The organism is Nocardioides sp. S5, from assembly GCF_017310035.1.
Taxonomy (GTDB): Bacteria; Actinomycetota; Actinomycetes; order Propionibacteriales; family Nocardioidaceae; genus Nocardioides.
Genome location: NZ_CP022296.1, coordinates 1977317 through 2208002, shown reverse-complemented (window position 1 = coordinate 2208002; position 230686 = coordinate 1977317). Strand labels below are relative to the sequence as shown.

216 protein-coding genes and 1 pseudogene (2 of these 217 cut by a window edge) are annotated in these 230686 nt (G+C 68.9%); 124 read left to right on the top strand and 93 right to left on the bottom strand.

Annotated elements, in window-relative coordinates; genetic code table 11:
* Positions 1–334, bottom strand: partial view of a YihY/virulence factor BrkB family protein gene (locus CFI00_RS10955; RefSeq protein ID WP_207085464.1) — the beginning only. It extends 632 nt beyond the left edge of the window; 334 of the gene's 966 nt are visible here — the first part of the coding sequence; it begins with the start codon at positions 332–334; the stop codon falls past the left edge of the window.
* 114 nt (positions 335–448) lie between these two features.
* Between CFI00_RS10955 and CFI00_RS10950 the strand changes: the two genes are divergently transcribed.
* From CFI00_RS10950 to CFI00_RS10940, 3 genes are all read left to right on the top strand, one after another.
* Positions 449–2122: an acyl-CoA dehydrogenase family protein gene (locus tag CFI00_RS10950; protein ID WP_207085165.1), complete on the top strand. Its 1674-nt coding sequence runs from the start codon at positions 449–451 to the stop codon at positions 2120–2122.
* 83 nt (positions 2123–2205) lie between these two features.
* Positions 2206–2505 (top strand): hypothetical protein, encoded by a 300-nt coding sequence (locus CFI00_RS10945; RefSeq protein ID WP_207085164.1) that lies wholly within the window; start codon positions 2206–2208, stop codon positions 2503–2505.
* A gap of 123 nt (positions 2506–2628) precedes the next feature.
* Positions 2629–2970 carry a hypothetical protein gene (locus CFI00_RS10940; protein ID WP_207085163.1) on the top strand — a complete coding sequence of 114 codons (342 nt, stop codon included), beginning with the start codon at positions 2629–2631 and terminating at the stop codon, positions 2968–2970.
* Here the strand turns inward: CFI00_RS10940 and pgm are convergent.
* Positions 2951–4594: a phosphoglucomutase (alpha-D-glucose-1,6-bisphosphate-dependent) gene (pgm, locus tag CFI00_RS10935; protein ID WP_207085162.1), complete on the bottom strand. Its 1644-nt coding sequence runs from the start codon at positions 4592–4594 to the stop codon at positions 2951–2953. The genes CFI00_RS10940 and pgm overlap by 20 nt on opposite strands.
* Before the next feature lie 133 nt (positions 4595–4727).
* On the opposite strand from pgm, the gene CFI00_RS10930 reads away from it, so the two are divergent.
* From CFI00_RS10930 to CFI00_RS10915, 4 genes are read left to right on the top strand one after another with little or no spacing between them, the layout of a single operon-like run.
* A complete protein-coding gene (locus tag CFI00_RS10930; RefSeq protein ID WP_207085161.1) occupies positions 4728–5078 on the top strand; it encodes a YciI family protein in 351 nt (116 codons plus the stop codon).
* A gap of 10 nt (positions 5079–5088) precedes the next feature.
* Positions 5089–5451 carry a YciI family protein gene (locus tag CFI00_RS10925; RefSeq protein ID WP_207085160.1) on the top strand — a complete coding sequence of 121 codons (363 nt, stop codon included), beginning with the start codon at positions 5089–5091 and terminating at the stop codon, positions 5449–5451.
* Positions 5448–5801: a YciI family protein gene (locus CFI00_RS10920; protein WP_207085159.1), complete on the top strand. Its 354-nt coding sequence runs from the start codon at positions 5448–5450 to the stop codon at positions 5799–5801. The genes CFI00_RS10925 and CFI00_RS10920 overlap by 4 nt, the downstream gene beginning before the upstream one ends.
* 2 nt (positions 5802–5803) lie before the next feature.
* Entirely contained in the window at positions 5804–7048 is a 1245-nt protein-coding gene (locus CFI00_RS10915; RefSeq protein WP_207085158.1) for a DUF6596 domain-containing protein, read from the top strand.
* On the opposite strand, the gene glgC is transcribed toward CFI00_RS10915, so the two are convergent.
* Positions 7045–8298, bottom strand: a complete 1254-nt coding sequence (glgC, locus tag CFI00_RS10910) for a glucose-1-phosphate adenylyltransferase (protein WP_207085157.1) — start codon at positions 8296–8298, stop codon at positions 7045–7047. The genes CFI00_RS10915 and glgC overlap by 4 nt on opposite strands.
* 61 nt (positions 8299–8359) lie before the next feature.
* Here glgC and glgA point away from each other — a divergent pair, with 61 nt between their 5' ends.
* Positions 8360–9547: a glycogen synthase gene (glgA, locus tag CFI00_RS10905; protein WP_207085156.1), complete on the top strand. Its 1188-nt coding sequence runs from the start codon at positions 8360–8362 to the stop codon at positions 9545–9547.
* Positions 9548–9749: 202 nt separating this feature from the next.
* On the opposite strand, the gene CFI00_RS10900 is transcribed toward glgA, so the two are convergent.
* On the bottom strand, positions 9750–11186 hold the full coding sequence (locus CFI00_RS10900) for a glycine hydroxymethyltransferase (protein ID WP_207085155.1): 1437 nt from the start codon (positions 11184–11186) through the stop codon (positions 9750–9752).
* A 263-nt stretch (positions 11187–11449) separates the two neighbouring features.
* Between CFI00_RS10900 and CFI00_RS10895 the strand changes: the two are divergent.
* From CFI00_RS10895 to CFI00_RS10880, 4 genes and pseudogenes are all read left to right on the top strand, one after another.
* Positions 11450–13288: pseudogene (locus CFI00_RS10895) on the top strand (nitrite/sulfite reductase); the annotation flags it as partial.
* A complete protein-coding gene (locus CFI00_RS10890) occupies positions 13288–13443 on the top strand; it encodes a hypothetical protein (protein ID WP_207085153.1) in 156 nt (51 codons plus the stop codon). The pseudogene CFI00_RS10895 and the gene CFI00_RS10890, both read left to right, overlap by 1 nt.
* Positions 13440–14183 (top strand): phosphoadenylyl-sulfate reductase, encoded by a 744-nt coding sequence (locus tag CFI00_RS10885; RefSeq protein ID WP_207085152.1) that lies wholly within the window; start codon positions 13440–13442, stop codon positions 14181–14183. The genes CFI00_RS10890 and CFI00_RS10885 overlap by 4 nt, the downstream gene beginning before the upstream one ends.
* Positions 14184–14265: 82 nt before the next feature.
* Positions 14266–15009: a sirohydrochlorin chelatase gene (locus CFI00_RS10880; RefSeq protein ID WP_207085151.1), complete on the top strand. Its 744-nt coding sequence runs from the start codon at positions 14266–14268 to the stop codon at positions 15007–15009.
* A gap of 53 nt (positions 15010–15062) precedes the next feature.
* On the opposite strand, the gene CFI00_RS10875 is transcribed toward CFI00_RS10880, so the two are convergent.
* The 13 genes from CFI00_RS10875 to CFI00_RS10815 all read right to left on the bottom strand — a co-directional run bounded on the left by CFI00_RS10875 (position 15063) and on the right by CFI00_RS10815 (position 24156).
* A complete protein-coding gene (locus CFI00_RS10875; protein WP_207085150.1) occupies positions 15063–15758 on the bottom strand; it encodes a DNA alkylation repair protein in 696 nt (231 codons plus the stop codon).
* Between the two features lie 10 nt (positions 15759–15768).
* The gene (locus CFI00_RS10870) at positions 15769–16146 is read right to left on the bottom strand and encodes a DUF3037 domain-containing protein (protein WP_207085149.1); all 378 of its coding nucleotides are present in this window, start codon (positions 16144–16146) and stop codon (positions 15769–15771) included.
* The gene (locus CFI00_RS10865; RefSeq protein WP_207085148.1) at positions 16143–16904 is read right to left on the bottom strand and encodes a HipA family kinase; all 762 of its coding nucleotides are present in this window, start codon (positions 16902–16904) and stop codon (positions 16143–16145) included. Before CFI00_RS10865 ends, CFI00_RS10870 begins: the two co-directional genes overlap by 4 nt.
* Positions 16904–17755: a PPK2 family polyphosphate kinase gene (locus tag CFI00_RS10860; protein WP_207085147.1), complete on the bottom strand. Its 852-nt coding sequence runs from the start codon at positions 17753–17755 to the stop codon at positions 16904–16906. Before CFI00_RS10860 ends, CFI00_RS10865 begins: the two co-directional genes overlap by 1 nt.
* Positions 17756–17762: 7 nt before the next feature.
* The gene (locus CFI00_RS10855; RefSeq protein ID WP_242532792.1) at positions 17763–18497 is read right to left on the bottom strand and encodes a GNAT family N-acetyltransferase; all 735 of its coding nucleotides are present in this window, start codon (positions 18495–18497) and stop codon (positions 17763–17765) included.
* A 12-nt stretch (positions 18498–18509) separates the two neighbouring features.
* A complete protein-coding gene (locus CFI00_RS10850) occupies positions 18510–18998 on the bottom strand; it encodes a phosphoribosyltransferase family protein (protein ID WP_207085146.1) in 489 nt (162 codons plus the stop codon).
* A gap of 44 nt (positions 18999–19042) precedes the next feature.
* The gene (locus CFI00_RS10845) at positions 19043–19780 is read right to left on the bottom strand and encodes a regulatory protein RecX (RefSeq protein WP_207085145.1); all 738 of its coding nucleotides are present in this window, start codon (positions 19778–19780) and stop codon (positions 19043–19045) included.
* The gene (gene recA, locus CFI00_RS10840) at positions 19770–20822 is read right to left on the bottom strand and encodes a recombinase RecA (RefSeq protein WP_207085144.1); all 1053 of its coding nucleotides are present in this window, start codon (positions 20820–20822) and stop codon (positions 19770–19772) included. The genes CFI00_RS10845 and recA overlap by 11 nt, the downstream gene beginning before the upstream one ends.
* 208 nt (positions 20823–21030) lie before the next feature.
* Positions 21031–22284: an MFS transporter gene (locus tag CFI00_RS10835; protein ID WP_207085143.1), complete on the bottom strand. Its 1254-nt coding sequence runs from the start codon at positions 22282–22284 to the stop codon at positions 21031–21033.
* Entirely contained in the window at positions 22281–22475 is a 195-nt protein-coding gene (locus CFI00_RS10830) for a DUF3046 domain-containing protein (protein WP_056600613.1), read from the bottom strand. The genes CFI00_RS10835 and CFI00_RS10830 overlap by 4 nt, the downstream gene beginning before the upstream one ends.
* A complete protein-coding gene (locus tag CFI00_RS10825) occupies positions 22472–23095 on the bottom strand; it encodes a class I SAM-dependent methyltransferase (RefSeq protein ID WP_207085142.1) in 624 nt (207 codons plus the stop codon). The genes CFI00_RS10830 and CFI00_RS10825 overlap by 4 nt, the downstream gene beginning before the upstream one ends.
* Complete coding sequence (locus CFI00_RS10820; RefSeq protein WP_207085141.1) at positions 23092–23628, bottom strand: DinB family protein; 537 nt, start codon at positions 23626–23628, stop codon at positions 23092–23094. The genes CFI00_RS10825 and CFI00_RS10820 overlap by 4 nt, the downstream gene beginning before the upstream one ends.
* A 21-nt stretch (positions 23629–23649) precedes the next feature.
* On the bottom strand, positions 23650–24156 hold the full coding sequence (locus CFI00_RS10815) for a superoxide dismutase family protein (RefSeq protein WP_207085140.1): 507 nt from the start codon (positions 24154–24156) through the stop codon (positions 23650–23652).
* A gap of 149 nt (positions 24157–24305) precedes the next feature.
* Here CFI00_RS10815 and CFI00_RS10810 point away from each other — a divergent pair, with 149 nt between their 5' ends.
* Genes CFI00_RS10810 through CFI00_RS10775 form a run of 8 tightly spaced genes read left to right on the top strand, consistent with a single transcriptional unit; the run spans position 24306 to position 29481 of the window.
* On the top strand, positions 24306–24872 hold the full coding sequence (locus tag CFI00_RS10810; protein WP_207085139.1) for an RNA polymerase sigma factor: 567 nt from the start codon (positions 24306–24308) through the stop codon (positions 24870–24872).
* Entirely contained in the window at positions 24869–25672 is an 804-nt protein-coding gene (locus CFI00_RS10805) for a hypothetical protein (RefSeq protein ID WP_207085138.1), read from the top strand. The genes CFI00_RS10810 and CFI00_RS10805 overlap by 4 nt, the downstream gene beginning before the upstream one ends.
* Positions 25669–26535 (top strand): ATP-binding cassette domain-containing protein, encoded by an 867-nt coding sequence (locus tag CFI00_RS10800; protein WP_207085137.1) that lies wholly within the window; start codon positions 25669–25671, stop codon positions 26533–26535. The genes CFI00_RS10805 and CFI00_RS10800 overlap by 4 nt, the downstream gene beginning before the upstream one ends.
* Positions 26532–27080 carry a hypothetical protein gene (locus tag CFI00_RS10795; protein ID WP_207085136.1) on the top strand — a complete coding sequence of 183 codons (549 nt, stop codon included), beginning with the start codon at positions 26532–26534 and terminating at the stop codon, positions 27078–27080. The genes CFI00_RS10800 and CFI00_RS10795 overlap by 4 nt, the downstream gene beginning before the upstream one ends.
* Positions 27077–27694, top strand: coding sequence for a hypothetical protein (locus CFI00_RS10790; RefSeq protein WP_207085135.1), 618 nt, complete (start codon positions 27077–27079; stop codon positions 27692–27694). Before CFI00_RS10795 ends, CFI00_RS10790 begins: the two co-directional genes overlap by 4 nt.
* Positions 27691–27993 (top strand): hypothetical protein, encoded by a 303-nt coding sequence (locus CFI00_RS10785; protein ID WP_207085134.1) that lies wholly within the window; start codon positions 27691–27693, stop codon positions 27991–27993. Before CFI00_RS10790 ends, CFI00_RS10785 begins: the two co-directional genes overlap by 4 nt.
* Entirely contained in the window at positions 27990–28979 is a 990-nt protein-coding gene (locus CFI00_RS10780) for a nucleoside hydrolase (protein WP_207085133.1), read from the top strand. Before CFI00_RS10785 ends, CFI00_RS10780 begins: the two co-directional genes overlap by 4 nt.
* A gap of 19 nt (positions 28980–28998) precedes the next feature.
* A complete protein-coding gene (locus tag CFI00_RS10775) occupies positions 28999–29481 on the top strand; it encodes a GNAT family N-acetyltransferase (protein ID WP_207085132.1) in 483 nt (160 codons plus the stop codon).
* A gap of 1 nt (position 29482) precedes the next feature.
* On the opposite strand, the gene CFI00_RS10770 is transcribed toward CFI00_RS10775, so the two are convergent.
* The 7 genes from CFI00_RS10770 to CFI00_RS10740 all read right to left on the bottom strand — a co-directional run bounded on the left by CFI00_RS10770 (position 29483) and on the right by CFI00_RS10740 (position 36568).
* Entirely contained in the window at positions 29483–31099 is a 1617-nt protein-coding gene (locus tag CFI00_RS10770) for an AMP-binding protein (protein WP_207085131.1), read from the bottom strand.
* A 42-nt stretch (positions 31100–31141) separates the two neighbouring features.
* On the bottom strand, positions 31142–31933 hold the full coding sequence (locus CFI00_RS10765; protein WP_207085130.1) for an ABC transporter permease: 792 nt from the start codon (positions 31931–31933) through the stop codon (positions 31142–31144).
* Between the two features lie 10 nt (positions 31934–31943).
* A complete protein-coding gene (locus tag CFI00_RS10760; RefSeq protein WP_207085129.1) occupies positions 31944–32771 on the bottom strand; it encodes an ABC transporter permease in 828 nt (275 codons plus the stop codon).
* Positions 32771–33685 (bottom strand): ABC transporter ATP-binding protein, encoded by a 915-nt coding sequence (locus tag CFI00_RS10755; RefSeq protein ID WP_207085462.1) that lies wholly within the window; start codon positions 33683–33685, stop codon positions 32771–32773. Before CFI00_RS10755 ends, CFI00_RS10760 begins: the two co-directional genes overlap by 1 nt.
* A gap of 68 nt (positions 33686–33753) precedes the next feature.
* Entirely contained in the window at positions 33754–35184 is a 1431-nt protein-coding gene (locus tag CFI00_RS10750) for a hypothetical protein (protein WP_207085128.1), read from the bottom strand.
* Positions 35181–36116, bottom strand: a complete 936-nt coding sequence (locus tag CFI00_RS10745; protein WP_207085127.1) for a hypothetical protein — start codon at positions 36114–36116, stop codon at positions 35181–35183. Before CFI00_RS10745 ends, CFI00_RS10750 begins: the two co-directional genes overlap by 4 nt.
* Complete coding sequence (locus CFI00_RS10740) at positions 36113–36568, bottom strand: hypothetical protein (RefSeq protein ID WP_207085126.1); 456 nt, start codon at positions 36566–36568, stop codon at positions 36113–36115. Before CFI00_RS10740 ends, CFI00_RS10745 begins: the two co-directional genes overlap by 4 nt.
* Positions 36569–36704: 136 nt before the next feature.
* Between CFI00_RS10740 and CFI00_RS10735 the strand changes: the two genes are divergently transcribed.
* The 6 genes from CFI00_RS10735 (at position 36705) to CFI00_RS10710 (ending at position 40747) form a co-directional block, all read left to right on the top strand.
* The gene (locus CFI00_RS10735) at positions 36705–37457 is read left to right on the top strand and encodes a DUF2071 domain-containing protein (protein WP_242532790.1); all 753 of its coding nucleotides are present in this window, start codon (positions 36705–36707) and stop codon (positions 37455–37457) included.
* A 99-nt stretch (positions 37458–37556) separates the two neighbouring features.
* Entirely contained in the window at positions 37557–37805 is a 249-nt protein-coding gene (locus tag CFI00_RS10730) for a PspC domain-containing protein (RefSeq protein WP_207085125.1), read from the top strand.
* 65 nt (positions 37806–37870) lie between these two features.
* Entirely contained in the window at positions 37871–38062 is a 192-nt protein-coding gene (locus tag CFI00_RS10725; protein ID WP_207085124.1) for a hypothetical protein, read from the top strand.
* A 50-nt stretch (positions 38063–38112) separates the two neighbouring features.
* Positions 38113–38676 (top strand): hypothetical protein, encoded by a 564-nt coding sequence (locus tag CFI00_RS10720; RefSeq protein WP_207085123.1) that lies wholly within the window; start codon positions 38113–38115, stop codon positions 38674–38676.
* A gap of 66 nt (positions 38677–38742) precedes the next feature.
* Complete coding sequence (locus CFI00_RS10715; protein ID WP_207085122.1) at positions 38743–39342, top strand: hypothetical protein; 600 nt, start codon at positions 38743–38745, stop codon at positions 39340–39342.
* 193 nt (positions 39343–39535) lie between these two features.
* Positions 39536–40747 carry a glycoside hydrolase family 16 protein gene (locus CFI00_RS10710; protein ID WP_207085121.1) on the top strand — a complete coding sequence of 404 codons (1212 nt, stop codon included), beginning with the start codon at positions 39536–39538 and terminating at the stop codon, positions 40745–40747.
* Positions 40748–40751: 4 nt separating this feature from the next.
* Here the strand turns inward: CFI00_RS10710 and CFI00_RS10705 are convergent, their stop codons facing one another.
* Positions 40752–41900: a PQQ-dependent sugar dehydrogenase gene (locus tag CFI00_RS10705; protein WP_207085120.1), complete on the bottom strand. Its 1149-nt coding sequence runs from the start codon at positions 41898–41900 to the stop codon at positions 40752–40754.
* 56 nt (positions 41901–41956) lie between these two features.
* Between CFI00_RS10705 and CFI00_RS10700 the strand changes: the two genes are divergently transcribed.
* Together CFI00_RS10700 and CFI00_RS10695 are read left to right on the top strand one after the other, a co-directional pair.
* A complete protein-coding gene (locus CFI00_RS10700; protein WP_207085119.1) occupies positions 41957–42451 on the top strand; it encodes a nucleoside deaminase in 495 nt (164 codons plus the stop codon).
* Positions 42452–42509: 58 nt separating this feature from the next.
* Positions 42510–43406 carry an NAD(P)-dependent oxidoreductase gene (locus CFI00_RS10695; RefSeq protein WP_207085118.1) on the top strand — a complete coding sequence of 299 codons (897 nt, stop codon included), beginning with the start codon at positions 42510–42512 and terminating at the stop codon, positions 43404–43406.
* Between the two features lie 3 nt (positions 43407–43409).
* On the opposite strand, the gene CFI00_RS10690 is transcribed toward CFI00_RS10695, so the two are convergent.
* Together CFI00_RS10690 and CFI00_RS10685 are read right to left on the bottom strand one after the other, a co-directional pair.
* Positions 43410–44045, bottom strand: a complete 636-nt coding sequence (locus CFI00_RS10690) for an isochorismatase family protein (RefSeq protein WP_207085117.1) — start codon at positions 44043–44045, stop codon at positions 43410–43412.
* Positions 44046–44168: 123 nt separating this feature from the next.
* Positions 44169–44444, bottom strand: coding sequence for a Fe-S cluster assembly protein HesB (locus CFI00_RS10685; RefSeq protein WP_207085116.1), 276 nt, complete (start codon positions 44442–44444; stop codon positions 44169–44171).
* 132 nt (positions 44445–44576) lie between these two features.
* Between CFI00_RS10685 and CFI00_RS10680 the strand changes: the two genes are divergently transcribed.
* From CFI00_RS10680 to CFI00_RS10655, 6 genes are all read left to right on the top strand, one after another.
* Positions 44577–45305, top strand: a complete 729-nt coding sequence (locus CFI00_RS10680; protein WP_207085115.1) for a DinB family protein — start codon at positions 44577–44579, stop codon at positions 45303–45305.
* A 102-nt stretch (positions 45306–45407) separates the two neighbouring features.
* A complete protein-coding gene (locus tag CFI00_RS10675; RefSeq protein ID WP_207085114.1) occupies positions 45408–46358 on the top strand; it encodes a class II glutamine amidotransferase in 951 nt (316 codons plus the stop codon).
* Between the two features lie 36 nt (positions 46359–46394).
* Entirely contained in the window at positions 46395–47135 is a 741-nt protein-coding gene (locus tag CFI00_RS10670; RefSeq protein WP_207085113.1) for a DsbA family protein, read from the top strand.
* Positions 47136–47264: 129 nt separating this feature from the next.
* Positions 47265–48071, top strand: a complete 807-nt coding sequence (locus CFI00_RS10665) for an isocitrate lyase/phosphoenolpyruvate mutase family protein (protein WP_207085112.1) — start codon at positions 47265–47267, stop codon at positions 48069–48071.
* 96 nt (positions 48072–48167) lie between these two features.
* Entirely contained in the window at positions 48168–49016 is an 849-nt protein-coding gene (locus CFI00_RS10660; protein ID WP_207085111.1) for a hypothetical protein, read from the top strand.
* A gap of 46 nt (positions 49017–49062) precedes the next feature.
* Positions 49063–49320, top strand: a complete 258-nt coding sequence (locus CFI00_RS10655; RefSeq protein ID WP_207085110.1) for a hypothetical protein — start codon at positions 49063–49065, stop codon at positions 49318–49320.
* A gap of 48 nt (positions 49321–49368) precedes the next feature.
* On the opposite strand, the gene CFI00_RS10650 is transcribed toward CFI00_RS10655, so the two are convergent.
* Positions 49369–50040 carry an aminoglycoside phosphotransferase family protein gene (locus CFI00_RS10650; RefSeq protein ID WP_207085109.1) on the bottom strand — a complete coding sequence of 224 codons (672 nt, stop codon included), beginning with the start codon at positions 50038–50040 and terminating at the stop codon, positions 49369–49371.
* A gap of 399 nt (positions 50041–50439) precedes the next feature.
* On the opposite strand from CFI00_RS10650, the gene CFI00_RS10645 reads away from it, so the two are divergent.
* Together CFI00_RS10645 and CFI00_RS10640 are read left to right on the top strand one after the other, a co-directional pair.
* The gene (locus tag CFI00_RS10645; protein WP_207085108.1) at positions 50440–50826 is read left to right on the top strand and encodes a cupin domain-containing protein; all 387 of its coding nucleotides are present in this window, start codon (positions 50440–50442) and stop codon (positions 50824–50826) included.
* 99 nt (positions 50827–50925) lie between these two features.
* Positions 50926–51468 (top strand): GNAT family N-acetyltransferase, encoded by a 543-nt coding sequence (locus CFI00_RS10640; RefSeq protein ID WP_207085107.1) that lies wholly within the window; start codon positions 50926–50928, stop codon positions 51466–51468.
* 72 nt (positions 51469–51540) lie between these two features.
* Here the strand turns inward: CFI00_RS10640 and CFI00_RS10635 are convergent, their stop codons facing one another.
* Positions 51541–51945: a hypothetical protein gene (locus tag CFI00_RS10635; RefSeq protein WP_207085106.1), complete on the bottom strand. Its 405-nt coding sequence runs from the start codon at positions 51943–51945 to the stop codon at positions 51541–51543.
* 141 nt (positions 51946–52086) lie between these two features.
* Between CFI00_RS10635 and CFI00_RS10630 the strand changes: the two genes are divergently transcribed.
* From CFI00_RS10630 to CFI00_RS10610, 5 genes are all read left to right on the top strand, one after another.
* Positions 52087–52863 (top strand): hypothetical protein, encoded by a 777-nt coding sequence (locus CFI00_RS10630; RefSeq protein WP_207085105.1) that lies wholly within the window; start codon positions 52087–52089, stop codon positions 52861–52863.
* 161 nt (positions 52864–53024) lie between these two features.
* Positions 53025–53726, top strand: a complete 702-nt coding sequence (locus CFI00_RS10625) for a hypothetical protein (protein ID WP_207085104.1) — start codon at positions 53025–53027, stop codon at positions 53724–53726.
* 1022 nt (positions 53727–54748) lie between these two features.
* Positions 54749–54976: a hypothetical protein gene (locus CFI00_RS10620; protein WP_207085103.1), complete on the top strand. Its 228-nt coding sequence runs from the start codon at positions 54749–54751 to the stop codon at positions 54974–54976.
* Between the two features lie 121 nt (positions 54977–55097).
* On the top strand, positions 55098–56351 hold the full coding sequence (locus CFI00_RS10615) for an IS256 family transposase (RefSeq protein WP_207083542.1): 1254 nt from the start codon (positions 55098–55100) through the stop codon (positions 56349–56351).
* A gap of 297 nt (positions 56352–56648) precedes the next feature.
* Positions 56649–57863 (top strand): IS30 family transposase, encoded by a 1215-nt coding sequence (locus tag CFI00_RS10610; protein WP_207085331.1) that lies wholly within the window; start codon positions 56649–56651, stop codon positions 57861–57863.
* 50 nt (positions 57864–57913) lie between these two features.
* Here CFI00_RS10610 and CFI00_RS10605 read toward each other — a convergent pair whose 3' ends face one another.
* The gene (locus tag CFI00_RS10605; RefSeq protein ID WP_207085102.1) at positions 57914–58420 is read right to left on the bottom strand and encodes a hypothetical protein; all 507 of its coding nucleotides are present in this window, start codon (positions 58418–58420) and stop codon (positions 57914–57916) included.
* Positions 58421–58959: 539 nt separating this feature from the next.
* On the opposite strand from CFI00_RS10605, the gene CFI00_RS10600 reads away from it, so the two are divergent.
* Positions 58960–60039: an alpha/beta fold hydrolase gene (locus tag CFI00_RS10600; RefSeq protein ID WP_207085101.1), complete on the top strand. Its 1080-nt coding sequence runs from the start codon at positions 58960–58962 to the stop codon at positions 60037–60039.
* Between the two features lie 423 nt (positions 60040–60462).
* Here CFI00_RS10600 and CFI00_RS10595 read toward each other — a convergent pair whose 3' ends face one another.
* Positions 60463–60831 carry a hypothetical protein gene (locus CFI00_RS10595; protein WP_207085100.1) on the bottom strand — a complete coding sequence of 123 codons (369 nt, stop codon included), beginning with the start codon at positions 60829–60831 and terminating at the stop codon, positions 60463–60465.
* Positions 60832–60871: 40 nt separating this feature from the next.
* Between CFI00_RS10595 and CFI00_RS10590 the strand changes: the two genes are divergently transcribed.
* A complete protein-coding gene (locus CFI00_RS10590) occupies positions 60872–61093 on the top strand; it encodes a hypothetical protein (RefSeq protein ID WP_207085099.1) in 222 nt (73 codons plus the stop codon).
* A 113-nt stretch (positions 61094–61206) separates the two neighbouring features.
* On the opposite strand, the gene CFI00_RS10585 is transcribed toward CFI00_RS10590, so the two are convergent.
* From CFI00_RS10585 to CFI00_RS10570, 4 genes are all read right to left on the bottom strand, one after another.
* Positions 61207–61863 carry a hypothetical protein gene (locus CFI00_RS10585; protein ID WP_207085098.1) on the bottom strand — a complete coding sequence of 219 codons (657 nt, stop codon included), beginning with the start codon at positions 61861–61863 and terminating at the stop codon, positions 61207–61209.
* Positions 61864–61993: 130 nt separating this feature from the next.
* On the bottom strand, positions 61994–63445 hold the full coding sequence (locus CFI00_RS10580) for a hypothetical protein (protein WP_207085097.1): 1452 nt from the start codon (positions 63443–63445) through the stop codon (positions 61994–61996).
* A 444-nt stretch (positions 63446–63889) separates the two neighbouring features.
* Positions 63890–64696, bottom strand: a complete 807-nt coding sequence (locus CFI00_RS10575) for an ABC transporter permease subunit (RefSeq protein ID WP_207085096.1) — start codon at positions 64694–64696, stop codon at positions 63890–63892.
* A complete protein-coding gene (locus CFI00_RS10570) occupies positions 64693–65592 on the bottom strand; it encodes an ATP-binding cassette domain-containing protein (protein WP_207085095.1) in 900 nt (299 codons plus the stop codon). The genes CFI00_RS10575 and CFI00_RS10570 overlap by 4 nt, the downstream gene beginning before the upstream one ends.
* A 108-nt stretch (positions 65593–65700) precedes the next feature.
* Here CFI00_RS10570 and CFI00_RS10565 point away from each other — a divergent pair, with 108 nt between their 5' ends.
* Both CFI00_RS10565 and CFI00_RS10560 read left to right on the top strand, forming a co-directional pair.
* Positions 65701–66840: a sensor histidine kinase gene (locus CFI00_RS10565; protein ID WP_207085094.1), complete on the top strand. Its 1140-nt coding sequence runs from the start codon at positions 65701–65703 to the stop codon at positions 66838–66840.
* Entirely contained in the window at positions 66837–67493 is a 657-nt protein-coding gene (locus CFI00_RS10560; protein ID WP_207085093.1) for a response regulator transcription factor, read from the top strand. Before CFI00_RS10565 ends, CFI00_RS10560 begins: the two co-directional genes overlap by 4 nt.
* On the opposite strand, the gene CFI00_RS10555 is transcribed toward CFI00_RS10560, so the two are convergent.
* Positions 67490–67708: a hypothetical protein gene (locus CFI00_RS10555; protein ID WP_207085092.1), complete on the bottom strand. Its 219-nt coding sequence runs from the start codon at positions 67706–67708 to the stop codon at positions 67490–67492. The genes CFI00_RS10560 and CFI00_RS10555 overlap by 4 nt on opposite strands.
* A gap of 135 nt (positions 67709–67843) precedes the next feature.
* Between CFI00_RS10555 and CFI00_RS10550 the strand changes: the two genes are divergently transcribed.
* A complete protein-coding gene (locus CFI00_RS10550) occupies positions 67844–72382 on the top strand; it encodes an ATP-dependent helicase (RefSeq protein ID WP_207085091.1) in 4539 nt (1512 codons plus the stop codon).
* Complete coding sequence (locus CFI00_RS10545; protein WP_207085090.1) at positions 72375–73169, top strand: Fpg/Nei family DNA glycosylase; 795 nt, start codon at positions 72375–72377, stop codon at positions 73167–73169. Before CFI00_RS10550 ends, CFI00_RS10545 begins: the two co-directional genes overlap by 8 nt.
* Positions 73170–73187: 18 nt before the next feature.
* Here the strand turns inward: CFI00_RS10545 and CFI00_RS10540 are convergent, their stop codons facing one another.
* A complete protein-coding gene (locus CFI00_RS10540) occupies positions 73188–73496 on the bottom strand; it encodes a helix-turn-helix transcriptional regulator (RefSeq protein ID WP_207085089.1) in 309 nt (102 codons plus the stop codon).
* Positions 73497–73540: 44 nt separating this feature from the next.
* Positions 73541–74032, bottom strand: coding sequence for a CinA family protein (locus tag CFI00_RS10535; protein ID WP_207085088.1), 492 nt, complete (start codon positions 74030–74032; stop codon positions 73541–73543).
* Between the two features lie 18 nt (positions 74033–74050).
* Here CFI00_RS10535 and CFI00_RS10530 point away from each other — a divergent pair, with 18 nt between their 5' ends.
* Positions 74051–75817 carry a glycoside hydrolase family 15 protein gene (locus CFI00_RS10530; protein WP_207085087.1) on the top strand — a complete coding sequence of 589 codons (1767 nt, stop codon included), beginning with the start codon at positions 74051–74053 and terminating at the stop codon, positions 75815–75817.
* A gap of 79 nt (positions 75818–75896) precedes the next feature.
* On the opposite strand, the gene CFI00_RS10525 is transcribed toward CFI00_RS10530, so the two are convergent.
* From CFI00_RS10525 to rimO, 4 genes are all read right to left on the bottom strand, one after another.
* On the bottom strand, positions 75897–78224 hold the full coding sequence (locus CFI00_RS10525; RefSeq protein WP_207085086.1) for a 5'-nucleotidase C-terminal domain-containing protein: 2328 nt from the start codon (positions 78222–78224) through the stop codon (positions 75897–75899).
* A gap of 186 nt (positions 78225–78410) precedes the next feature.
* On the bottom strand, positions 78411–81317 hold the full coding sequence (locus tag CFI00_RS10520) for an ExeM/NucH family extracellular endonuclease (RefSeq protein WP_207085085.1): 2907 nt from the start codon (positions 81315–81317) through the stop codon (positions 78411–78413).
* Positions 81318–81458: 141 nt separating this feature from the next.
* Complete coding sequence (gene pgsA, locus CFI00_RS10515; RefSeq protein WP_207085084.1) at positions 81459–82082, bottom strand: CDP-diacylglycerol--glycerol-3-phosphate 3-phosphatidyltransferase; 624 nt, start codon at positions 82080–82082, stop codon at positions 81459–81461.
* Positions 82079–83533 carry a 30S ribosomal protein S12 methylthiotransferase RimO gene (gene rimO, locus CFI00_RS10510; protein ID WP_207085460.1) on the bottom strand — a complete coding sequence of 485 codons (1455 nt, stop codon included), beginning with the start codon at positions 83531–83533 and terminating at the stop codon, positions 82079–82081. The genes pgsA and rimO overlap by 4 nt, the downstream gene beginning before the upstream one ends.
* 308 nt (positions 83534–83841) lie before the next feature.
* Here rimO and CFI00_RS10505 point away from each other — a divergent pair, with 308 nt between their 5' ends.
* Both CFI00_RS10505 and CFI00_RS10500 read left to right on the top strand, forming a co-directional pair.
* Entirely contained in the window at positions 83842–85278 is a 1437-nt protein-coding gene (locus CFI00_RS10505; protein ID WP_207085083.1) for an HNH endonuclease signature motif containing protein, read from the top strand.
* A 183-nt stretch (positions 85279–85461) separates the two neighbouring features.
* Positions 85462–85962, top strand: a complete 501-nt coding sequence (locus tag CFI00_RS10500) for an NUDIX hydrolase (RefSeq protein ID WP_207085082.1) — start codon at positions 85462–85464, stop codon at positions 85960–85962.
* Between the two features lie 36 nt (positions 85963–85998).
* Here CFI00_RS10500 and CFI00_RS10495 read toward each other — a convergent pair whose 3' ends face one another.
* Entirely contained in the window at positions 85999–86292 is a 294-nt protein-coding gene (locus CFI00_RS10495) for a hypothetical protein (RefSeq protein WP_207085081.1), read from the bottom strand.
* 56 nt (positions 86293–86348) lie between these two features.
* Between CFI00_RS10495 and CFI00_RS10490 the strand changes: the two genes are divergently transcribed.
* Complete coding sequence (locus tag CFI00_RS10490) at positions 86349–87059, top strand: hypothetical protein (RefSeq protein ID WP_207085080.1); 711 nt, start codon at positions 86349–86351, stop codon at positions 87057–87059.
* Positions 87060–87074: 15 nt separating this feature from the next.
* Here the strand turns inward: CFI00_RS10490 and CFI00_RS10485 are convergent, their stop codons facing one another.
* Positions 87075–88730, bottom strand: coding sequence for a helix-turn-helix domain-containing protein (locus CFI00_RS10485; RefSeq protein ID WP_207085079.1), 1656 nt, complete (start codon positions 88728–88730; stop codon positions 87075–87077).
* Positions 88730–91351, bottom strand: a complete 2622-nt coding sequence (locus CFI00_RS10480) for a DNA translocase FtsK (protein WP_207085078.1) — start codon at positions 91349–91351, stop codon at positions 88730–88732. The genes CFI00_RS10485 and CFI00_RS10480 overlap by 1 nt, the downstream gene beginning before the upstream one ends.
* A gap of 328 nt (positions 91352–91679) precedes the next feature.
* Between CFI00_RS10480 and CFI00_RS23870 the strand changes: the two genes are divergently transcribed.
* Positions 91680–94997 (top strand): M4 family metallopeptidase, encoded by a 3318-nt coding sequence (locus CFI00_RS23870; RefSeq protein WP_277988370.1) that lies wholly within the window; start codon positions 91680–91682, stop codon positions 94995–94997.
* Between the two features lie 103 nt (positions 94998–95100).
* Here the strand turns inward: CFI00_RS23870 and CFI00_RS10450 are convergent, their stop codons facing one another.
* Both CFI00_RS10450 and CFI00_RS10445 read right to left on the bottom strand, forming a co-directional pair.
* A complete protein-coding gene (locus CFI00_RS10450) occupies positions 95101–95970 on the bottom strand; it encodes a M56 family metallopeptidase (RefSeq protein WP_207085077.1) in 870 nt (289 codons plus the stop codon).
* A 15-nt stretch (positions 95971–95985) separates the two neighbouring features.
* Positions 95986–96348 (bottom strand): BlaI/MecI/CopY family transcriptional regulator, encoded by a 363-nt coding sequence (locus tag CFI00_RS10445; RefSeq protein WP_207085076.1) that lies wholly within the window; start codon positions 96346–96348, stop codon positions 95986–95988.
* Positions 96349–96457: 109 nt separating this feature from the next.
* Between CFI00_RS10445 and CFI00_RS10440 the strand changes: the two genes are divergently transcribed.
* The 3 genes from CFI00_RS10440 to cydD are packed head-to-tail and all read left to right on the top strand — an operon-like array spanning position 96458 to position 102340.
* On the top strand, positions 96458–97903 hold the full coding sequence (locus CFI00_RS10440; RefSeq protein WP_207085075.1) for a cytochrome ubiquinol oxidase subunit I: 1446 nt from the start codon (positions 96458–96460) through the stop codon (positions 97901–97903).
* A 31-nt stretch (positions 97904–97934) separates the two neighbouring features.
* Complete coding sequence (gene cydB / locus CFI00_RS10435; RefSeq protein ID WP_207085074.1) at positions 97935–98963, top strand: cytochrome d ubiquinol oxidase subunit II; 1029 nt, start codon at positions 97935–97937, stop codon at positions 98961–98963.
* On the top strand, positions 98960–102340 hold the full coding sequence (cydD, locus tag CFI00_RS10430) for a thiol reductant ABC exporter subunit CydD (protein ID WP_207085073.1): 3381 nt from the start codon (positions 98960–98962) through the stop codon (positions 102338–102340). The genes cydB and cydD overlap by 4 nt, the downstream gene beginning before the upstream one ends.
* Here cydD and CFI00_RS10425 read toward each other — a convergent pair.
* The 3 genes from CFI00_RS10425 to dapA are packed head-to-tail and all read right to left on the bottom strand — an operon-like array spanning position 102303 to position 106754.
* Positions 102303–104087 (bottom strand): GAF domain-containing sensor histidine kinase, encoded by a 1785-nt coding sequence (locus CFI00_RS10425; RefSeq protein WP_207085072.1) that lies wholly within the window; start codon positions 104085–104087, stop codon positions 102303–102305. The two genes, cydD and CFI00_RS10425, sit on opposite strands and share 38 nt — an antisense overlap.
* Before the next feature lie 59 nt (positions 104088–104146).
* Positions 104147–105832 (bottom strand): ribonuclease J, encoded by a 1686-nt coding sequence (locus tag CFI00_RS10420; RefSeq protein ID WP_207085071.1) that lies wholly within the window; start codon positions 105830–105832, stop codon positions 104147–104149.
* Between the two features lie 31 nt (positions 105833–105863).
* Positions 105864–106754: a 4-hydroxy-tetrahydrodipicolinate synthase gene (gene dapA, locus CFI00_RS10415; protein ID WP_207085070.1), complete on the bottom strand. Its 891-nt coding sequence runs from the start codon at positions 106752–106754 to the stop codon at positions 105864–105866.
* A 60-nt stretch (positions 106755–106814) separates the two neighbouring features.
* Between dapA and CFI00_RS10410 the strand changes: the two genes are divergently transcribed.
* The gene (locus tag CFI00_RS10410; RefSeq protein ID WP_207085069.1) at positions 106815–107183 is read left to right on the top strand and encodes a TfoX/Sxy family protein; all 369 of its coding nucleotides are present in this window, start codon (positions 106815–106817) and stop codon (positions 107181–107183) included.
* A 12-nt stretch (positions 107184–107195) separates the two neighbouring features.
* Entirely contained in the window at positions 107196–107993 is a 798-nt protein-coding gene (locus CFI00_RS10405) for a nucleotidyltransferase domain-containing protein (protein ID WP_207085068.1), read from the top strand.
* Here the strand turns inward: CFI00_RS10405 and CFI00_RS10400 are convergent.
* The 8 genes from CFI00_RS10400 to gcvT all read right to left on the bottom strand — a co-directional run bounded on the left by CFI00_RS10400 (position 107990) and on the right by gcvT (position 113365).
* Positions 107990–108388, bottom strand: a complete 399-nt coding sequence (locus tag CFI00_RS10400) for an NUDIX domain-containing protein (RefSeq protein WP_242532789.1) — start codon at positions 108386–108388, stop codon at positions 107990–107992. The genes CFI00_RS10405 and CFI00_RS10400 overlap by 4 nt on opposite strands.
* 245 nt (positions 108389–108633) lie before the next feature.
* Positions 108634–108987 carry a GntR family transcriptional regulator gene (locus CFI00_RS10395; RefSeq protein WP_207085067.1) on the bottom strand — a complete coding sequence of 118 codons (354 nt, stop codon included), beginning with the start codon at positions 108985–108987 and terminating at the stop codon, positions 108634–108636.
* Complete coding sequence (locus CFI00_RS10390; protein ID WP_242532788.1) at positions 108984–109469, bottom strand: dihydrofolate reductase; 486 nt, start codon at positions 109467–109469, stop codon at positions 108984–108986. The genes CFI00_RS10395 and CFI00_RS10390 overlap by 4 nt, the downstream gene beginning before the upstream one ends.
* Before the next feature lie 10 nt (positions 109470–109479).
* Positions 109480–110274, bottom strand: coding sequence for a thymidylate synthase (locus CFI00_RS10385; RefSeq protein ID WP_207085066.1), 795 nt, complete (start codon positions 110272–110274; stop codon positions 109480–109482).
* A gap of 30 nt (positions 110275–110304) precedes the next feature.
* On the bottom strand, positions 110305–111087 hold the full coding sequence (locus tag CFI00_RS10380; protein WP_207085065.1) for a class I SAM-dependent methyltransferase: 783 nt from the start codon (positions 111085–111087) through the stop codon (positions 110305–110307).
* Positions 111088–111105: 18 nt separating this feature from the next.
* Entirely contained in the window at positions 111106–111966 is an 861-nt protein-coding gene (locus tag CFI00_RS10375; protein WP_207085064.1) for a hypothetical protein, read from the bottom strand.
* A gap of 36 nt (positions 111967–112002) precedes the next feature.
* The gene (locus tag CFI00_RS10370) at positions 112003–112254 is read right to left on the bottom strand and encodes a hypothetical protein (RefSeq protein WP_207085063.1); all 252 of its coding nucleotides are present in this window, start codon (positions 112252–112254) and stop codon (positions 112003–112005) included.
* Position 112255: 1 nt separating this feature from the next.
* Complete coding sequence (gene gcvT, locus CFI00_RS10365) at positions 112256–113365, bottom strand: glycine cleavage system aminomethyltransferase GcvT (RefSeq protein ID WP_207085062.1); 1110 nt, start codon at positions 113363–113365, stop codon at positions 112256–112258.
* Positions 113366–113419: 54 nt separating this feature from the next.
* Here gcvT and CFI00_RS10360 point away from each other — a divergent pair, with 54 nt between their 5' ends.
* Positions 113420–114925, top strand: a complete 1506-nt coding sequence (locus tag CFI00_RS10360; protein ID WP_207085061.1) for a leucyl aminopeptidase — start codon at positions 113420–113422, stop codon at positions 114923–114925.
* Positions 114926–114942: 17 nt separating this feature from the next.
* Here the strand turns inward: CFI00_RS10360 and CFI00_RS10355 are convergent, their stop codons facing one another.
* Positions 114943–115314: a hypothetical protein gene (locus tag CFI00_RS10355; RefSeq protein ID WP_242532787.1), complete on the bottom strand. Its 372-nt coding sequence runs from the start codon at positions 115312–115314 to the stop codon at positions 114943–114945.
* 148 nt (positions 115315–115462) lie between these two features.
* Here CFI00_RS10355 and lpdA point away from each other — a divergent pair, with 148 nt between their 5' ends.
* The 4 genes from lpdA (at position 115463) to CFI00_RS10335 (ending at position 123394) form a co-directional block, all read left to right on the top strand.
* On the top strand, positions 115463–116839 hold the full coding sequence (lpdA, locus tag CFI00_RS10350) for a dihydrolipoyl dehydrogenase (protein WP_242532786.1): 1377 nt from the start codon (positions 115463–115465) through the stop codon (positions 116837–116839).
* A gap of 56 nt (positions 116840–116895) precedes the next feature.
* Positions 116896–118848, top strand: a complete 1953-nt coding sequence (gene sucB / locus CFI00_RS10345) for a 2-oxoglutarate dehydrogenase, E2 component, dihydrolipoamide succinyltransferase (RefSeq protein WP_207085060.1) — start codon at positions 116896–116898, stop codon at positions 118846–118848.
* A gap of 113 nt (positions 118849–118961) precedes the next feature.
* Positions 118962–122471: an ABC transporter ATP-binding protein gene (locus CFI00_RS10340; RefSeq protein ID WP_242532785.1), complete on the top strand. Its 3510-nt coding sequence runs from the start codon at positions 118962–118964 to the stop codon at positions 122469–122471.
* 32 nt (positions 122472–122503) lie between these two features.
* On the top strand, positions 122504–123394 hold the full coding sequence (locus CFI00_RS10335) for a TIGR01777 family oxidoreductase (protein WP_207085059.1): 891 nt from the start codon (positions 122504–122506) through the stop codon (positions 123392–123394).
* Here CFI00_RS10335 and CFI00_RS10330 read toward each other — a convergent pair.
* On the bottom strand, positions 123340–123930 hold the full coding sequence (locus tag CFI00_RS10330) for a hypothetical protein (protein WP_207085058.1): 591 nt from the start codon (positions 123928–123930) through the stop codon (positions 123340–123342). The two genes, CFI00_RS10335 and CFI00_RS10330, sit on opposite strands and share 55 nt — an antisense overlap.
* A 154-nt stretch (positions 123931–124084) precedes the next feature.
* On the opposite strand from CFI00_RS10330, the gene lipB reads away from it, so the two are divergent.
* From lipB to CFI00_RS10305, 5 genes are all read left to right on the top strand, one after another.
* Complete coding sequence (lipB, locus tag CFI00_RS10325; protein WP_207085057.1) at positions 124085–124813, top strand: lipoyl(octanoyl) transferase LipB; 729 nt, start codon at positions 124085–124087, stop codon at positions 124811–124813.
* A gap of 90 nt (positions 124814–124903) precedes the next feature.
* Positions 124904–125854 carry an ATP-binding cassette domain-containing protein gene (locus tag CFI00_RS10320; protein ID WP_207085056.1) on the top strand — a complete coding sequence of 317 codons (951 nt, stop codon included), beginning with the start codon at positions 124904–124906 and terminating at the stop codon, positions 125852–125854.
* Complete coding sequence (locus tag CFI00_RS10315) at positions 125854–126834, top strand: hypothetical protein (protein ID WP_207085055.1); 981 nt, start codon at positions 125854–125856, stop codon at positions 126832–126834. Before CFI00_RS10320 ends, CFI00_RS10315 begins: the two co-directional genes overlap by 1 nt.
* A gap of 57 nt (positions 126835–126891) precedes the next feature.
* Complete coding sequence (lipA, locus tag CFI00_RS10310) at positions 126892–127833, top strand: lipoyl synthase (RefSeq protein ID WP_207085054.1); 942 nt, start codon at positions 126892–126894, stop codon at positions 127831–127833.
* 54 nt (positions 127834–127887) lie between these two features.
* Positions 127888–128595 carry a DUF4191 domain-containing protein gene (locus CFI00_RS10305; RefSeq protein WP_207085053.1) on the top strand — a complete coding sequence of 236 codons (708 nt, stop codon included), beginning with the start codon at positions 127888–127890 and terminating at the stop codon, positions 128593–128595.
* On the opposite strand, the gene CFI00_RS10300 is transcribed toward CFI00_RS10305, so the two are convergent.
* Both CFI00_RS10300 and CFI00_RS10295 read right to left on the bottom strand, forming a co-directional pair.
* Complete coding sequence (locus CFI00_RS10300) at positions 128592–128987, bottom strand: RDD family protein (RefSeq protein WP_207085052.1); 396 nt, start codon at positions 128985–128987, stop codon at positions 128592–128594. The two genes, CFI00_RS10305 and CFI00_RS10300, sit on opposite strands and share 4 nt — an antisense overlap.
* Positions 128988–129019: 32 nt before the next feature.
* Complete coding sequence (locus CFI00_RS10295) at positions 129020–129766, bottom strand: hypothetical protein (protein WP_207085051.1); 747 nt, start codon at positions 129764–129766, stop codon at positions 129020–129022.
* A 268-nt stretch (positions 129767–130034) separates the two neighbouring features.
* On the opposite strand from CFI00_RS10295, the gene glnA reads away from it, so the two are divergent.
* Both glnA and CFI00_RS10285 read left to right on the top strand, forming a co-directional pair.
* Complete coding sequence (gene glnA / locus CFI00_RS10290) at positions 130035–131456, top strand: type I glutamate--ammonia ligase (protein WP_207085050.1); 1422 nt, start codon at positions 130035–130037, stop codon at positions 131454–131456.
* A gap of 217 nt (positions 131457–131673) precedes the next feature.
* Positions 131674–131973 (top strand): hypothetical protein, encoded by a 300-nt coding sequence (locus CFI00_RS10285; protein ID WP_207085049.1) that lies wholly within the window; start codon positions 131674–131676, stop codon positions 131971–131973.
* A gap of 82 nt (positions 131974–132055) precedes the next feature.
* Here the strand turns inward: CFI00_RS10285 and CFI00_RS10280 are convergent, their stop codons facing one another.
* From CFI00_RS10280 to queC, 6 genes are all read right to left on the bottom strand, one after another.
* Complete coding sequence (locus CFI00_RS10280; protein ID WP_207085048.1) at positions 132056–133117, bottom strand: DGQHR domain-containing protein; 1062 nt, start codon at positions 133115–133117, stop codon at positions 132056–132058.
* A gap of 77 nt (positions 133118–133194) precedes the next feature.
* Positions 133195–133989, bottom strand: coding sequence for an HNH endonuclease (locus tag CFI00_RS10275; protein WP_207085047.1), 795 nt, complete (start codon positions 133987–133989; stop codon positions 133195–133197).
* A gap of 64 nt (positions 133990–134053) precedes the next feature.
* Complete coding sequence (locus CFI00_RS10270; protein WP_207085046.1) at positions 134054–134575, bottom strand: VUT family protein; 522 nt, start codon at positions 134573–134575, stop codon at positions 134054–134056.
* Between the two features lie 62 nt (positions 134576–134637).
* Complete coding sequence (queD, locus tag CFI00_RS10265) at positions 134638–135012, bottom strand: 6-carboxytetrahydropterin synthase QueD (protein ID WP_207085045.1); 375 nt, start codon at positions 135010–135012, stop codon at positions 134638–134640.
* A complete protein-coding gene (gene queE, locus CFI00_RS10260) occupies positions 135009–135644 on the bottom strand; it encodes a 7-carboxy-7-deazaguanine synthase (protein WP_207085044.1) in 636 nt (211 codons plus the stop codon). Before queE ends, queD begins: the two co-directional genes overlap by 4 nt.
* Entirely contained in the window at positions 135641–136339 is a 699-nt protein-coding gene (gene queC / locus CFI00_RS10255) for a 7-cyano-7-deazaguanine synthase QueC (RefSeq protein WP_207085453.1), read from the bottom strand. The genes queE and queC overlap by 4 nt, the downstream gene beginning before the upstream one ends.
* A 102-nt stretch (positions 136340–136441) precedes the next feature.
* Here queC and CFI00_RS10250 point away from each other — a divergent pair, with 102 nt between their 5' ends.
* Genes CFI00_RS10250 through dbpB (CFI00_RS10235) form a run of 4 tightly spaced genes read left to right on the top strand, consistent with a single transcriptional unit; the run spans position 136442 to position 140769 of the window.
* Positions 136442–137311, top strand: a complete 870-nt coding sequence (locus tag CFI00_RS10250; protein WP_207085043.1) for a hypothetical protein — start codon at positions 136442–136444, stop codon at positions 137309–137311.
* Positions 137308–138444 carry a DGQHR domain-containing protein DpdB gene (gene dbpB / locus CFI00_RS10245; protein ID WP_242532783.1) on the top strand — a complete coding sequence of 379 codons (1137 nt, stop codon included), beginning with the start codon at positions 137308–137310 and terminating at the stop codon, positions 138442–138444. The genes CFI00_RS10250 and dbpB (CFI00_RS10245) overlap by 4 nt, the downstream gene beginning before the upstream one ends.
* Entirely contained in the window at positions 138441–139670 is a 1230-nt protein-coding gene (gene dpdA / locus CFI00_RS10240) for a tRNA-guanine transglycosylase DpdA (protein ID WP_207085042.1), read from the top strand. Before dbpB (CFI00_RS10245) ends, dpdA begins: the two co-directional genes overlap by 4 nt.
* Positions 139663–140769, top strand: coding sequence for a DGQHR domain-containing protein DpdB (dbpB, locus tag CFI00_RS10235; protein ID WP_207085041.1), 1107 nt, complete (start codon positions 139663–139665; stop codon positions 140767–140769). The genes dpdA and dbpB (CFI00_RS10235) overlap by 8 nt, the downstream gene beginning before the upstream one ends.
* A 3-nt stretch (positions 140770–140772) precedes the next feature.
* On the opposite strand, the gene dpdD is transcribed toward dbpB (CFI00_RS10235), so the two are convergent.
* From dpdD to mobF, 10 genes are all read right to left on the bottom strand, one after another.
* On the bottom strand, positions 140773–142758 hold the full coding sequence (gene dpdD / locus CFI00_RS10230) for a protein DpdD (RefSeq protein ID WP_207085040.1): 1986 nt from the start codon (positions 142756–142758) through the stop codon (positions 140773–140775).
* A complete protein-coding gene (gene dpdK / locus CFI00_RS10225; protein WP_207085039.1) occupies positions 142755–143273 on the bottom strand; it encodes a phospholipase D-like domain-containing protein DpdK in 519 nt (172 codons plus the stop codon). Before dpdK ends, dpdD begins: the two co-directional genes overlap by 4 nt.
* Entirely contained in the window at positions 143270–147652 is a 4383-nt protein-coding gene (dpdJ, locus tag CFI00_RS10220; RefSeq protein WP_242532782.1) for a protein DpdJ, read from the bottom strand. Before dpdJ ends, dpdK begins: the two co-directional genes overlap by 4 nt.
* 5 nt (positions 147653–147657) lie before the next feature.
* Complete coding sequence (locus CFI00_RS10215) at positions 147658–148332, bottom strand: hypothetical protein (RefSeq protein ID WP_207085037.1); 675 nt, start codon at positions 148330–148332, stop codon at positions 147658–147660.
* Complete coding sequence (gene dpdH / locus CFI00_RS10210) at positions 148325–151321, bottom strand: protein DpdH (protein WP_242532781.1); 2997 nt, start codon at positions 151319–151321, stop codon at positions 148325–148327. The genes CFI00_RS10215 and dpdH overlap by 8 nt, the downstream gene beginning before the upstream one ends.
* Positions 151318–152187, bottom strand: a complete 870-nt coding sequence (locus CFI00_RS10205) for a hypothetical protein (protein ID WP_207085036.1) — start codon at positions 152185–152187, stop codon at positions 151318–151320. The genes dpdH and CFI00_RS10205 overlap by 4 nt, the downstream gene beginning before the upstream one ends.
* The gene (gene dpdF / locus CFI00_RS10200; protein ID WP_207085035.1) at positions 152188–154740 is read right to left on the bottom strand and encodes a protein DpdF; all 2553 of its coding nucleotides are present in this window, start codon (positions 154738–154740) and stop codon (positions 152188–152190) included.
* Positions 154733–157963 carry a protein DpdE gene (dpdE, locus tag CFI00_RS10195; RefSeq protein WP_242532780.1) on the bottom strand — a complete coding sequence of 1077 codons (3231 nt, stop codon included), beginning with the start codon at positions 157961–157963 and terminating at the stop codon, positions 154733–154735. Before dpdE ends, dpdF begins: the two co-directional genes overlap by 8 nt.
* A 108-nt stretch (positions 157964–158071) precedes the next feature.
* Entirely contained in the window at positions 158072–158434 is a 363-nt protein-coding gene (locus tag CFI00_RS10190) for a hypothetical protein (protein WP_207085033.1), read from the bottom strand.
* Between the two features lie 101 nt (positions 158435–158535).
* Positions 158536–162060 carry a MobF family relaxase gene (gene mobF / locus CFI00_RS10185; RefSeq protein WP_207085032.1) on the bottom strand — a complete coding sequence of 1175 codons (3525 nt, stop codon included), beginning with the start codon at positions 162058–162060 and terminating at the stop codon, positions 158536–158538.
* Between the two features lie 374 nt (positions 162061–162434).
* On the opposite strand from mobF, the gene CFI00_RS10180 reads away from it, so the two are divergent.
* Genes CFI00_RS10180 through CFI00_RS10125 form a run of 12 tightly spaced genes read left to right on the top strand, consistent with a single transcriptional unit; the run spans position 162435 to position 173156 of the window.
* Positions 162435–163061, top strand: a complete 627-nt coding sequence (locus tag CFI00_RS10180) for a hypothetical protein (RefSeq protein WP_207085031.1) — start codon at positions 162435–162437, stop codon at positions 163059–163061.
* Entirely contained in the window at positions 163046–164008 is a 963-nt protein-coding gene (locus CFI00_RS10175) for a hypothetical protein (protein ID WP_207085030.1), read from the top strand. Before CFI00_RS10180 ends, CFI00_RS10175 begins: the two co-directional genes overlap by 16 nt.
* Before the next feature lie 25 nt (positions 164009–164033).
* Positions 164034–164711: an SAF domain-containing protein gene (locus tag CFI00_RS10170; RefSeq protein ID WP_242532779.1), complete on the top strand. Its 678-nt coding sequence runs from the start codon at positions 164034–164036 to the stop codon at positions 164709–164711.
* On the top strand, positions 164711–165475 hold the full coding sequence (locus tag CFI00_RS10165) for a hypothetical protein (RefSeq protein ID WP_207085029.1): 765 nt from the start codon (positions 164711–164713) through the stop codon (positions 165473–165475). The genes CFI00_RS10170 and CFI00_RS10165 overlap by 1 nt, the downstream gene beginning before the upstream one ends.
* Positions 165472–166947 carry an ATPase, T2SS/T4P/T4SS family gene (locus CFI00_RS10160; protein ID WP_207085028.1) on the top strand — a complete coding sequence of 492 codons (1476 nt, stop codon included), beginning with the start codon at positions 165472–165474 and terminating at the stop codon, positions 166945–166947. The genes CFI00_RS10165 and CFI00_RS10160 overlap by 4 nt, the downstream gene beginning before the upstream one ends.
* Positions 166944–167801: a type II secretion system F family protein gene (locus tag CFI00_RS10155; RefSeq protein ID WP_207085027.1), complete on the top strand. Its 858-nt coding sequence runs from the start codon at positions 166944–166946 to the stop codon at positions 167799–167801. Before CFI00_RS10160 ends, CFI00_RS10155 begins: the two co-directional genes overlap by 4 nt.
* Entirely contained in the window at positions 167798–168697 is a 900-nt protein-coding gene (locus CFI00_RS10150; RefSeq protein WP_207085026.1) for a type II secretion system F family protein, read from the top strand. Before CFI00_RS10155 ends, CFI00_RS10150 begins: the two co-directional genes overlap by 4 nt.
* 33 nt (positions 168698–168730) lie before the next feature.
* Positions 168731–168925: a hypothetical protein gene (locus CFI00_RS10145; protein ID WP_207085025.1), complete on the top strand. Its 195-nt coding sequence runs from the start codon at positions 168731–168733 to the stop codon at positions 168923–168925.
* The gene (locus CFI00_RS10140; RefSeq protein WP_207085024.1) at positions 168894–169310 is read left to right on the top strand and encodes a TadE/TadG family type IV pilus assembly protein; all 417 of its coding nucleotides are present in this window, start codon (positions 168894–168896) and stop codon (positions 169308–169310) included. The genes CFI00_RS10145 and CFI00_RS10140 overlap by 32 nt, the downstream gene beginning before the upstream one ends.
* Positions 169307–169729 (top strand): TadE/TadG family type IV pilus assembly protein, encoded by a 423-nt coding sequence (locus CFI00_RS10135; protein ID WP_242532778.1) that lies wholly within the window; start codon positions 169307–169309, stop codon positions 169727–169729. Before CFI00_RS10140 ends, CFI00_RS10135 begins: the two co-directional genes overlap by 4 nt.
* The gene (locus CFI00_RS10130; RefSeq protein ID WP_207085022.1) at positions 169726–170145 is read left to right on the top strand and encodes a TadE family protein; all 420 of its coding nucleotides are present in this window, start codon (positions 169726–169728) and stop codon (positions 170143–170145) included. The genes CFI00_RS10135 and CFI00_RS10130 overlap by 4 nt, the downstream gene beginning before the upstream one ends.
* Complete coding sequence (locus tag CFI00_RS10125) at positions 170142–173156, top strand: LysM peptidoglycan-binding domain-containing protein (protein WP_207085021.1); 3015 nt, start codon at positions 170142–170144, stop codon at positions 173154–173156. The genes CFI00_RS10130 and CFI00_RS10125 overlap by 4 nt, the downstream gene beginning before the upstream one ends.
* Before the next feature lie 59 nt (positions 173157–173215).
* Here the strand turns inward: CFI00_RS10125 and CFI00_RS10120 are convergent, their stop codons facing one another.
* Positions 173216–173812 (bottom strand): hypothetical protein, encoded by a 597-nt coding sequence (locus CFI00_RS10120; protein WP_207085020.1) that lies wholly within the window; start codon positions 173810–173812, stop codon positions 173216–173218.
* 242 nt (positions 173813–174054) lie between these two features.
* On the opposite strand from CFI00_RS10120, the gene CFI00_RS10115 reads away from it, so the two are divergent.
* The 14 genes from CFI00_RS10115 (at position 174055) to CFI00_RS10050 (ending at position 192160) form a co-directional block, all read left to right on the top strand.
* Positions 174055–174963 carry a bifunctional DNA primase/polymerase gene (locus CFI00_RS10115; RefSeq protein WP_207085019.1) on the top strand — a complete coding sequence of 303 codons (909 nt, stop codon included), beginning with the start codon at positions 174055–174057 and terminating at the stop codon, positions 174961–174963.
* A complete protein-coding gene (locus CFI00_RS10110) occupies positions 174960–175304 on the top strand; it encodes a hypothetical protein (protein ID WP_207085018.1) in 345 nt (114 codons plus the stop codon). Before CFI00_RS10115 ends, CFI00_RS10110 begins: the two co-directional genes overlap by 4 nt.
* Positions 175301–176149: a serine/arginine repetitive matrix protein 2 gene (locus CFI00_RS10105; protein WP_207085017.1), complete on the top strand. Its 849-nt coding sequence runs from the start codon at positions 175301–175303 to the stop codon at positions 176147–176149. Before CFI00_RS10110 ends, CFI00_RS10105 begins: the two co-directional genes overlap by 4 nt.
* Complete coding sequence (locus CFI00_RS10100) at positions 176142–177119, top strand: ParB/RepB/Spo0J family partition protein (protein ID WP_277988369.1); 978 nt, start codon at positions 176142–176144, stop codon at positions 177117–177119. Before CFI00_RS10105 ends, CFI00_RS10100 begins: the two co-directional genes overlap by 8 nt.
* Positions 177120–178177: 1058 nt before the next feature.
* Positions 178178–178843 (top strand): hypothetical protein, encoded by a 666-nt coding sequence (locus CFI00_RS10095; RefSeq protein ID WP_207085015.1) that lies wholly within the window; start codon positions 178178–178180, stop codon positions 178841–178843.
* A 7-nt stretch (positions 178844–178850) separates the two neighbouring features.
* Positions 178851–179969: a C40 family peptidase gene (locus CFI00_RS23585; protein WP_242532777.1), complete on the top strand. Its 1119-nt coding sequence runs from the start codon at positions 178851–178853 to the stop codon at positions 179967–179969.
* A 744-nt stretch (positions 179970–180713) separates the two neighbouring features.
* Complete coding sequence (locus CFI00_RS10085; protein ID WP_207085014.1) at positions 180714–181655, top strand: EVE domain-containing protein; 942 nt, start codon at positions 180714–180716, stop codon at positions 181653–181655.
* 101 nt (positions 181656–181756) lie between these two features.
* Positions 181757–182047 carry a DUF6112 family protein gene (locus CFI00_RS10080; RefSeq protein ID WP_207085013.1) on the top strand — a complete coding sequence of 97 codons (291 nt, stop codon included), beginning with the start codon at positions 181757–181759 and terminating at the stop codon, positions 182045–182047.
* A 32-nt stretch (positions 182048–182079) separates the two neighbouring features.
* Entirely contained in the window at positions 182080–182385 is a 306-nt protein-coding gene (locus tag CFI00_RS10075; protein ID WP_139624216.1) for a DUF6112 family protein, read from the top strand.
* A 10-nt stretch (positions 182386–182395) separates the two neighbouring features.
* Positions 182396–183688, top strand: coding sequence for a type IV secretion system protein (locus CFI00_RS10070; RefSeq protein ID WP_207085012.1), 1293 nt, complete (start codon positions 182396–182398; stop codon positions 183686–183688).
* Positions 183689–183793: 105 nt separating this feature from the next.
* Complete coding sequence (locus tag CFI00_RS10065; protein ID WP_242532776.1) at positions 183794–185143, top strand: SCO6880 family protein; 1350 nt, start codon at positions 183794–183796, stop codon at positions 185141–185143.
* A 90-nt stretch (positions 185144–185233) separates the two neighbouring features.
* Positions 185234–188623: a serine/threonine-protein kinase gene (locus CFI00_RS10060; RefSeq protein WP_207085010.1), complete on the top strand. Its 3390-nt coding sequence runs from the start codon at positions 185234–185236 to the stop codon at positions 188621–188623.
* On the top strand, positions 188620–190341 hold the full coding sequence (locus CFI00_RS23580) for a S1 RNA-binding domain-containing protein (protein ID WP_242532774.1): 1722 nt from the start codon (positions 188620–188622) through the stop codon (positions 190339–190341). Before CFI00_RS10060 ends, CFI00_RS23580 begins: the two co-directional genes overlap by 4 nt.
* A 4-nt stretch (positions 190342–190345) precedes the next feature.
* Positions 190346–192160: a hypothetical protein gene (locus CFI00_RS10050; RefSeq protein ID WP_207085009.1), complete on the top strand. Its 1815-nt coding sequence runs from the start codon at positions 190346–190348 to the stop codon at positions 192158–192160.
* A 162-nt stretch (positions 192161–192322) separates the two neighbouring features.
* Here the strand turns inward: CFI00_RS10050 and CFI00_RS10045 are convergent, their stop codons facing one another.
* Entirely contained in the window at positions 192323–193111 is a 789-nt protein-coding gene (locus CFI00_RS10045) for a hypothetical protein (protein ID WP_207085008.1), read from the bottom strand.
* On the bottom strand, positions 193101–193535 hold the full coding sequence (locus tag CFI00_RS10040; protein ID WP_207085007.1) for an SMI1/KNR4 family protein: 435 nt from the start codon (positions 193533–193535) through the stop codon (positions 193101–193103). Before CFI00_RS10040 ends, CFI00_RS10045 begins: the two co-directional genes overlap by 11 nt.
* A gap of 347 nt (positions 193536–193882) precedes the next feature.
* On the opposite strand from CFI00_RS10040, the gene CFI00_RS10035 reads away from it, so the two are divergent.
* From CFI00_RS10035 to CFI00_RS10015, 5 genes are all read left to right on the top strand, one after another.
* The gene (locus tag CFI00_RS10035; protein WP_207085006.1) at positions 193883–194290 is read left to right on the top strand and encodes a hypothetical protein; all 408 of its coding nucleotides are present in this window, start codon (positions 193883–193885) and stop codon (positions 194288–194290) included.
* Positions 194287–195777 (top strand): ATP-binding protein, encoded by a 1491-nt coding sequence (locus tag CFI00_RS10030; protein ID WP_207085005.1) that lies wholly within the window; start codon positions 194287–194289, stop codon positions 195775–195777. Before CFI00_RS10035 ends, CFI00_RS10030 begins: the two co-directional genes overlap by 4 nt.
* A gap of 349 nt (positions 195778–196126) precedes the next feature.
* Complete coding sequence (locus CFI00_RS10025) at positions 196127–196579, top strand: GNAT family N-acetyltransferase (protein ID WP_207085004.1); 453 nt, start codon at positions 196127–196129, stop codon at positions 196577–196579.
* 164 nt (positions 196580–196743) lie between these two features.
* Positions 196744–197199: a hypothetical protein gene (locus tag CFI00_RS10020; protein WP_207085003.1), complete on the top strand. Its 456-nt coding sequence runs from the start codon at positions 196744–196746 to the stop codon at positions 197197–197199.
* A gap of 5 nt (positions 197200–197204) precedes the next feature.
* On the top strand, positions 197205–197651 hold the full coding sequence (locus CFI00_RS10015) for a hypothetical protein (RefSeq protein WP_207085002.1): 447 nt from the start codon (positions 197205–197207) through the stop codon (positions 197649–197651).
* 327 nt (positions 197652–197978) lie between these two features.
* On the opposite strand, the gene CFI00_RS10010 is transcribed toward CFI00_RS10015, so the two are convergent.
* Positions 197979–198605 (bottom strand): hypothetical protein, encoded by a 627-nt coding sequence (locus tag CFI00_RS10010; protein WP_207085001.1) that lies wholly within the window; start codon positions 198603–198605, stop codon positions 197979–197981.
* Positions 198606–199257: 652 nt separating this feature from the next.
* Between CFI00_RS10010 and CFI00_RS10005 the strand changes: the two genes are divergently transcribed.
* The 5 genes from CFI00_RS10005 (at position 199258) to CFI00_RS09985 (ending at position 205020) form a co-directional block, all read left to right on the top strand.
* A complete protein-coding gene (locus CFI00_RS10005) occupies positions 199258–200214 on the top strand; it encodes an ATP-binding protein (RefSeq protein WP_207085000.1) in 957 nt (318 codons plus the stop codon).
* Positions 200211–202823 carry a S8 family peptidase gene (locus CFI00_RS10000; protein WP_207084999.1) on the top strand — a complete coding sequence of 871 codons (2613 nt, stop codon included), beginning with the start codon at positions 200211–200213 and terminating at the stop codon, positions 202821–202823. Before CFI00_RS10005 ends, CFI00_RS10000 begins: the two co-directional genes overlap by 4 nt.
* A gap of 332 nt (positions 202824–203155) precedes the next feature.
* Positions 203156–203434: a hypothetical protein gene (locus CFI00_RS09995; RefSeq protein WP_207084998.1), complete on the top strand. Its 279-nt coding sequence runs from the start codon at positions 203156–203158 to the stop codon at positions 203432–203434.
* 42 nt (positions 203435–203476) lie between these two features.
* A protein-coding gene (locus CFI00_RS09990) for an IS3 family transposase (RefSeq protein WP_207084781.1) occupies positions 203477–204738 on the top strand; the annotation gives its coding sequence in 2 pieces (ribosomal slippage) (positions 203477–203825 and positions 203825–204738; 1263 coding nt in all).
* A 9-nt stretch (positions 204739–204747) separates the two neighbouring features.
* Positions 204748–205020 carry a GNAT family N-acetyltransferase gene (locus tag CFI00_RS09985; protein WP_207084997.1) on the top strand — a complete coding sequence of 91 codons (273 nt, stop codon included), beginning with the start codon at positions 204748–204750 and terminating at the stop codon, positions 205018–205020.
* A 66-nt stretch (positions 205021–205086) separates the two neighbouring features.
* Here the strand turns inward: CFI00_RS09985 and CFI00_RS09980 are convergent, their stop codons facing one another.
* The 4 genes from CFI00_RS09980 to CFI00_RS09965 form a co-directional block, all read right to left on the bottom strand.
* Positions 205087–205611: a GNAT family N-acetyltransferase gene (locus CFI00_RS09980; protein ID WP_242532867.1), complete on the bottom strand. Its 525-nt coding sequence runs from the start codon at positions 205609–205611 to the stop codon at positions 205087–205089.
* Positions 205612–206030: 419 nt separating this feature from the next.
* A complete protein-coding gene (locus tag CFI00_RS09975; protein WP_207084996.1) occupies positions 206031–207452 on the bottom strand; it encodes a hypothetical protein in 1422 nt (473 codons plus the stop codon).
* A gap of 411 nt (positions 207453–207863) precedes the next feature.
* Entirely contained in the window at positions 207864–208217 is a 354-nt protein-coding gene (locus tag CFI00_RS09970) for a helix-turn-helix transcriptional regulator (protein ID WP_207084995.1), read from the bottom strand.
* 31 nt (positions 208218–208248) lie between these two features.
* The gene (locus CFI00_RS09965) at positions 208249–209343 is read right to left on the bottom strand and encodes a tyrosine-type recombinase/integrase (protein ID WP_207084994.1); all 1095 of its coding nucleotides are present in this window, start codon (positions 209341–209343) and stop codon (positions 208249–208251) included.
* A 176-nt stretch (positions 209344–209519) separates the two neighbouring features.
* Between CFI00_RS09965 and CFI00_RS23575 the strand changes: the two genes are divergently transcribed.
* The 3 genes from CFI00_RS23575 to CFI00_RS09955 all read left to right on the top strand — a co-directional run bounded on the left by CFI00_RS23575 (position 209520) and on the right by CFI00_RS09955 (position 213644).
* Complete coding sequence (locus tag CFI00_RS23575; protein ID WP_242532772.1) at positions 209520–210776, top strand: ArdC-like ssDNA-binding domain-containing protein; 1257 nt, start codon at positions 209520–209522, stop codon at positions 210774–210776.
* On the top strand, positions 210733–211554 hold the full coding sequence (locus CFI00_RS23570; RefSeq protein ID WP_277988368.1) for a tyrosine-type recombinase/integrase: 822 nt from the start codon (positions 210733–210735) through the stop codon (positions 211552–211554). The genes CFI00_RS23575 and CFI00_RS23570 overlap by 44 nt, the downstream gene beginning before the upstream one ends.
* 83 nt (positions 211555–211637) lie before the next feature.
* Positions 211638–213644, top strand: coding sequence for a tyrosine-type recombinase/integrase (locus CFI00_RS09955; RefSeq protein ID WP_207081515.1), 2007 nt, complete (start codon positions 211638–211640; stop codon positions 213642–213644).
* 131 nt (positions 213645–213775) lie between these two features.
* Here CFI00_RS09955 and CFI00_RS09950 read toward each other — a convergent pair whose 3' ends face one another.
* The 4 genes from CFI00_RS09950 to CFI00_RS09935 all read right to left on the bottom strand — a co-directional run bounded on the left by CFI00_RS09950 (position 213776) and on the right by CFI00_RS09935 (position 216040).
* Positions 213776–213967 carry a DUF6458 family protein gene (locus CFI00_RS09950; protein WP_207081516.1) on the bottom strand — a complete coding sequence of 64 codons (192 nt, stop codon included), beginning with the start codon at positions 213965–213967 and terminating at the stop codon, positions 213776–213778.
* Between the two features lie 9 nt (positions 213968–213976).
* Positions 213977–214720, bottom strand: coding sequence for a hypothetical protein (locus CFI00_RS09945; RefSeq protein ID WP_207081517.1), 744 nt, complete (start codon positions 214718–214720; stop codon positions 213977–213979).
* A gap of 5 nt (positions 214721–214725) precedes the next feature.
* Positions 214726–215298 (bottom strand): RNA polymerase sigma factor, encoded by a 573-nt coding sequence (locus CFI00_RS09940; protein WP_207081518.1) that lies wholly within the window; start codon positions 215296–215298, stop codon positions 214726–214728.
* 70 nt (positions 215299–215368) lie between these two features.
* Positions 215369–216040: a hypothetical protein gene (locus CFI00_RS09935; protein WP_207081519.1), complete on the bottom strand. Its 672-nt coding sequence runs from the start codon at positions 216038–216040 to the stop codon at positions 215369–215371.
* Between the two features lie 388 nt (positions 216041–216428).
* Here CFI00_RS09935 and CFI00_RS09930 point away from each other — a divergent pair, with 388 nt between their 5' ends.
* The 4 genes from CFI00_RS09930 to CFI00_RS09915 are packed head-to-tail and all read left to right on the top strand — an operon-like array spanning position 216429 to position 220010.
* Positions 216429–217508, top strand: coding sequence for an ArdC-like ssDNA-binding domain-containing protein (locus CFI00_RS09930; protein WP_207081520.1), 1080 nt, complete (start codon positions 216429–216431; stop codon positions 217506–217508).
* 50 nt (positions 217509–217558) lie between these two features.
* Positions 217559–217837: a hypothetical protein gene (locus CFI00_RS09925; RefSeq protein ID WP_207084993.1), complete on the top strand. Its 279-nt coding sequence runs from the start codon at positions 217559–217561 to the stop codon at positions 217835–217837.
* Entirely contained in the window at positions 217834–218298 is a 465-nt protein-coding gene (locus CFI00_RS09920) for a hypothetical protein (RefSeq protein ID WP_207084992.1), read from the top strand. Before CFI00_RS09925 ends, CFI00_RS09920 begins: the two co-directional genes overlap by 4 nt.
* Complete coding sequence (locus tag CFI00_RS09915; RefSeq protein WP_242532769.1) at positions 218295–220010, top strand: TraM recognition domain-containing protein; 1716 nt, start codon at positions 218295–218297, stop codon at positions 220008–220010. The genes CFI00_RS09920 and CFI00_RS09915 overlap by 4 nt, the downstream gene beginning before the upstream one ends.
* A 36-nt stretch (positions 220011–220046) precedes the next feature.
* On the opposite strand, the gene CFI00_RS09910 is transcribed toward CFI00_RS09915, so the two are convergent.
* Positions 220047–220916: a hypothetical protein gene (locus CFI00_RS09910; protein WP_207084991.1), complete on the bottom strand. Its 870-nt coding sequence runs from the start codon at positions 220914–220916 to the stop codon at positions 220047–220049.
* 766 nt (positions 220917–221682) lie between these two features.
* On the opposite strand from CFI00_RS09910, the gene CFI00_RS09905 reads away from it, so the two are divergent.
* The 8 genes from CFI00_RS09905 to CFI00_RS09870 all read left to right on the top strand — a co-directional run bounded on the left by CFI00_RS09905 (position 221683) and on the right by CFI00_RS09870 (position 228717).
* A complete protein-coding gene (locus tag CFI00_RS09905) occupies positions 221683–222096 on the top strand; it encodes a single-stranded DNA-binding protein (RefSeq protein WP_207084990.1) in 414 nt (137 codons plus the stop codon).
* A 12-nt stretch (positions 222097–222108) separates the two neighbouring features.
* Positions 222109–222645, top strand: a complete 537-nt coding sequence (locus tag CFI00_RS09900) for a hypothetical protein (RefSeq protein ID WP_207084989.1) — start codon at positions 222109–222111, stop codon at positions 222643–222645.
* A gap of 119 nt (positions 222646–222764) precedes the next feature.
* On the top strand, positions 222765–223064 hold the full coding sequence (locus CFI00_RS09895) for a hypothetical protein (protein WP_207084988.1): 300 nt from the start codon (positions 222765–222767) through the stop codon (positions 223062–223064).
* The gene (locus CFI00_RS09890; RefSeq protein ID WP_207084987.1) at positions 223064–224374 is read left to right on the top strand and encodes a hypothetical protein; all 1311 of its coding nucleotides are present in this window, start codon (positions 223064–223066) and stop codon (positions 224372–224374) included. The genes CFI00_RS09895 and CFI00_RS09890 overlap by 1 nt, the downstream gene beginning before the upstream one ends.
* 34 nt (positions 224375–224408) lie before the next feature.
* Positions 224409–224597 carry a helix-turn-helix domain-containing protein gene (locus CFI00_RS09885; protein ID WP_207084986.1) on the top strand — a complete coding sequence of 63 codons (189 nt, stop codon included), beginning with the start codon at positions 224409–224411 and terminating at the stop codon, positions 224595–224597.
* Complete coding sequence (locus CFI00_RS09880; RefSeq protein ID WP_207084985.1) at positions 224584–225819, top strand: site-specific integrase; 1236 nt, start codon at positions 224584–224586, stop codon at positions 225817–225819. The genes CFI00_RS09885 and CFI00_RS09880 overlap by 14 nt, the downstream gene beginning before the upstream one ends.
* A gap of 259 nt (positions 225820–226078) precedes the next feature.
* On the top strand, positions 226079–227485 hold the full coding sequence (locus CFI00_RS09875) for a tyrosine-type recombinase/integrase (RefSeq protein WP_207084984.1): 1407 nt from the start codon (positions 226079–226081) through the stop codon (positions 227483–227485).
* The gene (locus tag CFI00_RS09870) at positions 227482–228717 is read left to right on the top strand and encodes a hypothetical protein (protein ID WP_207084983.1); all 1236 of its coding nucleotides are present in this window, start codon (positions 227482–227484) and stop codon (positions 228715–228717) included. The genes CFI00_RS09875 and CFI00_RS09870 overlap by 4 nt, the downstream gene beginning before the upstream one ends.
* A 702-nt stretch (positions 228718–229419) precedes the next feature.
* Here CFI00_RS09870 and CFI00_RS09865 read toward each other — a convergent pair.
* Positions 229420–229599, bottom strand: a complete 180-nt coding sequence (locus CFI00_RS09865) for a hypothetical protein (RefSeq protein ID WP_207084982.1) — start codon at positions 229597–229599, stop codon at positions 229420–229422.
* 180 nt (positions 229600–229779) lie between these two features.
* Positions 229780–230686, bottom strand: the final stretch of a protein-coding gene (locus CFI00_RS09860) for a hypothetical protein (RefSeq protein WP_207084981.1). Its footprint extends 1067 nt past the window's final position; the window shows 907 of its 1974 coding nt (coding positions 1068–1974); its start codon lies off the right edge, out of view; it ends in the stop codon at positions 229780–229782.

Below are 230686 nucleotides of genomic sequence, written 5' to 3'. Positions count from 1 at the left end.
CGAGCACCGTGTCGATCGTGGGGCGGATGATCGTGTTGACGGCCTTCTCGGTCAACGCCTGTCGCGAGACCTCCAGGACCGCGTTGCGCACGTCGTCGATCTGGGTGGCGGAGAACTGCTCACTCACGAACCCCACCGCGCCGGCGAGCGCGAAGACGAGTGGCGGCACCGACAGCACGGCGAAGAACGCCGCCTCGGCGGCCAGGCCGGTCACCCGGTGCCGCAGGCACGAGCCGACCGTCGTGACGACGATGCGCCAGAGGTGCTCGCGCCACTGCCGGGCGACGACCTCGACGCGGCGCGGGGCGGGGGTGTCCTCGCGCGCCTCGACCATGAAAGTCACGCTAGCGAGTGGAGGGGGCGAACGACCGAATCCCGGCGGCGGGTTGTCCCACTGACGGTCGTGGGCAGCGTCACGCGCAGTGCCGCCAGGATCTACGGTGGGCCCATGAGCGACCTCGTCGAGCCCGGCCACAGCGACGACACCAGCGACCTCCGCGCGGCGACCAACCAGGTGCCGGCACTCGTCGGGCACAACGTCGTCACCGCCGACCGCGCGCTCACCGAGGCCGTCGCCCGCCTCGGGTCAGCGGCCGTCGTCGACGATCTCGCTGTCCTGGGCGCCGAGGCGGGGTCCGCGGAGGCCCGCGAGCACGGGATGCTCGCGAACCGCCACCACCCCGAGCTGGTGCCGTACGACCGCTTCGGCAACCGTGTCGATGAAGTGGCCTTCCACCCGTCGTGGCACTGGCTGATGGAGCGCGCCGTCGGCCACGGCCTCCAGGCCGCGCCGTGGGAGCAGCAGGAGGCCGGCGACGACCACGCCCACCTGCGGCGCGCGGCCGGCTTCTTCGCCTGGTCGCAGACCGAGCCCGGGCACGGCTGCCCCATCTCGATGACGTACGCCGCGGTGCCGGCGCTCCGGGCCGACGACGCCATCGCGAAGGAGTGGACGCCGCTGCTCGCCGCGCGCGCCTACGACCCGGGCGTGCGCGCGCCCTCGGACAAGGCCGGCGCGCTCGCCGGGATGGGGATGACCGAGAAGCAGGGCGGCTCCGACGTGCGGGCCAACCGCACGCAGGCCCTGCCGACCGCCGACGACGGCTGGTACACCCTGCGCGGGCACAAGTGGTTCACCTCCGCGCCCATGAACGACGTCTTCCTCGTCCTGGCACAGGCGCCGGGCGGGCTGACCTGCTTCGTCGTGCCGCGCGTGCTGCCCGGCGGCAGCCGCAACCGGATCGACGTGGTGCGCCTCAAGGACAAGCTGGGCAACCGGTCCAACGCCTCCAGCGAGCTCGAGCTCGACGGCACGCTCGCGCAGCGTCTGGGCGACGAGGGGCGCGGCGTGCGGACCATCATCGAGATGGTCGCCGCGACCCGTCTCGACTGCGTGCTGGGCTCGGCCTCGCTGATGCGGCACGCACTCGCCGAGGCGTCGTGGCACGTCAGCCACCGCTCCGCGTTCGGTGGGCTGCTGGTCGACAAGCCGCTCATGCAGAACGTGGTGGCCGACCTGGCCGTGGAGTCCGAGGCCGCCACCGCGCTCGCGATGCGCCTCGCCTCGGCGGTCGACCGGCCCGGCGACGCCCACGAGGTCGCGCTGCGCCGCATCGCGCTGCCCCTGGCGAAGTTCTGGGTCTGCAAGCGCACCCCGGCGATGGTCGCCGAGGCCATGGAGTGCCTCGGCGGCAACGGCTACGTCGAGGAGTCCGGCCTGCCGCTGATGTTCCGCGAGTCACCGCTCAACTCCATCTGGGAGGGCTCGGGCAACGTCAACGCCCTCGACGTCCTGCGCGCGCTCGGTCGCGAGCCCGAGGTGCTGCACGCGTGGATCACCGAGGTCGGCGCCGCCCGCGGCGGTGACGGCCGGCTCGACCGGGCGGTCGACGACACGTTGGCGGTGCTCGGTGACACCGACGGCCTCGAGGCGGGCGCCCGGCGCCTGGCCGGACAGATGGCGGCGTGCCTGCAGGGCTCGCTGCTCGTGCGCTTCGCACCGGCCGAGGTGGCCGACGCCTTCTGCGGCAGTCGGTTCGGGACGTCGTACGGCGGCACGTTCGGCATGCTGACCAGCGGGTCGCTGCGCACCGTGGTCGAGCGGGCGACCCCACACGCCTGAGCGCGCCGAGGACTTCCGCCGATCGCCCGCGGGGACGAAGGGCGCGGACTACCGTTGCCCCGTTCATCCATGGGGGGAAACTCGTGTCCAGCCAGTCCAGCACGCTCTTCACCGTCGGCACCCTGCTCCGGCACGCCCAGGACTCCGGCGCGCCCGTGCGCGTGCTGGTGCAGGGCACGTGGCTCGACGGCCGCATCGTCGGCGCCGACAGCCTCGGCGTGATCCTCGACGACGGGGCCGCCCAGCAGGTGCTGGTGCGCCTGGACTCCATCGTGGCCGTGGCGTTCTCCCGCGCCGACATCGACGATGACCGCGACGAGGACGCCCGCGCCCACGGACGCCGGCGGCGCGACCCGATCGAGGCCGGACCCGTCGGCGGCTGAGTCCTACCCCGCACGTCGCGTCAAGGTTCACCGCAGGGCTCTCGGACCCTGCCGCATTAGCACCACGCGGCCGGCTCCTGGGACCTACGGTCGGCCCATCGACAGCCGTGGGAGGCGATGCGCATGACCAAGATCAGCAGCACGATGCTCAGCGTGGGGACGCTGCTGCGCCGCGCCGAGGACACAGGTGCGGTGGTGCGGGTGCTCGTCCAGGGCACGTGGCTCGACGGCCGGGTGCTCGGGTGCGACGGCCTGGGCGCGGTCCTCGACGACGGCAACGGAAGCCAGTCACTCGTCCGTCTCGACTCGGTGGTGGCCGTGACGTTCTCGCGCGCCCAGATGGAGGACCCGGACGCCGCCCGCGCCCACGGCGGCGCGGCAAACGGCCCGATCGAGGCCGGCCCGGTCACCGTGCCGCCACAGTCGCGGGGCGAGCGGACCTTCCTCAGCCCAGCGCCGTACTGACGACCTCACGCGCCTCGTCCTGCACCTGCGCGAGGTGCTCCGGGCCGCGGAACGACTCGGCGTAGATCTTGTAGACGTCCTCGGTGCCGCTGGGGCGCGCCGCGAACCACGCGGACTCGGTGGTCACCTTGAGCCCACCGATCTTCGCGCCGTTGCCGGGCGCCTCGGTGAGCTTGCCGGTGATCGGCTCCCCCGCCAGCGTCGTGGCGGCCACGTCGTCGGGCGAGAGCGCGCCCAGCTTGGCCTTCTCCTCCCGGCTGGCCGGGGCGTCGATGCGTGCGTAGGCCGGGTCGCCGTGGCGCGCGACCAGGTCGGCGTAGTGCTCGCTCGGGGTCCGTCCGGTGGCACCCAGGATCTCGCTGGCCAGCAGGGCGAGCAGCAGCCCGTCCTTGTCGGTGGTCCACGTCGAGCCGTCGCGACGCAGGAAGGACGCACCGGCCGACTCCTCGCCGCCGAAGCCGAAGGAGCCGTCCATCAGGCCAGGCACGAACCACTTGAAACCGACCGGCACCTCGACCAGCGGCTTGCCGATCGAGTCGGCGACCCGGTCGATCATCGAGCTCGAGACCAGCGTCTTGCCGATGCGCGCGGTGTCGGGCCAGCCCGGACGGGCGCCGCCGAAGAGGTAGCCGATGGCGACGGCGAGGAAGTGGTTGGGGTTCATCAGGCCCGCGTCGGGCGTCACGATGCCGTGGCGGTCGGCGTCGGCGTCGTTGCCGGTGGCGATGGCGTACTCGTCCTTGCGCTGCACCAGCGAGGCCATCGCGTGCGGGGATGAGCAGTCCATCCGGATCTTGCCGTCCCAGTCGAGCGTCATGAAGCGCCACGTCGGGTCGACCAGCGGGTTGACCACCGACAGGTCGAGGCGGTGGCGCTCGGCGATCTCGCCCCAGTAGGCCACGCTCGCCCCGCCCAGCGGGTCGGCGCCGATCCGCACGCCGGCGTCGCGGACCACGTCGAGGTCGAGCACGTTCGGCAGGTCGTCGACGTAGGTGCCGAGGAAGTCGTAGGACCCGACCGCCGCCCGCGCCTTCGCGAAGGCCACCCGCCGCACGCCCTCGATGTTGCCCCGGATCAGCTCGTTGGCCCGTGCCGCGATCACCGACGTGGCGTCGGAGTCGGCGGGCCCGCCGTGGGGCGGGTTGTACTTGAAGCCACCGTCCTGCGGCGGGTTGTGCGAGGGGGTGACGACGATGCCGTCGGCCAGGCCCGCACCCGTCGTGCGCCCCTGGTTGGCGCGGATGATCGCGTGGCTCACCGCAGGGGTCGGGGTGAAGCCGTCCCGGTCGTCGACCAGCACGGTGACGTCGTTGGCGACGAGCACCTCCAGCGCGGTCGCCCACGCCGGCTCGGACAGCGCGTGCGTGTCGCGGCCGATGAAGAGCGGGCCGTCGTAGCCCTGCTCCGTGCGGTAGTCGCAGATGGCCTGGGTCGTTGCCGCGATGTGGACCTCGTTGAACGACGTGTCGAGCGAGGTGCCCCGGTGCCCGCTGGTGCCGAAGGCCACCTGCTGGGTGACGTCGTCGGGATCGGGCTCGAGGTCGAAGTACGCCGTGACGAGGTGGGAGACGTCCACCAGGTCCTCGGTGCGAGCGGGTTGTCCGGCGCGTTCATGGGTGGCCATGGCCCCATCTTGGTGGGTCCGGCAACTCCCGTCGAGAAAGGCTGGCCGCGGCTGTCGATTCCGCGACGGTCGGTCCGTCACAGTGGTGGGGCCGCACCCGGCGGCCCGTCGCTCCAGAAGGAGAATCGCCCGCATGAGCCGCTACCTGGTCCTGCTGCCCGCACCCGAGGCCGAGTGGGCCGACCTGCCCCCCGAGGAGCACGAGAAGGGACATCGCTCCCACGTCCAGTTCCACGAGGAGCTCGCCGCCGGCGGGCACACCATGGTCACCGGTGGCCCCCTCGAGGGCTCGGACCGCGCGACGTCGATGCGTCCCGGCGTCGACGGGACGGCGCTCGTCACCGACGGGCCCTTCTCCGAGACCGCCGAGCAGGTGGTGGGTTTCTACCTCCTCGAGTCCGACGACGAGGTCGGCCTGCGGGCCGCCTGCGAGCGCTTCGCAGCGCGGGGCGAGCACATCGAGTTCCGCCGGATGGCGGAGTGAGGAGACAGCAATGCCGGAGTACACCGTGTTGATCATCGGGGACGCCGATCGGTGGTGGACGTCCATGACCATGCAGGAGCGTGCCGACGGCTACGCCCAGTACGCGAGGTTCAACCAGGCGCTCGCGGAGGGCGGCCACGAGATCGTCGGCGGCGCGGAGCTCACCCGCACCAGCGACGCGCGCGCCATCCCGAAGGGCGGCGGCGAGGTCACCGACGGGCCGTACGCCGAGACCGTGGAGTCCGTCGGCGGCTACTACCAGGTCCGCACCGACGACCTCGAGGGTCTGCTGGCCTGCTGCCAGATCATCGCTGCCACCGGTGACGGCATCGAGGTCCGGCCCAACGTCGACCCCGCGGACCGGCCGTCATGAAGTACCTCGTGCTGCTGATCGGCGACGGCGAGCTCAAGCCCTGGCCCGACCACACCGACGCGGAGCAACAGGCGGTGATGCGGCAGTTCGAGGCGTTCGACGCGGCCTGCCGCGAACGCGAGGGAGTGGAGGTCCTCGCCGGCGAGGCGCTGGCCGGCCCGTCCCACGCCACGACGATCCGCACCCGCGGTGGCGCCACGACGCTGAGCGAGGGTCCCTACGCCGAGGTGATCGAGCAGATGGGCGGGTTCTACCTGGTCGAGGCGCCCGACCTGGACGTCCTGGTGGACCTGCTCGGCATCCTGCCGGCGTACGACATGCAGGTCTCCCCCGCCGTGGATCCGTACTGACCGTGACCGGTCCTGACGCCGTCCTCGAGCAGGTCGTGCGCGAGGAGTGGGGACGCCTCGTCGCCCTGCTCCTCGCGCAGTTCCGCCGCCTCGACCTCGTGGAGGACGCCCTCGGGGACGCCGTCGAGGCGGCCAGCCGCACCTGGCCGACCGACGGCGTGCCGACGAACCCGGCCGGCTGGCTGATGACCGCGGCGAAGCGCCGGGTCGTCGACCGCCTGCGCAACGAGGCGGTCGCAGCGCGCAAGCAGCCGTTGCTCCTCACCGACGCCGAACGCCACCAGGAAGGAGCGCGCACCATGGCCGACGGCGGCAGCCTCCTCGAGGACGACGTCCTGCGGCTGGTGCTGATGTGCGCCCACCCCGCCCTGGCGCCCGAGTCCGCCACGGCGCTCAGCCTGCGCCTGGTGCTCGGCGTGCCCACCGCCGACATCGCGCGGCTCTTCCTCGTGCCCGAAGCCACGATGGCAGCGCGGATCACCCGCGCCAAGAAGCGCATCGTCGGGGCCGGCATCCCGTTCGCGGTCCCGGACGCCTCCGCGCTCCCGGACCGGCTCGACACGGTCGCGCAGACCGCCTACCTCGCCTTCACCGCCGGCTACTCGCCCGGCACCGGCCCGGACCTGGTCCGCGCCGAGCTCTCCGGCCAGGCGATCCGGCTGGTGCGGGTCGTGCTCTCCCTGCGGCCCGACGAGCCCGCCCTGGTCGCGCTGCTGGCGCTGATGCTCCTGCAGCACTCGCGCCGCGACGCGCGCGTCAGCGACGGCCGGCTCGTGCTGCTCGCCGACCAGGACCGCACCCGCTGGCACCACGACGAGGTCGCCGAGGCGATGCGGCTCCTGGCCGCACCCCGCCTGGCCGGCCCGGTGACACCACTGGCAGCGGCGTACGTCCTCCAGGGCCGGATCGCGGCCGAGCACGCCACTGCCCCGACCGCGGCGGACACGCGCTGGGACCGGGTCATCGGGTTCTACGACCTGCTGCTGCAGGTGTCGCCGTCACCCTCGGCCCGGCTCGCGCGGGCCGTGGCCGTGGCCGAGCACCTCGGCCCGGCCGCCGGGCTCGACGCGCTCGAGGGCCTGGAGATCCCCGACAGCCACCGCCCGGCGTCGGTGCGCGCCGAGCTGCTCGCGCGTGCGGGCGACACCGACGCCGCGCGGGCGGCGTACGACCAGGCGATCGCGGCGTGCCGCAACGACGTCGAGCTAGCCTTCCTGCTCGAGCGTCGCGACGAGGTCGACGCCTAGTCCTGCGGCACCTCCTGCTGCTTGGCCAGCACCGTCAGGCCCTCGTCCACGACGAAGCCGCGGGCGCGGTCCTCCTCGTGGTCCACGCCGATCCGGGCGCCCGGCGGGACGATGACGCCCTTGTCGATGATCGCGTTGCGCACGACCGCCCCCTCGCCGACCTGCACCCCGTCCATCAGCACGGAGTCCGACACCTCGGCGCCGTCCTTGACCCACACCGCCGGCGAGAGCACCGACTGGTTGACCGAGCCGCCGCTGACCACGACCCCGGGCGAGAGGATCGAGTTGAAGGTCGAGACACCCGCCCCGCTTGCGCCCTCGACGAGCTTCGCGGGCGGGTGCGGGCCGTAGCTGGTGTAGATCGGCCACGCGTTGTTGTAGAGGTTGAAGACCGGCAGCGGCGAGACCAGGTCCTTGTGGGCGTCGTAGTAGGACCGCATCGTCCCGACGTCGCGCCAGTAGCCGCGGTCGCGGTCGGTCGAGCCCGGGACCTCGTTGTCCTTGTAGTCGTAGACCGCGGACTCCGCCTTGTCGACGAACCACGGCACGATGTCGCCGCCCATGTCGTGCTTGGACTCGTCGCGGTCGGCATCGCGCGTGACGGCGTCGACCAGGGCGTCGGCGGTGAAGACGTAGTTGCCCATGCTCGCGAGCACCTCGTCGGGCGAGTCGGGCAGGCCGACCGGGTCGGTGGGCTTCTCGAGGAAGGCCCGGATCTTCTGAGGGTTCGTCGGGTCGACGTCGATGACGCCGAACTGGTCGGCGAGGCTGATCGGCTGGCGGATCGCCGCGACCGTGCACCCGGCGCCCGACTCGACGTGGTCGGCGACCATCTGCGAGAAGTCCATCCGGTAGACGTGGTCGGCGCCGACCACCACGACGATGTCCGGCCGCTCGTCGGTGAGCAGGTTGAGCGACTGGAAGATCGCGTCCGCGCTGCCGAGGTACCACCGCTTGCCCACGCGCTGCTGGGCCGGCACCGGGGTGACGTAGTTGCCGAGCAGGTTCGACATGCGCCAGGTGGTGGTGACGTGGCGGTCGAGGCTGTGCGACTTGTACTGCGTCAGCACGACGACCTTGAGGTAGCCGGAGTTGACGACGTTGGACAGCGCGAAGTCGATGAGGCGGTAGATCCCGCCGAACGGCACCGCGGGTTTGGCCCGGTCGGCCGTCAGGGGCATGAGTCGCTTCCCCTCGCCGCCGGCGAGGACGACTGCGAGGACCTTCTTGCGCGGGGGCGTGATGGCCATGCGACGAAACTAGCCGCCAGCAGGGGCGCGGTCGACCACCCGTGGGCACTAGGTTCGGCTCATGCGCATCGATGTCCTCAGCAAGGAGTACCCGCCGGAGGTCTACGGAGGTGCCGGCGTGCACGTGGCGGAGCTCGTCCGCGCACTCCGCGTGCAGCCCGACGTCGACGCCCGCGTGCGGTGCTTCGGAGCGCCGCGCTCGGAGCCCGGCACGACGGCGTACGCCGAGCCGTCGTCGCTCGCCGACGCCAACGCCGCCATCCGCACGCTCGGCGTCGACCTCGCGATGGTCGACGACTGCGCCGGTGCCGACCTGGTCCACTCCCACACCTGGTACGCCAACATGGCCGGCCACCTCGCCGGGCTGATGCACGGCATCCCCCACGTCGTCAGCGCCCACTCGCTGGAGCCGATGCGGCCGTGGAAGGCCGAGCAGCTCGGCGGCGGCTACGCCTTGTCGAGCTGGGCGGAGCGCACGGCGTACGAGGGTGCCTCCGGCATCGTCGCGGTGAGCGCCGCGATGCGCGACGACGTGCTGCGCAGCTACCCGCTCGTCGACCCCGACCGGGTGCACGTGGTGCACAACGGCATCGACACCACCGAGTGGTCCCCGGTGGCGAATCCCGACCGCGTGCGCGAGCTCGGCGTCGACCCCGACCGGCCCAGCGTGATCTTCGTCGGCCGGATCACCCGGCAGAAGGGCCTGCCGCTCTTCCTACGCGCGGCCGCCGCGCTGCCGCCCGAGGTGCAGCTCGTGCTGTGCGCCGGCGCGCCGGACACCCCGGAGATCGAGGCCGAGGTGCGGGGGCTCGTCGAGGACCTCGCCGCGACCCGGTCCGGCGTGGTCTGGATCGCGGAGATGCTGCCGCGTCCCGACGTCGTCGCGCTGCTGACCGCCGCGACCGTCTTCGCCTGCCCGTCGATCTACGAGCCGCTCGGCATCGTCAACCTCGAGGCGATGGCCTGCGAGACCGCCGTCGTCGCGACCGCCACCGGCGGGATCCCCGAGGTGGTCGTGCACGGCGAGACCGGATGGCTGGTCCCGATCGAGCAGGCCACCGACGGCACCGGCACCCCGCTGGACCCCGAGCGCTACGTCGCCGACCTCGCGGCCGCGCTCACCGACGCCGTGTCGGACCCCGACCGGGCACGCACCTACGGCGAGGCCGGGCGGCAGCGGGCGCAGGAGTCCTTCAGCTGGGACGCCATCGCCGGCCGGACGCTGGAGCTCTACCACTCGCTGACCTGAGCCGCCGTGGACACGCAGACATTGGTCGTTCGGCAGTCGCGCACCGTCGCCGCACGCGCGCGGACATTGGTCGACGAGAGCCTGTCGGTCGCCGCGTGACCTGCGCGGCCCGGACGACCATTGCCCGCGCGTCTCCGTTCGGTCCGTACAACGACAGCGCGCCACGGCGGCGCCGGGCGCCCGGAGGTCGGCTACGTCTGGGTCAGCTGAGGACGAGCCCGGGGTAGAGCGGGTGCTTGTCGAGCATCTCGGCCGACTGCTTCGTGACGCGGTCCGCGACTCCGTCGCCCAGGACGTACGACGCCTTGCTGGGGCCGCCGGCCTTGGTCGTGCCGGCCTCGGTGTTGCTGAGCACGTCGACGATCAGCTCGGCGACGGTGTCGAACTCCTCGTGCCCGAAGCCGCGGGTGGTGAGGGCGGGGGTGCCGAGACGGACGCCGGAGGTGTACCACGCGCCGTTGGGGTCGGCCGGCACCGAGTTGCGGTTGGTGACGACGCCCGCATCGAGGAGCGCCGACTCGGCCTGGCGGCCGGTGAGGCCGTAGGACGACACGTCGAGCAGCACGAGGTGGTTGTCGGTGCCCCCGGTGACGAGGTTCGCGCCACGGGTCAGGAAGCCCTCGGCCAGCGACTTGGCGTTGTCGGCGACCTTCTGCGCGTAGGTCTGGAAGGACGGCTGACGCGCCTCGGCGAAGGCGACGGCCTTGGCGGCCATGACGTGCGAGAGCGGACCGCCGAGGACCATCGGGCAGCCGCGGTCGACGTCGGCGGCGAACTCCTCCTGCGCCAGCACCATGCCGCCGCGCGGGCCGCGGAGCGACTTGTGGGTCGTGGTGGTGGTGAGGTGGGCGTAGGGAACCGGGTCCTCCTCACCGGTGAAGACCTTGCCCGCCACGAGCCCGGCGAAGTGCGCCATGTCGACCATGAGGACGGCGCCCACCTCGTCGGCGATCTCGCGCATCTTCGCGAAGTTCACCCGACGCGGGTAGGCGGAGTAGCCGGCGACGAGCACCAGCGGCTTGAACTCGCGCGCCTTGGCAGCGACGGCGTCGTAGTCGAGCAGCCCCGTCCCCGGGTCGGTGCCGTACTGCTGCTGGTGGAACATCTTGCCGCTGATGTTGGGGCGGAAGCCGTGGGTGAGGTGACCGCCGGCGTCGAGCGACATGCCGAGCAGGCGCTGGTTGCCGAACTCGTGGCGCAGGGTCTCCCAGTCGGCCTCGGTCAGCTCGTTGACGTTCTTGGCCTGCATCTTGGCCAGGTAGGGGGTCTCGACCTTGTTGGCCAGGATCGACCAGAACGCCACCAGGTTGGCGTCGATGCCGGAGTGCGGCTGGACGTAGGCGTAGGGCGCGCCGAACAGCTCGCGGGCGTGCTCGGCGGCGAGGGTCTCGACGGTGTCGACGTTCTGGCAGCCGGCGTAGAAGCGGTGGCCGACGGTGCCCTCGGCGTACTTGTCGCTGAACCAGGTGCCCATGGTCATCAGCACGGCCGGCGAGGCGTAGTTCTCCGACGCGATCAGCTTCAACGAGCTGCGCTGGTCGGCCAGCTCCTGGCGGGTGGCCTCGGCGATCCGCGGCTCGACCGCTGCGATGACCTCGAGGGCCTGGGAGTACGCACTGCTGATCAGGGAGTCCGTCATGGGCCCAGCCTAGAGCGGCCGGGGTCGGTCGCGAACACCGGAGCGTCTGCGTGAACACCGGGCCACCTGCGCGTCCGGGTACGCGCGCGCTGATGTGACCTGGGACGCACTCCCGCCCCTCCTCGCCCCGTGGCAGCAGCCACACATCTCACTATCTGGAGCCGCGTCTCAGGGAACGAGATTTCGTCTTGTGGAATGAGTGTCCACTCCCTGAGACTTCTTGACATGGTCACCGCTTCCACCCACACGCACCTCGTGGTCCGACGTCACGTCGACCTCATGCGCGTGGGCAGCGCGACCTGTTGGCATCGCTGACGCCGCCGATCTCCACCCCTTCCGCGCTCACCGTCGCGCGCGGCACCCCCTCAGCGAACAGGACCTTCCTGACCATGCCCGACCTCCGGTTCAAGCCCCAGGCCGCCCAGAGCACCGAGATCCCGCGTCCCAAGCGCGCCGAGGGTCAGTGGGCGCTCGGCTACACCGAGCCGCTCAACAAGAACGAGCAGTCCAAGAAGGACGACGACCCGCTCAACGTCCGTGACCGGATCCTCTACACCTACTCGCGCCGCGGCTTCGACTCCATCGACCCGGCCGACCTGCGCGGTCGCTTCCGCTGGATGGGCCTCTACACGCAGCGTGCTCCCGGCTTCGACGGCGGCAAGACCGCGCAGCTCGAGGAGGAGGAGCTCGACGACCGCTTCTTCATGATGCGCGTGCGCACCGACGGCCAGGTCCTCGACGCTGCGGCCCTGCGGGCGCTCGGCGAGGTGTCGACGGCGTACGGCCGCAACACCGCCGACATCACCGACCGCAACAACATCCAGTACCACTGGATCGAGATCGAGAGCGTCCCAGCGATCTGGGAGCGCCTCGAGTCCGTCGGTCTCACCACCCTCGAGGCGTGCGGCGACAGCCCGCGCCCCTTCCTCGGCTCACCTGTCGCCGGCATCGCCAAGGACGAGATCATCGACGGGTCGGAAGCGCTCGAGGAGATCAAGCGCCGCATCCTGGGCAACCCCGACTACTCCAACCTGCCGCGCAAGTTCAAGACCGCGCTGACCGGCCACCCCAGCCACGACGTCGCCCCCGAGGTCAACGACGTGTCCTTCGTCGGCACGGTCCACCCCGAGCACGGCCCCGGCTTCGACCTGTGGGTCGGCGGCGGGCTCTCGACCAACCCGATGCTCGCGCACAAGCTCGGCGTGTGGATCCCGCTCGACGAGGTCGCCGACGCCTGGGAGGGCGTCGCCGGGATCTTCCGCGACTACGGCTACCGCCGCCTGCGCTCCAAGGCGCGCCTGAAGTTCCTGCTCGCCGACTGGGGCAAGGACAAGTTCCGCGAGGTGCTCGAGAACGAGTACCTCCACCGCACGCTCGTCGACAACCCGTCCCCCGAGGCGCCCGTCGCCCAGGGCGACCACATCGGCATCCACGAGCAGAAGGACGGCCGCTTCTACGTCGGCGCCGCTCCGGTCGTGGGCCGCATCGACGGCTCCACGCTGACCGCCCTGGGCGACCTGGTGGAGGAGTACGGCGCTGCCGGGGCGCGGCTCACCGCCTACCAGAAGCTCGTGGTGATCGGCGTCGCTGCCGAGGACACCGAGGCCTTCGCCGACGACCTCGAGAAGATCGGGCTCACCGCCCGGCCGAGCAACTGGCGTCGCTCGACGATGGCCTGCACCGGCATCGAGTTCTGCAAGCTCGCCATCGTCGACACCAAGGAGCGTGCGCGCAGCCTGGTGACCGAGCTGGAGAAGCGCTTCCCCGACCTCGACACCCAGATCTCGGTCAACGTCAACGGCTGCCCCAACGCCTGCGCGCGCACCCAGGTCGCCGACATCGGCCTGAAGGGCCAGCTGGTGATGGACACCGACGGCCAGCAGGTCGAGGGCTTCCAGGTCCATCTCGGCGGCGCCCTCGGGCTCAACCCGGCGATGGGCCGCAAGCTGCGCGCCCACAAGGTCACCAGCGCCGGCCTCGACGACTACGTCACGGCCGTCGTGTCGGCGTACCTGTCCGACCGCACCGACGGCGAGCGGTTCGCCGCGTGGGTCGCGCGCGCCGACGACACCCTGCTGCGCGGGGAGCCGGTGGCAGTCTGATGAGCGAGCGCGCGCAGCCCTTCCACTGCCCCTACTGCGGGGACGAGAACCTGTTCCCCCAGGAGGGCGCAGGTGCGTGGGAGTGCCGCTCGTGCCTGCGCGCCTTCACGGTGAAGATGACCGGGATGATCCGGCCGGGCGGAGGTGCGCCATGAGCCTGTCCACCCGCGCCGCCCGCGCCTTCAAGGGCACCCACACCGAGGGGCGTACGCCGGAGGAGCTGCGCGAGCTCGTCTCCCACGTCGGCGCCGAGCTCGAGCTGGCTCCCGCCGAGGTGATCATCGAGTGGGCGGTCGCGACCTTCGGCGACCGGTTCGCCATCACCTCCTCGATGGGTGACGCCGTGCTGGCCCACCTGGCCTCCACGGTCGCGCCCGGCATCGACGTCGTCTTCCTCGACACTGGCTACCACTTCGTCGAGACCATCGGCACCCGCGACGCGGTCGAGGCGACCCTGCCGGTGAACCTGCGCACCGTCGGCACGTCGCTGAGCGTCGCCGAGCAGGACGAGCAGTACGGCAAGGACCTCTACAAGACCGATCCCGACCTGTGCTGCGCGCTGCGCAAGGTCAAGCCGCTGGCCGACACGCTCGCCGAGTACGACGCCTGGGCCACCGGCCTGCGTCGCGCCGAGACGCACAACCGCGTCATCGCGCCGGTCGTGGGCTGGGACGCGCGCAAGGGCAAGGTCAAGGTGTCGCCCCTCGCTCGCTGGAGCGACGAGCAGGTCGAGACCTACATCGCCGACAACGGCGTGCTGGTCAACCCGCTCGTGCACGACGGATACCCCAGCATCGGCTGCTGGCCCTGCACCCGCCGGGTCGCGCCGGGCGACGACCCGCGCAGCGGGCGCTGGGCCGGCACCACGAAGACCGAGTGCGGGATCCACGCATGACACCACCCCGCCTGCTCCCCCACCGGTGCGACAACGCCGTCGCCCACCACCGCACCACCACTCACGATCGGAGGCACCTCTGATGGCTGCTCCTGCTCTGGTTGCCCTGGCCCACGGAAGCCGGGACCCGCGTTCGGCCGCGACGATCAAGGCGCTCGTCGCCGAGGTCAAGGCGCTGCGTCCCGACCTCCGCGTCGAGACGGCCTTCCTCGACCTCGCCAAGCCGTCGTTCGACACGGTCGTCGACCGGCTGGTCAAGGCCGGGTTCGACGAGATCGTCGTCGTCCCCCTCCTGCTCACCGAGGCCTACCACGCCAAGGTCGACGTGCCCGAGGTCATCGCCGCCGCGATGGCGCGCCACGAGGGCCTCAAGATCCAGGCCAGCCGGATCCTCGGCATGGAGTCGGCCTTCCTCGAGGTGCTCGACGTCCGCCTGCGCGACGCCCTCAAGGCTGCCCGGGTGCGCGAGCTCGACGCGCTCGTCCTCGCCGCCGCGGGCTCCTCGGACCCGCTCGCCAACCAGTCGGTGGCGCGCATCGCCCGCACCTGGGGCGCGCGCCACAAGCTCCCGGTGACGGCTGCCTTCGCCTCGGCCGCTCCGCCGGCGACCGGCGAGGCCGTCCGGGCCTTCCGTGCGGAGGGCAAGCGCCACATCGCGGTCGCGTCCTTCTTCCTCGCCCCGGGCCGCTTGCCCGACCGGGCCACCGAGCTCGCCTTCGAGGCCGGTGCCGTCGTGGTCTCCGACCCGCTGGGCGCGCACCCGGCGGTGGCGCGGGCGATCCTGGCGCGCTACGCCGTGGGTGCCGTCGAGCTCGTCCCCGTCTGATCCCACGCTGGCGTCATGGCGGGTGGTCGCCGGAGCGACCACCCGCCATGACGTCACGTGAGGTGCTTGAGCGCCTCGCGGCGCGACAGACCGCTGAGCCGATCGCCGTACCGGTCGGCGAAGGCCCGCACCCACACGGGATCGGTCCGCGCGTGCTGGCGCAGCGCCCAGCCGAGCGCCTTACGCACGAAGAACTCCCGCCCGTACGCCGTGCCGTCGAGGTTGGCGACCAGCACCCGCTCGAGCAGGTCGGTGTCGGTGTCCTCGCCGTGCCGCAGCTGCGCCAGCATCGCCGTACGCCGGACCCACATGCTGTCGGGGTCGACGGACCAGACGTCCATCACCGGCGTCGCTGCCGCGCGGTGGTCGAGCAGCACCTGCCCGACGAGGTGCGAGGCGACCTCGTCGACCACGTCCCACCAGGCGCCGGTGCGCACGAGGTGCTCGAGCAGCGGCAGCAGGTCGGGGTCGAGCCAGTCGCGGTAGGCGCGGTGGCGCAGCAGGGCGACGGCGGCGTACCACTCCTCGCGGTGCGTGACGTCGTCCCACAGCTCGAGGGCCGCGGCCTCCCAGGACCCCCGGTCGACGAACCGGTGCTCGACGAGGAGCGGCCTGAGCAGCGCCCGCAGCTCGGGCGCGCCGAGCCCGACGTAGGGCAGGTCGGACTTCATGTAGGCCTGCTGCTGCACCGCCCGCTCAGGATCGCCGGTCGCGGCGAGGGCGGCCCGGACCGCGCCGACGTACGTCACGGGCGTCCGCTCATCCGACGAGGCGTTCGCGCAGGTGCTCGAGCTGACGCGCGGGGTCGGCGGTCATGCCGCCGTGCACCGGCCCCGGCTGGAGGACGGTGCTGCGCGGGGCCTTGAGGAAGCCGAACCGCTGTCCCAGTGACTGGCGCGCCGCCTCCCCCGCCCGCTCGTCCCCGCGGCACACCGCGTCGACGAAGGCGAGCGCCTCGCAGACCTGGTCGGTGTCGAGGTCGGGGTGCAGCGCGCGCAGCCGGTCGGCGTCCACGCTCCACGACGCGTCGAGGAAGTCGGCGCCCTGGCAGTGCAGGACCACGCCGACGTTGAGGAACTCCTCGCGCTCCGGGCGCGGGACGCAGCGCAGCACGACGTACTGGTAGGCGAGCCTCATCCGGCACCTCCCGGCAGCCACTGGCGGGTGCCGAGCCGGGCGAGGAGGAACTCGACGTAGGCCGCGCGCAGCGCGTCGGGCGTCTCCGCGCCCGCCACCGGCTCGAGCCAGACGTCGGGGACCTCGGCCAGCACGTCGGCGAGGACGTCGGCCCCGAGTGCTGCGGAGATCTCGCTGTCGAGCTCCCGCGCGCGGCTGGCGCACGTCTCGAAGACGTGACCGCTGACGTCCCACGGCTGGGCGGCGAACTTCGCGGGGTCGCCGACACCGGAGCGCCACCCGTGGTGGAAGTAGAGCGAGGCACCGTGGTCGATGACCCAGAGGTCGCCGTGCCAGAGCAGGAGGTTGGGGTTGCGCCAGGAGCGGTCGACGTTGGCGGTGAACGCGTCCAGCCACAGCACGCGCGCGCCCTCGTCGTCGGCGGCGCTGACCTGCCCGTCGACGCCGAAGGAGCCGGGCAGGAAGTCGATCCCGAGGTTGGTGCCGACGCTCGCCACCAGCAGGTCCTGGACCTCCTCGTCGGCCTCGTAGCGAGCCAGCTCAGCGTCGAGCTCGAGGACGACGAGCCGCGGCGTGCGCAGGCCGAGCCGCGTGGCCAGCCCGCTGGCGATGACCTCGGCCACGAGCACCTTCGCGCCCTGGCCGGCGCCGCGGAACTTGCAGACGTAGGTGCCGAGGTCGTCTCCCTCCACCACCCCGGGCAGGCTGCCGCCCTCGCGCAGCGGCGTGACGTAGCGGGTGACCGCGACGGTGGGCATCACTGGACCGGGGACTCCTCGTGGAGCCGCTTCGTCTCGGCCTCGACGTCGAAGTCGGCGACCGGCCACTGCGGGTCGAGCCCGCGGAGCGTGTCGAGGAGGAGCTGGCCGACGGCGAGGTTGCGGAACCACTTCTTGTCCGCGGGCACCACGTGCCACGGTGCGGCCTCGGTGTGGGTGCGCTCGAGCGCGATCTCGTACGCCTCACGGTAGGCCGGCCACAGGGCACGCTCGTCGAGGTCGCCGGGGTTGTACTTCCAGTGCTTCTCCGGGTTGGCCAGCCGCTCGGCGAGACGCTCCTTCTGCTCCTCGGGGCCCACGTGCAGCATGCACTTGATGATCGAGAAGCCCTCGTCGGCCAGGCGGGCCTCGAACTCGTTGATCGCACCGTAGCGGCGCTCGATCTCGCCGGGCTCGGCGAAGCCACGTACCCGGGCGATCAGCACGTCCTCGTAGTGCGAGCGGTCGAAGACACCGATGTAGCCCGCCTCCGGCAGCCCCTTCTCGATGCGCCAGAGGAAGTCGTGCGCACGCTCCTCCTCGGTGGGGGCCTTGAAGCTGGTGATCCGCACGCCCTGGGGGTCGACCAGCCCGATCGTGTGGCGCAGCACCCCACCCTTGCCGCTGGTGTCCATCCCCTGCAGCACGATCAGCACCCGGCGCTCGGACCCGACCGTCCGCTCGGCCCAGAGGCGCTCCTGCAGGTCGGCGAGCTCGGGACCCATCGCCGCGAGCGCCGCCTTGCCGTCGGTCTTGGAGCCGTCGAAGCCGGGCGCGGCGTCGGTCTCGATCGCGGACAGGTCGACCGGCCCCTGCGGGAGCCGCAGGTGGGCGGAGATGTCGTCGGTCATGGGCACATCATGGCCCACCCGCGACTGCCACCGGTCCCAGCACGCGGCGTACGTCGAGGGTGCAACCCACGGCGGTCGCCGTGGCCCCGTCCCGCTGCGGCTCGTCGAACCACGTGCCCTGCGCGAACCCCGCCTTGGCGAGGATCCGCAACGAGGCGAGGTTGCGGTGGTCCGGTGCCGCGAAGTAGCTGCCGGCGTCGGGGAGGTCGCGCCTCGCCCGCTGCATCCACGCCCACACCATCCGCACACCCAGTCCTCGTCCGAGACGGTGGGGATCCCCGATCGCGTAGTCGAGCCCGAGGGCGTCGGGGTCGGGAGCGAGCAGGGCGAAGTCCGGGTAGTCCCGGATCCGGTAGTCCTGCACGAACCCGATCGAGCGACCGTTGACCTCGACCACCCACATCCGTGTCGGAGTGTCCCCGTCGACCCTGGGGCCGTACCGCGCTGTCACGCGGGCGTCGGTCGGCTCACCGTCGGCGTGCCACCACCGGCGCACGTGCGGAGCCCGCAGCCATCCGGCGAGGACCGGCAGGTCGCCGCGCGTCATCGCCCGGAGGTCGAGGACCAGGTCGCGGTCGACGACGAAGTGCGCCGTCCCACCGGACAGGTCGTGCGGCCACAGGTGGAGCGCGGGGGTCGGCGACAGGCCTTCGGCGAGCCTGAGAGCGGTCGCCGCCCACGACTCCCCGGGGCCGGTGTCCCCCGCAGCGGTGTGCTCCCCGTCGCGGACCAGGACCTGCACGCCGTACGCCGTTCAGTGGGCGAGCGCGCCCGGCACGACCGGCGGGAGGACCGACCACGGGAAGTCGATCCACTGCTCGGTGACCCGCCAGCTGTAGTCCGGCTTGATGACCGACTGCGGCTTCTCGTAGATCACGACGGTGCGCGCCTCGGCCACGTTGCCCTCGCAGAACTGGTGCACCAGCTCGAGGGTGCGGCCGGTGTCGGCGACATCGTCGGCGATGAGGACCTTCAGCCCGGACAGGTCGATCGCCGCCGGCGTCGGTGGCAGCATGATCGGCACGTCGAGGCGCTGGTCGACGCCGGTGTAGAACTCGACGTTGATCACCGACAGGTTCTTCACCCCCAGCGCGTAGCCCAGGCCCATACCGAGCGCGAGACCGCCGCGCGCGATCGACAGGATCATGTCCGGGGCGAAGCCGGAGTCGGCCACCTCCTGCGCCAGCTCGCGGGTGGCCGTGCCGAACAGGTCGTAGGTGAGGACCTCGCGCTCGTTGCTCACGAGCACATCCCACCAGAGGGCTGACCTGCCGCGGAAGGGGTCGCTCAGTCCTCCGGGTGGTCGACGAGGTCGGTCAGGTCCACCTGGTCGTCGTCGGCCAGCGCTTCTCGGACCACCGAGAAAGCCAGGCCTGCGCCGTAGCCCTTGCGCGCGAGCATCCCGACCAGGCGCCGGGTGACGACCTGCGGTTCGAGCCCGCGCACGGACCGCATCTTGCGGTCCACCAGTGCGCGGGCCGCGGTGCGCTGGTCGTCCTCGTCGATCTGCTCGAGGGCGGCCTTGGCCTCCTCGTCATTCACGCCCTTGCGGCGCAGCTCCTGCGCCAGCGCACGGGGCGCGAGCCCGCGGCTGCGGTGCCGGCTCTCCACCCACGCCGAGGCGAAGGCAGCATCGTCGATCAGGCCGACGTCGGTGAAACGGTCGAGCAGCTCGGTGGCGATCTCGTCGGGCACCTCGCGCTTGGCCAGCTTGTCGGCGAGCTCACGGCGCGTGCGCGCCTGGCCGGTCAGCGCATCGAGCAGGATCGTGCGGGCCACTCCTTCGGGATCGGCCTCCACCTCCGCCGCGCGTGCGGCAGCGGTGGCGGCGCGGGCCTCCTCGGCCTCGGCGCGGGTCCGGGTGCGGCTGCGGCCGCGACCCTTCTTGCGCGAGCGCTCACCAGACCGCTCGGCAGGCTCGGTCGCCGGCGACGGCGTGGGTGGGGTGTCCCCCACCCACGCGCGCACGCCGAGTCCGACGTCACCGGCCCACGACGGCGGCGGGCGATGTTCCTCAGAAGTCATTGACCCCGATGGGCTCGTCACTCAGCTCGTCGGCAGGCTTGTCGACGGCCGGGATGACGCCCAGCTTCTCCAGGATCAGCTTCTCGATCTCGTTGGCGAGGTCGGGGTTGTCCTTCAGGAAGTTGCGCGAGTTCTCCTTGCCCTGGCCGAGCTGGTCGCCCTCGTAGGTGTACCAGGCGCCAGCCTTGCGGATGATGCCCGCCTCGACGCCGACGTCGATCAGGCCGCCCTCGCGGCTGATGCCCTTGCCGTACATGATGTCGAACTCCGCCTGCTTGAACGGCGGGGCCACCTTGTTCTTCACGACCTTGACGCGGGTGCGGTTGCCGACCATGTCGGTGCCGTCCTTCAGCGTCTCGATGCGGCGCACGTCGAGACGCACCGAGGAGTAGAACTTCAGCGCGCGACCACCGGTGGTGGTCTCGGGCGAGCCGAACATGACGCCGATCTTCTCGCGGAGCTGGTTGATGAAGATCGCGGTCGTGCCGGAGTTGTTGAGCGCACCGGTCATCTTGCGCAGCGCCTGGCTCATCAGCCGCGCCTGGAGGCCGACGTGGCTGTCGCCCATCTCACCCTCGATCTCGGCGCGGGGCACCAGGGCCGCCACGGAGTCGATGACGATCAGCGAGAGCGCGCCGGATCGGATCAGCATGTCGGCGATCTCGAGCGCCTGCTCGCCCGAGTCGGGCTGGGAGACCAGGAGGGCGTCGGTGTCGACACCGAGGGCCTTGGCGTAGTCGGGGTCGAGCGCGTGCTCGGCGTCGATGAAGGCGACGATGCCGCCGGCCGCCTGGGCGCTGGCCACCGCGTGGAGGGCGACCGTCGTCTTTCCGGAGGACTCCGGACCGTAGATCTCGACCACGCGTCCGCGCGGCAGACCACCGAGGCCGAGGGCCACGTCGAGGGCGATCGACCCGGTGGGGATCACCTCGAGCGGGGCACGCGTCTCGTCGCCCAGTCGCATGACCGAGCCCTTGCCGAACTGCTTCTCCACCTGTGCGAGCGCGGCGTCGAGGGCCTTCTCGCGGTCTGCACCAGCCATTGCTGTGTCCCGTTCTCTCGTCGTGTGTGTCGGTACTTCTCCGACGTTAGGGCGAGCCACCGACAGTCCCTGATCAGGACGGTCGAACGCTGTGGACAACCTCGCCGCACGTCGTACCTGTGGACGAACAGTAGCCCGAACACGTGTTCGATGGCAGACGTGGCGCGGCGTGTCGCGCGGATGTTCGCGATGACCGTGCGGGTCGGGGTCAGGGCGTCCGGGTGAGCCGTCCTGCCACCACGACGGCGAGGGCGAGCAGGGCCGCGAAGAGGGCGAGCGCCGGGTAGCCCAGTCCCCCGACGATGACCCCTGCGAACGCGCCACCACCGGCCGCGGTGAGCGCCATGGCCATGTCGGAGGTCCCCTGCACGTCCGTGCGCGCCTCGATCGGGGTGCGGTCGGCGATCACGGTGGAGGCGGCGACGGTCGCGCACGACCAGCCCAGCCCGAGGAGGAACAACCCGGCGAAGATCTGCCACGAGGAGCCCTCCGGCGACAGTCCGCAGAGCGCGAGCGACACCAGCAGGACCACCCCTCCGGCGACCAGCACCGGCGAGCGCCCGAAGCGGTCCGCCGCCCAGCCGACGACGGGCGAGAAGGCGAACATCCCGAGCACGTGGACCGAGATGACGAAGCCGATGACCTCGAGGTGCGCGCCGCCGTGCTCCATGTGGAGCGGCGTCATGATCATCACCGTCACCATCGCCGCATGGGCGCACGCCATCGCGACCACGGCCGCGCCTACTGCGGGCACGTCCCGCACGACCGTGGTGAAGGCCGCCCACGACCTTCCCCGCACGTGCGGCGCGCCGTCCGGCACGACACCGGCCGCCTCCTGGGCCAGCAGGAGCGGGTCGGGACGCAGCCGCACCCAGACCCAACCGGCCGCCAGCACGAGCACGACCGAGCCGATCGCGAAGCCGCCGGTGAGCTCCGGGATGCCGAGCGGACGTGCGACCGTGCCGCCGACGCCCACCAGGTTGGGCCCCGCAACGGCACCGATCGTCGTGGCCCACACGACCACCGACAACGCGCGGGCGCGGTGCGCCTCGGTCGCGAGGTCGGTCGCTGCATAGCGCGAGCCGCTGTTGACCGCCGACGTCGCCCCCAACAGCACGGCACCGACGAGCAGCACCGCCATCGAGTCGACGACGCCTGCGAGGACGGCGAGCAGCGCACCGGTGGCGCCGGCGAGGTAGCCGAGCACGATGCCGATGCGGCGTCCACGTCGGCGCATCACCCGCGCGAGGACGTAGGCCGCTGCTGCCGTGCCGAGGACCTGGAAGGTCTGGGCGAGCCCGGCGAGCGTCTCGCTGCCGGAGATGTCGCGCGCCAGCAGGGACGCGGTGGCCACGCCGATGGTGACTCCGACCGCGCCGACGGCCTGGGAGACGACGAGCGTGCGGACGGTGTGGCGCTGGACCTGCTCGACGTCGAGGACCGCGCCGACCTCGCTGGTCACCGCTCGCTGTCCGGGAGCTCGAGCTGGCGCCAGACGGCGGCCCAGACCTGCTTGGGCGGCACTCCTGCGTCGAGCGCCTCCTGGGTCGTGCGCCCGTCGAGGTCGCGGACGACGGTGAGCTCGGCCCAGGTGCGGGAGTAGCTGCGCCCCAGCGCGTGGTCGAGCCGCGCCCAGAACTCGGTGTGCCTCATGGGGACACCGAATCACGGACCGCCGACACCTCGAGCCACGCCTCCCCCAGGTGGCCCGCGATGCCCGACCGGACCGAGACGTCGGTCCACCCGGAGCCGGCCACGACCTCGCGCAGCGCGTCGGCGCGCCAGTAGGTGAAGTGACGCCGGCTGCTGATCGACCCATGGGTGGACCAGCCGTCGCCGTCGCCCTCCTTGAGGGAGATCCGCAGCAGTCCACCGGCGCGGGTGACCCGAGCCAGCCGGGCCAGCACCGTCGGCAGGTCAGCGCGTCGCACGTGCAGGAGCGAGGCGTTCGCCCACACCGCGTCGTACGGACCCTCCGGCACCTGCAGGTCGTCGACCAGCGGGTCCAGCAGGTCGGCGTCGAACCCCTGCTCGCGCAGCAGGGCGACGAACCCTGGCGTGATGTCGGTGCGCCGCACCCGCAGGCCGAGCGCCCCCATCAGCAGTGCGTCGCGGCCGCCACCGGAGCCGATCTCCAGCACCCGGGCGCCCACCCCGATCCGCTGGACGAAGTCCTCGATGTCGGCGCGGACGGAGTCGGGCATCGTCGGCGACGCCCTGGCGTACGCCGCTGCGTCGACGTCGTAGGCGCGGACGGTCTCCTCCACGCTCATCGGGCCCCGACGTCGTGGAGGTGGTGGACGACGTCGTGCAGGTGGTAGCTCCCGAGGGACTCCACGGTGAAGACGGAGCCGTCGGACCGCAGCCCCCGCCGGTCCTTCGCGGCCTCCGTGACCGTGGCGTAGAGACCGGCCACGGTTCCAGCGGCCGCGATCAGCCCGACCGCCACCTCCGCGGGGTCCTGGGTGCCGTAGTCGCTCTCGACCGCGGTCGCGTCCTGGTCCCAGTTGGCGAAGGAGGGCTCGTCGACCTCCAGCATCAGCCGCACCCGCTCCGCAAAGACGACGTGCACGTCACGCACGTGGCAGGCGTACTCCAGCGGTGACCACACGGCCGGCGCAGGGCGTGTGGTGACGTCGGTGCCAGCGAGCACCTCCGACCACGCCATCGCGGTGTCGTGGATCCGCGTCGGCAGAGCGTCCAGCGACTGCGCGGCCGGGTCGAACCCGCAGTCAGGACAGGGCCGCTCGAGGACCCAGGTCCAGTCCTTGGTGTCAGGGACGGGCTGCACGTCGTCGCTCGGCATGCAGCCATCCAACCAGCCCGGTCAGTGGCCCGGGTGGTCGCCGAACGCGACGCTCGTGCATGCCAGGCGGGCGCCGGCCGCACCCGTCGTGGGGTCGGTCGGCAGCGCGTGGATCACGACCGAACCGGCAGCCCCGGGCACGAAGCTCCACGGCACGGTGGCCGTGGCCACGCCGCGGCCCCGTGCGTCGGACGTGACATCGAGCCACACCTCGCGCTCGGCGAGCGGACCGGTGGCGCCGGCGTGCTGGTAGTGCCCGCCCGAGGTCGTCGGGTCGGTGCCGCAGGTCCCGGTGTGCACGTGGGCGCCGAACGTGCGGCCGGGCGGAAGGCGCTCGACCATGAGCCGCACAGTGGTCGTCTCCCCGCGGGTCCAGGCATGCACCTGCGTGGTGATGTCGGCGTACGCCGCGTCGTGCGTGTACGTCGGCCCGCGGCCGTGGTCCACGAGCACGCTGGCGGCCACGGCCGCACCTGGTAGGGCGACCACCGCGACGGCGGTGGCGATGCTGGTCCTGATGCTCGACATGGTGGGTCCTCCTGGGTCGGTGCGCCCGACGCGAGACGCATCTGGAAGTGCCGCCCACCGGCGCGTTCGGTTCACAGCGGTCTGGACCGGCGACAGACTTGGGCCGGCGCGTGAACCGATCCCGGGGGTCGGTGCCACTAGGAGACGTGATGGGAGAGGACGACACCGGCTGGGACGCCCGCGGGGCCGTGGACCGGCGCAGCGACGCCGAGCTGCTGGAGGCGGTGGGCGACGCGGACCGCGGGGCGCTGCACGAGCTCTTCGTGCGCCACGAGCCGTGGCTGGCGATCCGCCTCTCGCGTCGGTGCGCCGACCCGGCGATCGTGGACACCGCCGTCCAGGACACGTTCCTGACGGTCTGGCGCAAGCCGGGTAGCTGGCGGGGCGACGGCGAGGTCGCAGCCTGGCTGTGGGGCATCGCCGTGCGCTCGATGCTGCACCAGCTGCGCCCGCGCGCCAACGTCGTGGAGAGGTTGCGCGCCCTGCGCGGGTCGCCGATGGCCTCCGCGGAGGAGGAGCTGCTCGCCCGGGTGGAGCACAGCGACGTGGGGCTGGCCTTCTCCCGTCTCTCCCCCGACCTGCAGGCGGTCGTCCAGGCGACCGTCCTCGACGGCCTCACCACGCGCGAGGCCGCCGCGCTGCTCGGCATCCCGAGCGGCACCGTCAAGAGCCGGATGAGCCGCGCTCGCACCGAGCTGAGGGAGGGACTGCTGTGACGCAGACCTGGCACGCCGACGAGGACACCCTCCGGGCCTGGGCCGCTGGTGCGGCCGCACCGGTGCTCGCGGCCTCGATCGAGACCCACCTCCTCCGCTGCGAGGAGTGCCGGCTCCGGACGAGGGCGCTGTCGCGGACGACCGCGGACGAGGGCGTACGACGCTGGGACGCCCTGGCGGACCGCATCGACCGGCCCCGGTCCCGCCGGCTGCTGAGCCTGGGCCTCGCCACCCCCGCCCTCCGGACCGCCTGGCTCACCTCCCTCCTGGTGCTGCTCGCCCTTCCGGTGCTGGTCTCGGTGCTGGGCTTCCGGCTCCCGCTCGTGATGGCGCTGGCGCCCGTCGCCCCTCTGGCGGCGGTCGCCCTGGTCTACGGCCGCGGCGCCGAGCCGGCCGGTGAGCTCGCCCTCGCCACGCCGACCGCCGGACTACGGCTCGTCGCGGCGCGCGCCCTGCTCGTCGCGCTGACCGCCGTGCCGGTCGGCGTGGGGGGCGCTCTGCTCGTCGGCGTCCCCGTCCCCATCGCGTTCGGCTGGCTCCTGCCCGGGGCCGCCCTCGCGTCGCTGGTCGCCCTGGCCGGCACCACCCGCCTGGACCCCGCCATCGTCGCGGCCGTCCTGGGCTCGACCTGGGCCGTCGTCGTGTCGTGGCCGGCCGCGTCCCGGCGGGTCCCCGCCGACGTCGTCAGCGAGCTCATCGCCTCGGCGCCCAGCCAGCTCACCGCCCTCGTGGTCGCGCTCGCCGCGATCACCTTCACGATCGCTCGTCGCGACACCGTCGCCTACCGGAGGACCGCATGACCACCACCCGCACCACCACCGCCACGCTGCTGGCCGCAGACGGCGTCACCCATCGCTTCGGCTCGCTGACCGCGGTCGACGACGTCGACCTGTCCCTCGGTCCGGGGATCGTCGGCCTGCTCGGCCCGAACGGCGCCGGCAAGACGACCCTCCTGCGGATCCTGGCCACCGTCCTGGCCCCCGACCGGGGCACCCTGTCCCTGCTGGGGATGGACCCGGCGTCACCGTCCGCCCGCACCGACGTACGCCGGCGGCTCGGCTACCTCCCGCAGTCGCCGCAGCTCTACGGCGGGTTCACACCACTGGAGATGGTCGACTACGTCGCCATCCTGAAGGAGCACACCGACCGGGCGTGGCGCCGGCGCGAGGCTGCCACAGTGCTCGAGGCCGTCGGCCTCGGCGACCGGATGCACAAGCGCATCCGGACGCTGTCCGGTGGCATGCAGCAGCGGGTGGCGCTCGCGGCCGCGCTCATCGGCACCCCGGACCTGCTCGTCCTCGACGAGCCCGCGACCGGCCTCGACCCCGAGCAGCGGATCGCCCTGCGATCGGTGCTGGCGGAGACCGCCCAGCGCGGCTGCGTCGTGCTGTCGACCCACAACACGGCCGAGGTGGGGGCGCTCTGCCACCACGTCCTGGTCATGGACCGCGGCCGCATCTGCTGGGGCGGCACCCCGGCGGAGCTCGCCGCTGCTGCCGACGGCATGGTCTGGGAGTCCGCCCACGACGAACCGACCGCCCTGCGCAGCTGGGTGACGGGGCCGGGAGCGCGCCGCCACCTCGGCACCCCGCCCGCCGGGGCCACGGCCCTCCAGCCGACGCTGGACGACGGGTACCTCCTCGTCACGAGGCTCGCGCGATGATGGCCGTGCTCGGGCAGGCTGCCCTGCCGACCGCTCGGACGATGAGGTGGTGGCCGCTCGGTGCCGTGGGGGCGCCGGTCCTCGGTCTCGTCCTCGTCGCCCGCAGCCAGGACCGTCCGACCGACGGCCTCCTCCTCGTCGGTGCCGCGGCGCTGGCCTCGCTGGCGGTCGCGGCGCTGCGCGACGACGCGGCAGCGCTGCTCGAGCCGGTCCCCGTGTCGCCCATGTCCCGTCGCCTGCTGCGACTGGTGCTCGTCGGGGTCCCGACGCTCCTCGTCTGGTGGGCACTCGTGGCCGTCGGCGGCGGCGCGTCCGGCCCGGGCCCGCTCCTGGCGCTGGCCGCGTCGGGGGTCGCCGTCGCCGTGTGGGGTCCGGCGCGGTGGCGGGTGCTGGCCGGCGCCGCCGTCCCGGTCGTGTGGGTCGCCGTCGACCGTGCCGTCGGCTCCTCCGGCACGCTCGGGGACGTCCTCGGCTGGTGGCGCACGGACCCGTGGCCGGTGCTCGCGCTCGCCGTGGCGGCCAGCGTCCTGGGGAGGCGGCGATGAGCGCCGCGGTCGCGTCCACGGACGTGCCGGCACCTCGACGCCCCACGTCGTACGCCGTCGCGCGGTCACTGGCCGCCGCCGAGCTCCGCCGCGCGGTCCGCACGCCCGTGCTCCCCCTCGGCCTGGCCGTGTCGGTCTGGTTCATGTGGACCACCACGCCGCAGTCGGAGGAGTGGTCCGGCGGCGCCTACAGCGAGCTGGTGATGACGTCGGCTCCGCTCCTTCTGGCGACGTCATGGGTCTCGGCTGTGTCGTTCCACCGCGAACGCGCGGCTGTCGGCACCGAGGCGCCCGTGAGCGACGGACTGCGTGCCTGGGCCCGGGTCCTCGCCTCGGCGCCACTGGTCCTGCTGGCGCTCGCCTTCGCGGTGCTGCTGGGCATCCGCGAGCGGGCACTCGGCGGGCTCACGCTCGGCACCGAGCCGGGCCGCACCACCGAGGCACTGCACTCCGTGCCCGAGCTCGCACAGCACGTGGCGCTGGCCGTGCTGGCGGTCGCCCTGGGTGCGGCGCTCGGCCGGCGCGTGTCGAGCCTGGTGCTGGCGCTGCCCGTGCTCCTCGTCTTCTGGTTCGCGGTCGACGGTTTCTCCTGGCTCTCGGCCACCGCTCGGTGACGCCGTTCTCCGTCGTGCAGGTGCAGCCCGTCACGGTGCCGGTGGGACCGGCCGCGGCGGACCCGCTCGACTTCCCCTCGCACTGGCTGCTCGAGCCGCCGGGTGAGTTCCAGGAGGGGTGGGCCCGCCTGTTCGTGTCGACCGACCTGGCGTGGTGGCACGACGGCTGGGTGCTCGGACTCGCGTTGGTGCTGCTCGCTCCAGCCTTTCCGGGCGGGACGACCCGGCGCGTCCTGCTCGCCACCGGGGTCCTGACAGGCGCGGTGTGCGCGGTCGCCCAGGCGTGGGTCATCCCGTGAAGCGCCTGTTCCTGGTCCCGCTGCTGGTCCCGCTGCTGGTCTCCGTGCTGGCGGCCTGCAGCCCGGCTGCGTCGGACGCCGACGGCGAGGTCTACGTCGCCGGGCCGATGGCTCCGGCTGCACAGAAACACCCCGACGCCGTACCGGTCCTCGTCGACACAGACCTGGCACCCGACGACCTGGCCGCCCTCGCACTGCTCGCTCGCCATCCCGGCGTCGAGGTCGTGGCCGTCACGGTGCCGTTGACGGGTCAGCTGGGCTGCGTCGGTCGTGGCCTGGTGGCCGACCTCTTCGAGGGGCTCGGGACGCCACCGCCGCCCCTCGCGTGTGGAGACACGGCACGCGGGCCGGACGGCGTCGCCTTCCCCCAGGCCTGGACGATGGGTGCCATCCAGAGCAGTGGCCTGGTCGGCGACCACGTCCCGCCCTCGCTCACGCCGGTGGAGTCCCCGGCCGCCGAGCTGATCGCCCGCACGGCCCGCCGGCACGACCGGCTGCAGGTCGTCGCGCTCGGTCCGCTGACCGAGCTCGCGACCGTGCTGCGCCGACACCCGGCGGCGTACGCCCGGCTCGGCGGCATCACCATGATGGCCGGTGCCGTGGACAGCGCCTCGCACGGCGACGGCATCGCGGAGTGGAACGCCGGCGCTGATCCCGTGCCGTTCGCCGAGGTCCTCGCGAGCGGCGTGCCCGTCCTGGTCGTGCCCGACGACCCGGTGCCGCGGGGAGCGCCCTCAGGCCTGGCCGGACCGGTTGTCGGCTCGCTCGGCCGGGTCCCCGGCTTCGAGTCACCCGCCTACTGGGACCTCGTCACCGCCGGCGTGTTCCTGGCTCCCTCGGCCGCCACGACGGAGTCGGGCACCTGGTCCGTCGACACGACCGGCGACCGCGGCCGCCTGCGGCGTACGGGCGACGGGCCGGTGCAGGTGGTCAGTGCTGTCGACGCGGCGGCTCTCGACGAGGTCTACCGCGCCGCGTTCGGATGAGCCCGGCGACAATGGGGCGATGCAGATTCGTGCGGCGACAGCAGCGGACCTCCCGGCGGTCGCCGCGATCTACGGCCGCGAGGCACTCGAGGGCCACGCGACCTTCGACGTCGAGCCCCGCCCGACGAGCACGTGGAAGGAGAGGCTGGCCGCGACGGACGACCGGTTCCTCGTCGCCGACCACGAGGGGACCGTCATCGGCTACGCCACGTCGATGCCCTACCGCGCCAAGCCGGCCTACCTCCACACCCGCGAGACCACGGTCTACGTCGCGCCCGGCCACCAGGGACTCGGCACCGGCCGTCGGATGTACGACGCCCTCCTGGCGTTGCTCGCCGACGACGGCGTGCACGTGGTCGTGGCCGCCGTCGCCCAGCCCAACCCGGGCAGCCTCGCGCTGCACCGCGCGTGCGGCTTCACCGAGATCGGCACGATGCGCGAGGTGGGCCGCAAGCACGACCGGTGGATCGACATCACCTGGCTGCAGAAGGTCCTGACGTGAGTCAGGCCAGGCCGAGCTCGCGCGTGGAGACCTCGCGCATCTCGACCTTGCGGACCTTGCCGGTGACCGTCATGGGGAACTCCTCGACGACCATGACGTAGCGCGGGATCTTGTAGTGCGCGAGCTTGCCGCTCGCGAACTCGCGCATCCCGGCGGCGTCGAGCGGCTCGGTCCCCGGACGCATCCGCAGCCAGGCGCACAGCTCCTCGCCGTACCTCGCGTCCGGGACGCCCACGACCTGGACGTCCTCGATGTCGGGGTGGGTGTAGAGGAACTCCTCGATCTCGCGGGGGTAGATGTTCTCCCCGCCGCGGATCACCATGTCCTTGATGCGGCCCGTGATCCGGACGTAGCCGTCGTCGTCCATCACGCCGAGGTCGCCGGTGTGCATCCACCCGTCGGCGTCGACGGCCTCGCGCGTCTTCTCCTCGTCCTGCCAGTAGCCGAGCATCACCGAGTAGCCGCGGGTGCAGAACTCCCCCGCCTCGCCGCGCGGCACGGTGTCGCCGCTGACGGGGTCGACGATCCTGACCTCCAGGTGCGGGCACACCCGACCGACGGTGCCGACCTTGCGCTCGAGGGAGTCGTCGCGCCGGGTCTGGGTGGAGACCGGCGACGTCTCGGTCATGCCGTAGGCGATGGTCATCTCGTCGATCCCGGCCTGGATGAGCTTCTTCATCATCTCCTCGGGGCACGGCGAGCCGGCCATGATGCCGGTGCGGACGCTGGAGAGGTCGTAGGACGCCAGGTCGGGCAGCGCCCACTCCGCGATGAACATCGTGGGCACGCCGTAGAGCGAGGTGCAGCGCTCCTGCGAGACCGCCTGCAGCGTCAGCGCGGGGTCGAAGCCGGGCGCTGGGATGACCATGGTCGCGCCGTGCGTGACGCAGGCGAGGTTGCCCATCACCATCCCGAAGCAGTGGTAGAAGGGCACCGGGATGCAGACCCGGTCGGCCTCGGTGTAGCCGCAGACCTCGCCGACGAGGTAGCCGTTGTTGAGGATGTTGCGGTGGCTGAGCGTGGCGCCCTTGGGATAACCGGTCGTGCCGGAGGTGTACTGGATGTTGATCGCGTCGTCGGGTCGCAGCGCGGCCTCGCGCGCGGCCAGGTCGTCGTCGCCGACGCCTTCACCGTCGGCGACCAGGCCTGCCCAGCTGTCGGCGTCGTCGAGGTGCACGACCCGCTCGAGGGTCGGGTTGTGCTCGGCCGTCTCCTCGATCATCGCGCGGTAGTCGCTCGTGCGGAACGACGTCGCGCTCACCAGCATCCGCATGCCGCTCTGGTTGACGGCGTAGGAGAACTCGTGGGTGCGGTAGGACGGGTTGACGTTGACCAGGATGGCGCCGACCCGCGCCGTGGCGAGCTGCACCAGCGTCCACTCGGCGCTGTTCGGCCCCCAGATGCCGACCCGGTCCCCGGCCTCGATCCCGGCGCCGATCAGGCCGCGCGCGAGGCCCGCGACGTCCCGTTCGAGGTCGGCCCACGTCCAGCGTCGCCCGGTCGCGCACTCGACGAGCGCCTCGCGGTCGGCGTACGCCGTCACGGTCCGCGCGAGGCTGGCGCCGATCGTCTCCTCCAGCAGCGCCGGCGTGGTCTCTCCCTGGGCGTAGGAATCCATGCCCGGCAACCTACGACGCCGGCCGGTGCGTCGCCAGAGGTCTCAGGTCAGCAGCAGCGCGTCGAGGCGACGGCGTACGACGAGCAGGCCGACGACGCCCATCACGACGAGGTAGACGACCGACACCGCCGAGTCCCAGGTCACGTTGCCCGTGGTGAGCTCGCGGCACAGCACGACGCCGCGGTAGAGCGGGCTGGCCTCCACGACCCAGCGCAGCACGCCGTTGCCGAAGGCCTCGACGGGGAAGAAGGTCGCGGAGAAGAGGAACAGCGGCATCTGCGCGAGCGTGATCTTGTCGAAGTCCTGCCAGCTCGTCATCCAGGTCGTCAGCGCCATGCAGACGGCGGAGAAGGCGAAGGCGATCAGCACGGTGGCCGGCAGCGCCAGCACGGCCCACCACGACTCCACCAGCCCCATTGCGACCATCACCAGCAGGAAGGCCGCGGAGTAGACCGAACCACGCATGAGGCCCCACGTGATCTCGCCGCGGGCGATGTCGCCGGTGGAGAGCGGCGTGGCCAGCATCTGGTCGTAGAGCTTCTCGTACTTGAGCTTGAAGAACACGTTGAACGTCGAGTCGAGCAGTGCACCGTTGAAGGCCGAGGTGGCGAGCATGGCGGGCGCGACGAAGGTGGCGTAGGGCACCTGCTCGCCGTGGAACTCGAAGCCGTCGATGAGCTGGCCGACGCCGATGCCGATCGAGAAGAGGTAGAGGACCGGCTCGAGGAAGCCGGTGAGGAAGAGCTTCCACGCCGACTTGTAGACGATGAAGTTGCGCAGCACGAGCAGGCGGGCGGCGCCCACCGGCGTCAGGGGTGCGGGGATCCCGGTCACGGGTGCCACCTCAGACCTCCAGCCGCTTGTCGAGGCCGGTCACGGCCCAGCGCCAGCCAACGACGCACAGCACCACGAGGACACCGGCGTTGAGGGCGGCCAGGGACCAGTCGACCGTGTCGAGGCACAGCATCCGCGACAGCGACACCCCGTGCCACAGCGGAGTCAGTCGGGCCACCCACTCGAGCACCGGACCGAGGTTGGCGATGGGGAAGAACGCCCCGGAGAACAGGGTCAGCGGCAGCACCCCGAGGCGGAAGAGCAGGCCGAAGCCCTCCTCGGACCTCAGGCGCGCGGAGTAGCCGAAGGCGAGGGTGGCGAAGGCACTGCCGACCAGCACCTGCGAGACCCACGCCAGGACCGGGCCCCACCAGGTCTCGAAGACACCGAAGGGCGCCAGGACGAGCATGAAGACCGCGCACGCCGAGGCGATCCGGAAGACCACGAAGCACAGGAAGGCGTTGACCAGGTCGCGCACCGCGAGGGGCGTGGCGAGCTGGGCGAAGAACGTCTTGTGCCACTTGATGGCCCCCATGACGGGGTACGTCGTCTCGCTGACCGCGATCGTCATCGCGTGCGCCGCGACCAGGCCGGGCACGATGAAGGCGAGGTAGGAGGTGGCGCCCTCGAGGCGGTCGGGGTCGCCCTCGATGAAGCCGCCGAGCAGGACGCCCATCGCGAGGACGTAGAACAGCGGGGTGACGAAGGAGTTGGCCACTCCCCCGCGCCAGGTGCGCTTGTAGACGGTGAGCCAGTAGTCGTACTGGCGGGTGATGCCCTCGCGGACCGACAGGGAGCCGGTCGGGCGGGTGGCGGGACGCGCGTCGGTCGTGGCCATCAGTCGGCCAGGCTCCGGCCGGTGAGGCGCAGGAAGACGTCCTCGAGGGTGGAGCGCCGCACGAGCGTGGCGATCGGGTGCAGCCCGCGCTCGAGGACGGCGGTGACGACCTCCTCGCCGCGGTCGCTGTAGACCAGGAGGCGGTCGGGCAGCACCTCGACGCGCTCGCCGAGGTCCTCGACCTTCTCCGCGAGCGCCTCGTGCTCGCCGACGCCGAAGCGGAGCTCGGCGACCTCGCGGGTGGAGTGGGTGTCGATGAGCTCGCGTGGGGACCCCTCGGCCGCGATCAGCCCCTTGTCCATCACCACGAGCCGGTCGCAGAGCTGCTCGGCCTCGTCCATGTAGTGGGTGGTGATCACCAGCGTCACGCCGGCCTGCTTGAGCCGGAAGAGCTGGTCCCAGAGCACGTGGCGGGCCTGCGGGTCCAGGCCGGTCGTGGGCTCGTCGAGGAGGAGGAGGTCGGGGCTGTTGATCAGGCTCCGCGCGATGGTCAGGCGCCGCTTCATGCCGCCCGAGAGGCTTTCGACCTTCGCCTTAGCCTTGTCGGTGATCTGCGCGAACTCGAGCAGCTCATGGGCGCGGTCACGGCAGGTCGCGCGATCGATGCCGAAGTAGCGACCGTAGATGTAGAGGTTGTCGAAGACGTTGAGCTCGTTGTCGAGCGTGTCCTCCTGCGGGCACACGCCGAGGCGACCGCGGATGGCCGGCCCGTCGGTGGCGGGGTCCATGCCGAGGATCCGCAGCTCGCCGGAGGACACGGGACTGACCGAGGCGATCATGCGCATCGTGCTCGACTTGCCGGCGCCGTTGGGGCCGAGGAAGCCGAAGGCCTCACCGCGTCGCACGTCGACGTCGATGCCCTTCACTGCCTCGAAGTCACCGAACGACTTGCGGAGTCCCCGTGCCGAGATCATGGAGTCCGTCACACCGGCCGACACTAGGGGAGAGCGCGGACATCCCGCCAACGACCACTCGGTCCGGGTCACCGGGTGATGACGTAGGTCCGGACCGGTCCCGACGGCCCGCTGCCGAGGTAGCCGTCGCCGTGCATCCGGCTCACCTGGTCCCGGATCGAGCCGTGGCCCGACGCCTCGGCCGCCGCGGCACCGGCGGCGTAGCGGTCGAGGTCGTGGTTGTCCGCGGTCCGGTGGGTGCCGTCGTCGAAGAGCACCGTCGTCCGGTGGGGCTGGTCGGGATTGTCCTCGCCGTCGAGGAGCGGCACCGCGTCCCCGCGGTTCTCGAGGTGGAGGGCGTGGGTGCCGTCGGGCAGCTGTGCGACCTGGGCGGTCGGTGATCCCGCGGTCACCACGTGCTCGACGTCGAAGAGCCGCGTGAAGTCGGGGTCGGCCGCCAACGACGTCGCCGCCATCCCTCCCTGGGAGTGACCCACCAGCATCACGGCCTTGCCCTCGAGACCGGCGTCGAGCATCGCCGCGCGGATGCCGCGGTCGTAGGCACTGTCGGTGCCGCCGATCAGCTGGTAGTTGGTCTCCATGTCGCGGATCAACCCGCCGGAGGGCAGCGGCGCCATGTCGTCGGTGCCGGGGAGGTAGACGACGTAGCGCTCCTCCCCGACCTGCTGGACCTGGATCGCCCCGTGCAGGGCCCCGGCGTGCGGTCCGGCGTCGAGGTCGTTGACCGCGGCGAGCTGCTCGACCAGCGCCCGCAGGCTGTCCGGTCGCACCCGCCGGGCGCCGCCCTCGACGTCAGCCACGCGGGCGACCGCGTAGTCGGTGTCGTCGCCGAGCAGCAACGCCATCAGACGTGCCGCGTCGTTGGTGGTGGGCTGGGCGACCGGTCCGTCGCCGGGGTCGAGCAGACCCAGCCCGGGCACGAGCGACCCGACCAGCCCTCCCCCGCTGTTGACCAGGTGCTGGGCCAGGCCGGGATGCTCGTGGAGCAGCGCCCCGAGCTGGTCGGTGAGGCGCTCCTCGAGCGCCTGCTGCTCCTCCGGCGTCAGCGACGACCAGCACGCGTGCCCGACTCCTGCCGCGACCACCAGCGCGGGCAGGGCGGTCACGGTCCCCGTCAGCACCACCCGCCCGAGCGTGTGGTCGATCGCCTCACCTGCGTGCCGCGACAGGGCGTCGCTGGCCCGGAACGCCGCCACCACGGCGCGTACGCCGAGCGCGTCGGCCTCGATGCCCACGGCGCGGACCGCCAGTCCGTCCGTGCCGGCGGTGGCGCCGAGCACCTGGACCTCGGCATCGGCGAACGACAGCGGCGAGAGCACTGCCGACTCGAGCAGGTCGCCGTCGGCCACGACCCGCGCTCCGAGGCCCGCCATCTCGACGAGGTCCCCGGCGTGCTGCTCGTAGCGTGCCGCGAGGCCGAGCATCTGCTCGTAGCCTGCCTCCACGCCGTGGGTGCCGCCGGTCACGGACTCGATCGGAGGGAGGCTGCCGCTGCTCACGACGTCACCTCGGCGGCGCGCACGGCCAGCTCGCGCGGCAGGTCGACGACGCTGCGTCGCTCGATGCGGACCATCGTCCAGCCGTCGCGGGCGAAGGGTGTCAGCGAGCACCAACCGTCGCTGAGGAGCACCCACTCCACGATCCCGGCAGCAGGACGCCCGCGCCGACCGCGACCCATCACGGCGGCGTGCAGGCGTCCACGCGAGTCGACCTCGAGCTGCTCGTGCCAGAGGCGTACGTCGGCGTCGGCGGCGCTCTCCAGCGCGTCGGCCGAGTCCCCCGCGAGCGTCGTCCCGGTGTGGTCGGCGACCATCGCGTCGAGGAGCTCGGTGCGGCGTCGTCGGACCGCCTCGCCGGTGGCGAGCAGGAGCTCCCACGGGGTCTCGAGCACGGCGGGCAGCGGGGCGGCGTACTGGCTCTCGCGCAGCATCGTCGTGTCGACGTGGGCGGCCCGACCGAGCTCGAGCCACCAGTCCTCCGCGGCGAGCCAGGCCAGCTCGAAGGCGACGCCGTCGCCGGTCGAGAGGCACACGACCCAGTCGTCGAGGTTGCGGTGCCAGCTGCGGACGCGGACGGTCCCGCGGCGCAGGCGCACGAGCACCTCGAGCTCGACGGCGAGCGCCGGGGCGTGCCACACGGTGAGGACCGCCCGGCCCTCCTCGGTGGGTACGCCGTCCGTGAGGAGCGTGGCGGCCACCAGCGCTTCGTCGAGGTCGTCCACCGGCACCGCCGGCGCGGGCCCGTCGCCGAGCCGACCGACCAGGCCGGCCGACGCACCGCCCGCCGGCACAAGCATCGGCGCGGCCGGGGACGGCACCCCGGTGAGATCGGCCAGGCGGTCGACGGCAGCATGGGTGAGGCGTACGCGTCGCGGGGTGACCGTCGGCTTGTCGACCTCGTCGCCGCGCGCGTCGAGCAGGATGGCGTTCACCGCGCGCCTCCGCCCAGCCGGTCGGGCACGTCGAGCCAGTCGCGGTGGCCCTCGGGTGGCGGCCGGAAGCTCGCCAGCAGCTGGTCGACGGGGTCGGGGGCGAGGTCCCTCACCCGGTCGAGCGCCGTGTCGGCCAGGCTCGCGAGTCGGGCGCGGGCGCCGTCGACGAGGCCCTGCACCCGCCGGGCGATCTCACGGATGAGGTCCTTGAGCCGATCGACCTCGTCGGCGTGGTGCCGCAGCGCCCGGGCAGCGTCGTCGTGCTCGTCGGCCGTGCGTCGCAGCGCGACCGCCCGCTCGGTCATCCGCTCGCGCATCGCCTGCGCGGCCCGGCCCTCCCACACGACCAGCTCGGACGCACCGACCAGCCGGTCCGCACCCCGTCGGATCTCGGTCCCCTGCTCGCCCACCTGCTGGGCCAGGCGTCGGATCACTCCCGTGTCTCCGTACATCTGCCTCTCCTTGCCCCCGCGGCGCCGTGGTGCGCCCACAGGTCCGATGCCCGGGCGGGACGGGCGCCAAACGGCGCCCGGACGGGCTGTGGACAAGGCGGTCGGACGCCTTCGCACGCCTGCCTAGGGTGGAGGGGTGAGCGACCCCGTCGTCGAGCCTGTCTCGCCGCACCCGCCGGCGCTGAGCGGCACGGTGATGATGACGCAGCACTGGCGCGACCTGACCTTCCTGCACTGGGCCGTCGACCCGGCGCTGGTCGCACACCGGATGCCGCCGGGCGTACGCCCCGACACCCTCGACGGCGTCACCTACGTCGGGCTGATCCCCTTCCGGATGGTGGGTGCGGGCGTCGCGCGCGGCCCCGGCGTGCCGTGGCTGGGCACCTTCCTCGAGACCAACGTGCGCCTCTACTCCGTCGACGAGACCGGTCGTCGCGGCATCGTCTTCCTCAGCCTCGACACCGACCGGGTCGGCGTCGTGCTGGGTGCCCGGGCGGCCTTCGGGCTGCCCTACCGCTGGGCCCGCATGCGCCACCGCCGCGACGGCGACGTGCACACCTACGACGCCCGCCTGCGCCACCCGGGTGCGCGCGGGTCGAGCCACCTCGTGGTCCGCGCCGGGGCGCGCCGCGACAGCACCCCGCTCGACGACTTCCTCAGCGCCCGGTGGGGCCTGCACCAGCGCTGGTGGGGCCGGACCCTCTACGTCCCCAACCAGCACGAGCCGTGGCCCGTGCACGACGCCGAGGTGCTCGCGCTCGACGACGGCCTGATGGCGTCGGTGGGCCTGCCGGTCCTGGCCTCCCGGCCGCCGGACCACGTCGGCTTCAGCCCCGGAGTGTTCACCGAGTTCGGGTTGCCCGGCGACGCCCGCCGCCCGCGCACCTGACTCGGGTCCGCCTCAGGGTCGGACCGGGGCTGATCCCGATGGTGCTGCGGTGCGGGTCGCAGCAGGCTGGAGGCACCAGCCGACCTCCGGAGGACCCACATGGACGACATCCGATCCGCTTTTGCCCGCCAGGGCCTCGTGCGCTCCAGCGACAGCGGGATCCTGGGCGGCGTGTGCGCCGGCCTGGGCCGCCGGCTCGGCCTGACGCCGTGGATCGCGAGGCTGCTGTTCCTGGTGCTCCTGATGGTGCTGCCCGGCAGCCAGCTCCTCGTCTACCCCGCCCTCTGGTTCCTGATGCCCGCCGACGACAGCGTCGTGGCGGCCGTCGGCGGCACCAGAGATCGGTAGTCCTGCCGATGCCGGCGCGCCGTCCCGACCGACAGACTCGACGCCATCACCCTGGGGAGGGACCGATGATGCACACCATCTGGCGTCGCAGTGCGTACGCCGACCAGCTCGAGGCCGAGGTGCGTGACGCGCACTGCTGCCGCGACCGCGACCGCTGCCCGTCCTGCCGGGTGAAGCTCGACGAGGTGCGCGCGATCCGCCGCGACGCCGTCCTGCACTCCATCGCGACGACGAGGCCGCGTCGCTCGCTGCGCTGAGCACCCGGATCCTCTGGCCGCCCCCGAGTGATCGGCGTACCGTGCTGGATGTGTCGTCGTCACCTGTGGCACAGCGGCTGTTCCGGACCGTGGGCGCGAGCCCGGCCGCGGAGCGGGTCGCCGGTGCGCAGGAAGCGCTCTACCGCCCGCTCCTCGACTGGGCCGTACGCAGCCCGCTGCACACCGACCGGCTCGGCCACTCGGTGCACCCACCGCTGACCGACGTCACCCTCGGCTGCTGGTTCGGCGCGTCGGTGCTCGACGCCCTCGGCGGACCCGGTGGGCAGCGCAGCGCCGCCCTCCTGGTGGCGAGCGGCCTCGTGGCGTCCGGCCCGACGGCGATCGCGGGCGCCGGCGACTGGGCCACGATGTCGGGCAGCGACCGGCGCATCGGCGCGGTCCACGCCCTCGGCACCGACGTGGCCACCTTCTTCTTCGTCGGATCGCTGGTCGCGCGACTGCGCGGACGGCACGCGACCGGTGCACGGCTCGCGGTCGCGGGTCATGTGGCGATGGCGGGAGCCGGGCTCCTCGGCGGGCACCTGGCCCTCGTCCGCGGCACGGCGAACCGCTCCGCGCCGGACGTGCGCGGGACCGGGTCCACGCCTACCTGACCTTCGGCCCTGTCGCTGCCCCTGCGCGGGTGCCACGATGCAGGAGAGCCCGAGGAGGCGAAGCCCGTGCGACACCTGACGTTCGCAGGTCTTGTCCTGTCCCTGTCCCTGTCCCTCACCACGGCCCCCGCGGCCGCTGCGGTCATCGACGGCACCGGCGGGGACGACCGGCTGACCGGGACGTCGCGCGCCGACGTCATCCGGGGACTCGGCGGCGGTGACGTGTTGCAGGGCCGCGGCGGGGCCGACGTGCTCCGCGGCGGCCCCGGCGTGGACCTCGTCTTCGGTGACGGTGCAGCCGACGTCCTCGTCGGCGGGAGGGGGCGCGACGTCCTCTCCGGCGGCCCGGGCGGGGACCGTCTGCGGGGCGGACCGAGTGCCGACTCCCTGACCGACGGCGTGATCACCGAGCTGTCGGACGAGCCGGGCGACGACCTGCTGCGGGCCGGGCCGGGCGACGACTTCCTCGGAGTGACGGGCGGGCAGGACCGCGTCTTCGCCGGCCCGGGCGACGACGAGCTCAAGACGATCGACGACGGGCTCGTCGACACCATCGACTGCGGCGACGGCACCGACTCGGTGACCTACTACGAGGTCGACGGCGAGGGCGGCATCGACCCGCTCGACGTGCTCGTCGGGTGCGAGCAGGTGGGCAAGGCGCGCTGAGTCGCGTTGATCCGAACCCCCGGGAGAGCCACTTCCCGGTGGACTACCCCAGCCAGGGACGGCCCCGGACAGCCGACAACTTGTCGGGCACGTGCGGCGTCACACCGCCGTACGACACCCACTCGCTCGGCGCACGTCATGACGGCCCGACCCGAACGCAAGGCCATCCATGTCTGCCCGAATGTCTGCCCGAATGCCTGCCCGACGCCTCCTCACGCGCGGCGCGCTCGCGCTGCTCCTCCCCGCCTCCCTGCTCGCCGGCTCGACGACCGGCTCGGCCTCCGAGTCCGCCGCACCGGCCGAGCCCCCGGCCAACGTCGCGGTGAAGAAAGCCAAGCGCCAGTGGGTCAAGCTCGAAGCCCTGCCGCCGATCATCCAGCACGGTCGCGGCGTCGCCAGCCCGGACGCGGCCCGCGCAGCACTGACCGCGACGCTGCGCCCCGTGCGGGTCGGCCGCCGGTTCGAGCTCCAGGTGCGGCAGGACGACATGTGGACGGTGGTCGCCACGGCACGGCAGGACCGCCGTGGTCGGGCGCAGTTCGCCGCCGCGTCGACCGGCGGCAACGGGGCGCTGACCTACCGGGTCAAGGCCCTGCCGCACGCCGGCCTCCGCAAGGTCACGAGCGCCCCGGTGAGCACCGCCCGGTGGCAGCGCCCGTCGTGGAGCGACGAGTTCTCCGGCGACCGCCTCGCCCCGGTGTGGAGCCACCGCGGCCGGGAGTACGTGAAGACCGCCCGCCGCTCGTGCTCCAAGGGTGACCCGCGCGCCGTCACCGTCGGCGGAGGGGCCGCGCGCCTCAGCGTCATCAAGGACCCCGACACGATGAAGAAGTGCCGGATCCGCGGTCGCGACAAGGTGCCCGGCACGTACGCCTACCGCCTCAACGGCCACATCGGCACCCAGGGCGCCTACTCCTTCCGCTACGGCCATGCCGCCGCCCGCGTGAAGTTCCACCGCCTGCGCGGCCAGCACGGCGCCTTCTGGATGCAGCCGGTCGACGGCATGCACCCCGGGGCCGACGGCGCCGAGATCGACGTCGTGGAGTACTTCGGCGACCGGCACCCGCAGGGCGGCCTGGCGACCTTCATGCACCGCTACGACGCCCGCGGCCGCGTCTCGTCGGGCGGCTGGGTCCCGGACTCTCGGTCCTACCTCCACGGCAAGCGCGACGGCTGGTCGAAGAACTACCACGTCTTCTCGGTCGAGTGGACGCCCCGGACGGTCGTGTTCCGCATCGACGGCAAGGAGACCCGCCGGATGCGCGTCGGCGTCTCCGACGTGCGCCAGTTCCCGATCCTCAGCCTGATCGCTGCCGACTACGAGATCCCCAAGATCCAGGGCAGGCGCCTGCCCCAGCACATGTACGTCGACTGGGTGCGGGTGTGGGAGACGCCCGAGCCGTGAGGCCTCAGCCCGCCGGCGTCAGCCGCAGCAGCCGGCCCGCGCCCTCGTCCTCGAGCAGCCAGATCGCCCCGTCCGGCCCCTGCTCGACCGCCCGGATCCGCTCCCCGAGGTCGTAGACCTCGGTGTCGGCGGCGCGCTGGTCCTCGAGGTCGACGCGCACCAGCGCCTCACCGGAGAGCGCACCGAGGAAGGCGTCGCCCTGCCAGTCGGGGAACATCTCGCCGGAGTAGATCAGCAGGCTGCCCGGGGAGATGCTCGGCGTCCACGACCGCACCGGTGCGGCGTACCCGTCGCCTACAGCGTGGTCGGGGATCTCACCGCCGCCGTAGTCGCTGCCGTCGGAGGCCTCGGGCCAGCCGTAGTTGGCGCCCGCCTCGACGAGGTTGAGCTCGTCCCCACCTTCGGGCCCCATCTCCGAGGACCACAGCGTGCCATCGGGGGCGACCTCGAGGCCGAGCGGGTTGCGGTGGCCCCAGCTCCAGATCTCCGCGGTGGCGCCGCCCGCGTCGGCCAGCGGGTTGCCCGGCGCAGCCTCGCCGTCGAGGGTCAGCCGCACGATGGATCCGAGCGTGTTGGTGGTGTCCTGCGCGGGGTCCTTGAGCTGCCGGTCGCCGGAGGAGACGAAGAGGTGCTCGCCGTCGGGCGAGAAGGCCAGCCGGTGGCCGAAGTGGCCGTCCCCGTCGGTCTTCGGGGTCTGGCGCCAGAGGACCTCGAGCCCGGTGAGGGTCGCCTCACCGCCGGTCTCCAGGCGGGCGCGGCCGACCGCGGCGCCGACTCCCCCGTCGCCGGCCTCGGCCCAGCTGAGGTAGACCAGCCCGTCCTCGGCGTACGTCGGCCCCGGCAGCACGTCTCCGAGCCCGCCCTGGCCGGCGTCGACCACCTCGGGCGTCCCGGCGACCTCGACCCTCTCGCCGGTGTCGGCGTCGCGCAGGTGCAGCGTGCCGGTCCGCTCGGTGAGCAGCAGGTCACCGCCGGGCAGGAAGGCCATCGCCCAGGGCTCGTCGAAGCGGTCGACCTCCTCGACCGCGAAGGGCCACCCCTCGTCGTCGGCGGCCGTCACCGGGCCGAGCGCACCGGAGGAGGCGCTGTCGGCGGAGCACCCGGCGGCGAGCGCGACGACGAGCGCGGCGAGGGCGAGGGGTGCTGGCTTCATGCGTCCATCGTGCGCGCAGCGGCCAACCGCACCGGCGTACGGCCTAGGGTCGGCGGATGGAACCCACCGACCTCTCCCCCGCCGACCTGACACACCTGCGCCGCTGCGTCGATCTTGCCCGCGAGGCGCTCGAGGCCGGCGACGGGCCGTTCGGCTCCCTGCTGGTGGGCCCGGACGGCGAGGTGCTGCGCGAGGAGCGCAACCGCACCGGCGGTGGTGACCAGACCCGCCACCCCGAGCTCGACCTGGCCCGCTGGGCCGCCACGCACGTCGACCCGGAGGTGCGCGCGGACTGCACGGTCTACACCTCCGGCGAGCACTGCCCGATGTGCGCGGCCGGCCACGCCTGGGTGGGCCTCGGGCGCATCGTGTACGCCGGCTCGACGGCCCAGCTCGCCCGGTGGCGCAACGAGTGGGGCCTGACGCCGGGGCCGGTGCTGCCGCTGCCGATCGACGCCGTCGCGCCGGACCTGCCCGTGGCAGGGCCTGCGCCCGAGCTGGCCGAGGAGCTGCGCGGGTTGCACCGGCGCAGCGCCGGGCTCGACGACTGAACACGGCATGCCACCCGATGAGGTGGGACGGCACCCACCGCCACGGTAGGAAGGACCCATGCGCATCCTCTTCACCGGCGGCAGCGGCAAGGCCGGAAAGCACGTCGCCCCCTACCTCGCCGAGCAGGGCCACCAGGTCACCAACGCCGACCTCGTCCCGCTGGGCCACCCCGACGTCGCGGACCTCCGCGTCGACCTCACCGACACCGGCGAGGTCTACTCCGCGCTCGCCGGGCTCGCCACCTTCGACGAGCTCGACCTGGCCGAGAAGCCGACCTACGACGCCGTCGTGCACTTCGCCGCGGTGCCCGCGATCCTGCTGCGACCGGACTCGGCGACGTACGCCACCAACGTGCTCAGCACCTACAACGTGCTCGAGGCCGCGACCCGCCTGGGCGTCCGCAAGGTCATCTTCGCCTCGTCCGAGACGACGTACGGCGTGTGTTTCGCGCAGGGTGAGCGGCGCCCGCTCTACGTGCCCGTCGACGAGGAGCACCCGACCGTCCCCGAGGACTCCTACGCGATGTCGAAGGTCGCCAACGAGGTGACCGCGCGGTCCTTCCAGGCGCGCACCGGCGCGGACGTCTACGGCCTGCGGATCAACAACGTCATCGAGCCGCACGAGTACGCCGAGATGTTCCCGGCGTTCCTCACCGACCCCGCCCTGCGGCGGCGCAACATCTTCGCCTACATCGACGTGCGCGACCTGGGCCGGATGGTACAGCGCTGCCTGGAGACCGACGGCCTGGGCTACGAGGTCTTCAACGTCGCCAACGCCGACATGTCGGTGGCCGCGACGACCGACGAGGTCATCGAGCGCTTCTACGACGGCGTCGAGGTACGCCGCGAGATGGGCCGCGACGAGACGTTCTACGCCATCGACAAGGCCCGCGAGCTCGTCGGCTTCGACCCGCAGCACTCGTGGCGGGACGTGCTCGACGACCCGCGGGCCTGAGCCCTAGCCGCTGAAGGCGGCGCGGCCACGGGTGGCCGACGTGCCCAGGTCGCTCTTGGGCAGTGGCTTGCCGGCCCGGACCGCGTCCACCCAGGCGTCGGTGGTGGCCACGGCGGCGAAGTTGGAGTGCAGCAGCACCATCAGCGCCTCGTGGAGGGCCTGCGCGGACACCTGACCCTGCTCGTTGGCGAGGTGGATCGCCCCGGTCGCGTCCGAGAGGACCTCGGCGGCCAGCCCGAGGCCCTCGGCCTCGACCGCGGTGGCAATGTCGCAGTTGTTGGTCATGAAGCCGACGACCGTGATCGTGTCGACGCCCTGGTCGGCGAGCCACCCGGCGACGTCGGTGCCGGCGAAGACGCTGCCGTTCTGCTTCGTCGCCCGCTTCCACGACGGGTCGAGCCGGGCCTCCACGTCCGGGTGCAGCGCCCAGCCGGCGGAGCCGACGGCGAAGACGGGTGCGCCCTCGGGGTACTCGTGCTGCACCACCACGACGGGCATGTCGTGCTCCTTGGCGAGGTCCATCGCGCGGACGACCTGCGCGAGCGACTCCTCGCGGGGCGGGTGCTGGATCTGCAGCGGCCCGTCGAAGTACTCCTGCTGGACGTCGACGACGACAAGGGCGCGGCGGGGGGTGGGCATGGGATCTCCTCGGCTTGCCAACGGCGGTCACGGCCAGCGTGCCGCAGGGGTCCTGACCGGCCGGCTCGGCACGACAGGAGTCCCGGACCCACCGGCCCGGGACTCCCGCTGCGTGCGGTCGCCTCAGGCCTGCTGGCCCAGCGCGAACTGGATGTTGCCCTCCTCGTCCACGCCTCCGTCCAGGATCTTGTCGGCGAGCAGCTCCGACGCCTGGCCGTCGACGTAGACGGTGGCACCGTCCTGCTCGAGCACGACGTCGTCCGCCTCGGCCCGGTCGGCAGGACTCACGGACATGGACTGTCCGTCGGCCTCGGTGGCGATGCGGAGCGCGGAGATCCCCGGCACCTCGTCGGCGAGCTTCTTCACGATCTCGGTCACGTTCTCGGTGAGAGCAAGCATGGGCTCTCCTTCCGAATAGCGAATGTGTCACCTCCACCATCACGCGGACGGCGCGAGCAGGCAAACCGAGATCGCACCTCGGGGTGTGCTCGACGCCCGCCCACTGTCACCGGGAAGGTCCATGATGAGGCGATGACGACCTCTCCGGGCAGCAAGGACTTCGAGGGTGCGACCTTCGTGGGGACCAGCTTCAAGGGCGCGACCCTGCGCTCCTCCGACGTCAGCGGTGTCACCATGCGCAGCGTCGACGTCGACGGGCTCGACATCGACAGCCACGACCTCTTCATGGGCAGCCTCGTCGTCAACGGCGTCGACGTGGTGCCGCTCGTCGATGCCGAGCTGAACCGGCGCTTCCCCGGGCGCGAGCTGCAGAAGGCGCAGACGCCGGAGGGACTGCGCGAGGGCTGGGCCGCCGTTCAGGCCGCATGGGCCACAACCGTCGCCGACACCCCTCGCGAGCTGGTGGACGCCCATGTCGAGGACGAGTGGTCGATGGCCCAGACGCTGCGCCACCTCGTCCTGGCGACCGACACCTGGCTGCGCGGCGGGATCCTGCGGATGGAGCAGCCCTTCCACGAGATCGGCCAGATCTTCGACGGCGCCGCTGACATGGGGTTCGACACCTCCATCTTCCGCAGCGACGAGCCGACCTTCGAGGAGGTCCTCGCCGTGCGCGCCGAGCGCCAGCAGATGGTCACCGACTTCCTCGCCGACGTGACGCCGGACCAGCTCGCCGAGGAGCGCGACGACCCCTGGGGCTTCGACTGGCACCCCACCGTCGGCGACTGCGTACGCGTGATCCTCGAGGAGGAGTGGGCGCACCTGCGCTACGTACGCCGGGACCTGGCACTGCTGGGGTGAGTCGGGGCGACGTCCGGCGGGGTTGCCGCCCGTAGGGTGGCGAGGCTCGTGGCGGTCCTGGGTCGACCCGGACCGCCACACACCTACCTGCGAAGGAACGCCATGTGCCGAGTGCTCGCCTACATCGGGCCCGAGATCCCTCTCGAGAGCCTGCTGCTCACGCCCTCGAACAGCCTGGTCAACCAGGCCCTGGAGCCCGAGCGCTACCCGGACCTGCACCTCGCCGGCTGGGGCTTCGGCGCCTGGAGCGAGCACCTGCTGAACCCCGAGGACCCCTTCATCTACCGCCGGCCCATGGCTGCGTTCTACGACGACAACGCCACGCGCATGATCCCCAGCCTCCAGGCGAGCACTGTGCTCGGTCACGTGCGGGCAGCGGCGTACGACTCGAAGGTCGTGATGGTCGACGAGAACTGCCACCCGTTCTCCTTCGAGGAGACCCCGTGGATCCTCGCCCAGAACGGCGACCTGCCGAACTGGATGCTCCTGCAGCGGGAGCTGCTGCAGCACTGCGAGGACCGGTACCTCAAGCAGATGCGCGGCACGACCGACACGGAGTTCCTCTACGTGCTCCTGCTCTCCCTCCTCGAGGGCGACAGCGACGAGGACGTGAAGCGTGCGGTCGAGGAGATGGTCCGGCTCATCGCCGCAGCGATGGAGGAGCTCGACCTCCCCGCCCTGGCCAAGCTGAAGATGGCGCTGGTGTCACCGAACCGGATCATCGGGGTCAACACCGGGCTCGGGCACCACGGCGAGACCGACCCGGCCGGCGACTGGAGGGAGCTGCGCAAGGCCGACCCCGGCACGGACGACTTCTCGCTCTCGATGCTGCTGGAGCCGATGTACATGACGATGGGTCGCAACTTCGAGCACGACCTGACCTCCTTCAGCTTCGAGAGCAGCGGCGAGGAGGATGCGACGGCCGCCATCTTCGCCTCCGAGGAGCTGACGGAGGACACCGACGGCTGGTCCTGCCTCGAGTTCGGCGAGATCGTGTTCCTCGAGAGGGCGGACGATCGCATCACCCGGACGGTGAACCGCCTGAAGGTCTAGGTGCCGCTTGCGGTCCCCGGGTCCTAGTCTCGATCCATGGCATCTGACATCCACTTCTACTTCGACCCGGTGTGCCCCTTCTGCTGGCTGACGAGCAAGTGGATCCGGATGGTGCAGGCCGAGCGCGACCTGTCGGTGGACTGGCGCTTCATCTCGCTGCGCCTGATCAACGAGCACATCGACTACGACGCGCACTTCCCGCCGGAGTACGAAGCGGGTCACACCGCCGGACTGCGCCTGTTGCGCGTGGCCGCACGAGCGCGCCACGAGCACGGCGCGGACGCCGTGGACGCGTTGCAGGCCGCGCTGGGTGCACACATCTTCGACACCCCGCCGGCCGACAACGCCGACGACGAGGCTGACCGCCACCGGCACGGCACGCGCGAGTTCCTGGAGCCTGTCCTCCAGGAGGTCGGCCTGCCCACCGACCTCGCCGACGCCCTCGACGACACCTCCTGGGACGACGCGATCCGCACGGACGGCGACGAGGCCCGCGCGCTGACCGGCAAGGACGTCGGCACTCCGATCATCCACTTCGAGCCGCCGGACGGGGTGGCGTTCTTCGGCCCCGTGATCAGCCGGCTGCCCGAGCCCGAGCAGGCCGGCGAGCTGTGGGACCACGTGGTCGGCCTGGCCCGCTTCCCCGGCTTCGCCGAGCTCAAGCGCAGCCTGCGCGAGCGGCCGCAGCTGATCGGGTTCGGCGTGGACCCCGACACCATCGGCAAGCAGGAGGACTGGCACGGCGGCAGCCGCCCTCAGAGGAGTGAGCGCGGCTGACACCGGCCGAGGCGGATGACGAAGCGCGTCACCGCAGGTACCTCATTCGGGCGACGTGCGTCCTCGAGCAGGACGGCGGGTCCCTCGACCGCACTAGGGTCTGGCCACCGACGGGTTGACGAGGTGCGCATGGACAGGAACGACGATCGCACCGCCGCGTTCCACCACCTGCACTCCTCCGGCTGCTTCGTCATGCCGAACCCGTGGGACGCGGGAAGCGCGCGGGCTCTCGAGCAGCTGGGGTTCAGGGCGTTGGCGACGACGAGTGCCGGACTGGCGTGGACGTTGGGTCGCGCGGACACACAGGTCACCCGCGACCACGTGCTCGACCACCTGCGTCTCATCGTCGGGGCTGTCACGGTGCCGGTGAACGCTGACTTCGAGGGCGGCTACGCGGTCGAACCGGCCGACGTCGCGGCGAACGTGTCGATGGCCGCGGACACCGGGATCGCCGGGCTCTCGATCGAGGACGCGTCCGGTGACGAGGCGTACCCCCTCCTCGACTTCGACCTGGCCGTGCGCCGTGTGGCTGCCGCGCGCGGAGCGATCGACAGGAGCGGCACCGACATCCTCCTCACCGGACGCTCCGAGGGTTTCGTGTGCGGTCGTCCGGACATCGAGGAGACCATCCGCCGTCTCGTCGCCTACGCAGAGGCAGGCGCGGACTGCCTCTACGCTCCTCGCATCGATCAGCTCGAGCACGTCTCGGCGATCGTGGCCGCGGTGTCACCCAGACCGGTGAACCTGTTGATCAATGCTCCGTTCATCACCGTCGCGGAGGCGGCGGAGCTGGGCGTACGTCGCATCAGCGTGGGAGGCACGCTCGCACGCACCGCATGGGACGGCTTCCTCCGGGCCGCCCGGGAGATCGCCGACACCGGGACGTTCTCGCACTTCGAGCGCCTGCCCGACGTCAACGCCCTCCTGAGCGACTGAGGGCGCAAGCCGATCGGAGCTACCCGGAGTGATCCTCGCGCCTGGCGCCGGCCGAGCTGGCAGCCCGCTCGCCGGCCGCCGTGGAATGCTGCTGAGATGCGCCGGGTCGCCACGCTGCTCCTGCTCCTGGGTGCCACCGTGGTCGCGTGCGGTGCCACCGACGAGCCCGACGAGGCGCGGACGGTGCCCTTCCCTGACGACCTGACGGCGTACGTCGACCAGTCGCGGCTGCAGCGCGAGGGACGCACCATGTTCGTACGCCTGGTGAACGACGCCGAGCGGCGCGTCACGGTCATCCACGCCGACATCGAGTCACCACGGTTCGGCACGATCACGTGGACCGGCGAGAAGTCCTTCGCGAACGAGGCGGACCTCGAGTTCGAGCTGCCGAAGTCCGGGTGCGGCACCGGGTCGGACGCCGAGGTCCGACTGACCTACCGCATCGACGACGGACCCGAGCTGCGGTCGACAACCATGGCGACCGACCGTTACGGCGCCGTCGCCCTCTTCATGGACCGCGACTGCGCGGAGGAACGCCTGCGCGCCGCGGCGACGCTCGAGCTCGGGGGCGTGCGCATCGTGGGTGAGGGCGAGGACTCCGTCTACGAGCTTCCGGTGACCCTGACGCCCACCGGCGCCCAGGACGATGTCGCGTTCGAAGGCTTCGAGGACACGGTGCTGTTCCGCCAAGTTCCTGGCTCGCCCCACGTCGACGAGGGCATCACCTATCCCCTGGGCCCCGACGACCCTCCCGTCGAGGTCGTCCTGCGACTGATCCCCAGCCGGTGCGACCCGCACGCGCTGGCCGACGACAAGGTCGGCACCCTGGTGCCCCTACGCGTCACAGGCCCCGACCTGCCGCCGGCGGCCGCGTTCTACCTGCCGATCGGCGACGAGCGGCGGGCTGCCCTGCGCGGGTTCGTGCCGACGTACTGCGGCTGGTGACGCGCGACCACTTCCCCCCGGGCGCGACGAGGCGCACCATGGAGGCATGCCCTTCATGTGGCTGCTCCTGATCATCGCGCTGGGTCTCTGCGTCGGGACCTTCCGGGCGCTGCTCAACGACGGGCGGCCGCTGCGGCCGCCTGCCTCGCACTGGCAGGATCCGCTCTTCGTGGCTCCCGGCCGCCAGATCGAGCAGGCTCCCCGAAGCACGGCCTTGCCGTCCAGAACGTGGTCACAGGAGCAGGAGCCGCTCGGCTCCGCCGGCGCACCGGCAGAGGTCCTGCAGATCGGGCAGCACGGCTAGCGTCGCGTACCGAACCGCTGGTCCGTCTCGGACGTCACCCGCGGTGGGTCAACGGGAGAACAACACCCTGTTGTCCTCGATCCACGCGATCTCTGCCAGCTCCTGCTGCTCGACGCTGCCGTCGGCGGCCCAGGTCTTCTGCGGCTCTTGACCCTGGCCCGCGAGGAAATGGACGTGCTCGATGGTGGCGTGGATGCGTCGAACGACGGCCTCGGCGACATCGAAGTCAGCCGGCATCCCGTAGGCGTCGAGGAAGGCACTGATGCGCGAGCGTCTGTCGGGAACCTGGGGAAAGTGATGCCACTGGAGAGCCGACTCGTCGTCTCGCATCGGAGCGAACCATCGGAGGGCGTACGCCACGTCGTGGAGCCTGGGCGCGGGGTGGAGGAAGTCCCAGTCGATGAGCGCGACTGCCTGTCCGTCTCGCCAGACGAAGTTCCACGGCCCGGGGTCGCCGTTGACGAAGACGTCTCCGCCTCGAGCCGTGGGTGCGGCGAAGACGGCGTCGTCAGGCGGGACCCAGTCGACAGAGGCGTCGTGGATCCGTCGCAGCAGGCGCGCGGCCGACCGCAATCCGTGTTCGTCGTGCTGGTGCTTCCAACCATCACCGCCGCTCTCGCCCTCGATGAAGCGGAGCGTCTCGGTGTCCCCGTCGAGCGCCACCGGTTCGGGAACGCAGTCCAGCCCCTTCTCGTGGAGGTGCCGCAGGAATGAGTGCACTGTCGGGGTGTGCGGCCCAGCCGGACGAGTCACCGTCTCGGACGTCAGCTCAATCGGACGGAAGTGTTCGTTCACCTCGGCCGCTCCGCTCAACACCTCGTCGTCCGCCACACCAGCACTGTCACACGAACGGTGGGCAGTGACCATCGGCGTCGACCCCGGTGAGTAGGCATCAAGGGGCGTGCTCGCCGCGCTCGCACCCTAGGGCGTGAGCGTGTCTCGCCCGAAGGAAAGACGTCGACGAGCACGCAGTCAGGCAGTACCCAGTCCGAGGTCGTTGTACGCACTCATCGCGGCTGCTGGTTAGTTGACCGACGACCGCACGTCGCTGACAGGCGGCTGGATAGACGCACCGCCAGACGGGTCGTGGAGAACATCGCTTCATGGCACCCTGACGTCATGGAAGGTCAGCTGCCTCGGCCCGTACGGGTGTTTACGCCAGACGACCTGGCTGCGGCGGACCCAACGCCTGGCATGAGTCGTGCCCTGGCTTTTGAGCTGCTGCTGCTCTGGGCCGGTCAGGTCGAGACTGCCCCTGGAGCGGTCTCGGGTTGGCACCACCACGAGCGCAACGAGTCGAGTCTGTACATCGTGCGCGGCGTGCTACGTCTTGAGTTCGAGGGCCATGACGGTTACCTCGATGCGGGCCCCGGCGACTTCGTTCACGTTCCAGCCTGGACGGTGCACCGGGAGTCCAACCCCGCCGGCGAGCCATCCCTTGCCGTGATCGCACGGGTTGGTGGAGGCATTCCGACCGTGAACGTCGATGGTTCAGCAGAGCGGTGACACCGAGTCGCGGCGAAAGGACGCACCCTCGTCACCGCTGGATCAAATCCGTGGCCCCTCCTAGCCTTGTCGACCGGGACTGAAGAGGTGGGTGCGCGCGTGAGGATCCGGTCAGCGGTGCAGGGTGACGCGCCAGCGCTCGGGCGCGTGATGGTGGCGTCATGGCTGTCGGGGCACAAGGGGCACATGCCGGACGAGCTGTGGGTCAGGAGAGCGGCCGACTGGACACCGGAGGTGTCCGCGCAGGGATGGGCGCGTGTCCTCGACGATCAGACCAGCGGCGGTGCGCCACGCGACGTTCTGCTCGTGGCCGAGGAGCCTGCCGCGTGGCTCGTCGGTCTCGTGTACGGGCGTCCTGCGGATGACGATCCAGCACTGACTGCCGAGGTGAGCGCCCTGTACGTCGATGCCACACGCCGCCGCCAGGGCGTCGGCGCCGCTCTGCTGCAGGTGGCTGCGCTGGAGCTGCGGCAGCTCGGGTTCTCGACCGTCCGGCTCGAGGTCTTGTCAGCGAACCTCCCGGCCCGGGCGTTCTACGAGCAGCTGGGAGGACGCGAGATCGGCCATGGGACGTTCGACGAGGACGGCTACCCGCTCGACGTGACGATCTACCAATGGGCGATCAGCCACCTGGCCACGTGAGATCCGGATGTCCCCGACAGGCGGCGAAAGGATGCAGTGGTTTCAACCAGCCCGCCCACCTCCGATCGGTGTCTAAGCGGCTGGTTCCTCGGCGCGTGCGGGGTTGTCCTTCGACATGCTCAGCTGCCATCCCGCCCCCACGACCCACGCGACCCCGGCGAAGAGGGTCAGGTACAGGCCGATTGCGGCGGCGCCGTTCATGTCCATGAAGCCGATAAGGGCGACGAGCGCCGACAGTACGAGCATGCCGATCTGCGACTTTCGCCCGGCCGTCTTGCCCCGACCGAAGAGGTCAGTCGTTAGCGCCAGCAGAATGCCGCCCGCCACTGCGAGTCCCAAAGTGATGACTCCGTCACCCTGAATCCCGGTCACGCTCACGCCGAAGATGGAAACCCAAGGCAGGAAGGCTGCCAACGCGACCACCAAAATTGACACCGCGCTGATCCGCTGAGGGGTCGTGAGACTCGAGAAGTTCATGCGCAGACCGTAGGCGGTGTTTGAAGTGCCCGGGTGCACTTTGGGCACATCGATGACTGCCGACAAACCGTGCACGAGTGTCGGATATGCCTGAGACCATCAGGTGAAGACATCACTCGCACGTCACTGACGGGGGCCCCGTTGCGCACAATCAGAAGCAGTATCGCCGTCGCCGCCGTCCTCGCTGCTGGGGCGCTCGTGTCCGGCTGCTCGGACGAACCGCCGACCCGGGCGGGCACCATTGAGGCCGAAAAGTCCCAGGACTCCGGCGACGACGAACCGGACAGCAACTCAGAACAGACCGAAGAGCCAGTTACCGATGACGCCGCCGGTCGCGAGCTCACCGTCAAGCAGGCACGGGCTGCGCTGCCGACCGTCGCCTCGCTGCCGTCCGGTTGGAGCGGCGATCCTGAGAACACTCTGTTCGGCGAGGACGAGGACGATGACTCCGACGACACCACGCGACCGGCGCACTGCGAAGAGATCTTTGACGCGATCGATGCCGACGAGGAGGAGCCAGCAGCCAAGGCGTCCGCGTCGTTTACCCAGGGCGGCTTCGGGCCGTGGTTCGGCGTCGAGGTTTCCTCGTTCCCCGATGAGGTTGACGAGGACGTCTTCGGCGAGGTGCTCGTCGCGCTCGGGAAGTGCTCTCGGTTCAGCGTCGACGCCCACGACGGGGAACCTGCAACCAACTACCAGGTCTCGCCGTTGTCGATGGCAAACGTCGGCGAGGAGACGGCTGCCTTCCGGATGAACGTCGACGCCGACGGGATAGCGCTGACTATGGACTTCGTCATTTTGCGCAACGGCCACAACACCATCACCGCTGCCACCGCCGGCATCGGGCCGGGCATGCCAGCCGCTGTCATGGAGAAGCAGTTGCGATTGACGATGAACCGGCTAGCCGACGAGCAATAAGCGGACCGCAACCGGGTGGGCCGATCGGCAGACGCCGGTAGGCGGCAGAATCAGGCACCGATCGCAGAATGCCGAGGGACGTCCGGCGTATCTCCGCTCCGTTATCCAACCGTGACGAGTAAAGAACTCGAGGCCGTCGCTTCGAACTACGGTCAGGCCACGTGAAGACGACTCGACTTGCCCTTACCTCTCTGGCTACCTCCGCCTTGTTGCTGCTTACCGCGTGCGGCGGAAGCGACTCCAGCGATAGCCGCACCGACAGCGCCACCGGCTCCGCGGCATCCGGGGACGAGACCTCGGACTCCTCCGCGGGCAGCGTGGAGGTCGTGGAGACCGGTTTCGGTCAGCGCGACGAGTACGTGCAGGGCATCGCCGTGGTCACCGCTGGACCGGTGGGCGAGTTCGTCACCGTGTCCATGAACTTCCTCGACGAGTCGGGCCAGGTAGTGGCTACCGAGGAGCAGGTCGAGAACGTCGCCCGCGAAGGCGACGAACTGGTACTTCCGGTATGGCTCAGCCTCGATGACCCGAAGGTCAAGATCGCGTCCGTGGAGGCCACCGCCTCGATCAGCGACTACGGCTCCGCCGAGGAGGACTACCCCGATCTGGGAACCTACGAGACCACCGAGATCACCCAAGACGGCTACACCGCGAAGTTCCGCCTGATTAACCCCACCGACGAGACGGTCGAGAGCGCCCGCGTCGGCGTGGTCTGCTATAACGCGGGCGGCGACATCATCGGCGGTGGCTCGGACTACCCCGACCTGTGGCCCGCCAACGGGGAGATCGTGGTCGAGGCGTCCATCACGACGTCCGGCAAGCCCGCGAAGTGCATCGCTCACGCACGCCACGAAGGCCTCTGAGCCGTAATTGCGTCGCTGTGCCCGCCCCCATGCGCATTGAATCTTGGGGCGGCGTGGAGACGCCACCGTCTTGGGCGAGAACCCTGCGCAGGACTACGAACTGTCGGCTGCTACGAAGGCCTTGAGGAGCGCGACAAGCCTCTGAGCCCGGGCACAGGACGGCGACGACTTCGAGACCGGCAGTGAGGAGTGAGCCGGGGGCTGGGGTCCGGCCACTCAAGCGGCGGAATGTCGCGCCCCGGTGTCATCTACTCCGTCGCATCGTCGCTGGAACTACCACTGCCCCGGTCTGGAGGTGGGGTGCCAACCCCACTGGGTGCCGCCGTCGTGGTACCGGCCAAAGCCTGCCGTCCCAGACCTGCCGGCGTCGTCGAAACTAGATCGAGGGCCCCTGCACCTTGCCAGCCATTCGGTGAGAAGTAGGTGACGGTGCGGATTGTCTGCCAACGCACTTTCGGCAGCCCGCTCCAAGACTTGGGTCGGGTACATACCCAAGATGCGGAACTCGCTTCGAGCACGAAATTCCTTGAGACGCGCATCGGTGAGGACATGGCTCGTCGTCCGCTGCCAGATATCGACTATTGCGTCTTCGCGCACACGACATGCTCACACAGATCGACTGCCACGGACATCGGATCGTGGACGCAGCTTGACGCCGCCCTGGTGAGTCTGACGTGTGCATTCGCTCACGGGATGATTGGCGCTGCTCGCCGGAAGGCTGGGCACTGACGCTCTCTTGCAACCCAGGCGCGGATCCGCACGAGCCTCGAAACAGGCAACCGTACTTGTGACGAGGGTGGCGACAACTGTCGTAAGCCGGGGGTGAACTAGCCGATGAATGACGTCGTTTCGGCGTCCCCGCTGACAAGATGCCAACGTGCATCCCTCGCTCCCGCCGGAGGCTCTCGCCGTCCATGACGCCCTCATTCGAGCTCGCGTGGCCGCTGAAGGCCACATGAGGTTGGCCGATCAGGCGGGCTTCACGTGGGGCGAAGAGACCATCACCGAAATCTTGCTGGCGCATGCGCAACCCCGAGGTCACGAGCGTCACATTCACCAAGCGTCAGGAACGCCATGTTGGTGCAGATTGGCTCTGGTGGTGGATTGACGACTCGGACGAGGCGTTCGGCATGCTTGTCCAAGCGAAACGTCTGCACGCGGGTGGGCACATTGACTTCGCTTATCGCAATGGTGAGCAGATGGATGCCCTTCGCGCATCGGCGCGGCTCCTGAGCGTGCCCGATTCTTAAGTTGAGTCCACGGGTGTGGTGTACGACGGGCCCGTCGTGAGCGTGGCGTCCTGACATAGCGACGGCCACCGCGTGATCCTTCAGAAGACCTGCGAAAGCACAACTGAAGGAGAACCAAACGATGACCGTCGACCCCAACTCTATTGACCTGCCCGCGTTCATGGCCGAGCACCTCCAGCGCGCCGAACCCGACCTGCTCCGATCGATGCTGTCCACGTTCGTTCAGGCGTTGATGTCGGCCGAGGCCGACGCGATCTGCGGCGCCCCGTATGGCGAACGCAGCCCGGATCGGACCAACTCCCGCAACGGCTACCGGACCCGGGACTTCGACACCCGCACCGGGACGATGCAGGTCGCGATCCCCAAGCTGCGCGAGGGGTCCTACTTCCCCGACTGGCTCCTCGAGCGACGCCGTCGTGCGGAGCGAGCACTGACCACCGTGGTGGCGACCTGCTACCTCCTCGGGGTCTCTACCCGGCGGATGGAGAAGCTCGTCGAAACGCTCGGCATCACCCGGCTGTCCAAGTCGCAGGTCAGCGTGATGGCCAAGGAGCTCGACGCGCACGTCGAGGACTTCCGGACCCGGCCACTCGATGCCGGGCCGTACACGTTCGTGGCCGCGGACGCGTTGACGATGAAGGTCCGCGAAGGCGGCCGGGTGGTCAACACCCACGTGCTGGTCGCCACCGGCATCAACGCCGACGGCCACCGCGAGATCCTCGGCGTGGACATCTGCTCAGCCGAGTCCGAGGCCGGCTGGCTGACCCTGTTCCGTGGCCTGAACGCCCGCGGCCTGACCGGGGTCAAGCTCGTCACCTCGGACGCCCACAGCGGTCTGGTCGCCGCGATGACCTCGACCCTGGACGGTGCCGCCTGGCAACGCTGCCGGACCCACTACGCCGCGAACCTGATGTCCGCGACGCCCAAGTCGTCGTGGGGCTGGGTCAAAGCGATGCTGCACTCGATCTACGACCAGCCCGACGCCAAGGCCGTGCACGCCCAGTTCGACCGCGTCATCGAGACCCTGTACGAGAAGCTCCCCGCGGTGGCTGAGCACCTCGAGGAAGCTCGCGCCGACATCCTGGCCTTCACCGCGTTCCCGAAGGAGATCTGGCGCCAGATCTGGTCCAACAACCCGAACGAACGGCTCAACCGCGAGATCCGCCGCCGTACCGACGTCGTCGGGATCTTCCCCGACCGCAACTCCGCCATCCGGCTCATCGGCGCCGTGCTGGCCGAGCAGCACGACGACTGGGCCGAAGGACGCCGCTACCTCGGACTCGACGTCCTGGCCCGCTCCCGCATCGCCCTGATCAACACCGACGACACCACCGACCAAAAGGAGGACCTGACACCCGCCGCACTCACTGCCTAGAGTGCTGCCACCGGGTCACGCGGTGGCCCCTTCATCCACCACGACCGTGGACTCGACCGCCCTCGCAGCCATCTTCTCCGCCTCCGCGGGCGCGCTCGGCGTCTCGGCGGAGGCTGACTTCGCGTCATCGCCGGGCCATAGGTCCGCCAACACTTCAGCGAGTTTGGTCACGGCTCCTTTAGAGCTCGGTTCATCGCCTGCGAGTTGAGTCCACGACAACTTCTGGCACGCCGGACAGGCTCGAGTTCAAGGGGCTAACGCAACACCTCTCATGAGGAGGTTGTGATGGCTTACTTGATGGCGGCACGTCGAGGGTTGTGGGAGTGCATCGCGGCGGGCTGCTCGGTGGAGGAGGCTGCCTCACGTGTCGGTGTGCCGGTCACGACGGCACGCCGGTGGTTTCGTGAGGCTGGCGGCGTGAAGCAGTTACCCAGCCGCAGGCCGGCCACGTACCGACGCTTGTCGATGCTCGAGCGTGAGTGGATCCATGCCGCGATGGAGCGTGAGGAGTCGATCCGCGAGATCGCGCGATCCTTGAGCCGGTCGCCCTCGACGATCAGCCGCGAGATCGCGAAGAACCTGTGCAACCAAAACTACGGCCGCCCGGCCCGCGATGGCAGACGACGCTCCACGCCGTGGAACTACTCCCCGCACCTGGCACAGGTCGGTGCGGAGCGTCGGGCTCGCGGCAAGGGCCGCCCGGCGAAGCTGACGCTCAACGAGCGACTGCGTCGGGAGGTGCAGTCCAGACTGGCCCGCAAGCACAGTCCCGAGCAGATCGCCCGGCGGCTGCGTAAGAAGTTCCCCGACCAGCCGGAGATGTGGGTGTCACACGAGACGATCTACCAGTCGATCTACGTCCAGGGCCGCGGCGCTCTCAAGCGTGAGTTGGCGGTGTGTCTACGCACCGGGCGCGCCATCCGCAGACCCCGCCGCAGTGGCGAGGCACGCCGCGGCCGGATCAAGGACATGGTCAACATCAGCGAGCGTCCCGCCGAGGTCGAGGACCGGGCCGTGCCCGGACACTGGGAGGGCGACCTGATCACCGGCAAGGAGAACAAGTCCGCGATCGGCACCCTGGTCGAGCGGACCACGGGCTTCCTGATGCTGTTGCACCTGCCCGAACGCCACGGTGCAATCGAGGTCCAAGAAGCGATGATCCAGACCCTCGCCCAGCTCCCCGATCGGCTTCGGGGCAGCGTCACCTGGGACCAGGGCATCGAGATGGCCAACCACGCCCAGATCACCTTGGCCACCGACGTGAAGATCTACTTCTGCGACCCCGCTTCACCCTGGCAGCGCGGCCTGAACGAGAACACCAACGGGCTCCTGCGCCAGTACTTCCCCAAGGGCACCGATCTGTCCGGATACCACCCCGACTACTTGGCCTACGTCGCGAACGAGCTCAACGACCGACCACGCAAACGTCTGGACTGGGACACCCCCACCGAAGCCCTCACCGCCCTACTGTCGAAACCAACAGATCCAGACGGTGTTGCGCTAGCAGGTTGATTTCGCCAGGGGACGAACCTACGGACAGGGCTCGGGTTCCTTTTGCGCCTTCAGCAGCCCTCGCCGGCGGGCGGAAGGCCGAGCCGAGCACGGATCTGAGAGCCCCACGTCCCGTACCTGACCTTCTTTGCGCGAACCCAATAGCGGTTCCACTCACGACCAGTGGTCGCCTGACCCATCGACATCAACCACGCCGAGAAACGTGCATCAGCATCCGCCAGCTTGGTGACCAGGGCGTCGACATCAGTCGGCCAAGGTGCCGGAGGGTTGAACAGCCGGCGACTGGACCTTTGGCTGGCGCGGCCATACGCACGCGAGACCCGCCTAATCTCGGGCAGCCGACGGTCGAGTTCAGCCCACGTGATCGTCTTTCGACCACGCCACACGACGCGGTCGAATCGGTCGCTCGCGCGAATCGACGGGCACACCGCGTCGAGATAGACGGGCCCGGCCTGCTCGTCTGCCATTTCTCCATCGAGAGCAGCGGTCGCGGAGACGACGGGCAGCGCTGCCGTCATGGCAAGCGACAGAACCAGAGCGACGAACAAACGTGTCATGCATTGATCGTGCGTCAGGGATACCTTGCATGTCCGGCGTTTCGACGAACACGTGCGCGCAGTCGGCGCCGGCAACACCCACTTAGTCGCTTGGGGTTCTCCGCCCATGGAAGTAGCGGCTGGTCGCCCGCGCCGGTCGCGTACCGATCGCCGTATCCGACGCCTTGGTCGCCGCGTCATGCGCCACGCCGAAGTCCTGAAACGGCGGAACACATGGCGTCAGAGCTGTGATCCGGCCGCCGCCGCGGCTCGTAACGTCCCGCGTCAACTGAAGGACCTACGCCGGCAGGCGACGGTTTGACGCACCATGTCACGAGAACCCACTCACCAACCCGCGGGAGCTCTTGGCACCCATTGCCCCTCAATAGGTATCGCCTCGCGGCCGCCGGGCATCACCAACCCCACGCCGAGGAGGAGGGCCTAGCACCTGGCGCGCGCACTGCCTACAGTGCAATTGGGTCACGCGGCGGCCCCTTCATCACCGCGATCTTGGACGCGACCGGCCCGTCGGCTTGGCACCTGACTACAAGGAGAATCTCATGCCGCTGCAGAACGACTTCTACACACCCGAGGGCCAGGGAGCCTACGAGCTGATCTCGATCGGCCGCTTCGAGCTGGAAGAGGGTGGGGTGATCGAGGATCTTCGGTTGGCTGTGGCGACGTACGGCACCCTCAACGAGGACAAGTCCAACGCAATCTGCATTCCGACGTGGTTCTCAGGGACCCATGCCACCTGGGAGCAGGTCTACATCGGTTCGGGGCGGGCCCTGGACCCCGACAAGTACTTCATCGCGGTCATCAATCAGATCGGCAATGGCCTTTCGACCTCACCGCACAACACCGAGGACCCATCGATCGCGATGTCGAAGTTCCCCCATGTGCGCATCGGCGACGACGTCCGCGCACAGGAACAACTGCTGCGCGAACACTTCGGCATCGAACGACTTGCGCTTGTAGTGGGCGGTTCCATGGGCGCTCAGCAGACCTACGAGTGGGCGGTTCGCTTCCCCGACAAGGTGCTGCGTGCAGCCCCCATCGCAGGTACGGCCCAGAACCTGCCGCACGACTTCCTCTACACCCAGACCTTGATGGACGCGATCACGTCCGATCCTGCCTGGAACGGAGGGGAGTACGCCGCGAATACCGACGTGGCTGATGGGTTGCGGCGCCATGCCGACATCTGGGCGGTCATGGGACTGACCACGGACTTCTGGAAGACGGAGTTCTGGAGGGACATCCCACCCTTGGTGGAAGGCCTCGGGTGGGAGACGTTCGAGGAGTTCCAGCAGAACTTCACCGCGCTCATCTTCGGCATGATGGACCCCAACGCGCTGCTGTCGATGGGCTGGAAGTGGCAACGCGGGGACGTGGCGCGCAACACCAACGGGGACCTCGCAGCTGCGCTCGGCAGCATCACCGCCAAGACGTTCGTGTTGCCGATCGAGCAGGACATGTTCTTCCCACCCCGCGACTGCATCCCCGAGCAGGAGATGATCCCTGGCGCCGAACTCAGAATGCTGCACAGCATCGCCGGTCACTTCGGGCTGTTCGGCTTCGAGCCCTCCTACACCGCCGAGGTGGACGCCGCGCTCTCAGACCTGCTGGCCATCGAGGTTTAGAAGTTCAGTCTCGAGCGTTGCGATCCGCCTGTGCCCAATCATGGATTTGCGTCGGCGGCTGTGGGCTCACGCCATCCGCCCACACGACACATGCCGCCGTACAACTTGTCGGTTGGGGCCGTTTCAGGGCGCGCCGGCAGGCGGCGGAATGGGCTAGGTCCAGATGCCGCCTATCGTGTAGCAGTCCCCACGGGTGCGCGGCGTGATCAGGCAGACTGCTCTCGGCCGCAGCCGACCCTTATGTTGCGGGCACGCGGCGGATAGGCGCAATGGGACGCCTCCGCTGGCGACCCGCCCGCACAGCCCCCAAATTGACTTCGCATTTGATGGGCACGCAAAGCACGCTGTCGAAGGGCAGCTGTCGCAGGTGCACCCAGTTGTGAAGGGGCCCGTGTCTCCGTACCGCTCCGACGCGGTGACGTCTCAGGCCCCGAACTGCGTGAACCTGCCGAACATCGCTCCGAAAGGTGTGACGCCCTCCGGAATCAGCTTGAGCGGGCCGAGTGTCATGACCAGGCCGACGGCTGTAATGACAATGGCGACGCTGGTGGTCTTGAACGTCGTCTCACCAATCTTCAGGTCCAAGGCGGTCGACCCTCCGAGCCCCATCAAGAGGCACACGACCCCGAGAATCGTGATGGTTGCGCCGAGCAGCATCAAGACGGTGATGGTCCACGAGGCGCGCGGAGGTTGCGTCGGCGTGGGTGCAGGCGTCGGCTGGGGGCTCGGTTCGGAAATGTCGGTCATGTCGGCCTCCGGTCGGACGGTCTGTTCTTGCAGAGTGGCAGTCACGATTCCTGAAGGCACCACCAAACTTGGGCATCCTGGACGCGTGACCAGCGGCATCCTTGGCGTCGACCTTGACCAAAAGCCGACCGGGTCGTATGCGCCGGAGCTGGGAGATTCGTTGACGTCGCCTGAATCGGAACGCCTGGGTCCTTCACTGCGCGATCTGCGGTCCACACGGTTCCATTGGATCCGGCGCAGGAGGCAAGACCGGTGCATCCGAACCGCCCAAGCAACGGATGTCGTCGCCGCGATCGCGACCGAGTGACGCACATATCACGGTTCGAGGGGACCGCCGTGCAGGGTATGTTTATTCGCATAGCCCGTCGGAGCCGGCGCATACGGTCTCCGAATGTCAGTGAGCAGAACCGAAGGACGGACTTATCCCAGCGGATTCTTCTTCTCGCCTGAGGCCGGCGGAAGGGCTGGGACGAATTCCCCGTTACCAGTTACTCGTCCTTTGATTATAGCGTCCGTGAAACTTGTCTCAGGATCGAAGTCGTTGAACACCAGAGCGAGCAGCGCTTCGCGCGAAATGTCTTCGGTCTGCAGGTCGCTCCGCATCCTGGCTGCAACGCGGTAGACAAGTTCCCTTCGAATAAGTAGGGACTCGGTGTCCGGCTTAGTGGAGGCGGCACTCTGCGCGGCTGCGTAGCGAAACCAATCTGTGAGAGCCGCATATGTTGCCGGACTAGCCCAAGCTACCGCTCTGCTGCGCGCTTGTGCTTCCGAGAGTGACTTTGGCTTGAGCGTGAAAGATTCGATGATGTGTCCCAACAGCTCGCCGTACACCCGCGATCGATTCTGTCGAGTTTCGGCTGCAACTGCGGCGCTCGTCTTGTCCGTCACGGTCTCCAATCCAAGATGCGCAACGAATGAGGATATGCCGCCGAGGAGAAGCGCTGCGCCAGGCGCTATATACGAATCGGACAGTTCCATCCACCCAACCGGCGACGGTACAGTTCCAAGAATCATGACAGCGCCAGCAACGCTGATCGTGCCGCTGGCATAAGGCAACAACCCACGCATCGAGACCATGCACGAACTTTAGCCAGGGCCGACCTGGGCGAGAGTACGGCGCGCAGAATCGAAGGCCGCGACACGCCTATACGCACTGCGCCTGGTGGGGAAGCGTTCGAGTCAGCGACGCACCAGGGTCGGGCACCGGTCAAGACCAAGGACGGTTCCAAGCTCGTGTCAGTGCATCGTGGAGTAGGTAGTCATGACGTGGACTAAACCCAGCGCCGCCGACGCTTCGATAGACGAAGTCAGTATGAGGCCCGTTCCGGATGCCCAGCCCGCCGACGTCGAACATCTGCTTCAACAGTTGCCGAACCTCGGACGCGTCCAACTCGCCTGCAAGCTCCGTTTTTACGTACTCGAACGAAAACACTCTCGTGGGGGCTGTCCGTAACGCCTCGCGGAAGCTCGCAAGACTGCGAGCCTTCTTGGGTTCCAATATTCCGGCCAAGTTGTCGAAGATTTCGCCGACAAAATACTCTTCGCAGTACCTCTTGATTGCTCGTTTCGCATTCTCTTCAGGCACAATCGAAGACCCTCCGTACTCCAACTGGAAGAGCTTCATGGCGGCAACCACGTCTCGCGGTAGCAGGCGAGTGTGGTCAAGGATCAGAGTTGGAATATCTGGATAAACCCAGACGCGCGTTTCTCGGCCCAAGTACTGGGAAACCACGTCCGTCACTCGCGGCCGACCAACCGCGGCTTTCATCGTGAGCAAATTCCAGAGACCGTTGCTGCGTCCGATACCACCAGCATTCCAGTCTAGATGAACCGCGTTCTGTTTGATCTTATTAAGGTCGGGTCCTGGAAGCACGTCAAAGACGTCAGACCTAACCGCCGCAACAAACGAGTAGGAAAGGTCGTGTTGCTTGAACCACTTATTCAATGTGTTCATCGCTTGGATCAGACCGGCTAGCGAGGCCCACTCGTCTGACGACTCGAAGAAGAACGAGTCGAGACCGTCGAGCGCAATCTTGTGCTGTCCGGAGCCCCGGGTGGTTGCTACGACGTCCTTCATGTAGGCCGTCAGTTCAAGTGGGTTCATCGCGCGCTCGTCGCTGAGGGAACCCATCCGTCCGTCCTCGCCAAGAAGGCTCGCGTCGACTGTGATCGCGTCAGCACCCCAGCGAGTCACGGCGCTTACCCAGTCGCTAGTCAAGAACCCCAGGGTCCGCAAACCTGCGACGAAGCGATGCAACGACCCATCCGTTGACCAGACGCTGTCATCGTCGGAGAGGGACGAGAGTAGTCGGAGGAGAAGCAAAAACTCCCAAGCGGATTGATTCCTGGAGGCGCCCTTGCTCTGTCCTGTCGCGATCGCCGTCACGTCGTTCACCGGGAAGCCGGAGAGATCCCACAGCGTGAAGAAGCGGTCCGGCATTAGGGCCCACTTCAATCGAATGTGCTCTAGGACTGCGGTCTTGCCGGATCCCTTCGGTCCCAGCAGGAGCCAGAGATGCTGCGTCTCAATCCCATAGGCTGCCTGCCGGTAGTCGAAATATCCTTCCAGCAGTAATTGGGGGTCCTCTATCGCCTCACGGGCAGCATCGATGTCGCCGAAATTCAACTCTTGAAACTTTGGTAGGTCACGTGGCGCCATCTGCGCAACCTACTCAATCGGCACTCCGCTCAGGAAGGATCTTGGCGGGGGCGGGCCGACGCGTGGTCGCACAGCATCAGTCTGCGAGCTCCGAAGCACGCTCGAAACGCCACGTGTACAGAACCTGCCGCCGCCTGGAAGCACTGCCAAGGTTCGCCCGCCCGTGCCGATCAGACCGGGCACAGGACAAGGGACATGTAGGCGCGTGGCGGGGTTCACAGGTATGCGCCCATTCTGGGCGGACTGAGGAACTCATGGCCAACCACGAAGTCCGTCGGAGAACCGACGCCAGCAGGCGGCGTCGTAGCGGTGAGGCCCGAGGTCTCCCCCGCCGGCGCCCGTCGTAACAGGTGACGTCGCGCGCCATCCCCAACCACCACGAGCAGGCGGTGCCCGGAGCTCAGTCTCGAGCTCCGGGCACCGCCTCTCTCGGTGTCTGCCTGGCTACTTCACCTCGGAGCGGCGCAGCGACAGCAGCCCGACCACGAGCGGGACAACGATCCAGATCATGGTGGTCGAGCCGAGCATCGCCCACTCCTCGCCGGTGTCCATGGCGCCCTCGAGGAGCGCGACCTGCGTCTCGTTCCAGTCGATCCACGACTGCAGGTCTGCGAACCACGGGCGCACCTGGGCCAGGAGGACGAGGAGCCCCGGAAGGACCAGCGAGACGACGAAGTAGGCCACGATCGCGGGCGCGGAGCTGCGCAGCACGACACCGAGGGTGAAGCCGATGGCCATGCCGATCAGGTTGAAGAGCACCATTTGCGGAGCCATGGACATCGAGATGTCCCACACGGTGTCGACGCCGGCGAGTGCGGACCCGACCACGTTGCCGAGCGCGCCCACCGCGAAGGCAAGGGCCACGGAGCCGAGACCCACCAGGAGGGTCGCGATCGCCTTGGCACCGATCACCCGTCCGCGGTGCGGCACCAGCGTGAAGGTCGTGAGCCCGCTGCGCTGGCTCCACTCGCTCGTCACGGCCAGGATCGCGATCATCGGCAGGATCACCGACAGCGGGAACCCGGTCGCCCTCGTGAAGCTCTCGTAGGTGACCTCGTTGTCGGGCGCGAAGACGACGACCGAACCGGCCGAGATGGGCGTCAGGATCCCGATGCTGACCAGCATCCAGAACCCCGAGCGGGTGTCGAACATCTTGCGCAGCTCGACCGACACGAGTCGGGCGAGAGGGATGGGGCGGGCGGTCCGACGGGCCGAGGTGGTGGTGGCCACCGGGACGATCGTGGCGGTCATGCCGCGACTCCTTCGCGCTGGGTGTCGGCAGTGAGTGACAGGAACATGTCCTCGAGCCCGGCACCCTCGGCGGACCGCAGCTCGGTGAGGGCGATGCCGGCGGCCAGGGCGACCGATCCGACCCGGGCGGGATCGGCGTCGGTGCGTACGGATCCGTCCCCGGCGAGCGTGCTGGGGATCCCGGCCCGCTCGAGCGCGTGGGCGAGGTCGCGCGGTGAGGTCGAACGGGCCAGCGTCCCGGCGGCCGCGAGGAGCTCCTCCTTGGTGCCGGACGCGACGATCCTGCCGTTGCCGATGACGACCAGGTCGTCGGCGATGACCTCGATCTCGTGGAGCAGGTGCGACGACAGCAGCACCGTGCCGCCGCGGGTGGCGAAGTCCGTCAGCAGGTCCCGCATCCACCGGATCCCTGCCGGGTCGAGCCCATTGGCGGGCTCGTCGAGGATCAGCACCCGCGGATCGCCGAGCAGCGCGGTGGCGATGCCGAGGCGCTGGCGCATCCCGAGGGAGTAGTTGCGCACGCGACGCTTCGACTCGGTGGGGGTCAGGCTGACCAGCTCGATCATCTCGTCCACCCGGGTGCGCGGCAGGCCCATCGTGTCGGCGGCGATGGTGAGGATCTCGCGTCCGGTGCGGCCGGCGTGCTGGGCCGAGGCGTCCAGGAGGACGCCGACCTCCAGACCGGGGTTCGGCAGGTCGGCGAAACGTACGCCGTCGATCCTGGCCGCGCCGGACGTCGGGGCGGTCAGACCGACCATGACGCGCATCGTGGTGGACTTGCCGGCTCCGTTCGGACCGAGGAAGCCGGTGACGCGGCCGGGCCGGGCGGTGAAGGAGACGTCGTCGACGGCGGTGAACCCGCCGTACCTCCGGGTCAGGGACTCAACTGTGATCATGCATCCACCATCGCGGCCCCGGACCGGGGGCGTATCGGCTCGACGGCCGGTCCTGCACTGGCCGAAAGTACGGCCCCCTGGACGCCGCTGCGTCCCTAGGCTGGGGAGGTGAGCAACCCACTGCGGTCCCTGCTGGAGGAGCCCCGGCCCTCGCCCCCGCCGGCGCGGGTCTGGCGCGACTGGGCGCTCCTCGGGCTCGTGACGGTCCTGGCGCTGCTGGAGTGGTCGCTGCGCGACGACCTGCCGCTGCCGGGGCTGTCGGTGGCGCTGGCCGTGGGACTGGCCCCGCTGCTGCTGTGGCGGCGTACGCACCCGCTCGCCGTGGTCGCGGCCGCCTTCGGTGCGATCACGGTCGTCGACCTCGGTGTGCTCGCGTCCGGCGCGCAGACGCTCGACATCTACACGATGGTCTATCTCCTGCTGCTGCCCTACGCGCTCGTCCGGTGGGGGTCAGGACGGGAGGCGGTGGCGGGACTGGCCGTCATCGCGGTCCCCGCCGTGCTGAGCCTCGTCGTCAGCTGGAGCGGGGTGGGCGACGCGATCGGCGGGATCGGCGTCCTGATGGCCGCCTTCGCCCTGGGCTGGGCCGTGCGCTCCCAGGACAACGCCCGGAAGCGCAGGCTGGAGCAGGTGAAGTCGGAGGAGCGGGTCCTGCTGGCGCGCGAGCTCCACGACACGGTGGCCCACCACGTCTCCGCCATCGCCGTCCACGCCCAGGCCGGACGCGCACTCGCGGCCACCAGCCCCTCGGCGCCGCTCGAGGCGCTGGAGGTCATCGAGGTGGAGGCATCGCGCACGCTCGCCGAGATGCGGGCGATGGTCCGCGTGCTGCGCAACGAGTCGCCCGCCGACTACGCCCCCCAGCCCGGCGTGGCCGACCTCGAGCGGCTGGCCGGCGCGTCGCCTGCGGGGCCGCGGGTGGAGGTCGGGGTCTCGGGTGACCTCGCCGCCCTCCCGACGGCGATCGACGCCGCTGTCTACCGGATCGCCCAGGAGGCGGTCACCAACGCGCTGCGCCATGCGCGCAACGCCACCCTGGTCGACGTACGCGTCGCGGGCGACCGGTCGGCGGTCAGCCTCGTCGTCCGCGACGACGGAGAGCCGGCTCCGGCCGCGCCCGGAGCGGGGTTCGGCATCACCGGGATGGTCGAGCGGGCGCTGCTCCTGGGCGGCACCTGCCAGGTGGGCCCCTCCCCCGGCCGCGGCTGGGCCGTCACCGCGACGCTGCCCCGCCAGGTGCCGGCATGAGCATCCGGGTGCTGGTCGCCGACGACCAGGACCTCGTGCGCACCGGGCTGCGGTTGATCCTGGGCACCCTGGACGGCATCGAGGTCGTGGGAGAGGCACACGACGGGCAGGAGGCGGTGCGGCTGGCCCGCGAGCTGCGTCCCGACGTGTGCCTGATGGACATCCGGATGCCCCTGCTCGACGGCGTCGAGGCGACCCGCGTGCTGGCCGGGCCGGGCGTCGCGGACCCCGTCGCGGTCGTCGTGATCACCACCTTCGACCTCGACGAGTACGTCCACGGTGCGCTCGCGGCCGGGGCCACCGGCTTCCTGCTGAAGGACGCCGGCCCCGAGCTGCTCGGCGAGGCGATCCGGGCGGCCGTCCGGGGTGACTCGCTCATCTCGCCCAGCATCACGCGCCGGCTGCTGTCGACGTTCGCGCGCACCGGCCGCACAGCTCCTCCCGCCCAGCCCATCGACCCCCTCACCGAGCGCGAGGAGCAGGTGCTGCTCACCCTCGCGCGAGGGCGTACGAACGCGGAGATCGCCGCCGAGCTGCACATCAGCCTCAGCACGGTGAAGACCCACATCGGCAGCCTCATGACCAAGCTCGGCGCCCGCAACCGGGTGGAGGTCGCGATGTGGGGCTACGAGACCGGGCGACTCAGGGACTAGGACCCGAGCCCCAGCTCACCGATCCGCGCCCGCAGGCTGCCCTCCGCCGAGCGCCAGAGCGTGGCGGAGTGCGCGTGGTGGTGGTGGACCATCGTCCCGGGACGTGCGCGGTCCCGCAGCACCTCCTGCTCGTGGGCGCGGACGGCGAAGGCGTCCGCGGCGTCCGCGAGCGCGCAGAGCACCGCCATCCGCTCCTCGCCCGCCAGCGCCGTCATGGACAGACCTTGCCCAACGGCGTCGTCGAGAAGGCTGCAGCGACGTGGGATTGACCCAAATTGGAGAGTGCCCTCCCCACCGGTCCAGCCCTGGGGGCGGGGCGGGTGTCGTACCCCAGTGCCAGACTGCAACGCATGACCGCCCTCGACCGCTTCAGCGCGCCCACGCGGGCGTGGTTCGAGGCGTCGTTCGCGGGGCCGACGCCGGCACAGGAGGGTGCGTGGTCGAGCATCGCCGAGGGACACCACGCGCTCGTGGTCGCGCCCACCGGCAGCGGCAAGACGCTGAGCGCCTTCCTGCACGCCATCGACCGGCTGCTCAGCACCGAGCGTCCCGACGACAAGTCGCGGCGCACCCGCGTGCTCTACATCTCCCCCCTCAAGGCGCTCGGTGTCGACGTCGAGCGCAACCTCCGCGCCCCCCTGACGGGCATCCGCAACACCGCCGAGCGGCTCGAGACGGCAGTCCCCGAGGTGACGGTCGGGCTGCGGTCCGGTGACACCAGCCCCGCCGACCGCCGCAGGCTCGGCACCACCCCGCCCGACATCCTCATCACGACGCCCGAGTCGCTCTTCCTGATGCTCACCAGCCAGGCGCGCGAGACGCTGCGCGGCGTCGACACGATCATCATCGACGAGGTCCACGCCGTCGCCGGCACCAAGCGCGGCGCCCACCTCGGCATCAGCCTCGAGCGCCTCGACGGCCTGCTCGACAAGCCCGCCCAGCGCATCGGGCTCAGCGCCACCGTCCGCCCGCTCGACGAGGTCGCACGATTCCTCGGCGGCACCCAGCCGGTCGAGATCGTCTCCCCGCCCAGCACCAAGGAGTGGGACCTCCGCGTCGTGGTGCCCGTCGAGGACATGACGATGCCCGGCGACTACGACGAGGACTCCGAGGACCCCGGTCGCGCCACCAGCATCTGGCCCCACGTCGAGGAGCACGTCGTCGACCTCGTCGAGCAGCACCGCTCGACCATCGTCTTCGCCAACTCGCGGCGCCTCGCCGAGCGCCTCACCGCCCGGCTCAACGAGATCGCCACCGAGCGGGCCGAGGGCCGCGACGGCGACGACGACGCGGATGACGGGCCGACGGGGCCGCCGGCCCAGGTGATGGCCCAGTCCGGCCAGAGCAGCGGCGCCGGCACGATCATCGCCAAGGCCCACCACGGCTCGGTCTCCAAGGAGCAGCGCGCGGTCATCGAGGACGACCTCAAGCGCGGGCGCCTGCCCTGCGTGGTCGCCACCAGCAGCCTCGAGCTCGGCATCGACATGGGCTCGGTCGACCTGGTCGTCCAGATCGAGTCGCCGCCCAGCGTCGCGAGCGCGCTCCAGCGCGTCGGCCGCGCCGGCCACCAGGTCGGCGAGGTCAGCCGCGGCGTCCTCTTCCCCAAGCACCGCGGCGACCTCGCCCAGACGGCCGTGTCGGTCGAGCGGATGCGCAGCGGCGCCATCGAGAAGCTCTCGGTGCCCACCAACCCCCTCGACGTGCTCGCCCAGCAGGTCGTGGCGATGCTGGCGATGGACGAGTGGGACGTCGACGAGATGTACGCCCTCATGACCCGCGCCGCGTCCTACTCGCAGCTCCCCCGCTCCGCCTTCGACGCCACCCTCGACCTGCTCAGCGGCCGCTACCCCAGCGACGAGTTCGCCGAGCTGCGGCCGCGCATCGTCTGGGACCGCGTCACCGGCACCCTCAGCGGCCGGCCCGGCGCCCAACGCCTCGCGGTCACCAGCGGCGGCACCATCCCCGACCGCGGCCTCTTCGGTGTCTTCCTCGTCGGGGAGAAGGCCAGCCGCGTCGGCGAGCTCGACGAGGAGATGGTCTACGAGTCGCGCGTCGGCGACATCTTCGCCCTCGGCGCGACGAGCTGGCGCATCGAGGACATCACCCACGACCGCGTGCTCGTGACCCCCGCCCCCGGCATCCCCGGCCGCCTGCCCTTCTGGAAGGGCGACGCCCTCGGCCGGCCCGCCGAGCTCGGTGCGGCCGTCGGCGCCTTCACCCGCGAGCTCGCCGCCCTGCCGGCCGCGAAGGCGATCGCCAGCGTGCGCGAGCGCGGTCTCGACCTCAACGCCGCCACCAATCTCGTCACCTACCTCGGCGAGCAGCGCGAGGCCACCCAGGTGGTCCCCCACGACACCCAGGTCCTCGTCGAGCGCTTCCGCGACGAGCTCGGCGACTGGCGACTCGTCGTCCACTCCCCCTACGGCACGCCCGTCCACGCCCCGTGGGCGCTGGCCATCAACGCCCGCCTGCGCGAGCGCTACGACGTCGACGGGCAGGCCGTGGCCTCCGACGACGGCATCGTGATCCGCATCCCCGACACCGACGCCGAGCCGCCCACCGGCGAGGTGATCGTCTTCGAGCCCGAGGAGATCGAGCAGCTCGTCACCCAGGAGGTCGGCGGGTCCGCGCTCTTCGCCAGCCGCTTCCGTGAGTGCGCCGCCCGTGCCCTCCTGCTGCCGCGCCGCGACCCCGGACGCCGCAGCCCGCTGTGGCAGCAGCGCCAGCGCAGCGCCCAGCTCCTCGAGGTCGCCTCGAAGTACCCCGCCTTCCCGATCGTCCTCGAGGCCGTGCGCGAGTGCCTCCAGGACGTCTACGACCTGCCCGCCCTCGTCGCCCTGCTCGGCCGGGTGCAGCGACGCGAGGTGACCGTCGTCGACGTCGCCACCACCTCGCCGAGCCCCTTCGCCCGCAGCCTGCTCTTCGGCTACGTCGCGCAGTTCGTCTACGAAGGCGACTCCCCCATCGCCGAGCGCCGCGCCGCCGCGCTGTCGCTCGACCAGGGCCTGCTCGCCGAGCTCCTCGGCCGCGCCGAGCTGCGCGAGCTGCTCGACCCCGAGGTGCTCGCCGAGGTGGAGTCCGAGCTCCAGTGGCTCGCCGACGACCGCCGCGCCCGCGACGCCGAGGCCGTCGCCGACCTGCTGCGCCTCGTCGGTCCGCTGTCGACCGAGGAGATCCGCGTCCGCTCGGTCGAGGGGGCCGACGTCGAGGGCTGGATGGCCTCGCTGGCCGACGTACGCCGTGTCGTGCAGGTCCGGATGGCCGGCGACGACCGCTGGACCGCCATCGAGGACATCGGTCGCCTGCGCGACGGGCTCGGCGTGCCGGTCCCGGTCGGCACCCCCGACGCCTTCCTCCAGCTGCCCGAGGACCCGCTCGGCGACCTCGTGTCGCGCTACGCCCGCAGCCACGGCCCCTTCACCACCGCCGAGGTCGCCACCCGGCTCGGCCTCGGCGAGGCCGTCGCCCGCCAGACCCTCCAGCGCCTGGGCCACCGCGGCCGGGTCCTCGACGGCGAGTTCCGCCCCTCCGGCTCCGGCACCGAGTGGTGCGACGCCGAGGTGCTGCGCAAGCTGCGCCGGCGTTCGCTCGCCCGGCTGCGCCAGGAGATCGAGCCGGTCGCCCACGACGCGGTCGCCCGCTTCCTGCCCGCGTGGCAACGCGTAGGAGGGTCCCTGCGGGGCGTGGACGGGGTCGTGGCGGCCATCGACCAGCTCGCCGGCTGCCCGGTGCCCGCCAGCGCCCTCGAGCCGCTGGTGCTCGCCGCGCGCGTCCGCGACTACGAGCCCTCCATGCTCGACGAGCTCACCGCCTCCGGTGAGGTCATCTGGACCGGCCACGCCCCCCTCCCGGGCAGCGACGGCTGGGTCAGCCTCCACCTCGCCGACCAGGCCCACCTCACCCTCCCCGAGCTCGAGGGCGACGAGCCGACCGGCGTGCAGCGCGCGGTGCTCGACCTGCTCGACGGTGGAGGCGCGTGGTTCTTCCGGCAGCTCGCCGACCGCGTCGGCTCCACCAGCGACGCCGAGCTCTCCACCGCCCTGTGGGAGCTGGTCTGGCGCGGACTGGTCACCAACGACACCCTCACCCCGCTGCGGGCGCTGGTCCGCACCGGGACGCCCTCGCACCGCACCCGGCGTACGCCACCGAGGCTGGGGCGCACCACGGGCGGTCGGATGCCTGCGCGCACCGGGCCGCCCGAGACCGCCGGGCGGTGGGCGCTGCTGCCCGAGCGCGACACCGACCCCACCCGCCGGGCCAAGGCCCGCGCCGAGCACCTCCTCGAGCGCCACGGCGTCGTCACCCGTGGCGCGGTGGTCAGCGAGCGCGTCGCCGGCGGCTTCGCCGGCGTCTACAAGGTGCTCAGCGCCTTCGAGGACACCGGACGCTGTCGCCGCGGCTACTTCATCGAGGGCCTCGGAGCCGCCCAGTTCGGCAGCGCCGGCGCGATCGACCGGCTGCGCACCTTCGCCGAGCGCGCCAGCGCCACCGGTGGCGCCAAGCCCGCAGTGGTGGCGCTCGCCGCGACCGACCCGGCCAACGTCTTCGGAGCCGCGCTCCCCTGGCCCGAGCCGCTCGACCCCGACCGCGCCGGACATCGTCCCGGACGCAAGGCCGGCGCCCTGGTGGTGACCGTCGACGGCGACCTGACCGTCTACGTCGAGCGCGGCGGGCGCACCCTGCTGACGTGGAGCGACGACCCCGACGTGCTCACCCCCGCGATGGCCGCACTGGCCGACGCCGCCCGCCGTGGAGCGCTCGGCAAGCTCACCGTCGAGAAGGTCGACGGGCAGGCGCTGATCGGAAACGGTGGCGAGACGCCGATCCGTGTGGCACTGTCAGCGGCCGGGTTCATCGCGACGCCGAAGGGGTTGAGACTGCGTGCCTGAGGGTGACACCGTCTGGCGCGCTGCCGCCAAGCTCGACCGCGCCCTCACCGGCCACCGGCTGACGATCTCCGACTTCCGGGTGCCGGGCTACGCCACCTGGGACCTCACCGGCGGCACCGTGATCCGCACCCTGTCGCGCGGCAAGCACCTGCTCACCCGCATCGACGCGGACCGCGCCTGGACGCTCCACACGCACCTCAAGATGGAGGGCTCCTGGCACGTCTACCCCGAGGGCGAGAAGTGGCGCCGTCCCGCCGAGCAGGTGCGCGTCGTGCTCGGCATCCAGACCCGCAAGGCCGTGGGCTTCTCCCTCGGCATCGTCGAGATCGTGCCGCGCCAGGACGAGGCCGCCCTGGTCGCCCACCTCGGCCCCGACCTCCTCGGCCCCGACTGGGACGAGGAGCGCGCCCTGCACAACCTCCGCGCCGAGCCCGCCCGCCCGGTCGGCCAGGCCCTGCTCGACCAACGCAACCTCGCCGGCGTCGGCAACATGTACATGGCCGAGCTGTGCTTCACCAGCGGCATCCACCCGGCGACGCCGCTGCACCTCGTGGGCGACCTGCCCCGCCTGGTGCGGCGCGCCAAGCAGATGCTCGAGGTCAACAAGGAGCGCGCGATCCAGACCACCACGGGCGACCTGCGCCCGCGGGAGCGGATGTGGGTCTACCGCCGCGACACCTCGCCCTGCCGGCGCTGCGAGACCCCGATCCGGGTCGAGATGCTCGGCGAACCGGGCCGGGAGCGGGCGGCGTACTGGTGCCCGAGCTGCCAGCCGGCTGACTTCTGACCCGAGGTGGGCGCAGGGTCAGGCGGCGGAGGCGACCACGTCGCCGGAGCGTCGTACGGCCGTGATGGGCGTCGTGACGATCTTCAGGGCGGCCTCCTCGACGGCCACCGCGTCGGCGACGTCGCGCAGCACGTCGGACAGCGGCAGGTCCATAGCCTGGCACAGCGAGGCGAGCAGCTCCGAGGAGGCTTCCTTCTGGCCGCGCTCGATCTCGGAGATGTAGCCCAGGCTGACTCGGGCCTGGGCAGAGAGCTCGCGCAGGGTCATCCCGCGCTGCATCCGCGCACCGCGCAGCACGTCACCGAGCAGACGTCGGAAGAGCACCATGCGCGAGTCCTTACTCTGGTCGAGGCAGGTCGTGAGGTCCAACGCTACCCGAGGGCTCCTTCTTCCCGCAGGTGGTCCACCAGGAGGGCCAGCACGGCCTCGCACGTGGCCTGGCGGATCATCAGCCGGTCCCCGCGCAGCTCGAGCCGGTGTGCGGCCACCAGCCCCGGGCCGGCGAGCGCCACCCAGACCGTGCCCACGGACTGCCCCTCCTGCTCGTCGGGGCCGGCGACGCCGGTCGTGGCGAGCCCCCACGTGGCGTCCAGCCTGGTGCGTACGCCGCACGCCATCGCCTCCGCGCACTCCTGCGAGACCACCCCGTGCTGCTCGACCAGGTCGGCCGGCACGTCGAGGGCCGAGATCTTGATGCGGGTGGCGTAGGAGACCACGCCACCGACGAAGCTCCGCGAGGCGCCGGGCACGTCGGTGAGCAGCGCTGCGAGCAGCCCGCCGGTCAACGACTCGGCCGTCGCGACGGTCTCCCCCCGTCGGGCGAGCGAGTCCAGGACGCGCACGGCGATCGACGGCTCCCACATGTCAGGGACACTAGCGCCATGGCACTCCCCATCGAGGACTATGCGCTCATCGGTGATCGCGGCACCGCGGCCCTGGTCGGCAAGGACGGCTCGATCGACTGGCTGTGCCTGCCCCGCTTCGACTCCCCCGCCTGCTTCGCTGCCCTGCTGGGCACCGAGGAGCACGGCCGCTGGCTGCTCGCGCCGGCCGAGCCGGTCCTCACGACCAGCCGCCGCTACGTCGACGGCACGGCGCTGCTGGAGACCACCTTCACGACCGCCGACGGCGAGCTGGTGCTGCTCGACGTGATGCCGACCGGCGACGGGCGCGCGGACGTCGTACGCCGCCTCACCTGCACCCGCGGCTCGGTGCGGGTGCGCCACGACTGGGTGGTGCGCACCGACTACGGCAAGGTCCGCCCCTGGGTGCGGCACGAGGAGGCGCACGGCGAGGACGTGGTCATCGCGGTCGCCGGTCCCGACATGTTCGTGCTGCGCGGGCCGCGCCTCCCCCACGGTCACGCCGGCCACCACCGTGACGAGTTCGACCTCTCGGCCGGCGAGAGCGTGACCTACTCGATGACCTGGGCCCGGTCGTGGCGCGACGTCCCGGCACCGCTGGGGCTCAGCGAGCGCATCGAGGCGACCACGGCACGCCAGCGCGCCTGGTCGGAGCGCTGCCCCGACGACGTGCCGCACGCCGACCTCGTACGCCGCAGCCTGCTGACGCTGCTGCTGATGACCCACGCCGAGACCGGCGGCATCGTCGCGGCTCCGACGACGTCGCTGCCGGAGGACTTCGGTGGCGAGCGCAACTGGGACTACCGCTTCTGCTGGCTCCGCGACGCCGCGCTCACGCTCGAGTCGCTGCTGGGCGCGGGCTACGACACCGAGGCGCTCGCGTGGCGCGGCTGGCTGCTGCGCGCGGTCGCCGGCGACCCGGCGGACCTCCAGATCATGTACACCGTCGACGGGGGCCGCCAGCTCCCCGAGATGGAGCTCCCCCACCTCCCGGGCTACGCGGACAGCCTGCCGGTGCGCATCGGCAACGGCGCGGTCTGCCAGCGGCAGAACGACGTGCTCGGTGAGGTGATGATCGCGCTCGAGCTCGCGCGACAGGCCGGCCTCCACGAGAGCGCGAACTCGTGGGCCCTGCAGCGGGCGCTGGTCGACGACCTGGCCGAGCACTGGGACGACCCCGACAACGGCCTGTGGGAGATCCGCGGGCCGCAGCGCCACTTCACCCACTCCCGCGTCATGGTCTGGGTCGCCTTCGACCGCGCGATCCGGGCCGTGGAGGAGCACGGGCTCGAAGGGCCCGTGGAGCGCTGGCGCGAGCTGCGTGACCGGGTGCGCGACGAGGTGCTCGACAAGGGGTACGACGAGGAGCGCGGCACCTTCACCCAGCACTACGACACCGCCGAGGTCGACGCCTCGCTGCTCACCCTCCCCCTCGTGGGCTTCCTCCCGCCCGACGACCCGCGCGTGCTCGGCACGATCGATGCGGTCGTCGAGGACCTGATGCGCGACGGCCTGCTCCTGCGCTACCGCACCGTCTCGGGCGTCGACGGCCTGCGGGGCGACGAGCACCCGTTCCTCGCCTGCTCCTTCTGGCTGGTCTCGGCGCTCGCGGCGGCGGGTCGTCGGGCGGAGGCCGAGGAGCTGATGGGACGCCTGTGCGGCCTGGCCAACGACGTCGGCCTGCTCTCGGAGGAGTACGACGTCGCCCACGACAGGATGGCCGGCAACTTCCCCCAGGCCTTCAGCCACCTCGCGCTCGTGCAGGCGGCGCTCTCGCTGCGATGAGTGGCGTCCCGTGACGCACCGGGGCCCGGCCGTCGCGGACGACGACCGGGCCCCGGTCACTGCTCATCTGGTCGGAGCGTCAGTTGCGACGCACCCGCACGGTGATGACCTGCTTGTCACCGCGGATCTTGCGGTTGCCGAGGTAGGACACCACGATCTTCTTCTTGCCGGTCTTGGCGAAGCGGTCCAGGCGCAGGAACGCCCTGCCCTTCTTGAGCTTGACCTTGTAGGTCTTGCCGCCGGCCTTGACCTTGACCTTGCCCGTGACCTTGGCGATGCCGAACGCCGAGGCCTTGATCTTGACCCGGGTGCGGGTCTCGCCGCGGACGATGCGCCCGGGCTTGGTGCGGGCCTTGAGCACGCCCTTGGCCTTGCGCACGTCGATCGGCAGCGAGAACGTCGTGCCGGTCGTCGGGCCGGTGAAGGTCAGCAGCTGCTTGCCGGTGCGCGTCTTGCCCTTGAGCTTGACGTCGACCGAGCTGCGTCCGCTCTCGTCGAACGGCGTGGCGTCGATGGTGTTGTCGACCGGCGTCGGGTTCAGCGTGCGGTCGCCGACCTTGATGTTGAGGAGGGCGTCGCGGGGGTCGCTCGGCCCGGTCATCATCAGCGAGGAGAGCTTGAGCTCCACGTCCTGGCCGATGCGGTAGAACCGCGGAGCGCTCGCGGGCCAGGTGACTCCGACCTGCTGCTGGTAGGTGTTGACCGGGAGCGCCGTCTTCGAGGCGAACGCTGCCATGTAGTCGACCATGGCCTGCAGGTCGACCTTGCCGGTGTCGCGCTTGCCCGTGGCCTGGTTGAAGGCACGGAAGTTGTCGCCGCCACCGGCCAGGAAGGAGTTCGCCGTCACCGAGTACGTCGTCGCCGGCTCGATCGCCTTGCCGTCGAGCCACATGCCTGTGATGCGGTCGCCCTCGGGGCGGGTGGCGTCGTAGGTCGAGAAGAAGCCCTTCGAGACGCCGAGGCGCAGGAAGGGGCGCGTCGGCACGGCACCCTTGTCGTCACGCTGCCACTGCTGCTCCAGCAGCGTCTTGATCTGGGCGCCGGTCATCTTCATGTTGACCAGGGTGTTGGCGAACGACTGGACGATCGCCGCCTGCTTGTAGGTGAGCGTGGCCGGGTAGCCGCCCGCGACACCGCGCATGTCGTCGCGCAGGCCGCCGGGGTTCATGAAGGCGATCTGCGCCGCACCGGACTCGGGGGCAGCAGTTGCCCAGCGCTGGACCTCGGCGACGAGGTTGCCCAAGGTGGACTCGCCACCGCGGCTGTCGGTGCCGTTCGCCAGGCGTGCGCGGTCGAAGGGGCCGGCGATCTTGCCGAGCTCGACCGCTCCGAGGACCTCGGCCTGGGCGACGGCGGCGTCGACGATGGACTTGACCTCGGCCTTCTTGTCGACCGCGGCCGGAGCGGTGATCGGCAGCGACGCAGCCGCGACGACCTCGTTGGTCTTGAGGACGACGTCGTTCGTGTCGGGGTCGACGCTGAAGACCAGCTGGTTGAGGTTCGTGCCGTACTGGCCGGCCGAGACCACTGGAATGCCTCTGATCACGTGGTTGTACTTGACGTGCGTGTGGCCCGAGATGATGGCGTTGACGTTGTCGACGTTGACGCCGTTGACGATCCGGCTGAAGGGGTTGTCCTTGGTGCTGGCGTCGGCCAGCTCATCGGTGGGGGCACCCTCGTGAACCAGCAGGATGACCAGGTCGGCGCCGTCGGCCTTGAGGCGGGCGGCCGCGGTGTTGGTCTCGGCGATGATGCTGTTGATCGCGAGATCCTTGATCCCGGTCGGGCTGACCAGTGACGAGAGCTCCTCGGTCACGCCACCGATGAAGCCGACCTCGACGCCGCCCACGGTGGTCGTCCAGGTGCCGCCGTCGGACTCGTCGACGGGGTCGGGCGTGCGGTCAGTGATGTCGGGCAGCGCGTAGGAGCTGTCGGACTTCTTGCGCACGTTGGCGGCGATGTACTGCCACAGCGCGCCGCCGTACGGGTTGGCGGTGGCGTCGAAGGGCGCCATCACGCGGCTGACGAGGTCGCCGTAGCCCTGGTCGAACTCGTGGTTGCCGGCCGCCGACACGTCGAGGCCGGCCGCGTTGAGCGCGTCGATGGTGGGCTTGTCCTTCTGGATGAAGGACTCGAAGGTGGAGGCCCCGATCAGGTCACCGGCTGCGGCGAAGATCGTGTTGGGGTTGGTGGACTCGAGCTCGGTGACGGCCGCGGCGAACTGGGCGGCGCCGGCCTCACCGCGGTTCGGCAGGAGCCGGCCGTGGAAGTCGTTGGTGGCGAGGATCTGGATGTCGACAGGAGCAGCCTGTGCGGGACTCGCCGTGATGACGGCGAGCGGCGCGGCGACCAGCCCTGTGAGGGTGGCGGCAAGGGCGACCTTGCGACCGGATCGTGATGCTGACACGAAGTGGCCTCTTTCGAGAGTGATGGAGGTGTGAGTCGGGTCACCCTAACTCCCCACGCAGGGGCGCGAATCCCCTGCGTGGGCGAGAAAGGGCCGACGGCCCGGCCTCCCGGATGGGCGACCGGGCCGTCGTGGTGGAGCGTCGTGCAGTGGTGCTGGGTGCGCAGTGCGCGGGAGCCCGGATCGTCAGTTGCGACCGAAGCCGAGGTGGCGCCCCGGACGGGTCTCGATCCCCACGACCTCAGGGTTGTGGTCGGAGGACCGGAACGGACCGTCGGCGTAGAGGTTGGTGATGTTGCTGTTGAACCGGGCGTACTCGTAGTAGACCGACTCGCTGGCGTTGATGTCCCAGATGTCGACACCGACGACGTCGGCGAGGGCCGCCTCGTTGGCGAGGACGTGGTCCAGCGAGCCGACCATGCCGTCGAAGTTGTAGCTCTCCTCGTCGGGGTCGCTCGTCGACTCCAGGCTCGTGTAGCCGGCCTCCTCGAGGACCTGGATCGGGTCCTCCTCCGAGTAGGCGTTGAAGTCACCTGCGAGGAAGACGCGGGAGATCCCGCGCGTGGCCTTGAACTCGTCGGCGAACGTCGCGAGGGCCTCTGCCTGCAGGATCCTGACGTCGTTGGCGTTGCCCTGACCGTCGGGGTCCGGCGTGCCGGAGCCCTTGGACTTGAAGTGGTTCACGACCACCGCGAACGCGCGGCGGTCCGGCGTACGAACCTGCTTGAAGGCCTGGGCGAGGGGCTCACGAGCGTCCTCGAAGGCTTCTCCTTCCGAGGACTGGTCGCTGAGCACGACGGAGTCTCCGACCAGCCGCACGTCAGCCGGCCGGTAGATGAACCCGTTGCGGATGACGTCCTGCTCGCCCAGCGGCGGCAGGGTCGCGGGCGACGGGACGGCCGCCCACGTGCCGGCACCGGCGTCGGCGTTGAGTGCCGCCACCAGCTCGTTGATGGCGAAGTCACGGTCCTTGCCGAACTTCGCCGAGTTCTCGAGCTCCTCGAGGGAGACGACGTCGGCGTCGACGGTGTTGATGGCCGCGACGATCTTGTCGCGCTGCCGCTCGAGGTTGGCCTCGTTCGCAGCACCACGGGGACCGTCGGGGTTGCAACGGTTGTTGGTGATGTTGTTGCCTTCGCGGTCGCGGAAGTAGGAGCAGGTGCCGAGACCGGATGCGACGAACTCCTCGCCCGTGGTCGGGAAGAAGTTCAGCACGTTGAACGTCGCCAGCTTGACGTCGCCACCGACCTCTTCGGGAGCGAGGTTGTCGGCGCGGGTCTGCTCGACCTGCGGCTGCGTCGCCGACGGCTCCCCCACCACTCGCGTGGTGGGCAGCAGCCGCCAGGCGTTGAAGCCCTCGGTGAAGACGACCGGCTCGGGGAACGTGACAGCTGCCCCCACGCGGACCGAGTGCTCGGCCGTCAGCCACGGGAACGGCTGGCCGGTGTTGGCCGCAGACGAGTAGTTGAGGCTCGAGCCATCGTCCAGGATGATGCGGTGGGCGTTGTTGTACGCCGTGCGCTGGGCGATGAGCGCCTTCTCGGTCTGCGCGTCGTAGAGCTCGGTCGGCGTGACCAGCGGCTCGTCGGTCCCGGCCGCGAGGCCGATCTCGCCGAACATGCCGGACGAGGAGGAGTTGCCGGCCCAGAACGGGCTACCGTCGTAGACGTCGGTCACGGTGAAGTCGGCGGTGGGCTCGAGGAGCTCGCCCTCCATCGCCTCGCGCGCCGGCGCCAGGTCGGCGACGGTGTCGCAGGCGGCGCCCGGCAGCTCGCACCTCGTGCCCGGGATGGTGGACTTCGACGTGACGTCACCCAGGTCGGCGACGGGCGTCACCGAGCCTGCGCCCGCGTTGATCTGGGTCTGACCGTTGAACTCGCCGGCGACGCCGGTCACCGCGACGGAGTCGCCGACGGCCGGGTAGTCGGCGAACCCACTCGTGCCGCCGTAGACGAAGATCGCGTCTGAGGCCTCCGGGGTGTCGGCACCAGGAGTCTGGATGTAGAAGCCGTTGAGGCCACCGGTCGGGTAGGACGCGGTGACGACGCCCTGGGCCTTCACGTTGTCGCGGTCGAGCGGTGTGGCCGGTCCGGTGCCCTGGATGTCGGCGATCGGGATGAGCGCCGCCTCGGGCGCGACGGTGAGGGTGAAGACCACGTCGTCCGTCGCGGGGGTCGGCGTGGCCGAGTCGGTGGCCGTCGCGGTCACGTCGAACGTGCCGGACTCGGTCGGCGTACCGGACACGGCTCCGTCGGTGGCCACCGTGACGCCGGCGGGGAGACCGGTCGCGGTCCAGGTGTACGGCGAGGTGCCGCCCGTTGCCTGCAGCGTGAACTCGGTGAGAGCCTGACCGACCTGGCCCGACTGAGCGCCGGGCGACGTGGCCTCGAGCGCGGTCGGCTCGGGGTCACCGCCGTCGACGTCCGAGGTGTTCTCGGGGTCCGGGGCGGCGACGGTGAAGTCGGCAGAGTTGTCGTCGGTGTCCGCACCGGTGGCGGTGCGGGTGGCGGCGGTCGTCCCGGAGGTCGTGGTGCCCTGGTTGGCGGTCTCGAAGGTGTTCGCCGTGCCGTATCCCACGGCATCGACGACGCCGGTGGCTCCCTTGATGTCACCGGTGGCCGGCGCCAAGGTGGCCTGCTGGTCGCTCAGGATCACCAGGCCGGACGAGCCGGAGAGCGAGAGGGAGCTCGTCACGTCGGGGGTGGGGAGGGCCGCACCGTTCGCCGCGTTGCCGCTGCCCCGGATCAGGTAGTGCCCGCGCGCGGGGATGGTGCCCGTCAGGTTCATCCTGTTGCTGACGTTGGCACCGGACGCACGGGTCGCGCTGCCGTAGAAGACCGCCCACGTGCTCAGGTCGACCGGCGCGCTGGTCGGGTTGTAGAGCTCGATGTAGTCGTGGGTGAAGCTCGAGGTGGGCAGGTCGCCGCTGGCGGCGAAGCCGCCGGCGCCGTAGACCTCGCTGATGACCAGCCCGGGGCCGGCGGTGTTGGCGTTGACGGGGCCTGCTGCGATGGGGGTGAGGCCGGCCGCGAGGAGGGCCAGACCGGCTCCGACCGCGATGCGTCGCGGCGAAGGGAGCGCGGGTGTGCGCATGTGTGCTCCGATGGTTCGGGTTGACGTGACCGTCGCATCTTCACCCACACCGAGCCCCAAACGGAGCCCTGGAGCCAACCTTCTCCTACGAGTGTTGCCAAAAGTTCATCATCGGCTTTGGCGACACCTGTGACCCGGATCTCAGTGGCTGTGCGAGCCCCGCTGCTTGCGCACCTCTCGGACGAACTCCCAGCCCGACCACATGGTCATGACGACCGCGCCGGCGAGCATGACCTGGCTCAGGTAGAAGAGCACCTCGCCCAACGGACCGGGCCAGAAGTCGAAGGCGCTGCCGTGCGCGTCGCCGTGCGGCAGCGGCCAAAGCAGGCCGGCAAGGGCGAAGGCCTGGAGGACCGTCTTGATCTTGCCGCTCTGTGCAGCGGGGATGACCACGGACTTCAGCACCGAGAGGCGCAGCAGGGTGACGCTCCACTCGCGCAGCAGGACGACGATGGTCACCCACCACCAGATGTCGCCGACGATGGACAGGCCGATGAGGGCCATGCCCGTGATCGCCTTGTCGGCGATCGGGTCGGCGATCTTGCCGAAGTCGGTGATCAGGTTGTGCTTGCGGGCCAGGTCACCGTCGATCTTGTCGGTGATCATCGCGACCGCGAAGATCCCGAACGCGACCCAGCGCCACCCCGGGGAGTCGCCTCCGTCCTGCAGCAGCGCCCAGCCGAAGACCGGGACCAGCGCGATGCGCAGCACCGTGAGCACGTTGGCGATGTTGAGGTTCGAGACCTGCTTCTGCTCGGTGGTCATCGGGAGGCTCCGTCCACTCGCGCGATCAGGTCGACGCCGTCGGTCCCGGTGACGGTGGCCGTCAGCAGGTCGCCGGCCCTCGGGCCCTCGGCGCCGGTCAGCAGCGTCGTGCCGTCGACCTCGGGGCCCTGGTGCGCGGCCCGGCCCTCGACGGCGCCGTCGTCGGGGTCGACGTGCTCGACGAGCACGACGACCTCCTCCCCCACGCGCTCCTCGGCGCGCTGGGCGTTGAGCTCCTCGACCAGCGCGGTGACGTGCTCGGTGCGCGCGCGGATCTCGTCGTCGTCGAGCTTGATGTCGTCGCCGAACGCGGCGGCTTCGGTGCCGTCCTCGTCGGAGTAGCCGAAGACGCCGGTGACGTCCATGCGTGCGGCCTCGAGGAAGTCGCACAGCGTCTGCAGGTCGTCCTCGGTCTCGCCGGGGAAGCCGACGATCACGTTGGACCGCACACCGGCGAGCGGTGCGAGGCCGCGGATCTGCTCGAGCAGGCCCAGGAACGACTCGGGGTCACCGAAACGGCGCATCCGGCGCAGCACCGTGGCGCTGGCGTGCTGGAAGGACAGGTCGAAGTAGGGCACGACGCCCGGGGTGTCCGCGATGGCCTCGATCAGGCCCGGGCGGGTCTCGGCGGGCTGGAGGTAGGAGACGCGTACGCGCTCGATGCCGTCTATGCCGGACAGCTCCGGAAGCAGGGTCTCGAGCAGGCGCAGGTCACCGAGGTCCTTGCCGTAGGACGTGGAGTTCTCGCTGACGAGGAAGAGCTCCTTGACGCCCTGCGTGGCGAGCCACTGGCCCTCCTGGAGCACGTCGCTCGGGCGCCGGCTGACGAAGGAGCCTCGGAAGCTCGGGATGGCGCAGAAGGAGCAGCGGCGGTCGCAGCCGCTCGCCAGCTTGAGAGGAGCCATCGGGCCGGCGTCCAGGCGACGGCGTACGGCGCGGGGTCCCGTGGCGGGCGCGCCGGCGCCGATGTCGGTCACGTCCGCGACCTCGACCTGGTGACCCGGCACCGAGATGGTGGAGGCGTCGCGCTCGGTCGGCGTGATCGGCAGCAGCCGGCGGCGGTCCGACGGCGTGTGCGGGTGGTGCACCTCGCCGCCGACGATCGCGCGCAGCTTGGCCGCGATGTCGGGGTAGTCGTCGAAACCGAGGACCGCGTCGGCCTCCGGCAGCGACTCGGCGAGGTCCTTGCCGTAGCGCTCTGCGAGGCAGCCCACCGCGACGACCGCCTGGGCTCGCCCACCGTGCTCGACCTTCAGGTCCGCCGCCTCGAGAAGCGTGTCGACGGAGTCCTTCTTGGCCGCCTCGACGAAGCCGCAGGTGTTGACCACCACGGTGTCGGCGTCCTCCGCGTCGTCGACGAGGATGAAGCCGCCGGCCTCCAGCCGTCCGGCCAGCTCCTCGGAGTCGACCTCGTTGCGGGCACAGCCGAGGGTCACCACGGCGACGTTCAGCGGGGTCGGGGTCTCGGCCTGGGGCTCGTGCTCGGTGGTCGTCATCGCACCCGTGAGTATGCCGGTTCCCTGCGCGCGGAGCCGCACTCCCGGCGCGGTGAGCCGACTCACCCGGCCGATCCCTCGCTCGTCGCCGTTGAGGTGCGAGCGCAGCGGGCCGCGAAACCATTGCTCTCCCTCGCCGGGCGGAGGCCCTCACCTCGGCGGTCGAGCAGCCGAGCGAGGAACGAGCGAGGCGCATCGAGACCCCTCCACAAGACGCCGCCGGCTCGAGGCCGCTGTCAGACCTCTCGTCTAGAATCGAATGCATGATCGAGGAACTGGAAGCGGAACCGGAGGCCGGGGCAGACGTCGCCCTCGGCCCCGCAGCCCTGCTCGCCTCGATCCGCTCCCGCAAGACCGCCGAGGACCAGGCCGCCGCAGACGTCCTGGATCTCGCTGCCCGCTGGGCCGACCTCCACCCGCCCGAGTCCATCCACTACGCCGCGACCTTCGCCGTCGCAGGGTGTGAGCACGAGGAACCGATCGCGGGCCCTGGTACGCCGCTGGTCGCGGAGTTCTGCGTCGCCGAGCTCGGCACCGTGCTGGGCATCACATCGGTGTCGGCGAAGAAGCTCATCGGCCACGCCCTCGAGCTCCGCCACCGCCTGCCGCGGTTGTGGGCGCAGGTCCACGCCGGACGCGTCCCTGCGTGGCGAGCGCGGGCGGTCGCCGAGGCGACCATCCACGCGACTCCCGCGCTCACCGTGGAGGCGGCACGGTTCGTCGACACCCAGGTCGCCGCCGTCGCCGGTCGGATCGGACCCGCGCAGCTCGACCGCCTCGTGGCCGAGACCATCAAGAGGTTCGACCTCGCCGCGGCGGACCCGGCGCGGGACCCCGAGGACGGGTACCTCCACGTCGACCCGCGCCACGTCACCATCCACGACCAGGACGTGCACTTCGCCGGCACCGTCCGGCTCGAGGCCGAGATCGACCTCGCCGACGGACTCGACCTCCAACAAGCACTCGCCCACGGCGCCGCGACCCAGACGGCCCTCGGCTCGCACGAGTCCCTCGACGCCCGCAGGGCCAAGGCGCTCGGCGACCTCGCCCGCACGCAGACCGCACTCGACCTGCACGGTTCTGCTGGTGGTCGAGTAGCCGGTGAGGAACGAGCCGGCGTATCGAGACCAGACCTCCCCGCGGCACGCGAGGTCGTCCTCCACGCCCACTTCGACGCCACCATGGCCGGCGACGCCACGGTCTTCGGGGCGACGGGCCGGCTCGAGGAGGGCCAGCGACTGCTGCTGCTCGACCAGCTCAGGTCCTGGTGCGGCGACTCCCGCACCAAGATCACGGTCAAGCCCGTCATCGACCTCAACCAGGAGAAGTACTCGCCCGGTTACGAGATACCGGACCGGATCCGGGAGCACGTGGTTCTCCGCGACCGCGTGTGCCTCTTCCCGTGGTGCACCCGCCCCGCGCGGGGTTGCGACGTCGACCACGTCACCGAGTACGACCATCACGCCGACGCGGAAGGCAGACCCCAACCCGGCCCGACCTGGACCGAGAACCTCGGTGCCTTGTGCCGCTTCCACCACCGCCTCAAGACCCACACCGCCTGGCACCACGACATGGTCGCGCCCGGGGTCTTCGAGTGGACGAGCCCGCACGGGCACCGCTACCGAAGAGACCGCACCGGCACCACCGCACTTGACCCACCCGACCCCGGCCCACCCCGGATCCCGTCACCTCGAAGATGACCCCGCCCCACACCCCGCCACCCACGCGATGGCGGGGCCGAAGGCACGTCCGACCAACGTCACGGCTGCGGAGCGGCCCGGCGATGCGACCCGCACGAAGCGCGCACTGACATTCTGAGCCAGGTGGACCTCACGTCAGCCGACTGGCCAAGCCGTTTTCCTCGACTGTTCGAGGAAAGGTACGTGCGCTACGCCGACGCGAGGATCGCGTACTCCAGCGCAGTCGCGCCCGACGACCTCGTCGCGCGCCTGCACGTCGTGGCCGTGACCGAGCGGAACGAGGTCGTGGTGTGCCGGAGCGCCGAGGGCTGGCGCTTCCTGCCGGGTGGCACCCGGGAGCCGGGCGAGTCCCTCGGCGGACTCGCACGGCGGGAGCTGCTCGAAGAGGCGGGCGCCGTCCTGGTAGGACCGGTGGTCCAGTTCTCCGCGCACCGGGCCGACAGCGAGCGCGACCGCCCCTATCGCCCGCACCTTCCCCATCCCCGTTGCTACTGGGCCTACGCCGTCGCGCGGGTGCGGGTCGCGGGCCCGCCGGCCAATCCCTCGGACGGCGAGACCGTGGTCGAGGTGCTGACCTTGCCGGCGCCGCGGGCGGCGGACTACCTCGATGCGGGAGACGACCCCATCCACGCCGACGTCCTGCGGCACGCGGACGCGTTGGGCCTGTTGCACGGGCCCTCCTGACCGCGGCCGCGCCGCAGCCCGGGGCGCGGAGGCAGCTCAGACGTCCAGCAACGAGTCGTCCTGCCAGACGTCGACGTGGCCGGGCGCATAGACGAAGCGCGACCCCGGCGGGCGCCCGAGCAGCTTGCCCAGCTCAGGACAACGCTCCAGTGCATGAGCCACGTGCCAGGGCTGGAAGAAGTCTGCGTCCTGCCGCAGCTCTCCCGTCCAGACGTACCAACCGGTGGTGTCACCCTCCGGCGGATGCCGCAGACCATGGAGCGGCCACTCCCAGACCTCTGCCTCGATCACCGCACGCGACGCCCCGAGCACACCTCCGACACTCCCCATCCCGACACCGTGCCACGAGCCCTCGCCGAGCACCAGCACTCTGCTTTGATCCCAGCATGACCGACTGGGGCGTCCTCGAGCACGCCTACGGGCCGGCCGGGGACGTGCCCGACCTCCTCGCCGCCGCCGAGCGCTCGGGCACGGAGCCCGGCAGCGCGTGGGACGAGCTGTGGAGCCGGCTGTGCCACCAGGGCACCGTCTATCCGGCGAGCCACGCCGGGCTCTCCCACCTCGCCGCGATCGCGGAGCGACAGGGCCCGGCCGGCTACGTCGCGGCGCTCGACCTCGCGTCGGCGATCATCGCCTCGACCGACGGGCCGGTCGCACCGGACGTCGTACGCCACCAGCACGCCGGGGCGATCCGCCGGCTGTGCGAGCTGGCAGAGCGCAACCTCCCGCACGCCTCGACGGATACCGAGCTGATCCACGCCCTCCAGGCACTTGTGGCGTTCGAGGACCTGGGCGTCTGGCAGCGCCACTTGGAGGGTCTGGCGGACGGAGCGCTCCCTCTCACGTGCCCGCGCTGCGGCGCGTTCCTCGTCGCGGACCTGAGCGGCGTCGACCCGCACGTGCGCGACGACACCGACGCATCGGTGCCGACCACTGCCGTACGCCCTGCGGATCCGTCGGAGGGCAGCCTGGGCGCCCGCTTGATCGGCCACGCCGGCGACCACCCCACGGTCGTCCACCGACTCCGCCACGCCCTCGGTGAGGGCGCGTGCCCCGCCTGCGGCGAGGCCTTCCTGGTCGAGCACGCCCTGGCCTGACGTGGCGCGCCTCGGTCAGGGAGCGACGAACGTGCCCTGGCCGGACACGCCGGCCTCGCCGATCGCACGCGCCTCGGCGCCGGCGATCGACACCGTGACGGCACCGTCGGTCGACATCACCCGCACCGGCGGGGACGCCTTCATCTCACGGCTCTGACCGGCCGCGAGCGCCCCCCCGAACACCTCTTCGCCGGCTCCGTCGCGCACGACGATGCGGGCGCCACCGCCCGGGGCGCTCACCACGACCGCGACGGGCTCGGCGAGCGGCGCGTTGCCGGCTCCCTGCGGTCCTCCGGACCCGTTGAGCACCGGGTTGTTGCCGCGCAGCTCGGGCGGCGTGTCCATCACGAGGCGGGCGATCGACCAGGCCAGCACGAAGGCCATGACCACGGCCACGAGAACCGACCAGTTCGGGCCACCGCGCGTGCCGCGGATCGAGCCGTTCACGCCGGTGGCGAGCTCGGCCTCGAAGACGCGGCGCGGGTTGATCGGGGCGTGGGCGTAGCGCTCGTCGTACGACGCCAGCAGCGGCGCCACGTCGATGCCGAGCACACGGGCGAGGGTGCGCAGGTGCCCCCGGGCGTAGAAGTCACCACCGCAGGGCTCGAAGTCGTCGACCTCGACGGCCTCGATCACGTGCGGGCGGATGCGGGTGCGGTCGGCCAGCTGGTCGACCGTCAGGCCCAGGCGGGTGCGGGCGGCGGTCAGCTCGGGGCCGATCACCGGGTCCTCGGCGGGCTCGACCTCGAAGTCGTCGAGCACCAGCGGCTCGACCGGCTCGCCCGGGTGGGCGATGGCGCGCACGCGGTCGCCCCACGACTGGGTCTCCTCGACGAGGCTGACTCGCCCGGGACGACGCAGCTCACGGCCCTCGAGCTCGTCGACCTCGCTGTCGTCGATGTCGCGGCGGACCTCCGAGCGTCGTCCGGCCCCCGTCTCGCGCAGGGCCGCCGGCGTCGGGCTGGCGACCAGCTCATCGGCGGGCTCCTCCACGACGGGGGCCTCGTCGACCGGCGAGTCCTCGTCGGCAACGTCGACGTCGTCACCAGCGACGTCATCAGCGACGTCGTCCAGCACGACGACCTGCCCGGCATCACGTGCGACGCGGACCAGTGCCTCGGACAGGTCGTCGCCGGCACCGACGACACGCGTCGAGAGCCCCAGGGGCACCGCGAAGGGGGCGCCGTGCAGCAGGCGCGAGAAGCTGGTGTGGCGCTTGCCGGCACCGGTGAGCTCGGCCTCGATCAGCTCGAGGTTGTGCGGCACCACGACGAGGCGGCCGTCGTGCAGCAGGTCGCGGCGCGGCGTGTGCTCGACGTGGTGCACCGCGGTCCACGGCAGCCCCCGCCAGGTGCGCCCGAGGCGGATCCGGATCCCCTGCGCGTCGGCGACGAGCAGCGGGGTGCGCGAGTCGACGAGCCCGACGAGCCAGTAGGCACCGAGCAGGCCCATCGCGACCACGAACGCCCAGTCCAGCGCGGAGCCGCTCTCGGCGGCGCGGCCGAGGTAGGCGATGGCGACGGCGGAGGCGGTCAGCCCGACCCCGGCGGCGACGCCCGCGTGGCGGCGTACCTCCACGACGTCGGGCGCGACGCTGAGCACGTCGCCGTGCCCGCTCCCCTGCCCCGTCCCGTCGGCGTGGACCTCGGTCTCGTGCATTGCGGCGCCCATCAGGCTCCCCCCTCCAGAGTGGCGATCACTGCGTCGATCTCGTCCGGCTTGACCAGCACGTCGCGGGCCTTGGATCCCTCGCTGGGGCCGACCACGCCACGGCTCTCCATGATGTCCATCAGGCGCCCGGCCTTGGCGAAGCCGACGCGCAGCTTGCGCTGCAGCATCGACGTCGAGCCGAACTGCGTGGAGACGACGAGCTCGATGGCCTGCACCACCAGTTCCATGTCGTCGCCGATGTCGTCGTCGAGCTCGCGCTTGGACTCCTTCGGGGCCGTCACGTCCTCGACGTAGGTCGGCTCGAGCTGGTCCTTGCAGTGCTTGACGACCTGGTGGATCTCGGCCTCGGTGACCCAGGACCCCTGGACGCGCACCGGCTTGGAGGCACCCATCGGCAGGAACAGTCCGTCTCCCTGGCCGACGAGCTTCTCCGCGCCCGGCTGGTCGAGGATGACGCGGCTGTCGCCCAGCGAGCTGGTCGCGAACGCCAGTCGTGAGGGCACGTTGGCCTTGATGAGGCCGGTGACGACGTCCACCGAGGGCCGCTGCGTGGCGAGCACCAGGTGGATGCCGGCGGCACGCGCGAGCTGGGTGATGCGCACGACCGAGTCCTCGACGTCGCGCGGCGAGACCATCATCAGGTCGGCGAGCTCGTCGACGATGACCAGGAGGTAGGGGTACGGCGCGAGGACGCGCTCGCTGCCCGCAGGCACCTCGACCTTCCCTGCCCGCACGGCCTTGTTGAAGTCGTCGATGTGGCGGAAGCCGAAGTTGGCCAGGTCGTCGTAGCGCATGTCCATCTCGCGCACGACCCACGCCAGCGCCTCGGCGGCCTTCTTCGGGTTCGTGATGATCGGCGTGATCAGGTGCGGCACGCCCTCGTAGGCGTTGAGCTCCACCCGCTTCGGGTCGACCATGATCATCCGCACCTCGTCGGGCGTGGAGCGCATCAGGACCGAGGTGATGAGCGAGTTGATGAACGACGACTTTCCCGAGCCCGTGGCGCCGGCCACGAGCAGGTGGGGCATCTTCGCCATGTTGGCGACCACGAAGCCGCCCTCGACGTCCTTGCCGAGCCCGGCCACCATCGGGTGGTGGTCGTTGCGCGCGGTCGACGAGCGGAGCACGTCGCCCAGGGAGACGATCTCCTTGTCGACGTTGGGGATCTCGATGCCGATCGCCGACTTGCCGGGGATCGGGCTGAGGATCCGCACGTCGGCCGACGCGACGGCGTAGGCGATGTTCTTCGACAGCGCGGTGACCTTCTCCACCTTCACCGCGGGCCCGAGCTCGACCTCGTAGCGGGTGACGGTCGGACCGCGGGTGTAGCCGGTGACGGTGGCGTCGATGCCGAACTCGTCCATCACCTGCATCAGCCGCTCGACGACCGCGTCGCTGGCCTTGGACCTGGCCTTGTGGACCGATCCGGGCTTGAGCACCTCGTTGCCGGGCAGGGAGTAGGTGATGTCGCCGGACAGCGCCAGCTGCTCCACCCGTGCCGGGAGCGGGGTGTGCGGCGGCGGCTCGAGCGCCTCGGGCGCCGACGGGGCGTCCGGCACGGCCGGGCTGACCTCGGTGGGCGCGTCGGCGAACAGGTCGATGCCGTAGTCCTCGAACGGCTCCTCGGCCGCCTCGGGCTTCTTCTTCCGACGCTTCTTCAGCTCACGGTCCGACAGCACCGGGCTGTCGTAGGCCGGGTCACCCATCTCGGGGTCGACCTCGTCGTCGAGCGCGGAGCGGCGGCGGGTGCGCACCGGCTTGGTGGGCTCCTCGGCCTCGGGCTCGGCGTGGGTGCGGCCCAGCGCCTGGTCGCGCAGCGCGGCGAGGCGCGCCGGGACCTGGTAGACCGGCGTGGCGGTGATGATCAGGATGCCGAAGGTGGCCAGCAGCACCAGCAGCGGCACCACGACGTACGGCGTCTGCATGAGGTCGAGCAGCAGGCTCGAGGTGACGTAGCCGACTGCGCCGCCCGCCTCCTGGAGGTTCGAGGCGTCGCCGAGCACCGGCTGCGGGTTGCCGTTGGCGATGTGCACGATGCCGAGCAGGCCCAGCGCGAAGGCCGACCAGCCGATCACCTGTCGGCCGGCGGGGCCGTTGCGCTCGGGGTCGCGCAGCGTGCGCCACCCGGCCCAGACGAGGAACAGCGGCACGAACCAGCCGACCTTGCCGACCGCGCCGGCGGTCACCGAGCGGGCGAAGTCCATCACTCCCCCGGGCAGCTGCCACCACACGGCGGCGGCCGCGACCGTCGCGAGGCCGAAGAGGAACAGGCCCACTCCGTCGCGGCGGTGCTCGGGGTCGAGGTCGCGCGCGGACTGCCCGATCGAGCGGGCGACCGCTCCGAGGGCGTGGGCCAGGCCCAGCCACGCGGCGGCGACACCACGGCCGATCGCACCGAACGAGCGTGAGACCGGCCCCGGCCCGTTGCGTACGGCGCGGGGCGCAGGACGCGATGCGGGTCGGCGCGAGGACGCGCTCGAGCGGCTCCGCCCCTTCGCGGACGAAGAGGAGGGGCGCTTGCTGGTACTCCGTGATCGGGTGCTCGAACCCTTGGTGGTGCGCTTGGTTCCAGACGTGCTCGAGCTCCGCGACCCCGGCGGGGAAGACGTACGGGTCGCCATGGCCCGACCCTACGGCCACGTCACACCAGTCACAGGGACCACACGTGTGCGTGTCGTGGACCGGTCGTCGCGCGGTCACCCCTGGGAGGGCAAAACGACACCGTTGTGCCCCCCGCTCTTCACAAAGGTAGGACGTCCTTCTTATGGTGACCCGGATCACTCGGGCGACATCTGGTTCCGAGTGCATCTCGGAACTGGAGGAAACAGAGTGAAGCTCCTCAACAGAGGACTTGCTCTCGCAGTCGTGGGGGCGGGACTCGCCGCACTCCCAACGAGCGGGGTGCAAGCATCACCGGCCGCACAGGCCGACACCCGTGGCGTTGCAGCCATGGTCGACCGCGCCGACGGCGCCGTCGCCGTCACCCGTGAGGAGTCCACCGGCAAGGTGGGCTTCCTGCGGGTCAAGGGCGACGGCGACCTCTTGCCGGGCACGGAGGGCGCCTCGCTCTCCGCCGCGCGCGACAAGGTCGACGCCTATCTCGCCAGGTACGCCGGCAACTTCGGCGCCCGCCCGGACGAGCTCGTCCAGCGCGACGTGCAGAAGTCGCCCGCCGGCTGGACCGTCACGCTGACGCAGCGCTACCGCGGCGTCGACGTCTTCGGCTCGATGCTGCGCGCGCAGGTCGACAAGGACGGCGACCTGACCTCGGTCAACGGCTACGCCGCACCGAACCTGACCCTCTCGGTCGACCCGCGGCTCACGGCCGCCGAGGCCGGCACGCGTGCGGTCGGGCTGGTGAAGGAGGACCCGCCGAGCCACGACGGCGAGAAGGCGGACCTGACCGGCATCGCCGCCGGCGCCACCGAGCTCGTCGTCTACCGCATGGGTGCCACCCGCGGCGACAAGGGCAAGGCCGTCCTGGCCTACCAGGTCGAGGTCACCAACGAGAAGAACGTGCGCGACGCGGTCTTCATCGACGCCCAGACCGGCAAGGCGCTCAACCGCTGGTCGGACGTGCACGAGGCACTCGAGCGCGAGCTCTACGAGGCGACCGGCACGCGGGACGCGCCGGTCCTCACCCGCGTGTGGAAGGAGGGCGACCCGTTCCCCGGCACCCTCAACACCGACCAGCGCAACCTGGTGAACTCCGCCGGTGAGTCCTACTGGCTCTACGAGAACGCCTTCGGCCGCGACTCCTACGACGGCGCGGGGGCGACGATGCGGACGGTCAACAACGACCCCCGCATCAGCTGCCCCAACGCCAACTGGAACGGCGTCACCACCAACTACTGCAACGGCGTCACGTCCGACGACGTCGTCTCGCACGAGTGGGGCCACGCCTACACCGAGTACACCTCCGGCCTGATCTACCAGTACCAGTCCGGTGCGCTCAACGAGTCGTACTCCGACGTGTGGGGCGAGACGCTCGACCTCGTCAACGGTCGCGAGGACGAGGGCGAGAACTTCCAGGCCAAGCGCACCGTCGGCGACTGCGACGTCACCGCGCCCCCCGGCCTCGACATGACGATCACCGCGCCGGCGAGCCTCGCCGGACCGTGCTCGGCCGTCGCTGCCACGGGCGCCAAGCCGTTCACCACGACGCCGGTCACCGCCGACGTCGTCGTCGCCACCGACGCGGCGAACGCCACCGGTCCCACCACGACCGACGGCTGCACGGCCTTCACCAACGCCGCCGCCGTCACCGGCAAGTGGGCGTACGTCGACCGCGGCACCTGCCCGTTCGCCACGAAGGTCGCCAACGCCAAGACCGCCGGCGCGACCGGCATCGTGATCGGCAACAACAACGTCGACCCGCCGGCCGGCTTCACCGGCGACCCGGCTCTCTACGGCGTGATGGTCTCCCAGGCCGACGGTGCGAAGTTCAAGAGCACCACGGCCGTCAAGACCGTCCGCGTCGTGGCCGAGGACGTCAGCACCCGCCCCGACACCACCCGGTGGCTGATGGGTGAGAAGTCGACCGCCTTCGGCGGCGCGATCCGCGACATGTGGACGCCCACCTGCTACGGCGACCCGGGCAAGGTCAGCGACGCCGAGTACAAGTGCGACCCGACCGGCGCCGACGCCGGCGGCGTGCACTCCAACTCGGGCGTGCCGAACCACGCCTACGCCCTCGTCGTCGACGGTGGCACCTACAACGGCCAGACCATCGCCGGTCTCGGTCTCGACAAGGCCGCCGCCATCTGGTGGCGTGCCCAGACGGCGTACCTGACCCCGCAGTCGAACTTCATCGACGCGGCCAACGCCTTCGAGCAGTCCTGCGTCGACCTGGTGGGCGCCCCGATCAACCAGCTCACCACGGCCTCCGACGCGACGCCGCAGGCCGCGACCCCGATCGCTGCCGGCGACTGCGCCTCGGTGTCGGCCGCCACGGCCGCGACGGAGATGCGCACCGCTCCGGTGAAGTGCGACTTCCAGGCGCTCCTCGGCAAGGACGCCCCCGCCACCTGTGGTGAGGGCTTCGCCGAGGACGTGCTGTGGAACGAGGACTTCGAGGACGGCCTCACGGGCTGGACCCCCAGCTTCGAGGTCGTCTACGAGGGTGGCCTGCACGAGGCGTGGCAGAGCGTTGCCAACGCCCCGGCCGGCACGGGCGCCCCGCACGCGAGCAAGGTCGCGTTCGGTCCGGCTCCCGACCAGGGTCAGTGCTCCGGCACGGCCGGTGACTTCTCGAGCCGCGACTCGATCACGGGTCCGGTCATCGAGATGCCCGACACCCTGCGTGCCCCGAAGCTCACCTTCGAGCACTACGTCGCGACCGAGATCGGCTACGACGGCGGCAACGTCAAGATGGAGGTCAACGGACGCGGCGGCTTCAAGGCCATCCCGGCGGGCGCTTACATCTACAACGCGCCCACCACCCTCTCCGGTCCTGCCACCAACACCAACCCGCTGGCCGGCGAGCCCGGCTTCACGGGCACCGACGGTGGCGAGACCAAGGGCAGCTGGGGCGAGTCGCAGATCGACCTCGTCGCGGCGGGCATCGAGCCTGGTGACACCGTCCAGCTCCGCTTCGACATCGGTCGTGACGGCTGTGGCGGCAACGAGGGCTGGTACGTCGACAACATCGAGGTCGTCGACTGCAAGCTGGTGACGAAGACGACGGCCGTGCACCAGCCCGAGCCGTCGACCTTCGGCACCGCGTCCACCGCCGAGGTCACCGTGGCCCGCGACGGTTCGGTCGGCTCCACGCCGAGCGGCGACGTGGTCGTCACCGACGCAGCAGGCAAGGAGCTCGGCTCGGCCGCGCTCGTGGACGGCAAGGCCTCCGTGGCCCTGCCGGCCGACCTGCCGGTCGGTGCCAACCAGCTGACCGCGACCTACGAGGGCAACGGCTCGCTGGCGACCTCGTCGGCGAAGTTCACCGCCACGGTGGTGGCAGCGACGCCCGCCGGCAAGGCCGACTCCACCACGGTGGCGAAGGTGAAGCCGCGCAAGCCCCGCTTCAAGCAGGACTTCAGGGTGGTCGTGAAGGTCAAGGCCGACGGCACCACCGCGACGGGTCGCGTCGTGGTCCGCATCGACGGCAAGAAGGTCCGGACCAAGCGTCTCGACGACGGCCGGATCATGTTCAAGGTGAAGAAGAACTTGAAGGTCGGCAAGCACAAGCTCGTCGCCGTCTACAAGGGCTCCGACACCGTCGAGCGCAGCAAGGACAAGCTGCGGTTCAAGGTCGTACGACGCTGACCGCACGCTGACAGCACCACCAGCACCACACCGGGAGGCCCCGGCGGATCCGTCCGCCGGGGCCTCCCGGCCGTCCGGACGCACTGCGCCCCGGGGCAGCGCCTCAGCGCGCGTCGAGTCCCGCCAGCCACGGCAGCACGACCAGCAGCGTGGGCAGCGCGAGGATCGCAGCAGCGAGGAGCGCCACACCCACCGACTGCACGGGTCGGGGACGGGGGTCGCGCAGGACCTCCACCCGGGCCGCGAGCGAGCCGGCCGACCCCAGCGCCCCGGCGGGAGCCGGCGAGCCGGCTAGCGCGAGCAGCGCCGACACCAGCGCGCGGCGATCACCCGTGCGGCAGGCGGCGCGGTCGGCCAGCACCTCCACGAGCACCTCGACCTCCCGTCGCGCCGACCCGCTGGCCACCCCGCGCGGGAAGGCGCGGTGCAGCACGGCGAAGGCCTCGAGGACGAGGTCGTGGCGCGCACGCAGGTGCGAGCGCTCGTGCTCGAGGACCGCGGCCAGCTCGTCGGCCGAGAGACGGGTCAGGGTGGGACGGGAGACGACGATGCGCGATCCGGTCATCCCCGGCACGCAGTAGGCGACCGGGAGGTCGTGCTCGAGCACCGAGACTCCCCCGTCCGTGCGGGCCACCAGGTCGACGCGCTCGCGGTGCGTACGCCGCATCCGGCGCAGGGCGGTGCCGGTGCGGTGGCCGCTGAGCAGCAGCCGCGCCGCGACCACGACCGTCACCAGTCCGGCGAGCGCCGCCACGACGACGTCACCCGCCGCGACGGGGGCCACCCACAGGCGGTCGGTGGCCAGGGAGAGACCGGCACCGAGGGCGGCGAGGACAGCTGCCAGGGCGGTGCTCTGCCACAGCAGCATCGCCGCGGACGGCGTACGCCTCAGGGTCGTCCAGCGCGACAGCGCCCACGGCAGCGGTCCGGCGAACACCACGGCGAGCGCCCCCAGCACGAGCGGGGTCAGCACGCGCGAGTCCCCCGGTCAGGTGAGGTCGGCGAGGGCGCGGCGCAGGGCCGCGAGGTCCTCGGCGCTGGCCTCGCCCACGAAGGAGACGAGGGCCTGGTCACGGTCGGCCCCGGTCGCCTCGAGCGCCTCGCGCATCAGCTCCGCGGTCATTGCCGCGCGGCTGAGCCGCGGCGCGTAGCGGAAGGCCCGGCCGTCGCGCTCGCGGACCACGACGTCCTTCGCGACGAGCCGGTCCAGCACGGTCATCACGGTCGTGTAGGCCAGGTCGCGTCCCTCGAGCCGGGCGTGCACCTCACGGCCGCTCGACGCGCCGTCGCCGTCCCACAGCGCGTCGAGGACGGCCTGCTCGAGCTCTCCCATCCGGGACCTTGGACTCATGGGACAGGAGTCTAGGGGCCCTGACCGAGGAAGTACGACACTGCGTAGTATCTACTACGATCTGTCGTAGTACCGCGCCACGGCGCCTGACCAACGCAAGGGTGTGCCCATGGACGTCCTCGACATCGCCCGGTGGCAGTTCGGGATCATCACCGTCTACCACTTCCTGTTCGTGCCGCTGACGATCGGGCTCACCGCCGTCATCGCCGGGCTCGAGACCGCGTGGGTGAGGACAGGCAAGGAGGACTACCTCCGCCTGACGAAGTTCTTCGGCAAGCTCTTCCTGATCAACTTCGCCATCGGCGTGGTGACCGGCATCGTCCAGGAGTTCCAGTTCGGCATGAACTGGTCGGACTACTCCCGGTTCGTGGGCGACGTCTTCGGCGCACCGCTCGCGGTGGAGGGGCTGCTGGCCTTCTTCCTGGAGAGCACCTTCCTGGGCCTGTGGATCTTCGGCTGGGACAAGCTCCCCCGCGGCCTGCACGCAGGCTGCATGTGGCTGGTGCACCTCGGCACGCTGGCGTCGTCGTGGTTCATCCTCGCGGCCAACTCGTGGATGCAGCACCCGGTGGGCTACACCTACAACGCCGAGTCCGGGCGCGCGGAGCTGACCGACTTCTGGGCGGTGATGTTCAACAAGGTGCAGGTCGTGACCTTCCCGCACGTGATCCTCGCGGCCTACATGACCGCCGGCACCTTCCTGCTCGGCGTCAGCGCCTACCTCTACATGAAGAAGAAGCACGAGGCCGACCGGCCGATGTACCACCGCGCCATCCGCATCGGCGCCGTCATCACGCTGCTCGCCGGCATCGGCGTCGCGATCACCGGAGACCTCCAGGGCAAGGTGATGACCGAGGTGCAGCCGATGAAGATGGCGGCTGCCGAGGGCCTCTACGAGACCAGCGAGCGCTGCGCACCGTTCTCCGTCTTCACCGTCGGCACGCCCGACGGCAAGGAGGAGAAGTTCGCCGTCACGGTCCCGTGCCTGCTGTCCTTCCTCGGCACGGGCTCCATCGACGGCACGGTCGAGGGCATCAATCCGCTGAGCGAGGAATACGTCGAGACCTACGGCCAGGACCCCACGTCGAAGGCCTGGACCGAGGGCGACTACACCCCCGTCATCCCGGTCACCTACTGGTCCTTCCGCTTCATGATGGGCCTCGGCGCCTTCGCAGCCGCCGGTGCGGCTCTCATCCTGTGGCTGACCCGCCAGGGGCGTACGCCGGGAGTGCGCTGGCTCGGCGTCCTCGGACTGAGCTTGCCGATCGCCACCACGCTGGCGAGCTCGTGGGGCTGGATCTTCACCGAGATGGGCCGCCAGCCGTGGGTGGTCTTCGGGTTGATGACCACCGAGTCGGGTGTCTCCCCCGGTGTCTCGGTCTTCGAGGCCGCGACCTCCCTCATCGTGCTCACGCTCCTCTACGCGGTGCTCGCCGTGATCGAGGTCAAGCTCCTCATCACCTACGTCAAGAAGGGCGCGGACCCCTTCGAGGAGCCGCCGCGCGTCAGGGTCGGCGGTTCCGACGAGGACAAGCCGCTCACCTTCGCCTACTGACCGACCACGACGCCACGACAGAGAGACCACCATGGAACTGACCACCGTCTGGTTCGCCCTCATCGCCGTGCTGTGGGTCGGCTACTTCTGCCTGGAGGGATTCGACTTCGGCGTCGGGATGCTGCTGCCGGTGCTGGCCCGCGACGACACCGAGCGCCGCGTCATGATCAACACCGTCGGCCCGGTCTGGGACGGCAACGAGGTGTGGGTCCTGGTGGCCGGCGGAGCGACCTTCGCCGCCTTCCCCGAGTGGTACGCCACCCTCTTCAGCGGCTTCTACCTGCCGCTCCTGCTCATCCTGGTGGCGCTCATCGTGCGCGGGCTCTCCTTCGAGTACCGCCACAAGCGCGAGGAGACCGAGTGGAAGGGCCGATGGGACCTCGCCCTGATCATCGGGTCCTTCGTCCCGTCGTTGCTGTGGGGCGTCGCGTTCGCCAACATCGTCGCGGGCGTGCCGATCGACGCCGACAAGGAGTTCACCGGCAGCCTCTTCACCCTGCTGAACCCGTTCGGCCTGCTCGGCGGGCTGGTGACGCTCACCCTCTTCGCCACCCACGGGGCGATGTTCGTCGCGCTCAAGACCGACGGCGAGATCCGCCACCGCGCCCGCGACCTGGCCGTGCGCATCGGCGTCGTCGCCGCCGTCCTCGCGGTGGTCTTCCTGGTGTGGACGCAGCTGAAGACCGGGACCGCGCTCACCGCGGTCGTCTTCGCCGCAGCCGCCGCCTCGCTGGTCGCCGGGCTCGTCTCGGCCCGGGCCGGGCGTGAGGGGTGGGCCTTCGTGGGCACCTTCGTCACGATCGCGCTCGCCGTCGCCGGCCTGTTCCTGGGCCTGTTCCCCGACGTGATGCCGTCGACCACCGACCCGGCGTACTCGCTCACCACGACCAACGCGGCCGCGACGGCGTACACGCTGAAGGTGATGACGTGGGTCGCGGTGATCTTCACCCCGATCGTGCTGGGCTACCAGGCGTGGACCTACTGGGTCTTCCGCAAGCGGATCTCGGTGCGGCACATCCCCACGGCCGTCCTCGCCGGCACGAGCGACACCGCGTCGTGAGGCCGCTCGACGCGTCCGTCCGCACCCACCTGCGACCGGCGCGCAGGGCGCTCGCGGTCGTGGTCGCCGGCGGCGTGCTCGGCGGCCTGGCGACGGTGGCGCAGGCCTTCGCGCTCGGCGCCCTGGTGGTGGCGGCGGTCAGTGGCCGCGACTGGACGACCGCGGGGTGGTGGCTCGCCGCACTCGTGCTGCTCCGCGCCGCGACGGCGTACGCCGCCCAGGTGGCGGCAGCGCGGGCGGCCGGCGAGGTGTCCGGCGCGCTGCGCCTGCGGCTCCTCGATGCCGTACGCCGCACCGCGGACGTCGCGCCCGCCCGCTTGTCGGTGCTCGCGACCCGCGGCGTGGCCGGGGTCGAGCCCTACGTCACCCGCTACCTCCCGGCGCTGGTGCCCGCCGCCGTCCTGCCCGTCCTCACCCTGGTCGCGATCACGTGGCTCGACCCGCTGTCGGGGCTCGTCGTCGCGCTGACCCTGCCGCTCGTGCCGGTCTTCGCGGTCCTGGTGGGCCTGACCACGCGCGACCGGGCGCGGACGCAGTGGCGCGCGATGGAGGCGCTGTCGGGCCACTTCCTCGACGTGGCGCGCGGCCTGCCGACGCTCGTGGCGCACCGGCGGGCCGAGGCCCAGGTCGCGACCATCCGCTCGGTCACCCACCGCTACCGCCGCGCGACCGTCGACACGCTCAAGCTCGCCTTCGCCTCCTCGTCCGTCCTCGAGCTGGTCGCCACGCTCTCCGTCGCGCTGGTGGCGGTGACCGTCGGTCTCCGGCTGGCGTCGGGGTCGGTCGACTTCCGCGTCGCCCTCACCGTGCTGCTGCTGGCGCCGGAGGCCTACTGGCCGCTGCGCCGCGTGGGCGCGGAGTTCCACGCCGCCGCCGAGGGCACCGCTGCCCTGGCCGAGGCCGACGCGCTGCTGGCCCGGGCCGCCTCGCAGCCTCGCGGGGCGCAGCGCCCGGCACGCGCGACGCTGCGCCTGCACGGGCTCGTCGTCGGCCACGACACGCCCCTGACCGCACCCCTCGACCTCGACCTGCCCGAGCGCGGGCTCGTCGCGATCGCGGGGCCGTCCGGCTGCGGCAAGTCGACCTTGCTCGCGACGCTGCGCGGCGAGCTGGCGCCGCGCGACGGCGTCGTCGTGGTGGGCGGCACTCCCCTGCCGCGGACCGACCCCGCGTGGTGGCGCGACCAGGTCGCCTGGGCACCGCAGCGACCGTGGCTGCTCGCCGACACGATCGCCGCCAACGTCCGTCTGGGGCGCACCCACGCCGGGGACGACGAGGTGTGGGCCGCACTGGCCGCTGTCGGCCTGGCCGACGCGGTGCGCGCCCTGCCAGAGGGCCTGGACACGCCCCTCGGCGAGGACGGCGCCGGCCTCTCCGCCGGCCAGCGGGCCCGCGTCGCGCTCGCGCGCGTCGTGCTGGCCGCCCGGCCCGTCGTGCTCCTCGACGAGCCGAGCGCCCACCTCGACGAGGAGACCGAGCAGGTGCTGCTCGACACGATCGCCGTGCTCGCCCGCACCAGCCTGGTCCTCGTCGTCGCCCACCGCCCCGCGGTGCTCGCCGCCGCGGACCGGGTGCTGGAGCTGGCGCCCGCTGCCACTCCGCCGGGGGTGGCGGCACACGACATCGATCGCTCGACCATGGCGGCACCCGACACCGAAACCACCGCGGCGCCTGTCGTGTGCCGCCACCCAGCGGCGGCCCCCGCACCGGACCCGGCACCCGACGACGACCCGCAGCCCCGCTGGGGCCTGCGCACCGCGACCCTGCTCGGAGCGCTGTCGACCGCGTCCGGCGTCGCGCTGACGGCGACGGCCGGCTGGCTCATCACCCGCGCCAGCGAGCAACCGCCGGTGCTCTACCTGATGGTCGCGATCGTCGGCGTACGCCTCTTCGGGCTCGCGCGCCCGGTGCTGCGCCACGCCGAGCGGGTGCTGAGCCACGACGTCGTGCTGCGAGAGCTCGCCGAGCGCCGGGCGCAGGTCTACGCCGACCTCGTCCCGCTCGTGCCCGGGCGCCTCGGCCCCCGTCGCGGCGACCTCCTCACGCGGGTCGTCGACGACGTCGACGCCCTGCTCGACGACCGGCTCCGGGTGCGGCAGCCGGTCGCCACGGCCGTGCTCGTGGGGTGCGGTGCGACGCTGCTCACCTGGCTCGTCGCCCCGGCCGCCGGCCTGGTCGTGCTCGGCGTCTGTGCCACCGGTGCGGCGGCCTTCGCGCTGGCCCGCCGCGGAGTGTCGGCCGTCGAGCCTGAGGTCCTCGCCGCGCGCGCAGCCCTCGGCACGGGCGTCGAGGAGGTCGCCCACGGCCTGCGCGAGCTGGAGCAGTGGGCCGCCACGCCGCGAGCGCTGGACGCGGTGCGGCAGCAGGGAGACGCGCTCGCCGCTGCCGTACGCCGCTCCGCGCGCGCCGTCGCCGCCGCCTCCGCGCTCACCACCGCCGCCGCCGGCCTGGGCGTGGTGCTCGTCGCCGTGACCGTGACGCCTGCCGAGGTCTCACCCGCGCTCCTCGCGCTGCTGCTGCTGGTCCCGCTGGCACTCGCCGACGTCACCGGCGGGCTCGCCGACGCAGGCGCCCTGTCGGTACGCGCCGGCGCTGCCCGAGAGCGCCTCGACCGCCTCGCGGCCACCACGCCGGCGGTCAGCGACCCGCCGTCCCCGGAACCGCTCCCCGCCACCCACGCGCTCGCTCTCCGCGACGCGGAGCTCGGCTGGGCCGAGCGTCCTGTCCTGGCGCTCGACAGCCTGGACCTCCGACCCGGTGAGCACGTCGGGATCACCGGCCCATCGGGCGCGGGCAAGTCGACCCTGGCGGCCACGCTCGTGCGCTTCATCGACCCCGTGTCGGGCGTGGCCCTGCTCGGCGGCACGGACCTGCGCCGGCTGACGCTGGACGACGTACGACGCACGGTGGGCCTCGTCGACGACGACCCCCACGTCTTCGCCTCCTCCGTCGCCGAGAACGTGCGACTGGCGCGACCTGGTGCCAGCGACGACGACGTGCGCGACGCGCTGGACCGCGCCCGGCTGGGCGAGTGGATCGACAGCCTGCCCGACGGCGTCCACACCCACGTCGGTGCGGGGTCGCGTGAGGTGTCCGGGGGTGAGCGCGCCCGCCTGGCGATGGCCAGGGCGCTGCTGGCCGACGCTCCGGTCCTGGTGCTCGACGAGCCCACCGCCCACCTCGACGCCGCCACTGCGCGGGCCGTCGCGGCACAGATGCTCGGCTCGGCCGCCCGTCCGGGGCGCTCGGTCGTGTGGATCACGCACGGCACGATCGGGCTCGAGGCGATGGACCGCGTGGTCCACCTCGACGCGGCCCGTCCCGTCGTGACCGGTGGGCTCAGCCCTGCTCTCGCGGGGAGCGCAGCGGCAGGGTGAAGCGGAAGGTGCTGCCCTGGCCCAGGTCGGAGCGCACCGAGAGCGTGCCGCCGTGGGACTCCGCGATCCGCTGGGCGATCGGCAGGCCGAGGCCGGTGCCGGGCACGGAGAGCGCGTTGGGGTTGGTGGAGCGGTGGAAGGCCGAGAAGACATTCCCCTGGTCGGCCGACGAGATGCCGATGCCGGTGTCGGTCACCTCGATGCTCACCTCGTCCTCGCCCACCTCCATCGACACCGCGACCGAGCCGTCCTCGGGGGTGTACTTCACGGCGTTGTCGACCATGTTGTCGATGACCCGGGCGAGCTCCTCGGGGTCGCCGAACACCACGACCGGCGCGGTCCCGGTGCGATCGAAGGCGAGCCCGACGCCCGCCTGCTTGGCCCGGATGCTGAGCAGGTCGACGCTGGCCTCGCACAGCTCGGCGAGATCGACGGCGCGGCGCACCGTCTCGCGGCGGCCCTGGATGCGGGAGTAGTGCAGGAGGTTGGCGACCAGGTTGTTCAGGCGCTGGGCGTTGCGGATGATCGCGTCGAGCGACGTCATGTCCGGGTGGCGGTCCGCGATCAGCTCGGCGTGACCGAGGATCGCGGTGAGCGGGGTCTTGAGCTCGTGGGAGATCGTGGCGATCAGCTCGCTGCGGTAGCGCGCGAGCTCGCGCAGCTCCTGGACCAGGCGCTGCTCGGTCTCCAGGACACGGGAGGCGCGCACGGCCTGCGCGAGCAGGCGCCCCACCTCCAGCACCGCGTCTGCCTCGGACGGGGTCAACGGCCGGGTGTTGCGGGCGAAACCGAGCACGAGGTAGCCGACGAGGTCGTCCTGCGAGACGAGCGGGCAGACGAGGGCGCGCTGGACGCGCAGCGCCCGCATGAGCTGCTGCACCGGCTCGGCACTGCTCGGGAGCCGCGCCGACGCGACGTCGTGGAGCCCCAGCTCGACCAGCACCGGCAGGTCGTCGAGGGCGGCGAGGTCCTCGCGGATCTCCGGCACGTCGTGGTCGGGGGTGAAGGGTCGCGGGGTGCCGACGCCGATCTGGTGGCCCTGCACGTCGCTCGGGAACGTGCGTACGACGGACTGGGTGGTGCCGAGCGCCTCCGCGACGGCCTCCACCGCCGCCGTCATCGCCTGGGCGAGCCCGCCCTGGACGCCGGCGCCGGCCGCCGCGACCGAGGTCAGCATCCGGTCGAGGCGGGCGCGGTCGGTGAGCCGCTCCCGCTCACGAGCGTTGGACAGCGCGACACCCGCCTGCACGGCGAACATCTCCAGCAGCTCGCGGTCGGCCTCGTCGGGCACCCGGCCGTCGGCCGGCAGGTCGACGGCCATGTTGCCGAGGAGCTCACCGCCGGCGGAGTAGAGCGGGGCGTAGAGCGCGTGCTGGGGGTGCCAGGCGTCCGGGTCGTCGCTGGGCTCGACCTCGGGGATCCAGGCCGCGCGCAGCCGCTCCTCCGACATCCGGCCTGCGGGGACGAAGCGCAGGATGCCCCACCTGTCGGCCTCGCGGAACTCGTCGAGGATCTGCTCGGCAGGGGTGCGGCGGTGCAGGATCTGCGCGACGACGTCGGGCGGGCCGGCGACGTTGGTCATCACCAGCACGTCGCCCTCGAGCCGGGCGATCGCCGCGACGCCGTAGCCGAGGACGTCGACCACGCCGTGCGCGATCTCCTCGAGGATCACCTCGGTGTCGGTGGAGGAGTTGACGCGTCGCATCAGCTCGGCCAGACGACTCAGCGCACCCTGGTTGCGCGGCATGCCCACCTCCCCACGAGGGCCATCGGTTCCCTCCAGCCCCGTGGGGGACTCTAGGGCGCTCAGGCCTCGATCACCACAGGAATGATCATCGGGCGACGGCGGTGGGCGCGGTTGACCCAGCGGCCCACGACACGGCGCACGACCTGCTGGAGCTGGAAGGAGTCGGTGGCACCGTCGGCGATCGAGGCGTTGAGCGCCTCGATGATGAGCGGCTTGACCTCGTCGAAGGTGGCCTCCTCCTCGGCAAAGCCGCGGGCGTGGATCTCCGGACCGGAGACGACCTTGCCGGTCACCGAGTCGACGACCACGATGACGGACAGGAACCCCTCCTCGCCGAGGATCCGCCGGTCCTTCATCGACGCCTCGCTGATGTCGCCGATGGTGGTGCCGTCGACGAAGACGTAGCCGACGTCGACCTTGCCGACGATCTTCGCGACGCCGTCGACGAGGTCGACCACCACGCCGTCCTCGGCCAGGACGACGTTCTGCACACCGGTGGCGCGAGCCAGGTCGGCGTTGGCGCGCATGTGGCGGATCTCGCCGTGCACCGGCATCACGTTGCGCGGCTTGACGATGTTGTAGCAGTAGAGCAGCTCGCCGGCGCTGGCGTGGCCGGAGACGTGGACGAGGGAGTTGCCCTTGTGGACCACGTTGGCGCCCAGGCGCGACAACCCGTTGATGACGCGGTAGACGGCGTTCTCGTTGCCGGGGATCAGCGAGCTGGCCAGCACCACGGTGTCGCCGGGCTCGAGGTGCACGAAGTGGTGGTTGTTCTGCGACATCCGGCTGAGCGCGGCGAGCGGCTCGCCCTGCGACCCGGTCGAGATGAGCACCTGCTTGTGCGGCGGGTGGTCGGCGAGCTCCTTGGCCTCGACCATCACGCCGGGCGGGACGGTGAGGTAGCCGAGGTCCTGCGCGATGGCCATGTTGCGCACCATCGAGCGCCCGACGTAGGCGACCTTGCGGCCGTGGGCCACCGCGGCGTCGAGCACCTGCTGGACGCGGTGCATGTGGGAGGCGAAGCAGGCGACGATGATCCGCTGCTCGCTCTTGGCGAAGACCCGGTCCAGGACCGGGCCGATCTCCTTCTCCGAGGTGGTGAAGCCCGGCACCTCGGCGTTGGTGGAGTCGGTGAGGAACAGGTCCACGCCCTCGTCGCCGAGACGGGCGAACTCGTTGAGGTCGGTGATCCGGCCGTCGAGCGGCAGCTGGTCCATCTTGAAGTCACCGGTGTGCAGCACCACGCCGGCACCCGTCCGGATGACGACCGCGAGGGCGTCCGGGATCGAGTGGTTGACCGCGACGAACTCGAGCACGAAGGGCCCGAAGGTGATGGTCTGGCCTTCGGCGACCTCGTACTGCGCGGTCTCCTTCAGGCGGTGCTCGCGCAGCTTGGAGCCGAGCAGCGCCAGGGTCAGCTTGGAGCCGACCAGCGGGATGTCGCCGCGCTCGCGCAGGAGGTAGGGCGTGGCGCCGATGTGGTCCTCGTGGCCGTGGGTCAGCACCAGCGCCTCGACGGCGTCGAGGCGGTCCCGGATCGGGTCGAAGTCGGGCAGGATCAGGTCGACGCCGGGGTGGTGGTCCTCGGGGAACAGCACGCCGCAGTCGACGATCAGCAGACGGCCGTCGTACTCGAAGACCGTCATGTTGCGACCGACCTCGCCGAGTCCACCGAGCGGGATGACCCGCAGCCCTCCGGCCGGGAGGGGGGCGGGCGCGCTCAGGTCGAGGTGGGGATGGCTCAAGGGTTTCCTTCGTTCGTGAGGAGGATGGTTCTCACAGGAGGCCGGCGGCGGCGAGCCCCGCGCGGAGCGCGGTGACCTCGTCGTCGTCCAGGGCGACCAGTGGGCCGCGGACGCGGCGGTTGTCGAGCACGCCGAGCAGCTCGAGGGCTGCCTTGGCGGTGGTGGCTCCGTAGTTGGGCGCGCCCATCACGGCGTCGAAGGCCGGGACGAGCGAGGTGTGGATCCGCAGGGCCTCGGCGTGGTCGCCGTCCGCCCAGGCGCTGAGCATGGACGCCAGCTGGGCGCCGGCGGCGTGGGCGACGACGGAGACCAGGCCGACCCCGCCGTAGGCGAGGTAGCCGAGGGTGTTGGCGTCGTCGCCGGAGTAGACCGCGTAGCCCATGTCGACCAGCTGCGCGGTGCGAGCCAGGAGTCCGGTGGCCTCCTTGACCGACGTGACGTGGTCGTAGCGGCGCATCGCCTCGTAGGTCTCGAGCTCGATCGTCGTCGCGGTGCGGCCCGGCACGTCGTAGAGCATCACCGGCAGGTCGGTGACCTCGGCCACCGTGCTGAAGTGGTGGCGCAGGCCGACCTGGCCGGGCTTGTTGTAGTAGGGGCTGACGAGCAGCACGCCGTCCGCACCGACCTTGGCGGCCTGCTCGGCGAGCTCCACGGAGTGGGCGGTGGAGTTGGTGCCGACGCCCGCGATCACGACGGCGCGGTCACCGACCGCGTCGTTGACCGCGCGCAGGATCTCGCCGTCCTCGGCGACCGAGGTGGTGGGGCTCTCCCCCGTCGTGCCGCTCACGACGAGGCCGTCGTTGCCGTGGTCGACGAGGTGGGCAGCGATGCGGGCCGTGGCGTCGAGGTCGACGGTGCCGTCCTCGTGGAAGGCAGTGGCCATCGCGGTCAGCAGCCGGCCGAACGGGACGTTGATACTCACGTGCGAAGGTTATCGCTCCCCCGGGCCGGAGTCGTCGGCGGCGACACGCGCACGCTGTCGGTGACCCGCCCCATACTGGGCGACGTGGCCTACGACGAGGTGCTGGCACTGCGGATCCGCGACCTGCTCGACGGCGAGCCGGGGGTGACGTCGAAGAAGATGTTCGGCGGGCTGGGCTTCATGGTCGAGGGCCACATGGCGGTCGCCGCAGCGAGCAGCGGGGCCCTGATGGTGCGCGCCGACCCGGCCGACTGCGCGACGTGGACCGACGGCCGGACCGTCAATGCGATGGAGATGCGCGGTCGTCCGATGGCAGGGTGGCTGCTGGTGGACTCCGCAGCCGTGGCCGGCGACGACCAGCTCGGGCAGTGGGTCGACCGCGGGGTGCGTTTCGTCCGCACCCTCCCTCCCAAGCCGTCGTCCCCCTGACCCAGGAGATCCGTGCCCGACCTCGACCTTCCCGCCTGGCTCACCCCTGCGCAGCACGACACGATCGCGGCGCTGGCCGCCCGCAACGACGCCGCCCACGGAGACGACCTTCTCGGTCTCGTGCTCAGCGGCTCGGCGGCCCGCGGCCTCGCCACCGAGCGCTCCGACCTCGACGTGGTCGTCGTGCTCACCGACGAGGCCGCGGCCGGGCGCTCGACCGACAAGTCCCCCGAGGTCGACGAGATCGTCGACTCCTGGTCCGAGCTCACGACCGTGCCACCCTTCGGCACCGAGCACTGGTGGTCCCGCTGGTCCTACGCATGGGCGCCGGTGCTGCTCGACCGGACCGGCGGCGAGCTCGCGGCAGCCGTGCGCCGCCTGGCGACGGTGACGCCCGAGGAGGCCGACGCGGTGCTGATCGAGCACGACCGGCTCGACGGCTGGGTGAACTTCGCCTACCGCGCGCTCAAGAGCGACCGCGACGGACGGGAGCTCGAGGCGCGGCTCGACGCCGCCGAGTCGGTGCCGTGGCTGCTCGACGTGGTCTTCACCATGGCCGGACGCGTGCGCCCCTACAACAAGTACCTCGCCTGGGAGCTGCGCACGCACCCGCTCGAGGGATGGCCCGCCGACGACCTGCTCGGGCTGGTGGGGCGCTCGCTCGACGGTGACGCGGACGCGCTGCGCGAGACGTTCGCACGCGTGCGCGCTGCATGTGCGGCGTACGACGAGCGGCGCGGGCACACGCGCACCAGCGACATGGTCGACGGCTGGCGCGACCAGCTGGCCGTCTTCGAGGTCGGTTCCTAGGTGAAGGACTCGACGATCACCGGGAGGACGTGGTGCTCGAGCATGGGGGCGAGGTCGTCGGGGTGGCCGCGCAGCGGGGTCCACCGCACCTCCGCGATCTCCGCGGCCGCCACCGGCTCGGCGTCGGACTCCACCCAGAAGACCGTCGAGTGCAGCGTGTGCCCCGGCTCGTTGGCCGCCTCGGAGAGGAACTCCCCGAGCAGCGTCGCGGCCTCCAGCACCAGGCCGACCTCCTCGCGGGCCTCGCGCAGGGCGGCGTCGTACGCCGACTCCCCCGGCTCGAGCTTGCCGCCGACCAGCATGAACCGCTCGGTCCCGCGCTTGCGGACCGTCAGCACGTGGCCGTCGCGCACCAGGGCGACGGCGGCGACCACGATGTCGGCGACCGGTTCCACGTCCGCGAGCCTGCCACGCCCTGCCCGGACAGCACGCAGCCACCCTGGCCGGGGCTTACCCGCGGGTGGCTGCGCGGTGCTGCTCGCTGGTCCGTCAGCCGCCTCTCGGCGTAAGGCCGCTCGCAGCGGCAAGGGGCGAGGCCCGGGGGCATGATGCGGAGCCAGCTGTTGGGTCCAACGAGGTGGGCGGCGCCGGCATTCCGGCACCCCCGGTCAGGTGGATGTGACGTCGCGTACGGCGGCGCTCAGCCGGCAGCGAGCGCGCGGCGTACGGCCTCGATCGCGTCGGCCTCGGACACGCCCAGCATGCGCGCCGTGGCGGCGTACGACGCTGCGGCCCCGCGCAGCGATCGCTCCACGCCGCGGCCGGAAACGAACGTCCCCGCGCGACCGCGGGTCTCGACGACACCGAGCGCCTCGAGCTCCTTGTAGGCCCGGGCGACGGTGTTGGCGGCGAGGTCGAGCTCCGCTGCCAGCGTCCGCACGGGCGGCAGCCGGAAGCCGGGCTCGAGGACCCCGGCGTCGACCTGGGCGCGGATCGCCTCACGGACCTGCTCGAAGGGCGGCACGCCCGAGGTCGGGTCGACGGCGACCTTCATGCCGCGGGGTCCATCCGCTCGAGCCAGACGCGCTCGTAGCCGTCGAAGCTCTCCCGGGCGGTCTCCACCCAGTCCCCGGCGGCGTACTGCGGGTAGTGCACGTCGCCCGCCGGCTCGAGGTCGACCTCGGTCAGCACCTGGTGCGTGGCGTAGGGCAGGAGGGCGGCGTAGACCTCACCACCGCCGGCGACCATCAGGTCACCGGCCTGCTGGGCGGCGAGGTCGAGGGCCTCCTCGACGGTGTGCGCGACCAGCACACCGTCGTGGGACCAGTCGGCGTCGCGGGTCAGCACGATCGTCGTACGCCCCGGGAGCGGTCGGCCGATCGACTCGAAGGTCGTGCGGCCCATCAGCAGCGTGTGGCCCCAGGTCAGCTCCTTGAACTGCGCCTGCTCGCCCGGGAGCCGCCACGGGATGTCGGGGCCGTTGCCGATGACGCGGTTGCGGGCGTGCGCGGCCACCAGGACGATGCGATCGGTCACGGGGACCTCCTCAGACTGCGATGGGCGCCTTGATGCCCGGGTGGGGGTCGTAGCCCTCGACAGCGATGTGCTCGAGGTCGAAGCCGTCGATCTCCGTGACCGTGGGATCGAGCACGAGGCACGGCAGGGGGCGCGGGTCGCGGGAGAGCTGGAGCCGGGCCTGCTCGACGTGGTTGAGGTAGAGGTGGGCGTCGCCCATCGTGTGCACGAACTCGCCGACCTCGAGACCGGTCACCTGCGCGACCATGTGCGTCAGCAGGGCGTAGGACGCGATGTTGAACGGGACGCCCAGGAAGGTGTCGGCCGAGCGCTGGTAGAGCTGGCAGCTGAGCTTCCCCTCCGCCACGTAGAACTGGAAGAGGGTGTGGCACGGCGGCAGCGCCATGTCGTCGACATCGGCGACGTTCCACGCCGAGACGATGTGGCGCCGCGAGTCGGGGTTGGTGCGGATGCCCTCGACCAGGCGCGCGACCTGGTCGACGTGGCGTCCGTCGGGGGTGGGCCACGAGCGCCACTGGTGGCCGTAGACCGGGCCGAGGTCGCCGTTGTCGTCGGCCCACTCGTCCCAGATCGTGATGCCGCGGTCCTGGAGCCACTTCACGTTGGTGTCGCCGCGCAGGAACCACAGCAGCTCACCGAAGACCGAGCGGGTGTGCACCTTCTTGGTCGTGACGAGGGGGAAGCCCTCGGCGAGGTCGAAGCGCATCTGGTGGCCGAAGACGCTCAGCGTCCCGGTGCCGGTGCGGTCGCTCTTCTCCACCCCCTCGTCGAGGATCCGCTGGAGCAGGTCGAGGTAGGCGCGCACGGGACGACTGTACGACGTCCCAGGACCCTCCTAGGACCGAGGCACGCGCGCCTCGACGTACGCCGCTGACGCAGGGAAGACCATCACCCCGTCCTCCAGCACCGGCGCGGCCAGCCGGTCGAGCTCCTCACGCATGCGCACCTGCACCTCCGGGGTCTGCGCCGCCCACACCACGCCGGAGTTCCCGACCCCGCCGGTGACGCCGGCCCACCAGTCGTCGGGGCTCACGCGCCAGGTCCAGTCGACCATCCGGGCCTCGACCACCGGCGCGCCGGCCGCGACGAACAGCTGGCCCAGCCCGTCGAGGCTGCGCTCGAAGTCGAGGTCCTCGGGCAGGCGAGGAAAGACCGGCTCGACGGCACCGCTCGCCTCCATGACCTCGCGGAACAACGCACCGTGCGCGGTGGGAGCCGACGTCCAGGTCATCGCCCGGACCGAACCGCCGGGCGCGGCCAGCCGGACCAGCTCCCGCGCCCCGGCCCGGGGGTCCTCCACGTGGTTGAGCACGAAGCTCGCGACGACGGTGTCGAAGCCGTCGTCGGCGAAGGGCAGGTCGGGCAGGCCGGCCACCGTGACGTCGGCGCCGAGCCTCGACGCAGCCAGTGCGGCCATGTCGGGGTCCAGCTCCACCGCGACCGTCTCGGTGCCGCCGTCGCGGGCGGCCCGGACGAGTGCACCGGTGCCGCAGCCGACGTCGAGCAGGCGCCCACCCGCCGGCAGTCCGGCGACCAGCGTCGGGATCCCTCCCGCAGTCAACCCCGCGAAGCTCCGCGCGTACGCCCGAGCCACACCTGTCCACAACGCCTCAGCCACGGGCGGGAGGCTACGCGCTCACCTCAGCCGGACCGAGCCGTCCGCGCCGGGGATGGTGAGGGACTGCTCGCAGGTGGACACCGTCGGGCAGACCACGAGCGCCCGCCGCCCCGACTCCGACTGGCGCAGCGTGTCGCGGTTGCCGTCGCGGCGCGAGGAGTCGATCAGGTGCGCCCACCCGCCCTCGGGGAGCGGGACGCTCTGGATACGCACGTCGTAGCGCCCCGGCGGCAGGAACGCTGGAGCCGGGGTCGGCGCGTCGAGCTCGGCGGGGGCCTCGTCGAGCGGCTGCACCTCACCGTCCGGCTCGACCCGGAGGAGCTCACCGTCGGACAGGCGCACCGCGACGTCCGGGCCGTCGGCGACGAACGCCTCGACGTCGGGCAGCTCGACCACCACGTCGGCGAGGTGGAGCTCGTCCTGGGCGTACCAGTTCACGGGGAGCGGGTTGGCCTCCTCGCGCACCTCGGGCGGTCGTGGCTGCGCCGCCCACCACGCCCAGCCGGCGGCGAGCACGGCAGCGACCACCATCCCTGCGACGCCGCGTCGCAGGCCACGCCGTCGTCGAGCGCCACGCAGCACCTCAGCGCGCGCCAGCCACGGGTCAGCCGCGTCGCGCGGGTCGAGGGGGCGTACGCCGTGGGGCGCGGGCTCACCGGGACGGGCGGCCAGTCCCGCCCGCTCGCGGACCTCCGCCCACAGGCTGACGTCGACCTGTTCCTCGCGCACCCGCCGTGCCCAGCCGCGGCGGCTCGCCAGGAGCACCTCGGCGACGGCGAGCCGTGCCTCGTCGGGTGGCACACCCTCATCCTCGAGCCCGCCGACCAGGTCCGGCCAGCGGGCGGCGACGTAATGGTCGAAGTCGGCGTCGGCGCTCACGTGAGGTGATTCGGCACGACGACGGTCGCGGATGGCTCAGGCGCTCAGCGACATGGGTCCGTAGACCTGGCGGTCGTGCTCGAAGAGCGTCACCGCGGCCACCCCGTGCTCGGCGAGCTCGGCCCAGATCTCCCCGACCCACGACTCGGCGTCGCCCTGGGTGGAGAAGCGCTGGTCGGCGTGCTCGGCCACCTCGACGGTCGCGCCGTCGGCGTCCTCGAGGCGCCACCACCACGGGCGCTCGGAGGCCGAGGGCTGGCGGAAGGTCGGCGGCTGTCCGGGGAGCACGTCAGGACTCCTTCACCGACGGGTCGACGAACGGCGGCTTCACCAGCTGGAAGATCTCGCGCCGGCCCCGGACGTCGACGCCGACCTGGGCGTCCTCGGCCACCATCGTCGGGATCAGCGCGAGCCCGATGCCCTTCTTGAGCGTCGGGGAGAAGGTGCCCGACGTGATGTCGGCGAGGGGGACGTCGTGGGTGAGGGTCACGCCCATCCCGGGACGCGGGATGCCGCGCCCGACGGCGACCAGGCCGCGCAGGCGACGCTTGGGGCCCTGCTCCTTGACCTCGAGCACCGCGTCGCGACCCCAGAAGGCTTCTTTCTTCCAGCCCACCGCCCACGACAGCCCGGCCTCGACCGGGTTGGTGTCGAGGCTGATGTCCTGGCCGTGGAGGGGGTAGCCCATCTCGGTGCGCAGGGTGTCGCGCGCACCCAGGCCACAGGCGGTGATCCCCCACTCCTCGCCGGCCGCCATCAGCTCGTCCCACAGCTGCCCGGCGGTGTCGTTGACGACGACGAGCTCGTAGCCGCGCTCGCCGGTGTAGCCCGTGCGGCACACCACGACACCGACGCCGGTGTCGCCGAGCTCGGCCTCGACGAAGGACATGTAGCCGTGGCCGGTCGGGAGACCGACCTTCTGCAGCACCTCGTCGGAGCGGGTGCCCTGCACGGCCAGCACGGCGTAGTCGTCGTGGTGGCTGACGACCTTCACGCCCTCGGGCGCCTGCTCCTGCAGGCGACGCACGACCTCGGCGGTGTTGGCGGCGTTGGGGATCAGCAGCACGTGCTCGTCGTCGTGCCAGTAGGCGATGAGGTCGTCGACGATGCCGCCGGACTCGTCGAGGCAGAGCGTGTACTGCGCCTTGCCGGGCTCGATCTTGGCGAGGTCGTTGGACAGCGTCGCGTTGACGAAGTCGGCAGCGCCCGGACCCGACACCATCGCCTTGCCGAGGTGGCTGACGTCGAAGATGCCGACCGCCTCGCGCACCGCGGTGTGCTCCTTGACCACGCCGGACGGGTACTCCAGGGGCATCGACCACCCGCCGAACTCGGCGAACTTGGCGCCGAGTGCCTCGTGACGGTCGTGGAGGGGCGACTGCTTCAGCGATCCGGCCATGGCTCGCAACCTACCGCAGCGTGCGGACAGCCAGACCTCCCCTAGCATGCCCGGGTGACCTCGTACTCCCTGCGCAGCTCCAGCCCCGCCAAGACTCGCGCCGACGCCGTCGTGGTCGGCGTCGTCTCCACCTCGGACGGTCCGCGGCTGTGCGACGCGGCCGACGACGTCACCGGGGCCTACGGCCGGCGGCTGCGCGCGTTCCTGTCGACGATGGGCGTCACCGGCAAGGCCGGAGAGTCGGTCAAGGCGCCGACCCGCGACGAGGTCAACGCGCCCCTCCTGGTCTTCGTCGGACTCGGCGACGACGCGACCGACCCCGTCGCCGTACGCCGTGCCGCAGGCGTCGCGGCCCGCAGCGTGCCCAACGCCGCGTCGGTCGCCCTGGCGCTGCCGGCCGAGACCCCCGAGCTGGTCGCCGCGGTCGTCGAGGGCCACCGCCTCGGCGGCTACACCTTCACCGCCTACAAGTCCGCGAAGGCCGAGACCACCGAGCCCGCCGACGTCGTGGTCCTCACCCCGATCGCCCGTCGCACCGAGGCCGTGGCCGCGCTCGAGAAGGCGGAGATCCTCGCCGACGCCGTCGCGCTGACGCGCGACTGGGTCAACACGCCTCCGATGGACTGCACTCCCCCGCTCCTGGCCGACCTCGTGACGAGCGCCCACAAGGCCGTCACGAAGGGCCGGGGCGCGCCGAAGGTGAAGCTCGAGGTCTTCGACCACGAGCAGCTCGAGGAGATGGGCTGCGGCGGCATCCTCAGCGTCGGCAACTCCTCCGCGTCGCCCTCGCGGCTGGTCAAGCTGACCTGGGCGCCCAAGGACGCCGTCGCGCACCTCGCGCTGGTCGGCAAGGGCGTCACGTTCGACTCCGGCGGTCTCACGATCAAGCCGTCGTCGAGCATGGTCAACATGAAGGGCGACATGGCGGGCGCAGCCAGCGTCGTGGCCGCCACGCTCGCGATCGCCCGCCTCGGGCTGCCCGTCAAGGTCACGACCTTCGCCCCGATGGCCGAGAACATGGTCTCCGCGACCTCCACGCGCCCCGGCGACGTGATCTCCATGCACAACGGCACGACCGTCGAGATCGCCAACACCGACGCCGAGGGCCGGATGCTGCTGGGCGACGCGCTGTCGTTGGCCGTGCTCGAGGAGCCCGACCTCGTCGTCGACATCGCCACGCTCACCGGCCACATGCAGCTCGCGCTCGGCGACAAGGTCGGCGCCGTCATGGGCACCGACGACCAGGTCCCCGCCGTCCTCGCCGCCGGCGCCGCGGCGGGCGAGCAGCACTGGCCGATGCCGATCCCCGAGGAGATGTCGGAGCGGATCACCAGCTCCAAGGTCGCCGACCTGCTGCAGCACGACTGGGTGCGGTGGGGCGGCGGCCTCTACGCCTCGGCGTTCCTGCGCGAGTTCACCGGCGGCCTGCCGTGGGCGCACCTCGACATCGCCGGCAAGGAGATGAACCTCGGCAGTCCCTACGGCCACGTGCCGTCAGGGGCCACCGGCTTCGGCGTGACGACCCTGGTCGAGCTCGCCCGGTCGCTGTCCGAGGGCTGAGCCGCTCAGGTCCGCTGTCAGATCCCTTCGGCCTTCTTGCGCTTGTTGTAGTCGCGCATCCGCTGCGGCACGCCCACGACCGCGGCGTCGTACGACGGCACCTGGTGGCGGTTGGCGAAGTCGTGGGCCCACTTCACGCTGGGCACCCGGCGACGCGTCCACTCGCCGTCGTGGGCCACGAGGAGGATGGTGACGTCGCTGACCGCGGTGCGCGGCTCGACGAAGCCCTCGACCCCCTGACGGGTGGTCACGAAGCTCTCGAGGTGGCGCGCGTCCTCGCCGTCGGAGGCACGCACGCGGGTGGAGCCGGTGCGGGCAGCGTCCCGCGCCGGAGCACTCGTACGCCCACCCGTACGCCCCTTGCGGCGGAATCGATCGAACAAACCCATGGCGCACATTCTGCCCGGACGGTCCCCACCGCGCCCGCGGATCGCCGACGCCGACCCACCCCGACCGGGTGTGGACAGGCTCACGAAGAGTGCAAGGATGGGCGAGCCCATGCACGTGCTGTGCGAGTCGGAAGTGTGGAGGGAATCTGTGGCGGACGGTGAGTTCGACGTCCTCGTCCTCGGGGCAGGTTCGGGCGGATACGCCTGTGCCCTGCGAGCAGCCCAGCTGGGGCTCAAGGTCGGGCTGGTCGAGAAGGGCAACCTCGGAGGCACCTGCCTCCACGTGGGTTGCATCCCGACGAAGGCCCTGCTCCACGCCGCGGAGGTCGCCGACTCGGCCCGCGAGGCCGCGCAGTTCGGCGTCACCGCCACCCTCGACGGCATCGACATGGGGGGCGTCAACACCTACAAGGACAAGGTCGTCGACCGGCTCTTCAAGGGCCTCACCGGCCTGATCAAGTCACGCGGCATCACCGTCATCGAGGGCACCGGCGCGCTGACCGGCCCGCGGGAGGTCACCGTCGACGGCACGGCGTACGCCGGCAAGGCCGTGGTCCTCGCGTCGGGCTCCTACAGCAAGTCCCTGCCCGGCCTCGAGGTCGACGGCGAGAAGGTCCTCACCTCCGAGCACGCGCTGCGCCTCGACCGCGTCCCCGCCTCGGCCATCGTGCTCGGCGGCGGCGTCATCGGTTGCGAGTTCGCCAGCGTGTGGAAGTCGTTCGGCTCCGACGTCACCATCATCGAGGCCCTCCCGCGCCTGGTGGCGGCCGAGGACGAGGCGTCCTCGAAGGCACTCGAGCGCGCCTTCCGCAAGCGCAAGATCTCCTTCCTGACCGGCACGCCCTTCCAGAGCGTGAAGACCACCGACACCGGCGTCGCCGTCACCGTCGAGGGCGGCGACGTGATCGAGGCCGAGATCCTCCTCGTCGCGGTCGGGCGCGGCCCGTCGACCGACGGCCTGGGCTACGCCGAGCAGGGCGTCGAGATGGACCGCGGCTTCGTGCTCACCGACGAGCGCTGCCGCACCAACGTCGAGGGCGTCTACGCCGTCGGCGACATCGTGCCGGGCCTCCAGCTCGCCCACCGCGGCTTCCAGCAGGGCATCTTCGTCGCCGAGGAGATCGCCGGGCTCGACCCGCGCCCGATCGACGAGTCCGGCATCCCCCGCGTCACCTACTCCCACCCCGAGATCGCCTCCGTCGGCCTCGACGAGGCGGCGGCCCGCGAGCTGCACGGCGACGCGGTCACGACCGTGACCTACGACCTCGGGGGCAACGGCAAGAGCCAGATCCTCCAGACCCAGGGCTTCGTCAAGCTCGTCGGGCTCACCGACGGCCCGGTCCTCGGCGTCCACATGGTGGGCGATCGCGTCGGCGAGCTCATCGGCGAGGCGCAGCTCATCTACAACTGGGAGGCACACGCCGAGGACGTCGCGCCCCTGCTGCACGCCCACCCCACCCAGAACGAGGCGCTCGGCGAGGCCCACCTGGCCCTGGCCGGCAAGCCGCTGCACGCCCACTCCTGACCCCAGCTTTTCAGCTCTGGCCCCACACCTACCTACACGCGAGCGAAGGAACACCAATGGCCTCCGAAGTCACCCTCCCCGCCCTCGGCGAGTCCGTCACCGAGGGCACCGTCACCCGCTGGCTCAAGCAGGTCGGTGACACGGTCGCCGTCGACGAGCCGCTGCTGGAGGTCTCCACCGACAAGGTCGACACCGAGATCCCCTCCCCCGTCGCGGGCACGCTGCTCGAGATCACCGCGAACGAGGACGACACCGTCGAGGTGGGCGCGGTCCTGGGCGTGATCGGCGAGGAGGGCGAGTCCGCGGGCGACGCCTCCGGCACCGCCGAGCCCGAGGCGCAGCCGCAGGACGAGGAGGAGTCGGAGAAGAAGGCCGAGCAGGAGGAGCAGGTCGCCGAGGAGACCGGCAGCCTGCCGGAGGGCGACGAGACCCCTGAGTCCGAGAAGGACGACGCCCCCGCCGAGTCCGAGCCCGCCGCCGAGAAGGCGTCCGGCGACTCCGGCAGCACGGGTGGCTCCGGTGGCGGCTCCGGCACCTCCGTCACGCTGCCGGCCCTGGGTGAGTCCGTGACCGAGGGCACCGTGACCCGCTGGCTGAAGCAGGTCGGCGACGAGGTCGCCGTCGACGAGCCGCTGCTCGAGGTGTCCACCGACAAGGTCGACACCGAGATCCCCTCGCCCGTCGCCGGCACGCTGCTGGAGATCAAGGCCGAGGAGGACGAGACCGTCGAGGTCGGCGCCGAGCTCGCGATCATCGGCTCCGGCGACGCCGCGCCTGCGCAGGCCCAGCCCAAGGACGAGGAGCAGGCCGAGAAGAAGGCCGAGCAGGAGGAGCAGGTCGCCGAGGAGACCGGCAGCCTGCCGGAGGGCGACGAGACCCCCGAGTCCGAGAAGCAGGAGGAGCCGCAGCAGGCCGAGTCGCAGCAGCAGGTGGAGCCTGAGGCCAAGGGCGAGGCGCCCTACGCACCGGCTCCCGAGGGCGAGCCCGAGCCACAGCGCCCCGACCAGGCGCAGGCCGAGTCCGCAGCCGCACCCTCGTCCGCCGAGCAGTCGGGCGGCGGCCGGGACCAGACGGCGTACGTCACGCCGCTGGTCCGCAAGATGGCCGACCAGCACGGCGTGGACCTCGGCTCGGTGCAGGGCACCGGTGTCGGCGGCCGCATCCGCAAGCAGGACGTGCTCGACGCCGCCGCCGCTGCGAAGGAGGCGCAGCAGGAGCAGGCCGCTCCGACCGCTCCGGCCGCGCCCGCGGCGGCCGCGCCCGCCACGGCGGCTCCCGCGTCGGCCAGCCCCTCCCCGCTGCGCGGCACCACCGAGCCGCTCTCGCGCCTGCGCAAGGTCATCGCCAAGCGGATGGTGGAGTCGCTCACCGAGACCGCTCAGCTCACGCAGGTGATGGAGGTCGACGTGACCTCGATCGCCCGCCTGCGCGAGGCGTCGAAGGCCGACTTCCTGGCCCGGGAGGGCGTGAAGCTGACCTACCTGCCGTTCTTCGCCAAGGCGGCGATCGACGCGCTCAAGGTGCACCCGAAGCTGAACGCCGCGATCGACGCCGAGAAGGGTGAGGTGACCTACTACGACCGCGAGAACATCGCGTTCGCCGTGGACACCGAGAAGGGGCTGCTGACGCCGGTCGTCAAGGACGCGGGTGACCTGTCCATCGCCGGGATCGCGAAGAAGATCGCCGACGTGGCCGAGCGCACCCGCACCAACAAGATCACGCCGGACGAGCTGTCCGGCGGCACCTTCACGATCACCAACCTGGGCAGCTTCGGGGCACTCTTCGACACCCCGATCATCAACAAGCCGCAGGTCGCGATCCTCGGCCCCGGTGCCGTGGTGAAGCGTCCGGTCGTGATCGACGACGCCAACCTGGGCGAGACGATCGCGGTGCGCCACATGGTCTACCTGTCGCTGACCTACGACCACCGCCTGGTCGACGGCGCCGACGCCGGCCGGTTCCTGCAGGACGTCAAGAAGCGCCTCGAGTCGGGCCAGTTCGAGGTCTGACGTTCGCCGTACGACGCCCCGTCCGCCGCGTGCGGGCGGGGCGTCGCCGCGTCCTGCCTCCCCCGGAAAACCACAGGCGCACTGTCAGTCCCAGCACCTAGCCTGAAGGCATCGTGACCCTCACCGACACCACCCGGCCCACCGACGCGACCGCCTCCTCGTCGGGCCTTCCGGCGCACCGCCGGCCGGTCGACTGGCGTCGCGTCCGCCGTCCACTGACCTATCTCTGCTTCTCGATGTCCCTCGTCGGCGCCATCGCTTCCGCGCTGGGCTCGATGGTCGCCGGACGCCTCGCCGACGGTCCGACCGAGACGCTGCTGCTCCTGCTCGGGCTGTGCGTGGTCGGTGGCGCGGTCATCGACACCATCGCCAAGACGATCTGGGCCACGATCTGCGACCGCGCCGAGGGCCAGCTGCGCTCGGACCTGCTCGACGCCGCGATGGCCCAGCCGCTGTCCGAGCTCTCCGAGCAGGCCGTCGGCGAGGTGCTCGACCGCATCGACGACGACACCTGGGAGGTCGGTCAGCTGATGCGCTGGGGCGTGTGGCAGGCCGCGCGCACCTTGCTGGCATCCGGTCCGCTGTGGGTGGTCGCGTCCCTGACGTGGTGGCCGGCGGTCTTCCTCTTCCCCGTCACGGCGGTCGTCACGTTCCTCTCCATCCGCCGCCTCCTGCCGGAGGTCTCGCAGAAGAAGGTGATCGAGGAGGCCGCGTGGACCGACCACGCCGCCTCCACCGAGGAGGGGGTCGCGGCCCGTGACGACCTGCGCACGTCACTGGGGCAGGCCCACGTGCTGCGTCGCAACGCTCACCTCGCCTCCGTCGTGCACCGCACCCTCGACGCCGTGCTGGCCGTCGAGGTCCGCATCACCCGCCGCAGCGGCGGTCTCCTGCACGGCGCGCTCGCCGCGGTCGGCGTGGTCGGGGTCGCGCTCGTCCTGGGCGGCGACCTCTCCACCGCACGGCTGGTGACGCTCTTCCTCGTCACCACGATGTTCGTCGGCGGCGTCGACATGCTCGCGCGTCACCTGCCCGACCTCCAGGAGGGCTTCGGCGCTGTCCTGCGCCTGCGCGGGATGATGGCCGCGCCCGCCGAGCCGACGGGCGGCCGACCGGTGCCCGAGGGTCCCCTCGACGTCGAGTTCCGCCACCTCGACTTCAGCTACGGCACCGGCACGTTCGCGCTGCGCGACGTCGACCTGCTGCTGGCTGCCGGGCACACCTGCGCCCTCGTGGGCCGCACGGGTTCGGGCAAGTCCACCCTGGCCTCGCTGCTCTCCCGAGCCGTCGAGCCGCCGCGGGGCACGGTGTTCCTCGGCGGGGTCGACGTCCGCGACCTCGACCTCCAGCAGCTGCGCTCGGCGGTGGGCGTCGTCACCCAGCGCACCGAGGTGCTGGCGGGCACCCTCGCCGACAACATCGCTCTCTTCGACGACGTGCCCCGCACGCGCGTCGAGGCAGCGGTCGCCGAGCTCGGACTGACCGACTGGGTGGCGGGCCTCCCGGCCGGCCTCGACACGGTTCTCGGCCCGGGCGGCACGAGCCTGTCCGCGGGCGAGGAGCAGCTGGTCGCCTTCGCCCGCCTGCTGGTGCGCGACGTGAGCGTCGTCGTCCTCGACGAGGCGACGGCCCGGATGGACCCGGTCACCGAGGCGCGCGTCGTGCGCGCGGCCGACCGCCTCATCTCCGGACGCACCGGCATCCTGGTCGCCCACCGGCTCTCCACCACCGAGCGCGCCGAGCAGGTCGCGGTGATGGAGTCGGGCCAGGTCGTCCAGCAGGGTGCGCGCGCCCGTCTCGCCCAGGTGGACGGCCCCTTCCGCACCCTGCTCGAGGCCGCCGCCCACGAGTCGGTGGTCGAGGAGCACCACCACGACGCCTCCACGATCGGCGCGGTGCGGCGCAGCACGACTCCCCCGCCCCCGCCCGAGCTGGCCCCGACCCCGAGCCTGGCGCGCCAGGTGCTGCACACCATCAGCATCCAGCCCCAGTGGGGCCTGCTGGGCGCCTTCCTGTTCCTGGCCGCGTCCCTCACCGGCGCGTTCGGCGCCGTCACCGGCTGGGTCTGGGGACTCATCGTCACCGACCTCCAGGCCGGCGATGACCCCGGTCTGCTGGTGGTCGCGCTGGTGGCCTCGCTCGTGGTCGCCCCCTTCCTGCTGTCCCAGGCCTTCCGCACCTACCCCCACTGGTGGGTGGAGGTGCGCCTGCGGGTCCGGGCCGCCGTCCTCCACGGCCAGACCTCCCAGCGTCGCCTGCTCCGCACGCCACCGGGCGAGGTCGTCGCCCGCACCATGGACGCCGACCGGCTCGCGCGCTACACCGACCGCTGGGTCGACTTCGTCAACGGGCTCGTGGTCGCCGCGATGACCGCCCTGATCGCGCAGACGTGGGTCGCCGGCGCGGTCCTGCTGACGGTCATGGCCGTCTCGGCGCTGGCCTCCACCCTGGGCCGCCGGGTGGCCGGTCGCTCGGCCGCCGCCGCGTCGACGGCTCGCGCGCGGTTCGGGCAGTCGCTCGTGTCGGCGCTGGAGTCGGTGCGCACCGTCAAGCTGGCCGCCGCCACTCCGCAGGTCCACCAGCACCTGCGCGACGTCGACGGCGGCCGCGTCGACGCCGCGGTGCGCGAGCACCGCGTCCAGGCGCTGCTCGACGGCGTGCCCGTCGTGATGGTGCAGCTCGGCGTCGTCGCCGCCTGGGCCGGTCTGCTCACCGGCCGGTGGGAGCTCGCCACCGCGCTGCTGGTCGCCAACGCGGTCAGCGGCTTCGACTGGTTCGGCCGCGTCGCCGGCTCGGTCGTCACCGAGGCGCCCGGCACCCGCGCCTGGATGAACGCCACCAGCGAGCTCGCCGGCGGCGGCGACCTGATGGACCTCCCTCCCGGGGTGGACCTCGTCCGCGGCACCGGCCCGGACCCGGCGCCGGCCCACCGCGACCCGTTGCGCACGCTCAGCGTGCGCGGGCTCGACGCGGTGCACGACGACGGCACCCTCGGGGTGCAGGGCATCGACCTCGACGTCCGTGCCGGTGAGCTGGTGCTGCTGCTCGGCCAGGTCGGCTCGGGCAAGTCCAGCCTGCTCAGCGCGCTGGCCGGCCTGGTCACCAGCACCGGCGAGATCCGCTGGAACGACCAGGTCGTCGCCGATCCGCAGACCGCGCTGCGGCCCGGACGCGTGGCCCACGTCGCGCAGGTGCCGCGGGTGCTGTCGGGCACCTTCACCGGCAACGTCGCCCTCGACCACGCCGAGCGCGCCGTGCTCCCCTCGCTCGAGACCGCCCGGATGGGGCGCGACGTGGCGGAGGCGGGCGGGCCGGACTCCCTCGTCGGGCACCGCGGCGTACGCCTCTCCGGCGGACAGGTCCAGCGCCTGGCGCTGGCGCGGGCGCTGGCCGCCGAAGCCGACGTGCTGCTCGCCGACGACGTGTCGTCGGCGCTCGACGCCGCCACCGAGGTCGAGCTGTGGAAGGCGCTGCGGGCCCGGGGCGCGGCCGTGATCGGTGCCACCAGCAAGACCGCCGCACTGACGCAGGCCGACCGCGTGGTCGTCCTCGAAGCGGGGCGGGTCGTCGACCACGGGCCGTGGCGCGAGCTGTCCGACCGCTGGGGGCACCTTGGGGGGTGAGGGGCTTTGGCCCCCACTGGTTGGGTGGGGTCATGCGCGTCCTCATCGCCGGTGCCTCAGGATTCCTCGGCACCCACCTGTCCACGCACCTGCGGGTGCACGGGCACGAGGTGACCGCGCTCGTGAGGCGCGAACCCACCTCGGCCCACGAGTCCCGGTGGGACCCGAGCACCGGTGACATCGACGCCGCCGCGGTCGCCCGCGCCGACGCCGTGGTCAACCTGGCGGGAGCGAGCATCGCCGCCAACCCGCACTCCAAGGCCTACGCCCGCGAGGTGATGGACTCCCGGGTCTCGACCACGCGTCTGCTCGCCGACACGATCGCCGCCGCTGAGCGACCGCCCTCCTTCCTCGCCGGCAACGGCATCAGCTGGTACGGCGACCACGGGGGCCGACTTGTGACCGAGGACACCGAGACCACCGGCGACGCCTTCCTCACCCGCGTGGCGCGCGCGTGGGAGGAGGCGACCCTCCCGGCGCAGGACGCCGGCGCCCGGGTCTGCGTGCTCCGCACCGCCCCCGTGATGGACCGCACCTCCCCGCCCCTCAAGCAGCTGCGGCTGCTCTTCCAGCTGGGCGGCGGAGCCCGGCTCGGGTCCGGCGAGCAGCACATGCCGATGATCTCGCTGCGCGACTGGGTCGGAGCGGTGAGCTACCTGGTCGAGTCGCGTGACGTCTCGGGCGCGTTCAACCTGTGCTGCCCGCACACGCCCACCAATGCCGAGTTCACCCGCACCCTGGCCTCCGCGGTGAAGCGCAAGGCCTTCCTCGCGGTGCCGTCGGCGGTCATGAAGGTCGCGGCCGGTGACCTGGCCTCCGAGCTGCTCGGCTCGATCAACGCCCGCCCGGCGGCCCTGGAGCGCGCCGGCTACGACTTCGAGGACGAGGACGTCCGCGAGGTGCTCGCCGCCGCGCTCGCCTGATCGCGGGCCTTCGCGACCAGCCACGTCCGCCCCGGACGTACGAGCACGACGCGACGGGTGGACGCCCGGTCCGTCGGCAGCGCGACCGCTCGCGTCCCGCCGACTGCCCGCCCGGCGACCAACCGGTCGGTGACGTCCAGCACCAGGCGGCGCGGCGCGCGTTGCACGACCACGACCGCCAGGAGCTGGGTCGTGAGCCCCTCCACGGTGAGGCCGCGGTCGCGGTAGTGCCGGAGCAGCCGTATGTCCGCCGCCCCGGTGCGCGAACCAGCCGTGTAGAGCCCCGCTAGGGTCTCGACGTCTGCTGCCGACCAGGCCGCGGAGCGGCGCGCGTCCCAGGCGGCGAGGATCGCGGACGCGCTGGTGGGCTCGGACCCCTGCACCTCGGAGGGCCGTGCCTCCGACGACCGTGCCGCAGCCGGACCGGGCGGGCCGGTGGGGCTCTCCCCCGGCCGCCCGACCGTGACGACCAGGGTCGCCACGACGCAGGCGCACGCGAGGGCGGTGAGCACGGGGAGCAGTCGTCGTGGGTCCACCCGCCCACCCTCGCCGATCGGCGCCGGCGGCGCTCGCGTCATCCACAGGCACCCCGCCCCACCCCGCCCCTGCGTCATACGAACCCGCACCCATACCTGTGGCTTCGTATGACGCAGACCAGCCCGGCCGGCAGGCCGGGCGTAGGCTCGGAGCATGCCGCTGGACTTCGAGATCGCCGGTCTCGGCGAGGACGCCGTCGACTACCTCGCCGCCTGGGACGCACAGCGTCGCGTGCACGAGGCCGTGGTCGCGGGTGAGCGCCCCGACTCGGTGCTGCTGCTGGAGCACCCGCCCGTCTTCACCGCCGGCAAGCGCACCGATCCCCACGAGCGCCCGCTCGACCCGGGCGGCGCGGACGTCATCGACGTCGACCGCGGTGGGAAGATCACCTTCCACGGTCCCGGGCAGCTCGTCGGCTACCCCATCGTCCGCCTGCCCGACCACGTCAAGGTCGTCGACTACGTACGCCGTGTCGAGGAGGCCCTGATCGCGGTCTGCCGCGACCTCGGGGTGGCCACCGCCCGCGTGCCGGGACGCAGCGGCGTGTGGCTGCGCGCCGACGACCGCGGCCCCGAGCGCAAGATCGCCGCCATCGGGATCCGCGTCAGCCGCGGCGTGACCATGCACGGCTTCGCTCTGAACTGCGACGTCGACCTCGGGTGGTACGACCGGTTCGTCCCGTGCGGCATCGCCGACGCCGGGGTCACCTCGCTGACCCAGGAGCTCGGGCGTGACGTCACGGTCGCCGACGTGCTGCCGGGCGTGCGCGAGCACCTGTCGGCGTACCTCCTCTGGGAGCCCTACGTCGCGACCCCCGACTACGAGCCCCGTCCCGAGCCGGGCCACGGTCCGCGCATCCAGCTGGTCACTCCCGGTCGCTGACCGGCGCGCCTGCGCGCCGACCCGGACCCGCGCCTGTCAGAGTCGCCCCCACGGGGAGGGCGTCGCGTCGACGCCCCGGAGGGGGCGAACGTGGCGGGCACGACCGGTGCCGAGCTGGTGATCGAGACCAGCGGGTTGCGCAAGGAGTTCAGCGGCAGGGGAGGCACCCGCGTCGCGGTCGACGACCTCGACCTGGCGGTGCCGCGCGGTGGGGTGCACGGCTTCCTCGGGCCCAACGGGTCCGGCAAGACCACCACTATCCGGATGCTGCTCGGACTGGCCCGGCCCACGGCCGGCACCATGGCGCTCTTCGGCACCCCGGTGCCCGACCACCTCGACGAGGTCATCGGCCGCGTCGGTGCCGTGGTGGAGTCGCCGAAGTTCTCCCCCACCTTCTCCGCGCGGCAGAACCTGCTGCTGCTCGCCCGGTCCGTCGGCGTCGCCGACACCGCGGTCGACGATGCCCTGGTCCGGGTCGGTCTGGGCGACCGCGCCGAGGACCGCTTCAAGTCCTACTCACTGGGCATGAAGCAGCGGCTCGCCATCGCGGCCACCCTGCTCAAGTCGCCCGACCTGCTGATCCTCGACGAGCCGACCAACGGCCTCGACCCCGCCGGGATCCGGGAGATCCGCGAGCTGATCCGCGACCTCGGAGAGGCCGGCGTCACCGTCCTGCTGAGCTCGCACATCCTGGCCGAGGTGCAGCAGGTGTGCACCAGCGCGACCATCATCGGCAACGGCCGGATGCTGACGTCGGGCAAGGTCGAGGACCTGCTGGGCCGTACGTCGTACCGGCTCCGCGTCGGCGACGCGACCGCGGCCGCCGCGGTTCTCGAGGGTGCCGGCATGGACGTACGCGTGGACGCCGACTCGCTGGACGTCGGGACCGACGAGCCCGGCGAGCGGATCACCCGCCTCCTGGCCGAGGCGGGCCTGTTCCTGTCCGAGCTGACGCCGGTCCGCGCGGACCTCGAGACGATCTTCCTCGAGCTCACCGCCGACGACCGGATGGGCGTCGCGACGACGTCGGAGGAGGCGTGATGAGGCTCCTGCGCGTCGAGCTCGCCCGCCTGCGGTGGCGGCGCGCCGTCGTGGTGCTGCTGGTGGTCTGCGTCGCCCTGCCCCTGGTCCTGCTCGCCGGCTACGCCTGGGAGACGCGTCCGGTCAGCGACGCGGACGTCGCGCAGGCCGAGCAGCTCGCCGCCCAGGACGCCGACCAGCCCTGGGTCACCCAGGAGATCGCTGCCTGCGAGGCCGACCCGGAGATGTACCTCGGCCCCGCCGGGACCGCGGCCGAGTGCGCGGAGGCGATCACGCCCCGCGCCGAGAACTACCTCTACCGCAGCGAACTGGACCTCACGTCGCTCCGCACCGACGTCGGCGCGGCCGCCATCACCATCCTCACCGGCCTGTTGATGCTCATCGGCACGACGTACGCCGGTCACGACTGGAACACCGGCTCGATGAGCAACCAGCTGCTGTTCGTGCCACGACGGCTGCGGCTGTGGACGGCCAAGGGCGCCGCCGTGCTGGTGACCGGCCTCGTGGTCGGCGCAGTCGTGCTGGCGCTCTTCTGGGGAGGAGCGGCGCTGCTCGCGTCGAGCCGCGACATCACGGCCCCTCCCGGGACGTGGAACGACATCTGGGCCACGCAGGCCCGCGGGGTCCTCGCCATCGGGGTGGGCGGGCTGCTGGGCTACGCGCTCACCATGCTGTTCCGCAGCACCGTGGCGACGCTGTCGCTGATGTTCGGCGTCGCGATCGCCGGGTCGCTGCTCGTCGCCGCGATCCTCGGCGACAACGCCGCGCGGTGGCTGCTGCCGACGAACTTCCTCGCCTTCGTGCTCGGCGGCTTCTCCTACTACGACCCGTCCGCCTGCATCCAGGCTCCCGACGGGTCGGTCACCGGGGGCTGCGAGTCGACGCTGTCAGCCGCCGACGGCGGGGTCGTGCTGGCGGTGCTCGTCGTGGTCTCGGTGGCGCTGTCGGTGTGGGCGACACACCGGCGCGACGTGCCGTGAGCGGGCTCCCCCGACCGTGAGTTGGGAGCCCCTCCCCACCGTCGTAGAGTGAGGCGTGTGACTGCCGCTCCCGCACCTGAAGGACGCAAGCTCCTCCGACTGGAGATCCGCAACGCGGAGACCCCGATCGAACGCAAGCCGGAGTGGATCAAGACCAAGGCCAAGATGGGCCCTGAGTACACCGCGCTGCAGAACCTCGTGAAGTCCGAGGGACTCCACACCGTCTGCCAGTCCGCCGGCTGCCCCAACATCTTCGAGTGCTGGGAGGACCGCGAGGCCACCTTCCTCATCGGCGGTGACCAGTGCACCCGACGCTGCGACTTCTGCCAGATCGACACCGGCAAGCCGCAGCCCCTCGATCGCGACGAGCCGCGCCGCGTGGCGGAGTCCGTGCAGCGCATGGAGCTCAAGTACGCCACCATCACCGGCGTCGCCCGTGACGACCTGCCCGACGGCGGCGCCTGGCTGTACGCCGAGACGGTGCGCGCGATCCACGACCTGAACCCGGGCACCGGTGTCGAGAACCTGATCCCCGACTTCAACGGCAAGCCCGACCTCCTCCAGGAGGTCTTCGAGTCGCGACCCGAGGTGCTGGCCCACAACGTCGAGACCGTGCCGCGGATCTTCAAGCGGATCCGTCCCGCCTTCCGCTACGACCGCTCCCTCGACGTCATCACCCAGGCCCGCGCCTTCGGCCTGGTGACCAAGTCCAACCTGATCCTCGGCATGGGTGAGACCCGCGAGGAGGTCAGCCAGGCGCTGCGCGACCTGCACGACGCCGGCTGCGAGCTGATCACCATCACGCAGTACCTCCGCCCCTCCCCGCGCCACCACCCCGTCGAGCGCTGGGTCAAGCCCGAGGAGTTCGTCGAGCTCAAGGCCGAGGCCGACGATATCGGCTTCGCCGGCGCCCTCTCGGGACCGCTGGTCCGCTCGTCCTACCGCGCCGGACGGCTGTACGGTCAGGCCATGGACGCGCGCTCCGCCGCCACCGTCTGACCTGCTCCACCACCCGCGTACCCCACCTCACCTCCCAGCTGGACAAGGCCACCTATGTCGACCCCCGCCTCCACGCCCACCTCGCGCCGTGGGCAGATCATGCAGACCTACACGATGGCCAAGCGGACCGACCCGCGCCTGGGCCTGATCATCCTGGGTGTCTTCGTGCTGGGCGCGGCGATCGGCTTCGGCCTCATGTGGCTGCTGCCCGGCGACGGCTGGATCTCGCTGGTCCTCTCCATCGTGATCGCGCTCATGACCGGCCTGCTCGCAGCGCTGCTGGTCTTCGGCCGCCGCGCCCAGCGGGCGGCGTACAAGCAGATGGAGGGCCAGCCCGCGGCGGCCGCCGGTGCGCTGCAGATGCTGCGCCGCGGCTGGAAGGTCGACCCGGTCGTCGGATTCACCAAGCAGCAGGACGTCGTGCACCGGGTGGTCGGCCCGCCCGGCATCGTCCTGGTGGGCGAGGGCACGAGCCAGGCCCGCGTGAAGCAGCTGATGGTCAACGAGCGCCGCAAGCACGAGCGCGTCGCCTACGGCGTGCCGATCCACGAGATCGTGGCCGGTCGCGGCGAGGGCGAGGTGCCGATCCCGAAGCTCGTGCGCCACGTGCAGAAGCTCGGCCGCAACGTGAAGCCCGCCGAGATCACCGACATCCTCCAGCGGCTCAAGGCGCTCGACGCGCAGCGCGGCAAGCTGCCGCTGCCCAAGGGTCCGGTCCCGACCTCGATGAAGGGCATGCGCTCGCAGCAGCGCGGCCGCTAGATCGCGACGGTCCGGGTGCCGGCGGCGACGTCGTGCAGCCCGCGGCCACCGGCAGTGAGCAGCGGCGGGAGCAGGAGCGCCACCAGCGCGCTGCGCACGAGCGCGCGGGCCAGTGAGACCGGCTGACCGGGTACGCCGTCGCGCACCACCCGCAGCCGGGTCGCGAGCTTGCCGAAGGAGCCGCCGGCCACGGCCGTGAAGAGCGCGGACTCGACGACGAAGAGGCCGAGCGTGCCGAGGCCGTTGGGGTTCCCACCGACCACGCCGGCTGCGACCAGGCCCTCCACGACCGCGAGGCAGGTCACCCAGTCGACGAACAGCGCGAGGACCCGGCGCCCGAAGGACGCAGGGGCGAGGTCGGCTGAGGCGTTCGTCGGGCTGGTCTGCGGCACGGGCCCAGCGTAGGCGCGGGCCGGTCGCGCCCCTACGACGCCTCGGACCCGACCGGCTCGGCGCCCTCGGGCTCCACCACGGCCAGCGAACCGCCCCAGTTCGTGTAGTCGATGCGGACCTGGTCGGTATTTCCCGTCCCGGTGTACTCCAGGCGCACCGGCAGCGACTCCTCGTCGATCCAGAGGTCGAGCACCAGCTCGTCGGCGACCTCGACCTCGCGGTGCACCGAGTGCTCGGGCAGGGCGCCGAGCCAGGCGGCGGAGTCCACGGTGACGACGTAGTGGGTCGTGGCCACGCCGCCCACCTCCTCCTCCCCCGCGTCGTCGACCTCGTCGACCGCGTCGACGAGCACCTCGTAGTCGCCGGCCACGTCGAGGGACAGCAGGACGGGAGAGGCTCCGGCGTCGAAGCCCGGCTCCTCGCCGAGCGCACGCGGATCGTCATCGCGCATGTAGGTCCACCGGTCACCGGTCGCCTCGCCGCCGACGTACACCCGCCCGCCGACCCGGCGGAACTCCAGGAACTCCCCGGGCTCGTCGCCGGTGATCGCGCGGAACTCGTGGGTGCCGTCCTCCCACGACAGGTCGACCTGCACCTCGCCGCGGCCGCGGTGGTCGCCGATGCCGAGGTGCACGTAGTCCTCGCCACCGACCGCGGCGGCCACCGCGGGCACGAGCGTCGTCAGTCCGTACGACGCGCTGGACGGCGCGCCGCTGTCTCCCCCGGCGGCGCCGCAGCCGCTCAGGACCACACCACCGTCGAGATGCCGATGCCCCACCGCTTGCGTGCTGTTCCCCGAGTCATGCCTGACCGTAGACCCGCGCCACGTTTCGCACGAGTAACCCCAGGGGTGAAGTCCGGCGGCGCGACGCGCGACCGGAGCGCGCCCTCGCGCGCCACCCTCCGGGCACATGTAACACGGGCGAAACAATCGGGATACGGTCTAGAAACCGCTCCCGCCTAGCGTGACGACCACGGTGCAACGAGGCCCCGTTCCGTGACGCTGCAACTTGGACGCGCGCTGGCCGCCGTCGAGGAGGAACCGAATGTTCAACAACTCCGATGAGCTGCTCAAGTTCATCAAGGACGAGGGCGTCGAGATGATCGACGTCCGTTTCTGTGACCTGCCGGGCATCATGCAGCACTTCACGGTGCCGGCCTCGTCCTTCGACCAGAGCGTCTTCGACGACGGCCTCGGCTTCGACGGCTCCTCGATCCGCGGATTCCAGGCCATCAACGAGTCCGACATGTCGCTCTTCCCGGACCCGACCACGGCCTACATCGACCCGTTCCGCAAGTCCAAGACCCTCAACGTCAACTTCTTCATCCACGACCCGATCACCGGCGAGGCCTACAGCCGCGACCCGCGCAACATCGCGCGCAAGGCGCTGGCCTACCTCGACTCGACCGGCATCGCGGACACCGCCTACTTCGCCCCCGAGGCCGAGTTCTACATCTTCGACAACGTCCGCTACTCCACCGGTGTCAACGAGGGCTACTACCACATCGACTCCGTCGAGGGCTGGTGGAACTCGGGCAAGGACGACGGACAGAACAAGGGCTACAAGACCCGTCTCAAGGGCGGCTACTTCCCCGTCGAGCCCTACGACCACTACAGCGACCTGCGCGCCGACATGGTCAAGAACCTCGAGGCCAGCGGCCTGCTCGTCGAGCGCGCCCACCACGAGGTCGGCACGGCCGGCCAGGCGGAGATCAACTACCGCTTCGACACGCTGCTCAAGGCTGCGGACGACGTGATGAAGTTCAAGTACCTCATCAAGAACACCGCCTGGGAGCAGGGCAAGTCGGTCACCTTCATGCCGAAGCCCATCTTCGGTGACAACGGCTCGGGCATGCACGTCCACCAGTCGCTGTGGAAGGACGGCGAGCCGCTGTTCTTCGACGAGACCGGCTACGCCGGCCTGTCCGACATGGCGCGCTGGTACATCGGCGGCATCCTCAAGCACGCCCCGTCGCTGCTGGCCTTCACCAACCCGACGGTGAACTCCTACCACCGCCTGGTCCCTGGCTACGAGGCGCCGATCTCGCTGGTCTACTCCTCGCGCAACCGCTCCGCCTCGGTCCGCATCCCGATCACGGGCGCGAACCCGAAGGCCAAGCGCGTCGAGACCCGCTTCCCCGACCCCTCGGCGAACCCCTACCTCGCCTTCGCGGCCCTGATGCTGGCCGGCCTCGACGGCGTCCAGAACAAGATCGAGCCCGCCGCTCCGATCGACAAGGACATCTACGAGCTGCCGCCGGACGAGATGGCCGAGATCGACCAGGTGCCGACCAGCCTCGGTGCCGTGCTCGACGCGCTCGAGGCCGACCACGACTACCTGACGGCCGGCGGTGTCTTCACCGACGACCTGATCGAGACGTGGATCCACTTCAAGCGGACCCAGGAGATCGCTCCGGTTCAGCTGCGGCCGCACCCGCACGAGTTCGAGCTCTACTACGACATCTAGTCCCGCGTGGGTGATGCCCACCGGCTAGGTGCCTAAGAACGGCCCCTGACCTGCGAAGACACCTTCCGACGTCTTCCAGAGTCAGGGGTCGTTTTTCGTTTGCGTGTGGCCCCAATGTGTCCCGGGGGAGCAGTCCGTGCCGCCGTGGCCCACTCACCACGAGAATCAAACTGGCACGGAGAGAGCGGGCGTCATTTCGGTGTGGTTAGGTGCCCTCATGCAGTCTGAAAACTACTGGGCGGAAGCGGCGCAGTTGGTCGTGGCTTGGCACGATCACCGTCGCTTCCTAGCCACCGACCGCGCGGGTGACGATTCAGGACTCGAGAAGTTCATCGATGTCTTGGAGATGCTGCCTGCCGTGTCTTCCGACGCCAGTCCGGTCGAGAGCGATCTCAGGCTGCTCCAATATCTCAATCAAGGTCTGCAGATGGGCTTCGCGTCTCATCACGTCCTCTTGGACGCCATCGATGCAACGATGGACACACTAAGCGATCGCATCGCGCCGCCCGCCCCGTAAGAGGCCGACGACTCACACCCTCGGCCGTCTGGTGACGACCCGACTGACCACCCTTCGACACCTCGCTGCCCTTGCCTGCTCTTCATTCCGAACTGAGGTCCGGAGTATCGATCAAGTCGACGTCCGCGTACCACGGATTGCCACGCCGGCGGTTGCGGCGCACCTGGGTCAGAGCGTCGACAACCAACTTCCGCCCTGCAGACGTGTCGAGACTCTTCGCGGTCCATTCGCTCGTCCAGAACGCAGGCGTCAGGTCATCAAGAATCAGGCGAACTTCCGCTGCAACTTCATCTGGGTCGGCAAGGTCGATCGAGCCACGGTCTGCGAGGGGGGTCAAGTCATCGACAACGAAGGTCGTAAGCGTAACGACCCCAACCTTGCTGAGTAGTTTGCTGCCCTGGGCCCAGCCCGCCGGCCAGGCCTCCTTCACAGATCGCCACAGCGTGAAGAAGAACTCGAGGAGCGCATCGTCGTCGGCAAGATCCGGGAGATTCTTCTGCGCGATCGTTCCCAACGACTGTTCCACCGCTGCCGGTAGCACAAGATTTACGCGCGGGTCCCCGGCAACGTCCTCAACAGGCCATTCCACCGAGCGGTAGAAAGGCGAGTCCTCAGAGTTGTCTACAACACCGACGAGCGAGGCATGCCTACCCAGGGTCATTCGTGCCGTCTTGAGTCGTTCACCAAGGGCAGCCTCGGGATACTGAAGCGCGAGCAACTTGAGGTGGTCCGTTGAAACCTTACTTGCCTTGTTGTTGATAACCATGAACTGAAAGGCAATCTCCTCGTCGCTTGGGTTGATCAATGCGACGACGTTAACCTTCAGAGTGGGGTCGAACTCCTCCATACCGAACAGTCGGTGCTGCCCGTCAATTACCAAGCCGATTGGTTCCTCCGAGTCAGGAATGCCGATCGAGTCGCATGCACCGAGTTCCTGTGTGCCATCAACAGCAAGTCCGCGAAGCGCGACCGTGATTGCCGTTGGAATAGTATTGCGACTATCGAGCGCGAGAAAACGACTGATGGCGCGAACTTTTGCCTTGTTCCGGAGCCTCTGGTGTCCTTTCCCCTCGACATTCAGGCGTTGAACCGAGGCCCACTTGACGACATCACCAACCGGCGCTGTGAAGGTCGCGAGCAGCACACCGCGAGAATCGGCTCCACGCTGCCGCGTGTAGATCGCTGGGTACGAGTAGGTCACAGATCGACTCCCTATCAACATCAACGGAAAGTTGCGGCGAGATTGAACACGTCGACGCTGGCCGACTCGTCGACGACGGTTGGCAGGTCGGGACGCCCGAGCCTAACGAAGGCCTCCTTGAGGCTCGAACCACTCAGTGACGCCTCCTGCATGGCGATCCGGGAGTGAACGGCGAACCTCATTTCCTTGGGCATAGCTGCGAGATCGTCACTCGACAACCGGTAGCCATGCACGAGGGCCTGCACGGGGTAGAGGCTCCATGACGCGGCGTGTCCCTTTCGCTCGTTGCACGAGCGACAAGCCGGAAGGAGATTTTCCGGATCTGAGTTGCCACCGAAGGCCTGCGGCCACACATGGTCCAGAGTGAACTCTAGAGCGGAGTTCTTGGCGCCGAAGTCTAGGTCAGCACCGCACAGGTAGCACCATGGGGCTTCACGCTGACACTCCGAGCGAAGTTGGCTCCTCGTTCCTGGGGAAATCTTGCTGCGGGCAGCTTCCACCGCCAACTCGAGCCGCGCGTAGATCTCGCCGACCCTGAAGTAGTCGACAACCATGGTGTCGACGACCATTTGCTTAATCTCCCGTTCAACGACGAGATCCCAATCGGCACTAGATGCCACGATCGACGCGCCGCCGGCAATCAGCCTTCGCGCAAGGTGCAATACAGCCATGTCCTGAATCGCTGCCGACCAGTCGTCGCCTCGGCCCGTCGAGACTAGAGCCGTAGCCAGACGCTCCCACTCGTAGTCACCAATGTGCCGGCCAACCAAGAATGCGACGAAGTCTTCTCCGGCCGTGGTGTAGGACCTTGCCACGTACTCCCCCATCCCTCATTTACGCTCAGGAGACCTGATGTTCGCGGAAGCCGGCCGTGGCGAGTCACCCGGTCGTCTGGTCGCGTGATCTGCGGGACGTCAACCAGCGACGTCCCAGCCAGTAGAGCGACAGAGGAATGGCTGTCGCCCACAAAACCTTGCCGATGAACTGACCGCCGACCGTCTCCAGCGTCAAAGGGAAGCCCGCAAGCGACAGGAAGACGAACGTGTCGATCGGCGCCGAGACGATGTTGGAAACGAGGGCTCCCTGAATGAACCCCTTCGCGCGCCTGATCGGCTCATAGACGACCAAGTCGACCAGTTCGGCGCTCACGAACGCGACCGTCGAGGCGACCGCAAGGGCGGGCGATGAGAGCGCCCACGAGATAGCCCCGCCGAGTGCGATAGCGGCGATGGCCCAGCCTCGGCTGCCGAATCGGTGGACGAAGTCGCGCGCCAGGAGTGCAAAGCCAGCGGCGTACGTACCTGCCGTTACGAGCAGCCCAAAGCCAACAGACACGAGCCCGAGCCGCTCCGTCACGATATTGGCCAGGACAACAGCCGCGACGTAGGCGACGAGAGCCACGCTGAGGGCGAGCCTCGACCGCTCAGCACCTGCCGTTAGTGGTTCGCGTTCCAGTTGCGCAGTCACTGTTCCACTCCGCGGTAGATGCATCCGGAGGTGCAAGTCTCGCGGACCCGTACCTCCTTGAGGTTTGGAAGTTCCGGGACGAGCCGATCCCAGATCCACTTGGCAAGGACCTCGCTAGTCGGGTTGTCGAGGCCGGCTACATCGTTGAGGTAATGGTGATCGAGTTGGTCCTCGAGCGGCTTGAATGCGGCCTTGATGTCGCCGAAGTCCTGGACCCAGCCGGTCTGCTCCCCCACCGGCCCGGAGACGTGGACGGCGGCGAGGTATGAGTGGCCGTGCAGCCGAGCGCACTTGTGCCCTTCGGGCACGTGAGGCAGTCGATGCGCAGCCTCAAAGGTGAACTCGCGGTAGATCTCAGATTCGTAGCTCACGGAATTCCTAGGTGCTTATGGGTCTGCAGGCTGAGCTGCCAGAGGGGGTGGTCAAGGCAGAACTTCACGGCCAGTTCCGTGTTTGCGGCAACGTCGGGGCCGTCCATCGGCTGAACGCGAAAGCTCTCGAACTCAAGGTGCTCAAAGGTGGTTGGGTCGACGCCACCCTGGGGGATCACGAACTTGAGTTCGTGACCCTTCTCGACGATGAGTTCCGATCCGACCTTGGGACTCACGCAGAGCCAGTCGATGCCCTGAGGCGGGGCGATCGTCCCGTTCGTCTCGACTGCGACGTAGAAGCCAAGTTCGTGGAGCGCATCCACGGCCGGCGCATCCAACTGAAGGAGAGGTTCACCGCCGGTGCAGACGACCATCGGGCGGCCGCCGCCATCGACAGGCCACTTCGCGGCGATCGCGTCGGCAAGCGCCTGGGCGTCCGCGAACTTGCCTCCGCCCTCACCGTCAGTTCCGACGAAGTCTGTGTCGCAGAACTTGCAGACCGCACGCGCGCGGTCGACTTCCCTACCGGTCCACAAGTTGCACGAACTGAAGCGGCAGAACACGGCCGGTCGACCGGCGTGGGTGCCCTCCCCCTGCAGCGTGTAGAAGATCTCCTTAACTTTGTACGTCACTCAGTCGCCTCCTTGTAGCGGACTGGATCGGCGAGGCCCGCGTCCGCGAACCCGCGCAGTCGCAGGAGGCATGAGTCGCAGTGACCACATGCGCGCCCCTCCGCGTCGGGGTCGTAGCACGACAGTGTGAGCGAGTAGTCGACGCCGAGGCGCGTCCCAAGTTCGACCGTCTGCGCCTTCGTCAGATTGATGAGCGGCGTGTGGATATTGACTGCGTTGCCTTCCACGCCCGCTCGGGTCGCCAGGTTCGCCATCTGCTCATAGGCCGCGATGTACTCCGGGCGGCAGTCCGGATACCCCGAGTAGTCCAGCGCGCTGACACCGATGAAGATGTCCGTCGAGCCGATGACCTCGGCGTACGCGAGTGCGAATGACAGGAACACGGTGTTACGCGCCGGGACATACGTGATCGGGATCTCGCTATCCGACAACTCATCCGCCGACTCGTGCTTTGGCACGTCTACGTCGGCGGTGAGCGCCGAACCGCCAAAGACGCGGAGGTCGACGTCACAAACCACGTGCCCCGCGGCGCCTGCTCCAGCAGCAACCCGGCGAGCAGACTCAAGTTCGACTACGTGCCGCTGGCCGTAGCGGAAGCTGATTGCGTACGGCTCGAAGCCCTGGTCCTTCGCGACAGCCAGGACCGTCGTCGAGTCCAGACCCCCGCTGAGCAGCACTACCGCCTTACGGCCCATTATCTCCACCTCTCCACTACGCGCCGGCCATGTGAGCTCCGAACCCGGAAACTGCGATGTAGAGTAGCCGGAACCGAACTGCAGTTTCACCATCGAGGGGTCATGTCGCACCGAAAACTGACGATCGTGGTCACGTGCACAGACCGGAAGGCGGTCGCACCGGCTGAGACCCTGAGGGCCAGCACCCTGCCCGCCGGCACCGTCGGCGAGAGGGCAGCGGAGTGGCGTGCACGCTTGGAAGCCGAACCGCCGGTCGGCCGCCTGCTCGATCTCTACAAGGGCGAAACCTGGACTCAGGCGAAGCGCTTGGCAGCAACGGCTCAGCGCACTGGATGGGAACCTGACGTTTTCGTTGCATCCGCGGGCCTCGGCCTGCGCAGGGTGGACGACAGTGCCCCCAGTTACGCGGCGACCTTTGCTCGACGTCAGTCAGACTCGGTCGCCACGCGGAATAGCGATGCGAGGGCTTGGTGGGATCTCCTCCCTCACGGCAGCGAACCCGCCTTGAGCCGCCCGGCGATCTGGGTTCTGTCCGAGACCTATGCATCAGCCATGTCGCCGCGTTTGCGATCCCTCGACCCTGAAACCACAGTGGTGATCGGAGGAGCCTCAAACACGCCAGCCACCGTGCGCGTGGCCTCCAACCGGAATCTGCGTGCAGCGCTCGGCGGCACCGTGTCTAGCCTGAACACCCGGATGGCCATCCGATGGCTGGAACTGGCCGACGGCAAGTGCGTGAGTTCGGACGCGGTGCGTCAAGCCTGGGCCGACTGGGCTCAGGACGCGAGCCAGGTCGAGCGGTACGACCGTCGTCCTGTCTCGGACGACACCATCCGCGTACTGATTCGCGACATGCGCGCACAGCGCCCACGCCTGTCGAAAACCGTTGCGCTGAAAGAACTGCGTGCATCCGGCATCGCGTGCGAGCAGCGCAGGTTCTCCGGACTATTTGAGGAAGCGTTCACAGCATGAGTGAGATGGAGTGGCTAGAGCGGCGAGCACTGAAGGTGCTCCAAGGTGGAGACATGCCGCTGTACCTATTCACCCTTGCTGCCGAAGAGATCGACCTCGTTGCCGACGTTGCTCGGATCGGTCGCGACGAGGCTGGGAAGTTAATTGGCTACCAGCGGCCAGAGAAGCAGAAACACGTGAAGCAAATTCAGGAGTATCTGGACTCGGAAGACCCCTTGTTCCCGAACGGGTTGATTCTTGCACTTCCGCCCGAGGTCCGGTGGAAGTCAAGTCGCGGTCCATCAACCAGCGACGGTCTTGCTGTGTCTGGAACACTAGAGATTCCGATCGCACTAGACGTTGACGGTCCGCGTCCTGCCTGGATCGTCGATGGCCAGCAACGCAGCTTGGCGCTCGCGCGGACCAAGAACCGCCGGCTTCCTGTCCCTGTAGCCGGGTTCGTCGCACCGACACTGGAACTGCAGCGCGAGCAGTTCCTACGGGTGAACACCGTGCAACCCCTACCTACCGGTCTGGTCACGGAACTCCTGCCTGAGATTGCTCGGGTGCCGTCGGCCCGCATGGCCACGCGACAACTCCCATCCGCCCTCGTTGACATGCTGAACCAGGACAGCGAGTCGCCGTTCCAAGGAATCATCCGGCGAGCGTCCACAGCTCCCGACGACAAGAAGTCGACGTTCGTCACCGACACCAGCCTGATCGAAGCGATCCGCGAATCCATCGAGTCGCCCTCTGGCGTCCTCTTCCCGTATCGCAACATCGCCACCGGTACCACCGACACGGAAGGCATCCGGCGCGCGCTGATCGCCTACTGGGGAGCCGTTCACGATGTCTTCCACGACGCCTGGGCGAAACCCGCAACTGAAAGTCGCCTGATGCACGGCGTAGGGATCAGAGCGATGGGTCGGCTAATGGACCGGGTCATGACGCACGTCCGCGACGACGATCCCAACGCCAGGGCGGTTGCCGCGGAGGAACTCACCCTCATCGTCAGTCACTGCGCATGGACCGAGGGGGCCTGGGAAGCGCTCGGGCTTGCGTGGAACGACCTGCAGAACACCCCCCGTCACATCAGCGCACTCTCCAACTTCCTTGTGCGGACCTACCTCGCGGAACGGACCCAGCGCAAGTGAAGTTCTTCTTCCCCGACAGCCAAGATCTGGTCAGCCCGGCCTACGACTTCATGCGCGACGAGTACCCGGCGCACCGCGTCCGTCAGCGCGACGACCGGTACGCGCACGAGGTTCTCGACCATGCGCCCTACCACGGCATCTTGGTCAGCAAGTCCATCGTGGACGGATCCATCAAGGGAGCTGGCAAGTACACCACCGCCCAACGCGCCAGGATGCATCGGATGGGGGTTCACAAGTTCTTCCGGCTCCCACCCGGTGTAGAGGCTTTAGGCGACAACGGCGCGTTCAACTACATCGACGAACCGACTCCCCCGGTCACCCCAGCGCAGACCCTCAGCTTCTACGAAGAGTGCGGATTCGATGCTGGCGTCAGCACCGACCATGTGGTTTTTGGGTTCACCGAAAGCACCGATGGAGAAGACGCCAATCCCGACTGGGAAGCCCGACGCAGGCTGACGCTCCGACTTGCCGAAGAGTTCATGTCGCTATGCCGCGACCGCGCCAGTGAGGTCGAACCTGTGGGCGCGGCCCAAGGATGGAGCCCGGCGACCTACGCTGACAGCGTGCGAGCCCTCCAGGACATGGGCTACCAGCGCATCGCTCTCGGAGGCATGGTGCCGCTCAAGACCCGGGAGATTCTGGCTAGCCTGGATGAGATCGGTGGCGTGTTGAAGAGCGACACGCATCTGCATCTTCTCGGCATCACGCGAGTCGAGTCCATGGATGACTTCGCGGCCCTCGGCGTGACCAGTTTCGACAGCACCTCAGCGTTTCGCCAGGCCTTCATGGACGACCGCAAGAACTTTCACACGCCGGACCGCGCCTACGTTGCGATTCGCGTTCCGCAGGTCGACGGCAACCCCACGCTGAAGCGCGCCATCCTTGCCGGGCACGTGAGTCAGACGGAGGCGATCAGTGCCGAGCGTGAGACGCTCAAGGCGCTTCGGGCCTACGACGGATCTGCCGCGTCCCGTAGGGCGTGCCTCGACCGACTCGAGGAGTACAGCCTCGTCTGCAGGACCAAGAAGTCGTACCGCGATGCATACGAGGAGACCCTCGCCGCCGCGCCGTGGACGCGCTGCTCTTGCAAGATCTGCCGTGACCATGGTGTCGAGATTGCGATCTTTCGTGGGACTGAACGCAACAAGCGTCGCGGTTTCCACAACATGTCCGTACTCGCCACGAAGATGGCGCAACTGAAGTCTCACAGGAGTACCAATGGCTGACCGCTACGAACTGCGACTGCCCGCTCTGCGAATCAGGCAGGGTCCACAGTTCATCTACACGTTCGGCGTGGACGGCAAGCGCATCCACGATTTCGCAACCGTCAGTCGGGTTCACCGCGACGATGTCACCCTGCAGGGCTACCAACGCCCGGAGGTCTTGAGCCACATTAAGGCCATCCGGCGCTACTTGGAGTCGGACGGCGCGATGCTGCCGAACGCCGTCGTCGTTGCGTTCGACGAGCGCGTCAACTTCGAGGCCTCGGGCATGGTGAGCCAAGTCGACTACGTGACGGCTGGCGAACTCGTGATTCCCATCGACGAGTCACTGCCCGAAGACCAGAAGCCGGCCTGGCTGGTAGACGGCCAGCAGCGAAGCGCCGCGATCCGCGACGCAGACCTCGCAGAGTTTGGGGTCGCCGCGGTTGCCTTCATCGCGCGTGGCGAGGCCGAGCAGCGCAGCCAGTTCATCCTGGTGAATAACACCAAGCCCCTGCCGAAGGGTCTGATCCACGAATTGCTTCCTGACACGATGGGTCACCTCCCCACCGCATACGCCCGTAAGCAACTCCCCGCCGAGGTCCTAGCACGACTCAACTTCGGAAACCGGGCCGCGGGCGCGCCGTTCGCCGGGCGCATCGCCACGCCGACAATGGCGGAGGGTTACATCAAGGACAACAGCGTCCTCAAGATGATCGAAAACAGCCTCTACGACGGAGCGCTGTACCAGTATCGCAATCCCGACGATGGCACCGGCGACGTCGACCAAATGGTCCTCCATCTGAACTACTTCTGGACGATTGTGCAGTTGGCGTTCCCCGAGGCCTGGGATCTCGCGCCCACCAAGTCGCGGCTTACGCACGGTGCCGGCATTCAGGCCATGGGTTACGTGATGGACGCGCTGACCGATGGGGTGCCAACGGCAGAACTCGCGGGTATGAACCTCGAGAAGACGCTGGGACGCCTCGGCGAGCACTGTGCGTGGACCAGCGGCACGTGGGACTTCGGCGAGGAGCAGGTTCGTCGATGGAACGGTATCCAGAACACTCCAAACGACGTCAAGGTCCTCACAAGCCACCTGCTCCGCGCCCTCAAGAAGTGAGGTTTAGCTCGTCGCGCGCAATTCGTCGAGACCAGATTCAATGACCCGCAACATCGACGCGGATCCGCACCCGTCGGGGTAGCAGATCCGGCCTCGCGCATTGTCTGTGATAAAGCCTGTCGCTGCGTGGGCCGCGCGGCCCGTTGCAATCGCAATGAGGTCGGCATTGCGACTGTGTTGACGGAGCGCGGGCGTGCCCACCTTGTCCGACGACTGGTGAACTGTGATCGTCGGGTACTGCTCGGCGAGGGACGCCGCGACCCTTGCAAGCGTTCCAGCATCCAGGCTGTAGATCAGGACGATCAGTCCCGAAGGTAGCTGAGCGGGGTTGCTCGCCTCGCCGACGTCGGCGACCGTCCAGTCCCAGTCAAGTCCCACATCGGTGGTGATCATCGAGGCGAGCGACCGAAGACCGCTGGTCAGACGCTGACGCTGAGCGTTGAGGGGTGCCAGAACAGTGGAGATGAACTGAGCCTGTGCCTCGGGGACGCCTCGAGGACCACAAGCAACCGTGTCGGCAAGGTCTAGCGCCTGTGCTGCGGACGCCACTGAACTCCACTGCGGGGCGAAGGTCGCAATGTCGTCCAAGAGCGACGTGTACTCGTCCCGACCCGGGGCGCTACTCAGGAAGATCGCAACGAGGGCGGCAAGCGCCGCGAGGTCGGCCGGCCCGAAGCGCTCCTCGATCAGATACCGACTTGCGAGCGCCCTTGCGGTTCGAGGAGATGGGTGGCCGGCGTCAGCCGTGTCCAGGAAGGCTGCAACTCCAGACAGAAGCGCGTCAGTTGCGAGATCGGAGAGGTCGTCGATGGCCTGCGCCAGTCGCGCGTCAACGCGCCAGGCCGGCTCCCATGCCTCGACTAGTTCCGTAGCGGGAGCGGTCGCGGCACCGTCCTCAAGCCCCTCGAGCCACATGAACCAAGAATCAACTGATACAACTCCATCATCGGCAACGGTTTCCGATGTCGGGGCGGTCTTCGTCTCTGTCTGCGAACTTTGCTCACGGTCTTGAGCGCCTGCCTCATCGTCGGCCCCTGTCGCCACAAACGTTGCGAGGCGCAGCTTGAGTTCGTCTGGCAGTTGGTCGCTCGCATAAAGCGCAAGGCCCAGTCGAGCATCGTCTCGGGCCAACGCAACGAGCGCCGCCACCGACAAGGCATCGACATCGGCACTTGTCGCAATGCCCTCCCCAACCAACATCGCGATGTCGATGGGTTCATTAGCTAGGCGCCAAGCTGCGCCGTCGAGGTCCAACGCCCCGTCAGCCCGGAGGTTGCAGCGTCCCCACGCCGCGAGGATGGCTTCACGAACCGCCTGAGGCGGCTCAGTGTGAACAACGGTCGGCATAGACCCGTGAGCGAGGAGTTCACGGTCGCGACCGAGACGGCTCAACCTCTGGATCTGGAGGAAGGCAACGTTCTCATGGGAGATCCCGCCCGCGCGCTCGATTTCTTGGAGAACGGCGGCAGATTGCTCGGTTGCACCAGCGGCCAATGCCAGATCGAACTCCCGCAGCATTCGACCCACGGGCCTCGGCAGTACCGGGTTCCTACGGGGTCGACCTTGAAGCGAACGCACCAGGCGCTTCAGTGCCACGACCAGGCGGCCCTCGGTCTGCGTGGTCGGTCGCAAGACGAACGTCGTCCCCGAGCCAACCATCGCAAGGACGGCAGCTTCCACAGGATCGGCGGCCATCAGGGAGGCAACGCGTCCATCGAATGGGCTGAGATAGTCCGCGACGGCAGCATGCAGCAGTGGCCGCATGCGCCCCGCGTGCGAGTGATCCCAGCAGACGACATAGACCGTCGACGGCTGGCCGTCCACGTCTCGCCGCGGCAGTACCAACGGGCACTCTCCACGAGAGTCCAAGGCTCGAAGGAACGCGGTGATTCGTTCGGCCGCGGGATGGTCAGCGGCCATGCCTGGCCACACGAGGTTTGGGCTAGAAAAGAACTGCAGGACCAACTGATCCACGCTGATGTCATTCATTCGCCGCCGCCAAGCCAGCGAGTTCGCAACTCCAGTCGCTGAGTCGAAGCGACAGTGGGTCCCACCTGCAGATCGATGCTTTCCTCGTTTCGCTGCAGGCCATTCCATGTGAAGTTCATGGAGCCCTTTAGCGTCCAGTCCCAGCCGACCAGGATCTTCTCGTGCAGATCCGCACTCAGGTACGTGTGGATTCTTGGCTCGCTTCCGAGTCGCCTGAGGAAGTCGTGGTTGTGGTCGACGTCGCGGAGGGCCACGTGCACGTCGGTTCCCTTCAATACCAAGATGCGAAGGACGTCAGACAGAGTCAGACTCGAACCCGCATCGTGCCCGATCAGGCCGTCGAACTGGCGCGAAGAGTTATCGAGGACCATGACATCGCTGACCCATCCGCTCACCAGCCACAGCTCTGGGCTTGGTGAACACAACTCGGATGCGAAGACACCCGCCAGTACGTCGGCGATGGCCAGCCCGTTTCGAGGCCGAGTCCGCACGGTCCGCTGAAGCCGATCCGTCATTGCAACTCCTCCGCGAACGCCACGCGTGCGTTCCAAAGGCCGAACCGTCGGTCGACTCCTTCAAGTCGGGGATAGACACGCAAACCCGTCCGCTCGATCGGAGTTGCAAGACAAGTCCTGATCGCGACGGCAAGTCCAGAACGGGCTGAGTCCGGAGCGGTAAGTCGCACGCGTCCGTCGGCGGACAAGGCCGTCCGGTACTCCTGCATCCAGTCCGCGCTGGTGACGTCGATCGCGACCGCTCGGTCACGGACAACATCGTCCAAGATCAGTCGCTCAATCAGCACGTCATCCCTAAATGGCTGCCAGTACTGCAGACGCTGGTTTCGCGCGTCGTAGCCCCGGGGCCACAGCATGCTGAATGCGGAATCCAAGTTCAACGGCGCGATCGATTCACCAAGTAGCCCGGACGCACCGAAGTACGCCAGCGTTCGAGCGTCAACCTCAATGCCAACCTCAGCTTCAACCTCAAGCCACTTGGTCGCGAGCCAGGACACGCGTCGATCGATTTGAGGTCGAGCGCCAGGACGGAGAAGGCGCGCAGCGAACGTGGACAGGGCCAGATGCGTCGGCGGTCCGTCGAACTGCGTCCACGCCTCTCGAAGCTCCGAGAACGCGATGTCGAGAGATGCTGAATCGGTGCCGGCTCTGAAATCGCCCACAGCGGTCGTGAACCGTGAACTCGGATCGTCAAGCTGTGCGAGGGCGATCCGCATGGACCGATCGGTTTCCTCCGCGTCTGACCTCCCAACCGCACGTCCCACGGCCTCCCAGAAGCGCCGCGGATCCACTGCGTATGACCGGCTGAGGGCCTCCATCACCCCGAGCCCGCCGACAGAGGTTTCCGAGACAATGACCTGGAACCGGTCCAAGTGCTCGCTGTCGAAAACAACGTCGGCAACGAGGTCCGACTCCTGAGCATCCGGAATGGTCTCGAACGTGGCGTCCAGCAACGCCGCAGCAAGTGTGTCTGCGAATGCCCGCCGCCAAAGGTCGGCAGTTTCGTGCCCGAGCTGGGCGTCCGTCAGCAGGGACGAATGCCCCTCAATCGCAGCCTGGACGTCGGCGTGACCAGACAGATGCTCAAGGTCGCTAAGGATGCGCTGATTCGAAACCAGCGCAGGGTCGTCTGACCGATATGCACTGGCGAGGAACGCAGCCAGATCGGCGGCCCAGACGCCCCCGCGCAACGCGTCCGTCGCGTCCCCGGACGAAGACCCACGGAGGCGCAGTTGCGCATAGGCATAGAGATACACCTCGACCAACCAGCGGCGCTGGAAGTGATTTGCGATCCCGTCCAACGTCGAGTCCTCCAGGACGCGACGGCGGAAGCAGAGCGTGCGCCAAGCCGCCGAATTCAGGAGTTCTCCGCGGTCGCGCGAGGACGGTACGTAGCCCTCAACGATGAGTGCATCGGCCTCGAGTTCGAACCCGAGTGCTGCAGGCTTCCCCTCGTGTGCGTAGCGCACGGTGAGGGCTCTACGGGCTGGGCCGCGGGCGTCCTGCGTGACCAACTCGCCGTGTGCCCCCACGCAGAACCGGCGAACCGTCACAGGGCTGCCCGAAACATGAAGCGCAAACGCGAACTGTGAGATCAACCCAGCCCAGGCAGATGGCGTGGGAACGTCCATCTCCTGGAGCGAAGCCTGCGTAAAGGAGAAACCGGATCGCCAGATCGGGCGGGCGGACGACGTGTCTGCGACGTCGCGGGGCGGGGCCGACAACTGCAGTTCCAGTGGGCGAACGACGATGAAGTGCTCGCCAGAGAGATCCGCCCACTCCCCCAGCGCATGCCCCTTGGATACAATGGCTCGAAGCTCGAGTATGTCGCCGACGTCGGGGATCGGCAGCCAAGTCCGGTGTGAGGCGTGGGCGTGGCCGAATCTGCGGCTTACCCGCCCGGGGACCGCTTCCCTCATGGCTTGCCCGATCGCCATTGTCTGCGGTTCTCCCGAGCGGAAATCAGAGGGCATCGCGAGGATGACATCCGGCGTATTGAGCGAATCGAAGAGAGTCCCCGTGAGGAACTCGGGCAGGGGCTGGCCGGCAACGGCTCCGGCGTCCGACAATCCAGGAAGGGCCTGCCAACTGTTCTCAAGTCGACGAAGCAAGGTCGGCACGACGGACAGCATGAGCGAGCGGGGTTCCTCCCAGAGCGCGGCGTTCGCCTCGTCCGGACTGACCGCCAACGCCCGCTGCACATGGAGCTTCAGTTCGTCCTGCCGCGATGCCGAATTTAGGAGGTCGCGAAGAAGGTTGACCACCCTCGACGGGTCCGGCACTTGGGACGACCACGGAGGTGACGCAAACGAGCGCGCGTCCACGGAACCCACACGAGCAATCCAGTCGAGAAGGGCATGAGCGGCCTGGATCTTAACCACGAAGCGGTTGCCGACCGGAATCGCGCGAGCTCGAAGTTCCGGTTCCAGCAACTGTTCATAGGACTGGTATGCCGCACGGTCTCGCCCGTAGTCCGACAGGACGACAAGCGTCAGCGGCCGCATCTCCAGGCGACGCCCTGCTCGGCCCCTTCTCTGAAGGAATGACGCCATGTCGCGCGGGGCCTTGTGTTGAAGCACCACTCCGACCCGCGGATCGTTGAAGCCGACCTCAAGAGAAGACGTAGCCACCACCACATCCGCGGACCCATCAACGCCACTGTCTTGTGACGAAGTCCGGGCAATCCTCAGCGGTCCAGCCATGCGCCCCAGACGGTTCGCAAGGTCCCATGACTGCCCGTCGTCGTACCGCTTGCCAGCGTGCGGGTGGCCCGGATCACGCAGACTGCCAAGCACCTGGCCACGTGAACGCCCGAGGGGCGAAGCGCCTTCGGCATCGCGCAGGTTGTCGTAGAGACGGTTGATGACATCCAGGTCATCGGTGAATGCGAATGCGACCGAACCGAACAACTGCGGAGTCCGGTCCATCATGCGCCCGACAAGCATGAGCGCTTGAATGGTTGTGGAGAGCAGCGCGGCACCGGATAGCGGATCGCCTCGGAGGACCACCCCGTAGTCACGGCTGATGGGAGCAAGTTCATTCGGTGCCGGGGCGATAACTTCGACGTCGCCGCGGTCGACGCCGGTGAGCGTCGAGAAGAACTCGCCGGCATCTCGGAGGGTTGCGGACAGTCCGACCACAACCGGACTGTCCGGGCCCCACTGTCTGAGCGCATGTCGCCATCGACGCAACATGTACGCCACCTGCGCTCCGTGCACACCTGCGTACGTGTGTGCCTCGTCGAGCAACACGAGTCGGATCCCGATGGGTCCCTTCCAGCCAAGAAGCGGACCCAGTTTGGACGATGTGGCTTGCTTGCTCAGCATCTCCGTTGTGCTGAAGAGAATGTCGGGCGGGAGACTGACGATCGATTCACGAGTGATGGCCAGCGCTCCATCTGCGGTGGCACGTCCACACGTCGCGCAGGCGAGCCGTTCAATACCTGACGCTCGGTCGGCATCGAGCCATACCTGTTCGCCAGTGCAGTTGTCCTCGAGGCACGGGAAGAAGGGCGAAACCCAGCCAGCAGCACTCCGACTCCATCCCCTCACCGTCCCGCGCTGAAAGTCGGTGTTGCGCGGCGTCGATCCGTAAAGCAGCGCAATTCGCAACGGCCGAGGCGTCTGCGCGCCGATCAAGCCCGCGCGCTCTCCAACCAGCATCGCTTCGCGGGCCTGATCACGAAGCAGTTCAATGCGCGGGTACAGCGCCAACGTGTGCGGTCCCCGCCGCCTCCCACCTCCGGTTGCCAGATCGAGCAACGCGGGAAGATAGAAAGCCAAGGTTTTGCCGGAACCAGTCCCTGCGGTCACGATCCGCGCGGTCGGCCGCTCCGCTGCGATGGCGGCGAGGACAGACTCCGTCGCACGGAACTGGAATGGCGCGAGCTTCGACGTTCCCACGACGCGTCGCAACATCGCGTCCTGCTCGGTCGACCAACTCACGGACGTCTGGAGTGTGGTCGCTACCTGATCGACGTCCAGTTCGCGCTTCGGGTACCGCCGCGGCGAGACCCGCAGGCGATAGTCCGCAACCAATGGGGCGTATGACCGCCACCAACCGTCGGCATTGGTGTCCCTGGGGGGCCACAACTGGCGAAGCAGACGGAGCAGTCGAAGAGTCTCGGCGAATCGTGTGCGATAGCGCAGATCGCCGGTTGGCTGCCGGAAGAGAAGTCCACGGTCCACCAGGACTTCGAGGTACTCCCCCGCGGAGGGTACCTCAGTGCTGCCTGCGGCGAACTCGACAATCCGTTGTTCGTCGATGGCCCTGATGACGTCGTCTTCGCTCAGGAAGCCGTCCACCACGCCCCAAGCGAGGAGGGGCAGTTCGAGATCCTCCAGTCGGCTGAGCAGGCCCCCCAGCCGCTCTTCGTTCACCGAAGTCATTCGACCCTCAGAACGATCTGTGCGCCGATGTCAGGGTGCTCGACCCGCAACAGTCGCAACTCATCGTCTGTGAGCTCGTCGAGGTGACACGGCAACTTCGCCAGAAGGGCGTCCAGCGGGCCCTCCGGGGTCACCTTCGCCAGACGCGACGACACCGCCTCGTAGGTCTCAAGGAACGTGTCCACGTTGTCGGCCGTCGGAGGCGCGCCCGCGATGCGTTTCAGGGACTCGACGCGCAATTCGACGCCGCGTCGCTCAAACCCGAGCCGAGCCATGCGGTCGATCGGCAGAGCGTTGAGTCGAGCTTGCGACCAGGTCGCCCAGGCCGTGGTTGCGGAATCCGAGAGTGCACGGGCGGCCTTGGCGGCGTCGTTTGCTCGAGCCGTTAGCAGTTGCGGGCTCGGTCGCCCAACGCTCGCGATGTGCCTCTGCAGATCCTTCGGGGCTTTGGTCAGGTCTAATCCGCTCGCGGATGTCACGCCACTGTTGACCAGCTTGGACTCAAGCTTGACCGCTGCCTCAAGTTCGCTCAGCGCTCCGTCGAGTTTGTCCAGGGCGGTCTCAGTCCGCGTGTGGTCCTGGATGGCCTCGGCGCCTTCGCGTGCCTGTCGGGCCAGGCTCGTAAGTCGTTTTGCCCGAACGAGCAGGCCGACAGGCTGCGGCTCAGTCATTTTCTGCCCCGTTCGAGAGGATGTTCAGCCAGCGCGTTACTTGGCCGTCGATTGCTTCGTCGATATCGATCTTGGCGCCCGGATCAATCTCCGCGTCGCTGATTCCGGACTCGACCCAGCGTTCTGTCTCTTCCAGATACTCGGCGATGAGCTTCAGATCTCTCCCGACTGATGGACCGAGGTGACGCGCCAGGGCCACCCCGTCCTGGCCCGTAGCACCGGCAAGCGCCTTCTCGACCTCGGTCAACCCTCGTGCGTCCAGTCTGCGCGCGGCCTCATTCGCCTGCTCCAGCGCCGGAAGGTCCTTGACCTTGACGAGGCCTTGGGCCTGGCCTTCGCGCGCAGCGAGTACAACGGCGTCAACGGTGTCGATGTATGACTCGGATTCCGGAAGCAATCGCCGCACACGCCGAACGAGGTCCGACCAGTAAGAGATCTGGGCGGGCGCGACCTGAACCAGGATGCTGAGTTTGCGGTTGGCGTCCGCGCACCAAGTGGGAACCGAGGTTGGAAGTTCGTCGAGTTGGGATCTGGCGGCCTTCACCAGCTTCGTGAGGCGCACGCTGTCGAGCGCGTGCACGCCTCCGGCACCCTGTGCCGCGCCGATGCCACCGAGGAAACGCTCAACGGCTGCGCCCCGCTCTGCCATGTATCCCCGATGGCTGTCGGCCCACTGGGGGTGACGACTGGCGACGTCCTCGCGGGCCATGTCGCCGCGCCACGCCACCGCGCGAATTAGGTCGACATCACGGGCCGTCGATGCAATGTGGCCGCACGCAAGTGCGCCAATGATGAGGGAACGCGCGGCTGCGACCATCGCAACTTCGTCGTATTCCATTGCAGCGAGGATGCGCGCCCGGGCTGCGGGCACTGCACCCACCGCCAAGGCGTCGAGCCGCGCGAGTGCATCTCCTGAGAGGTCTGCAAAGCCGGACTGGATCAGGATCAAGCCTTGAAGTAGCACCGCATTTCGGGCAGTCCGCTTAAGCCGCACAATCGGTTCGACGCCTTGACCGATTCCTTCCTGCGCGCCTTCGATCGAGATGCTTCGCGCGTTGTCCGGCACGGCTCGCTTGATGGTTTCGGTATCCGGAGACTTAATGACCGGATCGAACCACTCAACGCGGGCGAGGACGGCCTCGCGGACCAGGGAGCGGATGACGCGCGCCATGTCCTGAGGAAGCGTCTTGTCCTTTGCCGACCATTCCTCGATAGCCTCGAGTTGCCGCTGGACGGATTTCGGCAACCCGTCCGCCGTGGCCCGACGCGCAGCCTCGTCGCGGCCCGTCGACTCAGGCTCCTCGACTAGATCCGAACCATCGCCCGAGGCGATCGGGTCAAGACCAAACGTCGTGAAGACCGCGTCTGGGATGGGCCGCGTACCGGCCTTCCCCCAGAAGGCGAGCATGGACTCAAGCCGCGGCGCCAAGTCCTTCGGGTAGTCCTCTTCCAGACGCTGACGAACAGCGAGTGGAAGCGCTGGAAGGCCGGCAGTTCGAGTTCGCTCGCCCAGGAGTCGGCCCGGCGGAAAGTCACCACGGGGCAACTGCCCGGCGGCATCCATCAGTACCTCGCGTACAGCACCGGCAAGGACCCGCCGCGGGCTGAAGAGTTGCGGGTTGTCCGGGTCGACGCATGCGCGCACCGCGCGCAGCACCGCGGGTTCGTTGTAGGGGTACAGACCGTGCCCGGCCTCGGAAGTACCGAAAGTGCTGTGGCAGGAGTCGCTGAACGGGCAGGCGTCACAGGCGTTGGGAGCGGCCTTGTTAGCAGACATCTCTGCCTCAAGGACATCTTTACCGAGCCGAGCCGCGTTCAGGTAGCGACCAACGAAGTCGACAAGGTCCGCGTCGTTCGTCTTGGCGCCGTCAATCTGCACGTCAACGACGTAACTCGGCGAACTTGCCTCTGCGCGAGTTCGAAACGTCTCGGGCAGGTTCTCTCTGTAGTACGACGGTGTAACCGCAAGGAGCGTCCGCACCGTCGCGTACTTCTCCTGCCCCTGAACAATGCTGGACTCGTGAATCGCGTCCAGTAGGTCGCGTCTGACACCCTGGATCAGCGCGACGTCCTCGATCAGGAGCACGATCTCTTCGCCGACCAACTCTTCACGGAGCTTCATAAAGGCTCGGTTGACGTTCCCGACACCCAGATTGGCGGCCTTCATGACTGCGAGGTCGAGGGAGTCGTTCAGAATCCTGACGGCCTCAAGTTGCATGTCTGTGTTGACTACGACCTGCTTGAACAGGTTCTGAGCAGCCCTCGATGCGTCGGCCAGATTGGCGACGTCGGTGATGTCCAGCGGAAGTTCGTCAACCGTGAACTCCAGCGGGACATCAGGCTCATCGGGATCACGACCGTTGAGCGCGTGTACCGCACGTCTGTTGATGAATGACCCGGGACGCAGCAGGTGCTCTCGGAAGAGTGGGTCAAGGAAGAGCAGGGCTAGTCCTCGCTCCCCGACCAGTGGCTTGTCGAGAAACCCCTGGGGCTCGCGTGAGCGAAGCGCTTCAGCGAGCTCGGCCAGGATCTTTCGTTCCATCTCCTCGATGGAGATAGCAGTGCCGAGACCCGAAACCTGCCGACGAATCTCGTCGAAGGCTGGCCCGGTCTTGCCGCTCAGGAGTTGCTCGACAACGTCCCGAAGGCTGGTCTGCGTCTTCTGCAGGTAGATGACGTGCCGACCCCCGACGCGGGGAATGTTTGCGTTGGCCCACCGTACGAGGTGCGACTTGCCGGCCCCGGACTCGCCGAGAACAGGCGCAATCAGCACGCCGGCGTTCGGCGTCGAGGTCAGGAACTCCCTCACGACATCGTGCTCGGAGACGAATTCGGCTTGCTTTTGAGTCGTCGCACCTTCGCGCCGGATGCGCAGCGGCGAGTGGGTTGCCAGCAGGACCTGATCGGAGGGGGTTGCCGCCTCCGTTGGGATGGTGGCAGCAACCGACTCTGCCTGCCAACAGGTGAAGCCAATCGGAAGAGTGCTCACTTGCCTGCCTCAATCTGAATGGTTGAGACGTACCTGGCGCCTGCCTTCCGCCCGCTGTCCGGCAGGGCCAAAACGCCGGTCGGGTCCGACTGGTAACCCATTGTGAGAACACCTCGCGCCTCGGCGCTGTTGAGAGCCAGTCCGACGGCCGCAAGCTGATCCTGAGGATCGCTCTCTATTCCCTCATAGGTCGCTGAGGGGTGGCCCGGCAGAACAGGGAGCTCTCGTCTCAAGAAGGCCATGAAGGACGCCACCGGAATCTGGACGCCAGTGGGCAGTCGTTCGGAGGACGGGTGTGCGATGACATCGAGAATCGCCTCTGTCGGATCTGCCACCAGGTGTGCCCTGTTGGCTGCATCTGCCGGCACAAGGGCCCGAAGCGCGGGGCGGGCGAAGCCAAGCGTTGTTGCCCACGTGGGGAAGTTGTTCCATCGCGTGTCGTTTGTGAACAGACCAGGCGGCATGGCCACCTGCACGTTGCTCTTCCAGTGCAGCGGCACCAAGGGGCTTTGTGTCATCAACCAGATAAGTCCTGAACGAAGGTCCGATGCCCCGTCGAAGGACTCAGACACGTCCGCTGGGGGGCGTACTACCTGGTAGCGCAGTCGGCGTAGGAATCCCGCAGCGTCCAATGTTTCAGCGCTAAGCAGGCCATCGTCCGAGGACACGAGCCCGAACTCAACCAGCGCAGACAGGGCCTGCTTGGCATGCGCCCCATCCGACGGCGCCTGCGATCGCAACTCCTGCGGCAGGACAAGGCTGAAGACCTCCTCGGCGGCGAGGCCGGAGGCCTTGGCGATCGTCGAGTAGCAGAGCCACATGGCCTGCGGGAGTACGACTCCCTGACCCGGGTCAAGAACCTTCATCTACAACTCCGTCATGAGCGCGCTCGCTCGAATACTCACGTCAGCGGTGTCCGCCAGCGTCCAACCTGGTTTGACATCGCTCATTGTGGACTGGGGCCCGACCACGTAAGTGACCAAACCAAGGTCCAGCCTTTCTCGCAAATCAAGCGGCACGGTCCCATCAGCAACGGCGACGACAAGAGGATCCGGATGGCTCAGCATGAGCGGAACGACCGATTCAGGGTCATCCAAGATCACGGGACACGTTGGCACACTTCGCTGGAGGGCATCGGCCTCTTGGATCGACAGACCCGCGAACAGTCGCAGCCCGCGCTGAGCCAACCGCGTGAGGATGGCGTCGGGTCGTTCGCCGGCCCCGTACCAAACGAAAGCCGAGGGCGATCCTCCGCGCCACGCTTGCAAGGGGTCCGTCGGCGTCCCGACTCTCGGGAGTGTCGGGCTTGGTTCGGGCGCATTCAGGCCGGGCGCGGTGTCAGGGTTCGTCCGGCAGTGCGGGCATCCTCGGCATCGTGGTGCTGTCGAGAGCAAGCCACCGCGATACCGGACGCGGTAGTGACTGGCCAGAATCCGTCCGACACAGCGATGGCCGTCCACCACGTCAAGCATCGCCCGCAGCGCGAGTTCTTGGGAGGACCGAAGTTCGGACCGAAGTCGCTCCGTGGCTCCCGTCCAACCGGAGTGGTTGAGGAGCTCCCCATTTGTCAACTCGAACTCGAGGAGGTCCTGCACCGACTCATAGAACGTGTCGCGATCAGTCTCGCCGTCGATGCCGCCATCGTTCCAGCGTGGAACCTGGAATCGAATCGCCCCTGCCTGTGCCATGAGCGTAAGAGTGCGAACGTTCCACTGTGCGCTCTCGTTGAACCCCTCGGGGAGGTACGCAGGGACGACACTCCTGTTGACCCGATACCTCAGGCCGGAGACGTTTTTGCCTTGGCGGAGAAGGTCTTGCCACCGACTCCAGCCTTTCTCATCGCCGATGAGAACCGCCGAGTTCAAGCGCTTGGCGACGTCGCGGTCTCCCGGGGCCTCGCACAGGTAGGCAACCGTGGGCCGTCCGTCTCGGCCGCCTCGACCAACTTCCTGGTAGTACCTGTCAATGGTTTCGGGCACGCATGCATGTAGGACGCTACGCACGTTCGGAAGGTCCAGCCCGAGCCCGAATGCTGAGGTGCCCACGACGACGTCGACCGTGGTCGCGGTACGACGGCCGTCGTACCGAACACCTCGCACGGACTCCACGACCTCGGCTCGTTCGTGCTCCGTCGACGCGCCTGTGATGCCGGCTACCCGGCGATAGCCCGCGGCTTTGAGGAGGGTGACCCATTCCTGCGCGTCCCGGACACGTGTCGTGTACAGAATCAGCGGCTTTGGAAGTGCATCCACCGCATTCAAGATGGCGCGGCGGCGCGTGGCCTCGGTGTCTGCCCGGTCGACAAAGATCGCCGGTTCGGCACGCAGTTCAGTGCCCCACACGAACTCCGAGTCCTCTGTGCCGAACAAGCGCTGCAGGACGTCGACTGAGCGTTGGCCCAGCGTCGCGCTAAGGAGCAGGACTGAAGGACGGGAACCTTCCGGGGCGAGGTCGCGAGCTTCGGCGACGAGGCCGGGCATCGTCTGAAACTCGGGACGAAAGTCCGTGCCCCACTGGTCGATCAGATGAGCTTCGTCGATGACGATCTGCTGGAGTAGCCCTCTGCTTGCGCAGTCGAGAATCGCCGGAGCGAGCCCACTCACGAAGGCTTCCGGGCTTGTGTAGAGGAGTCGTTGGGTGCCCGCACGAATGGCAGCACGAAGCGATTCTTTGGTTGTCGAATCTAGCGAGCCGACGTAGGCAAAACGATTGAGTGGGCTCAAGTTGAGGTTGCGAGTTCGCGCCAACTCCTGGGTGCGTCGTTCCAAGTCCAGGGCAAGCACAATCGTCGGTACAACGACCACTGTGACGCCAGAGGCGCTGAGCATCGTCTTGGACCAAGCCACGGCAGTCTTGCCACGTCCTGTCGGTAGGGCAACCATCAGTGTTTCGTCACGGCTCAGCACCGCTGCGCGCGCGGCTTGACGCTGAGTCTCCCCGCGGTAGACCTTGAAGTCCGCGCCGTGGGCCTTTGGCCAGAACGGGTCAGCTCGGACCGATGCAAAAACCGGGTCTGCATCACGAAAGGCTGCGAGAACCTGCTCCTGGGCGACTGACTCTGCGTCGCCGGCGGTCGGAGGATCCGGCGCCCAGTTGAGGGCGCGGATGCTGAAGCGCCCGTCGGCAAGGCTACTTGGAACGCAGTTCAGCTCGCGCCACTGTTCCGCTGTAGGCCAGACATCACCGACAGGCACGATCAGTGATGGACGCGACCCGTACGTGGCCGCCGCGGTCACGAGAACCTGCCGTACCAACGTTGCGACATCGCGCCAGCCTGCGGCACCACTCGTTAGGGCTGCCAGCGCGTCGAGCAGGCGACTGCACGCATCGGAGATGATTCTGGGCTCATCGTCGATGTACGGAGCATTCGGCCAGACGCCGAGGGCAATCGCGGCGGCGCCGAGATCGTCTCTAGACATACTCGCTCCACGACTGGGCCGAGCGCACCAAGCACGTCACCGCCGTCATGCGGACGCTTGGTGCGGAGACGCCGTCCTCCAAAGCACGGCCAATCGCGATTTCACGGCTCCAGGCGCCCGGATCGGCGACCATCCCGGCGGCCACTTGTCGAGCCTTCGTCTGGGCGACGAGCAAGTCCGTCCTCTCTGAAACGGTCGCTGCGGCCCGCTTTGTCACCCGAGCTAGGTCTGCCTTTCTGCCCAGGTGATCGCGCGCGATCGCATACCCCTCGGGTCCGACTGTCTGGAGAACTCCGTCGCCCCCAAGAACTCCATGCAAGGCGGCAATCCTGGATGCATTCAGGTTGACGTCGCGGCCCTTCATCACGGGCTGATTGAGATACGCAATGACCCCGTCGTCCTCCACCGGGGCCATGTCATTGACGGCGATCCAGATCCTCCGGAACACAGGAGCCAGCGCGACATCTCCGCGACGCCTAGCGACCGCAAGTCCGTCTTGCCCTTGGCCGATCGCGTCCAGGACTGGGGCGAGATTCGCTTCGATGAGAAAGTCGTATCCAAAGTACACGAGTGGGTCATGCGGCCAGCCATGATCAAGTCGCCACTGAGCGCTGGCCTGACCACGGTCGTCAATCGCCAGAACGGACTCGATTCCGTCGATAAACGGGTTGCCACGTCGGAACATTCGACGGCCGGCAGTCAACTGCCATCGATCGAAGTACCCGGTACGCGATTCTGGTCGCGTGACGACTCGGGCGAGCAATCGCGGGCTGACCAGTGGCGCCTGATGCGGATCGCGATCGAACCGAATGCTTCCGTCGCTCTGGCGTCTATTCGACAGCATGAAGCCTTCGGCGCCGGTGATGAGTTTCAGGTAGGCCCGCTCGATCTGCTCGTGCCGTGAGTCGAAGGACGAGATGTTCTTGGCAAGGGCCTCACCCTCTCCCCCTCCGTAACTCGACTCGAGGGCATCGAGTTCGTTGATCCGTCGGCGTTCAGCAGCTAGAGCTGCCCCGATGTCAGCCATCTTGTCGAGGGCATAGTCACGTCCCTCCACGAGCAGGTTGTTCCAAAACGCATCTGCGAGGCTGTCGGCGATCTCCTGCATGGCCGAGATCGACTCTTCGAAGATACCAAAGCCAGTCCCGAGAACTCGCAACCACGTGGTGTGGAGACCATCCGGGTCAAGGTCAGATACGACGTACTGCGCCGCGGGTCGCCCACTGCCGTAACGGTCGACGCGACCAATCCGCTGCTCGAATTCGTTCGGCCCCCAGGGCAAACGAGCGTGAATCACGATCTCGGCTTGCTGAAAATTGCGACCCACATCGCCGCTCTGATCAGCGACGAGGACTCCACCCTTCTCACGCCACGCCAGCACAGCATCCTGGCGGGAACCAGTCACGGAACTGACTAGATGTTCATGCACTGGGCCGAGCGGAGCAGACAGGGCGCGCAACGCCGCTGCTACTTGACCCGCAAGCGCACCCGGACCACAGAACACCACGGCACGCTGACCCGGCTTGACGCGCTTGACAATTGCACCGGCGAGTTCATCACTACCGTCGCGCTCAGAGGCCTCTTGGAGGTCTTCTAGGACGCGCTGCTCGAACGGACGTACCTCAGCTTCGGTCAGGCGCTGAAGCTCTGGCTCTGTCACGCCGGGTGCGCTCGACCGAAGAAGTCGCGCTTCAAGCGCCGCAACGACATCGTCACGGGTCCCTGCGCCCAAACGAGAGACGAGCACGCTTGCGGCCCGGGCGTACGGTGCGGGGTCCATCTCGCGATCCGCGACATCGGCACTGATCATCCGAAGCCACGTCTCGACCGCATGGACCGCCGCGTCACCTTCAGCGGAATCCAGCCGGATGACCTTTGGACGTTCGCGACCCGTGAACTCGAACGGGGCCATGTTGCCCTCGTCGTCGAGCCTCTGTTGCTCCACGACGTGGCGCCGGTTTCGAATGACCCGGTGATGCAAGCGATAGGTCTCCGACACGTGCGCACGTACCGCTGCGACGGCACGCTTCAGATCGATCGGGTCGGCGATGTCGCTCTCTCCGAAGGCCGCCATCGCCGTGGCCATCCCAGCCGACAGGAGTTCGTCTGCGGGCAGCAACCGACGAAGGGCATCGAACTGATACGCCAGCAGCTCGGGGTTCTCCGGATCAGGCTCTTCGTCGAGTCCGAACACGGCCATAGCGAGCTCTCGGCGCGTTCCGAGGAGGCGTTCAAAGCCGTCCAACTCGCTCCACTTGAAGAGTGCCGGATCCAGCAAATGCAGCAACGCGAGGTGACTCGTCGTCCTCTGGGAGAACGGGGTCGCGGAGAGCAGGAGGAGGCGTGGAACCGCGTGGGCGACCGCTGTCAGTTGGCGGTATGGCTGGTCGTCTGGGGACTCGGCACGGGCCAACTGATGCGCCTCGTCAATCACAAGCAGGTCAGCGCTCTGAAACTTGTTCCACTCATCGACCTCGTGATGGCCGCGAATGGCGAAGGGAAGTCGGCCATCCGATCTCGCGAAGTCATCGAGGTAGAACTTGTCCAACAGTTCGGCTTGCCATTGCTCGCGAAGTGCTTCTGGAACGATGAAACCGACGCGACGGGATGGGTCATCGATCAGCAACTGCCGAACAACGAAGCCGGCCTGAATCGTCTTGCCCATCCCGACCTCATCGGCGAGAAGGTACCTCTGAATCGGGTCATTGATGATGCGGAGGGCCGCGTTCACTTGGTGCTCGTGGATGCCGACACCAGCCGAGGCGAGTCCGGTTGCGGACATCGACGCCGCCCGCTCGGCCAGCAGGAGATTGCGGACAGGCTGGCGCGCGTCCCGAAATCGCGGAGTCTCATTGGCGCCGGCCAGCAACACCTGGACAGGGTCTTTCGTGGGTCGGTCCCAGCGGACTCGAAGACTCGCCTCGGGAACCTCGACGTCGTAGTGGACGTTGGGGAACCGGACAAAATACTCAGGCGCGCGCCCACCCACGACCCGACCGGCACGCCAGCGGCCATCGACCGTCGGCACGAAGACACGCGTCTGTTCGTCGAGAGTCACTCCGCGCAGAAGACCAAGGTCGACCCAAGCCAATTCTACTTCGACCTCGACGGGCGATTCGAAGAACGTGACGCATGCAGCGCCACCCTCGACGGCCGTGACGCGACCAATGCCGGGGGCGCCCTCGAACGTCACGAGCGAGCCGATGCTGCCACCCACCCGCATCACCAATCCTCGAGGAAATCCTGCTCCCGGCCACGGGAATGGCCGCTCGAGGCACTGTAGTAAAGACGACCGACAAAAGCGGGTGGTTCTTCGCGAAAGGTCTACCGGCTAGCGAGGCACCGCCTTGGTTCGCGCCACCGGTGCTGGCGTAGCCGCCACCCACTTCAGGCCGGCAATGACGACCCGCCAGAGTTCGATCGCAGCCAGCATCGCGAACTTGATTGCGTCCCAGCCGAGCATCACGAGGACCAGGTTTAGCCAGCCGGGGGCGCCGGCTGCGATGCCATCCGACACGGCCTTCATCGCGAGAAGCAGGACCGACGATAGAGCGAGCATCGCGCCACCCTTCCTTAGAGTAGGCGCCGCTGCGCGCACTCGGCGGATCAGTACGTTCGACGGGGCATTAAGCACCAGGTATCGGTGCGCGAGGGCCACCGCGGCGACAACGGGAAGAGCAAGAGGCATGATCATGGGATCGCCTTTCTGACGGGGTCACAGCTCGTAATACGCCGGCGTCCGCCCCCACGCCGCCTGAGATCACCTCCTGTGGACAACGGACGCGCGCCCCCGGGCTATGGAGCCGAGACGGCCTGGAGTTGGGCTCCGACGACGCGGGATTCGGTGCGGCTGGGGCGCGACAGTGCGGCAGCTTCCCGCAGCGCCATCAGCACGCGCTGACGGTCGGCACGCTGGGCGTTGTTTGCCGCGCTGCCGGCCAGCGGCAGATCGCTGATGACCTTGTAGCGATCCCGGTATGCGGCGATCGACGTCGCAGCTCGGACCCATTGCTCGCACTTGGCGGGATCCTGCGGAGGTTCGCCGAGCCGACGCGTCCAAGCGGTGCCGCCTCTGATGCCGACATCGAGGAGATTCCGTGCACGCGACTCGATCAACTCCTTCCGTTCGTCGATCGCTTGTCGGTCCTCGGCTGACATCGGGCCGAGTGGTTCGGGGAACAGGCCCGCGATAAGCCGCGGACGGACGCGGCAACCACGCGGCGGAGTCGCTGCGAGTTTGTCGACCCGGTAGCGCAGAACCGCGGCGATGTCGTCGGCGTCGTCGAGACCGTGTCGCCCAACGACTTGAGGCAGAAGACGTTCGAGATCGTGGTGGTATGCCTCGGCGCGACGAAGTGCCGCAGCGAGCGGGCCGAAGGCCGTCGACCCGACGACCGCGGCCTGCTGCTCGGCGGTCAGCCCGGAGCGGCTGAGGAGGCCGACGAAGCGGTCGTGCTGGGCGTCGGCGGCGATCGTCTCGAGTTCGGCTGCAAGCCGGTCGACGCCGCCGTGGAGTTCGTACTCGGCCTCGATGGTCTGCGTCGCCGAGATGTCGGCGCCGCTGTGCTGGAGGACGCCGTACAGGACCGTCCTGGCTGTGACGTCGTCCGCCTCCGGCGTGGAATGGCTGTCGTCGGGCTGGTCGAGAGCGACATACGCGATGTTGGACTCGCGGCCGCGGGTCATCGAGACGTACAGGTTCTCTCGGGTCGTAGATGCGGTCACGACGACATGTGCAGTGTCGACGGTGACGCCTTGTGCTCGATGTGCGGTGACGGCGTAGCCGAGATCGAGGTTCTCGGCGACGTACTCCGGCGGCAGGACCGTTCGCCGGCCGTCGCCTCGGAGGCGCTTGACTACGACAGACCCGTCTCGCCGGATGTCGGTGACCAGCCAACGGTCGCCGTTCTTCACCCACCCGCCACGCGTGGTCCGGATGCGGCGGTCGTTCTGACGCGTGATCACGACGTCTCCGACCGACGCTCGGCAGCCGTCGACCAGTTGTGCCTCGCGGTGATCGACGGCGCCGTCCATAAGCAGCCGCTCGGCCCGGGCGCGTTCGTTGAGCGCGCGGACGTCCCGAACCGACTCGGTTACGAAGATGCTGGCGCGCCCGGCCGCGCAGTCGGCGCGCCAAGCGACGTAAGCCGCGTCGACCATCTCGTCCGTGAGGCCCTCGCGGATCCGCTTGTGACGGGCGTACGCCGAGATAACCTGGACGTCTCCGCGACTCAGCGCAAGGGAGGCCTCCCTCTCCCACTCGTTGGCGAACCGGTGGATCTCATTCAACTCCGGCGCGTCCGCGCGCCGGTCGACGAGGAGCGCGAAGGCGCCGCCGGCATCGACGGACTGAAGCTGGTGGGGATCGCCGACCAGCAGGACCTTGGCGCCCGCACAAGCGGCGATCCCCGTGAGCCGATCCAGGGTCATCGTGTCGGCGAGAGTCGCCTCGTCGACGATCACCAGTTGGCCACGCCGCAGTTCGGTCCGGCCCTGGTCGGATTCGTGGAGCCACTTCGCCGTGTTCTCGCACGCGACGCCGAGGTCGTCGGCCAGCGCCTGGGCTGCAGCGGCGGACGGCGCCAGACCGACGACACTCCCCCGCCCGTGTTTGCTGATCCAGGCCGTGCGGAGCGCTCTCATCGTGGTGGTCTTGCCAGCGCCGGCAGGCCCGACGAGAAGGTCAATCTGGCGCCCTGAGCGACAGATGCGCTCCACAGCACGCCGCTGCTGACCGGTCAGTGAGACCGTGCCACGGCCACCTGCACGCCCTGCAACCCCGCCTGACACCGTTGGCGCGGCCACCTTCTCGGCGCGTGCCAACAGTCGCGCTTCGGCGTTGAGCACTGCGATCGAGGAGTACTTCTCACTGTGCCGCGGGCGGAACCGGCTCGTGCCGTCCTCGCGCTGGAACCGAGCCGGGCTAAGGGCAAGCTCGGGCGGCGTCAGGGCTACGGAGCGTTCCTGGGCCGCGTCGACGATGAGGCCGACGACGGCCTCGCGGTCTTCGGTCGTCGCGAACCTCAGATCCATCGTCTGCTTCGCCGCCTCGGCCATCAGGTTCCAGTGCGTCCACACGGCCCGCTTCACCGAGACCGCCGCGACCACCTGGGCACCGATCGCATCGATCGCAGCCAGCGGCACGTCCTCCGCTGTCAGGAGGTCGCCCTCTCGACCGATCACCGACTGCGACCACCCGGTGGGCTCGGTCCCCAACCGCTCGGCGGCCCTTCGCCGCCAACCCGCGGTGAGATCGGCGAGCGACCGGATCTCCTTCGGCGGGCGCGTGGCCAGCGTCGCCTGGGCCCGAAGTTCGACAATGGTCCTGGCTGATGGCATCCGCCCGTGCCGTGCGACGTACTCCGCGATGAGTTCGTCCTTCTCGAGCTCGATCTCGCGGGTGCGGCTGGAGAACTCGGTGATCAACTGGTCGGTGACACCTGCTATCTCCCAGCGGGGATTTCGGTCGGGACCGCGCTGCCGCAGCTCCCATTCGATGCCGAGGCCGCGCGACAGCCGGTCGGCAAGGAGGGCGTCGTAATAGGCGGACAGGCCTGTACGTGAGGCGAAGACAGGGCGTCCGTCGAGGCTGCGCCAGCGGCTGTCCATGACGGTGAGGACCTTGTTGGCGATGACGACATGGGTGTGGAGCTGCGGGTCGCCGGCCCTCGAGTCGAAGTGGTCGTAGGCGACGGCGGCGACGCCAGCCACGTCGACCTGGGCGACGGCGCCGTCGGCATCGGAGATGCCCGCACGGGTGGCGGCAACCTCTCGTTCAAAGAGCGCAATGACGTCTGACACCGCGGCGTGATGGGCGGCGACGATCCGTTCCTGGGTGATTGCGTCTGCGACACCCCAGAGGACAGAGACCGACTTCGGGACGCTGAACGTGAGGTCGAATCCGGCGACCGCTCGTCGCATACCAGCGCGGGTCTCCTCTGCCTCGATCCGTGTCGTTTCGGCCGCGTAGTCCTCCTGGGTCATCTCCGGGTCGAGCGCGGCGACGCGCTCCTCAATGCGGTCCGACAGCCGCTTGTACGACGGATAGGCCTTGCCCAGTTGCCCTCCGGTGATGGGGTCTCGGCCCATGCCGACGAGCAGGGCGAGTTGCTCCTCGGTCACCTGCATGCCGGGCCGGAGTTGGCTGGCCCCGAATGCGACCACGCCGGAACCGAGCCAGCGCCCGGGCGGCGTACCGACCTCGGAGTGGTAGCGCGTCAACGGCGTCGTTAGGGACCGCGTGCCATCGCCCGCCGCGACGCTGCGCAGCAGGTATTGATATCCGCTGCCTGCCGACATCCGGCGCATCGAGACCGTCACGGCCGTTTCCGTTCCATAGAGCTCAGGTACGTGTCCTTCTCCACAACCCCCTCGATCTGCACACCGTGTGAAGGCAAGAAGGCGGTAGTCGAGGAGGCGCAGAAGCGGGACGGGATGAGGGCGCGGAGCGACGATGGGCAGGACGAGGTGAGCGAGACGGCTGAAGGAGCGAAGGGGAGGGAGAGGCGGAGGAATGGAGGTGGGACAACCGGCTTGGGCAGAGACGAGCACCTGACCCCTGAAGCGACCTGGGTAAAGACGTCGGGTCCGAATCCGCGAATCAGGCTTACGATGAGGTTCAGACGATGCACGCACCGCCCGCGGGATGTCGTCGCGCCTCATCGCCGATGGCGAGAGGAAGCAGGACCACACCTATGAAGAACCGACTCGGGTTGACCTTCCTGGCGACTGGCACAGTTCTGTTGGCCGCGGTGTCGGCGTGCGCCGACAACGATGCGGATCCTCCGCCGACGACGCCAGCCACGTCGTCCCCTACAGAGTCGACAGAGCCGACGACCAGCGCGTCGCCGACGTCTCCGAACGACGCCGCGACCGCGGACGCAACGGCGGCGATGACCGACTACTACGCCGTCCTCGACGGGCTTCGGGCCGATCCCTCCAGCGACCTGAAGGAGCTCGTTACCGTCGCGATCGGCGCACAGCGCAACGCGGTGCAGTCCCTCGTACAGCGGCAGCGAGATCAAGGACAGCGCCAGACCGGCACCACGGCTATCAGCGAACTGAAGGTCCAGTCGGTCACCCTCGACAACTCCGACCCGGACGCCGGCAAAGTGCCCGCGGTCGTCATCGACGTCTGCTGGGACGTCACCAAGGTCGATGTGCTCGACAAGAGCGGCAAGTCGATCGTCTCCCCCGACCGCCCGGACACCGGGTGGACGCGTTACACCGTTGCGAACTACGACTACGCCGCCGACCCGAGCGGCGGATGGCGGGTGGTTACGGGCCAGGACCTCGAGCAGACGCCATGCGCAGCATCCTGATTCGTCTCCTGCTGACCGCCCTCGCCACCGCCAGCCTCACTGCCCTTGCGTCCGGGACGGCGTACGCCGACGGCACGGTCTGCGGTCAGACCGACCCCGCCACTGGCGAATGCCTGATCTGGATCCACGTCCCGGGCAATCCCGGCACGCCGGGCACGCCAGGCGACGATGGGCCGGAGGACACCGGTAGCGGCGCCGCCTGCTATTGGGACGGTACGAGCCAAGGCGTCACGAAGCCACCGCCTGGGCCGGTCCCATGCACGAAGGACGGCGCCTACTGGTCGAACGCGTACCACTGCTACATCACCCTGGTTCAACCCCAACCGCCGGCTGGCGATCCGATGTGGCAAGACCACGAGCCCGGCGACGGCGCCGTCTACTACTGCGACCAGCCCCAAACGGGGCTGCTCATCACAATATGGACACAGGATCCGCCGCCGAATTCCGGCACGGGGCCGACGCCGAGAGTGGTCGCACAGATCGCCATCGAGAACATGCACCTCAGGGCGATCGACATCGGCATCGCTCCCGAGCCCGGTCCCGACAGCATGGGTCTGGTCGGCATGCCCGTGTGGATGTGGGCCATAGCGCCGAGCAGCCAGACCTTCGGCCCGATCACCGAAAGTGCGTCCGCAGGCGGCATCACGATCACTGCAACGGCGAAGGTCCTGCACATCACCTGGGACATGGGCGACGGAACCGAAGTTGTCTGCGACACGGCGGGGTCGCCGTACAAGCCAGAGTACGGGCGGAAGTACTCCCCCGACTGCGGCCACACCTACAAGAAGTCGAGCGCGGGCCAGACCGATGACGCCTACACCGTCACCGCGACCTCGAGCTGGGTCATCACCTGGTCGGGCGCGGGCCAGACCGGGACGATCCGCCTCGACGGCCTCAACCGCTCGACGCAGATCCGAATCGGCGAAGCGCAGGTGCTCGTGAACTGACGAGCGCTGCGCGGGGAGGGACGAAGTGACCACGACTGCCCGAGAGGACCGGAGACCCGGCCCCCACCGCACCGCGCCCGACGTCGCGCCGCCGATCACTCCCCCGCCCAAGCTGCGCAGACGGCCTGGTCTTGTCGTCGCGGCCGTGGTCGTCACCGCCCTCGGATGTCTGCTCGGAGCGTGGGCATGGAACGCCACCACCAGCACCGAGGAGGTCCTTGCTGCGACGAAGACGATCCACCGGGGCGAGGTGATCACTGCCGACGACATCCAGCGCATTCGGATCAGCGGTGACCCGGCTCTCAAGCCACTCCCCTCCTCCGCGTTCGACGAGATCGTCGGTCAGCGCGCGGCGCTCGACATCGCAGCCGGCGGACTGATCACGACCGAGTCGGCAACCGACGCGCCGATCCCACCGGAGGGGCAGTCGATCGTCGGGATCTCGCTGACTCCGGCACAGGTGCCAGCGCTCCCCATGCACGGCGGCGAAAAGGTCCGCATCATCGTCACGCCAGCTGCCAACGGCGACGCCCCGACCGGTGCGCCGCAGTTCACCGCCGCCGAGGTCGTCGACACGGCGATCGATGAGACGACGGGCAACACCGTCGTCAACGTCCTGGTGCCGTACGCCGACGCGAGTGTTCTCGCTGCCCGCGCCGCGACCGGCAACGTGGCATTGGTCCTCGACTCGGGAGCCCAGTGATGGCCATCGTGTGTCTCACCTCGGCGTCCGGCTCGCCTGGTGTCACCACCACGGCAGTCGGCATGGCGTTCAGTTGGCCGCGGCCCGTGCTCCTCGTCGAGGCCGACCCGACCGGCGGATCAGGTGTCCTCGCCGGGTTCCTCCGCGGTACGACGCCGTACGACGCCGGGCTGATCGAGCTCGCACTCTCACCGCTCGGCACGGCGGACGCGCTGCGGGACGTCGTACGACCGCTGAGCCCGAACGTCTCGTTCGTCGCCGGCATCCGGTCGCACGCCCAGGCCACGGCGCTTCGCGACGTCTGGGATCCGTTGGCGGCCGCGCTCCACGACCTGGACGACAACGGCCAAGACGTCATCGTCGACGCCGGCCGGCTGGGCCTCGTTGCCTCGCCGACGCCGCTGCTGGGTGCCGCCGACGCGACGCTCCTGGTCACCAGGGCCACTCTGCCGTCGATCTCGGCCGCACGATCGTGGGCGGAGACCATCCGCCAGCCGGCCACAGGATGCGGGCACCCCGGCCTGCTTCTTGTCGCCGAGGGCCAGCCCTACCGCGCCACCGAAGTCACCAAGGTTCTCGGCATGCCCGTCGTCGCCGATCTGCCGGACGACCCGGCCGCCGCGGCCGTCTATCACCGCGGCGCGGCGCCTCCGAAGCACTTCGAGACCGGCCCCTACGTCCGCGCGCTCCAGGCCGCGGTCCAGTCCGTCCAGGCGCACGTCGCTCGCGTTCGGTTCGCGCTGGTCGAGGAGGCACGAGCATGACGGAGGCCTACCAATTCGCGAACGGCTACGGCGACCTGACCTGCCTGCCGATCTTCAGCCAGGCTGCCAACGGCGTCCCCCACGGGGTGCCGAGTGGTCTCGACCCCGCGGTGGCGTCACCTCCTGCTCCAACCTCCAATGTCGACTGGGCGCTCGTCTCGACCTTGCGGGCTCAGGCGTCGGAGCAACTGAGCCAAGTCGTGCAGTCCGGTCGCGCCCGGCTCGACAAGGAGGCGCAGCAGGAGCTCGGTCGGTCGATCGTGCTGGACCTGATCGAGTCTGCGATGGCGGAGGCTGTCGACGCCGGCCTCGGTTCGTGGAGTCCTTCGAAGCAGCAGGCGACCGCGCAGGCCGTGTTCGACTCCCTGTTCCGCCTCGGCCGCCTCCAGCCGTTGGTGGATGACGATCGGATCGAGAACATCGTCATCGTCGGCCACGACAACGTGCAGCTCGAGCTGATCGGCGGGACGCTCGTCCCGGGACCTTCGGTGGCCGACTCCGATCAGGAGTTGATCGACTTCCTCGTCTTCCTTGCTTCACGCAGCGAGGTGAATGCTCGTTCGTTCTCCGAGGCGCAGCCGAGCCTCCACATGAGGCTCGACGGCGGCTCCCGGCTCGCGGCCGTGGCGTGGGTGACGACACGTCCGTCGGTCGTCATCCGTCGTCATCGGCTGATGCGGGTGACGCTGGACGACCTGGTCGAGCGGGACATGATGACGCCGGTCCTCGCCTCGTTCCTGAGAGCTGCGGTGCGAGCCCGGTGCTCGATCGTTGTCGCCGGCGCCCAGGGGGCCGGGAAGACCACGCTGGTTCGAGCCCTCTGTGCCGAGATCGACGAGCTCGAGGCGATCGGCACCTTCGAGACGGAGTACGAGCTGCACCTCCACGAGCTCGGCCGGCACAAGGTGGTCATCCCATGGGAGGCTCGGCCCGGCTCGGGCGAACGCGGTCCTGATGGGCGGCAGTCGGGTGAGTTCACGCTCGACGAGGCACTCGTCGACTCCTTCCGCTTCAACCTCTCGCGGCAGATCGTCGGCGAGGTTCGTGGCAAAGAGATCTGGGCGATGATCAAGGCGATGGAGTCGGGCACCGGATCCATCTCCACCACGCACGCTGCTGACGCGGTGGCCGCCGTACGCAAGCTCGTGACCTGCGCGATGGAGGCGGGCCCACACGTCACCCAGGGTCTAGCCACTAGCAAGCTCGCAGCGACCGTCGACCTGATCGTCCAGTTGAGCCTGCAGACCAAGGTCGTGCCGGGCGGGGCTCACCGGACCAGGCGGGTCGCCGAGGTCATCGCGCTCGCGCCGGGCGAGAAGGAACCCGGCTACGCGACCACGCACGTGTTCCGCACCGATGCCGCTGGCGTCGCGGTCCCCGACGTCCTCCCTGACGAGTACCGCCGGCTCGCTCAGCACGGCTTCGACCTGGCGGCGTATCTCGCGAGTCAGCCGCTGGGAGCCCGGACATGACCACGATCCTTCCCGCCATCGCTGGTGGCCTCATCGCCCTTGGGCTTCTCGGGGTGGTCATTGGCCTGCGCCCGACCGCTATTTCACCGCGGGAGCCCACAGCAGCAAGTCGGCGCCGCGCACCCGACCGTCGCACCCGGATCCTGCTTCTTGCCGGTGGCGCGCTCGGTCTCGTCGGATGGCTTATCACCGGCTGGATCCTGGCGCTCCTCATCGCGCCGGTCGCCGTCATTGGGCTTCCCATCCTGCTCAGCGCTCCGTCGGCCGCCACGCAGATCGCGCGCCTCGAAGCGATGGAGGAATGGACTCGATCACTCTCGGGAGTCCTCACCGTCGGCATCGGCTTGGAGCAAGCCCTGGTCGCAACTCTCCGGTCGACGCCCGCTCCAATCGCGGACGAGGTCAATCGACTGGTGACTCGGTTGCGGGCACGCTGGGACACCGAGAAGGCCCTGCGCGCGTTCGCCGAGGAGCTCGACGACGCGACCGGCGACCTGATCGCGGCCAACCTGATCCTCGGCGCCCGCCGACGCGGAGCCGGGCTCGCGAGTGTCCTCGAAGGACTCGCCGAGTCGGTCGGCGCCGACGTTCGCGCGCGCCGCCAGGTCGAGGCAGACCGGGCCAAGCCGCGAGCCACTGCGCGGTGGGTCACGTTGATCAGCGCCAGCGTGCTCGTCGTACTCGCGCTGTCCGGGACGTATGTCGAGCCGTACCGCACCCCGGTCGGCCAGGTGCTCCTCGTGCTCCTCCTGTCGGCGTACGTCGCCACCCTGATCTGGATGCGACGCATGGCCGCAGGCAAGCCGCTCCCCCGGTTCCTGGCGACTCGCGCGGTCGCGGAGGCGCCGCGATGATCACCGGGCTGCAGTTGGCGATCCTTGCCGGAGGTCTCCTCGGCCTCGGCTTCGTGCTTCTCGTCGCCCGCCTTCTGCCCGCGGAGCCCGACCTCGCCGACGCGCTCGAGAGAGTCTCCTCGTCGCGTCCGCGCTCGGCCGCCACCGACGCCGCGCGGTCGAGCAAGGAGCGGCTCGGCCTGTGGGGCCTGCGCGTCTTGCCGCCTGGTCTCTGGGTTCGTACGCCGAATCGCGAACTCGCGCTGCTGCGGATACCGGTCGCGCAGTTCTACGGCGAGAAGCTGATGTTCGCCGGGCTCGGTCTCGTCATCCCGCCGGTCCTCGTCACGCTCTTCAACGCCTTCGGGCTGAGCATCCCGTTCCAGCTCCCGGCGGTCGCATCGCTCGCGCTGGCCGCTGTCATGTTTTTCATCCCGAACTACAACGCCCTCGACGACGCCAAGAAGGCACGGACCGAATTCGCCCGAGCGCTCGGCGCCTACATCGACCTTGTGGCATTGGAGCGGAACAACGGCATCGGCCACCGGCAGGCGATGGAGGCTGCGGCTGAAGTCGGCGACTCGTGGGTGTTCACGCGACTGTCCGAGGAGCTCACCCGGTCGCGGTGGTCGGGACTGCCGCCCTGGGACGCGCTGCACACCTTGGCAGAGGAGCTCGGACTCCCCGAGCTCGACGACTTCGCCGACATCATGCGCCTCTCGGGCGAGGAAGGAGCCGGCGTGTACGCCACCCTGCGCGCCCGATCCGCCGCCATGCGCACCGCGATGCTCAACGACGAGCTCGCTCAGGCCAACGCCGTCGGCGAGCGCATGTCGATGCCCGGCTCGCTGCTCGGCGTGATCTTCATGGCGCTCCTCGTCGCGCCCTCATTGCTTCGCATGTTCACGAACTCGTGACCACGGACGGACACATCCACAGGAGGAAACCCCATGTTGAAGGTACTGGTCCTGCTGCAGATCGCAGCACTCAGCAAGTACGACGGCCTGCGAGCATCCCGCCGTAGTGAACGCGGGTCGGTGACGATGGAGCACGTCCTCTGGGCCGTCGCCGTCATCGGCATCGTCGGGATCGTCGTCCTCGCGGTCACGAACTATGTCACCTCAGAAGCGGGCAAGATCAGGTAGCCGCCGCCGGCGACGCGGCGAACGGGGCTCGGTCTCGATCGAGCTCGTCGTCCTGCTGCCCGCACTGTTCGCGGTCATGTTCCTCGGGATGCAGGCAGCGCTCTACTACCACGCGAAGACGGTCGCCATCGCGGCCGCGCAGCAGGGCGCCAGAGCCGCTGGAGCCGAGCAGGGCCAGGAGTCCGACGGGGTCGGCGCCGCCAACGACTTCCTCGCGGAGGCCGGTGGCGATGACGTCATCACCGCGACCTCGACGAGTGCGAACCGGACCGCCACGACTGCCACCGTGACTGTCAGCGGCTTCTCTCTGAGCGTCATTCCGGGGTGGAAGGTCCGCATCACGCAGAGCGCGAGCGTGCCGGTCGAGCAGGTGACGGCGCCGTGATCCGCCGGGACGAACGCGGTTCAGCAGCGCTCGAGGCGGCGATCGGCGTACCCGCCTTCGCGCTCTTCGTCGGTCTGGTCATCTTCGGGGGTCGGACGGCGACCACTCATCAGGCACTGCAGTCCGCCGCTGCCGATGCCGCTCGGTCAGCCTCACTCGCGCGCAATGCCGACTCCGCCCAAGCGGATGCCCGCGAGGCGGCGACCTCGAGCATCACCAACCAGAAGATCGGATGCTCGGCCATCGACGTCGCGGTCGACACGAGCGACTTCGACAAGCAGCCTGGCGTTCCTGGCTCGGTGAACGTGACTGTCGCGTGCCGACTCGACCTGTCAGATCTCGCAATTCCCGGAGTCCCTGGATCCCGCGTCATGCGGGCGACCATGTCCAGCCCGCTTGATACGTGGCGCGAACGATGAGCCTCCGGGTCGAGCGCGGCTCGGTCAGTGTCTGGCTGGCCCTGTCCAGCTTCGTGATGATCTTCCTCGTCGGTCTGGCCGTCGACCTGGGAGGTCAGGTTCACGCCCACGAGCGCGCCCACGACGTCGCCGCGCAGGCCGCACGAGCGGGCGGTGAAGAGGTTGAAAGCGGCTCCGCGATCCAGGGCCACGAACTCGCGATCAGCCCAGCCGCCGCACGCGCTGCCGCGCAGCGCTACCTCGACGCAGCCGGAGTCACCGGCACGGTCGCGATCACCGGCGGCACCACGATCACGGTGACCGTGAAGGACTCCTACGACCCCCAATTCCTCGGGCTCATCGGCATCAACCGCCTCGACGTCAGCGGCACAGCGACCGCGCGACTCGTCCGCACCCTCGGAGGTAGCGAGCAATGAACAGAGCCAGCTCCAGGCTGCGCGGCCTCTTCGCCACGCTCGCGCTCGTCGGGTTCGTGGTCGGCGTGCCCGTCGTGCTCGTCGCCATCGACGCGCTCCCAGACCCGAGCGCCTTCACATGGCCGCGGCTGACATCTCAGGACGACGGCGCACTGGCTCTGCAGGTCATCACCGGGATCTGCTGGATCGCGTGGGCGGTCTTCACGTGCCAGCTCGTTGTCTCCATCGTGTCGCAGGTTCGCGGCATCCGTACGCCGCGCCTTCCGGGTCTCGCTGTGCCGCAGCTCGCCGCCGACCGCCTGGTCGCCGCCGCGGCGCTGCTGTTTATCGCAGTGCCGGCCGTCAGTGCTGTGTTGCCTCAACCCCGCGCGCACGCGGCAGTCGCGGCGCCGTTGCCGGAGCACCCGGAGGCTGCCGTCGACGTCGCGCCGCCGGTAGGAACCCGAGCAGAGGACCGCGCCCAGGCGGTGCAGACCGAGACCGAGCGCTACACGGTCAAGCGCGGTGACAGCCTCTGGAAGATCGCTGCAGAGCGACTGGGTGACGGCACGCGGTACGTCGAGCTCGTCGCCCTCAACGAGGCAGTGCTCGACGGACGTCCCGACTTCCTCCTGCCCGGAACCGTGCTCAAGGTCCCCGTCGTGGAGGACTCTTCGGGCGGCTCGTACGTCGTGCAGCCCGGTGACACCCTCTCCGAGATCGCCGAGGACCAGCTGGGCGACGCCGACGCGTACGCGTCGATCTTCCGAGCATCGCGGGACACCGTTCAGCCGAACGGTGCCCACCTCTCCGACCCGGACCTCATCCTCCCCGGCTGGAAGCTCACGATCCCGGGGCAGTCGGATCCGGTTGAGTCGCAGAAGCCGCAGCATGCTCAGGACCCACCTCTCCCCGAGACGATTCCTCCCACCGACGGCGCGACTCCTCCCGTTCGGGAATCAGCCGAACCCGCACCCGAGCAGGCTTCCCCCGAATCCGCCGAGGACGAGATCAGCCCGACGTGGCTGCTCCCCGGACTGGCCGGTGCCGGAGCGCTCCTGGCCGGGTCGCTCTGGCTGGTGCTCCGGCAGCACCGGAGAACCCAGCTGCGCTACCGCCGGCCCGGCAGGATCATCGCGCCGCCGCCCGGCGAGCTGCGTGCGGTCGAGAAGTCCGTCCAGGTGTCGGGATCGGTCACCGCCCACTCGATCGCAGGGCTCGATGCCGCCCTTCGAGGCCTGGACCCTGCACCTCGCCTGCTCTCCGTCCGGCTCTCTTCCAGCCGGATCGTGCTGAGGCTGGCGGAGCCGGCCGAACTCCCTATGCCATGGACCGGAGAAGGCGCCGGATGGCATATCCCTGTCGAGGCGGTCCCGACGCCGCCCCCGGACGCACTGCCGCCGTACCCGATGCTCGTCAGCGTCGGGCAGGCAGACGACGGCGCGCTCGTACTGCTCAACCTCGAGGAGCTTCGCGCGCTGGCACTGACCGGGGACAGCGACCGCAGCGCGGCGCTGGCTCGCCATCTCATCGCGGAGTTGGTAGTCAATCCTTGGGCCTCTCCCGTGCACATCGAGGCGCTGGGAATCGGCGGAGAGCTGGCCTCGATCAACCGCGACTTCGTCCACGTCCACGACCTCGGAGACGACGCGTTCCTCCGCTCGCTTGCCGACGATCTGGCGACCGCCAGCCCGACCGGCGAACCAGACGAGTTCCACGCGGCGATCATCGCGGGCGGCGACAGCGGTCCGGATCTGACGCGCCTGACCGGGGCCCTCGTTGGCTTCCCTGGACGCGCCGGCTTGGCTCTGGTCAGCGTCGGAGAGGAACCATCCCCGCCGTACGTCGACGTCCACATGAGTGCCGGAGGCCGTCTGCGGATCCCCTCTCTTGACCTCGACCTCGCCACCGCGGGGTTGACTGTCGCCGAGGCAGGGGCGTGTGCGGCGCTCATCGATCTCACCGCGGAAGCGCAGGTCGTTCCAATCCCCCGTTCGGCCGACGAGCGGACCGTGACGGATCGCGCGGGCGCGCTCGTCGATGAGCTGACGGAACCGCGCCCTGAGGACCAGCCGGCGGGTTCAGCCTCACTGCTGCCGCTCGACACCCACGTGTATGCCGACCGGGCAGCGACGACCGTCGATGACGTCGAGACGCTCGCCCCCAACGCGTCTCCGGAAGCCGCAGCGGCCCTCCATGCCTCCGATCCGGACCTGGACGAGGACCTCGCCCGATGGGATTCGCCGGTTCCCGTTGCCCCGAAGGTGACCTTGCTGGGTCCGGTCACGGTCAGGACTCTGGGTGACGCGACAGCCACGGCCCACCGCCGCCCGTACTACGTCGAGTTCCTTGCCTACCTCGCGCTTCACCCGAACGGGGTCACCGCAGAGAAGCTCGCCGAGGACCTCTGCATCCGCCCCCAGAAGGCGCGATCCGACCTGAGCATCATCCGCAAGTGGCTCGGGCAGAGCCGGGCGGGCAAGCCGTTTCTCCCGCGAGCGCAGCAGACCCATCAGGAGGGCGTCCCGGCGACCTACGCCCTCGACGCGGTCCTCTGCGATCTCGACCTGTTCAGGCGCCTCCGTGCCCGCGGCCAGAGCCGCGGCGCCGGGGGGATGGCAGACCTTGTCGCGGCGCTGCACCTCGTCAGCGGCGAGCCGTTCACCGATCTCCGCAAAGACGGTTGGGGATGGCTTCTTGAGGGCGACCGACTCGACCACATCATGACCGCCGCGATTGTCGATGTCGGACACATCGTCACCACTCACGCTCTGGCCACCGGCGACCTCGAGTTGGCCGACTTGGCGTCCAACGTCGCCGTCGCCGCCTCGCCGTACGACGAGATCGCCAACCTCGACCGCGCCGCGGTCCACCGAGCCATGGGGGACGTTGACGCAGCCGACGCTCGGATTCGGGACAGGATCTCGAATCGTAGTGATGACGACTACGGACCGATCCAATTGCCGCTTAGAACCACGGCGATCGCCAAAGGCAGGCAACAGGGGCCTGCGAGGCGACAACCGACGGGTTGACGCCGACACCGAAGGGCGCCTTGATGTACGAGTTCAGCGGTTCGAATCGCGATTTGGGATCAGCTCACGTCTGTCGAATACATCCAGCCCGTGAATGGGCCCTCGAACATTGCTTGGCCAACCTGCGAGGTCGTGCGGACCAATTGGCTGAACTGCATCTCGTCGACGTCGGTTCCGGTGACGGCAGCTGACATCCAAAACTGTGTGCCGTCATGAGCGCCGACGAAACCTTGAAACTCGGTCTCGATGCTGCGTACTTGCTGGTCCCCAGGGATGACCCTGATGTGCATCGGCTGCGGCTGACCGAGCGGCGCAACCGACGCATGGATCTGAACCTCCATCTGGCCGCGACGAGGCATGAAGTACACGATGACGACCTTCTGCGCCACCGCCGTCGGCTCGAGGCCGGAGTCGGGCGGCACCTCCCACATTATCGTGCCATTGCCTTGTGGCACCGCGCGCGCATTCAAGAACTGACCGCGCATGGAGAAGTCCGCCTTTGCGGTGTCGAACTCATAGAACACGGCATCAGTCGCTGGCGGCTGAGTGGATCGGAACCGAACCCGGACATCACCGTCGTCGTCATAGCTCCAGGTCACGCCCATACGATCAAGTGCCGAGCCGATGTCCTGAGCAGTAGCACGTGTCAGGTCCATCTCTACTCTCCTCGCCCGGGCGTGCAAAGCCCAGAATTCGTTTCCTGTATCAGCTGGATCGTCGGATGACTTCCGTTCAGCCCACCGTATTGGAGCGCAACGCTGACATCCGACTTTCCGAGGAAGTCGGGCGCCCACGACTTAGGGATACCTCCTGACCTGCGCAAACGCAGGTATCCCCCTCCTCCGATCCCGTCAGGTATCCCGAAATCGTGGATACCTGGCGGCGCATCGTCGGGGGCATGTTCGACCCCAACAACCCGGTCCCGACGTGGTCGGTGTCGACGATGCAGCGGGTCGCTGGCGAGCCCACGCTCGCGGCCGCGGCCATGCGCTACGCGAACCTCGGCATTCCGGTCTTCCCGTGCGTCCCGGGCGGCAAGCAGCCGCTCACGCCAAACGGCTTCCACGACGCGACCTCCGTCGCCCGCGTCGTCCACGGCTGGTGGCAACGCACCCCTGACGCGAACATCGGACTGCCCACGGGCGCACCGACCGGCGTCCTCGTCGTCGATGTCGACGTCCATCCCGGCGCGAGCGGATTCGACGCCTTCGAAGGAGCGCGGAGCCAGGGGTTCGGAAACGACTGGGCGTGGCTGGTGCGCACGCCCTCGGGCGGGCTCCACGCCTACTACCCGAACGTCCGCGGCCAGGAGCAGCGCAGCTGGCAGGTCCCCGCAGCGCACATCGACTTCCGCGGCGACGGCGGCTACGTCATCGCTCCCCCGTCGCGTGTCACAGTCGAGGACGCCCAGCGGTCGTACGACGTCATCGCCGTCGCAACGCACCCGGTGAAGCCCGTCGATGCCCTGGCGCTCCGCCGATTCCTGGAGCCACCGCGACCGGCGCGGACCTCCCCGCCGCCCGGCATGCCCGCCATGGGATGCCGCCCCGACGCCCTGGCGCGAACCGTTGCGCTCACGCCGGAGGGCGGCCGTAACCGCACCCTCTTCTGGGCGTCGTGCCGGATGGTCGAGAACGGGCTGAGCCACGCGGAAGTCATGGGCTGGCTCGGGCCGGCAGCACAGTACGCCGGGCTCCCGGACCGCGAGGTCGAGACCACGGTCGACTCCGCGTTCCGCATTGCCTCCCGGCTCGGCCCGGGGAGCCGCCCGGGCCCTACCCCAGCGAGTGAAGGGATCCACCTGTGAACACGCACGCCGAGTACCGCCGCCACAGCTATCGGGCGCCGGAGCGCCCGAGCCCTGCTGAGGGCGCCGAGCCCAACGCCAGCGAACTCGCACGGCACCGTGATCTGTCACTCGGGCCCGAACAACCGACACGCGATCAATCGCAGAAGCGGATCGCGTGGGTGCGCCCCACCGAGCTGGGCTCCTACCTCGGCCCGATGGTCGGCCGCGGGATCGATCTCCAGACGGAGCTCGTACGACGAGCGCGCCGTACGCCGGCCACGACGACGCGCACGCTCCGTCACCCCGGACCAGACCGGTCGGCGGCGGCCGCCGCGAGCCAGGATGGACTGGGACTGTGAGCGCCTCGTTTGCCACCCCTGAAGGTCTCCGCGCACTGCTGCAGCGCCTTCACGACCGAGAGAGCGTCGGCTACTGGGCCTGGCGGCAGGACCCCGAGGCGGAGCGGCTCATGCAGTTCACGATCGGCAAGTACCGATCGCTCGCGCGCACACATAACTGCGAGCCTGAGGACTCGGCCTACGCCGCCTTCGAGGCCATGCGCACTCGCGCGGTGAGGTGCGCGGACGACCCGTGGGCAGTCATCACCCGTGCAGTCCAGGTCAGCCTTATCGCCGAGGAGCGCGCGGCCGGGCTGCTCTGCTCGACGTCCCAGGCGCGCAGGCGGGAGGTCATGCGTCACCACGACGCTCGCCGCTTCGGCGAAGACGAGACGGGGTTCCTGGAACTCCTCGCTGAGAGCAGGGGTCCGTCGCCGGTGGACCCGGCGCCGGCGGCGCCGCGGTTGAAGCCCGGCGAGGCTACGCCGACGACAGCGTTCGAGGCGCTCAACCTCGTGATCAGCATGTTCGTCGCCCTCGGCTGGCCGAGCAGCAGCGCGACCTGCACTCTCGACTACATCGCCACACGGCTGATGGAAGCCGGCGACCGCCACGTGGCCCACGCCTACCTCCGGCGTGACCTGGCCGGCCGCGTGGCCCTCGACCTCGACCGCGACTCCTGGGCAACCGCGCTACGGATCGTGCTCGGCAACCCGGACAAGGCCGCCGTCGCGACGCGCGCCGGCGTCGGCGTACTCGCCATGCTCGTCTGCGACTGGAAGGTCATCGACCTGCTCGCCGACGACGGGCTCGTCGTGGAAATCCGCGACTCTGCGCCAAAGGTCGCCAGGAGGATCGATGTCTGACAAGGGACACATCGAGCTCGAGCGCCGGATCGATTCGATCACCGTCGGCGTACGCCACCGCAAGGACCCCGGCGACCTGAACGCCCTGATGAAGTCGATCGAGGAGGTCGGCCTCCTCCAGCCAGTCACCATCACCCCCGACGGCGTCTTGATCTGCGGCTGGCGCCGGCTCGAAGCGCTGCGGCGGCTCGGGCGGCGCACCTTGAACGTGTGGGTCCGCTCCGGCATTTCCGATCAGCTCTCGCACCTGCTCGCCCAGCAGGACGAGAACGAGCAGCGCAAGCCGCTCTCCCCGGTGGAGACCGCCCGGCTGTACGCCGAGATCAAGTCGCTCGAGCAGGAGGATGCCCAGCGTCGAATGGCCGCCACGCAGTTCGGCGGTGGAGGTCGCGATGGCGGAGCCTACGGCTCCGGGGATTCCCCGGAGCCATGCGGTGACGCCCGAACTCGCGCAGCACAGCGGCTGACTGGCAGGGACGCATGGCAGCGCCTCGAGCAGACCAACCGGATCGAGTCAGTCTCCAAGGACGAAACACTGGGCGAGTCCGTCCGCGAGTTCGCAGCGAACATGCTGAGGGAGATCGACGGCGGTGCCCCGGTGTCACCTGCGTACAAGCGTGTGAAGGCCGCAGTCGAACTGGTAAGCCAGCCCCCTTCCCCGTCCCAAGAAGAGCAGGACGAGATCGCCCGGCTCGCCGCCGAGGCGCTCAAGCGCGTCCAGGAGGAAGAGAACGCCCAGCGCCTCCGCGCTCTGCGGAGCAAGGCCAGGCGCGCGCCGAAGCACCACAGCCCGCGGTCGTTCGTGCTGATGTGGTCTGAGCTTGAGGGGTGGACCGCGCTGTACGACGTCGCGGAGCTTGCGGGTGCTCTCAAGGACGACGACTGGGCGCGCTTCGAGCGCGTAGTCGCGGAGACGATCGAGCTGCGTGACCAGCTCCGCCAGGCACGTACGGCGGCCGCGTCGGCCTGATCGACTACACCGGTGGCTTGACTTAGTACCGTTCATCGTCGTTCCCGTTCCAAGCGGTGGGCCATTCTCCCCCTTCATTGGGAGGTTCCAAGTCCTCACCGTCCGGCGGCCAATCGTCCTCGTCCCAATCATCCCGGCTCCTGGGCACCCGCTCGGGGGTACTTGAGCGGCCCCGATCGAGCAACTCCGGCAGCGACGGTGCTCCGTCCCATGTAACACCCCGCCGGAGGGCCTCAGCTTGGTTACAGATCTTGTGAGCTGGACCGAGGTAATCGTGTCTGCCGCCCCTGTCATGATCGTGGGCAAGGTCCCAGCTGTCCCAACTCGCTCCGCGCTCGATCCGCCTGGATGACATGAGGCATTCCCGCTCCATGCAGTCGGCGCCATGGGCTCGGATGATGTCCTTCCAGGCGGCCCGTAGGTTCTGGTGCGCAAGGCCGTAGCGATCGTCCGCCGAGGTCAACCGCCCAACCTGCTCTGGCCGTCGGGGCACCGCAGCCTCGGCAGCGTGGAACCGGTTTGCCTCATACTCCCGACGACGCTGGTCTCCGCGCTTCCTCTCGCCAATCGGTGAGAGGAGCACGGCTGCCGGAACTTGGATGACGAGCATGATGGTGGGCCACGAGAGGAGCCAAATGATGGGTGTCGCGAGCACCATTAGCAGACCGATTGGCCCGTTCGATGCAACGGCCATCACCACTGCAACGAGGCATACGATCGTTTGCGCCACGTGACGGATCCGTCTAGCGACTACGTCCTCCCAGGGCTCCGCCATCTGTGGCCCCACTTCTCCCCCATCGTCGACGACAGCGTACCGACGGTCGCCGTCGCAACGGGTGCGATTGTCCCGAAGAGGCGGAGACAACAGTCGTGGGTAAGACCCGGTCAATGATGACGTCGGCCGCGACGACCTTTGTCCCCCCTTAGCGACTCCCGGAACACCGTGCCGGAGCCCCGACGGGCTGAGGTTCCCACCAACCCACGTCGCGTAGGTCCAGTACAGGCCCGGGCTGAGCGGCGTACCTCTGAGTGTCCGCCACCTCGACCTCGGAGCCTCGATGCGCAACCTCACCTGGCGCCAGATCGCCGTCATCCTCGGCTGCGTCCTGACCGTCGCGACCCTCGCCGTCGGCATCTACGGACTCGTGCGTGGACCCCAGTCCGCCGAGTCCACCCCGGGGCCTCAACCGCCCGGAGAGTTCGAGGCGATCCCGGAGGAGACGACCCCGGTGGTCACGCTCGACGATCGCGCCCTCCCCCACACGACCGATCCGATCGCGTACGCACGCGCCGTGGCGTCCTCGCTGTTCGACTGGGACACCAGCCTCGGCTTCCTGCCGACCGACTACACCGCCGCCGTCCTGGCCGATGCAGACCCCTCCGGGGAGGAGACGCCCGGCCTGATTGCCGACGTCGCGACCTACCTGCCGACCGTCGACCAATGGCTCGACCTCGGGGCGATGGAGGTACGGCAGACGATCGAGATCGACGACGCCTACGTCCCCGAATCCTGGACCGCCGCGGTCCAGCAAGCCCACGGGCACCTCCGACCGGGCACGACGGCCGTCACTATCACCGGCACGCGGCACCGGAGCGGCGTGTGGAACGGCGAGGCCGCCGAGTCGTCGCACCCGGTCGCGTTCACCGTCTTCCTCGCTTGCGAGCCCTCGTTCGAGCGCTGTCACGTGCTGCGGCTCTCGCAGCTCGACAACCCGCTCAAGTGACGACACCATGGGCATCAAGTTGTTGGCCGTCGGCGCTGCGGCCGCCGTACTCCTCGCACCCGGCGCAGCCGTCCTGGGCGTCGCGACGCTGATCAGCCCCGCCGCGGCCGGATCGGGCAGCTGCATGTGGGAGGGGCAGGCGACCGAGAGCCTCGGCGTCAGCGGCCCCGTGCCGGACAGCCTCAGCGCGACGAACACCAACGGCGAGACCGTCACCCTCAACCAACGGCAGCTCACCCGGGCCGCGGCGATCATCGCCACCGGCCAGAGCGAGAACATCCCGGCCCGCGGCCAGATGATCGCGGTCATGACCGCGCTGACCGAGTCGTCTCTCAGGGTCCTGTCGAACACCGGCGCGTACCCCGACTCCGGCAACATCCCGAACGACGGTGACGGCAGCGACCACGACTCCGTGGGCCTCTTCCAGCAACGCCCCGCCGCCGGGTGGGGCAGCGTCGAGAACCTGATGGAACCCGTCTGGTCGTCACGCGCCTTTTACGGCGGACCCAGCGGCCCGAACCACGGCTCGCCTCGGGGCCTGCTCGACATCGACGGATGGGCGTCAATGGATCCCGGCGCCGCGGCCCAGGCGGTGCAGGTCTCGGCCTTTCCCGACCGGTACGCCGTCAACCAGCCCATCGCGGAGGAGGTCCTGGCGACGCTGAGTGGCGTATCGCTCTCCAGCGAGCTCGCGTGTGCTCAGCCGGCGGGCGAGGTGCCGATGAACCCTCCGCCCGGATTCGCTGGTGACTTCATCAAGTCCGCCGCGTCCCAGCTCGGCAAGCCCTATGTCTGGGGCGGTGGCAACTTCGAGGGACCTACAGGCGGAGGCTTCGACTGCTCAGGCCTGGTCCTATACGCGGCGTATCAAGCGTCCGGCGGTCGGATCCGACTCCCCCACTACAGCGGCTCGCAGATCCAGGCCGGTCAAGGCATCGCGTGGAAGGACAAGCAGCCTGGCGACTTGATCTTCTTCAGCTATCCCGGCGCTGGCGGTCCGCACCACGTCGCCATCTACGTCGGCGAAGACAGGATCTTGCATGCACCCCGGACCGGCGATGTCGTCCGCTACGGGACGATCGGCGAGTTCTCGGGCGAGGTCATGACGGTGAGACGGCTTGGATAGCCCGCCGCACTCATCCTGAGCACCACACCAACGGCAACCAGATCCTGCGGCACAGAGCGTCTTATAGGCCATGCTGAGGCAAGCCAGACGAAAGGTGATCAGATGGCCACGGGTCCTCATTTGGTCGGGGCATATGGGCTTCATTGGAAGCGCAGCGAGGTCTCGTGGACGCCCGGGCGAGGTCGCCCGTGGCAGATGCTGGGGCGACGTGGATCGATCCGTCCGGGTCTACGTGTGTGTGACTTCCGCAAGGCCGCGGGCCTCTACGTGCTCGAACGGAACAGCGTGCCCGTCTACGTGGGCCTGGCCCGTAGTTCCGAAGGAATCGGATTCCGCCTGCGGAGCCATCACAAAGAGGGGACGAAGTCCTGGACGGGGTTCTCGTGGTTCTCCTTCGACGACGTGAAGGACATGGGCTCAAGCCGCGACGGGTGGTCATATGTGGACCAACGCGAGTGGGTTTCGCGGAGCCCCATGCGCGACACCGTGGCAGAGCTCGAGGCACTCCTGGTCAGTGCCCTGCGAGGCCGAGCTCTCATGAACGTTCAAGACCCCCGCTTCCGGAACGCCCACGAATGGACGCAGATCGTCAGGTCCAACTACGGCCCCGGTGGAATTTGCCATCGCGTCGATACCGAGGGGTTCTGGGATCAGCGTCCATTCGGCTGAGAGCACGCTGACTGGGCATTCCATGTGTCGGTGGCCTGCTTCACAATCGTCCTAACAGACGGGAAGGGGGTCACAGTGACCGATCAGACGGTCGGCCTAGTGTCGGCGGCCAGCCTGGGCGCTTGGTTGCTCAAAGCCAATCCGACGATCTACCCGATCGCGGAATGGATACAGGATCGACCTGACGAGCCCGTCACCTCATGGAGCGTGCAGCGCAACTATCGGTCGGCCATGATGGAAGCCGGTCAGCCGGTGTATCTGTGGATCAGTGGCGACGGCCGCGACATTGAGCCTGGAGTCTGGGGGTATGGGGTTGTCACGGGCCCGTGCGAGGTGGGCACCGCCGATAGCCGGTGGCTGGACCGGGACGCTGCCTCAGGCGCCGGCTATTACGCGATGACTGAGATCAACTTCCTTGCTTCACCGGTGTCGCGCTCCGCACTCAATTCCGACCCCCGATTCGCCGATCTCGAGGTTCTCAAAGTGCCGGCCGGGAGCAATCCCAGCTTCCTGACCATCGACCAAGCACGAGCCTTGCGCGAGCTTGCCCAAGCTGCCGATCGCGGCACGTGCCCTCGGTGTCGCAATGGCGAGATCCTCCACGTCGTCTTTGGCATGCTTCCGCCGGGCAGCTTGGATGGCGAACCCCCGTGGGTCACCGAAGGTGGGTGCGTGATCATGGGCCTGCCGACAAATCGGCATTGCCCGGCATGCGGTCTGGACTGGCTTGCGACCAGCGGAGGCCGGCCCCAGGCCCGGACGCTGCACGAACTGCGAACGCTGTTGGGTTGCGACTCGACCGCCGGCCTCGAAGACCTGCTCTGGGACCACTGCGACGTGGATGTCCATGTTGAGGACGTTCCGGACGATCACGACGAAGTCGGCGCTCTGAGCCTTCGAATCGGCACGCGAGGCGTGACACTTGAGTTCCCGTTCTCCGTCACCGAGTTCATTGTCACCGTGGACGAACTCCTAGCCGAGGTCCTCGACGACTGGGACGAAGAGCTTCGCGGGTGAACCGGAGTTCCGAGAGAGCTCCAGCAAACCCTTCGCGTACCTCATGCGACCGATCATGCGTCTGCTGGCAATCTGCCGGACTCAGTTGACCACCTCGTTGCATGAAGGAAGCCTCATCGAGCGCGCGTGACATTGGGCCGGACTTCGGCGCCGTCGGCGGTTCAGACGACCTGCGACTGATCGTCGGCGCGCTTCTGACATATGGCCTGATCGTCGCCGTACTCATGCTCATCGTCTCGGCAACGACCTGGGCGCTCGCTTCCAGCTCAGGAAGTTGGCACACGGCTCAGAAGGCGAAGCTCGGCTGCCTCGTCGCGATCGGCGGAGCGGCGCTCACGGGGGCCGCGCTCACATGGGCCAACTGGCTGCTGGACATCGGCCCGCACCTCTAAGGCGTCCGCCCGTCCGACGTCAGGAGCCTCCGATGGACCTACTCACAGCAGCACTCCTGCTCCCCCTCGACATCTCGATCGATCCCAACTCCAACGGCCTGCCCGGGATCGGCCAGCTCAAGAAGATCGTCGGAGCCTCGATGACGGTTGGCCTCGTGCTGGCCGTCCTCGCGCTGATCATCTCGGCGATCGTCTGGGCGCTCGGAGCCAACTCGTCGAACCCCCACCTGGCCGGTCGGGGCAAGCTCGGCGTACTCGTGGCCCTCGGTGCCGCCATCGTCTGCGGCGCGTCGGTGACTCTCGTGAACTTCTTCTGGAACGTCGGCCAGCAGGTCTGAGGGATCGATCATGGGTGTCTGCGACGTACCGGTGATCCACGAGGTCTGCAACGCCGCCGGCGACGCGGCCGGCGCGGTCATCACCGCCCCGTTCGACTGGCTTGCTCAGGGTATGGGCGGCGCAGCCGAGTGGATGTTCACCTCTGTCTGGAAGGTCATCGACACCACGACGTACGTCGACGTGACCAGCGGCGAGTACACGAAGGTCTACAACATCATGTTCGGCGTCGGCGTCTTCGTGATGCTCGGCTTCTTCATGCTCCAGGTCATCGGCGGCATGATCCGCCGCGAACCAGCAGCCCTGTCCAGAGCCGCGCTGGGACTAGCCAAGTCGATCCTCGGATCGTTCGTCGCGCTCGCCCTGCTCGCGACTTGGCTCGAGATCACCGACCGGCTTTGCATCGGCATCGTCAACGCAGCGGGCACCAACATGAACGAGATGGGCGACAAGGTCGCCGTACTCGCCGCCGGACTCGGTGCCATCAACCTGAGCGCTCCAGGAGCTGGCGCGATCCTGACGATCTTCCTGGCCAGCCTCGCGATCATCGGCGCGATGGTGGTGTGGATCAGCCTCCTGATCCGCAAGGCACTCCTTCTCATCGCGATCGTCTTCGCACCAATTGCGCTCGCCGGCGCCAGCTGGGACCACACCCGGACATGGCTGAGCCGCTGGGCGACGTTCGTGATCGCGATGATCCTGTCGAAGGTCGTCCTCGTGGTGATCTTCCTGCTCGCCACCGCCCAGGTCTCGGCGCCGATCGACGCCGACCTGGAGTCCGTCAGCCAGCCGATGGCGGGCGTCGTACTGATGCTTATGGCCGGGTTCGCGCCGTACCTGACCTACAAGGCCATCGCATTCATGGGCTTCGACATGTACCACGCGATGTCGGCCGAGCAGGAGGCCAAGTCCTCGCTCAACCGGCCGATGCCGATCCCGCTGTCTCGCCGGACCGGCAGCGAGCCGGCGAAGGTCCTGGGCGGGGGCGGCGCAGGCGGTGGCGGCGGTACGACGTCCGGTGCCTCGCCTGCGGCCACGGGACCATCCACGGGCGGACCGTCAGGTGGCACCGGCGGCGGAGGCGCCGCAGCAGGTGGCGCCTCCGGAGGTGCTGCCGGGGCGGGCGGTGCAGTTGCAGCCGGAGTTGTGGTCGCGAAAAAGGCGGCAGCGGCCGGTCCTCGGCTCGGCAACTTCGTCGCCGCCCAGGCGACCGGCCAGGCACAGGCACATGAGTCCGCCGCTCCTTCGACCGTCCCACCCCCAGTTGCGGATTCGACGCTGGTCGACACCGCAGGGAAGAAGTGAGCGGCCGTGGCCACGACGACCCGCGAGCCGGAGCTGACCCCGATCAAGTTCTCGCGGCTGACCCGACGCGGCGTCCTGCTCGGTCTCTCCGGCCCCCAACTCGTGATGGCCAGCCTCGCGTCGGGCACGTTGATCATCGGTCTGTATGTCGGCGCCGTGGTGATGACCTTCCCGATTATCCTGTTCTTCGTCGCGCTGGCATCCGTCGCTGTGGGAGGGCGCAAGCTCATCGAGTGGGCGCCGATCGGCGCGCGCTGGCTCTGGCGATCAGCGGGCGGGCAACTGCTGTACCGCCGTCGAGTCGTGAAGCCGCGCCCCGCGGGGACGCTGGCGCTGCCCGGTGACGCGGCTCGGCTGCGTCAGTGGGTCGACCCTGAGACCGACGCCGTCATGGTTCATGACCCGCACGCGGGGACCCTGACGGCGATTGTCGGTGTCTCCCACCCTGCGTTCGTGCTGCTCGACCCGGCGGAGCAGGAGCGGCGGGTCGTGTCGTGGGGTCGGGTCCTCGCGACGGCATGCCGATCCGGGCGAATCGCCTCGGTCCAGGTGATGGAGCGGACACTGCCCGACTCCGGCAAGGGCCTGGCGGACTGGTGGGAGCAGCACGGCAACCGCTCAGACTCGTGGGCATCGACGACGTACGGCGAGCTGGTCGACCGCGCTGGGCCCGCGGGCGAGCGCCATGCCTCGACCGTCTCGACCTCGTTGGACATGAAGGTTGCCGGGCGAGCGATCCGGGCTGCCGGCGGAGGCATGCGAGGAGCGGCCGCCGTACTCCGGCAGGAGATGGCGACCATGCTGGCCGCTCTCCGGTCCGCCGACCTCTCCCCCGGCGAATGGCTCACGCCCGGCGACCTTGCGCTGATCCTGCGGTCCGCTTACGACCCCGCGGTCGCTGGCGCACTCGAGCGCCAGGGCGACATCGGCCGGGACCTGGCCACCGCAGGCCCCGTCGCGGTCACCGAATCGTGGGGCTCGTTGCGCAGCGACTCCGCGCACCACTGCGTCCTCTGGATCACCGAGTGGCCGCGGTCCCTGGTGTATCCCGGCTTCCTCGCGCCTTTGCTGCTGTCTTCGGGGATCCGGCGGACCTTCACGCTGCTCTACACGCCGATGCGCACCGACCGAGCTGCCCGAGACATCCGCAAGAAGAAGACCGAGTACATCTCCGACGCCGCCCAGCGACAGAAGATCGGCCAGATCGAGGACGCCCAGCAGACCGCCGAGTACCAGGACGTCCTCCAGCAGGAAGCCGACCTGACCGCCGGGCACGGTGTGCTGCGTGCGACCGGGTTCATCGCCGTCAGCGCCAGCGATCCGGACGAGCTCGAGCGCGCTGTAGCGGCGATCGAGCAGGCGGCGATCCAAGCGTCGTGCGAGACGCGCCGGCTCTGGGGACAGCAGGCGCAGTCCTTCGCGGCGAGTGCGCTCCCACTCTGCCGCCGGGTTTGATCCCTCCGCAGATCGTCCAAACCGCAGCAAGTGTCGGACCTGCTCCCTAGGCTCGGACCGAATCATTCGGACGGGAGCAGGGACAACCAGATGCGGATCATTGCCGGCAGATATGCCGAGATCGCGAACACGCGTCGGGTCGGCGGACAAGGCGAGGTCTTCCAGGCAACGGACCTGCATCAGGGCGGCCGCATGGTCGCGGTCAAGCTACTTCCAGCGTCTGCTGACGACATCTACCGCATCTACTTCGAACGTTCGACTGCGGCCAACCGGAAGCTCAACCACCCGAATGTCGCTGCGCTGCTCGACAGTGGGGTCGACGACGGAATCGGCGCCTACTACCTCGTCATGGAGTGGGTCCCCGAAACGCTCAACTCCTGGTTGAGCACCTTCGATGAGCCACCGGGCTGGGACGACCTTGCCGAGGCTGTCGCACTCCCGCTCGCATCGGCCCTCGCGCATTCCCACTCGCTGGCCGTGCTGCATCGCGACATCAAACCAACAAACGTGCTCTGGGATGGCACCGCCCCGATCCTCACAGACTTCGCCCTGAGCAAGATCAAAGACCAGGTCGCAGCCGCCCAAGATGCGACGGTCGTCGGCAGCACAAACGCTCCTTGGGCGCCGCCAGACCACGCGTCTCGTGGATCGACGCGATTCGACGTGTACGGGCTCGCAGCCACGCTCCTTCAGTGCGTTACCGACTCGCCCATTCGAGACTTCCCCGACATCGCCAAGGCGCTGGCTGGGGCGGACGTCCCGCCGGATGTACTTGATTTGCTGTCTCGTAGCCTCGATCCGGAGCCGAGTAGGCGCCCTGCCGACGGCCAGGTGATGCTTGTCGAACTGCAGGCCATTCATGAGGCTCGACTTAGCAGGTGGCGGAAGCAGAAGACCATCGTCTTCGAGCTGTCCAATACGGCGCGGCGTGCTCTTGAGGAGGAGTCACCTGATCGGCGTCCCGAGTCCGCCGTTCCCGGACTCCTCGGCGATGGGACGGTGGTGCTCCCCCGCCTGGAGACAGGCGCCGACGGAAAGTCGTACTACAACGCTGAGGGCTTTCGGCTCATCGGCGACCGCTTGGAGCTTGGAATGGTCTTCACGGACCAGTACCGGCTCCTGGCAAAGTGGGCCAAAGTAACCGACTTTGAAGCGCTTGAGCGGTTTCGCGCCAACGAGGATGCCGTTCCGATCGACGCTCGGGACTTCGCCTGGTCAGCCGAGCGTGCTGCCAATCCCAAGCAAGCAGCTCAGGCAGCCCTGGAACTGCGCACCCTGCTCAGCAAGGCAGTCCAGGACTTCAGCGACCGCTTCGGCGAAAGGTTCAAGCAGGCGCGACTAAATAGCTGGTCGCAACTCATCGACGCGAAGGAGCAACTCGAGAAGCGGCTCGAGGAGCCAATCTCCTACGAGGTCGTCGGTAGAAGCGGCATGGAGTTCGAACTCGAGTCACCGGCGCCTGTGCCTCCTGCCGTCCTGGACCAAGAGCGGGTGGCCAGACCTGACGACGACCCAACCGCTCGCGGCGTTCCGGTCAACGTCGTCGATGTGGCGGGCACCGACTTGATCGTGCGCGCACTCCAAACCACTCGGGACATGCCACGCCACGGCGTGCTCGTGCGTGATCGCCGTCCCTCGCAAGCCGCCATAAAGCGGCAGAAGACGGCCCTCGCTGCTCTCCGCGAGGGCAGCTCGGCACGACCACACCTTCGCGAGATCGTCCTCGACCCGGAGGTCGCGACGGCGCCTGATCCGGTTGCCTTCGAGCCGATCACGCCCGACCTCGACGACGACAAGATCGCCGCGGTCGCCAACGCGCTCGGTTCAGAGGACATCTATCTAGTCGAAGGCCCACCAGGAACCGGAAAGACGTCATTTATCTGTGAACTGATCAACCAGTACCTGCGCGCCCGGCCTGGCGACAAGGTGCTGTTGGTCAGCCAGATGCACGTAGCGATCGACAACGCCGTCACACGCCTGTTCGACTCCGGTGTCGCGGACGTCGTCCGGCTCTCGAGTCGCGACGACAAAGTCGACCCGGATGCTTCGCACCTCCTGCTCGCAAACAAGCTCAGTGCTTGGACGGCCGAGATCGCCAAGCGTGCGCAGAACGGATTGAGCGTTCTCGCTGAGCGCGAAGGAATCGAAGTCGAGTCCGTGTCCCTCGCCCTTCGAGCCGAGGAGGCACGGGCGGCTCTGCGGGAGGCTGCAGATCGTCGAGAGGCCCTAGGGGTCTTGGAGCCGTCGGACCGGCTAGACAATGAGGATCTTCCGGACGATCGCGCGACGATGCTGGCGGACTACTACCGCGCGTCCGAGCGGTCTGAGGAGGCGGCTGCAACCGTTCGAATGGCCGCCGGACGACTGGGCGAGGAGCTCTCCGCCGAACCAACTGACTCGGAGCTCGCCTCACTCATCGATCGTCTGGTGGGCACGAGCCCGGGACATCAACGAATCCGAGAGCTCCTGCAGATTCAGGGCGACTGGCTGAACAGCCTGACCGACCCTGGGGCGAGTGAGCCCCTCTTCCTGCCAACGCAACGGGTCGTTGCAGGCACCTGCATGGGATTCCTGTCGAACGCGAAAGTCCAAGAGATGCAGTTTGACCTCTGCATCATCGACGAGGCATCACGGGCCACCGCGTCCGAACTGTTGGTTCCGATGACGCGCTCCAAGCGGTGGGTCATGGTCGGCGATCCACAACAGCTCCCGCCGATGGCGGAGGAGGTCTTCGAGCACAAGGACCTCGTCGACGAGTTCGAGCTGGACAAGCTTTTCCACAACTCCTCGCTGTTCGACATCCTCCTGGCCGAGTCGCCTGAAGCGTGCCGAACGCGACTTACCACGCAGCATCGGATGGCCGTCCCGATCGGGCGCCTGATCTCCGACACGTTCTATGACGGTGAGCTCACCCACGAGCCATACCCTGCCCTGCTTCCTGAGTCGGTTGAGGACAACGACCGCCTCGTCTGGTTCTCGACCAGCCGCCGAGCCGACCGTGGAGAAGAGCCCAAGCGGGCCCGCGGCGAAAGTTCCTCGAACAAGACCGAGGCACTCGAGATCGCAAAGCTACTCGCGCGGCTCGAGGGCAGCACGCAGCAGGGCGGCGTGCGTCGCATCAAGGGCGGGCCAGTATCAGTGCTTGTTCTCACCGGATATCGAGCCCAGTGTCTGGAGATCGAGCGCGCAATTCGACGCCTCAACCTGACCGGACTCAGCGTCACCGTGAACACGGTTGACGCGGTTCAAGGTCGTGAAGCAGACGTCGTCATCTTCTCAGTGACGCGAAGCAATCTCACCGGCGACTTCGGCTTCTTGGACGAGCGCTACTCCGGGCGGATCAACGTCGCTTTGTCACGTGCGAGAGACGTTCTCTGGATCGTCGGCGACTCGGAGTTCGCCGGCAGCAAAGAAGGTCCACTAGGTAGGGCGCTGACCCATATTGGTCGGCCGGGGATCGGAAGGATCGAATACCTGTGAGCCGCGACATCTATGCCGACGCCGCACGGCGTCATGCGCACGCGCTACCGGGACACACCCTGTTGGCCGCGGAGCCCTGCTACATCCCGGCGTCGGTACTCACGGTCGATGTCCTCGCTGAGGAAGTCGAGGACCTGGACAAGGCTCAGAAGTACGCGCTCGCTGCCCTGCTGAACGGCATCTACACCGTCGAGGATCTCGAGCTCTTCATGGGCCTCACCCCAGAAGACACCGCAACCACGGTCGCGGGCCTACTCCGGTCGGAGTTCGTCGACTACCGCCCCCCTGCCCCGGGGCAGCCGCGAGTCCTCAGCCTGCTCCCCAATGGCCTTGAGGCTGCACGTGACGCGCGCGTGCGACGCCCGAAGTCGACGACCATCCAGGTGGTATACGACCGGCTCACAGGCGGCGTCACCAGCTGGCGCAGAAACTCGCTCGTGCGCTCCGGTACCGCCAGGAAGTCCCAATTCATCGTTCTGCCGCAGAAAGGCGGCGTCGACGTAGAGCGTGCTGACCTCACAGTCACTGCCATCTCTGACGCAATCCATGGGTACGCCCGTTCCGACTTCAAGATCCTCGGGGTCACCGGTGTAACGGAGAGCCGGAACTTCTATCGCGACGCCATCTTGCTCGTCTACAGGGACATTGACTCGAGCTCAGTTCGCCTGGGAATCGAGATCGACGGCCAGTGGAGCGAGGAGCACCTGGCTGCACTCGAAGACGTCGACGCAGTCGACAAGCTCGGCATCAGTTCGACCGAAGGGGTCAGTTACGAGCCTGCGGACGAGCCCGGTCCCCGACTCTCGCGCGACGAAGTGATCGCGATCCAAACCGCCCTGAATGACGCCGATACCGCGCCGCAGGCGGACGATGACCGACTAGATCGCACCGCCATCCGGTGGCTATCCATGGCCGACCACCCCGCGTGGCTGGATGACGCACTAACGGGACCGAAGCGTCGCCTTCTCATCATCAGCCCCTGGATCACAGGCTCCGTAGTGACCCGGCAGTTTGTTGGACGCCTCGAGCAACTAGCGCGAAGTGCAGATGTCACGATCTTCTGGGGTTTCGGCGACAACGCGAAGACAGATCGCCACGCCCTCCAGTCGCTGCACGACGCAGCTGGGCGGTCCTCGCGGCTCGCCGTCGTGCGCGTTGACGACACTCACGCGAAGATCCTCGTGAGCGATAGCTACTACGTGAAGACGAGTTTCAACTGGTTGTCGTTCCGGGGGGACTCGAACCGGAAGTTCCGCCAGGAGGAGGGCGACCTCGTCAGCGATCAGGTGTTGGCGGACCGTGCCTACGACCGGTACATGCGTGAGAACTGTGGCCTCGCTCTGGAGATCGTGGGGACCCTGCCCGAGAGGTACCGCACCTACGTCAATCCGGCGTCTTCAACCACGGGGCCCCCGCCGTCGTCGCCTGACGCCATGTCGCCGCCACGGCAGTCGCGAGCTGAAAGGAAGCGGGAGGCACTGAAGTCCTTGAGCGTCGGCGAGGTCGTCTCGGGCACGGTCAAGACCATTACGAACTTCGGCGCATTCGTCGATCTAGGCGAGGTTGACGGACTGGTTCACATCTCCCAACTTGCTGATCGTCGCGTAGACCACCCATCCGACGTGGTGTCCGTCGGCGACGCGGTCACGGTTCTCGTCCAGGATGTCGACCTTGACCGTGAGCGTGTCTCGCTCTCTCTCCGCGCCGTCCCGCAGTAGCCGCATGTCCGCCGTCCACCGGGTTGATGACGACCTCGCCGCCGCTGCACTCGCGAATCTCCTTAACGGCAACTCTCGCAAGCGGCCCGTTGTCGTCGTAACGATTCCGGCCGGTCGGACAGATCCGTGGATCGACGTCGAGGAGGTCGCACGTGAGGCCGTGAGCCTCGCCGACGTCTATCTGATGCCCACCGGGCCGTTCACCTGGGACTTCTCCGATCGGATGGCGGTGGGAACCCAGGTCTACGGTGGCGCCGGCCGCGTCTACCCCGTCGGACGTGAGTGGGCCTCTGACCTCTCAAAGTCGCCGCTCCGATTCGCCTTCAACGAAGACGACGGAGACCGCGCCACACAGAAGCTCATCTCCGACATGCTCCGGATGGCCGCAGCGGCCGGGCTCCTCCAGTCAGTCCCCACCCGTGAACTCCGCAAGGTCGATACCACGGTGAAGATGGTCGTCGCCGGCCGAGCACTCGTGGACGTCGGGAATCTGTTCCCCGCCGCGATCGCAGAAGAACCTGCGGTCGATGACGTCCCGATCGATCGCATCGTGGAAGCCGGTCTGCGGATCGAGGGCTGGTACGACGCCGACAGCAACCGGGTCGACATCAGACAGAGCCTCCGGCGGCATGGTGAGGCCCTCGCGGCGTACGCCGTCGGTGACGTCGTCCTCAGCAAGGTCGCGAAGGTGCGCAACGGGAAGGCGGAGCTGGTCCTCTATCCCCAGACCACCACACCCCCGGTTGTCGTCACGGTCCTTCGTGCCGACGTCACCGCGAACCCTGAGGACGACCTCCGCACGCTCATGACCGTCGGCGAGGTCATTCCTGCCCGGGTAACGGCGACAGGGCCGAATTGGGCACTCGCCCTGCACGATGTCGATGATGACGAGCCGATCGTGTCGGCTTCCTCGCTGCTACCGGGCGGGCCGCCGTGGCTCAGCGAAGAGCCGGACCACTCCGAGGTCGACGAGCCTGAGGCTGTCACGTCCTTGCCGATGCCGCCGCCGGCTCCGACACCTGTGCAGGTGATCGAAGCGCCGTCGCCCACGCAGCCGCCGGCAGCCGCGACGCCGCGGCCGAACCCGGCCATGCTCGACAGGAGCCGCCCCGGCCCGAGCCAGCGGCCGGCATCGGCGTCTCCTGCCCCTCACCGGCCGACCGAATCGACCCGAGGCCTGCTGCTCAAGGTCGACGGGCTGACAGCCGAGATTGCCGGGCTCAAGCGCGAGGTCGTCAACCTCCAGACCCAGGTGCTCGCGGGGTCCGACGAGCATGAGCAACTCCGATACCTGCTGGACCAGGCCGAGCGGCGGGCGAACAAGGCAGAGAACGACCTGAAGTCCACGCGTGCGCGGCTCCGGAAGGCAACCAGCACCGGCAAGTCCGAGAGCCCGGCTGGAAACGGCCCTCGGTTCGCCGACCCCGAGCAGGAGTTCCGGTACCTCGTACTCACCCAGTGGGCTACTCGCACCCTTCCCAGCGAACAGCGAAACCGCCCGCTCACCGACTTCATCATTGGCCCACGATTCCTCGAGTCGCTGGAACGACTCCAGGGAATCAAGCCAGAGAAGGTGGCCGACGTCGCCTTCGAGATCGTCACAGGACTGGCACCGCAGCTCCCCAGCCGCGAGGTCCACCATCTACGCGCGGGTCCGGGAGGCGACGACCCGGTGCGCGTCCGGGATGACGGAGCCATCGCGTGGCGGGCAAGTCTCCAGGTCAACACTCCCTCCGCTCGACGCATCCACTACTGGGTGCTTCCAACTGGCCAGATCGAGCTCGCCCGGGTTGCAGCACACGATGACTTCGCAATCTAGGCAGAGATGGTCGAGCTGGCCGTGCTGCTAGCGCAAGTCGACAGCAGCCCATCGCGCCATCCACGGCAACTCGCCGAGCACGAGAGAGGTGGCGCGCGTCACTAGATGAGGCGATCGGACCATGTTTTGGGGCACCGCCGCCGACGACTCAGGCTGGCGACGTCAGTCCTTCTTCCCTCCGCGTCGGTATGGCCGAACGCTTCTCCCATCTTTCCTGAGGTAGCCCCGCACATCGTGCTCTCCGGGCGAAAGACGGGGACCGCGAAGGGCATCGGTGCCGGGGTCTGAAGCCGTGGTCGCAGATGACTGTGCCGAGGGACCAGAGGTGCGACCTCCTCCCGTAGAACGGTCAGCTAGAGCTTCCATTGCCACCTTGGCGACGACGGGACCGCCAGTTAGTACCGCCGCCCGTACACGTGGATTGCTCCACGCCTGCTGGGCAACACCCTTCAGCGTCTGGACCCACCGTCGCGAGTTGCCCCGTGAACCTACGGAATTGGACACGGTTGTAGCGGCGTTGGTGGCCTTGGCGCTGGTCTCGTGCGGACTGGGTTCGTTGAGGGGCTCGAAAAACAGCGGCTTCGTGAGCGGCACCTCCGCGCACGGAACCGGAGGGCCGTCGCCAAAGTCCGACATGGTCTTCGACACTGGGTCGTAGTAGCCGTTGGTGTGCTTCTGCCAGTTTCCGCCATGCGCGGCGAAGTGCTCTTCCTTCGTGAGGAACTGGATGTTCCGTCGGTCGCCCTGATACTCCGGGAACGCCTCAACGCTCTTCATGTGCTGACCTTCAAAGGCAAGACCCCGGTCGTCATAGGCCTTGCCTTTGTCGGCGATCGATCTCTGCTGTTCGCCAGTCCAGTCACGGGTTCCCTTGCCTTCGAGCACGAGCCGCTGCTCGGCGTACCACGCCTCTCTGACGGCCCGGTTGGCATCCGCGGTCCTATTCGACATCGTCGTCGCCGATGCCTACGACGGCGGCCAGATCAGTCAGAAAGGTGAAGAAGTCGTCGAAGGATTCGTTGGCCTCGATCCTTCCCGCCTCACGGTTGTAGATCGAGATTCGGTCGCTTGATCGCTCGAACAGAACTGGGTCGCCGGACGAAAGTGCGCCGATGACGATGTAGTTGTCGTCCGGTCGATCGGGGTCGTCGACGTCGATCAATGGCTGATGCGCCAGGCCACGCAACTGGAACCCCGCTGGAAGGAAGAAGTCTCCACCGTCCGACACGAGGAGCCACTGCTTGAGCTGAGAAGGCAGGCGAATACCGTGTTCTGCCTCGAAGGCGTCGATGGTCGTCTCGGTTGTCGGCTCTACGAACGCCATCCGCCCTTGGGACCTCAGCAGATCGGCAACGGCCTCGGGCTCAGTGGGCATCTGGTCACTCCTGGAACTGACTCGGTTCGGTGGACGCCCGGAGGGGATAGCTCTGGTCACTCCTTCGTGGCATGTCGATCATCTCAAACGGGACCCGGGCCAAAGCCCTACTGAGGAGTCCGTCAGGTGCAGGGAGCGCCCTCGCAGCAGGGCCTGATGTAACCGCAGCCGCCGCAGCGCTCGTGAGAGGTCTCCCAGCGCATCAGGGTGTCGCAGTTCGGGCAAGGCTCCGTCAGGTCGGCCACGGCCACGGCCACAGGCTAGGTCGGTCACCGACCCTTCTCCCGGCGACACGGCGGAGCGCCCCGTGCACCTCATCGATGAAGCCATCGACCGAGGAGCCACCGATGCCTACCGTCAACGACCCGGTCGCCGACGCCGACGAACTCCGGGAAGCAGTCCGCGGCCTTGCTCACGCGACGCGCACGATCGACGATCCGACCGCGATCTGTGCGGTTCTAGGTTCCGTCAGTTCCGCTCTCGCATCCCTGAGCCAGTCACTGCACCAGTTCGGCGAGTTTCACGACGGGCCGACTCGCAAGCAGGCGTGGATGAACGGCGATGCCAACGCCGGGCGCGCCGCGTCGTACAGGGAGTCCTGGGAGCTTCATCGCGCCGCCGAGATGATCCACCAGATCGCCGAATGCGTAGATCGGGCGCACGAGATCGAGGCGACGATCGCCTATGACGTCCGCGACTACCCGTCATTCGCTCCGGTTCAGCGCTCCACGCACCAGCCAGGGATGTCGCTGTGACCGGGTGGCAGGACGGGCGCCTCCACTCCGCCGTACTCGTCTCACCGGGACGAGAACGGCGGCACGATCGCAGGCTCCGCAAGGCCGCGGCACGAGAACTCCTCTCCGCCGACCGCGAAGCCCGGCGCGCCGAAGCCAAGCGCAAGGCCGAGGAACTGTCGGCCGAGAAGCGGGCGACCGTGACGCTCCCCCGCGCCGGCGAACACGGCGCGGCGACACTGCGGACGCCCGGACGATTCCGCGTGCCACGCCACCGGGACACCTCGGCGACCCTGGCGGGCGCGTACCCCTTCCTCGCCGAAGGCGGCCTCGGCAGCGAAGGCGTGTTTGTCGGCCAGGACCTATACTCCGGCAGTTCCTTCGTGTACGACCCCTGGATCCTCTACGCACGCGGGCTCATCACCGCACCGAACCTCGTGCTCGCCGGAATCGTGGGTTCCGGCAAGTCCTGCCTCGCCAAGAGCCTCTACACAAGGTCAATCCCCTTCGGCCGCCGCGTCTACGTCCCGGGCGACCCCAAGGGCGAGCACACCGCCGTCGCGGAAGCCGTCGGCGGTCGGGCCATCGCGCTGGGACATGGCATGGCCAACCGCCTGAACCCGCTCGACGAAGGCCACCGGCCGTCCGGGTACGACGACGCCCAGTGGGCCAGCCAGGTCGCATCCCGTCGCCGCGACCTCGTCGGCGCCCTGGCGGAGACCGTGCTCGAACGCCGGCTCACCCCACTCGAGCACACGGCCGTCGACATCGCCATCGACCGCACCGTTCGCGGAGCCGACGTCCCAGTCCTCCCGATGGTCGTCGACCGGCTCCTCAAACCGGATCCGGCCGACGACCCCGACGGACGCCTCACGGAAGACGGACGACTGGTCGGTCACGCACTCCGGCGCCTCGTCGCGGGCGACCTCGCCGGGCTCTTCGACGGCCCGTCGACGGTAACGTTCGACCCGAGCCTCCCGATGATCTCCCTCGACCTGTCCCGCGTCACCGAAAACGCCACCCTCATCTCCGTCCTGATGACGTGCGCCTCGGCCTGGATGGAATCGGCGTTGCTCGACCCGAACGGCGGCCAGCGCTGGGTCGTGTACGACGAGGCCTGGCGCCTGATGTCGCACCCCGCACTGCTGCGCCGGATGGACGCCCACTGGCGCCTCGCGCGGCACTACGGAATCGCGAACATGCTGATCTTCCACAAGCTCACCGACCTCGACAACGTCGGCGACTCCGGCTCCGCCATGCGTGCGCTCGCCTCGTCGCTCCTCGCGAACGCCGAGACCCGCATCGTCTATCGCCAGGAAGCTGACCAGCTCGGCGCAACGTCGGCGGCACTGGGGCTCACTGGCACCGAGCAGTCACTTATCCCCACGCTCGGCACCGGCCAGGGACTGTGGCGGATCAAGAACCGCTCCTTCGTCGTCCAGCACCAGATGCACCCCGCCGAGCTCGAGCTCTTTGACACCACCGGACGCATGACGGGAGCTCTTTAGAAGTTCGCGCGAATTTTGACGGTTCTGCGACGAACCTGAGCATACGCAGCGTCCTCGAGCCCTTGCGGACACTCAGGTTCAGAGACGCCGCGATGGGAAGCGTGTCACGTGCCGGATGGGGAGCCGTCACCGAAAACCTCACCGGACGGGTCATCCGGGACCCTTGAGCGGCGGCGAGCGCGCCGGCCAGGCGGTCTCACCATTGGCGGTTCCGCTGAAACGCGGGTGGCCACTCGGATCGTTCCGGTTCCGAATCGTCCCGGGGCCAACGTTCGATACGGCTACGGTGAAAACTCCTGGACGCGCCTGTGGAATTTGTTGGGACTGCAGTGCCTGAGAGAGTTCCGGTGTGTCAACCGATCGGGAGCCTGACGACTACGAGATCCACTCCGACCTCGCCCGCATGGATCTTGACCGGATTCATCGGTGGTTGTCCACCGACGCCTTCTGGGCGCTAGGACGCAGCCGAGAGACCGTCGATACAGCGGCGCGACACTCCTTGAACTTCGCGGCCTTCGCCGCTGACGGCACCCAAGTTGCCTACGCACGGGTGGCGACCGACTATGCGACCTTTGCCTGGCTGTGTGACGTGTACGTCGACCGCGATCACCGGGGATGCGGCCTGGGCACGCGCCTGTCGGAAGCCGTGGTGGTCGCGCTCCGGCCGATGAACCTCAAGAGAGTTCTGTTGTCGACCCTCGACGCCCACGATGTCTACGCCCGTGTCGGATTCGTGCCCATGCCTGATCCTGAGAAGCTGATGATTCTCGGCCAGTCCGAACACCAACCTCCGTCTTCGTGAACACCCTCGTTGAGGCGCAGAGCGATCCCGCACCTGGTCGCTCCACGAGCCCATCGGCTCCCGGAACGCGCGCCCAACCGAAAATGACCGTTTTGCGGTCGGGCTGGTGTGAGCGATGTTCTAGGCCGAACGCGCTTGTCGGTGGGCGCCGCTACGGTCCATCCATGACGAACGAGCGGCTACCCGACCAGTGGCACTCCCGCGACCTACCCGTCCTGTTGTGCGTTGCACGGTTGGAAGGTCGCGACGCTCCCGTCGGCACCAGCGACACGGTCGCCATTGAGCTTGAGATCCCCGAAGAAGAAGCCACGACGGCGTTGCTCGCTCTCGACGACGGTAGGTACATCAAAGCCATCACCGGCGGCGCGACGCTCGGCAGCGGTCCCAGCGTCCTCGCTGTCGACCTTCGAGAACGAGGCCGGCGCGTCGTCGGCCTATGGCCAGGCGAAGACGCCGCTGACAGCCTCGTTGACGCCCTCCGGCAAGCCGAAGACGCCACCAGTGACCCTGAAGAGCGCACCGCCATCCGCCGCGCATGGTCGTCGCTGGGAGGGGTCTCCCGGGACGTCATGGTCGACGTCGTCGCCGCGGTAATCGCCCGCCAGTCCGGGGTGGGCTGACGATGGTGGAGAAGCTCGACGACACCTGGCACCCCCGAGACCTGCCAATCCTGATAACAGCGGCACGACGACTTGAAGCACACGGGCGCCCCGCCGTGTCAGACGAAATTGCTCGAGAACTCAGCTTCGATGCCATGACCGTCGCCCGGGCGCTCGACAGCATGAACGGCGCATACCTCACTGGGAAAGCATCCAGGGCAGCCGGACACGGCACGATCGTGTTTATCTGCCGCGGCCTCACCGAGCGTGGCCGGCGCGCCGTTGGCCTATGGCCAGACGAAGACGCGGCCGCAGATTCCCTGGTGCAGCTCTTGGAGCAGGCCTCGGAACAGGTTGATGACGAGGACGACCAGTCCGCACTCCGGCGCGCCGGAAAGCTTCTGCGTGGAGTACCGAGCGCCGTCATTGCCGACGTCACCGCAGCACTCATACGCCAACAATCCGGCCTCTGACAGGAGTCCCGTGAACCCGTCGCGACGCTCCTCGCTGGCAACCAGCATCGACGGAAACGACCGGTTGTGGTCGTTAGTCGGATCTCTCCAACTGGACCTCTCCTCGGACCGGACACGAAGGCCGACAGTCATGTTTTCGCACTGCACCTGACTACCGGCCGCCGACCGCGCCGACGAGGACCGCGCTGGCGGCGGCTGTGGCGATGGCCAGTACGGCGAGGGCGAGCATCACGACACAGGCGCGCAGGGTGCGTTGCCACGACTCTGTGACAGGGGCTTGTGAGCAGTCTGTTGATGGCGCTGGGCTCCTCAAGCGCCTTCCTCGTCTTAGCTGGCATCGCGCTGGACAATCGTGACCTTGGTGCCCATCGGGACGGTGATCCGGATGCCTCCGCGCGGGTCGCGCTCGAGGTCGACGCCGTCGAGTGGTGAGGTGGCCTTGGTCGGTCCGGCGAGTGTGCGGACCACCTCGACCATCCGGCGCTCGACGGCGTCGACCTCGGCGTCCTCGTATGCGGCCACCAGGCCGCGGCGGTGCAGCTCGCCAATGAATAGCTGAGTGTCGACGTAGCGGATGGGCCTGGACTCGCCGCGCTTCCAGGGGCCTCCGGGGGTCGGCTGTCCGACCGCGGCGGCCATCTCGGCCCGCGCTCGGGAGACGTTGAAGATCACTCGACGGTCGTCGTCCTCGGCGCGACGCCAGCCACGGATCTCGTAGACCGACACAATCTGGTCCCCCGAAACCCCGACGAGGTAGTCGTCCTCCTCGGACTTCCCGTGCTCGTAGAGCGCGTCTGCGCGCGGGCGATGGGCCTCAAGGGCCTGCTTGCCCAGGCCGGCCCACTTGGTGGTCGTGTCGGACTCGAGCTGCTCGAGCAGAACGTCGTCGGGGATACCGAGACGCACCTGGTCGATGAGGCGCTTCAAGGAGTGCTTGATGTTGACGACGATCACGCGAGGGTCCTTCAATCAGGCGAAGAGATCGGTCGACCTCCTATTCGACAACATCATGACACAAAGATGATGATTGCGTCGCCTTGAGTTGTCCCCTCGCGCGCACGTGACCGCGACCGGGACCTAGGGCCGAGCGGACAACGACGCCGGATCAGCGCGATGTGTGTGCGCGTGACGTGCCTGCGGGAATCGATCTCCCTCGATGAGGTGAAGGGCGTCACGACTATGCGTACAAGCCTCCAGCGGTCAGCTTGTGCACCCCATCACGCCTGGAGAAGCGAGCGCGGCGACCCGGTTTCGGACACCTGCCCGGCACCAATTCCGACGGTGCATGTCGGGAATGTGGAAGTCGAGTCGTGTCGAGATGCAGCGAATCTTGGCCAGCGCGAACTTTCAGCCAAAGAACATTGATCTGATCGACATTGAGGGCGGGAGTTGGGGTGGCGGCTGGAGATTGACCTGTGAACGGCACCGATGGGGCCTGGAGCGCTGTGGTTACACCGATGTGCGCTGTTCGAGACGACGGTCTTGCGTTGGCGAGATTCGCAGACCGAGGCGCGCCTCCAAAGATACTGTCAGCGTCGAGTCGTACGCTGGAATTCGCGGTGACTACCATGACCGTTCAGGGCATCCAGCGGAGGAGGGCGAGCGCATGGCGCGGTCGGACCTGCTCCTCGATCTCGTTGAGGCCGAGCGCCGAGGCGACCGGGACCGCTTCAAGATCCTCGTCGAAGCGGTCATCTCGGAGGAACGTGCCAACCAGCACCACCTTCTCGCGGATCGCTTGTCGGAACTCATAACAACACTCGGCACGAGCAAGCCGCGCGACGACCACGCCTCGGCGATTCGCGACCTGGTCCATGAGATCGTCCCGGACCGCAAGCTCGAGGACCTAGAACTCGCTCCCGTGACCAGCCGCGTCGTCACCGAACTGATCGAGGAACAGAAGCGGTCAGAGCTTCTCCGGAGCTATGGCATCGAGCCACGCAACCGCCTCCTGCTGTCAGGACCGCCGGGTAACGGGAAGACCAGTGTCGCGGAGGCAATCGCCGCGGAGCTGATGCTGCCGTTCTACGTGATCCGCTACGAGGGTGTGGTCTCAAGTTTCCTCGGCGAGACAGCTGCCCGGTTGGACAACGCGTTCGAGTTCGTCCGCACGCGACGTTGCGTCCTCTTCTTCGACGAGCTCGACACCATCGCCAAGGAACGCTCCGATGAGCACGAGACTGGTGAGATCAAACGAGTCGTGTCCACGCTGCTCCTGCAGATCGACCGGCTGCCAGCTCATGTCATCCTCATCGGCGCGACCAACCACGGCGAACTCCTGGATCGAGCCGCCTGGCGGCGGTTCCAAGTGAGAGCCGAGCTTCACGCTCCTTCACGGGCGCAGGCCACCGAGCACCTCGAGCGCCTCGCGCAGCGCCTTGGTGGCGACCTCGGCTATGCCCCGCGAACCATTGCCGACAAGCTCGCTGGAGCGAGCTTCGCTGAACTTGAGGAGTTCGCCCTGGACATCCGGCGCCGTGCGGTGCTGGAGATGCCCGATGCGGACCTCCGCCGCATCGTGAAGGAACGGCTTGAGCACCGGCAAGCTCAAGCTGGCGAGTGAGCGGGGATCAGCGCCCGCTCCTCGCGCTCGGCGCGCCGGAGGTGGGCGAACGGATCAAGCAGACCCGTCGCGACATGCCGCGGCTCTCGAAGGTCCCGGCGGCTCGCCAAGGCCAGCGAATGTCCCCACAGTTCCGCGCCCTTTCCGATGCGTTCGATGCCCGTCGTGCCGAGTTGAGCCACGAGCAGGTCGACGAGGTCGACCCGGCCCTGGTCCTGGTTTTCGATCTGGCCGGCACGGTGGAGGCATTTGGAAACGCCGTCAACAAGATCGAAGGCCTGGAATTTCTCGCCGAACTGCTCGATGAACCCAGCGAGCCCGACGACGACTTCCACATGGTTCAAGGTGGCGCGCGTACCGACAACACGGTGCAACACTCGCTGTACCTAGTGATGTCGAACGCAACCGCAGTCACTCAGCTCGTCAGCCTCTTCGAGCAGTGGCAGCGGGATCCCAATCTCTCGTTCGAGCGCGGACTCGGTAAGTTCAAGACCGTCTTCGAGCAGTTGCGAGGGATCCGACGGTGGGGCCCGGATGACCGCGTTCGTGAGACCGGTCTGCTCGAACGATGGCAGGAGACCGTCGCTGTTGTCGGTCAGTCCATCAGCACCGTCAACGTCGAAATCGAACTCTGGTACCGGCGCGACCCCGCCCAGCGGAACAGTGCGGAGTCACACCTCAGGGCGGTGGTAGAGCGCGCAGGCGGCGCCGTCACGACCCAGGCACAGATCGACTCGATCAGCTATCACGCTCTTCTCGTCGCGCTGCCGATCCAGCAGGTCGAGACCGTCCTGCGTGAAGGCACGGCAGCCATTGACCTGCTCAACGCTGACGAGATCATGTTCGTCAGTCCCTACATTCCAATGTCCGTGACCGCTCCGGAGACCGAGCTGTTGTCGAGCAGTTCGATCGCGCCCGCCGAGCGAGTCACCGACCCACCCAGGATCGCCCTGCTCGACGGGCTGCCGTTCCAGAACCACGACGCGCTCGCTGGTCGGCTGATCATCGACGACCCCGATGGGATCGGGAGCACCTACGGTGTGGCGAACCGCCACCACGGCACCGCGATGGCATCCCTGATCCTCCACGGCGACCTGTCCAAGCCTGGGGACCCTCTGGCCCGCCCGATCTATGTCCGCCCGATCCTGCAACCACATCCCCTGCAGCCACGGCAAGAGGTGACCGTACAGGGCCGTCTGCTCGCCGATCTTCTCCACCGAGCAGTCCGCCGCATTGTGGAAGGCGATGGCACTCACCCACCGGCGGCTCCCAGCGTTCGCATCGTCAACCTCTCGATCGGCGCACAGTCCCGAGCACTCGTCCGCCGGATGAGCCCGCTTGGTCGGCTACTGGACTGGATGTCCGTCGACTTCAACCTGCTCTTCGTCGTCAGCGCTGGCAATCACCCCAACGTCCCGATCGTGATCCCTGCCGACTCAGCGGCAACGCCTGAGAGCACCGCTCAGGCCGCCCTAAAGGCCGTCTACGCGACCAGCAAGGTCCGTGGGATCCTGCCACCAGGGGATGCAGTCAACGCCTTGACCGTGTCCGCGACCCACGCCGACGAGAGCGGCGAGGTCTCACTGCCAGACACAGTGTGGGACCTGGCACACCCGGACGCGCCAGCCCTCTACGGAGCAGTGGGCCCCGGCGTCGGCCGCTCGGTCAAGCCCGACGTCTACCACGCCGGTGGTCGCGCGCTTTATCAACGGCCCGTCGTGATGCGGGGCTCGCCGACCGTCGAACTGGTTCCGGTGAACACGGCATCGACAGGCCCCGGGAGCCAAGTGGCAGCGCCGGCAGCTGCGGGGCGTACCGACGCCACCGCTTACACCCACGGCACAAGCAACGCGACCGCGCTCGTGACCCGTGAGGCCAGTCGGATCTTCGACATCCTTGAAGTAGGCCGCGACAGCGCCGACGACGCGGAGTTCCCCGATCCCCAGTACCACCCCGTCCTCGCCAAGGCACTGCTCGTCCACACAAGCACATGGGGGCAGGAGGGCGAGCGGCTACGCGCGGCGCTCGGGCTCCATCCTCAACGGTGGCGGCGCGAACTCACGGCCGTTCTCGGGTATGGCGCGATCCGTCCCGAGCGCATTGCGAGTGCGGCGACGAACCGCGCCGTGCTCATCGCAGGCGGCTCGCTGGGACGAGAGCACAGACACACCTACGAGATCCCGCTCCCCGCCTCCCTGCGAGCCAAGGCTGAATGGCACCGCGTCACCGCAACGGTCGCCTCGTTCGTCCCCACGGCGGGGCACCTGAACCGCTACCGCGGCGCCAAAGTTTTCTTCGAGCGACTCGACGACCACGAGACCGGGGGCGCGCGAATCGAAGCCGATCACAACGCCACCCGCCGCGGCAGTGTGCAGCACGAGATCAGTGACGGCCAGAAGGCACTCGTCTTCAACGACGGAGGTGCCCTCCAGCTTCATGTCCAGTGCATGGACGACGCGCAGCGGCTCAAAGCCGGCCGCGTAGTTCGCTACGGGCTGGTCGTCTCGGTAGAGACCGCGATCACGACGTCGACGACCATCCACGACGAGGCCAGGGCTCAGTTGCGTGCCCGCGTACGCGCCGCCCAGCGCAACCGAATCCAGCCGTAACTCGTCTGCGCAGCTCTGTCCCTGTCGCGACCACCTACATTGACAACGCTTCGCAATCAGGACCGTCTGTGCAAAGTTGCCCGAGCGAGACTTTGCCTACGACAAGTCAATCTACTTGGGTGATGTCAGGTGATCGGCCAGTCTCCGATGAACCAGGGCAGTCGTCTAAGGTCGATCGGGGTCCAGCGCTGCTTGAGATTGCCTCGCGCCTCGGCTAGCGCCGCCGCGGTGGATCGACCGAACCCTCCGGGATCGTCCGATGGGTGCTGCACCTGGCTTCCTCACCGGTGCGGGATCCGCGAGTGGGAGGGCGAGGCGGCAGGATTGGGGGCATGACGATCACCGAACGGCTGTCCGTGCAGGACCTTCAGATGATCCTGCGTGAAGCAACAAGCAACGACATCTCGGCGATCGTCGAGCTGCTGGTCGACGACCAGCTCGGTGCCGGTCGTGAGGGTGCCACGGCCGGCTCCGGACTACGGCCCTACCTTGACGCTTTCGAAGCCATCGACGCGGACCCGGCCCACCTGCTTCTTGTTGCCACTCACGAGGCGCAGGTGGTGGCGACTATGCAGCTGACGGGGCCTGACCCCGGTTCTTGGACACGCTGAATCCAGCATCTGGTGCTGGGGAAGCGAGATGATCCGAGAATCATGGCCAGGAAGAACTACTCCGAGGAGTTCCGTCGTCAGGCCGTCGACTTGTACGAGTCCACCCCGGGCGCCACGGTCCGCGGCATCGCCGATGACCTCGGCATCGTGCGCGGCACGCTGCGGCACTGGCTCGAGGCCTACGGGACCGGCAAGAAGACCGCCGCTGACGGGACGCTGACCTCCAGCCCACTGCAGTCCAAGAGCTCGTCCAGGAGCCCGTCGGCGGCGCCCGAGGAGACACCGGAACAGAAGATCGCCCGGCTTCAGGCCCGGGTGAACGAGCTCGAGGTCGAGACAACCAAGCTCACCACCGAGCGCGAGATCCTCCAACGGGCGGCCAAATATTTCGCCGGGGAGACGCGCTGGTGAGTCGCTTCCAGTTCGTCGCCGACAACTCCACCACCTTCGAGGTGAAGCGACTGTGCGAGCTCGTCGAGATCGAGCGCTCGTCCTACTACGCCTGGCTCAAGGCGGCCCCAGCACGCGAGGAGCGCACCCGAGCCGATGCCGAGCTCGCGGAACGGATCAGAGCGGTGCATGCCGAGGACAGCACCCAGGGTGCGCCACGGATCACCGCTGAGCTCAACGACGGCGCACCTGCCGGCGACCGCGTGAACCACAAGCGCGTCGCCCGGGTGATGCGCCTTGAGGGCATCCGTGGCTATGTGAAGAAGCGTCGAGTGCGGACCACGATCCCCGAGCCATCGGGGCAGAAGTACCCCGACCTGCTCAACCGGGACTTCACCGCCGAAGCCCCGAACGAACGCTACGTCGGGGACATCACCTACCTGCCGTTGGCCGACGGGACGAACCTGTACCTGGCGACCGTCATCGACTGCTACTCACGTCGCCTCGCCGGCTGGGCCGTCGCCGACCACATGCGCACCGAGCTCGTCGAGGACGCCTTGAAGGCTGCTGCCGGAACCCGCGGCACCCTCAAGGGCGCGATCTTCCACAGCGACCACGGGTCGGTCTACTGCTCGAAGGACTACGCCAAGCTCTGCAAGAGGCTCGGCGTCACCCAGTCGATGGGTGCGGTCGGCTCCTCGGCCGACAACGCGTTGGCGGAGTCGTTCAACGCCACGATGAAGCGCGAGGTCCTCCAAGACGCCGCCTGCTGGAGCGACGAGGCGACGTGTCGCCGGCAGGTCTTCAAGTGGCTCGTGCGCTACAACACCCGCCGACGCCATTCCTGGTGCCGCTACCTGTCCCCGTCCACCTACGAGTCCAACTACGCCGCTACGCTGCAACCCGCTGCGTAATCACACCCTGTGTCCAAGATCCGGGGGCAGGGCCCGACCTTCATCCCGGGACTCGCCCGACGCGGTGCGTTGCGCGCTCAACTTGAGGGGGTACGGGTCAGGCAAGATTATCGCAGTGGCGGGCTGGGATCGGCGATGGTCGCCTGGGCGATCGATGAGTCGCGACAGCGTGGGTGCGCGATGGTGCAACTGACCACGGACAAGGTGCGAGCCGATGCGCTGCGGTTCTACGAACGGCTCGGATTCGTTGCCTCCCATGAGGGACTTAAGCTGGTCCTATGACCTCCTGAGTCATTCGTGCTCGATTGGCTACTCGAGGGCGTGGTCGTTGATCAAGCGGTCCAGCATCTATCCGTCGCGGCGGTGAGGGCGAGCGTCGTGGGCGAGTAGGCCATGGGCGTGCATGTCGTGCCATCCGTCGAGATGCAAGGCCTGCGACCGCTTCGTTCCCTCCGGAACGAAGCCCGCCTTCGCGGCGACGCGACAAGACGCTGCGTTGCTGGTCGAGTGGTCAAGTTCCAGACGGTGAAAGCCGACCTCATCGAAGGCCCAGTCTGCGACGGCGCCTAGGGCAAGCGTGGCGACTCCCTGACCGCGGGACTCCGGGAGAACCCAGTACGACACTTCGGCCCGAGCCTCATGCAGGGACAGGCTCCCAATTGCGACCCGGCCCAGCAACGATCCAGCCCGGGCGATCGCCCAGCCGCCCCCGCGTTCCTGCTCCCAGCGGTCCAACTCGTAAGCAACCCATGACTCGGCTTCGGTGAGAGACATGGATCGGGCATGCCAGCGGTGGATGTCCGGGTCCTCGTAGGCCCGAACTAACGAGGGCGCATCTGCGTGTTCCCACGGACGCAGTGTCAACCCTGCCACGGACAATCGCGGCTGCTCCTGCTGAGACAGGTGGCCGCGCGACAGCACCGGTTCCGAGGTAATTCCGGGCTGCGTCACGGAAGCACGGTAGCGCCGTCCAACAGCATCAGGGTGTCTCACTAGCCGATCCGCTTGCGGAACTCCTCCTCCACCACTTGAGCCACCGGCTCCGAAATCTCCTTGAAGTTTCGGGGGGACGCTGCCTCACCTGCGTAAACGCGGCTCGGGGCGCCACCTCCCCCCGGCGTTCGACGGTTCTGGGGGGACGGATGCGGGGACGCTGAGCCGCCACGCTGCGGCGCGTGACCAAAGTCAGCGGCGCCAGAGTGTCCGAATCGTGCGCGCCGCGGTTGCTTATCCGTGGCGTGAGGATGTTGCGACAACTCTCGATGCGTGCCGCGCGGTACGTAGAGACAGGGTCATGGCCGGGTGCCAGGCTGGTCATCGTTCCTCAGGTCGGGGTGCTCGACGGTCTTGAGGTAGCGGGTGGCGCCTTCGACGCTGAGTCCGAAGAGGTCGTAGATGCGGCGTACGTCGCCACCGGTGGCGTGGATCTCGTGGAGGATGCGGTCCTCGCGCAGCGCCCGTGGGCGGACGCGACTGTCCTTCCAGGGAAAGGAGTGCCCGCCGGGGACGAGGCGCGGCGCGGTGCGTCGGTTGATGAGCAGGTGTGGGTTCGCGGTGGCCGGCCAGGTTCGGTTGCGGTAGTCGAGCCAGGCGGCGAGCCGGCTCCTGACGGGTGCCGCGAGCGGGATGTCGCGGCCGTCGAGGTTGAGGCGACCGTCGACGATGTCGGTCAACTGCAGCTCGCGGACCTGCTTGCCGGTCAGCCCGTGGAAGGCCACCAGCGCCACGGCCAGCGCGACGGCCGGATTCGGCGAGTCCAGCTCGGCCCGGATCACGGCGGGGTCCAGCGGCAACGGAAGGTTCGTCGGAACGCGGGTCAGGTCGATGCCGCGCATGGGGTTGGTGAAGACGAGTCGGCGGCCCTTCAGGATCTTGAACAACGACTTCAGTCCGATCTCGGCGAAGTGGCGGTGGCTGGTGCCGGCGGGCAGGGCAGCGAGGGCCGCCAGGATGTCGTCCTTGCTGATCTCGGCGAACGACTGGCGCCCGGATTCAACCCACGTCTGCACGACGGGCGCGAGACCTTGGATGTGGAGCTCGACGGTCTCGGGTTCCCGGGGCAACTGGCGAGGTGCGTGCCGGGAACCGCCGAGCATGATCTGAAGCCACAGCTGGAGGTGCTCCCGCATCGTGTCCGGGAGGGCTCCGGACTCGATGAACTTGGCGTTGAAGTACCTCTCGACCCGGGTCGGGACGTCCTCGATCAACAGTCCGGCTTCGGCGAGGACGTCGAGGGTGGATGTGATGGTTCCGTCGTAGCGGCGCAAGCACACGACGTCACTGGCACGAACCTTCGCGGTGGGAGTGGGCCGCAGGATCTGCAGCAGCCGCAGCGACTGGATCACGGCATTGCGCTGCCTAACGCTCCAGCCATAGCGGCGGGCATGACCGGCGACGATGGCCGCGCAGTACCGGGTCAGGTCGCTGTCCTCGACCAGGAGGCGTTGGCGCAGCACCTCGGGGTCGGGGTCCATGTCGAACAGGACCAGCTGCTCAAGCGCGTAGTCGTCGAAGCTGGTGCCGGACGGGTAAGGCAGCTGGTTCTTGTTCTTCTTCGACCAACGGCCATCCCCGCGAACGTAGTCGGGCAGCGGTGTCACGTGACGCTTGAAGACCATGTTGGCGAAGAACAGCTGCTGGCTGCCGTTGTTGGCGCTAGCCAGATCGGGGGCACGAGCGGGCCCTTGCTCGAGGCGGGCATTCTCAAGGCACAAGCGACAGGCTTGTCGGTCGCTGACGTGGCCGGCGCGGCCGCAGTAGACGCAGGTGCCCTTCGGGTAGTGGCTCTGCCACCAGCGGCAGGACCAGCAGGTCCAGTTGTGGCGGGGGTAGACACCCCAGGCGAGGCAGCCCTTGCAAGACCCGATGTGCTCGGGACTGCGGGGGTGGCACCGGCTGCACAGACCCTGACTGAAGTAGTCGGTCCGGGCACGGCAGCGGCCGCACGGTGGCAGCGGCGAAAGGGCCGCCGGGCAGGCACTGATAGCAGAAGTCGACCCTGGGGCTGGTCCACGCGACGCGGTTGCTCTGGCAGGCGTTGCACTTGGGCGGCAGCCGCAACGCCGCGTTGGGGCCGGGCGCGGGCATGCGGTGCTCGTCGTGTCCGTGGTCGATGCGGGTGCGGGCTACAGCGGTGGGGTCGAGCGCGGCTTGCCGAGCCGCGGGGTGACCGCCGGTGGCGTGCCGCCGTTGCCGTTCGGATCGCCATCCCCGTTTCCGCCGTTGGCTGCGTCGGTGTTGCGGGGACGGCGCGCGGCGACCTTGTCCGGCTCGGGTGTCATCAGGTCGTTCGGGGTGCATTTGAGCACGGCACACAGGACGTCGAGCTCTTCGAGGCGCATCGTCGGCGGGGTGCCGGCCCACCACGACGACATCTTTCCGGCAGAGATCTCGAGCCCGGCATCTGCCAGCATCCGCCGCAGCTGCGCGGACTTCCAGATTCCTCGTTCGGCGGCTCGTAGCCGCAGGCTCCACTGCATCTGGATCCTCTCCTTCGGTTACTCGGTCGGCTCAGTTTGGCCAGTCGGCACGGAGGCCCAGGCGGGCTTCGATGCGGTCGCTTGCGCTGTTCCACGCTCGTTCGATGTGGTCGCTGCGGACGTGGAGGTAGCCCGAGGTGGTGGCCAGCCACTGGTGCCCAAGCAGCTCTTGGAGCGCCTTGAGGTCCATCCCGGCCGCGTACAGCGACGAGGCGCAGTAGTGCCGCAGCACGTGTGGCGTCATCCGGCCCGACCACGCCGGCAACCACTCGTCGACCTGGATTCCCAGCGCGCGGCGCAGCGCGTTCGCGCCGACCCGGCCACAGCGGTCCAGATCGCGGTCGAACCGCTCGGACGGCAGCAGCGGCGCGTCCGGGTCAGCCCAGTCGTGGCCATACTGCGGGCGGACCTCGGCCAGCCACCAGTCGATCAACTGGTTCGCGCCGTTGATCGCTGGCACCAGCCTGGGCTTCGGTCCGCGGCCGCCCGAGCCCTTGCCGTGGCGGACGTGGAGCTTGCCGAACTCGCCCAGATCGGGGCGCCAGTCGCGGACGTCGAGCATGACGGTCTCGTTGATGCGCAGCCCGAGTCGGCGCCACAACGAGGCGGCGAAGTAGTCGCGGGCCGCGGGAAGGTACTTGCGTGCCTGCGGGACCGACCCACGCCAAGCGGTGAACAGCGAGTCGATCTCCTCATCCGATGGCGGCACCCGGACCTTGCCCAGCGATGCCCCGGACTGGCGATTGAACTCATCTATCGGCTGCTCGACCAAGACACCAGTCGCGCGGCGGATCGTGCCGGCGTAGCGGGCGATCACGAACTCGTAGAAGCCCGCCAGTGCTCCGGCCTTGCCCGCCCGGGTGGACACGCTGAGCCCCATCCGCCGCTGCTGTGCCAGGAACGCGTCCGCGTCCGCGCAGGTGGCCTCCCACAGCGGAGTCGACAGCGAGCGAACGAACTCGATGACGATCGCCCGAGTCCCGCCGATGTGGCGGTCCGTCAGACCTGCCGCCGACATCGCCAGCGCGTACTGGTCGACCAGCTCCTGCTCGAAGTCCTGGACCGCCTGCGCACCTATCAGTGCCGGATCAGCAGCGCTGCCACCAGGCAGCGCCACCAAACCCATCAGTCACCATCTTCAAGCGAGGCGATCATGCGTCGATGCTACAGCAAAACCGCCACTCGCAGTGACGCAGAGTCATTGCGGGCGCTGCTAGGCGTCGAACCGACGCCACCTGCGCAAACGCAGATCGGAGCGCATGGACGTCCGACCGAACCTGAGTTCCTAGAGATTGCAGCGTCATGACCACTCAGGTACGAGGTCGAGCGGCCCGCGAAGCAAAGCTCGAGGCGCTCCAGGAGCAGTTGTCCGAGTCCGTCGCTGCGCTTGTGACCGGTGAGGACTGGAAGCGCGCCCTGACCTTCGCCGCGCAGTTCCGCGGGCGCAGCTTCGGGAACTCGATGCTGATCGCGGCGCAGCACTTCGCGGCGTGCGAGGAGGGCAGAGTGCCCGAGCCGACGCCGACGTACGTGGCCGGCTTCCACCAGTGGCTCTCGCTCGGCCGCAGCGTCGCGAAAGGCCAGCACGGCTACGGCATCCTCGCACCGGTCACCGGTCGGTTTGCCTCGTTCACCCCCGACGACCCGAACTCCTGGCGACGCTTGGCGCGCAACGAGAAGCCGATGTCCGGGGAGTACGCCCGAACCCGCATGATCGGGGTCAAGCCGACCTACGTCTGGGACATCTCCCAGACCACAGGTGACCCGGTGCCCGAACTCCCCCGCCCCTCCCTGCTCCAAGGCCAGGCCCCGGCCGGGCTGTGGGACGGACTCGCCGACCAGATCACCGCCGCTGGCTTCGAGCTCCGACTCGTCTCCTCTGCCGCGGCGATCGGAGGCGCCAACGGGCTGACCGACTTCCTCTCCCGCGAGGTCACGATCCGCATGGACATGGACGAATCGGCCCAGGTGAAAACGCTCGCCCACGAACTCGGCCACGTTCTCCTCCACGCGCCGCCAGAGACCGCACTGTCGACCCAGTCCGCCGCCGACGCGACCCTGCACCGTGGGATCGCAGAGGTGGAAGCCGAATCAGTCGCGCTAACTCTTATCTGGACAGCATCGGGCGGGTGGGCTTTCTCTGGCAGTTCACCCACAGCGCGAAGACGAGGTGTCCATGAGAGTTCAAGCTATCCGCGGTGTCGACGGTCTGGAGGTCCGGCTCGTCGGCGGGGACGGGACCACTGTCGATGTGGTGACCGGCTACCTTCGCTACCTGACGGCACGTGGTTGCTCGCCGAACACCGTGCGCAGCTACGCCTACGACCTGCTGCACCTGTGGCGGTTCCTCGACCACTCAGGAATGGGCTGGGACGAACTGCGTCCACGGTCCTCGATCGACCTGCTGACATTCCTCCGCACGGAGCCGACGAGATCACGGGCACGGCGGCTGTCGCTGACTGCGGTCGGACCTACGGGAACACCGATCCTGTCAGCGGCGACGATCAACAGGATCTTGACTGGAGTCGGTGGCTTCTACGAGTGGGCGATCGCGACTGAGCAGTACGACGGCGCAAACCCGATCGAGCGTCGTCCCGACCCGGCGTGGCAGCGCGTCACGGACCGGCACCAGCCTTTTGCTGGTGAGGCCAGTCGGCAGCGGCCACAACGACGAGCGTTGAAGGTCCGTCAGCCGAAGCGTCTCCCGCGGCCACTGTCTGACGAGCAGGTTGCCGCGTTGTTCGCCAAGGTCGCATGTCGTCGCGATCGGGCGATGCTGCTACTGATGCTCAATGGCGGCCTGCGTCCGGGCGAGGTACTCAGCCTGCACCTGGACGACGTCGCCTACGGCCGACGTCGTGTCTTCGTGCGCGTGCGCGACGACCACCCGGCAGGGGTCCGGCAGAAGTCACGGACCGAACGGGTTGTCGACCTGTTCGACACCGACACACTCGCCGCGCTGAGCGACTACGTGATGTCCGAACGCCCGGCACAGGCATCTTCGCCGTTCGTGTTCCTGGTCGGCGGCAAGGGCTCCAGACGGTGCGAGCCATTGAGCTACGCGGCGCTTGTCCGCTTGTTTGCCCGTGCTGCGACCCGAGCAGGCATCCGCGAGCCGTGGGTCACCCCGCACGCACTCCGGCATACGCACGCGACCCGAATGTGGGAGGGCGGGATGCGGGAGTTGACGTTGCAGCGCAGGCTCGGCCACGCCTCGGTGGAGTCCACCCGCATCTACACCCGCGTCGCTGACCACGAAGTCGCCGCGGACTACCAGCGCGCGCTCGGCCAGCAGGAGCACGTTCGAACGACCCCGCGGGCCGGTGACGCACGATGACAACGCCGGCCGCGATACCGGTGGTGTTGGCGCAAACCCCCGAGCACGCATCGGCTGAGGAGTTCGCGCAACTGATCCGCGCGGTGACGAACGACCCCTCGTATCTGAGCCTCAAACTCAAGCACCGCAAGGAGTTCGTGGCGCGCTACCCCGATCTGAGCGAGTGGTTCGCCGAGCCGTTGACCCACCGCGTCGGCCGCCTGTTGGATGAAGACCCTCGCTGCGGCCCGCTCACCGATCCCATCTCCTACAACGCACGCCACTACCTGACCTTCCTGGGAGTCGCCGGCAGGGTGAGGTTCGACTGGGACTGGCTACTCGCCGTCCCGGCCTTGAACGTGTGGGTCCACGCCGAGGCGTTGAACCTGCCGTTGGTGCAGGCCCGTGACGAGCTGAGTGAGCTCGGCTCCCGGGTGGGTTTTCGGACCAAGACCGCCAGCCGCGCCGCGCAGTGGGCATTGTCGCGGATGCTGCTGCACAGCGGAGTCCCCGCGCTCGACGCGTTCACCGTCGCGGACTTCCAGGATCTCCTGCACGCGATCGACGACTTCGGCCGCCGACCCGATCGGCGCCACTTCCACGGCGACGACTCCCAGTGGGCCAGCAAGCGACGCAACTGGGGATCGCAGGTCTTCCTCCTGCAGCTGCTGCTCTACCACGCCGGTCACATCCCCGAGGTGCCGAAGGAGCCGCTGCCGAAACGGGTGGTCTGGCCACCCATGCCGCAGGTCATGACCGTCACGATCGAGCGCTACCTGGATGCCCGCAGCCAGCTCGACCGGCCCTCCACGGTCCAGAACATCTCCGCAGGGCTGCGCAGGTTCACCACTTGGCTGATGGCCAACCGTGCGCCGGTGGCGTCCTTCGCCGAGGTCTCCCGTGCCGACGCTCTGGAGTTCTGCGTCTGGCTGACCACGCTCACCCATCACCGCACCGGCGCCCCGCTGGCTCCCGCGACCCGGCGGCAAGACATCCATGCCGTGCTCGGGTTCTTCCGTGACGGCTACGCCTGGCAATGGCCTCACATGCCCGGTCGTCCGCTGCTGATGAACGGCGACCTGCCCAAGATCACCCGTGCCGTCCCCAGGTTCATCCCCGACAACGAGCTGACGGTCCTCATGGACGCCGTCCGCGCGCTTGAGTGCCCCTTCCAGCGCGCGGCGTTGCTGATCGCCAGATGGAGTGGTGCCCGTCGCAGCGAGATCCGCATGCTCGACCTGGACTGCCTCGACGCCTACCCCGACGGCACACCCCGGCTGCGGCTGCCCGCCAGCAAGAACTACTCCGAACGCACCGTGCCGATAAACGAGGAAGCAGCCGACGCCATCCGGACCCTCCACGGCCTGCGCCGCGAGCAGATCGACAGGCCGCTACCCGGCAACCACAAGGAACGTCCCGCTCGGCGCCTGTTCGTCCGCCAGGGACGGGTCCTCTCGAACGCCTACCTCTTCGACGACGCCTTGACGAGGGCCTGCCAGGCAGCGGGCCTGGTCAACCCGCAGGGCAAACCGACGATCACTGCCCACAGGTTCCGCCACACCGTCGGAACTCAACTCGCGGAACGCGGCGCGCGACTCCAGACGATCATGAGCGTCCTGGGCCACAAGAGCGTGCAGATGGCGCTGGTCTACGCCCACGTCAGCGACCCCGCCGTTCTCGACGACTACAGCTCTGTCCTCGGCGCCGACGCCACCATCGCCGGACCGTCAGCCTCCGCCGTCCGGAACCGAGAACTTACACCCGAGACGGTCGACTGGATCAAGGGCAACTTCTTCCGCACCGAACTCGAGCTCGGCCACTGTCTGCGCCTGCCAGCCGAAGGCCCCTGCGAGTGCGACCTGTACTTGACGTGCGCGAAGTTCATCACCACGCCGAAGTACGCCCCGCGCCTGCGCGACCGCTACTCCACGGAGCTCGTACTCAGCGACCACGCCCGCAGCCAGGGATGGACACGCGAGGTCGAGCGACATGAGGTCGTCGCCCGACGCATCTGCCAACTCCTGGACGATCTCGGCGAGCCGTTGACGGTCAACGACCCACCGACCTGCACCGGCGATCACGAAGAGAACGTTCCGTCAATTCAGGGCTGAGCATCAGTGCCCGGACACGAGGATCGCGACCACGAGCGCGGTGCACTCCAATCCCGGCAACGGCCCAACGGCAGCGCAAAGCCGATCCAGAAAAGCCCCGGTCCGGCCTACCTACAGGACGTCACTCCACTTCAGTTGTTGCCGCCGGTGTAGCTGCCGTCGGCAAAGCCAAGCAGCAACCCCAGGGCTGCGATTGCGATCCCGGAGTACAACAGAATGTGGCCGGCCTTCTTGATGTCGACGTGCGGCGTCTCGGCGGTGACTGCGAATTTCAGCACCGCACCGACGATGGCCAGGAAGATGCCGAGGCCGAGGAGTCCCATGATGTCCCTTCAGTTCTGGCCGGAGCCGTTGGTGCCTGGCTGATCACCGTTCGTGCCGGAGCCGCCGGAGCCGTTGCCCGCCTCGCCCGTGTCGCCGGACCCACCGGTGGTGCCGCCCGTGGTTTCCTCGCCGCTGCCCTGCTGATCCGCGTCATCTGATACGCCCTGGTCGCCAGAGCCGTCGGTCTGCTGGTCGCCCGGCTGGTCTCCGCCCGACTGGTCACCCCGGCCGTCCTGGCCGTCCTGGCCATCGCCCTGGCCGTCGCCCTGGTCACCCTGTTCAGTTCCGCCCCGCTCGGTTCCGTCCCGCTCGGTTCCGTCCCGCTCGGTTCCGTCCCGCTCGGTTCCGTCCTGGCCGGGCTGGTCATCGTCGTCGTCGATCGTGGTGTCGGGCTGGTGCTCGACTGGCCCCTGCTCGTCGGGGTTGGGGATGTTGAAGGGGGTCAGCCCGTTGACCACTTTCGACACGATGCGCTGCGCTGGAGGTGGCAACTCGTTGGCAGCGGCGGCCCCCAGTCCCCCGGCCAGGATTCCCGTTGTCACCAGGCCGATGATCGCGGTCCGGGCGGTCCTGCTCCGCTGGTCGCGGGCGACCGCCAATGGGATTGCTCCCGCGAGGACGGCTGCGAGTTCGGTGTCGACGGGCGGCGCAGGTCGGTCGGCAACCGCCCGCAGTTCGGTGAAGAGGACGCTCAGGACCGGGTCGTTCAGCGCCTCGTCGTGGGGGCCCGCCGGGCTCTTGATCTCGTCCATCGTGTTCACTCCGTCGTCTCGTGGCCACCGGCGAGGTGGCCCGTCTCGGTACTCAGCAGCATCCGCAGCGATGCCAGCGCCTTGCCCTGCAACTTCTTCACCGCGACCTCGCTGCGCCCGATCACCGCCGCGGTCTCGCGGATCGTCAGCTCGCCCAGCACCCGCAGCACGACCACGGAGCGCTGGTCGTCCGGCAGGAGCTCGAGGACATCGAGCACCCCGCCGGATCTGATCCGCTCCAGCGCCTGGTCTTCTGCCGAGGCGTGGCTTCGCGGGTCGTCCTCGGCGTCGTACTCCTGATGCACCGGGCGCCGGCCGCGGCTGCGGAACTCATCGACCAGCCGCCCGTGGGCAACTGAGAACGTGAACGCCCGCAGACCCTGCCAGCCACCGGTGATCTCGCCGATCCGCGGGAGGACTCGCACGAACACGTCGTTCGTGAGTCCCTCGGGATCCTGCGCCCCCCGCAGCGTGAGGTAGCCGATGACCCGCGGCGACAGCGCTTCGTAGATCGTGCGCAACGCGCTGGTGTCGCCTGCGGCGGCGGCTGACACCGCCACCTCGAGCTCATCGGTCATCGACTGGGTCCTCCCGGGCAGCATGGTAGGGCGAACAGGTCGTCTGCCCGCCCCACCGAGGATGGCGATCTCAGCCGTTGGAGCCATCCCCGTTGGCGCCGTCGCCGGCGTTGCCCTGGGCGTCGTCAGCGGGACCGGAGTCGCCGTTGCCGGCGTCGCCCTCGTTGCTGTCGCCAGCGTTGTCCTGGTCGTCGCCCTGGGCGCCGTCATCGGTGTTCGTGTTGTCGCCGTTGTCGTCGCCGTCCGCGACCTCACCGTCGTCGACGTTCTCGTTCTCGCCGTTGTTGTCACCCTCGACGACGTCACCTTCGTCGGTGTCGCCGTCCTGACCGTCGCCGACCTCACCGTCATCGGTGTTCGTGTTGTCGCCGTTGTTGTCACCCTCAACGACGTCACCTTCGTCGGTGTCGCCGTCCTGACCGTCGCCGACCTCACCGTCATCGGTGTTCGTGTTGTCGCCGTTGTTGTCACCCTCAACGACGTCACCTTCGTCGGTGTTGCCGTCCTGACCGTCGCCGACCGCGGCGTCGTCGGTGTTCGTGTTGTCCCCGTTGTTGTCGTCGACGGCTGCGTCGTCGGTGTTGGCCGGGTCAGCCGGCTCGCTGGGCGGGTCGACGGTCTCGACCTGAGCGGGAGCCGGCGGGTTGGACTCGTCAGCTGCCGCGGCCACGAGGCCGATGCCGCCGATCGCGACGACGGCGAGGCCGGCAGCGGCGACGGTACGGATGCTGGTGGTCTTCATGTGATCTCCCAGGGCTTGTTGGACGGTGAGTCGTGTCAAACGGGGAACCGAAAGCGGGACGAACCGCAGCACCCCGTTGTCCAGATTGCGAGACCCCGGGCAAAGCGAGCCCTGGACGGCCTGAGCACCTCAAACCCACACCGGGCGGACCCGAACTCGTCGAACCCAGCGCACTGGCCGTGGCTGCCAGTCGCCAGACGATCGAAGGCCTCGAACAGCAGGCGATCGAAACCCTGGGCGAGGGCGGACACCGCGAACTCCGATGTCTGACGAAGCTGCCCGACGCTACCAGTAGCCGAGGCGGCCTCAGCCTCCGACGGGTCCAGGATCTCGCCGCTCCCCCCGGCACCGGCGGTGCACCTTCCTCCCACAACCCGTGGGAGGACCGATGCGTACCAACAGCCGCACCCTGGACGAGAAGATCGCCGACCGCGACGCGAAGCTCGACGCTCTGCACGCCAAACTCACCGAAGCCGTCGAGCAACTCGTTACCGGCGAGGACTGGCGACACGCGATGGAGTTCGCCGCCCGCTTCCGCGCCCGCTCGTTCAACAACTCGCTCCTCATCTGGGTCCAGCACGCCGTCGCCTACGCCGAGGGCCGCGTCCCCGACCCCAACCCGACCTATGTCGCGGGCTTCAAGCAATGGCAGTCCCTCGGTCGCCACGTGATGAAGGGTCAAGCCGGCTACCAGATCTTCGCGCCCGTCACCGCACGCATGGCATCTCACGAGCCCAACAACCCCGACAGCTGGCATCGCCTCGGTCGCGGTCAGAGGCCGGCGCCCGGTGAGGTCGTGCGCGCGCGGATGATCAGCGTCCGGCCCACCTACGTATGGGCGCTATCGCAGACCGACGGCGAACCGCTGCCCGAGACACCCGCACCCAAACTCCTCGAAGGCCAAGCCCCCGCCGGCCTCTGGGACGCACTAGCCGACCAGATCACCACGCACGGGTTCGAGCTGCGGCTCGTGTCCACCTCCGACGCCATCGGCGGAGCCAACGGGCTCACCGACTACCTCACCCACGAGGTCGCAGTGCGGATGGACATGGACGACGCGGCACAGGTCAAAACGCTCGCCCACGAACTGGGCCACGTCATCCTCCACGGCCCCGACAACACCGACGCAGCGATGCACCGCGGAGTCGCGGAGATCGAGGCGGAATCGGTCGCGCTGATGCTCCTCGCCGCGCACAACATGGACAGCTCTCAATACACCGTCCCCTACGTATCGACCTGGGCCTCCCGCATCGAGGGCATCGACCCCGTCACCGCCGTCCATCAGCTCGCCGCCCGCGTCCGGACCACTGCCCTAGGCATCCTCGACAAGCTCGACACCCAAACCCTGCCCAACGGGAACCCGCCCGGGCTGGACCGCGCGATCGCACGGAGCCTCGAATCTGCCGCCCAGCCCATCCCCAACGCCGCCCACGCATCTCGCTCGACCGTCGGAGGACCATCACTATGAACCCACACGGACCTGTCCCGCCCCTTGACAACCGACCTGTCCAGATAGTCATGGTCGGCGCCGCCCACGGGCTCGACACCTCCTCCTACACGGTGCCGTACGTGTCGACCTGGGCAGCAAGCATCCCGGGGAAGAACCCGGTCGAGGTCGTCCAGTCGACCGCCGAACGCGTCCGCGCGACCGCGATCGGCATCCTCGAAAAGGTCGACACCCAGCAGGTCGGCGACGGCAACCCGCCTGGACTCGACCGAGAAGCCCTCAGCCACCGCACCGGGACGGCTCCTGTGACGACCAACGCACGCCGCGACGGGGCGGTGCTGGGGCTATGAGGATCCCGGTCGTCCTGAGCGTCGTTCACGTCGCCATCGATGCCGACGGCGTGCTGGAGGTCGACGTCGACGGTGTCCCGCGCGATTCCGAACAGGGCAAAACCCGTGGCGACCTTCGCGCAGTGATCGACGAGATCACTTCAGACCTCGGCGCCCCGGTGCGCGTCGAGGTACGCGAGGCCGACGGCTCGACCTTCACCGACGTCGCGACTCCCCCGACTCCGGCACCAGCCGTCGTCGAGCAGCCACCCACCCCGCCACCTCCTCCGGCGCTCGCTGGTGCCGGGTTCCAGCCCGGCGAGGAGGTCGCGCTGGCCTACGTCGTCGTACGCCAGAACGCCGATACCGAAGGCAACGCCTCACTCAACCTCCCTCCCGCGCTGCTCGCCGCAACGCGTGGCGGCCTCGTGCTCCTCGGGATGACCTCGCGGACAGTCACCCCGTTCGAGGCGCCGGCGTGAACCCCGCAGTACGTGGCGCGAACGACGAGCTCGTGAACCTGGCACTCATCGGGATGCTGGCGGCGTTCGCTCTGGCGCTGGTGCTCCGCGCCGCAGCCACGGCCGCTGCGGTCGCAACGGGCGCGGCCGAGCCCGAAGGCGGGATCGCGAGCGGACTGCGTGTGCTCGCCGACCCGAGCCAACCGGCGCGGGCGTTCGAGGCGCCCGGGTTGTCAGCGATCGCGTACTGGAGCGTGCTGACGCTGTTCCTCGCAGTCCTCGCGACAGTCGCCTGGTGCGTGTGGAGAGTCGTCGCTCGGCTCCGCCACCGGACTGCTCGAGATCCCCACCGCATCCAGGGCACGGCAACCGCGCGGGACATCGACACAAGCGCATCGAAGAAGGCCCTCGTACGACGCGCCGCGACCCTCCGCCCCTCGATCCGCCATCCCCGCGCGAACGATGTCGGCTACCTGATCGGGCGCAGTTGCGGCCGCGAGATCTGGGCATCGGTCGAGGACTCGATCCTCGTGATCGGCCCGCCACGCTCCGGCAAGGGACTGCACCTCGTCATCAATGCCATCCTCGACGCGCCCGGCGCCGTCGTCACCACCTCCACCCGGCCGGACAACATCGCCGCCACGATCACCGCCCGCAAGGAACGAGGGCCGGTCGCCGTCCTCGACCCTCAACACCTCACCGAGGGACTGCCCGCCGTCGACGGCTGCGGCGTCCGATGGTCGCCCATCCGCGGCTGCGAACAGCCCCTGACCGCGATGATCCGCGCTTCAGGGCTGGCATCGTCGACCGGACTCTCTTCCGGCGGCACCGAGTCCGGCGGCTTCTGGGAAGGCAAGGCCCGCTCCGCCCTCCAAGCACTCCTCCACGCAGCCGCCCTCGAGAAGCTACCGACTCACGCCCTCTTCGATTGGTCACTATCCGCGTCTGCCGCAACCGACGCCGTCGGCATCCTCGCCAGTCACCCGCAAGCCGCAGCGGGATGGTCGGACTCACTCGAAGGCATGATCACCTCCGATCCGCGCACACGTGACTCCATCTGGATGGCCGTCGCCCAAGCCCTCTCATGCCTCGCCGACCCCGCTGTGCTGGACGCCGTCAGCCCGGAGCCGGGCGAGGCGTTCGACCCGCGCGACTTCCTCACCCAGAACGGCACGCTTTACCTTCTCGCCACGGGAGCCGGCGCGGGAGCCTCGTGGCCGCTCGTCGCCGCGTTCATGGAAGACCTGACCGAGGTCGCCCGTCACCTCGCCGCCGCATCACCCGGTTCGCGCCTGGACCCTCCCGTACTCACGGCGCTCGACGAGATCGGCAACCTCGCACCGCTCCCCTCGCTTCCGGTACTGATGGCCGAGGGAGGTGGCACGGGCATCACGACGATGCCCGTCCTCCAGTCGCTGGCCCAGGCCCGCAACAAGTGGGGCGACCATGCGGCCAGCACGATCTGGGACGCGAGCATCGTCAAGGTCATCCTCGGAGGCGCCTCAGCCTCGAGGGACCTCCAGGAGCTTTCCGTGCTTATCGGCGAACGCGAGGAGCCCACCGACACCGTGAGCATCGGCGACTACGGACAACGCTCTCTCCAGCGATCGAGCCGACGGGTCGCTGTGATGCCACCAGAGCGGATCCGAACGCTTCCGTTCGGGACCGGGCTGGTGCTTCTCCGAAGCGCCCCACCGATCGTCACCGACCTCCGACGCTGGACGTCCCGCTAGCCAGCACCGGGGCCTACGCGTCGGAACTTCGATCCATCAATCCGAGCGCGTCCGCCAACGCTGAGTACTTGCTGAGGTGGGTTCCAGTTCAGCCTGAGCTGCGGCGCCACCCACGCTTGCGCTTCGGATCCAGGTTTCGTGGGGGCCCATCTGGCTCCGGAACTTCGCGGGCGCGTGGCTCAGTGCCTCTTCGCTCGGCGTTCCGTAACCCAGGTTCCGCACGTGGGCGGCGCGCATGTGCGGCTTCGGCGGGCTGTGGTGCCCCAGTGCCACGCCCGCGCGCTGCGTGCCGTATGCCGGAGTCGGCTTGTAGGTGATTCCCTGGGCCTTGGATCCGCCCGCGGCACGCCTCACCGTTGGGCTGCCACCCGGCGAAGCGCGAAGGCTAATGGAAACGTCGACGTACCACCCAAGCGCGTACGCGAGGGCCTGCGTCATGCCTGGCTCGTCGAGTCCCCAGCCGATGAAGTCGGTCGTGTCAAAGGCAACTAACTGCCCCCGGCCGCCACGTCCAACCCACGCATAGGCGTAATCGTCATCCTGGGTGAGTAGGACCTGCGCCCCGCTCTGATCGCCACCGAACCAGGTGGGCCAATCGGTCCACTTGGTTAGCGCACTCGCTTGGCCCACCGCGACGTTCCGCATGTACTCGGTGACGTCTCGACAGTCTTCGTGAATAAAGGGGGTGGTGCCGGGCGAGGCGAACTTCAGACCGCGGGCCCTGGCAGCATCAAGGAGATGAACCAGTGCTGGCGAGGTCTCCTTGTCGAGAAGTGGAAGCAGCCACGGCGCGGCCTGATGGCGCCAGCCTGCGGTCGCGCCAACCCATCTTCGTGAACCCAAATCGAGTCCGGTCTTCGATAGGCCGGACATGGCGTACGCAACTACTAGAAGTCGGTCGGTCACCTTCTGTGTAGCTGAGGCCCTCCTCGGCCCCATGAAGGTATTCGAGAGCACCTGGGTAAGCCCATGGGCCGAGAGGCCTGCATCGTTGCTATCCAATCGTGACGCCAGCAATGCCGCACACACTGCCTGGCTGGGACGATCAGCTGACTTAACGCCCTTGCGCGCCAGCCTGCCGAGAGCCTTCGGCCCCCCTGCGCGTTTGACAGTTGTCGGGCTGACGGTCGCTCCGGAGGCCCCGGTGTCCTGGATGCTCCCGGCCAGCATCGTGGTCAATGCCCATTGCTGTGCTCCTGACATCTTGACGCCGGCTAGGTATCCCAGAGCCGATGTTGAGACTCCGGAATCCTCACCAAGCGCTGCACCCACCCTGACAGACGCATCTGCTCTGGCCTTCCCGAATCCGAACTCGGCACGCAGCAACGTCCGGGCGTCCGACGCGACCGCGGTACAGGCAACTGCAGCGATGCCGAGCACCGCTGACGGGCTTGCCAGGCTTCGCGCTTCCGCCCGCCACTGGGCCGCCGCAAACGATGAAGTGTGTGGCTTCTGGAGCGACTCGGGTGACCACTCCGAGCCGTCAAGTCTGATCGTCCTCGGCATCGCCGCAATCTACTCACACTTCGTGGCCGCAAGTTGACGAATCACGGTCCACGCGTGCGACACGCGGTCGCGAATGTAGCTCCCGCAACCCAGTGCCTTGTCCTCGACCGCGCACCTTGCTCATGACCGCAGCTCGCAGGATGGGCTGCCAGACTCAGGAGGCAGGATGTCCATTCCGACCCAGATGAGCCTCGTCGGCTTCGCTGCATCAGCGCCGGAACTCCACTTCACAAAAGCCGGCGCCGAGTGCTGCCGGATGCGCGTCGGCATCGAGCAGTGGCGCAAGGAGATCGACGGCAGCTTCACGAAGCTCGACCCGACCTTCCACGACATGGTGGCGTTCGAGAGCACCGCCCGCGAGACGTACGCCCGTTTCCGCAAGGGCGACTCCTTCGTTGCTAGCGGCTACGTCCACGAGTACGAGGCGGACGGCCGCGAGGGCAGCGTTATCAAGGAGGAGTTCGTGGCTCGCAAGATTGGCCACAACGCCAACAAGACCGACTACGTCGTCCAGCGCGGTCGTCACGCGGCCGACCGGTCCCTGACCGCTGTGCCGCAGCCGCCCGCCGTCGGCCTCTGACTGGACCCGGCGATGAGTCCGTTTCCGGACGAGCCCGACGACGGTGACGCGTACCGCAGCGTGACCGACCTGCTCGAACGCCCGCCGGCCCCGATCAACTGGAACCTCCTCGACGCCGAGCAGGCCGAGATCGAGTGGCATGACCTCGACCACTGGGTGAAATGGCTGAAGAGCACGTTCGGTCTCGCGCCCAACATCGTGCCGCCGTACTGGCACCGCCACGACGAGCTCGTATGGGAACTCTCCGCGCTCCACTGCCACTGGCTGAGCTGCTACCACGAGTCTGCGTCACCATCGGCACCCATCGCATGGATGCGCGACTTCACCGATACTCGCTACCGCCTGCGGGACTGGGTGTCGATCTGTGGCACGCGGCTCGATCGCGACCGTCCCACAAGGCAGACGACGTGGCCCGGCGAGTCAGCGCCCCAAGCAGGCACCGAGATCGAGATCCGGAATCGGGACGAGGACTTCGCGGAGTTCGTCCGCGAGGACGTCCTGCGAAGGCGCCGGATCGCGGGGGTCGCCAGCCAGCAGCTCATCGGCTGAGTCCAGGAGCACGCCATGGCCAGTCCGTGCTCGGACTCATCCACAGAAGTCCGAGCAAGCGCACAACAGCCACGACGACCCGCTCAGAGTCGGTATCCGACCCACTGAAGGGAGGGACGATGCTTCTCCCCCACGCACAGACGCTCGCTCAAGCGAGGTCCTACGTAGCGGCTCTCGCCGACCGAGCGCTCACGCTCGATGCCTCCTCCGCGTACGATCGCGCACTGCTCGAACTCGACCGGGTGCACGACGACGAATGCCCCGCACTCGACACCGAGGACCTCACCGACGACCGCGACATCCTGCTCGCCGTCGCAAGCAACGCCATCGAAGAGCTCGAGAGCTACGGCATCGACGCCCTGTCGGTCGAACTGATCCTCGCCATGCTCGTCGACGCACACGACCTGGACATCGGCTGATGTACGGCGAGAACGGCGCCCAGATGCGCACGGAACTGGCTGCGCTGCTGCGCCAGCACCGGATCATGCGCCGACTCGGCGCAGACTCATCCGCGGAGCGTGCCGCGGCTGGCCAGCAGATTCTGCGGTTCCGGCAGACCATTCTCGTCTGGTGCACGCAAGCCATAGGAGTGGCGCGGCCCCTCACCTTTCCCAACGTTCCGCAGAAGCCGGCCGACCCGTTCCGCGCGGCTAGCGACCACGGCGCCGCAGCAACTGAACTAGCTCGAGCCTTGGAGGCCGCTCGAGATCAGACGACGACACAGCCGGCCTCAAGCCCAGAGTTCACGACTTCGAGCCCGAACCGCGTCGTGGAGCATTGGCGCCTCGCTGCCCGCGCTGCCGCGCTCGCCGAGCACGACACCGCGCCCGATCAGGCGATCCACCTGACCGCAGCACAGGCACGGACGATCGCAGGAGACGTCGCGGCGATCAGCCAGGCACTCGTCGTGCTCGACCGCCGGTATCGCAACACCCCCGGGTGGGAGTCCATCGCCGCGTGCGATCGACTCGGCTGGGCGGCGTTGGCCACGGCCTTGGATGTCAGCCTCGGGCAGCCCGACTACAGCGTCGACCAGACCGGCTGGCGTCCGCGGACCAAGCCCATTGGTGGCCCAGCAAAGCCAGGCGTGCTCGGCGTCCTGCAGGCCGAACACAACCTCCTCGTGAGGCTGGACTCTTTCCCCGACGCGATGACCCTGCGCCTGGTCGTCGACTCGCAGCGACTGCTCAGCGCTGGACTCACGCCGTACGCAGAGCGGATCGACCCACACCTTGCTCGCCAATGGAGTGCCCGTGCAGACATCTACTCGCGCATCCAGAGCGAACTCCGAAACATCGGAGGGCGGCTCGGCAACGGCAAGGCTGCCGCAGGCGAGGCTGCGAATGCCGTCAGCCGATTGAAGGCGCTGCGTCCGGCGACCGTGATCGAACCGAGGAGGCTCGGCGGCTTCCAGACGCTGTTCCGGCGCATCGACTCGCGGATCACGGAGATTGTCGAATCCGGTGTTGAGCGTGGAGTCTTCGTGCAACGCGTCACCGTCCCGCGCCTGGTGAGCGGTGACGGACGCCTGGTCCACCCCGTCCGTGAGCGCTTTGTGCCCGTCGCCCGCGCGGCCGACCTCCAGGTCGTCCGAACAGCACGCGAGCATCTACGACCTCCGCACGAGAGCACCGTCTCGTCGGCGGGCACGAGCCGGGCGGACCTCCACGCCGCCCTGATTCACCGTCCACCCTCGAAGGGAGCCCAGTCCAATGTCCCAGGTCTCTAGCGCGAAAACGTCAGTTCCGCGATCCCGGCAGACGATGGAGCGGTTGCTCTCCGCCGACGAGGTAGCCGACTTCCTCGGCATCCCGGTTGCGACCCTGTATCAGTGGCGCCACAAGGGCTGTGGTCCCGACGCCTATCGCGTCGGCAAGTACCTCCGGTACAACCCGGCGACGGTTCGCGCGTGGCTCGAGGAACGCCTGGCGGTCGACCATGGCGTCGGTTGAGCGCAGGGAACGCAGGGGCAAGAACGGCCAGGTCATCCGGACGTACCGCGTTCGCTGGTGGGGGCCGGACGGCAAGCAACGCAGCAAGAGCTTCAAGCGGAAGGTCGAAGCCGACCGCTTCGCAGCGACCATCTCGGCCGACATCGTCCGAGGTGCGTATATCGACCCGGATGCCGGAAGGGTCCGGTTCGAGGAGTACGCCGAGCGATGGCTCAAGGCACAGACCTTCGAGGAGGGCACATTCGTCGCTGTCGAGTCGCGTCTCAGGAACCATGCCTACCCCGCACTCGGCCAGCGCTTCGTGAACGACATTCAGCCGTCGACGGTCCAAGCCTGGCTCAGCACCCTGAAACAGCTCGCCCCCACATACCGGCAGATCATCTTCGCGAACGTCTCGTCGGTGTTCACGGCGGCAGTTGACGACTCACTGATCGCAGCCAATCCGTGCCGGGCAAGGTCGGTCCGTCGTCCGAAGCTGGATCGACGCAAGGTGACGCCTTGGTCCAAAGAACGTGTGCTCGCGGTCCGCGATGAACTCCCGGAGCGGTACCGCCTAGTCGTGTGGCTCGGCGCCGGCCTGGGTCTACGCCAAGGAGAGATTTTCGGACTGTCGCCCGACGACATCGACCTAGAGCGGGGCGAGGTACACGTCCGGCGACAGGTCAAACTCCTGCCGGCGAACAAGCAGATCTACGGTCTGCCGAAAGGCCGAAAGACACGTGAGGTCCCACTCCCCGACGCCGTGCTGGAAGCAATCAACCTGCATATGACGCGGTGGCCGCCCGTCGAGGTGACATTGCCCTGGGACTCGAGCACCGGGCGGCCATTGAGCGTCCCACTGTTGATCTACTCCCGCGAGAAGAAGGCGCTCGGCCGCAACTACTTCAACGCCTTCTTGTGGAAGCCAGCCCTGGTTGCGGCGGGCGCCGAGCCCACACGCGCGAACGGTTGCCACGCCCTTCGACACTTCTTCGCGAGCACGGCTCTGCATGAAGGGGAATCGATCAAAGCGCTGAGTGAGTACCTCGGCCACGCCGACCCTGGATTCACCCTCCGCACATACACCCACCTCGTCGACGATGGCTCGGACCGAACCAAGCGGGCTGTAGACGCAGTGTTCGATCATAAAACGCCGCACCACGAGCCAACCGCACCGGACGTGTCCGACGCCGACGGAGTCGACGTTCTGAGCGATGGAGATGGTGATGACGATGCCCACTGAACCCGTGCCTGACCTTCCGAAGTGCCGTCGCTGAGAGTCTTTCCGACCCGCATCGCCCGGGGGCAACGCGCCCTCCGTTCCGGCGCAAGATTCGGTGCCCTTTATCGCTGACATCGAAGACCTAGCCAAGGACAATCGCCTAATGAACGCGCGTGCCCAGTGGCCGCCTAACAACAGCCGTCCTCGCCGCCGACTGCCGCGGCCGACGAGTGGGACGTCGAGTACTGACTCGCTCGCTGTGCGCCTTCGGGAGGCGCGGGTGGCCGCGTTCCTCGACGGCGACCAAGGCGAGCCGCAGACCGAACTGGACGCGCTGATCTCGCGGACGGCTCGGCTGTTCCGTGAGTCGATCACCCCGGAGACGCGTAAGGACTATGCCCGTCGCTGGCGCAAGTTCGAGGGCTGGTGCCGAGTGAAGAACCTGGAGCCGCTGAACTGCCCGCCCGAGGTCGTGATGATGTTCCTCGCTGACCATGTCGGGGAACAGGGAGCGGCGCTTGGAACACTTCGGTCGTACATGGCGGCCATCAACCGCATCCATGTGGAGGCCGGTCTAATGCCGCCGGGCGACGACCCGGCCATGACGATGTACCTGCGATCACTCCGGAAGGTGGTCGTCCCTAGAGACCCGGAAGCTCAGGTATCGGCACTCACGATCGGTCCTCTACGTGAGGTCTGTCGGTACCTCGACTCGATCGGACCGGACCCTGTCGAACTCCGGGACAGGACGTTGTTCGCCTTGCACCGGGCCGGTGCCGGGGACGGCGAGATCGCGCGTCTGCGCTGGAACGATGTACGGCTCACCGGCCAGCGCGCGACGCTCCTACTCCGCAGTATCCGCACCGACCGATCCGACCGAATCCTGCACATCAAGGCACACAGGGACCCGGACCTCTGCGGCGTGCGGGCCATTCGGGCTTGGCGTGATCTATCCGGCGCCTCGGTCCCCTGGGTCATCACCCAAACAAGTGGCATCGGCGGCTGCGAGGACCGCGAGTGGACTTCTCGAGATGTGTTCCGGATCCGCAAGGCGCGCCTGTCCTCGCTCGGACACCCCGGGCTGAGGGCGACCCCTGACCAGGCGATGCGACTGCTCGGCTCAGCTCGTGCGGATGTCTTACGAGACAAGGCGATCATCCTCCTCGGATTCGCCGGCGCCTTCCGACGTCCAGATCTCGTCGGCTTCCGATGGGCCGACCTGACCCTCGCTGACAGCGGAATGGTCCTGCGTCTACGCAAGAGCAAGACCGACCGCATCGGCGAGGGCATAGACGTTGGCATCCCAAATGGCGCCTCTCGCATCACCGACCCAGTGGCAGCAATGCTTGAGTGGCGCGGGAGGGTAGGGCGACAACTCGGCCCGGCGTACCTAGACCACGGGCCCTGCTTCACGACGATTGGCCGGTCGGGGCGCATCGGCACTGACCCACTCACGACCAGCGCCATCTCCGTCATGGTCCGCACACGGATGGCGCAGGCGGGCGTCGAAGGTCACTGGTCGGGCCGTTCGCTGCGCCGGGGATTTATCACCACCGCAGCCAACCTTGGACTCCGACTGGAAGACATCGCGAAGGGCTCCCGCCACGCCACCTTGGACAGTTTGATCCGCTACATCGCCAACGACGACCCCTTCCGCAACAATCCGACTGCAAAGATGGGGCTATGAGGGTGGACCGCGACGAAGTCCTAAAGGTCGCGGTGGCCTCAGGGCGCGCAGAACGAGCGGCGGCTGAAGCATCAGCGTACGCGGCGTTCCGTTCACGCTTCGACCTGGGCGACATTGCCGAGGCGCTGACGCTCTATCTCACGACGCTTCTCGATGAGGGATTGCCCACGCGAGCGATATGGGAGCGACTCCACCTGCTGGACCTCGACCGTCGCCTTCGAGGGCTCGCCCCGTGGCATCGACAACCCGACGTCCAGACCTTCCTACGTGGCCTGTTCTCTGACCGTCCCGTCGGAGACAGGCACAGCCACTACGACCCGCTCTACCTCGAGCTCGTGCACGCGATGGTCGACGCGTGCCGGGTATCGACTCCTGACCAACGCCGAGCGCTCGCCGCCTCGATCGTCCAAGGACGGCTTGGACTGAGCGCAGCTGCCATGGCGCGACTTCGCTGGAGAGACGTCCAGATCGGGACGCACCAGGTCCAGATCAGACTCGCCACGAAGGTTGGACGCGGCGCAGCGGTCGCCCAAACGCATTCGCTTGACGCATCGTTCGGTGATACGCGTTGCCCGGTCGCCGCCATACGATCTCTCCGGTCTCTCGGCGGCGGCGAGTTCGTGTTCGGGGCGAACGGACGATCCATTGACGTCAACCGCCTCGGGCGGCTGCTCAAATCCGGCGGCCAAGATGCGTCGGCTCCAGCACAGCGGCGCGACCCAGCTCTGCTTCTGATCGGCTACGCCGCCGGCCTGCGGACAGGCGAGGCCTTACACCTCCGACAGCGGGACGTCGACACACAGGACAGAGGCCTCGTCGTGTCCGTACCCGGGCGACGTCGGCTGACCTACCTACCCTCCGCGGCGGCACCCGCTTATGACCCGGCCACAGCTTGGAGCACCTGGCTACAGCAATTGGAAACAGGCGGTCTCCGCCATCCCGATGGGCTCGCATTCCACGCGACGAACTTCTCCGTCATCTTCGAGAAGGGCCTAGCGGAGGTTGGCCTGAACCGTCTGGTCCATCAGCGAGCCGAAGAAGCAGGACTCACCGGTCGATTCGCCTGGACTTCTCTCCGAACTGGAATGATCAGGACCGCCGTGCGAGATGGCGTGCGCTCGCATGTCATCGCTTCGCATGCCGACCTCGTATCACTCGGATCCGTCCAGCGCCACGAGCGGCGAGAGACCCTTCTGAGCGACCGCAACGTGGCCGGGAAGCTTGGACTCTGATCCCCGGCGCACCCACACGATGACCCACTGACCGAGAGGAACGCCCCGGACCAGGTCGCAATTGAGATCTACGCGGGGCACGCGCTGGCCACTGGCCGCTCGGTCGAGAAAGCACCATCACTGCTCCGGGAGCAGGTCTTTGCGGTCAACCTCAGGCAACAGGAAATAGCGATCGTCGAAAGTAGGCAGACCCAGAACAGCGAGTCGCACCCCCGGTGACGAAGCAGCAAGCCGGAAGCAGTGCCCACGCCAGATGGGTGCAGTTCAATGGACCGAAGGCGTCAGTAGGCGACCTCGATCAGCGTCCCCACCCGTTTGGCCAGAACTTGAAGCCGTCCGGCCTAGGAGCGCCGATGTCGTCGACAACAAGATGCGACGAGACGAACGCCATCAGGTAGCCACCCTCGGGCGCCTGCTGGGTGTATGCCGCGAAGGATAGGGATCCCCGTTACCCGAGGATGCGAACGTAGCGACCTCTGGTGTTAAGCCGCTCGATCTTGCCTTGAGCGGTGAGCTCCGTCATCGCGCTCCGTCGAACTCGTGCGGCGTCTGAGTAGCCCAGGTCATAGGTCCTCTCGAGCCAGGGGCGTATAGACGTCATGACCTCGTCACCCGGGGCTCCCAACGAACGCAGGTAGTCGTAGACCGCCGCGGTGTAGTCGAAGTCGAAGCATCCGGATTGTTCTGACCCTCGTTGACTGGTCATCTCGCCCCGGCCTCCAGGTCTTCTATCGCCTTCGTCAGATTGCTGACGACGTTGGACAGCGCAAGGTAGCGCGGGTTCGCGTTGGACTTGGGCTCGCAGAAGTCCGTACGAATCGCACGCACCCGCTCACGCATCGTCTGGAGTTCCGCGACTGCATGTTGCTTGTCGTTGCTCATATAGACATCACACATCGCCGAGCGAATCCGGTCTAGGCGCAATCGGTCGCGGCAGATGAACACAGCGCGCCGTCCCGGGGAACCGCGTCAGGTTCTGTCTTGCCTCAGGCGCAAGGTACTCCGAACGTAGGAACATCCGCGCTCCGCCGCATGACAGTGCCGGCGAAGTCGCTGATAGCTTCAGAGTAGGGGGTACCCCAAGAGATGGATCTCTTCGAGCGTGCGGTGCCATAGGCCAGTTGTTTGCGATTGAGTGAATGTTCCGAGGGCGCCGACGTTGGCCACGTACACGTCAATAAGGGCGTCGCCTCCATACTGGTAGTGACGTGGGAGTGAAGCCCACCGCGCGTACTTATGTGCCGCGACCAGCAGTGTGCCATTCGTGAGTTGGACCGGCACCGGGTTGAGAGGGGCGCTGTCGCTTGAGCCCCGCCATCCCTGCGTCAGGTGCTCGACTATGCGGTAAGGGTCGTAGGCGTCCCAGCGCGACGTCCAATCGTCGAACTTCTGCCGACCGAGAACTTTCGGGTCCAGGTCGAGATCTTGTTGGACGTCGCGTTCTGTGATTCGCAGGTCTGGGCATGCGTTGAGGAAGTCTTGCGCGAAGTCGCTCAGCGCGCCACTGGTCTCGGCCCAGGCAAGGAAATCTTCCAGTTGCGCTGGTGTCCACCACCGGGCGACCAGGTCCAGCACTGGATCGCTAGCGCTTCCGCACCGGCGCCATTCGACCAGACCGATGTCTGGGCGGATCCAGCCAAGCCCCCATGTAAGCAGGTGAAGGAGCGGCGCCCAGAAGGCGAGCATCTCTTCAGCGGCGTGTTCCCGTTGCCGGCTCCCGGAGACGTCCTCCTCGGTTGGGGCGGGCGGGATTCCCTTAGCGCCCATCGCCCAGGCTTGGGGTAACCATCGGTCCCCGGCGTAGAGCGGTGGGCGTGCGTCCACCAGACGCACGGGTGTCGACATGCCTCCGCCTGCGGGCGTGTCGCTCTTGGCGGAGGGCAGGTCCGGGTCGGGCTCAACCGGCAGTAGGGCGACCCCTGCGTCCTCGTAGGCACTGGCCGGGTTCGGACGTGTGGATGAGTAGCCG

Excerpts from the sequence above, each read along its gene's own strand:
- CFI00_RS10950 (WP_207085165.1), top strand. The coding sequence starts at position 449 with ATGAGCGACCTCGTCGAGCCCGGCCACAGCGACGACACCAGCGACCTC.
- CFI00_RS10940 (WP_207085163.1), top strand. The coding sequence starts at position 2,629 with ATGACCAAGATCAGCAGCACGATGCTCAGCGTGGGGACGCTGCTGCGC.
- pgm (WP_207085162.1), bottom strand. The coding sequence starts at position 4,594 with ATGGCCACCCATGAACGCGCCGGACAACCCGCTCGCACCGAGGACCTG.
- CFI00_RS10930 (WP_207085161.1), top strand. The coding sequence starts at position 4,728 with ATGAGCCGCTACCTGGTCCTGCTGCCCGCACCCGAGGCCGAGTGGGCC.
- CFI00_RS10925 (WP_207085160.1), top strand. The coding sequence starts at position 5,089 with ATGCCGGAGTACACCGTGTTGATCATCGGGGACGCCGATCGGTGGTGG.
- CFI00_RS10920 (WP_207085159.1), top strand. The coding sequence starts at position 5,448 with ATGAAGTACCTCGTGCTGCTGATCGGCGACGGCGAGCTCAAGCCCTGG.
- glgC (WP_207085157.1), bottom strand. The coding sequence starts at position 8,298 with ATGGCCATCACGCCCCCGCGCAAGAAGGTCCTCGCAGTCGTCCTCGCC.
- glgA (WP_207085156.1), top strand. The coding sequence starts at position 8,360 with ATGCGCATCGATGTCCTCAGCAAGGAGTACCCGCCGGAGGTCTACGGA.
- CFI00_RS10900 (WP_207085155.1), bottom strand. The coding sequence starts at position 11,186 with ATGACGGACTCCCTGATCAGCAGTGCGTACTCCCAGGCCCTCGAGGTC.
- CFI00_RS10890 (WP_207085153.1), top strand. The coding sequence starts at position 13,288 with ATGAGCGAGCGCGCGCAGCCCTTCCACTGCCCCTACTGCGGGGACGAG.
- CFI00_RS10885 (WP_207085152.1), top strand. The coding sequence starts at position 13,440 with ATGAGCCTGTCCACCCGCGCCGCCCGCGCCTTCAAGGGCACCCACACC.
- CFI00_RS10880 (WP_207085151.1), top strand. The coding sequence starts at position 14,266 with ATGGCTGCTCCTGCTCTGGTTGCCCTGGCCCACGGAAGCCGGGACCCG.
- CFI00_RS10870 (WP_207085149.1), bottom strand. The coding sequence starts at position 16,146 with ATGAGGCTCGCCTACCAGTACGTCGTGCTGCGCTGCGTCCCGCGCCCG.
- CFI00_RS10865 (WP_207085148.1), bottom strand. The coding sequence starts at position 16,904 with ATGCCCACCGTCGCGGTCACCCGCTACGTCACGCCGCTGCGCGAGGGC.
- CFI00_RS10860 (WP_207085147.1), bottom strand. The coding sequence starts at position 17,755 with ATGACCGACGACATCTCCGCCCACCTGCGGCTCCCGCAGGGGCCGGTC.
- CFI00_RS10845 (WP_207085145.1), bottom strand. The coding sequence starts at position 19,780 with ATGACTTCTGAGGAACATCGCCCGCCGCCGTCGTGGGCCGGTGACGTC.
- recA (WP_207085144.1), bottom strand. The coding sequence starts at position 20,822 with ATGGCTGGTGCAGACCGCGAGAAGGCCCTCGACGCCGCGCTCGCACAG.
- CFI00_RS10830 (WP_056600613.1), bottom strand. The coding sequence starts at position 22,475 with ATGAGGCACACCGAGTTCTGGGCGCGGCTCGACCACGCGCTGGGGCGC.
- CFI00_RS10825 (WP_207085142.1), bottom strand. The coding sequence starts at position 23,095 with ATGAGCGTGGAGGAGACCGTCCGCGCCTACGACGTCGACGCAGCGGCG.
- CFI00_RS10820 (WP_207085141.1), bottom strand. The coding sequence starts at position 23,628 with ATGCCGAGCGACGACGTGCAGCCCGTCCCTGACACCAAGGACTGGACC.
- CFI00_RS10815 (WP_207085140.1), bottom strand. The coding sequence starts at position 24,156 with ATGTCGAGCATCAGGACCAGCATCGCCACCGCCGTCGCGGTGGTCGCC.
- CFI00_RS10810 (WP_207085139.1), top strand. The coding sequence starts at position 24,306 with ATGGGAGAGGACGACACCGGCTGGGACGCCCGCGGGGCCGTGGACCGG.
- CFI00_RS10800 (WP_207085137.1), top strand. The coding sequence starts at position 25,669 with ATGACCACCACCCGCACCACCACCGCCACGCTGCTGGCCGCAGACGGC.
- CFI00_RS10795 (WP_207085136.1), top strand. The coding sequence starts at position 26,532 with ATGATGGCCGTGCTCGGGCAGGCTGCCCTGCCGACCGCTCGGACGATG.
- CFI00_RS10790 (WP_207085135.1), top strand. The coding sequence starts at position 27,077 with ATGAGCGCCGCGGTCGCGTCCACGGACGTGCCGGCACCTCGACGCCCC.
- CFI00_RS10775 (WP_207085132.1), top strand. The coding sequence starts at position 28,999 with ATGCAGATTCGTGCGGCGACAGCAGCGGACCTCCCGGCGGTCGCCGCG.
- CFI00_RS10770 (WP_207085131.1), bottom strand. The coding sequence starts at position 31,099 with ATGGATTCCTACGCCCAGGGAGAGACCACGCCGGCGCTGCTGGAGGAG.
- CFI00_RS10760 (WP_207085129.1), bottom strand. The coding sequence starts at position 32,771 with ATGGCCACGACCGACGCGCGTCCCGCCACCCGCCCGACCGGCTCCCTG.
- CFI00_RS10755 (WP_207085462.1), bottom strand. The coding sequence starts at position 33,685 with ATGATCTCGGCACGGGGACTCCGCAAGTCGTTCGGTGACTTCGAGGCA.
- CFI00_RS10740 (WP_207085126.1), bottom strand. The coding sequence starts at position 36,568 with ATGTACGGAGACACGGGAGTGATCCGACGCCTGGCCCAGCAGGTGGGC.
- CFI00_RS10730 (WP_207085125.1), top strand. The coding sequence starts at position 37,557 with ATGGACGACATCCGATCCGCTTTTGCCCGCCAGGGCCTCGTGCGCTCC.
- CFI00_RS10725 (WP_207085124.1), top strand. The coding sequence starts at position 37,871 with ATGATGCACACCATCTGGCGTCGCAGTGCGTACGCCGACCAGCTCGAG.
- CFI00_RS10710 (WP_207085121.1), top strand. The coding sequence starts at position 39,536 with ATGCCTGCCCGACGCCTCCTCACGCGCGGCGCGCTCGCGCTGCTCCTC.
- CFI00_RS10705 (WP_207085120.1), bottom strand. The coding sequence starts at position 41,900 with ATGAAGCCAGCACCCCTCGCCCTCGCCGCGCTCGTCGTCGCGCTCGCC.
- CFI00_RS10700 (WP_207085119.1), top strand. The coding sequence starts at position 41,957 with ATGGAACCCACCGACCTCTCCCCCGCCGACCTGACACACCTGCGCCGC.
- CFI00_RS10695 (WP_207085118.1), top strand. The coding sequence starts at position 42,510 with ATGCGCATCCTCTTCACCGGCGGCAGCGGCAAGGCCGGAAAGCACGTC.
- CFI00_RS10690 (WP_207085117.1), bottom strand. The coding sequence starts at position 44,045 with ATGCCCACCCCCCGCCGCGCCCTTGTCGTCGTCGACGTCCAGCAGGAG.
- CFI00_RS10685 (WP_207085116.1), bottom strand. The coding sequence starts at position 44,444 with ATGCTTGCTCTCACCGAGAACGTGACCGAGATCGTGAAGAAGCTCGCC.
- CFI00_RS10680 (WP_207085115.1), top strand. The coding sequence starts at position 44,577 with ATGACGACCTCTCCGGGCAGCAAGGACTTCGAGGGTGCGACCTTCGTG.
- CFI00_RS10675 (WP_207085114.1), top strand. The coding sequence starts at position 45,408 with ATGTGCCGAGTGCTCGCCTACATCGGGCCCGAGATCCCTCTCGAGAGC.
- CFI00_RS10670 (WP_207085113.1), top strand. The coding sequence starts at position 46,395 with ATGGCATCTGACATCCACTTCTACTTCGACCCGGTGTGCCCCTTCTGC.
- CFI00_RS10665 (WP_207085112.1), top strand. The coding sequence starts at position 47,265 with ATGGACAGGAACGACGATCGCACCGCCGCGTTCCACCACCTGCACTCC.
- CFI00_RS10660 (WP_207085111.1), top strand. The coding sequence starts at position 48,168 with ATGCGCCGGGTCGCCACGCTGCTCCTGCTCCTGGGTGCCACCGTGGTC.
- CFI00_RS10655 (WP_207085110.1), top strand. The coding sequence starts at position 49,063 with ATGCCCTTCATGTGGCTGCTCCTGATCATCGCGCTGGGTCTCTGCGTC.
- CFI00_RS10645 (WP_207085108.1), top strand. The coding sequence starts at position 50,440 with ATGGAAGGTCAGCTGCCTCGGCCCGTACGGGTGTTTACGCCAGACGAC.
- CFI00_RS10635 (WP_207085106.1), bottom strand. The coding sequence starts at position 51,945 with ATGAACTTCTCGAGTCTCACGACCCCTCAGCGGATCAGCGCGGTGTCA.
- CFI00_RS10620 (WP_207085103.1), top strand. The coding sequence starts at position 54,749 with ATGCGCAACCCCGAGGTCACGAGCGTCACATTCACCAAGCGTCAGGAA.
- CFI00_RS10615 (WP_207083542.1), top strand. The coding sequence starts at position 55,098 with ATGACCGTCGACCCCAACTCTATTGACCTGCCCGCGTTCATGGCCGAG.
- CFI00_RS10610 (WP_207085331.1), top strand. The coding sequence starts at position 56,649 with ATGGCGGCACGTCGAGGGTTGTGGGAGTGCATCGCGGCGGGCTGCTCG.
- CFI00_RS10605 (WP_207085102.1), bottom strand. The coding sequence starts at position 58,420 with ATGACACGTTTGTTCGTCGCTCTGGTTCTGTCGCTTGCCATGACGGCA.
- CFI00_RS10600 (WP_207085101.1), top strand. The coding sequence starts at position 58,960 with ATGCCGCTGCAGAACGACTTCTACACACCCGAGGGCCAGGGAGCCTAC.
- CFI00_RS10585 (WP_207085098.1), bottom strand. The coding sequence starts at position 61,863 with ATGGTCTCGATGCGTGGGTTGTTGCCTTATGCCAGCGGCACGATCAGC.
- CFI00_RS10580 (WP_207085097.1), bottom strand. The coding sequence starts at position 63,445 with ATGGCGCCACGTGACCTACCAAAGTTTCAAGAGTTGAATTTCGGCGAC.
- CFI00_RS10575 (WP_207085096.1), bottom strand. The coding sequence starts at position 64,696 with ATGACCGCCACGATCGTCCCGGTGGCCACCACCACCTCGGCCCGTCGG.
- CFI00_RS10570 (WP_207085095.1), bottom strand. The coding sequence starts at position 65,592 with ATGATCACAGTTGAGTCCCTGACCCGGAGGTACGGCGGGTTCACCGCC.
- CFI00_RS10560 (WP_207085093.1), top strand. The coding sequence starts at position 66,837 with ATGAGCATCCGGGTGCTGGTCGCCGACGACCAGGACCTCGTGCGCACC.
- CFI00_RS10555 (WP_207085092.1), bottom strand. The coding sequence starts at position 67,708 with ATGACGGCGCTGGCGGGCGAGGAGCGGATGGCGGTGCTCTGCGCGCTC.
- CFI00_RS10550 (WP_207085091.1), top strand. The coding sequence starts at position 67,844 with ATGACCGCCCTCGACCGCTTCAGCGCGCCCACGCGGGCGTGGTTCGAG.
- CFI00_RS10540 (WP_207085089.1), bottom strand. The coding sequence starts at position 73,496 with ATGGTGCTCTTCCGACGTCTGCTCGGTGACGTGCTGCGCGGTGCGCGG.
- CFI00_RS10535 (WP_207085088.1), bottom strand. The coding sequence starts at position 74,032 with ATGTGGGAGCCGTCGATCGCCGTGCGCGTCCTGGACTCGCTCGCCCGA.
- CFI00_RS10530 (WP_207085087.1), top strand. The coding sequence starts at position 74,051 with ATGGCACTCCCCATCGAGGACTATGCGCTCATCGGTGATCGCGGCACC.
- CFI00_RS10520 (WP_207085085.1), bottom strand. The coding sequence starts at position 81,317 with ATGCGCACACCCGCGCTCCCTTCGCCGCGACGCATCGCGGTCGGAGCC.
- pgsA (WP_207085084.1), bottom strand. The coding sequence starts at position 82,082 with ATGACCACCGAGCAGAAGCAGGTCTCGAACCTCAACATCGCCAACGTG.
- CFI00_RS10505 (WP_207085083.1), top strand. The coding sequence starts at position 83,842 with ATGATCGAGGAACTGGAAGCGGAACCGGAGGCCGGGGCAGACGTCGCC.
- CFI00_RS10495 (WP_207085081.1), bottom strand. The coding sequence starts at position 86,292 with ATGGGGAGTGTCGGAGGTGTGCTCGGGGCGTCGCGTGCGGTGATCGAG.
- CFI00_RS10490 (WP_207085080.1), top strand. The coding sequence starts at position 86,349 with ATGACCGACTGGGGCGTCCTCGAGCACGCCTACGGGCCGGCCGGGGAC.
- CFI00_RS10485 (WP_207085079.1), bottom strand. The coding sequence starts at position 88,730 with ATGGGCGCCGCAATGCACGAGACCGAGGTCCACGCCGACGGGACGGGG.
- CFI00_RS10480 (WP_207085078.1), bottom strand. The coding sequence starts at position 91,351 with ATGGCGACCCGTACGTCTTCCCCGCCGGGGTCGCGGAGCTCGAGCACG.
- CFI00_RS23870 (WP_277988370.1), top strand. The coding sequence starts at position 91,680 with ATGGTCGACCGCGCCGACGGCGCCGTCGCCGTCACCCGTGAGGAGTCC.
- CFI00_RS10445 (WP_207085076.1), bottom strand. The coding sequence starts at position 96,348 with ATGAGTCCAAGGTCCCGGATGGGAGAGCTCGAGCAGGCCGTCCTCGAC.
- CFI00_RS10440 (WP_207085075.1), top strand. The coding sequence starts at position 96,458 with ATGGACGTCCTCGACATCGCCCGGTGGCAGTTCGGGATCATCACCGTC.
- cydB (WP_207085074.1), top strand. The coding sequence starts at position 97,935 with ATGGAACTGACCACCGTCTGGTTCGCCCTCATCGCCGTGCTGTGGGTC.
- CFI00_RS10425 (WP_207085072.1), bottom strand. The coding sequence starts at position 104,087 with ATGCCGCGCAACCAGGGTGCGCTGAGTCGTCTGGCCGAGCTGATGCGA.
- CFI00_RS10395 (WP_207085067.1), bottom strand. The coding sequence starts at position 108,987 with ATGAAGGTCGCCGTCGACCCGACCTCGGGCGTGCCGCCCTTCGAGCAG.
- gcvT (WP_207085062.1), bottom strand. The coding sequence starts at position 113,365 with ATGGCCGGATCGCTGAAGCAGTCGCCCCTCCACGACCGTCACGAGGCA.
- CFI00_RS10355 (WP_242532787.1), bottom strand. The coding sequence starts at position 115,314 with ATGGGTTTGTTCGATCGATTCCGCCGCAAGGGGCGTACGGGTGGGCGT.
- sucB (WP_207085060.1), top strand. The coding sequence starts at position 116,896 with ATGGCCTCCGAAGTCACCCTCCCCGCCCTCGGCGAGTCCGTCACCGAG.
- CFI00_RS10335 (WP_207085059.1), top strand. The coding sequence starts at position 122,504 with ATGCGCGTCCTCATCGCCGGTGCCTCAGGATTCCTCGGCACCCACCTG.
- lipB (WP_207085057.1), top strand. The coding sequence starts at position 124,085 with ATGCCGCTGGACTTCGAGATCGCCGGTCTCGGCGAGGACGCCGTCGAC.
- CFI00_RS10315 (WP_207085055.1), top strand. The coding sequence starts at position 125,854 with ATGAGGCTCCTGCGCGTCGAGCTCGCCCGCCTGCGGTGGCGGCGCGCC.
- CFI00_RS10305 (WP_207085053.1), top strand. The coding sequence starts at position 127,888 with ATGTCGACCCCCGCCTCCACGCCCACCTCGCGCCGTGGGCAGATCATG.
- glnA (WP_207085050.1), top strand. The coding sequence starts at position 130,035 with ATGTTCAACAACTCCGATGAGCTGCTCAAGTTCATCAAGGACGAGGGC.
- CFI00_RS10285 (WP_207085049.1), top strand. The coding sequence starts at position 131,674 with ATGCAGTCTGAAAACTACTGGGCGGAAGCGGCGCAGTTGGTCGTGGCT.
- queC (WP_207085453.1), bottom strand. The coding sequence starts at position 136,339 with ATGGGCCGTAAGGCGGTAGTGCTGCTCAGCGGGGGTCTGGACTCGACG.
- CFI00_RS10250 (WP_207085043.1), top strand. The coding sequence starts at position 136,442 with ATGTCGCACCGAAAACTGACGATCGTGGTCACGTGCACAGACCGGAAG.
- dbpB (WP_242532783.1), top strand. The coding sequence starts at position 137,308 with ATGAGTGAGATGGAGTGGCTAGAGCGGCGAGCACTGAAGGTGCTCCAA.
- dbpB (WP_207085041.1), top strand. The coding sequence starts at position 139,663 with ATGGCTGACCGCTACGAACTGCGACTGCCCGCTCTGCGAATCAGGCAG.
- dpdD (WP_207085040.1), bottom strand. The coding sequence starts at position 142,758 with ATGAATGACATCAGCGTGGATCAGTTGGTCCTGCAGTTCTTTTCTAGC.
- dpdK (WP_207085039.1), bottom strand. The coding sequence starts at position 143,273 with ATGACGGATCGGCTTCAGCGGACCGTGCGGACTCGGCCTCGAAACGGG.
- CFI00_RS10215 (WP_207085037.1), bottom strand. The coding sequence starts at position 148,332 with ATGACTGAGCCGCAGCCTGTCGGCCTGCTCGTTCGGGCAAAACGACTT.
- CFI00_RS10205 (WP_207085036.1), bottom strand. The coding sequence starts at position 152,187 with ATGAAGGTTCTTGACCCGGGTCAGGGAGTCGTACTCCCGCAGGCCATG.
- dpdF (WP_207085035.1), bottom strand. The coding sequence starts at position 154,740 with ATGTCTAGAGACGATCTCGGCGCCGCCGCGATTGCCCTCGGCGTCTGG.
- dpdE (WP_242532780.1), bottom strand. The coding sequence starts at position 157,963 with ATGCGGGTGGGTGGCAGCATCGGCTCGCTCGTGACGTTCGAGGGCGCC.
- CFI00_RS10190 (WP_207085033.1), bottom strand. The coding sequence starts at position 158,434 with ATGATCATGCCTCTTGCTCTTCCCGTTGTCGCCGCGGTGGCCCTCGCG.
- CFI00_RS10180 (WP_207085031.1), top strand. The coding sequence starts at position 162,435 with ATGAAGAACCGACTCGGGTTGACCTTCCTGGCGACTGGCACAGTTCTG.
- CFI00_RS10175 (WP_207085030.1), top strand. The coding sequence starts at position 163,046 with ATGCGCAGCATCCTGATTCGTCTCCTGCTGACCGCCCTCGCCACCGCC.
- CFI00_RS10165 (WP_207085029.1), top strand. The coding sequence starts at position 164,711 with ATGGCCATCGTGTGTCTCACCTCGGCGTCCGGCTCGCCTGGTGTCACC.
- CFI00_RS10160 (WP_207085028.1), top strand. The coding sequence starts at position 165,472 with ATGACGGAGGCCTACCAATTCGCGAACGGCTACGGCGACCTGACCTGC.
- CFI00_RS10155 (WP_207085027.1), top strand. The coding sequence starts at position 166,944 with ATGACCACGATCCTTCCCGCCATCGCTGGTGGCCTCATCGCCCTTGGG.
- CFI00_RS10150 (WP_207085026.1), top strand. The coding sequence starts at position 167,798 with ATGATCACCGGGCTGCAGTTGGCGATCCTTGCCGGAGGTCTCCTCGGC.
- CFI00_RS10145 (WP_207085025.1), top strand. The coding sequence starts at position 168,731 with ATGTTGAAGGTACTGGTCCTGCTGCAGATCGCAGCACTCAGCAAGTAC.
- CFI00_RS10140 (WP_207085024.1), top strand. The coding sequence starts at position 168,894 with ATGTCACCTCAGAAGCGGGCAAGATCAGGTAGCCGCCGCCGGCGACGC.
- CFI00_RS10130 (WP_207085022.1), top strand. The coding sequence starts at position 169,726 with ATGAGCCTCCGGGTCGAGCGCGGCTCGGTCAGTGTCTGGCTGGCCCTG.
- CFI00_RS10125 (WP_207085021.1), top strand. The coding sequence starts at position 170,142 with ATGAACAGAGCCAGCTCCAGGCTGCGCGGCCTCTTCGCCACGCTCGCG.
- CFI00_RS10120 (WP_207085020.1), bottom strand. The coding sequence starts at position 173,812 with ATGGACCTGACACGTGCTACTGCTCAGGACATCGGCTCGGCACTTGAT.
- CFI00_RS10115 (WP_207085019.1), top strand. The coding sequence starts at position 174,055 with ATGTTCGACCCCAACAACCCGGTCCCGACGTGGTCGGTGTCGACGATG.
- CFI00_RS10100 (WP_277988369.1), top strand. The coding sequence starts at position 176,142 with ATGTCTGACAAGGGACACATCGAGCTCGAGCGCCGGATCGATTCGATC.
- CFI00_RS10095 (WP_207085015.1), top strand. The coding sequence starts at position 178,178 with ATGCGCAACCTCACCTGGCGCCAGATCGCCGTCATCCTCGGCTGCGTC.
- CFI00_RS23585 (WP_242532777.1), top strand. The coding sequence starts at position 178,851 with ATGGGCATCAAGTTGTTGGCCGTCGGCGCTGCGGCCGCCGTACTCCTC.
- CFI00_RS10080 (WP_207085013.1), top strand. The coding sequence starts at position 181,757 with ATGAAGGAAGCCTCATCGAGCGCGCGTGACATTGGGCCGGACTTCGGC.
- CFI00_RS10075 (WP_139624216.1), top strand. The coding sequence starts at position 182,080 with ATGGACCTACTCACAGCAGCACTCCTGCTCCCCCTCGACATCTCGATC.
- CFI00_RS10070 (WP_207085012.1), top strand. The coding sequence starts at position 182,396 with ATGGGTGTCTGCGACGTACCGGTGATCCACGAGGTCTGCAACGCCGCC.
- CFI00_RS10065 (WP_242532776.1), top strand. The coding sequence starts at position 183,794 with ATGGCCAGCCTCGCGTCGGGCACGTTGATCATCGGTCTGTATGTCGGC.
- CFI00_RS10060 (WP_207085010.1), top strand. The coding sequence starts at position 185,234 with ATGCGGATCATTGCCGGCAGATATGCCGAGATCGCGAACACGCGTCGG.
- CFI00_RS10050 (WP_207085009.1), top strand. The coding sequence starts at position 190,346 with ATGTCCGCCGTCCACCGGGTTGATGACGACCTCGCCGCCGCTGCACTC.
- CFI00_RS10045 (WP_207085008.1), bottom strand. The coding sequence starts at position 193,111 with ATGTCGAATAGGACCGCGGATGCCAACCGGGCCGTCAGAGAGGCGTGG.
- CFI00_RS10040 (WP_207085007.1), bottom strand. The coding sequence starts at position 193,535 with ATGCCCACTGAGCCCGAGGCCGTTGCCGATCTGCTGAGGTCCCAAGGG.
- CFI00_RS10035 (WP_207085006.1), top strand. The coding sequence starts at position 193,883 with ATGCCTACCGTCAACGACCCGGTCGCCGACGCCGACGAACTCCGGGAA.
- CFI00_RS10020 (WP_207085003.1), top strand. The coding sequence starts at position 196,744 with ATGACGAACGAGCGGCTACCCGACCAGTGGCACTCCCGCGACCTACCC.
- CFI00_RS10005 (WP_207085000.1), top strand. The coding sequence starts at position 199,258 with ATGGCGCGGTCGGACCTGCTCCTCGATCTCGTTGAGGCCGAGCGCCGA.
- CFI00_RS09995 (WP_207084998.1), top strand. The coding sequence starts at position 203,156 with ATGACGATCACCGAACGGCTGTCCGTGCAGGACCTTCAGATGATCCTG.
- CFI00_RS09970 (WP_207084995.1), bottom strand. The coding sequence starts at position 208,217 with ATGCAGTGGAGCCTGCGGCTACGAGCCGCCGAACGAGGAATCTGGAAG.
- CFI00_RS09965 (WP_207084994.1), bottom strand. The coding sequence starts at position 209,343 with ATGGGTTTGGTGGCGCTGCCTGGTGGCAGCGCTGCTGATCCGGCACTG.
- CFI00_RS23575 (WP_242532772.1), top strand. The coding sequence starts at position 209,520 with ATGACCACTCAGGTACGAGGTCGAGCGGCCCGCGAAGCAAAGCTCGAG.
- CFI00_RS09950 (WP_207081516.1), bottom strand. The coding sequence starts at position 213,967 with ATGGGACTCCTCGGCCTCGGCATCTTCCTGGCCATCGTCGGTGCGGTG.
- CFI00_RS09945 (WP_207081517.1), bottom strand. The coding sequence starts at position 214,720 with ATGGACGAGATCAAGAGCCCGGCGGGCCCCCACGACGAGGCGCTGAAC.
- CFI00_RS09940 (WP_207081518.1), bottom strand. The coding sequence starts at position 215,298 with ATGACCGATGAGCTCGAGGTGGCGGTGTCAGCCGCCGCCGCAGGCGAC.
- CFI00_RS09935 (WP_207081519.1), bottom strand. The coding sequence starts at position 216,040 with ATGAAGACCACCAGCATCCGTACCGTCGCCGCTGCCGGCCTCGCCGTC.
- CFI00_RS09930 (WP_207081520.1), top strand. The coding sequence starts at position 216,429 with ATGCGTACCAACAGCCGCACCCTGGACGAGAAGATCGCCGACCGCGAC.
- CFI00_RS09925 (WP_207084993.1), top strand. The coding sequence starts at position 217,559 with ATGGTCGGCGCCGCCCACGGGCTCGACACCTCCTCCTACACGGTGCCG.
- CFI00_RS09920 (WP_207084992.1), top strand. The coding sequence starts at position 217,834 with ATGAGGATCCCGGTCGTCCTGAGCGTCGTTCACGTCGCCATCGATGCC.
- CFI00_RS09905 (WP_207084990.1), top strand. The coding sequence starts at position 221,683 with ATGTCCATTCCGACCCAGATGAGCCTCGTCGGCTTCGCTGCATCAGCG.
- CFI00_RS09900 (WP_207084989.1), top strand. The coding sequence starts at position 222,109 with ATGAGTCCGTTTCCGGACGAGCCCGACGACGGTGACGCGTACCGCAGC.
- CFI00_RS09895 (WP_207084988.1), top strand. The coding sequence starts at position 222,765 with ATGCTTCTCCCCCACGCACAGACGCTCGCTCAAGCGAGGTCCTACGTA.
- CFI00_RS09890 (WP_207084987.1), top strand. The coding sequence starts at position 223,064 with ATGTACGGCGAGAACGGCGCCCAGATGCGCACGGAACTGGCTGCGCTG.
- CFI00_RS09885 (WP_207084986.1), top strand. The coding sequence starts at position 224,409 with ATGGAGCGGTTGCTCTCCGCCGACGAGGTAGCCGACTTCCTCGGCATC.
- CFI00_RS09880 (WP_207084985.1), top strand. The coding sequence starts at position 224,584 with ATGGCGTCGGTTGAGCGCAGGGAACGCAGGGGCAAGAACGGCCAGGTC.
- CFI00_RS09870 (WP_207084983.1), top strand. The coding sequence starts at position 227,482 with ATGAGGGTGGACCGCGACGAAGTCCTAAAGGTCGCGGTGGCCTCAGGG.
- CFI00_RS09865 (WP_207084982.1), bottom strand. The coding sequence starts at position 229,599 with ATGAGCAACGACAAGCAACATGCAGTCGCGGAACTCCAGACGATGCGT.